At 66.9% G+C, this 222886-nt stretch carries 229 protein-coding genes, 5 tRNA genes and 1 pseudogene (2 of these 235 running past the window's edge); 112 read left to right on the forward strand and 123 right to left on the reverse strand.

Translation table 11 applies throughout. The features are described from left to right. Positions 1 to 113 carry the 5' end (the start) of an FkbM family methyltransferase gene (locus PQ455_RS00590; protein ID WP_273688256.1) on the reverse strand. It extends 610 nt beyond the left edge of the window, so the window shows 113 of its 723 coding nt (coding positions 1–113); its start codon is at positions 111 to 113; its stop codon lies off the left edge, out of view. An 80-nt stretch (positions 114 to 193) separates the two neighbouring features. Here PQ455_RS00590 and PQ455_RS00595 point away from each other — a divergent pair, with 80 nt between their 5' ends. Then, the gene (locus PQ455_RS00595) at positions 194 to 625 is read left to right on the forward strand and encodes a DUF1489 family protein (protein WP_273688257.1); all 432 of its coding nucleotides are present in this window, start codon (positions 194 to 196) and stop codon (positions 623 to 625) included. Between the two features lie 44 nt (positions 626 to 669). Here the strand turns inward: PQ455_RS00595 and PQ455_RS00600 are convergent, their stop codons facing one another. Together PQ455_RS00600 and PQ455_RS00605 are read right to left on the reverse strand one after the other, a co-directional pair. Then, entirely contained in the window at positions 670 to 1422 is a 753-nt protein-coding gene (locus PQ455_RS00600) for a FadR/GntR family transcriptional regulator (RefSeq protein WP_273688259.1), read from the reverse strand. 10 nt (positions 1423 to 1432) lie between these two features. Next, positions 1433 to 2815 carry an MFS transporter gene (locus PQ455_RS00605; protein WP_273688261.1) on the reverse strand — a complete coding sequence of 461 codons (1383 nt, stop codon included), beginning with the start codon at positions 2813 to 2815 and terminating at the stop codon, positions 1433 to 1435. A 393-nt stretch (positions 2816 to 3208) separates the two neighbouring features. Between PQ455_RS00605 and PQ455_RS00610 the strand changes: the two genes are divergently transcribed. The 3 genes from PQ455_RS00610 to PQ455_RS00620 all read left to right on the forward strand — a co-directional run bounded on the left by PQ455_RS00610 (position 3209) and on the right by PQ455_RS00620 (position 8653). Next, a complete protein-coding gene (locus PQ455_RS00610) occupies positions 3209 to 6181 on the forward strand; it encodes a TonB-dependent receptor plug domain-containing protein (RefSeq protein WP_273688263.1) in 2973 nt (990 codons plus the stop codon). Positions 6182 to 6287: 106 nt separating this feature from the next. Further along, positions 6288 to 7703 carry an MmgE/PrpD family protein gene (locus tag PQ455_RS00615; protein WP_273688265.1) on the forward strand — a complete coding sequence of 472 codons (1416 nt, stop codon included), beginning with the start codon at positions 6288 to 6290 and terminating at the stop codon, positions 7701 to 7703. 161 nt (positions 7704 to 7864) lie between these two features. Next, complete coding sequence (locus PQ455_RS00620) at positions 7865 to 8653, forward strand: MerR family transcriptional regulator (protein WP_273688266.1); 789 nt, start codon at positions 7865 to 7867, stop codon at positions 8651 to 8653. Here PQ455_RS00620 and PQ455_RS00625 read toward each other — a convergent pair. Beyond that, positions 8592 to 9692 (reverse strand): NAD(P)-dependent alcohol dehydrogenase, encoded by a 1101-nt coding sequence (locus PQ455_RS00625; RefSeq protein ID WP_273688268.1) that lies wholly within the window; start codon positions 9690 to 9692, stop codon positions 8592 to 8594. The two genes, PQ455_RS00620 and PQ455_RS00625, sit on opposite strands and share 62 nt — an antisense overlap. A 155-nt stretch (positions 9693 to 9847) precedes the next feature. On the opposite strand from PQ455_RS00625, the gene PQ455_RS00630 reads away from it, so the two are divergent. From PQ455_RS00630 to PQ455_RS00660, 7 genes are all read left to right on the forward strand, one after another. Further along, entirely contained in the window at positions 9848 to 11149 is a 1302-nt protein-coding gene (locus PQ455_RS00630; RefSeq protein ID WP_273688270.1) for a cytochrome P450, read from the forward strand. 104 nt (positions 11150 to 11253) lie between these two features. Beyond that, complete coding sequence (locus PQ455_RS00635) at positions 11254 to 13626, forward strand: TonB-dependent receptor (RefSeq protein ID WP_273688272.1); 2373 nt, start codon at positions 11254 to 11256, stop codon at positions 13624 to 13626. Positions 13627 to 13741: 115 nt separating this feature from the next. Beyond that, positions 13742 to 15145, forward strand: a complete 1404-nt coding sequence (locus tag PQ455_RS00640) for an aldehyde dehydrogenase family protein (RefSeq protein ID WP_273688274.1) — start codon at positions 13742 to 13744, stop codon at positions 15143 to 15145. A gap of 112 nt (positions 15146 to 15257) precedes the next feature. After that, complete coding sequence (locus tag PQ455_RS00645; RefSeq protein ID WP_273688275.1) at positions 15258 to 16007, forward strand: electron transfer flavoprotein subunit beta/FixA family protein; 750 nt, start codon at positions 15258 to 15260, stop codon at positions 16005 to 16007. Beyond that, complete coding sequence (locus tag PQ455_RS00650) at positions 16004 to 16933, forward strand: electron transfer flavoprotein subunit alpha/FixB family protein (RefSeq protein ID WP_273688276.1); 930 nt, start codon at positions 16004 to 16006, stop codon at positions 16931 to 16933. Before PQ455_RS00645 ends, PQ455_RS00650 begins: the two co-directional genes overlap by 4 nt. A gap of 143 nt (positions 16934 to 17076) precedes the next feature. Next, on the forward strand, positions 17077 to 17796 hold the full coding sequence (locus PQ455_RS00655; protein WP_273688277.1) for a FadR/GntR family transcriptional regulator: 720 nt from the start codon (positions 17077 to 17079) through the stop codon (positions 17794 to 17796). Between the two features lie 105 nt (positions 17797 to 17901). Next, positions 17902 to 19095 carry a CaiB/BaiF CoA transferase family protein gene (locus PQ455_RS00660; protein WP_273688278.1) on the forward strand — a complete coding sequence of 398 codons (1194 nt, stop codon included), beginning with the start codon at positions 17902 to 17904 and terminating at the stop codon, positions 19093 to 19095. A gap of 69 nt (positions 19096 to 19164) precedes the next feature. Here the strand turns inward: PQ455_RS00660 and PQ455_RS00665 are convergent, their stop codons facing one another. Then, on the reverse strand, positions 19165 to 20301 hold the full coding sequence (locus PQ455_RS00665) for an acyl-CoA dehydrogenase family protein (RefSeq protein ID WP_273688279.1): 1137 nt from the start codon (positions 20299 to 20301) through the stop codon (positions 19165 to 19167). A 178-nt stretch (positions 20302 to 20479) separates the two neighbouring features. Here PQ455_RS00665 and PQ455_RS00670 point away from each other — a divergent pair, with 178 nt between their 5' ends. Continuing rightward, the gene (locus tag PQ455_RS00670) at positions 20480 to 21700 is read left to right on the forward strand and encodes a LysR family transcriptional regulator (protein WP_273688280.1); all 1221 of its coding nucleotides are present in this window, start codon (positions 20480 to 20482) and stop codon (positions 21698 to 21700) included. Positions 21701 to 21838: 138 nt separating this feature from the next. Here the strand turns inward: PQ455_RS00670 and PQ455_RS00675 are convergent, their stop codons facing one another. The 5 genes from PQ455_RS00675 to PQ455_RS00695 form a co-directional block, all read right to left on the reverse strand. Continuing rightward, positions 21839 to 23323: an aldehyde dehydrogenase family protein gene (locus tag PQ455_RS00675; RefSeq protein WP_273688281.1), complete on the reverse strand. Its 1485-nt coding sequence runs from the start codon at positions 23321 to 23323 to the stop codon at positions 21839 to 21841. Positions 23324 to 23346: 23 nt separating this feature from the next. Continuing rightward, on the reverse strand, positions 23347 to 24975 hold the full coding sequence (locus PQ455_RS00680; RefSeq protein WP_273688282.1) for a GMC family oxidoreductase: 1629 nt from the start codon (positions 24973 to 24975) through the stop codon (positions 23347 to 23349). Between the two features lie 11 nt (positions 24976 to 24986). Next, positions 24987 to 26327 (reverse strand): MFS transporter, encoded by a 1341-nt coding sequence (locus PQ455_RS00685; RefSeq protein WP_273688283.1) that lies wholly within the window; start codon positions 26325 to 26327, stop codon positions 24987 to 24989. Between the two features lie 314 nt (positions 26328 to 26641). Next, complete coding sequence (locus PQ455_RS00690; protein ID WP_273688286.1) at positions 26642 to 27574, reverse strand: PDR/VanB family oxidoreductase; 933 nt, start codon at positions 27572 to 27574, stop codon at positions 26642 to 26644. Positions 27575 to 27731: 157 nt separating this feature from the next. Next, on the reverse strand, positions 27732 to 29048 hold the full coding sequence (locus PQ455_RS00695; RefSeq protein ID WP_273688287.1) for a Rieske 2Fe-2S domain-containing protein: 1317 nt from the start codon (positions 29046 to 29048) through the stop codon (positions 27732 to 27734). 276 nt (positions 29049 to 29324) lie between these two features. On the opposite strand from PQ455_RS00695, the gene PQ455_RS00700 reads away from it, so the two are divergent. From PQ455_RS00700 to PQ455_RS00710, 3 genes are all read left to right on the forward strand, one after another. After that, positions 29325 to 31616, forward strand: coding sequence for a TonB-dependent receptor (locus tag PQ455_RS00700; RefSeq protein WP_273688289.1), 2292 nt, complete (start codon positions 29325 to 29327; stop codon positions 31614 to 31616). 90 nt (positions 31617 to 31706) lie between these two features. Continuing rightward, positions 31707 to 32486 (forward strand): SDR family NAD(P)-dependent oxidoreductase, encoded by a 780-nt coding sequence (locus PQ455_RS00705; RefSeq protein WP_273688291.1) that lies wholly within the window; start codon positions 31707 to 31709, stop codon positions 32484 to 32486. 130 nt (positions 32487 to 32616) lie between these two features. Further along, the gene (locus PQ455_RS00710) at positions 32617 to 33663 is read left to right on the forward strand and encodes an aromatic ring-hydroxylating oxygenase subunit alpha (protein WP_273688292.1); all 1047 of its coding nucleotides are present in this window, start codon (positions 32617 to 32619) and stop codon (positions 33661 to 33663) included. Between the two features lie 518 nt (positions 33664 to 34181). Here the strand turns inward: PQ455_RS00710 and PQ455_RS00715 are convergent. Genes PQ455_RS00715 through PQ455_RS00730 form a run of 4 tightly spaced genes read right to left on the reverse strand, consistent with a single transcriptional unit; the run spans position 34182 to position 40060 of the window. Beyond that, a complete protein-coding gene (locus tag PQ455_RS00715; protein WP_273688294.1) occupies positions 34182 to 35477 on the reverse strand; it encodes an MFS transporter in 1296 nt (431 codons plus the stop codon). Between the two features lie 38 nt (positions 35478 to 35515). Continuing rightward, positions 35516 to 36307, reverse strand: coding sequence for an RraA family protein (locus tag PQ455_RS00720; protein ID WP_273688295.1), 792 nt, complete (start codon positions 36305 to 36307; stop codon positions 35516 to 35518). Continuing rightward, positions 36304 to 37221 (reverse strand): IclR family transcriptional regulator, encoded by a 918-nt coding sequence (locus PQ455_RS00725; protein ID WP_273688297.1) that lies wholly within the window; start codon positions 37219 to 37221, stop codon positions 36304 to 36306. The genes PQ455_RS00720 and PQ455_RS00725 overlap by 4 nt, the downstream gene beginning before the upstream one ends. A 1-nt stretch (position 37222) precedes the next feature. After that, positions 37223 to 40060: a TonB-dependent receptor domain-containing protein gene (locus tag PQ455_RS00730; RefSeq protein ID WP_273688299.1), complete on the reverse strand. Its 2838-nt coding sequence runs from the start codon at positions 40058 to 40060 to the stop codon at positions 37223 to 37225. A gap of 993 nt (positions 40061 to 41053) precedes the next feature. On the opposite strand from PQ455_RS00730, the gene PQ455_RS00735 reads away from it, so the two are divergent. From PQ455_RS00735 to PQ455_RS00760, 6 genes are all read left to right on the forward strand, one after another. Further along, positions 41054 to 43627, forward strand: coding sequence for a phage/plasmid primase, P4 family (locus tag PQ455_RS00735; protein ID WP_273688301.1), 2574 nt, complete (start codon positions 41054 to 41056; stop codon positions 43625 to 43627). 295 nt (positions 43628 to 43922) lie between these two features. Beyond that, complete coding sequence (locus PQ455_RS00740; RefSeq protein WP_273688302.1) at positions 43923 to 44144, forward strand: hypothetical protein; 222 nt, start codon at positions 43923 to 43925, stop codon at positions 44142 to 44144. Between the two features lie 142 nt (positions 44145 to 44286). Next, on the forward strand, positions 44287 to 44559 hold the full coding sequence (locus PQ455_RS00745; RefSeq protein WP_273688304.1) for a helix-turn-helix domain-containing protein: 273 nt from the start codon (positions 44287 to 44289) through the stop codon (positions 44557 to 44559). Continuing rightward, positions 44556 to 46742 (forward strand): prohead protease/major capsid protein fusion protein, encoded by a 2187-nt coding sequence (locus tag PQ455_RS00750; protein WP_273688305.1) that lies wholly within the window; start codon positions 44556 to 44558, stop codon positions 46740 to 46742. Before PQ455_RS00745 ends, PQ455_RS00750 begins: the two co-directional genes overlap by 4 nt. Positions 46743 to 46892: 150 nt before the next feature. After that, positions 46893 to 47114, forward strand: coding sequence for a hypothetical protein (locus PQ455_RS00755; protein ID WP_273688307.1), 222 nt, complete (start codon positions 46893 to 46895; stop codon positions 47112 to 47114). Further along, positions 47111 to 47818 (forward strand): hypothetical protein, encoded by a 708-nt coding sequence (locus PQ455_RS00760; protein ID WP_273688309.1) that lies wholly within the window; start codon positions 47111 to 47113, stop codon positions 47816 to 47818. The genes PQ455_RS00755 and PQ455_RS00760 overlap by 4 nt, the downstream gene beginning before the upstream one ends. Before the next feature lie 237 nt (positions 47819 to 48055). On the opposite strand, the gene PQ455_RS00765 is transcribed toward PQ455_RS00760, so the two are convergent. Next, positions 48056 to 48550, reverse strand: coding sequence for a YfbU family protein (locus PQ455_RS00765; protein WP_273691463.1), 495 nt, complete (start codon positions 48548 to 48550; stop codon positions 48056 to 48058). A 277-nt stretch (positions 48551 to 48827) separates the two neighbouring features. Here PQ455_RS00765 and PQ455_RS00770 point away from each other — a divergent pair, with 277 nt between their 5' ends. The 3 genes from PQ455_RS00770 (at position 48828) to PQ455_RS00780 (ending at position 51384) form a co-directional block, all read left to right on the forward strand. After that, positions 48828 to 49496, forward strand: coding sequence for a twin-arginine translocation signal domain-containing protein (locus PQ455_RS00770; RefSeq protein WP_273688311.1), 669 nt, complete (start codon positions 48828 to 48830; stop codon positions 49494 to 49496). Positions 49497 to 49579: 83 nt separating this feature from the next. Then, complete coding sequence (locus PQ455_RS00775; RefSeq protein WP_273688313.1) at positions 49580 to 50038, forward strand: hypothetical protein; 459 nt, start codon at positions 49580 to 49582, stop codon at positions 50036 to 50038. A 221-nt stretch (positions 50039 to 50259) separates the two neighbouring features. Next, positions 50260 to 51384, forward strand: coding sequence for a tyrosine-type recombinase/integrase (locus PQ455_RS00780; RefSeq protein WP_273688316.1), 1125 nt, complete (start codon positions 50260 to 50262; stop codon positions 51382 to 51384). Positions 51385 to 51395: 11 nt separating this feature from the next. On the opposite strand, the gene PQ455_RS00785 is transcribed toward PQ455_RS00780, so the two are convergent. The 6 genes from PQ455_RS00785 to PQ455_RS00810 all read right to left on the reverse strand — a co-directional run bounded on the left by PQ455_RS00785 (position 51396) and on the right by PQ455_RS00810 (position 57281). Continuing rightward, positions 51396 to 51471, reverse strand: a tRNA-Glu gene (locus tag PQ455_RS00785). A gap of 70 nt (positions 51472 to 51541) precedes the next feature. Then, a complete protein-coding gene (gene recJ / locus PQ455_RS00790) occupies positions 51542 to 53314 on the reverse strand; it encodes a single-stranded-DNA-specific exonuclease RecJ (RefSeq protein ID WP_273688318.1) in 1773 nt (590 codons plus the stop codon). A 45-nt stretch (positions 53315 to 53359) separates the two neighbouring features. Next, on the reverse strand, positions 53360 to 55597 hold the full coding sequence (locus PQ455_RS00795; protein ID WP_273688320.1) for a xanthine dehydrogenase family protein molybdopterin-binding subunit: 2238 nt from the start codon (positions 55595 to 55597) through the stop codon (positions 53360 to 53362). Then, on the reverse strand, positions 55597 to 56607 hold the full coding sequence (locus tag PQ455_RS00800) for an FAD binding domain-containing protein (RefSeq protein ID WP_273688322.1): 1011 nt from the start codon (positions 56605 to 56607) through the stop codon (positions 55597 to 55599). The genes PQ455_RS00795 and PQ455_RS00800 overlap by 1 nt, the downstream gene beginning before the upstream one ends. Then, positions 56604 to 57113 carry a (2Fe-2S)-binding protein gene (locus tag PQ455_RS00805; RefSeq protein ID WP_273688324.1) on the reverse strand — a complete coding sequence of 170 codons (510 nt, stop codon included), beginning with the start codon at positions 57111 to 57113 and terminating at the stop codon, positions 56604 to 56606. Before PQ455_RS00805 ends, PQ455_RS00800 begins: the two co-directional genes overlap by 4 nt. A gap of 27 nt (positions 57114 to 57140) precedes the next feature. Next, positions 57141 to 57281: a hypothetical protein gene (locus PQ455_RS00810; protein ID WP_273688326.1), complete on the reverse strand. Its 141-nt coding sequence runs from the start codon at positions 57279 to 57281 to the stop codon at positions 57141 to 57143. Positions 57282 to 57373: 92 nt separating this feature from the next. Here PQ455_RS00810 and PQ455_RS00815 point away from each other — a divergent pair. From PQ455_RS00815 to PQ455_RS00835, 5 genes are all read left to right on the forward strand, one after another. Continuing rightward, a tRNA-Thr gene (locus PQ455_RS00815) sits at positions 57374 to 57448 on the forward strand. A 251-nt stretch (positions 57449 to 57699) separates the two neighbouring features. Further along, a complete protein-coding gene (locus tag PQ455_RS00820; protein ID WP_273688328.1) occupies positions 57700 to 58293 on the forward strand; it encodes an RNA polymerase sigma factor in 594 nt (197 codons plus the stop codon). Then, positions 58217 to 59209, forward strand: a complete 993-nt coding sequence (locus tag PQ455_RS00825) for a FecR family protein (protein WP_273688330.1) — start codon at positions 58217 to 58219, stop codon at positions 59207 to 59209. The genes PQ455_RS00820 and PQ455_RS00825 overlap by 77 nt, the downstream gene beginning before the upstream one ends. A gap of 170 nt (positions 59210 to 59379) precedes the next feature. Next, positions 59380 to 62229 (forward strand): TonB-dependent receptor plug domain-containing protein, encoded by a 2850-nt coding sequence (locus PQ455_RS00830; RefSeq protein WP_273688332.1) that lies wholly within the window; start codon positions 59380 to 59382, stop codon positions 62227 to 62229. A gap of 47 nt (positions 62230 to 62276) precedes the next feature. Continuing rightward, positions 62277 to 65450: an amidohydrolase family protein gene (locus PQ455_RS00835; protein WP_273688334.1), complete on the forward strand. Its 3174-nt coding sequence runs from the start codon at positions 62277 to 62279 to the stop codon at positions 65448 to 65450. Positions 65451 to 65465: 15 nt separating this feature from the next. Here PQ455_RS00835 and PQ455_RS00840 read toward each other — a convergent pair whose 3' ends face one another. Both PQ455_RS00840 and yghU read right to left on the reverse strand, forming a co-directional pair. Then, a complete protein-coding gene (locus PQ455_RS00840; RefSeq protein WP_273688335.1) occupies positions 65466 to 68024 on the reverse strand; it encodes an HWE histidine kinase domain-containing protein in 2559 nt (852 codons plus the stop codon). 160 nt (positions 68025 to 68184) lie between these two features. Continuing rightward, complete coding sequence (gene yghU, locus PQ455_RS00845; RefSeq protein WP_273688338.1) at positions 68185 to 69033, reverse strand: glutathione-dependent disulfide-bond oxidoreductase; 849 nt, start codon at positions 69031 to 69033, stop codon at positions 68185 to 68187. A 201-nt stretch (positions 69034 to 69234) separates the two neighbouring features. Here yghU and PQ455_RS00850 point away from each other — a divergent pair, with 201 nt between their 5' ends. From PQ455_RS00850 to PQ455_RS00905, 12 genes are all read left to right on the forward strand, one after another. Further along, on the forward strand, positions 69235 to 70230 hold the full coding sequence (locus PQ455_RS00850; RefSeq protein ID WP_273688340.1) for a helix-turn-helix transcriptional regulator: 996 nt from the start codon (positions 69235 to 69237) through the stop codon (positions 70228 to 70230). A gap of 384 nt (positions 70231 to 70614) precedes the next feature. Then, on the forward strand, positions 70615 to 71442 hold the full coding sequence (locus PQ455_RS00855) for a sulfite exporter TauE/SafE family protein (protein WP_273688342.1): 828 nt from the start codon (positions 70615 to 70617) through the stop codon (positions 71440 to 71442). Between the two features lie 92 nt (positions 71443 to 71534). Further along, positions 71535 to 72716 (forward strand): pyridoxal phosphate-dependent aminotransferase, encoded by a 1182-nt coding sequence (locus PQ455_RS00860; protein WP_273691465.1) that lies wholly within the window; start codon positions 71535 to 71537, stop codon positions 72714 to 72716. Between the two features lie 171 nt (positions 72717 to 72887). Further along, complete coding sequence (locus PQ455_RS00865; protein ID WP_273688344.1) at positions 72888 to 73232, forward strand: hypothetical protein; 345 nt, start codon at positions 72888 to 72890, stop codon at positions 73230 to 73232. Between the two features lie 20 nt (positions 73233 to 73252). Beyond that, positions 73253 to 74194: a hypothetical protein gene (locus PQ455_RS00870; protein ID WP_273688346.1), complete on the forward strand. Its 942-nt coding sequence runs from the start codon at positions 73253 to 73255 to the stop codon at positions 74192 to 74194. An 8-nt stretch (positions 74195 to 74202) separates the two neighbouring features. Further along, positions 74203 to 75105 carry a hypothetical protein gene (locus PQ455_RS00875; protein WP_273688348.1) on the forward strand — a complete coding sequence of 301 codons (903 nt, stop codon included), beginning with the start codon at positions 74203 to 74205 and terminating at the stop codon, positions 75103 to 75105. A 188-nt stretch (positions 75106 to 75293) separates the two neighbouring features. Then, positions 75294 to 76397: a branched-chain amino acid aminotransferase gene (locus PQ455_RS00880; protein ID WP_273688351.1), complete on the forward strand. Its 1104-nt coding sequence runs from the start codon at positions 75294 to 75296 to the stop codon at positions 76395 to 76397. A 33-nt stretch (positions 76398 to 76430) separates the two neighbouring features. Further along, positions 76431 to 77324 (forward strand): prephenate dehydratase, encoded by an 894-nt coding sequence (locus tag PQ455_RS00885; protein WP_273688353.1) that lies wholly within the window; start codon positions 76431 to 76433, stop codon positions 77322 to 77324. Positions 77325 to 77399: 75 nt separating this feature from the next. Continuing rightward, positions 77400 to 77582: a CsbD family protein gene (locus PQ455_RS00890; RefSeq protein WP_273688354.1), complete on the forward strand. Its 183-nt coding sequence runs from the start codon at positions 77400 to 77402 to the stop codon at positions 77580 to 77582. Between the two features lie 195 nt (positions 77583 to 77777). Next, positions 77778 to 78389 carry a glycerol-3-phosphate 1-O-acyltransferase PlsY gene (plsY, locus tag PQ455_RS00895; protein ID WP_273688356.1) on the forward strand — a complete coding sequence of 204 codons (612 nt, stop codon included), beginning with the start codon at positions 77778 to 77780 and terminating at the stop codon, positions 78387 to 78389. After that, on the forward strand, positions 78386 to 79462 hold the full coding sequence (dprA, locus tag PQ455_RS00900) for a DNA-processing protein DprA (protein ID WP_273688358.1): 1077 nt from the start codon (positions 78386 to 78388) through the stop codon (positions 79460 to 79462). The genes plsY and dprA overlap by 4 nt, the downstream gene beginning before the upstream one ends. Further along, the gene (locus PQ455_RS00905) at positions 79459 to 79908 is read left to right on the forward strand and encodes a hypothetical protein (RefSeq protein WP_273688360.1); all 450 of its coding nucleotides are present in this window, start codon (positions 79459 to 79461) and stop codon (positions 79906 to 79908) included. Before dprA ends, PQ455_RS00905 begins: the two co-directional genes overlap by 4 nt. 4 nt (positions 79909 to 79912) lie before the next feature. Here PQ455_RS00905 and PQ455_RS00910 read toward each other — a convergent pair whose 3' ends face one another. From PQ455_RS00910 to PQ455_RS00955, 10 genes are all read right to left on the reverse strand, one after another. Further along, positions 79913 to 80299: a RidA family protein gene (locus PQ455_RS00910; RefSeq protein WP_273688362.1), complete on the reverse strand. Its 387-nt coding sequence runs from the start codon at positions 80297 to 80299 to the stop codon at positions 79913 to 79915. Then, on the reverse strand, positions 80296 to 80643 hold the full coding sequence (locus PQ455_RS00915; protein ID WP_273688363.1) for an ArsC family reductase: 348 nt from the start codon (positions 80641 to 80643) through the stop codon (positions 80296 to 80298). Before PQ455_RS00915 ends, PQ455_RS00910 begins: the two co-directional genes overlap by 4 nt. 21 nt (positions 80644 to 80664) lie before the next feature. Next, positions 80665 to 81048 (reverse strand): type II toxin-antitoxin system VapC family toxin, encoded by a 384-nt coding sequence (locus PQ455_RS00920; protein ID WP_273688364.1) that lies wholly within the window; start codon positions 81046 to 81048, stop codon positions 80665 to 80667. Continuing rightward, positions 81045 to 81323 carry a type II toxin-antitoxin system Phd/YefM family antitoxin gene (locus PQ455_RS00925; protein WP_273688366.1) on the reverse strand — a complete coding sequence of 93 codons (279 nt, stop codon included), beginning with the start codon at positions 81321 to 81323 and terminating at the stop codon, positions 81045 to 81047. The genes PQ455_RS00920 and PQ455_RS00925 overlap by 4 nt, the downstream gene beginning before the upstream one ends. A 19-nt stretch (positions 81324 to 81342) precedes the next feature. Beyond that, positions 81343 to 81873 (reverse strand): cytochrome b, encoded by a 531-nt coding sequence (locus PQ455_RS00930; protein ID WP_273688368.1) that lies wholly within the window; start codon positions 81871 to 81873, stop codon positions 81343 to 81345. Between the two features lie 61 nt (positions 81874 to 81934). Then, positions 81935 to 82651, reverse strand: coding sequence for a uracil-DNA glycosylase (gene ung / locus PQ455_RS00935; protein ID WP_273688370.1), 717 nt, complete (start codon positions 82649 to 82651; stop codon positions 81935 to 81937). Between the two features lie 55 nt (positions 82652 to 82706). Next, a complete protein-coding gene (locus PQ455_RS00940; protein WP_273688371.1) occupies positions 82707 to 83885 on the reverse strand; it encodes a hypothetical protein in 1179 nt (392 codons plus the stop codon). A gap of 85 nt (positions 83886 to 83970) precedes the next feature. Then, positions 83971 to 85236 carry a sugar MFS transporter gene (locus tag PQ455_RS00945; RefSeq protein WP_273688373.1) on the reverse strand — a complete coding sequence of 422 codons (1266 nt, stop codon included), beginning with the start codon at positions 85234 to 85236 and terminating at the stop codon, positions 83971 to 83973. A gap of 201 nt (positions 85237 to 85437) precedes the next feature. Continuing rightward, complete coding sequence (locus PQ455_RS00950) at positions 85438 to 85971, reverse strand: glycine zipper 2TM domain-containing protein (protein ID WP_273688374.1); 534 nt, start codon at positions 85969 to 85971, stop codon at positions 85438 to 85440. Positions 85972 to 86061: 90 nt separating this feature from the next. Further along, positions 86062 to 86763 (reverse strand): hypothetical protein, encoded by a 702-nt coding sequence (locus PQ455_RS00955; protein WP_273688375.1) that lies wholly within the window; start codon positions 86761 to 86763, stop codon positions 86062 to 86064. 259 nt (positions 86764 to 87022) lie between these two features. Here PQ455_RS00955 and PQ455_RS00960 point away from each other — a divergent pair, with 259 nt between their 5' ends. After that, positions 87023 to 88498 (forward strand): thiol-disulfide oxidoreductase, encoded by a 1476-nt coding sequence (locus tag PQ455_RS00960; RefSeq protein WP_273688377.1) that lies wholly within the window; start codon positions 87023 to 87025, stop codon positions 88496 to 88498. Between the two features lie 136 nt (positions 88499 to 88634). On the opposite strand, the gene rpmG is transcribed toward PQ455_RS00960, so the two are convergent. Beyond that, positions 88635 to 88802: a 50S ribosomal protein L33 gene (rpmG, locus tag PQ455_RS00965; RefSeq protein WP_010125625.1), complete on the reverse strand. Its 168-nt coding sequence runs from the start codon at positions 88800 to 88802 to the stop codon at positions 88635 to 88637. A gap of 234 nt (positions 88803 to 89036) precedes the next feature. Here rpmG and PQ455_RS00970 point away from each other — a divergent pair, with 234 nt between their 5' ends. The 4 genes from PQ455_RS00970 to PQ455_RS00985 all read left to right on the forward strand — a co-directional run bounded on the left by PQ455_RS00970 (position 89037) and on the right by PQ455_RS00985 (position 92411). Next, entirely contained in the window at positions 89037 to 89546 is a 510-nt protein-coding gene (locus PQ455_RS00970) for a Dps family protein (RefSeq protein WP_273688389.1), read from the forward strand. A 313-nt stretch (positions 89547 to 89859) separates the two neighbouring features. Next, positions 89860 to 90438 carry a TMEM165/GDT1 family protein gene (locus tag PQ455_RS00975; protein WP_273688391.1) on the forward strand — a complete coding sequence of 193 codons (579 nt, stop codon included), beginning with the start codon at positions 89860 to 89862 and terminating at the stop codon, positions 90436 to 90438. A 61-nt stretch (positions 90439 to 90499) separates the two neighbouring features. Continuing rightward, positions 90500 to 90673: a DUF1328 family protein gene (locus PQ455_RS00980; RefSeq protein ID WP_273688393.1), complete on the forward strand. Its 174-nt coding sequence runs from the start codon at positions 90500 to 90502 to the stop codon at positions 90671 to 90673. Between the two features lie 151 nt (positions 90674 to 90824). After that, complete coding sequence (locus PQ455_RS00985; RefSeq protein ID WP_273688395.1) at positions 90825 to 92411, forward strand: cisplatin damage response ATP-dependent DNA ligase; 1587 nt, start codon at positions 90825 to 90827, stop codon at positions 92409 to 92411. A 607-nt stretch (positions 92412 to 93018) separates the two neighbouring features. Here the strand turns inward: PQ455_RS00985 and PQ455_RS00990 are convergent. Next, positions 93019 to 94026, reverse strand: a complete 1008-nt coding sequence (locus PQ455_RS00990) for a hypothetical protein (protein WP_273688397.1) — start codon at positions 94024 to 94026, stop codon at positions 93019 to 93021. A gap of 245 nt (positions 94027 to 94271) precedes the next feature. Between PQ455_RS00990 and PQ455_RS00995 the strand changes: the two genes are divergently transcribed. After that, positions 94272 to 94919, forward strand: a complete 648-nt coding sequence (locus PQ455_RS00995; protein ID WP_273688399.1) for a DUF4386 domain-containing protein — start codon at positions 94272 to 94274, stop codon at positions 94917 to 94919. Between the two features lie 72 nt (positions 94920 to 94991). Beyond that, entirely contained in the window at positions 94992 to 96557 is a 1566-nt protein-coding gene (locus PQ455_RS01000) for an alkaline phosphatase D family protein (protein WP_273688402.1), read from the forward strand. Here PQ455_RS01000 and metW read toward each other — a convergent pair. Continuing rightward, on the reverse strand, positions 96554 to 97141 hold the full coding sequence (gene metW, locus PQ455_RS01005) for a methionine biosynthesis protein MetW (RefSeq protein ID WP_273688404.1): 588 nt from the start codon (positions 97139 to 97141) through the stop codon (positions 96554 to 96556). The two genes, PQ455_RS01000 and metW, sit on opposite strands and share 4 nt — an antisense overlap. Continuing rightward, positions 97138 to 98274 carry a homoserine O-acetyltransferase MetX gene (gene metX / locus PQ455_RS01010; RefSeq protein WP_273688406.1) on the reverse strand — a complete coding sequence of 379 codons (1137 nt, stop codon included), beginning with the start codon at positions 98272 to 98274 and terminating at the stop codon, positions 97138 to 97140. The genes metW and metX overlap by 4 nt, the downstream gene beginning before the upstream one ends. 119 nt (positions 98275 to 98393) lie before the next feature. On the opposite strand from metX, the gene hisC reads away from it, so the two are divergent. Both hisC and PQ455_RS01020 read left to right on the forward strand, forming a co-directional pair. Next, positions 98394 to 99488, forward strand: coding sequence for a histidinol-phosphate transaminase (gene hisC / locus PQ455_RS01015; RefSeq protein WP_273688408.1), 1095 nt, complete (start codon positions 98394 to 98396; stop codon positions 99486 to 99488). Continuing rightward, positions 99488 to 100396 carry a prephenate/arogenate dehydrogenase family protein gene (locus PQ455_RS01020; protein ID WP_273688410.1) on the forward strand — a complete coding sequence of 303 codons (909 nt, stop codon included), beginning with the start codon at positions 99488 to 99490 and terminating at the stop codon, positions 100394 to 100396. The genes hisC and PQ455_RS01020 overlap by 1 nt, the downstream gene beginning before the upstream one ends. Positions 100397 to 100584: 188 nt before the next feature. Here the strand turns inward: PQ455_RS01020 and PQ455_RS01025 are convergent, their stop codons facing one another. From PQ455_RS01025 to ftsE, 4 genes are read right to left on the reverse strand one after another with little or no spacing between them, the layout of a single operon-like run. Continuing rightward, complete coding sequence (locus tag PQ455_RS01025) at positions 100585 to 101268, reverse strand: lysophospholipid acyltransferase family protein (RefSeq protein WP_273688412.1); 684 nt, start codon at positions 101266 to 101268, stop codon at positions 100585 to 100587. 4 nt (positions 101269 to 101272) lie between these two features. Further along, positions 101273 to 101800 (reverse strand): YdcF family protein, encoded by a 528-nt coding sequence (locus tag PQ455_RS01030; RefSeq protein WP_273688414.1) that lies wholly within the window; start codon positions 101798 to 101800, stop codon positions 101273 to 101275. A gap of 13 nt (positions 101801 to 101813) precedes the next feature. Beyond that, on the reverse strand, positions 101814 to 102746 hold the full coding sequence (locus PQ455_RS01035) for a cell division protein FtsX (RefSeq protein WP_273688416.1): 933 nt from the start codon (positions 102744 to 102746) through the stop codon (positions 101814 to 101816). After that, positions 102743 to 103447 (reverse strand): cell division ATP-binding protein FtsE, encoded by a 705-nt coding sequence (gene ftsE, locus PQ455_RS01040; RefSeq protein ID WP_273688417.1) that lies wholly within the window; start codon positions 103445 to 103447, stop codon positions 102743 to 102745. The genes PQ455_RS01035 and ftsE overlap by 4 nt, the downstream gene beginning before the upstream one ends. A 126-nt stretch (positions 103448 to 103573) precedes the next feature. On the opposite strand from ftsE, the gene PQ455_RS01045 reads away from it, so the two are divergent. The 3 genes from PQ455_RS01045 (at position 103574) to PQ455_RS01055 (ending at position 105676) form a co-directional block, all read left to right on the forward strand. Then, complete coding sequence (locus PQ455_RS01045; RefSeq protein WP_273688419.1) at positions 103574 to 104383, forward strand: zinc-ribbon domain-containing protein; 810 nt, start codon at positions 103574 to 103576, stop codon at positions 104381 to 104383. Positions 104384 to 104400: 17 nt separating this feature from the next. Next, a complete protein-coding gene (locus PQ455_RS01050; protein ID WP_273688421.1) occupies positions 104401 to 105498 on the forward strand; it encodes a 6-phosphofructokinase in 1098 nt (365 codons plus the stop codon). A gap of 91 nt (positions 105499 to 105589) precedes the next feature. Continuing rightward, positions 105590 to 105676 (forward strand) — tRNA-Leu (locus PQ455_RS01055). A gap of 62 nt (positions 105677 to 105738) precedes the next feature. On the opposite strand, the gene PQ455_RS01060 is transcribed toward PQ455_RS01055, so the two are convergent. Next, a complete protein-coding gene (locus tag PQ455_RS01060; protein WP_273688423.1) occupies positions 105739 to 107022 on the reverse strand; it encodes an Hsp70 family protein in 1284 nt (427 codons plus the stop codon). 93 nt (positions 107023 to 107115) lie between these two features. Between PQ455_RS01060 and PQ455_RS01065 the strand changes: the two genes are divergently transcribed. Continuing rightward, positions 107116 to 107721: a TIGR02466 family protein gene (locus PQ455_RS01065; protein ID WP_273688425.1), complete on the forward strand. Its 606-nt coding sequence runs from the start codon at positions 107116 to 107118 to the stop codon at positions 107719 to 107721. A 10-nt stretch (positions 107722 to 107731) separates the two neighbouring features. Here the strand turns inward: PQ455_RS01065 and mgtE are convergent, their stop codons facing one another. Then, positions 107732 to 109183: a magnesium transporter gene (mgtE, locus tag PQ455_RS01070; RefSeq protein ID WP_273688427.1), complete on the reverse strand. Its 1452-nt coding sequence runs from the start codon at positions 109181 to 109183 to the stop codon at positions 107732 to 107734. A gap of 165 nt (positions 109184 to 109348) precedes the next feature. On the opposite strand from mgtE, the gene PQ455_RS01075 reads away from it, so the two are divergent. Next, positions 109349 to 109819, forward strand: a complete 471-nt coding sequence (locus PQ455_RS01075; protein WP_273688429.1) for a peptidylprolyl isomerase — start codon at positions 109349 to 109351, stop codon at positions 109817 to 109819. An 81-nt stretch (positions 109820 to 109900) separates the two neighbouring features. Here the strand turns inward: PQ455_RS01075 and PQ455_RS01080 are convergent, their stop codons facing one another. The 5 genes from PQ455_RS01080 to hisG all read right to left on the reverse strand — a co-directional run bounded on the left by PQ455_RS01080 (position 109901) and on the right by hisG (position 113561). After that, complete coding sequence (locus PQ455_RS01080; protein ID WP_273688431.1) at positions 109901 to 110023, reverse strand: hypothetical protein; 123 nt, start codon at positions 110021 to 110023, stop codon at positions 109901 to 109903. Further along, a complete protein-coding gene (thiL, locus tag PQ455_RS01085; RefSeq protein ID WP_273688434.1) occupies positions 110010 to 110951 on the reverse strand; it encodes a thiamine-phosphate kinase in 942 nt (313 codons plus the stop codon). The genes PQ455_RS01080 and thiL overlap by 14 nt, the downstream gene beginning before the upstream one ends. Before the next feature lie 67 nt (positions 110952 to 111018). Beyond that, the gene (gene nusB / locus PQ455_RS01090; protein WP_273688437.1) at positions 111019 to 111480 is read right to left on the reverse strand and encodes a transcription antitermination factor NusB; all 462 of its coding nucleotides are present in this window, start codon (positions 111478 to 111480) and stop codon (positions 111019 to 111021) included. A 139-nt stretch (positions 111481 to 111619) separates the two neighbouring features. Continuing rightward, positions 111620 to 112906 carry a histidinol dehydrogenase gene (gene hisD / locus PQ455_RS01095; RefSeq protein ID WP_273688439.1) on the reverse strand — a complete coding sequence of 429 codons (1287 nt, stop codon included), beginning with the start codon at positions 112904 to 112906 and terminating at the stop codon, positions 111620 to 111622. Further along, a complete protein-coding gene (gene hisG / locus PQ455_RS01100) occupies positions 112896 to 113561 on the reverse strand; it encodes an ATP phosphoribosyltransferase (RefSeq protein ID WP_273688441.1) in 666 nt (221 codons plus the stop codon). Before hisG ends, hisD begins: the two co-directional genes overlap by 11 nt. 63 nt (positions 113562 to 113624) lie before the next feature. On the opposite strand from hisG, the gene PQ455_RS01105 reads away from it, so the two are divergent. Together PQ455_RS01105 and PQ455_RS01110 are read left to right on the forward strand one after the other, a co-directional pair. After that, entirely contained in the window at positions 113625 to 114653 is a 1029-nt protein-coding gene (locus tag PQ455_RS01105; RefSeq protein ID WP_273688443.1) for an acyltransferase family protein, read from the forward strand. 7 nt (positions 114654 to 114660) lie between these two features. Beyond that, on the forward strand, positions 114661 to 115749 hold the full coding sequence (locus PQ455_RS01110) for an acyltransferase family protein (RefSeq protein WP_273688445.1): 1089 nt from the start codon (positions 114661 to 114663) through the stop codon (positions 115747 to 115749). Here PQ455_RS01110 and PQ455_RS01115 read toward each other — a convergent pair. Further along, on the reverse strand, positions 115725 to 116423 hold the full coding sequence (locus PQ455_RS01115; protein WP_273688447.1) for a glutathione S-transferase: 699 nt from the start codon (positions 116421 to 116423) through the stop codon (positions 115725 to 115727). The two genes, PQ455_RS01110 and PQ455_RS01115, sit on opposite strands and share 25 nt — an antisense overlap. A gap of 96 nt (positions 116424 to 116519) precedes the next feature. On the opposite strand from PQ455_RS01115, the gene PQ455_RS01120 reads away from it, so the two are divergent. Continuing rightward, complete coding sequence (locus PQ455_RS01120; protein WP_273688449.1) at positions 116520 to 116666, forward strand: hypothetical protein; 147 nt, start codon at positions 116520 to 116522, stop codon at positions 116664 to 116666. Between the two features lie 20 nt (positions 116667 to 116686). Here PQ455_RS01120 and PQ455_RS01125 read toward each other — a convergent pair whose 3' ends face one another. Both PQ455_RS01125 and PQ455_RS01130 read right to left on the reverse strand, forming a co-directional pair. Next, positions 116687 to 117124, reverse strand: coding sequence for an NUDIX hydrolase (locus PQ455_RS01125; protein ID WP_273688451.1), 438 nt, complete (start codon positions 117122 to 117124; stop codon positions 116687 to 116689). After that, entirely contained in the window at positions 117121 to 117408 is a 288-nt protein-coding gene (locus PQ455_RS01130) for a BolA family protein (RefSeq protein WP_273688453.1), read from the reverse strand. The genes PQ455_RS01125 and PQ455_RS01130 overlap by 4 nt, the downstream gene beginning before the upstream one ends. A gap of 38 nt (positions 117409 to 117446) precedes the next feature. On the opposite strand from PQ455_RS01130, the gene PQ455_RS01135 reads away from it, so the two are divergent. The 3 genes from PQ455_RS01135 (at position 117447) to PQ455_RS01145 (ending at position 120718) form a co-directional block, all read left to right on the forward strand. Beyond that, positions 117447 to 118046, forward strand: a complete 600-nt coding sequence (locus tag PQ455_RS01135) for a J domain-containing protein (protein ID WP_273688455.1) — start codon at positions 117447 to 117449, stop codon at positions 118044 to 118046. 231 nt (positions 118047 to 118277) lie between these two features. Beyond that, complete coding sequence (locus PQ455_RS01140) at positions 118278 to 119783, forward strand: circularly permuted type 2 ATP-grasp protein (RefSeq protein WP_273688456.1); 1506 nt, start codon at positions 118278 to 118280, stop codon at positions 119781 to 119783. Then, complete coding sequence (locus tag PQ455_RS01145) at positions 119783 to 120718, forward strand: alpha-E domain-containing protein (protein WP_273688458.1); 936 nt, start codon at positions 119783 to 119785, stop codon at positions 120716 to 120718. Before PQ455_RS01140 ends, PQ455_RS01145 begins: the two co-directional genes overlap by 1 nt. A 116-nt stretch (positions 120719 to 120834) precedes the next feature. Here PQ455_RS01145 and PQ455_RS01150 read toward each other — a convergent pair whose 3' ends face one another. Continuing rightward, complete coding sequence (locus tag PQ455_RS01150) at positions 120835 to 122343, reverse strand: YifB family Mg chelatase-like AAA ATPase (protein ID WP_273688460.1); 1509 nt, start codon at positions 122341 to 122343, stop codon at positions 120835 to 120837. Between the two features lie 131 nt (positions 122344 to 122474). On the opposite strand from PQ455_RS01150, the gene PQ455_RS01155 reads away from it, so the two are divergent. The 7 genes from PQ455_RS01155 to PQ455_RS01185 all read left to right on the forward strand — a co-directional run bounded on the left by PQ455_RS01155 (position 122475) and on the right by PQ455_RS01185 (position 126625). After that, on the forward strand, positions 122475 to 122855 hold the full coding sequence (locus PQ455_RS01155; RefSeq protein WP_273688463.1) for a nuclear transport factor 2 family protein: 381 nt from the start codon (positions 122475 to 122477) through the stop codon (positions 122853 to 122855). A 112-nt stretch (positions 122856 to 122967) separates the two neighbouring features. Continuing rightward, a complete protein-coding gene (gene rpmH, locus PQ455_RS01160; RefSeq protein WP_273688465.1) occupies positions 122968 to 123102 on the forward strand; it encodes a 50S ribosomal protein L34 in 135 nt (44 codons plus the stop codon). A gap of 41 nt (positions 123103 to 123143) precedes the next feature. Then, on the forward strand, positions 123144 to 123488 hold the full coding sequence (rnpA, locus tag PQ455_RS01165) for a ribonuclease P protein component (protein WP_273688467.1): 345 nt from the start codon (positions 123144 to 123146) through the stop codon (positions 123486 to 123488). Beyond that, on the forward strand, positions 123436 to 123720 hold the full coding sequence (yidD, locus tag PQ455_RS01170; protein WP_273688469.1) for a membrane protein insertion efficiency factor YidD: 285 nt from the start codon (positions 123436 to 123438) through the stop codon (positions 123718 to 123720). The genes rnpA and yidD overlap by 53 nt, the downstream gene beginning before the upstream one ends. A 24-nt stretch (positions 123721 to 123744) precedes the next feature. Beyond that, positions 123745 to 125442: a membrane protein insertase YidC gene (gene yidC / locus PQ455_RS01175; RefSeq protein WP_273688471.1), complete on the forward strand. Its 1698-nt coding sequence runs from the start codon at positions 123745 to 123747 to the stop codon at positions 125440 to 125442. Continuing rightward, positions 125439 to 126113: a ribosome biogenesis GTP-binding protein YihA/YsxC gene (gene yihA / locus PQ455_RS01180; RefSeq protein ID WP_273688473.1), complete on the forward strand. Its 675-nt coding sequence runs from the start codon at positions 125439 to 125441 to the stop codon at positions 126111 to 126113. Before yidC ends, yihA begins: the two co-directional genes overlap by 4 nt. A 158-nt stretch (positions 126114 to 126271) precedes the next feature. Continuing rightward, on the forward strand, positions 126272 to 126625 hold the full coding sequence (locus PQ455_RS01185) for a GNAT family N-acetyltransferase (protein WP_420542879.1): 354 nt from the start codon (positions 126272 to 126274) through the stop codon (positions 126623 to 126625). 56 nt (positions 126626 to 126681) lie between these two features. On the opposite strand, the gene PQ455_RS01190 is transcribed toward PQ455_RS01185, so the two are convergent. Beyond that, entirely contained in the window at positions 126682 to 127692 is a 1011-nt protein-coding gene (locus PQ455_RS01190) for a YihY/virulence factor BrkB family protein (protein WP_273688476.1), read from the reverse strand. Positions 127693 to 127866: 174 nt separating this feature from the next. Next, positions 127867 to 129963, reverse strand: coding sequence for a RelA/SpoT family protein (locus tag PQ455_RS01195; protein WP_273688478.1), 2097 nt, complete (start codon positions 129961 to 129963; stop codon positions 127867 to 127869). A gap of 106 nt (positions 129964 to 130069) precedes the next feature. On the opposite strand from PQ455_RS01195, the gene PQ455_RS01200 reads away from it, so the two are divergent. Beyond that, positions 130070 to 130600 carry a winged helix-turn-helix transcriptional regulator gene (locus PQ455_RS01200; RefSeq protein WP_273688479.1) on the forward strand — a complete coding sequence of 177 codons (531 nt, stop codon included), beginning with the start codon at positions 130070 to 130072 and terminating at the stop codon, positions 130598 to 130600. On the opposite strand, the gene rpoZ is transcribed toward PQ455_RS01200, so the two are convergent. Next, entirely contained in the window at positions 130591 to 130932 is a 342-nt protein-coding gene (rpoZ, locus tag PQ455_RS01205; RefSeq protein ID WP_273688481.1) for a DNA-directed RNA polymerase subunit omega, read from the reverse strand. The genes PQ455_RS01200 and rpoZ overlap by 10 nt on opposite strands. Before the next feature lie 131 nt (positions 130933 to 131063). Between rpoZ and PQ455_RS01210 the strand changes: the two genes are divergently transcribed. Continuing rightward, on the forward strand, positions 131064 to 132260 hold the full coding sequence (locus tag PQ455_RS01210; RefSeq protein ID WP_420542815.1) for a phospholipase D-like domain-containing protein: 1197 nt from the start codon (positions 131064 to 131066) through the stop codon (positions 132258 to 132260). A gap of 93 nt (positions 132261 to 132353) precedes the next feature. Here the strand turns inward: PQ455_RS01210 and PQ455_RS01215 are convergent, their stop codons facing one another. Beyond that, a complete protein-coding gene (locus PQ455_RS01215; protein ID WP_420542816.1) occupies positions 132354 to 132971 on the reverse strand; it encodes a class I SAM-dependent methyltransferase in 618 nt (205 codons plus the stop codon). Between the two features lie 212 nt (positions 132972 to 133183). Continuing rightward, on the reverse strand, positions 133184 to 135484 hold the full coding sequence (locus PQ455_RS01220) for a CDC48 family AAA ATPase (RefSeq protein ID WP_273688485.1): 2301 nt from the start codon (positions 135482 to 135484) through the stop codon (positions 133184 to 133186). Between the two features lie 298 nt (positions 135485 to 135782). On the opposite strand from PQ455_RS01220, the gene PQ455_RS01225 reads away from it, so the two are divergent. The 3 genes from PQ455_RS01225 to PQ455_RS01235 all read left to right on the forward strand — a co-directional run bounded on the left by PQ455_RS01225 (position 135783) and on the right by PQ455_RS01235 (position 139742). Then, a complete protein-coding gene (locus PQ455_RS01225; protein ID WP_273688487.1) occupies positions 135783 to 136667 on the forward strand; it encodes a LysR substrate-binding domain-containing protein in 885 nt (294 codons plus the stop codon). A gap of 128 nt (positions 136668 to 136795) precedes the next feature. Continuing rightward, positions 136796 to 138943, forward strand: a complete 2148-nt coding sequence (locus PQ455_RS01230) for a sodium-translocating pyrophosphatase (protein WP_273688489.1) — start codon at positions 136796 to 136798, stop codon at positions 138941 to 138943. Positions 138944 to 139034: 91 nt separating this feature from the next. Continuing rightward, complete coding sequence (locus PQ455_RS01235; protein WP_273688491.1) at positions 139035 to 139742, forward strand: hypothetical protein; 708 nt, start codon at positions 139035 to 139037, stop codon at positions 139740 to 139742. Positions 139743 to 139878: 136 nt separating this feature from the next. Here PQ455_RS01235 and rplL read toward each other — a convergent pair whose 3' ends face one another. The 8 genes from rplL to PQ455_RS01275 all read right to left on the reverse strand — a co-directional run bounded on the left by rplL (position 139879) and on the right by PQ455_RS01275 (position 144458). Then, positions 139879 to 140253 (reverse strand): 50S ribosomal protein L7/L12, encoded by a 375-nt coding sequence (gene rplL / locus PQ455_RS01240; protein WP_273688492.1) that lies wholly within the window; start codon positions 140251 to 140253, stop codon positions 139879 to 139881. A gap of 63 nt (positions 140254 to 140316) precedes the next feature. Continuing rightward, positions 140317 to 140838 carry a 50S ribosomal protein L10 gene (gene rplJ, locus PQ455_RS01245; RefSeq protein ID WP_273688494.1) on the reverse strand — a complete coding sequence of 174 codons (522 nt, stop codon included), beginning with the start codon at positions 140836 to 140838 and terminating at the stop codon, positions 140317 to 140319. A 338-nt stretch (positions 140839 to 141176) separates the two neighbouring features. Beyond that, complete coding sequence (locus PQ455_RS01250; protein ID WP_273688496.1) at positions 141177 to 141959, reverse strand: glycosyltransferase; 783 nt, start codon at positions 141957 to 141959, stop codon at positions 141177 to 141179. A 168-nt stretch (positions 141960 to 142127) separates the two neighbouring features. Then, positions 142128 to 142826, reverse strand: coding sequence for a 50S ribosomal protein L1 (rplA, locus tag PQ455_RS01255; protein WP_273688498.1), 699 nt, complete (start codon positions 142824 to 142826; stop codon positions 142128 to 142130). A 4-nt stretch (positions 142827 to 142830) separates the two neighbouring features. Further along, complete coding sequence (gene rplK, locus PQ455_RS01260) at positions 142831 to 143262, reverse strand: 50S ribosomal protein L11 (RefSeq protein WP_273688500.1); 432 nt, start codon at positions 143260 to 143262, stop codon at positions 142831 to 142833. Between the two features lie 206 nt (positions 143263 to 143468). Beyond that, complete coding sequence (nusG, locus tag PQ455_RS01265; RefSeq protein WP_273688502.1) at positions 143469 to 144008, reverse strand: transcription termination/antitermination protein NusG; 540 nt, start codon at positions 144006 to 144008, stop codon at positions 143469 to 143471. A gap of 12 nt (positions 144009 to 144020) precedes the next feature. Continuing rightward, on the reverse strand, positions 144021 to 144248 hold the full coding sequence (gene secE / locus PQ455_RS01270; RefSeq protein WP_273688503.1) for a preprotein translocase subunit SecE: 228 nt from the start codon (positions 144246 to 144248) through the stop codon (positions 144021 to 144023). A 134-nt stretch (positions 144249 to 144382) separates the two neighbouring features. Further along, positions 144383 to 144458 (reverse strand) — tRNA-Trp (locus tag PQ455_RS01275). A gap of 150 nt (positions 144459 to 144608) precedes the next feature. Here PQ455_RS01275 and PQ455_RS01280 point away from each other — a divergent pair. After that, positions 144609 to 145619, forward strand: a complete 1011-nt coding sequence (locus tag PQ455_RS01280; protein ID WP_273688505.1) for a sulfate ABC transporter substrate-binding protein — start codon at positions 144609 to 144611, stop codon at positions 145617 to 145619. A gap of 252 nt (positions 145620 to 145871) precedes the next feature. On the opposite strand, the gene PQ455_RS01285 is transcribed toward PQ455_RS01280, so the two are convergent. The 6 genes from PQ455_RS01285 to PQ455_RS01310 form a co-directional block, all read right to left on the reverse strand. After that, positions 145872 to 147854: an acetyl-CoA carboxylase biotin carboxylase subunit gene (locus PQ455_RS01285; protein WP_273688506.1), complete on the reverse strand. Its 1983-nt coding sequence runs from the start codon at positions 147852 to 147854 to the stop codon at positions 145872 to 145874. After that, positions 147854 to 148114: a hypothetical protein gene (locus tag PQ455_RS01290; RefSeq protein ID WP_273688507.1), complete on the reverse strand. Its 261-nt coding sequence runs from the start codon at positions 148112 to 148114 to the stop codon at positions 147854 to 147856. The genes PQ455_RS01285 and PQ455_RS01290 overlap by 1 nt, the downstream gene beginning before the upstream one ends. Then, complete coding sequence (gene scpA / locus PQ455_RS01295) at positions 148111 to 150258, reverse strand: methylmalonyl-CoA mutase (RefSeq protein ID WP_273688508.1); 2148 nt, start codon at positions 150256 to 150258, stop codon at positions 148111 to 148113. The genes PQ455_RS01290 and scpA overlap by 4 nt, the downstream gene beginning before the upstream one ends. Positions 150259 to 150376: 118 nt before the next feature. Then, positions 150377 to 150817: a methylmalonyl-CoA epimerase gene (mce, locus tag PQ455_RS01300; RefSeq protein ID WP_273688510.1), complete on the reverse strand. Its 441-nt coding sequence runs from the start codon at positions 150815 to 150817 to the stop codon at positions 150377 to 150379. A 45-nt stretch (positions 150818 to 150862) separates the two neighbouring features. After that, positions 150863 to 151156: a GIY-YIG nuclease family protein gene (locus tag PQ455_RS01305; protein WP_273688512.1), complete on the reverse strand. Its 294-nt coding sequence runs from the start codon at positions 151154 to 151156 to the stop codon at positions 150863 to 150865. Between the two features lie 119 nt (positions 151157 to 151275). Then, positions 151276 to 152808 carry an acyl-CoA carboxylase subunit beta gene (locus PQ455_RS01310; RefSeq protein ID WP_273688514.1) on the reverse strand — a complete coding sequence of 511 codons (1533 nt, stop codon included), beginning with the start codon at positions 152806 to 152808 and terminating at the stop codon, positions 151276 to 151278. Positions 152809 to 152909: 101 nt separating this feature from the next. Here PQ455_RS01310 and PQ455_RS01315 point away from each other — a divergent pair, with 101 nt between their 5' ends. After that, positions 152910 to 154319, forward strand: coding sequence for a helix-turn-helix domain-containing protein (locus tag PQ455_RS01315; RefSeq protein WP_273688516.1), 1410 nt, complete (start codon positions 152910 to 152912; stop codon positions 154317 to 154319). Positions 154320 to 154431: 112 nt separating this feature from the next. Here the strand turns inward: PQ455_RS01315 and PQ455_RS01320 are convergent, their stop codons facing one another. After that, on the reverse strand, positions 154432 to 154683 hold the full coding sequence (locus tag PQ455_RS01320; protein WP_273688518.1) for a hypothetical protein: 252 nt from the start codon (positions 154681 to 154683) through the stop codon (positions 154432 to 154434). A 156-nt stretch (positions 154684 to 154839) separates the two neighbouring features. On the opposite strand from PQ455_RS01320, the gene PQ455_RS01325 reads away from it, so the two are divergent. Continuing rightward, complete coding sequence (locus PQ455_RS01325; protein ID WP_273688520.1) at positions 154840 to 155487, forward strand: hypothetical protein; 648 nt, start codon at positions 154840 to 154842, stop codon at positions 155485 to 155487. Between the two features lie 55 nt (positions 155488 to 155542). Here PQ455_RS01325 and PQ455_RS01330 read toward each other — a convergent pair whose 3' ends face one another. Continuing rightward, positions 155543 to 157423, reverse strand: a complete 1881-nt coding sequence (locus PQ455_RS01330; protein ID WP_273688522.1) for a CocE/NonD family hydrolase — start codon at positions 157421 to 157423, stop codon at positions 155543 to 155545. A 134-nt stretch (positions 157424 to 157557) separates the two neighbouring features. Between PQ455_RS01330 and PQ455_RS01335 the strand changes: the two genes are divergently transcribed. Both PQ455_RS01335 and PQ455_RS01340 read left to right on the forward strand, forming a co-directional pair. Then, positions 157558 to 157998, forward strand: a complete 441-nt coding sequence (locus PQ455_RS01335; RefSeq protein WP_273688524.1) for an FKBP-type peptidyl-prolyl cis-trans isomerase — start codon at positions 157558 to 157560, stop codon at positions 157996 to 157998. A gap of 74 nt (positions 157999 to 158072) precedes the next feature. Beyond that, the gene (locus PQ455_RS01340) at positions 158073 to 158504 is read left to right on the forward strand and encodes a hypothetical protein (RefSeq protein ID WP_273688525.1); all 432 of its coding nucleotides are present in this window, start codon (positions 158073 to 158075) and stop codon (positions 158502 to 158504) included. A 101-nt stretch (positions 158505 to 158605) separates the two neighbouring features. Here PQ455_RS01340 and PQ455_RS01345 read toward each other — a convergent pair whose 3' ends face one another. Continuing rightward, positions 158606 to 160417 carry a M2 family metallopeptidase gene (locus tag PQ455_RS01345; RefSeq protein WP_273688526.1) on the reverse strand — a complete coding sequence of 604 codons (1812 nt, stop codon included), beginning with the start codon at positions 160415 to 160417 and terminating at the stop codon, positions 158606 to 158608. Between the two features lie 306 nt (positions 160418 to 160723). Between PQ455_RS01345 and PQ455_RS01350 the strand changes: the two genes are divergently transcribed. The 6 genes from PQ455_RS01350 to PQ455_RS01375 are packed head-to-tail and all read left to right on the forward strand — an operon-like array spanning position 160724 to position 162759. Continuing rightward, a complete protein-coding gene (locus PQ455_RS01350; RefSeq protein ID WP_273688527.1) occupies positions 160724 to 160921 on the forward strand; it encodes a hypothetical protein in 198 nt (65 codons plus the stop codon). Further along, on the forward strand, positions 160918 to 161367 hold the full coding sequence (locus PQ455_RS01355; RefSeq protein ID WP_273688529.1) for a hypothetical protein: 450 nt from the start codon (positions 160918 to 160920) through the stop codon (positions 161365 to 161367). The genes PQ455_RS01350 and PQ455_RS01355 overlap by 4 nt, the downstream gene beginning before the upstream one ends. Further along, complete coding sequence (locus PQ455_RS01360; RefSeq protein ID WP_273688531.1) at positions 161364 to 161627, forward strand: hypothetical protein; 264 nt, start codon at positions 161364 to 161366, stop codon at positions 161625 to 161627. Before PQ455_RS01355 ends, PQ455_RS01360 begins: the two co-directional genes overlap by 4 nt. 42 nt (positions 161628 to 161669) lie before the next feature. After that, positions 161670 to 162080 carry a hypothetical protein gene (locus tag PQ455_RS01365; RefSeq protein ID WP_273688533.1) on the forward strand — a complete coding sequence of 137 codons (411 nt, stop codon included), beginning with the start codon at positions 161670 to 161672 and terminating at the stop codon, positions 162078 to 162080. A gap of 16 nt (positions 162081 to 162096) precedes the next feature. Next, positions 162097 to 162396: a hypothetical protein gene (locus PQ455_RS01370; protein WP_273688535.1), complete on the forward strand. Its 300-nt coding sequence runs from the start codon at positions 162097 to 162099 to the stop codon at positions 162394 to 162396. A gap of 3 nt (positions 162397 to 162399) precedes the next feature. Further along, positions 162400 to 162759 carry a hypothetical protein gene (locus PQ455_RS01375; protein ID WP_273688537.1) on the forward strand — a complete coding sequence of 120 codons (360 nt, stop codon included), beginning with the start codon at positions 162400 to 162402 and terminating at the stop codon, positions 162757 to 162759. On the opposite strand, the gene PQ455_RS01380 is transcribed toward PQ455_RS01375, so the two are convergent. Genes PQ455_RS01380 through PQ455_RS01420 form a run of 9 tightly spaced genes read right to left on the reverse strand, consistent with a single transcriptional unit; the run spans position 162756 to position 172037 of the window. After that, complete coding sequence (locus PQ455_RS01380) at positions 162756 to 163274, reverse strand: hypothetical protein (protein WP_273688538.1); 519 nt, start codon at positions 163272 to 163274, stop codon at positions 162756 to 162758. The genes PQ455_RS01375 and PQ455_RS01380 overlap by 4 nt on opposite strands. A 3-nt stretch (positions 163275 to 163277) precedes the next feature. After that, positions 163278 to 164600, reverse strand: a complete 1323-nt coding sequence (locus PQ455_RS01385) for a hypothetical protein (protein WP_273688540.1) — start codon at positions 164598 to 164600, stop codon at positions 163278 to 163280. Next, positions 164593 to 164739, reverse strand: coding sequence for a hypothetical protein (locus PQ455_RS01390; RefSeq protein ID WP_273688542.1), 147 nt, complete (start codon positions 164737 to 164739; stop codon positions 164593 to 164595). The genes PQ455_RS01385 and PQ455_RS01390 overlap by 8 nt, the downstream gene beginning before the upstream one ends. After that, a complete protein-coding gene (locus PQ455_RS01395) occupies positions 164736 to 165371 on the reverse strand; it encodes a glycosyl hydrolase 108 family protein (RefSeq protein ID WP_273691472.1) in 636 nt (211 codons plus the stop codon). The genes PQ455_RS01390 and PQ455_RS01395 overlap by 4 nt, the downstream gene beginning before the upstream one ends. A gap of 2 nt (positions 165372 to 165373) precedes the next feature. Next, positions 165374 to 165655, reverse strand: a complete 282-nt coding sequence (locus PQ455_RS01400) for a hypothetical protein (protein WP_273688543.1) — start codon at positions 165653 to 165655, stop codon at positions 165374 to 165376. Between the two features lie 18 nt (positions 165656 to 165673). Continuing rightward, entirely contained in the window at positions 165674 to 166105 is a 432-nt protein-coding gene (locus PQ455_RS01405; protein ID WP_273688545.1) for a hypothetical protein, read from the reverse strand. After that, the gene (locus PQ455_RS01410; protein ID WP_273688547.1) at positions 166105 to 166380 is read right to left on the reverse strand and encodes a hypothetical protein; all 276 of its coding nucleotides are present in this window, start codon (positions 166378 to 166380) and stop codon (positions 166105 to 166107) included. Before PQ455_RS01410 ends, PQ455_RS01405 begins: the two co-directional genes overlap by 1 nt. Next, positions 166380 to 167636 carry a tail fiber domain-containing protein gene (locus PQ455_RS01415; protein WP_273688549.1) on the reverse strand — a complete coding sequence of 419 codons (1257 nt, stop codon included), beginning with the start codon at positions 167634 to 167636 and terminating at the stop codon, positions 166380 to 166382. The genes PQ455_RS01410 and PQ455_RS01415 overlap by 1 nt, the downstream gene beginning before the upstream one ends. 9 nt (positions 167637 to 167645) lie before the next feature. Further along, positions 167646 to 172037: a type IV pilus assembly protein FimV gene (locus tag PQ455_RS01420; protein ID WP_273688551.1), complete on the reverse strand. Its 4392-nt coding sequence runs from the start codon at positions 172035 to 172037 to the stop codon at positions 167646 to 167648. A 44-nt stretch (positions 172038 to 172081) separates the two neighbouring features. Here PQ455_RS01420 and PQ455_RS01425 point away from each other — a divergent pair, with 44 nt between their 5' ends. The 3 genes from PQ455_RS01425 to PQ455_RS01435 all read left to right on the forward strand — a co-directional run bounded on the left by PQ455_RS01425 (position 172082) and on the right by PQ455_RS01435 (position 173391). Further along, entirely contained in the window at positions 172082 to 172414 is a 333-nt protein-coding gene (locus PQ455_RS01425) for a hypothetical protein (protein ID WP_273688553.1), read from the forward strand. Between the two features lie 65 nt (positions 172415 to 172479). Beyond that, positions 172480 to 172950: a hypothetical protein gene (locus PQ455_RS01430; protein ID WP_273688555.1), complete on the forward strand. Its 471-nt coding sequence runs from the start codon at positions 172480 to 172482 to the stop codon at positions 172948 to 172950. A 54-nt stretch (positions 172951 to 173004) separates the two neighbouring features. After that, complete coding sequence (locus PQ455_RS01435) at positions 173005 to 173391, forward strand: hypothetical protein (RefSeq protein ID WP_273688557.1); 387 nt, start codon at positions 173005 to 173007, stop codon at positions 173389 to 173391. A 132-nt stretch (positions 173392 to 173523) separates the two neighbouring features. Here the strand turns inward: PQ455_RS01435 and PQ455_RS01440 are convergent, their stop codons facing one another. The 18 genes from PQ455_RS01440 to PQ455_RS01525 form a co-directional block, all read right to left on the reverse strand. After that, complete coding sequence (locus PQ455_RS01440) at positions 173524 to 173979, reverse strand: DUF6950 family protein (RefSeq protein WP_273688559.1); 456 nt, start codon at positions 173977 to 173979, stop codon at positions 173524 to 173526. After that, positions 173976 to 174611: a hypothetical protein gene (locus PQ455_RS01445; protein WP_273688561.1), complete on the reverse strand. Its 636-nt coding sequence runs from the start codon at positions 174609 to 174611 to the stop codon at positions 173976 to 173978. Before PQ455_RS01445 ends, PQ455_RS01440 begins: the two co-directional genes overlap by 4 nt. Further along, positions 174611 to 175210: a hypothetical protein gene (locus PQ455_RS01450; RefSeq protein WP_273688563.1), complete on the reverse strand. Its 600-nt coding sequence runs from the start codon at positions 175208 to 175210 to the stop codon at positions 174611 to 174613. Before PQ455_RS01450 ends, PQ455_RS01445 begins: the two co-directional genes overlap by 1 nt. After that, the gene (locus PQ455_RS01455; RefSeq protein WP_273688565.1) at positions 175207 to 177750 is read right to left on the reverse strand and encodes a coiled-coil domain-containing protein; all 2544 of its coding nucleotides are present in this window, start codon (positions 177748 to 177750) and stop codon (positions 175207 to 175209) included. The genes PQ455_RS01450 and PQ455_RS01455 overlap by 4 nt, the downstream gene beginning before the upstream one ends. Continuing rightward, on the reverse strand, positions 177750 to 177878 hold the full coding sequence (locus PQ455_RS01460) for a hypothetical protein (RefSeq protein WP_273688567.1): 129 nt from the start codon (positions 177876 to 177878) through the stop codon (positions 177750 to 177752). The genes PQ455_RS01455 and PQ455_RS01460 overlap by 1 nt, the downstream gene beginning before the upstream one ends. A gap of 68 nt (positions 177879 to 177946) precedes the next feature. Beyond that, positions 177947 to 178483: a hypothetical protein gene (locus PQ455_RS01465; RefSeq protein WP_273688570.1), complete on the reverse strand. Its 537-nt coding sequence runs from the start codon at positions 178481 to 178483 to the stop codon at positions 177947 to 177949. Next, the gene (locus PQ455_RS01470; RefSeq protein ID WP_273688572.1) at positions 178483 to 179421 is read right to left on the reverse strand and encodes a phage tail tube protein; all 939 of its coding nucleotides are present in this window, start codon (positions 179419 to 179421) and stop codon (positions 178483 to 178485) included. The genes PQ455_RS01465 and PQ455_RS01470 overlap by 1 nt, the downstream gene beginning before the upstream one ends. Before the next feature lie 9 nt (positions 179422 to 179430). Then, positions 179431 to 179877: a hypothetical protein gene (locus tag PQ455_RS01475; RefSeq protein WP_273688574.1), complete on the reverse strand. Its 447-nt coding sequence runs from the start codon at positions 179875 to 179877 to the stop codon at positions 179431 to 179433. After that, on the reverse strand, positions 179877 to 180512 hold the full coding sequence (locus PQ455_RS01480) for a DUF6441 family protein (protein ID WP_273688575.1): 636 nt from the start codon (positions 180510 to 180512) through the stop codon (positions 179877 to 179879). Before PQ455_RS01480 ends, PQ455_RS01475 begins: the two co-directional genes overlap by 1 nt. A gap of 65 nt (positions 180513 to 180577) precedes the next feature. Beyond that, the gene (locus PQ455_RS01485) at positions 180578 to 180877 is read right to left on the reverse strand and encodes a head-tail joining protein (RefSeq protein ID WP_273688576.1); all 300 of its coding nucleotides are present in this window, start codon (positions 180875 to 180877) and stop codon (positions 180578 to 180580) included. Between the two features lie 2 nt (positions 180878 to 180879). Beyond that, positions 180880 to 181206 (reverse strand): DUF2190 family protein, encoded by a 327-nt coding sequence (locus tag PQ455_RS01490; RefSeq protein ID WP_273688578.1) that lies wholly within the window; start codon positions 181204 to 181206, stop codon positions 180880 to 180882. A gap of 3 nt (positions 181207 to 181209) precedes the next feature. Then, positions 181210 to 181377: a hypothetical protein gene (locus PQ455_RS01495; RefSeq protein WP_273688580.1), complete on the reverse strand. Its 168-nt coding sequence runs from the start codon at positions 181375 to 181377 to the stop codon at positions 181210 to 181212. Between the two features lie 23 nt (positions 181378 to 181400). Next, on the reverse strand, positions 181401 to 183359 hold the full coding sequence (locus PQ455_RS01500; protein WP_273688582.1) for a prohead protease/major capsid protein fusion protein: 1959 nt from the start codon (positions 183357 to 183359) through the stop codon (positions 181401 to 181403). Beyond that, positions 183352 to 184779, reverse strand: coding sequence for a phage portal protein (locus tag PQ455_RS01505; RefSeq protein WP_273688583.1), 1428 nt, complete (start codon positions 184777 to 184779; stop codon positions 183352 to 183354). The genes PQ455_RS01500 and PQ455_RS01505 overlap by 8 nt, the downstream gene beginning before the upstream one ends. An 8-nt stretch (positions 184780 to 184787) precedes the next feature. Continuing rightward, complete coding sequence (locus PQ455_RS01510; RefSeq protein ID WP_273688584.1) at positions 184788 to 184997, reverse strand: phage head-tail joining protein; 210 nt, start codon at positions 184995 to 184997, stop codon at positions 184788 to 184790. Beyond that, a complete protein-coding gene (locus PQ455_RS01515) occupies positions 184997 to 186985 on the reverse strand; it encodes a phage terminase large subunit family protein (RefSeq protein ID WP_273688587.1) in 1989 nt (662 codons plus the stop codon). Before PQ455_RS01515 ends, PQ455_RS01510 begins: the two co-directional genes overlap by 1 nt. After that, positions 186948 to 187412, reverse strand: a complete 465-nt coding sequence (locus PQ455_RS01520) for a terminase (protein ID WP_273688588.1) — start codon at positions 187410 to 187412, stop codon at positions 186948 to 186950. Before PQ455_RS01520 ends, PQ455_RS01515 begins: the two co-directional genes overlap by 38 nt. 308 nt (positions 187413 to 187720) lie before the next feature. Continuing rightward, positions 187721 to 188755 carry a DNA cytosine methyltransferase gene (locus PQ455_RS01525; RefSeq protein WP_273688589.1) on the reverse strand — a complete coding sequence of 345 codons (1035 nt, stop codon included), beginning with the start codon at positions 188753 to 188755 and terminating at the stop codon, positions 187721 to 187723. A gap of 279 nt (positions 188756 to 189034) precedes the next feature. Between PQ455_RS01525 and PQ455_RS01530 the strand changes: the two are divergent. Further along, positions 189035 to 190408: pseudogene (locus PQ455_RS01530) on the forward strand (ISL3 family transposase). 492 nt (positions 190409 to 190900) lie between these two features. Here PQ455_RS01530 and PQ455_RS01535 read toward each other — a convergent pair. The 11 genes from PQ455_RS01535 to PQ455_RS01585 all read right to left on the reverse strand — a co-directional run bounded on the left by PQ455_RS01535 (position 190901) and on the right by PQ455_RS01585 (position 197310). After that, positions 190901 to 191608 carry a hypothetical protein gene (locus PQ455_RS01535; protein WP_273688591.1) on the reverse strand — a complete coding sequence of 236 codons (708 nt, stop codon included), beginning with the start codon at positions 191606 to 191608 and terminating at the stop codon, positions 190901 to 190903. Between the two features lie 116 nt (positions 191609 to 191724). Further along, entirely contained in the window at positions 191725 to 192261 is a 537-nt protein-coding gene (locus PQ455_RS01540; protein WP_273688593.1) for a hypothetical protein, read from the reverse strand. Beyond that, positions 192254 to 193039 carry a hypothetical protein gene (locus PQ455_RS01545; RefSeq protein WP_273688595.1) on the reverse strand — a complete coding sequence of 262 codons (786 nt, stop codon included), beginning with the start codon at positions 193037 to 193039 and terminating at the stop codon, positions 192254 to 192256. Before PQ455_RS01545 ends, PQ455_RS01540 begins: the two co-directional genes overlap by 8 nt. Continuing rightward, positions 193040 to 193228, reverse strand: a complete 189-nt coding sequence (locus PQ455_RS01550) for a hypothetical protein (RefSeq protein ID WP_273688597.1) — start codon at positions 193226 to 193228, stop codon at positions 193040 to 193042. It lies immediately after the preceding gene. Beyond that, the gene (locus PQ455_RS01555) at positions 193228 to 193665 is read right to left on the reverse strand and encodes a hypothetical protein (RefSeq protein WP_273688598.1); all 438 of its coding nucleotides are present in this window, start codon (positions 193663 to 193665) and stop codon (positions 193228 to 193230) included. Before PQ455_RS01555 ends, PQ455_RS01550 begins: the two co-directional genes overlap by 1 nt. Positions 193666 to 193808: 143 nt before the next feature. Further along, positions 193809 to 194744 (reverse strand): DUF2303 family protein, encoded by a 936-nt coding sequence (locus PQ455_RS01560; RefSeq protein WP_273688599.1) that lies wholly within the window; start codon positions 194742 to 194744, stop codon positions 193809 to 193811. 38 nt (positions 194745 to 194782) lie between these two features. Next, positions 194783 to 195184: a hypothetical protein gene (locus PQ455_RS01565; protein ID WP_273688600.1), complete on the reverse strand. Its 402-nt coding sequence runs from the start codon at positions 195182 to 195184 to the stop codon at positions 194783 to 194785. Positions 195185 to 195188: 4 nt separating this feature from the next. Beyond that, positions 195189 to 195806, reverse strand: coding sequence for a hypothetical protein (locus PQ455_RS01570; RefSeq protein ID WP_273688601.1), 618 nt, complete (start codon positions 195804 to 195806; stop codon positions 195189 to 195191). Further along, positions 195806 to 196591, reverse strand: a complete 786-nt coding sequence (locus PQ455_RS01575) for a hypothetical protein (RefSeq protein WP_273688603.1) — start codon at positions 196589 to 196591, stop codon at positions 195806 to 195808. The genes PQ455_RS01570 and PQ455_RS01575 overlap by 1 nt, the downstream gene beginning before the upstream one ends. A 27-nt stretch (positions 196592 to 196618) precedes the next feature. Next, positions 196619 to 196843 (reverse strand): hypothetical protein, encoded by a 225-nt coding sequence (locus PQ455_RS01580; RefSeq protein WP_273688605.1) that lies wholly within the window; start codon positions 196841 to 196843, stop codon positions 196619 to 196621. Beyond that, the gene (locus PQ455_RS01585) at positions 196840 to 197310 is read right to left on the reverse strand and encodes a hypothetical protein (protein WP_273688607.1); all 471 of its coding nucleotides are present in this window, start codon (positions 197308 to 197310) and stop codon (positions 196840 to 196842) included. Before PQ455_RS01585 ends, PQ455_RS01580 begins: the two co-directional genes overlap by 4 nt. A 35-nt stretch (positions 197311 to 197345) precedes the next feature. Between PQ455_RS01585 and PQ455_RS01590 the strand changes: the two genes are divergently transcribed. Further along, the gene (locus tag PQ455_RS01590; protein ID WP_273688609.1) at positions 197346 to 197885 is read left to right on the forward strand and encodes a hypothetical protein; all 540 of its coding nucleotides are present in this window, start codon (positions 197346 to 197348) and stop codon (positions 197883 to 197885) included. On the opposite strand, the gene PQ455_RS01595 is transcribed toward PQ455_RS01590, so the two are convergent. Then, a complete protein-coding gene (locus PQ455_RS01595) occupies positions 197875 to 198036 on the reverse strand; it encodes a hypothetical protein (protein WP_273688610.1) in 162 nt (53 codons plus the stop codon). The two genes, PQ455_RS01590 and PQ455_RS01595, sit on opposite strands and share 11 nt — an antisense overlap. Continuing rightward, a complete protein-coding gene (locus tag PQ455_RS21040; protein ID WP_420542818.1) occupies positions 198036 to 198290 on the reverse strand; it encodes a helix-turn-helix domain-containing protein in 255 nt (84 codons plus the stop codon). The genes PQ455_RS01595 and PQ455_RS21040 overlap by 1 nt, the downstream gene beginning before the upstream one ends. A 9-nt stretch (positions 198291 to 198299) precedes the next feature. Here PQ455_RS21040 and PQ455_RS01600 point away from each other — a divergent pair, with 9 nt between their 5' ends. The 17 genes from PQ455_RS01600 (at position 198300) to PQ455_RS01680 (ending at position 208803) form a co-directional block, all read left to right on the forward strand. Further along, on the forward strand, positions 198300 to 199010 hold the full coding sequence (locus tag PQ455_RS01600; protein ID WP_273688612.1) for a S24 family peptidase: 711 nt from the start codon (positions 198300 to 198302) through the stop codon (positions 199008 to 199010). Next, positions 199007 to 199363: a hypothetical protein gene (locus tag PQ455_RS01605; RefSeq protein WP_273688614.1), complete on the forward strand. Its 357-nt coding sequence runs from the start codon at positions 199007 to 199009 to the stop codon at positions 199361 to 199363. The genes PQ455_RS01600 and PQ455_RS01605 overlap by 4 nt, the downstream gene beginning before the upstream one ends. 112 nt (positions 199364 to 199475) lie before the next feature. Then, on the forward strand, positions 199476 to 199877 hold the full coding sequence (locus PQ455_RS01610) for an HIRAN domain-containing protein (RefSeq protein ID WP_273688616.1): 402 nt from the start codon (positions 199476 to 199478) through the stop codon (positions 199875 to 199877). Between the two features lie 125 nt (positions 199878 to 200002). Next, positions 200003 to 200263 carry a hypothetical protein gene (locus PQ455_RS01615; protein ID WP_273688618.1) on the forward strand — a complete coding sequence of 87 codons (261 nt, stop codon included), beginning with the start codon at positions 200003 to 200005 and terminating at the stop codon, positions 200261 to 200263. Further along, on the forward strand, positions 200263 to 200580 hold the full coding sequence (locus tag PQ455_RS01620; protein ID WP_273688620.1) for a hypothetical protein: 318 nt from the start codon (positions 200263 to 200265) through the stop codon (positions 200578 to 200580). The genes PQ455_RS01615 and PQ455_RS01620 overlap by 1 nt, the downstream gene beginning before the upstream one ends. Beyond that, positions 200573 to 200830, forward strand: a complete 258-nt coding sequence (locus PQ455_RS01625) for a hypothetical protein (RefSeq protein ID WP_273688622.1) — start codon at positions 200573 to 200575, stop codon at positions 200828 to 200830. Before PQ455_RS01620 ends, PQ455_RS01625 begins: the two co-directional genes overlap by 8 nt. A 373-nt stretch (positions 200831 to 201203) precedes the next feature. Next, the gene (locus PQ455_RS01630) at positions 201204 to 201929 is read left to right on the forward strand and encodes a hypothetical protein (protein WP_273688624.1); all 726 of its coding nucleotides are present in this window, start codon (positions 201204 to 201206) and stop codon (positions 201927 to 201929) included. A 13-nt stretch (positions 201930 to 201942) separates the two neighbouring features. Then, positions 201943 to 202293, forward strand: a complete 351-nt coding sequence (locus PQ455_RS01635; RefSeq protein ID WP_273688625.1) for a hypothetical protein — start codon at positions 201943 to 201945, stop codon at positions 202291 to 202293. A 667-nt stretch (positions 202294 to 202960) separates the two neighbouring features. Further along, on the forward strand, positions 202961 to 204226 hold the full coding sequence (locus tag PQ455_RS01640; protein ID WP_273688626.1) for a phosphoadenosine phosphosulfate reductase family protein: 1266 nt from the start codon (positions 202961 to 202963) through the stop codon (positions 204224 to 204226). 56 nt (positions 204227 to 204282) lie between these two features. Then, positions 204283 to 204594, forward strand: a complete 312-nt coding sequence (locus PQ455_RS01645; RefSeq protein WP_273688627.1) for a helix-turn-helix domain-containing protein — start codon at positions 204283 to 204285, stop codon at positions 204592 to 204594. After that, positions 204591 to 204926 carry a hypothetical protein gene (locus PQ455_RS01650; protein ID WP_273688629.1) on the forward strand — a complete coding sequence of 112 codons (336 nt, stop codon included), beginning with the start codon at positions 204591 to 204593 and terminating at the stop codon, positions 204924 to 204926. The genes PQ455_RS01645 and PQ455_RS01650 overlap by 4 nt, the downstream gene beginning before the upstream one ends. Then, the gene (locus PQ455_RS01655; protein WP_273688631.1) at positions 204923 to 206083 is read left to right on the forward strand and encodes a Lar family restriction alleviation protein; all 1161 of its coding nucleotides are present in this window, start codon (positions 204923 to 204925) and stop codon (positions 206081 to 206083) included. Before PQ455_RS01650 ends, PQ455_RS01655 begins: the two co-directional genes overlap by 4 nt. Further along, the gene (locus PQ455_RS01660) at positions 206073 to 206267 is read left to right on the forward strand and encodes a hypothetical protein (protein ID WP_273688633.1); all 195 of its coding nucleotides are present in this window, start codon (positions 206073 to 206075) and stop codon (positions 206265 to 206267) included. Before PQ455_RS01655 ends, PQ455_RS01660 begins: the two co-directional genes overlap by 11 nt. Before the next feature lie 202 nt (positions 206268 to 206469). Continuing rightward, entirely contained in the window at positions 206470 to 206838 is a 369-nt protein-coding gene (locus PQ455_RS01665; protein ID WP_273688635.1) for a hypothetical protein, read from the forward strand. After that, a complete protein-coding gene (locus tag PQ455_RS01670) occupies positions 206835 to 207314 on the forward strand; it encodes a uroporphyrinogen decarboxylase/cobalamine-independent methonine synthase family protein (protein WP_273688637.1) in 480 nt (159 codons plus the stop codon). Before PQ455_RS01665 ends, PQ455_RS01670 begins: the two co-directional genes overlap by 4 nt. Before the next feature lie 30 nt (positions 207315 to 207344). Then, on the forward strand, positions 207345 to 207584 hold the full coding sequence (locus PQ455_RS01675; protein WP_273688638.1) for a hypothetical protein: 240 nt from the start codon (positions 207345 to 207347) through the stop codon (positions 207582 to 207584). Positions 207585 to 207597: 13 nt separating this feature from the next. Beyond that, complete coding sequence (locus PQ455_RS01680; RefSeq protein ID WP_273688640.1) at positions 207598 to 208803, forward strand: site-specific integrase; 1206 nt, start codon at positions 207598 to 207600, stop codon at positions 208801 to 208803. Between the two features lie 92 nt (positions 208804 to 208895). Here PQ455_RS01680 and PQ455_RS01685 read toward each other — a convergent pair. The 6 genes from PQ455_RS01685 to PQ455_RS01710 form a co-directional block, all read right to left on the reverse strand. Beyond that, positions 208896 to 208970 (reverse strand) — tRNA-Asn (locus PQ455_RS01685). 211 nt (positions 208971 to 209181) lie between these two features. Beyond that, on the reverse strand, positions 209182 to 209958 hold the full coding sequence (locus PQ455_RS01690; RefSeq protein WP_273688642.1) for an NAD kinase: 777 nt from the start codon (positions 209956 to 209958) through the stop codon (positions 209182 to 209184). Between the two features lie 7 nt (positions 209959 to 209965). Continuing rightward, positions 209966 to 210964: a GTP 3',8-cyclase MoaA gene (gene moaA, locus PQ455_RS01695; protein WP_273688644.1), complete on the reverse strand. Its 999-nt coding sequence runs from the start codon at positions 210962 to 210964 to the stop codon at positions 209966 to 209968. Between the two features lie 84 nt (positions 210965 to 211048). Next, positions 211049 to 211480, reverse strand: coding sequence for a hypothetical protein (locus PQ455_RS01700; protein ID WP_273688646.1), 432 nt, complete (start codon positions 211478 to 211480; stop codon positions 211049 to 211051). After that, complete coding sequence (locus PQ455_RS01705) at positions 211477 to 212916, reverse strand: GMC oxidoreductase (RefSeq protein ID WP_273688648.1); 1440 nt, start codon at positions 212914 to 212916, stop codon at positions 211477 to 211479. Before PQ455_RS01705 ends, PQ455_RS01700 begins: the two co-directional genes overlap by 4 nt. A gap of 271 nt (positions 212917 to 213187) precedes the next feature. After that, positions 213188 to 215284, reverse strand: a complete 2097-nt coding sequence (locus PQ455_RS01710) for a TonB-dependent receptor plug domain-containing protein (protein ID WP_273688650.1) — start codon at positions 215282 to 215284, stop codon at positions 213188 to 213190. 89 nt (positions 215285 to 215373) lie between these two features. Between PQ455_RS01710 and PQ455_RS01715 the strand changes: the two genes are divergently transcribed. Further along, complete coding sequence (locus tag PQ455_RS01715) at positions 215374 to 215907, forward strand: homogentisate 1,2-dioxygenase (protein ID WP_273688652.1); 534 nt, start codon at positions 215374 to 215376, stop codon at positions 215905 to 215907. 29 nt (positions 215908 to 215936) lie between these two features. Further along, complete coding sequence (locus PQ455_RS01720; RefSeq protein ID WP_273688654.1) at positions 215937 to 216956, forward strand: cytochrome-c peroxidase; 1020 nt, start codon at positions 215937 to 215939, stop codon at positions 216954 to 216956. Positions 216957 to 216973: 17 nt separating this feature from the next. Here the strand turns inward: PQ455_RS01720 and PQ455_RS01725 are convergent, their stop codons facing one another. The 3 genes from PQ455_RS01725 to PQ455_RS01735 form a co-directional block, all read right to left on the reverse strand. Further along, positions 216974 to 217609, reverse strand: a complete 636-nt coding sequence (locus PQ455_RS01725) for a hypothetical protein (RefSeq protein ID WP_273688656.1) — start codon at positions 217607 to 217609, stop codon at positions 216974 to 216976. 119 nt (positions 217610 to 217728) lie between these two features. Then, positions 217729 to 218442 (reverse strand): methyltransferase domain-containing protein, encoded by a 714-nt coding sequence (locus PQ455_RS01730; protein ID WP_273688657.1) that lies wholly within the window; start codon positions 218440 to 218442, stop codon positions 217729 to 217731. A 178-nt stretch (positions 218443 to 218620) separates the two neighbouring features. Beyond that, complete coding sequence (locus PQ455_RS01735; RefSeq protein ID WP_273688659.1) at positions 218621 to 219544, reverse strand: glycosyltransferase family 2 protein; 924 nt, start codon at positions 219542 to 219544, stop codon at positions 218621 to 218623. 179 nt (positions 219545 to 219723) lie between these two features. Between PQ455_RS01735 and pstS the strand changes: the two genes are divergently transcribed. The 4 genes in view from pstS to pstB are tightly spaced (each overlapping or abutting the next) and all read left to right on the forward strand, a layout consistent with a single transcriptional unit that may run on beyond the window. Further along, on the forward strand, positions 219724 to 220776 hold the full coding sequence (pstS, locus tag PQ455_RS01740) for a phosphate ABC transporter substrate-binding protein PstS (protein WP_273688661.1): 1053 nt from the start codon (positions 219724 to 219726) through the stop codon (positions 220774 to 220776). Beyond that, complete coding sequence (pstC, locus tag PQ455_RS01745) at positions 220773 to 221711, forward strand: phosphate ABC transporter permease subunit PstC (RefSeq protein WP_273688663.1); 939 nt, start codon at positions 220773 to 220775, stop codon at positions 221709 to 221711. Before pstS ends, pstC begins: the two co-directional genes overlap by 4 nt. Further along, positions 221711 to 222565, forward strand: coding sequence for a phosphate ABC transporter permease PstA (pstA, locus tag PQ455_RS01750; protein ID WP_273688665.1), 855 nt, complete (start codon positions 221711 to 221713; stop codon positions 222563 to 222565). Before pstC ends, pstA begins: the two co-directional genes overlap by 1 nt. Further along, positions 222562 to 222886 carry the start of a phosphate ABC transporter ATP-binding protein PstB gene (pstB, locus tag PQ455_RS01755; RefSeq protein ID WP_273688667.1) on the forward strand. The gene runs 473 nt beyond the window's last position, so only the first 325 of its 798 coding nucleotides appear in the window; its start codon is at positions 222562 to 222564; its stop codon lies beyond the right edge, outside the window. Before pstA ends, pstB begins: the two co-directional genes overlap by 4 nt.

A 222886-nucleotide genomic window follows, 5' to 3' on the forward strand; every position in this document is an offset into this window, starting at 1 on the left:
CCGTGCCGCCCGGCGAGGAACACCAGCGTGTCATATTGATCGCAGACGGGCGAGTAACGGTTCATCTCGACGCCGAAGCGGCGCCCGATCGACTTCACCTTGTGCATCAGCATGGCCGGCTCCCCCGCTATGCGCCCTGCTCGGCAATGTTCGTTTCCGGCGCTTCAAACGCAGTAGGATGCTTGATGGTTGCATGGCGCGTGCACACATCGTCAAGACGATGCCTCCACTCAACATGACCAAGGTCGCCGTCGGCTGCGGCGATGCCGATGCGCTGCGCCGCCGGATCGAGGGCCGCGCCGCCGCCGGCGAGGTCGCGATCCACACCCGTTACCGCCCGACCCGCCACGGCGAGATGATCGGCGGATCGCTCTACTGGATCGTCAAGCACCGGCTGGTCGCCCGACAGGAGATCGTCGGTTTCGCCGAGGACGAGCAGGGCCATTGCCTGATTCGCCTCGCCGCGACGCTGGTCCCCGTACGCCAGCGCCCCAAGCGCGCCCACCAGGGCTGGCGCTACCTCACGCCCGAGGACGCCCCCGCCGACTTCGACGGCGAGACCGACGATCTCGCCGCCATGCCGCCCAGGCTGATCGGCGCGCTGGCGTCGCTGGGGCTGATCTGATCCGCCTCCGAGGCTGTCATCCCCAATGATTGGCCTGATGCGGGCTAGGCCATGTCCGCGCGTGAATGCAGGCCCTTCACATGTGTGCGGATATGCTGATGCACATGCTCCAGATGCGCGCGGATTTCCGCGGCGGCGGTATCGGCGTCGCGGGCGCGCAGGGCCGTCACCAGCCGCATGCGCGATTCGAACAATGTCTCCTGCAACATGAAATAGCCGGGAGCGGCCGTGAACGGCTTGAAGATGGCGGTGAGGGAATCGATCAGGAGAGCGTAGATGCGGTTGCGCGTCGCCTGGGCGAGCAGGGCGTAATATTCGGTCGAGCAGGCATAGCGTTCGGCGATCGTGTGGACTTCCGCCGTGCGCCGGGCGATCGCCTCCAGCCGGTCGAGTTCCTCTTCGGTCGCCCGCTCGCAGGCCAGCCGGACGATATGGTCCTGGATCGACAGGCGGACCTCGGTAAGCTCGTCGATATCGACGCTGCCCATCGTGACATAATCCTGCATCGCCTGGACGACGCGATCCGGCTCGGCGGCCTGGAGGACGGCGCCGCCCTTCGCCCCCTTCATGTTGCGGATGATTCCCGCGACCTCGAGAGTGCGCAGCGCCTCGCGCAGCGCCGTCCGGCTGACCTGAAATTGCAGGGCCAGCTCGCGTTCGGGCGGCAGCTTGTCGCCCGCCTTCAGGCGGCCGGCGATCAGCTCGTTGCGGATGCTTTCGCAGATGATCTCGAACGCGCGCGGCCGCTGGATCGGCGTGAAGGCGGTCTTGACGGGATGGGGCGGCACAGGCGGCATGGCGAACTACCTATAAGCGCCTGCCATCGCCAGACAATGATCCGCCGGCATCGCGACGGGCCGGCAGGATGTGCCGCCGCGTCAGCACCAGCGCCGCCCCGTTCAGCGCCAATATCGCCGCGAGCGCCGCGAAGAACACCGCGCCGCCGCCCGTGAGGATCGCACCGGCGAGCGAGCTGACGATCGCGCCCAGCCGCCCCGCGCCGGACATCAGCCCGATGCCCCGCCCACGCAGCGCGGTGGGAAAGGCATTCGCGCCGACCGCGTAGAGCGACGATTGCACCGCGCTGCCGAACAGGCCGAGGGCGAACAGCCCGGCGAGCAGGATCGCGGCATTGCGCCCGCCCGCGATCGGCAGGAGGATGAGGGCGGCACACAGGATCGCGGCGGCGAACGCCATCGGGATCAGCAGGCGGCGCGATCCGAACCGCGCCATCATCGAAGCCGCGCCCAGCGCCCCGATCACCCCGCCGACGTTGAAGATCGTGAGGCCCATGCTGGCCACCGCCATCGAAAAACCGGCGCCGACCAGCAAGGTCGGCGCCCAATTGTACATGAGGTAGATCATGAACAGGCCGACGCCCATCGCCGCCGACAGCGCCAGCGTGTCGCGGCGCAGGCCCGGCGCGAACAGCAATCGGGTCGGCACTTTGCCCTTGCCCGACGGGGATGGCAGGATCGACGAGGCGAAGCGCCGGTGCGCCTCGCCCATGCGCGCCGCGAAGCGGGCGAGATCGGCGGCGCGCGCCGCCTGTGTCGCCAGATAGCGGGGCGATTCCGGCAGCAGGAAGACGAGCAGCAACGTCGTGACGAGCGTCAGCCCGCCGCCGACATGGAAGAGCGAGCGCCATCCGAAATTCGGCAGCAGCGCGGCGGCCATCGCCCCGCCGAGGATGCCGCCGAGCGAGGCGCTGACCATGCCGGCCGTCACGGCCAGGCTGCGATGGCGGGCGGGGGTGAGTTCGGCGATGATCGCGGCGGCGCTGGCGGGGGCGCCGCCCAGGCCGAGGCCGGCGACGACCTTCAGGATCGTGATCTGGAAAAGGCTGTCGGCGAAGCCGGTCAGGGTGGTGGCGGCGCCGAACAGGCCGACCGACAGGATGAGCGCCGGGCGCCGGCCGAGGCGGTCGCCGATCCAGCCGGCGATCACCGTGCCCGCCGCCATGCCCACGAAGCCGAGGGCGAAGATCGATCCCAGCGCCTCGCGGCTGACGCCCCATTCGCGGATGAGCGAGGGCGCGGCCAGGCCCATCACCTGATTGTCCAGCCCGTCGAGCAGGATCGCCATCGCCGCCAGCGCCACGGCGCCGATCTGGAAAGGGGTCATGGAGCGGCCGTCGAGCCATTGCTCCACCGTCGGCAGCGCGGCGGTGCCATTCGCGTCGGCGTTCATGACTCTCTCCCTGATCTTATTGGACAGACCAATAACTCGGGAGGCGTGAAGGGCAAGGCCCGTTCGCCGAAAGCCATCCATTTAGCAGGCGGCTATTCGATTTTGGTGTGTTTAGGAAAAGGGATTGAGGCTTAGGTCCATTGGACATACCAATGCGGATGACCGGCATCCGGCGGGAGTATCTTCGCGCTCGGGACAAGGCAGGTTGGCAGGACAGGGCTATCTCCGCCCTCCCGACGCCACGCCCGCCACCGTATGCCGGAACGTCATGGAAGGGCCGCCATCGGCTGCGTGTCGCCGCAGTCCGCACGGCCCCAAGAAACAATGTCGGATCACATCGGCGATCAAAGCCGGGGTCGTTGCGCGTCAATCGCGCGAACAAGGGGATGAGGAATGGCAGACACTTCGACGAACTATCTCTATGCGGCGCTGCGGGGCGGCGTTGCCACCGGCGCGCTGATCCTGGCCTGGTCCGCGCAGGCCGGCGCGCCCGAACAGGCGCAAGCAGCGGCATCGGCCAACACGGCTGCGACAGCCCAAACCCCGCCGGCCCAGACGCCGCCGGCCCAGACACCCCCCGCTGATGCCCCCGCCGTGCCGGACAGTGAGATCGTCGTCACCGGATCGCGCATCCAGCAGAACGGCTTCGCCTCGCCGACCCCGGTTACCGTCGCCTCGTCGGAGCAATTGACGCTCGGCCAGCCCGCCAGCCTGAACGACGGCATCGTCCAGCTTCCCCAGTTCAACGGCTCCTTCGGGCCGGGCAATGCCGGCGCCGCGATCCGGCCGACCGGCAATACCGGTACGGTCCTCAACCTGCGCGGCGTCGGCAGCATCCGCACGCTCATCCTGCTGGATGGCATCCGCGTTCCGCCGACGAGCCAGTTGGGCCTGGTCAACGTCGACATTATCCCGCAGCAGTTGGTGAAGCGGGTCGATACGGTCACGGCCGGCGCCTCGGCCGCCTACGGCTCCGATGCCGTGTCGGGCGTGGTCAATTTCGTCATCGACAGCAAGTTCAAGGGGCTGAAGCTCCTCGCCCAGCGCGGGATCGCCACGCGGGGCGACAATGGCAGCTATCAATTGGGCGCGGCCGGCGGTTTCGATGTCGGCGGGCGCGGCCATCTGGTGCTGAGCGCCGAACGGCGCCACACCAACGGACTGATGAAGGACGACCGGCCGGCGGGCGCGGTGACGGCGGGCGGCGTCGGCTCTACGGGCGTGGGCACGCTCGGCAGCGCCTCCAACCCGATCATCTACATCCGCGACGGCCTGCGCTGGAACCTCAATTCCAACGGCGGCCGCGTCACCAGCGGCCCGTTCCTCGACACGGTGTTCCTCTCCGGCCCCAACGATTACCGCGCGGCCATTCGCGGCACGGCGCTGCTGTCCCCCGGCTATTATCAGGGTGGCGACTATTTCTACGAGCCGCCGAACACGACGCTGCTGCCGCGCACGACCTCGAACAACCTCTTCGGGCGCTTCACCTATGACGTGACCGACAGCATCACCGCGACCGCGACGGGCATCTTTTCGCGCACCACGAACAGCGTGTTCGGCCACTTCAACGATCCGCTCAACGTGCCGATCTACAGCGGCAACGCCTATCTTCCGGCGGCCTTGCAGGCGCAGCTGACCGCCACCAACACGCCGTCCTTCACGCTCTCGAAGTTCGCGGCGGCGGACGGCCCGATCAAGCTCGCCGACAAGACCGATTATTATTACGGGGGGCTGTCCTTCGCCGGCAAGCTCTTCGGCGACCTGACGTGGAACGCCGATTACAATCACGGCGAGTCCATTCTCCACATCGATCAGTCGAACCTGTTCGAGCTGCGCAATTTCTACGCGGCGATCGATGCGGTGGACGAGGGGCAACTGCGGACCGGCGTGCGCAACGGCAACATCGTCTGCCGGGTCGCGGTCACCAACCCCGGCCTGTATCCCGGCTGCGTGCCCTATAACGATCTGGGCTTCGATTCCGCGTCAGCCGCCGCCAAGGATTATGTGACCGGCACCGCCTCGCTCCGCTCGCGCTTGAAGCAGGATTCGATCGCGGCCAGCGTTCAGGGCAGCCTGATCGATCTGTGGGCCGGCAGCCTGTCGTTCGCGGCGGGTGCGGAATATCGCAAGCAGTCGCTCGGCGTCACCAGCAACAGCGATCCGAACGTCAGCCGCCCGGTCACGGGCATCCGCGGGCTGACGGCCGACGCGACGCGCTTCTACCTGACCACGACGGCCCAGACGCGCGGTAGCTACGAGGTGAAGGAAGGCTTCCTCGAACTCAGCCTGCCGCTGATCCGCGATGCGTCCTTCACCAAGTCGCTCGAGCTGAACGGCGCGGTGCGCTACACCGATTACAGCACCAGCGGGAATGTGACGACGTGGAAGGTCGGCGCGGTGTGGGCGCCGATCGAGGACATCCGTTTCCGCGTCACGCGGTCGCGCGATATCCGGGCGCCTACGCTCTACGACCTGTTCCTCGGCACGCAGCCGGGCATCAGCTCGGTGTTCGACATCCACACCAGCACGTCGTCGTCGATCATCACCTCGACGCAGGGCAATCCCGATCTGCGGCCGGAGGTGGGCAGCACGCTCAGCGCGGGCGTCGTCATCCAGCCGAGCTTCCTGCCGCGCTTCGGGGCGTCGATCGATTTCTACAAGCTGAAGATCAAGGATGCGATCGGCACGCTGACCATCCCGGATATCCTCCAGGCGTGCGAGCAATCGGGCGGCTCGGGCCAGATCTGCGGCCTGATCGTGCGCCCCGGTCCCTTCAGCGACCGGACGCCCGCGAACACGCTCACCTCGGTCAATCTCGCCCCCGTCAACGCGGCGACGCTGGAGACGCAGGGCGTGGATTTCGAGGCGAATTACCGCGCGCCGATCGGCGCGGGCTCGCTCGCCTTCCGGCTCTACGCCTCCTACATCGACAAGCTGGTCGTGCAGACCAGCCCGTTGCAGGCGCCGGTCAATTACGCCGGCTGGGGCGACGTGAACCCGCTGGGTTCGGGCAATCCGCTGCCCAAGACCAAGGGCACCTTCTCGCTGACCTACACGGGTGACAGCGGCCTGACCCTGTTCGTGCAGGAGCGCATGATCGGCAAGCTCAAGCGCGGCTCACCGATCAGTATCGTGAACGAGCCCGGCGTGCCGACCTATTTCTACACCGACGCGACCATCTCCTATGCCCTGCCGGCCTATGGCGGAAAGGCCGAGCTGTTCGTGACGGCCAACAATCTGTTCGACCGGCGCTATCCCTTCTTCGCCCAGCCCGGCGCCGTGCCCGGCCTCTACTTCGCCAGCTCGCCGGGGCTGTACGACGTGGTCGGCACCAATGTGACGGTCGGTGTTCGAATGAAGCTGTAAAGGGTTGGATGGGGGCCGGCGCGGACGGGATGCTATCCGTGCCGGCCATCCCGGCGGGTGTGGGCGCGAGCCCCTCGACCCGGCCGAGGAGACGTTGGAGAGAGCGATGAAGCACGAAAACCCCGTCCACCCCAGCCTAGATCCGGCGGGCGCGCTCGCCCGCATGGTCAGCGACACGCGGTTCGAGGATATTCCCGCCGACGTGATAGATCTGGCCAAGCGGGCGATCTTCGACACGCTGGCCGTCACCGTCGCGGGATCGGGCTGGGAGGTGAGCCCCGCCATCGCCGATCTGGTAGGCGAATGGGGTGGCGCGCCACAGGCCCGCGTGCTGATGCACGGTCACCGCGTGCCGGCGCCGATGGCGGCTTTCGCCAATGGGGTGATGGCGCGCGCCATCGACATGGGCGACGTGCACGAGACCGGCGGCCACATCACCGAATGGAACGTGCCGGCGATGCTGGCGGTGCTCGGCATCGCCGGGCGCCCCGTCAGCGGCAAGGATTTCCTGGTCGCTTATGTCACGGGCGGCGAAGTCGGCGTGCGCGCCAGCGCGGCGCTCAACCTGGTCCGCTATCATACGACGTGGGGCATGCCGGGCGAGTGGAACGGGCCGCTCTGTGCAACCGCCTCGGTCGCGCGCCTGATGGGCCTCGATGCCGACGGGATCTGGAACGCGATGGGCATGGCCTACACCGTCCACGGCATGTCGGAATATAACAAATATTCCGAAGGCACGCAGATGGCCCGCGTGCAGCACAGCTTCGCGGGCGATACCGCCGTCAAGGCCGTGCTGCTCACCCAGCGCGGCGTGACCGCCCCGCGCGGCATCTTCCAGGGCGTCCCCAGCGGCATCCTCCGCCATATCGCGTGGGACGATGTGCGGCCGGAACTGCTGACCGACGGGCTGGGCACGCGCTGGCAGCTCGCCGAGGGCCTGTCGATGAAGCCCTATTCGGCCTGCAAATTCACCCACAGCTTCATCGCCAGCACCATCACGATCATGCGGGACAACCGGATCGATCATCAGGATATCGAGCGGATCGACTGCCGGGGCAGCGAGGGATCGCGCATGACCTTCGAGCCCGCGCTCGCCAAGTGGAACCCGCGCAGCGTGCCCGAAGCGATGTTCAGCGCACCCTATACGATCGCCACCGCCGCCATCACCGGCGGCTTCTTCCTGGGCGACCTGAGCGCGGCGGAGGTCCTGCGCGAGGACCGGCAGGCGATGATGCGCCGGGTCCACATCACCAGCGATCCCGCCTTGACCGACCAGTTCGAGGGCTTCCCGGTCCGCATCACGCTGAAGGATGGCCGCGCCTTCGAACATGTCACGCCCTATGTGCGCGGCCACACCCGCAATCCGATGACCTGGGACGATCTGGCCGACAAGCTGCGCCGCTGCGCGCCGTTCGGGGCGGTGGCGCTTTCGCCGGAACGGCAGGCGAGGCTGGCCGATCTGTGCCGCAATCTCGAGAACCTCGAGGACGTCGGCGACATCGTCGAGACCATGACGCCGTAACACCGGCAGCCCTTGCAGACCAAAGCTCCCCTGGGCGCTGGCAGGCACCGCCAGCGCCCCTTTTTTCATGAAAGACCATCCGATGCCGCGCGCATCGATCCCGTCCCCCACCACCGCGAAGGTGAGTTGCGGTATGGGGATACGCATGCTCTAGCTGGCGCATGAAGATGCGCGAGCTGGAGGAGCGGACCGGGGTCCATCGCGAGACGATCCGCGTCTATCTGCGCCATGAGCTAATCCCTCCGCCGGTGCGGCCGCGCAAGACGGTGGCGGATTATGGCGAGGAGCATGTGCAGGCGATCAACGCCGTGCGCCGGTTGCAGACCGACAGCCGGCTGACCCTGCCGCAGATCAAGGCGCTGCTGAGCGGCGACGCGGCGGACCAAAGGGTCAGCGCCAACGTCTTCACCCATCTGGAGCAGCTCGTCTCGGCGCGGGTCGGGCTGGACGAGCATCTCGTCACGCTGGCGGCGCTGGCGGCGCGCTATCCGCACGCCCGGCGCGACGCGCGGGCGCTTGCGAGCGTGGGCGTGCTGAGGATCGAGGCGGACGATGATGGCGGCGATGCCGTCACGCTCACCGATGCCGAACTGGTGTCGATCTGGGGCGAGATGCGCAAGGTCGGCTTCCTCGAGGATCTCGATTTCAGCCCGAAGATGCTCGATTTCTATGTCGAGGCGGCGCGATTCGTGGCGGGGTGGGAGGCGCGGACCTTCCTCGATCGCACCGAGGGGATGATCGGCGAGGAGGCGGCGGCGGCCATGATCGAACGCGCGCTGCCGCTGATGCTCAACTTCTTCGGCCTGCTGCGCCGCAAGGAATTCATGCGTAACATCCGGACCGGGCAGGTGGCGGAGACGGTGCTGCCCCCGCCCGGTCTGGCCCCGGTCACATCGTCAGAACGGCCTTCACGCAAACCCCGGCATATTGGTCCGCGATCGCCGAATTGATCTCGGCCAGCGGATAGCGGGTGATGAGCCGGTCGAACGGGAATCGTCCCTCGCGATGGAGCGCGATCAGGTGGGGGATGAAGCTGCGCGGATCGGCGTCGCCCTCGGTCACGCCGCAGATCGAGGCACCGAGGGACACCAGCGGCAACGCGGCGATCGTGATGGTGGCGTCGAGCGTCTTGGGCACGCCGACCATCGCCAGCCGCCCGCGCGCGCCGAGCACACCCACCGACTGCTCGATCGCGCCGGTGTTGCCCGACGTTTCGAGGATGCGGGCGACGCCTTCAGGCAGGATCGCGCGGACCTGATCGCCGAGCGGGCCGGCCATCGGATCGATCGCATGGGTCGCGCCCAGCTCCAGCGCCAGCGTGCGGCGTGATTCGAGCGGATCGACCAGGATGATCGTCCCGGCGGCGGCGGAGGCCGCCGCCATCACCCCGGCCAGCCCGACCGGCCCGCCGCCGCTGACCAGCACCGACTGGCCGGCCTGCACCGCGAGCGTGTTGAGGATCGCGCCCGCGCCCGTCATCAGCCCGCAGCCGAGCGGCCCGAGGATGTCGAGCGGGGCATCGGCGGGCACCTTCACGACATTCTTCGCGGCGACCAGCGCATGGGTGGCGAAGGAGGATTGGCCGAAGAAATGGCTGGAGACCGGCGCCGCCGCATCCGCCAGCGCGACCGACCCGTCATCGCGGCAGCCGCCGAAGTTGAGCGCGGCGAAATGGGCGCAATAGGATGGCTCGCCCGCGCGGCAGGGCGTGCATTCGCGGCAGGCGGCGAAACCCAGCACGACCGGATCGCCGACCTTCAGATCGGTGACGTCGGCGCCCACCGCCTCGACGATGCCCGCGCCCTCATGGCCCAGCACGGCGGGCAGGGGCGTCGGCAGCACCTGATCGCGCACCACCAGATCGGTGTGGCACAGGCCGGTCGCCACGATCCGCACGCGGACCTCGTCGGCGCGGGGCTCCTCCAGCGACAGCGTCTCGATGGCGAACGGCGCGCCGGCTTCGCGCACCACGGCGGCGGAAATCTTCATGCTCTCTCCTCTCCTGTCGTCTCGGGCCGTCGCCGGGCGATCGTTAGGTCCGACCATTTTCCCTTTGACAGCGACTTCTTCTCTGACTTACGTATTGCATTAACGCAATACGTAACGATGACCGCACAGATGCGGCACGGTTCGAGAGGGATACCATGGCAACGCTCATTACGGCCCCGTCGCGGCCCAAGATTCCCGACGACATCGCGCAGATCGTGATCGCGCCGAAATCCTACGCCGACGACAAGGTCATCTACCCGGCGTTCAAATGGCTGCGGGAGAATATGCCGCTCGGGATCGCCGAGGTGGATGGCTACGACCCGCTCTGGATCGTCACCAAGAACGCCGACATCAAGCTGATCGAGCGCGACGCCAAGCTGTTCCACAGCGGCGATCACAATGCCGTGCTGACGACGCAGGCGGGCGACGCCTTCACCCGATCGATGAATAACGGGTCGCTGCGGGTGATCTCCTCGCTCACCTATATGGACCCGCCCGAACATGGCGCGTTCCGCTCGATCACCTCCAACTGGTTCCTGCCCGGCCGCATCTCCAAGCTGGAGGAACAGATCCGCGTGCTGGCGCGCCGGTCGGTCGATCATCTGCTCAGCTTCGATGGCGAATGCGATTTCGTGCAGGATTTCGCGCTGCATTATCCGCTGCGCGTCATCATGACCCTGTTCGGCGTGCCGCCCGAGGACGAACCGCGCATGCTGAAGCTGACGCAGGAATTCTTCGGGGTCCACGATCCCGAGGAGCAGCGCCCCGAGATGATCGACGATCCCGTGGCGGCGGCCAAGATGTGGTATGCCTCGTTGCAGGACTTCTACGGCTATTTCGACGATCTGAGCGCCGAGCGGCGCCGCAACCCGACCGACGATCTGCTTTCGCTGATCGCCAATTCGCAGGTGAACGGTAAGCCCATCCCGCGCGAGGAAGCCAACGGCTATTATGTCGCCATCGCCACCGCCGGGCACGACACCACCTCGTCCACCACGGCAGGCGGGATGCACGGCATGGCGAGCTTCGCCGGCCAGTTCGACATCGTCAAAGCCGATCCGGCGATGATCAAGCCGATGATCGAGGAGGCGCTGCGCTGGGCCTGCCCGGTCAAGCATTTCATGCGCAACGCCACCGCCGATACCGAGGTGCGCGGCCAGTCGATCGGCGCGATGGACCGGCTGATGATGTGCTACCCCTCGGGCTGCCGCGACGAGGACGTCTTCACCGATCCCGACACGTTCGATGTGCGGCGCACGCCCAACAGCCACATCGCCTTCGGCTTCGGCCCGCACATGTGTCTCGGCCAGCATCTCGCCAAGCTGGAGATGCGCGTCCTGTTCGAGGAGCTGATGCCGCACCTCGAATCCGTCGAACTGGCGGGCGCGCCCAAGATGGTCGAGACCAATTTCGTTGGCGGCTACAAGAAATTGCCGATCCGCTTCAGGAAAAAATGAGGAAACCCGCGCCGCTCTTCGGCTGAAGGGCGGGGCGCATCGCATGTTCAGGACAGGATCGACCCGGCGACAAGGATCGGGCGACCAATAAAGGAGGGTTTGTCATGAAAGCCAAGGTGCAAGGTCTGTTCGGCGTCTCGTTGCTGGGGCTGATGGCGGCGACCGCCGCGTCCGCGCAGACCGCGCCGCCCGCCCCCGGTGCGGCCAGCGACGACGGCCTGGCCGAGATCATCGTCACCGCGCAGAAGCGCGAGCAGGCGCTGAACGACGTGCCGCTGTCGATCACCGCCGCCTCGGGCGACAAGCTCGCCAGCCAGGGCGTCAAGGACGTGAGCGATCTGGGCAAGATCGTCCCCGGCTTCTCCTATACCGAGAGCGCCTATGCCACGCCGGTCTACACGCTGCGCGGCATCGGCTTCTACGACACCAGCCTCGCCGCCAAATCGACGGTCAGCGTCTATCTCGATCAGGTGCCGATGGCCTTTTCGATCCTCACGCGCGGCGCCACGCTCGATCTGGAGCGGGTCGAGGTGCTGAAGGGGCCGCAGGGCACATTGTTCGGCTCCAACTCAACCGGCGGCGCGATCAACTATATCGCCGCCAAGCCGACCCGCGTGGCCAAGGCCGGCGTGGACGCGGGCATCGACAATTTCGGGCAGGTGCAATTGGGCGGCTTCGTCTCGGGGCCGATCTCCGACACGCTGACCGCGCGCGTCTCCGCCCGCACCGAACAGGGCGGCGACTGGCAGCGCAGCTACACCCGAAAGGACAAGTTGGGCGGCAGCAACTTCACCACCGGGCGCGTCCTGCTCGATTTCCGACCGAGCGATACCGTGTCGTTCGAACTCAACCTCAACGGCTTCGTCGACAAGAGCGACGGGCAGGCGGCGCAGCTGATCGGCGTGGTGCCGCTCGGCAATCCGGCCCGGCTCGGTGCGCTGGCGACCTATCCCCGCGCGCCCGAGAACAATCGCGACGCGGACTGGTCGATCGGGCAGGAGCCCAAGCGCGATAACTGGTTCTACCAGGCGTCGCTGCGCGGCGACGTCGATCTGTCCGACGCGATCACCGCCACGTCGATCACGGCTTATTCGCGCTATCATCACGATACCGATCTCGATCCCGACGGCGTGGCGCTGCGCGATTATTTCTACAACACCGTCGGCAAGATCACCTCCTTCTCGCAGGAACTGCGGCTGGCGGGCAAGTTCGGTGACCTGAACGTGATCGTCGGCGGCAACTATGCTCGCGACAAGGCCAACCAGCAGGACAATTCCGGCCCCTACACCGATGCCACCTCGGCCTATCAGCTGGTCGATGCCGGGGTCAGCCCCGTGCCGTTCTTCACTTACTATCAGTATGGCAACCAGAAATTCACCAACAAGGCGGCCTTCGCCAATCTGGATTACGACATCGGCGACAAGGTGACCCTGCACGGCGGCGTGCGCTATACCGATACCAAGATCGACTTCGCCGGCTGTACCGCCGATCTGGGTTTCCGGCTGGGGCAGGGCATCCAGAATCTGGTCAACTTCATCCGGGGCGGCGCCGGCCTCGCGCCGATCCAGATCCCGGCCGGCACCTGCGTGACGATCGACGCCAGCACGCTCACCGTGGGTGAGGTGCGGCGCACCCTGAAGGAGGACAATGTCTCCTGGCGGGCTGGCGTCGATTTCAAGCCGAACCGCGATCTGCTGCTCTACCTCTCGGCCAGCCGCGGCTATAAATCGGGCAGCTTCCCGATCCTGTCGGCCAGCGACGCCAACCAGTTCAACCCCGTCACGCAGGAATCGGTGATCGCCTACGAAACCGGCGTGAAGGCCAAGATCGGGCGGCGCGCCCAGCTCAACGGCGCGCTCTTCTACTACGATTATCGCGACAAGCAGCTGAAGGGCCGCGTGGTCGCCAATCCCGACGTGTTCGGGCCGCTGGAGGCGCTGGTCAACGTGCCCAAATCCTCGGTCAAGGGCGGCGAGATCCAGTTCGACGTGACGCCGGTACGCGGCCTCAATTTCAGCCTCGCCGCGACCTATATCGAAACGAAGATCCGCGGCGATTTCCAGAATTACGATTCCTACGGAAACGTGCGGAATTTCGGCGGATCGGCCTTCCCCTACACCCCCAAGTTTCAGGGCGTGGCGGACGTGCAATATGATTGGTCGGCGGGTGGCCGGGTGTCGCCCTTCATCGGCGTCAACCTCTCCTACCAGAGCGCGACCAAGGCGGTGCTGGGCAATTCGCGCCTCACCCCCTCGGCCGATCTGAGCGCGCGCGGCGGCCTCAAGATCGAGGATTATGCGCTGGTCGATCTGCGTGCCGGCGCCAACATCGACGACAGGAAATACCGCGTGTCCCTGTTCGTGCGGAACCTGTTCGACAAATATTACTGGAACAATGCGACCCGCGTGACCGACACGACCGTCCGCTTCGCCGGCCGGCCGCGCACCTTCGGCGCTTCGGTCTCCGCCCGCTTCTGATCGCCTCCCCTGGGCGCCGGCCTTCCGCACCCGGCCGGCGCCTCTTTTTTTGGATTTCAGGCCGATGACTGGCTTATCGGGAGCCCGGCCTCTCCTGCCACAAGGATGGAACAGCATGGCCTACAAGCTCCTGATCGACGGTAAGCTGGTCGATGGCGCCGCGACGCTCGACGTGATCGATCCGGCGACCGGCGCGGTGTTCGAGACGTGCGCGCGCGCCGATGCGGCGCAGCTCGACGAGGCGGTCGCGGCGGCGAAGCGGGCGTTCCCCGCCTGGTCGGCGCTGCCCCATGCCGAGCGGCGCGTCTATCTGGAGCGGCTGGCCGATGCGATGGAGGCGCGCTTCGCCGAATTCTGCACGCTCCTCACCCGCGAACAGGGCAAGCCGACCCCGCAGGCGCAGTTCGAGATCGGCGGCACCGTGGCGGCGCTGCGCTATTTCGCCGCGCAGGATCTGCCGATCGAACTGATCCGCGAAACCGAGCAGGAGAAGATCGTCGAGCAGCGCATCCCGCTCGGCGTGATCGCCGCCATCACGCCCTGGAATTTCCCGATCATCCTACTGATGCTGAAGCTCGCCCCCGCGCTCGCGATCGGCAACACGATGGTCGCCAAGCCCGCCCCCTCGACCCCGCTCACCACCGCTCTGTTCGGCGAGCTGGCGGCGGATATCCTGCCACCGGGCGTGCTGAACGTGATCGTCGACGCCAATGATCTGGGCGCGCGCCTCACCGATCATCCCGATGTCGCCAAGGTCAGCTTCACCGGATCGACCGCCACCGGCAAGCGGGTAATGGCGAGCGCGGCCGGCACGCTCAAGCGCCTCACCCTCGAACTGGGCGGCAACGATGCCGCGATCATCCTCGACGATGCCGATGTGAAGACCGTCGCGCCCAAGGTGTTCGACGCGGCGATGATCAACGCCGGCCAGGTGTGCCTCGCGGTCAAGCGCGTCTACGCCCCCCGGCCGATGATGGACGCGCTGTGCGCCGAATTCGCGCGGCTGGGCGCCGAAGCGGTGGTCGACGACGGGCTCAACCAGGGCGCCACGATCGGCCCGGTGCAGAACAAGGCGCAATATGACAAGGTGCTGGCGCTGATCGACGAGGCCAAGTCCGAGGGCCGGGTCGTCGTCGGCGGCGAGCCGCTGGGCCGCGACGGCTATTTCATCGCCCCTACCGTCATCCGCGACCTGCCCGACGATGCCCGCCTCGTGCGCGAGGAGCAGTTCGGCCCGGTCTTCCCGGTGCTGGCCTACGACGATCTCGACGAGGTGATCGCCCGCGCCAACGACAGCGATTTCGGCCTCGGCGGCACGATCTGGACCAGCGATCCCGATCGCGGAATGGCGGTCGCGCTGCGCATCCATTCGGGCACGGTGTGGGTGAACAAGCACCTCGACATGCCGTTCGACATCCCCTTCGGCGGGGCCAAGCAATCCGGCCTCGGCCGCGAGCAGGGTGTGGACGGCATGAAGGAATTCACCCAGGCCAAGATCATCAATATCGCCAAGCGGTGAGGCGGGGCGCCCGGCGCCGCGCATTATGGCGACACGCTTTTCGTATTTGAATTTCACGCCGCCGCGCGCTCAGCGTGGCGGCGATGGACAAGCGTGATCGAGAGGGTTCGTGATGAAGGTATTGGTGCCCGTGAAGCGGGTGATCGATTACAATGTGAAGCCGCGCGTGAAGATGGACGGTTCGGGCGTCGATCTGGCGAACGTGAAGATGTCGATGAACCCGTTCGACGAGATTGCGATGGAAGAGGCGATCCGGCTGCGCGAGAAGGGTGTCGCGACGGAAGTCGTGGCGGTGTCGATCGGGGTGGCCAAGGCGCAGGAGACGCTGCGCACGGCGCTGGCGATGGGTGCGGATCGCGCGATCCTGGTGGTGAACGAGGGCGATGTCGAGCCGCTGGCGGTGGCCAAGATCCTGAAGGGCATCGTCGACGAGGAGCAGCCGGGTCTGGTGATCCTGGGCAAGCAGGCGATCGACGACGACAGCAACCAGACCGGCCAGATGCTGGCGGCGCTGACCGGGCGGCCGCAGGGCACTTTCGCCTCGAAGGTCGAGGTGTCGGGCGAGCAAGTGTCGGTGACGCGCGAGGTCGATGGCGGGCTCGAGACGGTGACGCTGGCGCTGCCGGCCATCGTGACGACCGACCTGCGCCTCAACGAGCCGCGCTATGCCAGCCTGCCGAACATCATGAAGGCCAAGTCCAAGCCCTTGGCGCAGAAGACCCCCGCCGATTACGGCGTGGACGTGACCCCGCGTCTCACGACGGTGACGGTGGTCGAGCCCCCCAAGCGGGTCGCCGGCGTCAAGGTCGCCGATGTGGATGAACTGGTGGCGAAACTGAAGAATATGGGAGTGGCGGCATGAGCGTCCTCGTCTGGGTCGAGCATGATGGCGGCGCCGTGAAGGACGCCACCCTGTCGGCCGTCACCGCCGCCGCGAAGCTGGGCGACGTCCATGCGCTGGTCGCGGGCGAGGGCGTCGCCGCCGTCGCCGATGCCGCCGGCAAGATCGCGGGCGTCGCCAGGGTGCTGCTCGCCGACGATGCGGCCTATGCGCACGCGCTGCCGGAGAATGTCGCGCCGCTGGTGGTGGGCCTGATGGGCGACCACGACGCCTTCGTGGCGCCGGCGACCTCCAACGGCAAGAACATCGCCCCGCGCGTCGCGGCTTTGCTCGATGTGATGCAGATCAGCGATATCCTCTCGGTCGAGAGCGCCGACACCTTCACCCGGCCGATCTACGCCGGCAACGCCATCGCCACCGTCAAGTCGAGCGATGCGAAGAAGGTCATCACCGTGCGCGGCACGGCGTTCGACAAGGCGGGCCGCGAGGGTGGCTCGGCCAGTGTCGAGGCCGTCACGGGCGCGGGCGACAGCGGTCTGTCGACCTTCGCGGGCGCCGAGATCGCCAAGTCGGAGCGGCCGGAGCTGACCTCGGCGAAGATCATCGTCTCGGGCGGCCGCGCGCTAGGCTCGGAAGAGCAGTTCCACGCCGTCATCGATCCGCTGGCCGACAGACTGGGCGCCGGTGTCGGCGCCTCCCGCGCGGCGGTCGACGCGGGCTATGCGCCGAACGACTATCAGGTCGGCCAGACCGGCAAGATCGTGGCGCCGGAAGTGTATGTCGCCATCGGCATCTCGGGCGCGATCCAGCACCTCGCCGGCATGAAGGACAGCAAGACCATCATCGCCATCAACAAGGACGAGGACGCCCCGATCTTCCAGGTCGCCGACATCGGCCTCGTCGGCGACCTGTTCAAGATCGTACCGGAACTCACCGGCAAGCTCTGATCGCTCGATCCGTGCTCCGGCGAATGCCGGAGCCCAGGGTTCAGAACGCAGCGCGTGTGACCCTGGGCTCCCGCTTCCGCAGGAGCACATGTCGAATATGATTTCGCCTTGCTCCGGTGGCTCTCCGCGCGCCATTTAAGATCATGGCCAGCAAACCCTCCGGCAAGACCCAGCGCGCGTTCGAGATCATCTGTGAGCGGATCCGCAACGATCTGGCGACGGGCGCGCTCAAGCCCGGCGACAAATTGCCCGCCGAGCGCGAACTGGCGGCGCAATTCCAGGTCAGCCGCAGCGCGCTGCGCGAGGCGCTGCGCAGTCTGGAAGTCGCCGGCATCCTGCGCAACCTGAAGGGGGTGAAGGGCGGCGCCTTCGTACAGGAGGCCGCGCCCGACCGGATCGTGCAGGCGATGCAGGACTACGTCAGCCTGGGCGACATCACGCTCCGCGAACTCACCGAGGCGCGGATCGCGATGCAGGACGTGATCGTCCGCCTCGCCTGCGCGCGCGCCAGCGAGGCCGATCTGGTCGAGCTGGAGGAGATCGCCGCCGCGACCCAGACAGTGTCCGATGTCGCCGCGCGCTACCAATGCGCGATCGCTTATTACAAGGTGCTGGCGCGGGCGACGGGCAACCGCATCTTCGGCATCTTCGTCGATTCGCTCTCCTCGATCCTCCAGCAATTCGTGCGCGGGCCGGATTACGAGACGTTGCAGGAATCGCTGATCGACTCCCGCCTGCGCCTCGTCGCCCATCTGCGCGCGGGCGATGCGGATGCAGCCGCGACCGAGATGCGCGAACATCTCGAACGAGTCCACGATCACGTTCGCCGCAACGTGAAAGGCCAGCTCGCCGACCGCCTTTGACGCTGCCACGCCGTTGACACGGGCGCGCCCATATCTATTGGTAGGACCAATTGAAATGGGGAGGAATTTGCGTGACCGGACCAATTGAAATGGGGAGGAATTTGCGTGACCGACGATCTCGGCGTTTCACCGATGCAGGATGCGCTGGCCGGCGTGCGCGTGCTCGATTTCTCGGCGGTGATGGCCGGGCCCTATGCCACGCGGATGCTCGCCGATCTGGGTGCCGACGTCATCAAGGTGGAATCGATGGAGGGCGATCAGGTGCGCGCCCGCCCGCCGCTGCGTGAGGGGCACAGCACCTATTTCGGCCACCTCAACGCCGGCAAGCGCAGCATCGCGCTCAACCTGAAATCGCCCGACGCGGTGGCGCTGATCGAGGGGATGGTGCCGCGCTTCGACGTGGTGATGGAGAATTTCCGCCCCGGCGTGATGAAGCGGCTGGGCCTCGATTACGCGGCGCTGTCGAAGATCAACCCACGCCTGATCTATTGCTCGATCTCGGGCTATGGCCAGACCGGGCCGCGCGCGCTCGATCCGGCCTATGCGCCCGTCGTTCACGCCTCCAGCGGCTTCGACATGGTCAATATGGATTATCAGGACGGCGCGGCCGATCGCCCGGCCAACAGCGGCATCTTCATCGCCGACGTGCTGGGCGGCACCCATGCCTTCGGTGCGATCCAGGCGGCGCTCTACCAGCGCGAAAAGACCGGGCGGGGCCAGTTTATCGATCTGTCGATGATGGAGGCGATGACGGGCATGCTGGTGTTCGAGACCCAGCAGGCGCAATTTCCCGCGCCCCGCCGCCCGATCTACACGCCCCTCAAGACGAGCGACGGCTTCATCATGGTGGCGCCGACCAGCCCGCGCAATTTCGAGCAGCTCGCCGATGCCGTCGGCCATCCCGAATGGCGGGACGATCCCCGCTTCCGCACCAATGCCGATCGCAACGCCAATTGGGCGACCCTACTGGCGCTGGCCGAGGAATGGACGATCGAGCGGCCGGCGCTGGAGGCCGAGCGCATCCTCTCCCAGCATGGCGTGCCGTGCGCGCGCTATCGCGAGGTGGCGGAATTGCTGGACGATCCGCAGATGGCGGCGCGCGGCGCCTTCGCCACGATCAGCGACGCGGCGGGCGAATATCGCGTGACCAACCCGCCGTTCCGCATGTCGGCCTCGCGGACGGAGGCGCGCGATCTGGTCGCTGGGCTCGGCGAACATGGCGGCGAGGTGCTGGCGGCGGAACTGGGCCTCGACGAGCCCGCGATCACCGCGCTGCGCGCATCGGGCGCGTTGGGATAAAAAAGTCCTCCCCCGCCAGGGGGAGGATAGAAAACGGAGGGGGCCTGCCCGCCCCCTCCGCCCGGTCGATCAGCGCAGCAGTTCGCGCGCGATCGTGTTCTTCTGGATTTCGGTCGAGCCCTCGTAGATCCGCGTGATGCGGATATCGCGGTACATCCGCTCCACCGCGAAGCCGCGGCAATAGCCCGAACCGCCGAAGATCTGCACCGCCGTGTCGACCGTGCGGCTGCCCGCCTCGGTCGCGAACAGCTTGGCCATCGAGGCCAGTTCGCGGCGCTTCTCGCCCTGATCGTAGCGCCAGCAGGCGTCGAGCAGGATCAGGCGCGCGGCGCGCATGTCGGTCGCCATCGTCGCGATATAATGGCGGATCGCCTGGAAATCGGCGATGACGCCGCCGAAGGCCGGGCGCGTCTTGGCTTGGTCGATCGCCAGTTCAAGCGCATATTCACCCATGCCGACCGCCGTCGCGCCGACGTTGAGGCGGCCCTCGTTCAGCCCCTCCAGCGCATAACCGAACGCCGCGCCTTCCTCGCCCAGCAGCGCGTCGGCCGGCACGAAACATTCGTTGAACGACATTTCGTACACGCCCGGCGTGGCGGTGCCCATCAGCGGGATCGTCCCGTCGATCGAATAGCCCGGCGTCTCGGCGTTCATCAGGAAAGCGGAGATGCCCTTACGCCCGGCCGATTTGTCGGTGTAGGCGTAGACGATCACTTCCTTGGCGTTCTTGCCGTTGGAAATATAGGTCTTGCTGCCGTTGATGACCCAGCCTTTGCCCTGCCGCACGGCGGTGGTGCGCATCGAGGCGAGATCGGAACCGCAATGCGGCTCGGTCAGCGCGAAGGCGATCGGGATGGTGCCGTCGACCATGCCGGGGATCAGCCGCGCCTTCTGCTCCGGCGTGCCGTGGTTGAGGATATTCTTGGCGCCCGGCCCCATCAGCGGGCGCAACTCGGTCCAGAATTGCGGGGGGAGGCGGGCAAGCTCGATCTGCACCGCGCATTGCGCCAGCGCGCCCATGCCCAGGCCGCCATATTCTTCCGGCAGGCCCAGGCCGAAATAGCCGTTGTCGATCAGCGTCTGGCGCACGATCGGCGGCACCTTGCCGGTTTCCTGAAACTCCAGCTCGTAAGGCAGCAGGTCGCGCACGATGTCGCGCGTGACGTCGCAAAATTCCTTGACCTCGTCGGGCAGCTCAAAATCCACGGATGATCCTTTCCCAGCTTCCGCTCGCGCCTCGCTTGCGCTAACTGAATGGTCCTACCTTTCAAAAACCAGGACGTCCAATTGGAAAAGCGGGATAGGATCGGCAAGGTGACGACGATGCGACGAACGACATCCGCGCCCATTCCGGCACCGGCCGGGGCATCGAAGGGGCTCGCCCGTGGCGACTGATCCGTTCGACCTGAATCTGCGTCATCTGCGCGCCTTGCTCGCCATCGAGGAGCATGGCAGCATCACCACCGCCGCCGACGTGGTGAGCCTCTCGCAACCGGCGCTGACGCAGGGCCTCGCCAAGATCGAGCGCCAGTTCGGCTATGTCCTGTTCGAGCGGCGATCGGGGGGCATGGTGGTGACGCCCGTCGGCCGCATCGTCGTCGATCGCGTGCGCGCGGCGATCGATCATCTGGCGGGCGGCGCCAAGGGGCTGACGCGGGTGTTCCAGCATCCCGAGCGGCTGATGACGATGACCCAGCTGCGCGCCTTCCTTGCGCTGGCCGAGGCGGGCAGCTTCACCGCCGCCGCGCACGGCACCGGCCTGTCGCAGACCGCCGTCCACCGCGCGGTCGGCGATCTGGAACAGGTGATCGGCGGCGAACTGGTCGAGCGGCGCGGGCGCGGCGTGTGGCTCAACGCGGCGGGCAAGCGCCTGTCGCGCGGGATCCGGCTGGCGGTGGGCGAACTCAACGCGGCGCTGGCCGAGCTGGGGCTGGAGACGGCGGGTGAGCTGATCGCTTTCGGCGCGCTGCCGCTGTCGCGCCCCTTCCTGGTGCCCGCCGCCATGGCGCGGCTGGCGCAGGAGCAGCCGCAATCGCGCTTCGAGGTGGTAGAAGGCAGCTGGCGCGAACTGGTGGAGCCGCTGCGCGACGGGCGGATCGACCTGATCGTCGGCGCGGTGCGGCCGTTCGACATCACCGATCTGCATCAGGTGCCGCTCTACGAGGATCGGCTGGTGATCGCGGTCGGCAGCCAGCATCCGCTCGCCGGGCCGGACATGCCCTCGCTCGATGTGCTGGCCTCCTATCCCTGGATCGTCCCGCCGGCGAACACGCCGCTGCGCGGCATCTGGGAGCGATTGTTCGAGGGGCGGCCGCTGCCCGCCACGCCGATCGAATGCGGATCGGTTATGATCATCGGCCGGCTGCTGACCGAGGGCAATTTCCTCACCCTGCTGTCGCCCGATCAGGTGGCGTTGCAGATCCGTCTCGGGCTGCTCGCCCGCGTCGGCCCGCCGCTCGCAGAGAGCACCCGCATGATCGGCATCACCACCCGCCGCAGCTGGCGCCCGACGGCGATGCAACGCCGCTTCATCGAACTGCTGGGCGAGGTGGGCACGACCGCGCGCGAGAACGACCCCGACGCGCGAATGCTGGGCTGGGTGTAAGGAAATCCTCCCCTGCAAGGGGAGGGGGACCATCGGCGCAGCCGATGGTGGAGGGGTGACCCGCTCTCGATGGCGCGATACCCCTCCGTCAGCCCTGACGGGCTGCCACCTCCCCTTGCAGGGGAGGATTGAAGGCCCTCAATCCAGCTTGATCCAGACCGCCTTGGTCTCGAGATAATCCTCGATGTGGTGGATGCCGGATTCGCGCCCGAAGCCGCTGACGCCATAGCCGCCGAACGGCACCGCCGGGTCGAGCATCTGGTAGCAATTGATCCATACCGATCCCGCGCGGATGCCGCGTGCCATGCGGTGCGCGGTCGAGAGATCGCGGGTCCAGACGCCGCTGGCCAGGCCGAATTCGGTGGCGTTGGCGCGCTCCAGCACTTCCTCGGCCGTGTCGAAGCTGAAAGCGGACAGGACGGGGCCGAAGATTTCCTCCCGTGCGATCGTCATGCTGTCCTCGACGCCGTCGAAGATGGTCGGTTCGATGAAGAAGCCCTTGTCGTGATAGTCGCCGCTCATCCGCCGGCCGCCGACGAGCGCGGTGGCGCCTTCCTTGCCGCCGACGTCGATATAGCCGAGGATCTTCTCCATCTGCTGGCTCGATACGACCGGGCCGATCGCGGTTTCGGGATCGAGCGGATCGCCGACCTTGATGGTGCGGGTATAGGCCGCGAGCCGCTCCATGAACTCCTCGCGGATCGAGGATTGCACGAACAGGCGCGTGCCGGCCGAGCAGATCTGGCCCGAATTGGCGAACACGGCGGTCGCGGCGGCGGGCACCGCCTTGTCGAGATCGGCATCGGCGAACACGATATTGGGCGATTTGCCGCCCAGTTCGACGGTGACGCGCTTCATCGTCGAGGCGGCGGCGCGGATGATCTTCTCGCCCACGCCGGTCGATCCGGTGAAGGAGATCTTGTCCACGCCCGGATGCGACGACAGCGCCGCGCCGACCGCGCCCAGCCCGGTGACGACGTTGATGACGCCCTCCGGCACGCCCGCTTCCAGGCACAATTCGCCGAAGCGCAGCGCCGACAGCGGCGATTGTTCGGCGGGCTTCATCACCATCGTACAGCCGCTGGCCAGCACCGGCCCGGCTTTCCACACCGACATGCCGACCGGCCCGTTCCACGGGTTGATCGCCGCGACCACGCCCATCGGCTCCTTCAGCGTGTGCGACAGCACGTCGCCGGCGGCCGAATTGGGCAGCGTCTCGCCATGGATGGTGGTCACCTGGCCCGCATAATAGCGCAGCAGCGCGCCGGCGCGCGCGCGGCCGAGCGTGCTGCGCGACAAGGGCGAGCCGATGTCGAGCGTGTCGAGCATCGCCAATTCGTCGAAATGCGCCTCCACCAGATCGGCCAGCCGCAGCATGATCTTCTGCCGCTCGGCGGGCTTCAGCCTGCTCCACGGGCCGGTCAGCGCCTTGCGCGCGGCGGCGACGGCGCGGTCGACGTCGGCCTCAGCACCCTCCGCCACCTGCGCGAGCAATTCGCCGGTCGCGGGATTGCGCGTCTCGAAACGCTTGCCCGACAGCGCGGGGACGCGCTGGCCACCGATCAGCATGTCCTGCTCGATCCGGTCGAGGAAGGCCGGGCGGACGATCTTGCCAAGTTCCATGATACTCTCCGTCAGGTCGCCGGTCAGGCGGCGATGTTCGATTTGGCGCTGTCTTCGCGGATGAATTGCGCGGCCCGCTGGGCGATCATCATCGTGGGCGCGCTGGTGTTGCCGCTGATGATGCTGGGCATCACCGACGCATCGACCACGCGCAGGCCCGATACGCCGCGCACCCGCAGGCGATGATCCACCACCGCCATGGGATCGTCGTCCGGCCCCATCTTGCAGGTGCCGGTGGGGTGGTAGGCGGTGTTGACGATCTTGCGCAGCGCCGCCTCGATCTCGGCATCGCTCTGGGCGGCCGCGCCGGGCTCGATCTCGGCGCCCGACAGAGCGGCCAGCGCCGGCTGCTGGGTGATGCGCCGCGCTTCGCGGAAGCCCCGGATCAGCGTGTCCATATCTTCGCGATGGGCGAAGAAATTGGGGTCGATCACCGGCTTGTCCTGCGGCCGCGCGCTGGCGAGCTTGACCGAGCCGACGCTGAGCGGACGCAGCAGCTGCGTCAGGATCATATAGCCATGGTCGGAAGGGATGACCCGCGCATTGGCCTTCAGGCCGACGAGGAAGGTCATCTGGATATCCGGCCGCCCGCTGCCGTCGGTCGAGACGAAGCCGCCCGCCTCGGCCACGTTGGAGGCGAGCATGCCGTCGCCGCGCAGCAGATAGCGCAACGGGCTGAGCGCGATGCGCGGCAGGGCGCGGGCGGACAGGGCGTAGGATTCGGCCGTGGGATTCTCGACCGAGATATGGACGGTCGGGTGATCCTGGAGGTTGGCGCCGACGCCCTCCAGCGGCTGATGCACGGGAATGCCCAGCGCGCGCAGCTGCGCGTCGGGGCCGATGCCCGACAACATCAGCAATTGCGGCGAATTGATCGCGCCGGCGCACAGCACGATCTCATGGCCGGCGCGCAGCAATTTCTGCTGGCCCTGATGCACCACCTCGATCGCCACCGCCCGGCCGCGATCGAGGACGATCCGGTTGACCATCGTCTCGTCGAACACGCTGAGGTTGGGGCGCTTGAGCGCGGGGTGAAGGAACGCGCGCGAGCTGGACAGGCGGATGCCGTTGCGCTGGTTCAGATCATACTGGCCGAAGCCGTCCTGATGGTCGCCCGCGAAATCCTGGTTGCGGCGATGGCCGGCCTGCGCCGCCGCCTCGACGAAGGCGCGCGCCAGCGGGTTGAACTGGCGCGGCTTCTGCACGTCCAGCTCGCCGCCGGCGCCGTGATATTCGTTCGGCCCGCCCGCGTAATTCTCCAGCGCGCGGAAGGCGGGCAGCACCTCGTCGTACGACCAGCCCTCGTTGCCCGCCGCGCCCCAGGCGTCGTAATCGGCGGCGTCGCCCCGGATATAGACCCCGCCGTTGATCGAGCTGCATCCGCCGAACATCTTGCCGCGCGGAAAGCCGATCTGGCGGTTGCCGACCGCGTCGTTGCCGCTGAGCATATGCTGCCAATTATATTTGGCGTGGGGCAGCAGGAAGATGTTGCCGACCGGCAGCCGCGTCTTGAGGCTGGTCGGGAATTTGCGATCGGAGGGGCCAGCCTCGATCAGCGCCACCCGCACCGCCGGATCGGCCGACAGGCGGTTGGCCATCACGCTGCCGGCGGAGCCCGATCCGATGACGATATAATCGAAACTGTCGTGCATCATCTCTACCCTCAGATCGGGATGGCGGTCTGTCGCACGAGCCGGGGAATATGCCCCCGCACCGCGACGAAGCCGATCGCATTGACGAACATCAGCACGGCCAGCGTGCCGAAGAAACCGAGATTGCCGTGGCCGATCAGCAGCGCGCCCATCAGCGCGCTCAGCACCGCGCCGATCCGGCCGGAGGCGCCCATCAGGCCGAGCCCGCGCGCCCGCACGGCGGTGGGGAAGGCGTGGGCGCCCACCGCGAACATCGCCGATTGCGCGGCGCTGGCCGACAGGCCGAGCGCGCCGAGGCCGGCGAGCAACGCCCCCTCGTTGCGCGCGCCGGAGATCGGCAGCAGGGCGAGGAACACGCAGGCCGCCGTGCCCGCCAGCGCCATCACGACCAGAGTGCCGCGCGATCCGAAGCGGATGATCGCGAGCGAGGCGCACATCGCCCCGATCGTGCCGCCGATGTTGAAGCTGGTGAGCCCCGAACTGGCGGTGGCGAGCGTGAAGCCCTCGCTGAACAGCAGGGTCGGCGCCCAGTTGAACATCAGGTAGATCATGAACATGCCCGAGAACATCGCGACCGCCAGCGCGAGCGTGTCGCGCAGCAGCGCCGGGCCGACCAGCGCGCGCATCGGCACGAATGCGGGCGTCGGTCTGTCGAGCGTGGGCAGGTGGACGTTCGCCGGATCGGGATGGCCGATGCGGCGCAGCATCGCGGTCAACTCCGGCCCACGCTCGGGCCGGCCTGCCAGATAGCGCGGGCTTTCCGGCATCAGGAAATGCAGCACGGCGACGAACAGCACCGAAATGCCGCCGCCGAGATAGAAGAGCCAGCGCCAGCCGAGTTCGGGCAGGATCAATGCCGCCGCGACCCCGCCGAGGATACCGCCGATCGACACGCACACCACGCCGAAGGTGACCGCGACACTGCGCCATTTGGGGGGCGTGAACTCCGCGATCATCGCCGAGGCGGTGCCGGGGATGCCGCCGAGGCCGACACCGGCCAGCGTCCGCAGCACGCCGACCTGCGTGAGATCGGTCGCGAAGCCGGTGGCGAGCGTGGCGATGCCGAACACCGCGACGCCGAAGATCAGCGCCCCGCGCCGCCCGAAGCGGTCGCCCATCCAGCCCGAGGTGAGCGTGCCGAACGCCATGCCGACGAAGCCGAAGGCGAACACCACGCCCAGCGATTCCTTGGCGACGCCCCATTCCTTGATGAGCGACGGCGCGGCGAGGCCGAGCATCTGATTGTCGAGCCCGTCGAGCACGACGGTCGCGGCGGCCATCAGCACCGCCCACACCTGAAAGGCGGACAAAGGCAGATCGTCCAGCAACCCCGGCGCAGTCTCTATCGTCACGGATTGCGCCAACGCCATCGTCCTCTCTGCATTGTCCTGCCGGCCGGTTGCCGGGGCGATCGTGGCGCATCGGGCGGCGCCTTTCGATCGGTGGGCCGCCATAAGCCCGCGTTTACGATCGTCTTAGGCCGCCCACGTACCGGCGGCCCATAAGGATAAAGGTCGCACCATTCAAAAACAGGGATGAGCTCGATCCGCGTTGCTGCGCCGCACAAATGGCGCGGGGCGGTTGGAAGCGGTAGCTCCGTCAGACCATCCCTTCTGTTGCCTGATCGTCAATATAGTCGAAGTACCGGACGCCTTCGCAGATGCGATCAGATGTCCAGAACGAGCGTGGCGGACTTCGAACCCGAACAACAGACCATGATCGACTTGTTCTCGGCCTTTTCGTCTTCAGTGAGGAAATGGTCGCGATGGTCGGGGATGCCGTCCAGCACCTTGACCTGACAGGTGCCGCAGATGCCCTCCGAGCAGGCGAAGCCCACATCGATGCCGGCGCTCAGCATCGCGTCGAGCATGGTCTCGCCTTCCTCGACGACGATGCGCTTCTTGCTGCGCACGCAGTCCAGCGCATAGCCGCCCTCGGTCGCCAGTTCGGTCTCGGCCGAGAAATATTCGATATGGGCATGGCCCTTGGGCCGATCGGCGTTGATCGCGACGAAGGCCTCGAGCATCCCCGTCGGGCCGCAGCAATAAAGGTGCGCGTCGGCCGGCGCGCGGCCGCAGATCGCCTTCAGGTCGAGCCGCTGGCCGCCGGGCACGCCGTCATAGGCGATCTCCACCTGCGGATATTCCTCGACGCGATCGACATAGGCCGCGCGATCGGGCGTCGCCGCGACATAGTGCAGCTCCCAGCTCTTCTTCAGTTTCTCCAGACGCGCGATCATCGGCAGCATCGGGGTGATGCCGATGCCGCCGGCGACCAGCACGGTATGGCCGGCGCTCTCGTCCATCGGGAAATTGTTCTTCGGCGCCGAAATCTCCAGCACCTGGCCCACGCGCCACTGTTCGTGGATATGCTTCGATCCGCCCCGGCCGTCGATCGCGTGATGCACGGCGATCTCGTAATAGCCGCGGATCGCGGGGTCGTTGACCAGCGAATAGCTGCGCGCCAGCCCCGGCGAGAGCTGCACGTCGACATGCGCGCCCGGCTCGAAGGGGGGGAAGACCTCGCCCGGCATCGGATACAGCAGATAGCTGTTGATCCCCTCCGCTTCCCAGCGGATGTTCCTCAAAATCGCGCGCATCAGCCTCTCCGTCCGGTGCGTCGCGTATGATGATGAAGCGTCGCGCCGGCCATGGATCGGCAGGCGGCCTCCAGCTCAACTCGGTTCGTCACCTGTTGTTGTCCCGTGGTGGTGGAATGAGCGGCCGGCGCATGGATCGCGCCGGCCGCGGCGAAACTCACTCGGCCGCTTCGGTTTCCTTGATCGGCCAGCGCACCGCCTTGGCGAGCGCGCTCTCATAGGCGCCCATCAGCGTATCGGCGGGATCGTGCAGGAACGAGCCGGCGCGCGCGCGGTAGAAAATCGAGGGATCCTCCACCCCCGGCGGGGTGACGCCCTTGTTGGCCAGCGCGCGCGCCGCCAGCAGCACGCGGCGGCGCACACGGGCGATCATCTGGTCGGTCGGCGCCAGGTTCTCGAAGCTGTGGTCGGTGATCGGCCCCATGCTCTCGGTCACGGCCTGATCCTGCATCGTGATGTTGGGGATGCCGGTGAACTGGTGGCCGTTGCGCTGCGATTCGCGGTCGATCGCCCAGTCGTTCGCTTCGCTGTCGGCCGAACGCCAGCGGCCGAACCAGTCGGTCGTGTTGGGCGCGTATTTGATCGTGTCGTACAGCGGCGTGCCGTCCTTCAGCGTCGAATTATAGGCCGGGTTGCCCGCGTCCACGCCGCAGGTGATGTCGAACAGCATCGAATGCGTGTCGTCCATCGGTACCCAGGCGCGGGCGATCGCGCGGCTGACGAAGCGGTTGTTCGGCGTCTGCGTCCAGAAGGGGAACATGTAATGGGCGATGCGCCAGCTCATCTGGCCGTCGTCGTTCGGGCGATAGCCGCCGTACATCACGCCCCAGTCGGACTGCGCGACTTCATATTCGGGCGCGCGGTTCAGGATGGTCGGGCGCATCGGATGATCTTCCTCCAGATCGTCCGCCTCGATGCCGCCGACATGCAGGAAGCCGACGTGGCTGGTGTCGATGTCGCCTTCCAGCGCCTGGAGCCAGTTGCAGTCGCGCTGGAGGCACCAGATCTCCGCGTCCGCCTCCATCGTCGCCTCGATCTGCGGCAGGGGCGGGGGGCTCGCCTGGTTTTCGCCCATATAGACCCAGATCAGGCCATTGGCCTCGTGGGTCTTGTACGCCTTGGCATGGACCTTTTCCTTGAAATCCATGCGGGCGGGCACGCTCGGCATGTCGACGCACTTGCCGTCCACGTCGAACTTCCAGCCGTGATAGACGCAGCGGATGCCGTTCTCCTCGTTGCGGCCGATGAACAGCGAGGCGCAGCGATGCGGGCAGCGGTGATCCATGATGCCGACCCGGCCGGAGCTGTCGCGGAAGGCGATCAGCTTTTCGCACATGATGAGCAGGCGGACGGGATCGCCATCGGCCTTCACCTCGGACGAGAGGGCGGCCGGCATCCAATATTGCCGCATGAAATTACCCATCACCGTGCCGGGGCCGACACGGGTCATGTCATTACTGTCGGTGGACTGCATTTCAGGATCTTTCCACTTGCTTATTCATGGGGCGCGATCGTCGATGCCGGGCTTCGCAGCCGGCCCGCCGGCCGCTTGCCGTGCCCTGTCGCAATAGGGGATAGCCTACCCAGCGCCTAGATGGATGAAGCCCCGCAATCGATCGGAAAGCGTGTCGCGCCATTCAATAACCGGGATAGTGTGTTCAGGCCCCCTTGCGCGCATCGGCCGGATGCTGTCTTTCGCCGCCGGAAGCGGACCTCGAAGCCGCCCATTTTAGATGAGGGGAGACCATTGGTGCACACCATTTTCGCCACCCGTTCGGCCATCGGCGCTCTCGCGCTCGTGCTGGCCGCGCAGGCCCAAGCACAGACGACGGCGCCCGCCATGACGGCCCAGCCGGCGCCGACCGCCACCACCGCGCCGTCCGACGTCGCCGCCGCACCCGCCAGCACCGAAGTCGCCGGCGACATCATCGTGACCGCGCAGCGCCGCGAATCGACCGTGCGCGAAGTGCCCTTCTCGATCGCGGCCTTCGGTGGCGAGCAGCTGCGCCTGCAACAGGTGTTCAGCCCGACCGCGCTGGTGCAGACCGTGCCCGGCATCACGATCAACACCGCCGACAAGTCGCTGTCGATCGTCGCCATCCGCGGCAACGTCTCCACGTTCCGCACCGCCACGCTCGACACGCCGGTCGCCTTCTTCGTCGACGACGTTTATTACGTCTTCAACAACGATCTGAACTCGAACTTCTACGATGTCAGCCGCGTCGAGCTGCTGCGCGGGCCGCAGGGCACCCTGTTCGGCCGCAACGTGGTGGGCGGCGCCATCGCCGTCATCACCAACAACCCGACGATGGACGAGGATTATTACGGCCAGATCACCGGCGGCAATCGCGGCTATCTGCGCACCGAGGGCGCCTACAACACCGTCCTGTCCGAGGATAAGGTCGCCGCGCGCGTCGCGTTCAGCACCGAGCGGTCCGATGGCCTCATCAAGACGCCCAACCAGCGCGGCCGCTATGGCGATCTCGACAGCTATGCCGTGCGCGGCAAATTGTTGTTCCGCCCGACCGACACGCTGAAGATCGTGCTGGCCGGCGACTATAGCTACACCAGCGGCAATGGCGGGGCGATCGCGCTCGGCATCGGCGGCAATCAGGTGGTGCCCGCCACGTTCGGCAATTTCACGAACGACAAGTGGACGAACAACGATTACGCGACCTCGCCCTTCCACCAGCGGCTGCGCGGCACCTATCTGCGCGGCGACCTGGATGTTGCTGGCGGCACGCTGACCGCGATCAGCGGCTATCGCATGAATAACAGCTACGCGCTGAACGACGACGTGCCCGTCGGCACGGTGACCCCGGTGTTCGGCCGCGCGCAGGACGTGAAGAATCGCAGCTTCACGCAGGAAGTCCGCTTCGCCTCCGCGCCGAGCCGCCTGTCCTATGTCGTCGGCGCTTATTATCTGTCGGCCGACGTCTCGACGACCAACTATTTCTTCTACAGCCCGCTGCCGGGCAGCGCGACGGGCGCCGCCGTCCGCAACAACCCCTCGATCACCAACATCAATCGCGTGCAGGACGGCAACGTCCGCAGCTTCGCGATCTTCGGTGAGGCGACCTTCAACGTGACCGACACGATCGCGCTGGTCGCCGGCGGCCGCTACACCACCGATCGCAAGAAGATCGACTATCACGCTTTCTCGAACACCGATCCGGGCGTGATCGCGGGCTTCGGCTTCCCCGGCGAGGTCTTCGCTTCGGGCGGCAAGACGTGGAAGGCCTTCACGCCGCGCTTCACCGCCAAGTGGAAGCCGGTCGAGGCGGTCAATCTGTACGCGACCTATGCGAAGGGCTTCAAGAGCGGCGGCTTCGTCGACAACGCCTATCGCAATCCGACCATTCCGCTCGACCCCGAAAAGGCCCAGAATTACGAAGCCGGCATCAAGAGCCGCTTCCTGGACAACAAGGTTGACGTCAACCTCTCGGTCTTCCGTCAGGAAACCAAGAACCTCCAGAACTTCTCGGGCGCGGGCGGCATCGCCCACACCTACAACGGCACTTTGCTGATGAAGGGCGCCGAGCTGGAATCGGTTTTCCGTCCGGTCACCGGCCTGCGCATCAACTTCAACTACACCTACCTGAAGGGCGAATATACCTCGCTGAAGGATCCGCTGGTGACGGCGGACTATTCGGGCAATCCGGCGAAATACGCGCCGCGCCATGCCTTCAGCTGGGCGGCGAGCTATCAGGCGAAGATGGCCAATGGCGGATCGATCACCCCGCAGGCCGACTTCAATTACTCGACCCGCATCTCGACCGACGACGCCAATTCGCTGCGCCTCTACCCGAACCTGAAGGACGATACGCGCGGCCGCACCGTCAACGCGCGCCTCACCTATGACGAGCCGAACGGCAAGTGGAGCATCGGCGCCTGGGTCAAGAATCTGACCAACAATTACCAGATCCTCCATGCCGACGACATCACCGCCTTCCTGGCGCGTCCCGGCAACGGCACGACCTATTGGAAGATCTTCACCAACACGCCGCGCACCTTCGGCGTGACGATGTCCTTCAAGAAGTAAGCCTTCACTCCCGAAGCCTGGGGGAGAGGAGCGTGTCCCCCACGTTCCTCTCCCCTTTTTTTGTTCTCCCGCCCAGTTCAGGATCGCGCCATGACCGACGACATTTCCATCCCGCCCAACGGCAGTTTCTCCTTCGTCGGCCGCACCGCGCTCGTCACCGGCGGCGCGCGCGGCGTGGGCGCGGCGGTGGTGCGCGAACTGCACGCCGGCGGCGGCAAGGTGGCGGTGACCGATCTGGATCTCGACGAGGCCACCCGCGTCGCCGAGGCGCTCGACCCGAGCGGCGCCACCGCCTTCGCCATCCGCCTCGACGTGCGCGAGAAGGCCGATTTCGAGGGGGCGCTGGCGGCGGTGGTCGATCGCTGGGGCAAGCTCGACATCGTCGTCAACAATGCCGGCCTCGCCAAGCGCACGCCCACCGCCGAGATCACGCCCGAGGAGTTCGACGAAATCTGCCGCATCAACATGCGCAGCGTGTTTTTGAGCTGTCAGGTGCTGGCCGATCATATGGTGGCCAACGGCTATGGCCGGATCGTCAACATCACCTCGCTCGCCGGGCAGAATGGCGGCACCGTCGCCTCGCCCCATTATGCCGCGTCGAAGGCGGGGGCGAACATGCTGACGAAGTATTTCGCGCGTCACTTGGCTGGCACCGGCGTCACCGTCAACGGCGTCTGCCCCGGCCCGATCGAAAGCAGCAAGGTGCGGATGACGCCCGAGATGATCGCGCGGGTCGAAAGCGAGGTGCCGATCGGCCGCTTCATGACCGTCGGCGAGATCGCCGCCGCCACCGCTCTGCTCGCCTCCGATCGCGGCGGCTTCTTCATGGGCGCCACGCTCGACATGAATGGTGGGCTCTATCTGCGCTGAACCAATGGCCATTCCCGAAAAGTGAATGGCGCTATTGCAAAATTATTAGGTCGGCGTCCGCGCGAACGGTAAATCGAGGGCAACGATGGTGCGGGTCACGTGCCCGCAAAAGAATTCGGAGAGCGCGATCATGTTCATTCGCAACGCTTGGTACGTCGCCGCCTACGCCGCCGAGATCGAGCCGGGCAAGCAGATCGGCCGCAAATATCTCGGCGAATCCGTGGTCCTGTTCCGCACCGAATCCGGCGAGATCGCCGCGCTCGAGGATCGGTGCAGCCACCGCGCGATGCCGCTCAGCGCCGGCCATGTCGATGGCGAGATGATCCGCTGCTGCTACCACGGCGTCGAATTCGACAAGCGCGGCACCTGCACCCGCATCCCCAACCAGACCCGCATCCCGGCCGCCGCCAACGTGCGGTCCTTTCCGGTGTGCGAGAAGGATCATCTGATCTGGATCTGGATGGGCGACGCGGCGCTGGCCGACACGAACGACATCATCGACAGCCCCGAGCATAATGACCCGCGCTGGACGTGGAAGGCGTTCAACTTCCCGGTCAAGGCCGACTGGCAGCTCGTGGTCGACAATATCATGGATCTGACCCACGTCCCCTACATCCACGCGCGCACCATCGGCGGCAATCCCGAGCAGCATTATGGCGCCGACACCAACGTCGATTTCGACGGCCGCAAGGTGACGCTGATCCGTCACATGCCCAATTCGGTGCCGCCCAAATCCTATATCGACGCCGGCGGCTTCAAGGGCCGGGTCGATCGCTGGCAGGAAGTCCGCTTCGAGCCGTCGAGGGGCATGACGCTGCGCGTCAACGCCGGCGGCTGCGATGCCGGCACCGGCGCCTATGAAGGCAAGCGCGATCACGGCTTCATGCTCGCCAACAACCATTTCGTCACGCCCGAGACCGAGACGACGACCCACTATCTCTGGACGATCTGCACCACCGCCTCGAAGGAAAGCGGCGTGCCCGAAGTGCTGTTCGATCAGTTCTTCGACACGATCACCGAGGATGAGGTGACCCTGGAGGCGCAGCAGGCCCGCATCAGCGAGACCCCGCACATGAAGTTCGTCGGCATCGCCAGCGACGGCGCCGTCAACCAGACCCGCCGCCTGCTCGGCGCGATGCACGATGCGGAAACGGGCGAGCTGGTCGCGGCGGAGTGACATCCAGCGGTCGCGTGATCCCCTAACTCCATTCCAATACCCCGGATTGCCTACGGCCGCCTGACGAAGGCGGCCGTAGCAATGTTTGCGCTTGGGGATGCCCGGGCCGCCGCCGCTGAAATAGGCGGCCATCCCTCTCCCATCGTGCGGACGGCATGGCCGGCCGCATCCGATGCGCCCGACAGGACGGTCGTCGGGCGTGAATGCCCTGCGTGCTTTTCGGCGCGGCGATAGCGGCTCGCACAGACACTACGTCCAGAGCCTGCCGGCGAGGCGACGGTGGGGTCATCCGCTGTCCATCGCCGTACAGGCCGCCGGATGGGGCGCATGCGGGAATGCCATATGGCGGCATTCTTGGTGACCCCAAGGGCATTCGAGCCCATGCTTTCGCCGTGCAATTCGCACCCCGCAAACACCTTTCTGCGGGCGAGAATCCGAATGGGAGCAATCGTGCAACCACCTGTTTCAGGGCTGCCGCCACCTACACGGACCGCGCGCCTTTTAAGGGCATCCTCTCCCTACGGCTTGGCGGGGCCCTGCGATCCGTCGGCGGCGGCACGGGTCAGGCTCAGCACCGCCAGTGCCCCGATCACGCAGGCGCCTGCCACCAGGTAGAGGCCGGCATCGTAGGCGCCGGTTTCCTGGCGCAGCCATCCCACGACGGATCCGCCGACGAAGCCCGCCGTAATCCCCCCGGCGTTGACGATGGCGAAGCCGCCGGCCGCGGCCTTGCCGCGCAGGAAGGTGGGGGCGATCGCCCAGGATATGCCGGTGGCGACGGTCGCCGTGATCGCGGCGCCGCAGATCAGGGCCAGGCTGACGATCGGGCTGGCATGCAATGCCGCGCCGCCGGCGAAGAGTGCGCAGAGGCCCAGCGCGAGCGCCGTATGGATCGTGCGGTTGCCGGATCGATCCGACCAATTGCCGATGAACCACATCGAGGGGATCACGATCAGGGCCGGCGCGGCCACCACCCAGCCGACGGCGCGGACCGAGAGGCCGGTATTCTCGCTGGCGATCTGCGGAAGCCACAGCGCCACCGTGAAGACGGCGAGGCCGTTGGCGAATTTGGAGAGGAACAGCGCCCACACCTTCCAGTCGCGTACCCCGTCCCACAGGCCGTGCAGCCCGTGGGCGGCGACCCGGCGGCTGTCCGTGGCGAGTTCCCCTTCAAGCCATACGCGCTCGTCTTCCGTCAGCCAGCGGGCGTCGCGCGGCGTTTCGGCCAGCAGCCACAGCGCGGCCACGCCCAGCACGATCGTCGGCACCGCCTCGATCACGAAGAGCGCCTGCCAATTGGCGAGCCCGGCGAACCCATTCCCGCCCAGGATCCAGGCCGAGACCAGCGGGCCGCCGAGGCCGGCGAACTGGCCGAGGGCGAAGAACAGCAGCACCGCCTTCGACCGGTGTCGCGCCGGCACCCACGTCGCGAGGTACAGCATGGCGCCCGGCAGGAAGCCGGCTTCGGCGAGGCCCAGCAGGAAGCGCACGATATAGAAGGAGACGGGATCGGAGACGAACGCCGTCGCCCCCGATATCACGCCCCAGGAGATCATGATCCGGGCGATCCACAGCCGGCTGCCGAAGCGCAGCATCAGAAGGTTGCTCGGGATCTCCGCCATGAGGTAGCCGACGAAGAAGATGCCGGCGCCGAAGCCGAACTGCTTGGGCGAGAGCCCCAGATCGTCGTTCATCGCCAGCGCCGCATAACCGACGTTCAGCCGGTCGAGCAGGTTGGTGATGTAGAATATGCCCATCACCACGACCACGCGCAGCAATATCTTGCGCATGGCCGATTTCTCGATCGACTCCATCATGAACTCCTGGACTGGATGGATTTTGGTGGAGAGGATCAGTCGTAGCGCTTGCGGAACAGCGGGCGCAGTTCGCTGATCGGCCGCTTGTTGACGATCAGGTCGCGCATCGTGTCCTCGGCGCCCTCGATTGCCTGCGCTTCGGCCAGGACGCGATCGATATATTGCGATGGAATGAAGCAGACGCCGGAATCGTCGGCCACGACGAGGTCGCCCGGCTCGACGACGATGCCGTGCACGGTCACCGGGCCGTTGATCTCGATCGCCTCCATCCGGAACTTGCCGGTGATCGGCGTCACGCCCGACGCCCAGACCGGATAGTCGAGCTTGCGGATCGAATTCACGTCGCGCACCGCGCCATGGACGACCGCGCCGACGAAGCCGACGCTCTGGCCGACGGTGCAGGACATTCCGCCCATGTTGGAGACGTCCAGATTGCCGCCGAAATCGGCGACCAGCACGTCGCCTTCCTCCGCGAGATAATAGACCTCGCGCGTCGACATGCGGATCGGCTCCTTGTCGATATAGCCTTGGGTCGGCGTCTTGCGCTCGGGAATGCTGCGCAGCGTGACCGCCGTGCCGACCATCCGCTTGCCGGGGAGCAGGCCGGGCAGGTGCGAGCCCGCGACGACGCTACAGATGCCGAGCGAGTCCAGGATGTCGGACACGCTGGTCGTCATGTCCTCGATCGCGAGGAAGGCTTCACGGACCTCGGCGGAGGCGCGCGGAAACTTGATCTTCTTGATCCGGTCCTGCGGCACCTGGCCCCAGATCCGCCCGGCGGCCTTATATTCCTCATAATCCGCCGCGACGCTGTTGGCTTCGGTCATGCTTGGGTCTCCTGTTGATCGATGGAACTGGATGCGAGACCGGCCTCGGCGAGGGCACGGTGCAGGGCTGAGGCGACGACGATTTCCTGATCCGCCGGCAGGCGGCTTCCCGGCCCGGCGATTGACAGGGCGCCCATGAGGACGCCCGCCCCGTCGAGCACCGGGACGGCCAGCGCATAGCTATGGGCGGTCGCCTCACCCCGGCTGACGAGATAGCCCTGCGCCCTGGCCTGGCCGATCTCCCGGCGCAGCCGTTCGGCATCGACGGTGGTCGCCTGGGTCAATGGGGTGAGGGCGCCGCTCAGCACGCGCTGGCGCAGCCCTTCCGGACCGAAGGCCAGCAGCACCTTGCCGGTCGCGCCGACGTGTAGCGGGCGCATCTGGCCTTCGCTGAGAACGAAGCGCAGCGCCTGCTCGGGGCTGGCCTGTTCGACGACCATGCGCTCGAGGCCGCGCACGACCGAGAAGAAGCAGGTATCGCCCAGCTCGAGCGCCAGCCGGGACAGGATCGGCCGCATCGTCTCGGCGATCTCGGCCGAGCCCTCGGCCACGATCTGCGCGAGGCGCTGGACCTTGGGGCCGAGGCGATAGCCGCCGGTCCCGCGCTCCACGGTCAGATAGCCGCTGGCCGCCAGGCTGCCGGCGAGCCGCATGATGCGGCTTTTCTGCATGCCCGTTCGCTCATGGAGATCGCGAAGCCGAAGCGTCGCATCCTCCTCGAAGCAATCCAGGATGGCGAGCGCCGCGGTGACGGCCGCGACATGGCGCTCGCTCTCGCGAGCGCCGGCGTCTTCATCGATATCGTTCTGCATAGTGAAACATAGGGCCGTCGACCGCAGCCGGCTGTCAAGCCGGTCGTCGATCCGCGAAAGGGTGGGCGATCCCCACCGCGAAAGGGTGACATCTTCCAGCATGTCAGAAGGTCACGCGCACGCCGGCGGTGAAGTAACGGCCGATCGTGTCGTAATAGGTGCCGTTCGTACCGGTGTAGAGCTGCGGGTTCGGCACGGCCGGCGGATCGGTATTGAGGACATTGCGGATGGAGGCGAACAGCTCGAACCGGTCGCCCACCTTCTGGTTGGCGAAGAGGTTCACATAAGCGAACGCCGGGACGTGATTGCGACTGGCCGTCGTGGCGGCCGAACTGTTGTAGAGATTGTCGATCGTGCCGGCCGAGATGAAGTTCGTCTGCACCGTCCCCGAGAAGCCCCCGACCGAATAGGTCGTGGACGCGGTGAAGCGGGTCGATGGCGTCGCATAGGTGTTGAGCGAGCTGTTCTCGCCCGCGCGATCGACCGCCCCGCTGCCCGTGCCCGTATCGACCAGCACGTCGGCGGTGCGGGTGCCGGTGATGTTCACTTCGATCGTGCCCGGCAGCGAACTCGCCAGCCGGTGGAGCGGCAGGCGGTAGGCGAGCACGGCATCGAAGCCCTTCACGCGCACCGAGGCGAGGTTCTGCACGCCGAGGTTGAGCGCGGTCGGCGCACCGGTGGCGCCGAAAGTGAAGGCCGAGCAATAATAGCTGTCGCCGGAATTGCAGAGGCTGCCGGCGGCGGTGCTCGTCAGCGTCGTGATCGCATCCTTGACCTCGATATCGTAATAATCGACCGACAGGCTGAGGCCGGGCGCGAAGGCCGGCTCCAGGACGATGCCGCCGGTATAGGTGTGCGACCGCTCCGCATTCAGATCGGCATTGCCGCGGCTGATGTTGACCGGAATGTTGGCCGAATAGGAAATGCCGTTGGCGGGGTTCCGCACGCTGACGGTGTTGTTCGCGACCGAGCCGGGGCTGAACAGCTCGAACAAGGCAGGTGCGCGAATGTCGAGCGAGGCCGTGCCGCGCAGTCGGATGCCCCGGATCGGTTCGTAGGTGGCGCCGGCCTTCCAGGTCGTCTGCCGCCCGACGGAACTGTAGTCGGCGACGCGGACGGCGCCGTTGATGTCGAGCGACCGGCCGAGCGGCGAATCCCGCAGCAGCGGCACCAGCGCCTCGACATAGCCTTCCTTCACATCGAAATCGCCGCGGAAGGGGCCGGCATTGGCGATCTCGAAGCCGCCGGCCGCCGCGATCGCATCGGCCGTTACAGCCTCCTTCTCGCGCCGATATTCGACGCCGGCGGCCAAAGCGACCGGCCCCGCCCAGGTCTCGAACGGCTCGCCGTGCACATTGGCGGCGGCGGTGGTCTGCGTATAGACCGCCTTGGCGCGCGACGTGCCGGTGACATAGCCGATCGCCTCGGCCGAAGGGGAGCCGGCGCCGAACAGATTGATGGGGACGCAACCCGCCGCCGCCGTCGGGTTATACGTCGTGCTGCCCGGCACGAGCGCGCGGCAGGTGATGGCGCCATTGAACAGGACCGCGTCGGTCGCGAAGGTCTCGCGCTGGCGGATGCCGATGCCGGAGGCCGTGTTGCGATAGGTGTTGCGCCCCCAGCCGACATGCGCGTCGTAGCGCCAGCCGCCCCCCAGATCGCCCTCGATGCCGCCCGCGATATGGGGGGTCTCGTTCTTGACGACGATGCGTCCATTGCGGCCCTGCGGGTAGAAATCATAATTGACGCGGTTGAACGTCAGGGTGCCGGCCGAGCCGAGCGCCGCGGCGACCGCCGGATAGAGCTGGCGCAGATACGCATTGTCGCTGCGGATCGTGCCGCCGGTGATCCGCGAGGGAAGCGGCGTCAGGGTGGACCGCAGCTTCGAATAGGAACCGACGACATAGAGCTTCGCGGCGTCGCTTACGTCGAACTGGACGCGGGCATAGGGATCGAGGCGGCGGACACCGGGCACCAGCGACACGTTGAGCGCCTGCGAGAAGCCCTGACCGCCGATCGTGGCCTGCCCGCCGATCAGCGAGCCCGCATCGAAGGGCACGAGCTGCCCGCCGGTGAAGGTGCGATTGCGGAAGGCCGCGACCGTCGAGCTGGTCACCAGCAGGTCGGGCGAACTGTAGAAGCGGACGCCCGGCACGATCAGATTGACCGGCAGGCCGTTGGTCGCGGAAGCCGAGTTGGTGACGATCTGGTTCTCGCGCCGGCCCCAGTCGCGGGTGTAGAGGTCGCCGACCTCGTCGCTGCTGGTGTAGTCGAGGGCGGCGACGATATGCAGCCGGTCGTCGAGGAGGTTGAGCCCGCCCACGCCGCCGACGCGGCGCTGCGCGGCGTCGCCAAGCTCCGAAACTCCCGCCTGCGCCGTCAGCTTCAGCCCATCGAATTTCTTGCGGAGCAGGACGTTCACGACGCCGCCGACGGCATCCGATCCCCATTGGGCCGATGCGCCGCCGGTCACCACGTCGATCCGCTCGACCATGAGCGCGGGGATCTGGTTGAGATCCGGCGATACGGTGACGCCGGTGTTGTTCGCGGGGGCCTGCGGCACGACCCGCATGCCATCGACAAGGACCAGAGTGCGATTGGCGCCCAGGCTGCGCAGATCGGCCTGGTTGGTGCCCGGCAATTGCGTCTTGATGCCGTTGGCGCTGGGCGAGCTGGACGGCTTGAACGCCGGCAATTCCTGAAGGACGTCGGCGACGTTCGTGGCCTGGCGTTGCTCGAGCGCCTGGGCGCCGACGACGGTGGTGGGGGTGGGCGCGCGGAATCCCGAAGCGCCGGTACGGCTGGCGGTGATGACGATTTCGGCCTCGGCGGCCTGCGCGGCCCCATCACCAGCCGCTGCCCCCTGCACCTGCGCGGCGGCGAACTGCGCCGAGGTCGCGATGGCCAGGATACCCGCACCGGCGAAAATGCGCCGACCCACTCCAAACCTTTTCATGTTCTCTCCTGTAGAACTTATTGTTCTGTTGAGCGATACATGATGGATTACGGACGGGTGGTCAATGGCCAATTACGCGCCAACTCGCTAAATTCGTTCTGCTTGATAGAACAGGGTGGCGCTTGCTTCATTTGGCAGGTGCCACGTTGGATGGCGATCGCGATCGTAGATGTCGCGCGCATGAGGTTGCGGACATCGAGTCGGTTGTCGGGAAGATGCTGCGGCTCTCGGTGACGTGACCGTGGATGCCCCGCTGGCCGAGGTGAACCGCGACGCCACGGTCAGATCATCCCCGATGATCCGGCCTTCGGATCACGAAATGTGCCTTGGCCTCGATATCCGCGATACCCGCGCCGCTACCCGCGCCGCTACCCGCGCCGCTACCCGCGAATGTCGAACAATTGGCGCGAGCGAACGTGCTGACCGAGGGTGAATCCGGCGCGGTCGCGGGGGGTAAACTCCCAAAGCGCCCAGCGAAAAATGGCTGATTTCCGCCGTGGTGACCCCAACGGGGCGGCAGCAAAGCCGCTTTTTCAATCGCTTAGATTGGCAACCCCTGATGATCGGCCTTGTTCAAGCAAGGCACGATCGAAACGTGCTGGCTAACCTTTTTAGCTGAACGGCGGCCGCCGTGCGCAGCAGCTTTGACCGGATCGAGGCCGCGATGGCCCGTCGATACGCAGTCCGCGCGGACGGTTGGCCCGTTGGGGCGGAGGTTGTCGCAAGAGTCTGGAGTTGCCCCGTCCCCACCGTGCAGCTGGTGGATAATGGTAAGGTGGGGCAGCAGCGCTTTACCATCTGGACGCTCTTGCCGTTCCGCCGGGCGCACCTTGCGTTCCCGCCGCTTCACGCGCCGACCCTATATCGGGCGCGGCAAATCGCTTTTCGCCGGCTTCGCGACGCTGGTGGCGAAACGTTACAGCTCGGCCGATCCTGCGGATTGGAGTTGGCCCGTGCGGGCAAGTACATCGGCCTGGAGTGCTGCCGGTGAGCGATTCTAACGCACTCTTGGCAGCTGCGCTCGAATATGCCGCACGTGGCTGGCCGGTTTTTCCATGTTCGCCACGCGACAAGAAGCCCCTGATCCCGCGTGACAAGGATGACGCTGGCAAGCCGATCAAGGGAACCGGCGGGCTGCACAAAGCCAGCGTAGACGCTGACACAGTTCGCACCTGGTGGGAGCGTTGGCCAAAGGCGATGATCGGCCTTCGCATGGGCGTGAACGGCTTGTTTGTGCTCGACTTCGATCCGCGCACCGATGAGGCGACGGGCGAGGAATGGACGCTCGATCGTCTGAAGGGCGAACTCGAAGAGCAGATGCGGTGCCCGCTCCCGGCCTCGCTGGCGGTGCGAACGCCGAGCGGCGGCGTCCACGTCTACCTTGCCCAGCCCGCCGGTGCGGCGATCCGCAACCGTGACAATCTACCCGAGCATGTCGACGTGCGCGGAGAAGGCGGCTACGTGATCGCGCCGCCAAGCGTCATGGCCGATGGGCTCCGCTATCGCTGGTTGCGCGATGATGCCGCCGCGCCGATCGTCGCCGCCCCGCCCGCGCTGGCCGCGATCCTGCAAGCCGGCAAGGGTGCAAAAAAAGACGTTGGCAAGCTTGTCGGGGAGGGCGTGGGGGCGGGCGACGATGGCCTGCGACGCTATGGCCTCGCCGCGCTGGATGCGGAGTGCCGCTCGATCCAGAGCGCGCCCTCCGGTAAGCGGCAGAACGCGCTGAATGCGGGTGCCTATGCCGTCGCGCAGTTGGCGGCTGGCGGCGCGCTCAGCGAGACGATGGCGCGGCGCGCGATCCTGGCGGCAGCGCTGGCGAACCCCGGCAACGACGACGAAGGCGCGATCGTTGCCACCATCGACAGCGGCTGGGCCGCCGGATTTGCCAAGCCGCGCGACCTGTCGGACGTGGGAACGCGGGCTGCGCATGCCCCGTCTCGTTCGTCGCGGCTGGCAACCGCGAATGACAACCCACACTTGCCGTCTTGCGACGAAGCCGAGGCGCTGCATCGCCGGCTGGCGATGCGGCCGATGACGGACTTGGGCAACGCCGAGCGCTTCGCAGAACGGTTCGGAAGGCGCATCCGCTACGTCGATAAGATGGGCTGGATGGCCTATGACGGCCGGCGCTTCATCTTGGACGGTGCCGAGGCGCTTATCGGCGGCTGGGTGCACGAGACGGTACGCGCGATCCGCGAAGAGGCACGCGCAATGCGCGATAGCGGCCGGCGCGACCTTGGTATCGAGGGCGCGATCGACGACCTCGTGGAGACCAAGCGCGACGGCACGGAGGTGCTGCTGTCGGACAAGCTGGTGACCTGGGCAAAGGCTTCGGAGAGCGCCAACCGCCTGTCCTGCATCGCCGGCATCGCGCGCAATCTGTCGCGCCATGGGCTGACGGTTCAGCCGGAGCAGCTGGATCGCAATCCTTTCCTCGTCAACATCCTGAACGGCACGCTGGAACTGGTGACGGACCCGCACGCGCCGCAACCATGGGCGGAACTGCGCTTGCGCCCGCACGATCCGGCGGACCTCATCACGCGCCTGGCGCCGGTCGAGTACGATCCCGATGCGGCCTGCCCGGTCTATGACCGCTTCCTTGCGCGGGTGCAGCCTGGGCAGGACATGCGGCGATTCCTGCACCAATGGGGCGGGCTGTCGCTGACGGGCGATGTGTCCGAACAGAAGCTGGCCTTCTTCCACGGCAAGGGCGCGAACGGCAAATCGACCTTGGTCGATACATGGGCGACGATCGCGGGCGACTATGCCGGCACGGTGCCGATCGAGACGTTCCTCGATCAAGGCCGGAAGCGGAAGGGGTCTGATGCGTCGCCTGATCTAGCCGCGCTCGTCGGCGTGCGGATGCTGCGCACGTCGGAGCCGGAAAAGGGCTCCAAACTGGCGGAAGCCCTTATCAAGCTGGCGACGGGTGGCGAGCCCATGCCGGTGCGCCGGCTGAACCGCGATCCGTTCGATCTGCATCCCGCGTTCAAGATGACCGTTTCGGGCAATCATCGCCCGTCGATCAGCGGTGTGGATGACGGCATCTGGCGCCGCGTCATGCTGGTGCCTTGGGACGTGCAGATCCCCGACACCGAGAAGGATCGGCAGCTTGTCGCTAAGATGCAGCGCGAGGCGCCCGGCATCCTCAACCGCCTTTTGGCCGGCCTGATCGACTGGCGGCTGAACGGCCTTGTGGAGCCCGCCAGCGTGCGCGGTGCGACAGCTGACTATCGAGAGCAAAGTGACCCGCTGGGCCGCTTCCTTGCCGCCTGCACACGCAGCGAGACAGGGCAGCGAGTGCAATCGTCCAAGCTCTACGCACTCTTCATAGCGTGGGCCAAGGCCACCGGCGAACGCGAGTGGTCACAGGTTGGCTTCAGCAAGGCGCTAACCGATCGCGGCTTCAAGCGGATCGAGAGCCACGGGATGCGATGGCTTGACCTGATCGCCACGCGCACACCCGAGGAATTGGAAGCCGACGATTGGGCCGACCCCGTTGCGTCGTCGCCCCCGCGCCCCTGGGAGGATGACGATGGCTGGCCACTGTAGTGCAAGGGTTCATGCAAGGGTTGAGCAAGGGTTTGAGCAAGGCTCGAACCCCGGTTTTCTGCGGCTTTGCAAGGGTTGCAAGGCCCATGCGCATGCCTGTCTCACGTACATGTGCGCGCAGGCGCGCCTGCGCATGTGCGACAGGTTGCACATAACCTTTGCAACCCTTGCAACCCTTGCTTTGAAATCTCTTCATTGGCGGATTTCCGCCATTCCTTTCCCGTTGTGTCCGCAAGGGTTTCTCATAGCCCGCAAGGGTTGAGCCGAAATGCGCAAGGCTTTGGAGGATCGATAGATGAACACCTATTCCCCGCTCTGGGACACGCTGCTGCAAACCGCTGTCTGCCACACGGAGCATCCGGGCGAAGCAGTGTCCGCATTGATGAGAGCGGCGGCTGAAATCCTCCAGCGGTCATTCGGGCAAGACGTTGCGATCGAGCTTTTGAGCGAGATCGTGGCGGAAGCGACAGATCATTGGCGCTCGATCCAGCCTCCGCCCGCGTCGGTGCGCCATTAAGGCCCGCGGGCCGCCCCCTTCGGGTCCTTCCGGGGCGGGCGCGGGCAATGCGGTTGGGCAGAGCGCATGGTTTCAACATTCAAGCCCGATCTGTCTTTTTGAACTTCATGAACTGTTTGAACCATTTAGCGTGCCGGGAGCGATGATCGTGTCCACCGACAAGATTTATGACTTCGACGAGAAATCGGCGGCGCGGATCATGGGCGTGGTGCCCCGGACGCTTCGCAACTGGCGGAAGGCGGGCAAGATCGGCTTCTATCGAACGCCTGGCGGCCGCGTCCGCTATTCGATCGATCAGCTGATCGAGGTGCGGACCGGAGGGCGCGTCGATGCCGCGTTTGACCCCACGTTTCCACCTTTTGCCGCACAAGGGTCATCGACCGCCGACGCCCCCGTGGCGATCATTCCGGCATGAGCCACAACCGCACCCGCACTTTGGCGCCGACGCCGGCCCCCCGACGCCCCGATGGCCAGCTTATCGCCGACGTGCTGGATCGCATCACGGCCCGGCGGACGGCGGGGGAGTCGCAATCCGCCTCGCCGCACGCGGAGCGCCGGGTTGCAGCGCCGCAAGGGCAGCGCACCCTCTCGCTGCAGCCGGCCAGCTGGAACGCCGAAGCGCGCACGATCGACGTGGTGTGGACGACAGGCGCGCGCGGCGTCCGTTTCGACTTCGATACGCTGGCGCTGGTGGATGAGGAGCTGGCGACAGGCACCGCCAATGTCCGGCTCGATCGCCTCAATCGCGGCGCGCCCGTCCTCAATACGCACCAGAAAGACGACCTGGGCGCGCAGATCGGAACCGTCGTGCCGGGCAGCGCCCGCATGGTGGGCGGACAGGGCATCGCGACTCTGCAACTTTCGGCGCGCGAGGATGTGGCGCCGATCGTCGCGGATATTGCCGCCGGCATCATCCGCAACCTGTCGGTCGGCTACACCGTCCATGTTTTCGAGGTGAACCGGAAGGCCAGCCCGCGACCGCTGTACCGCGCGACGGACTGGGAGCCGACCGAAATCAGCTTCGTCCCCGTGCCTTTCGATGCCGGTGCGCAGGTTCGCGACCTGCCGAGCCATCCCGGCGCGACCTGCCTTGTCCGAACGATCCCCTTTCAGGAGCCCAAAGCTATGTCTACGTCGTGGATGTCCCGTTTCACCCGTGCCTTCATCCCCGCCGCGCCCCCGGCCGCCGCCCCGGCACCGACGGCGCCCGCCGAGCCGTCCTACGAGCGGCAAGCCTCGATTGCCTGGCTACGAGACTACACCCGTATGGCGAGCGAGACGATGACGCTGCCGCCCGAACTGGCGGCCGATCTCGCGCTGGAGATGGCGGAGCGGTCGATGACCGAGGGGCAGGCGCGCGATGCCGTCATGCAGATTCTCGGCGAGCGGCAGCGCAATGCCACGGGCACAATCTCGAGCGTCAACGGCTCGCCGGTCGCAAACGCGCTGATCTATGGCGAGCGCAGCTATGACAATCCCGACTTTCAGGCTGCGGCGATCGGCGATGCCCTGTTCGCGCGGATGAGCGGCAGCGCGCCCACCGAGCAGGCGCGCAAGTTTATGAATATGAGCATGGTGCAGATCGCGGGCGAGCTGATGATCCGGCAGGGCGTGCGCGACGTGAACCGCATGGGGCCGAACGAAATCCTCAATAGCGCCGCGTGGAACTCGGGCGGCACGCGCAGCTTCGCCCCCGATCACGGCTATGCGCGCGGGCTGGGCGGGATGCACACCACGTCCGATTTCCCGCAGCTGCTGATGGGCGCAGGCGAGCGGTTCCTGTTGACGGTCTTCGAGGCCGCCGCCTCGCCCCTCAAGCAGATCAGCCGGCAGCGTAGCGCACGGGATTTCCGCGCGATCAGCGGGCTCCAGCTGTCGGGTTTCGGCACGCTGCTGGAGGTGCCGGATGCCGGCGAGATCAAGCACGGCACGTTCAAGGAGCGGAAGGAAACCTATCGCCTCAAGACGTTCGCCAAGCAATTCGCGCTGTCGCGGCAGGCGATCATCAATGACGATCTGAACGTCTTCAGCGATCCCATCACGATCATGGGGCGCGCCTCGGCCGAGACCGAGGCGACATTGCTGGCGGACCTTATCAACAGCAATCCGGCGCTGAGCGACGGCATCCCGCTGTTCGATGCCCAGCATGGCAATTTGGCGGCGACGGGGGCGGCGCCGACAAGCATCGGCCCGCTTGACGCCGGTCGCCTAGCGATGCGGCGGCAGAAGGATTTGGACGGCAAGACGCCGCTCGCGCCGGCGCCCAAATTCATCGTGTCGAGTGTCGAGAACGAAACGCGGATCGAGCAGCTCCTGACCATGCTCCAGGCCACGACGACGGATGCGGCCAACCCGTTCGCCGGGAAGCTGACACCGCTGGTCGATCCGCGCCTCGACCCGCTGCCCTGGTATCTTTTCGGCGCGCCGGGCAGCGCGCCGATGCTGGAACATGCCTACCTGAACGACCAGGCCGGCCCCAAGGTCGAGATGCAGGACGGCTGGGACGTGCTGGGCACGAAGTTCCGCGTCTACATGGATTTCGGCGCGGGCGTGGTGGATTGGCGCGGCGGCTACAAGAACCCCGGCGCGGCCGGCTGACGGGAAGCGAAGCGCGGATAGCACGATCGCGGGGACCGCGCTGGGCGAGCATTTCACCCTCCTCATCCTCGTATCGCAGGCCCCCGGCGGGCCTGATCCAAGCCAGCGGGCCAAGGCAGCTCGCTGGCAGCCGCTTCAAAGGAGGAAAGCATGTCCAAGACTTTGCGAACCGCCGCCATCGTGGTGGGCGTCGTTGCGCTTGGGGTGGCGACCTACGGTGCCGCACTCGGGCCGGCTGCCGCCGCCGCTACCGGAGCGGCAAGCGGTTTGGCTGGCCTGGGCGTCGGCGCGAGCGTTGCCGCAGTCGGCACCGGCCTCGGGGCAATCAGCGGCAATCGCTGCCTCACCGGCAAACTGCGGCGCCGCAGGTGACGGCGATCAATGTCGTTGTCCAGCGCAAGGCGCGGGCTGCTTTCATCATATCCGACACGGCCGTCACCGCCCCGGATGGCACGCTGGTGCGATCGGTCGGGAAGGTCATCTTCAGCGTCAAGCACGGTTTTCCTTGGGCAATGGGCGTAACGGGAAACGTCGCGCCTGAGGTGTTGCTGAAGGCGATCGGTGAAGAAAAGACGGCCACGCTCAAGCAGCTGGAGAAGCGGCTGCCCTTAGCCATGCGCCGCGCGGTTGCAGAGACTTGCGATCTTCGTGGCGTAACGCCGGCAGAGATATTCTGTCAGGTGAAGGGCGCCTATTGGGATTTCTCGCGCAAGCGGCCGATGGGCATGATGATGCAGGCGAATGCCGGCGATATGGTGGGCGCTGGCGCGATCGAGGCGTACACGTGGTATGATCTGCCTTGGGCGATGGGCACCCATGAAGCCGCCGAAGTACTGCTGGGCCGCGCCGTCGATCTTGAAGAACCTGATAGTTTCGACGCGGAACATGACGGCTATGCGTTGATTAAGGCGCAGCGCCAGCGCGGAGGGATCGACATCACACCGGGCATGGAGGCGGGCCACTGTCGGATCGGCGGCGAGGTGCATTTGACCGAAGTGCGCAAAACGGGTGTTCAGGTGTACGTGATTGGAGATTTTGTAGATCAGATCGGCGAAAGAATTGTTGCGTCCGCCTAACCGTCAACCAAAATACAGAACACAATCCCCCGTTCATTCGCTATAAATGTATCTGCCATCTATCCAAAAATCGCTGTCTCCAGTTTCATTATTGTACAGATAGGTTCCAATAAGATTATGAGTGGATGATCCGTTCATATTGTAGAATATTGCGCCAGATAGATAACCGACGCAATTACCATTCTCATAACCATAAATATATCGATGGCCCGATCCCATCACCTATCTCCAGGAGGATCAACGTGCTGATACGATAGAATCGATTTCGCTTACCGCGAGCTTATAGTTTTTACCAAGACTTTCCCAAACCTTCAGCATCGCACGGTACGCAGCTAAGCTCGTGCCGCTGTGTGAATTGTCCGGGCGTTCTTCGAGTTCCTCATATCGCTTCTCAGTTCGGCGGACGAATTTAGCGAATCCATAATGTCCGCTAGAAGAGTTTCCGTCAAACCCCTCGAACTGGGCATATAACCCTGTCGGTTCGTGCTTGAGGCGCTGAGATGAGAACGTTATGGCTCGATACATACTCAAAATATCGAGAACCTCCATACACACGACTGCACTTAAAGGATCTGGATCAATGGAGCGGTTCAGGTCCTGATATAATAGCTCATACCCATTCGATAGTATTTCCTGATTTTTCTCGTAAATATCTATCTCTTCTGGGTTGGTACCCTTCAAAATTTCGTACTGGTTCCAGAGGATCAAACGTTCGGTCTGCGACAGTTTCATGTCAGCCACTTAGCTTCTCTCCCAAGATTATTCTGATTGCCTCCGGACGTGACAGCCCAGGCGACCGTTGCCCAATCCATGTGTCAAGCGCGGCGAGTTGAGCGGGCGGGAGCTTTACCATCACGCCAACAGAGCCGACAGGCGGCCGACCGCGACGTTTTCCGATATCCGCTATTGCATCGACCATGTTTAACGGATATCGGATAGAGCGAGCCGGCGCAAGGATTAGGCCCCCCGCGCCAGCTCTAACCGCAACAGACCCTTAGGAGGTACTGTCATGGCTACCGCTGCCCGTAGCATCGTCCCCGCGTGCATCGCACCCGGAAAAAACGCCGATAAGTCCACCGCGCCCAGCCGGCGCGGCTTCCTCGCGCTGGCCGCTGCCGTTCCCGCCGCAGGCGCAATGGCCGGTCTTCCCGCAACGGTTCGACCCTCGCCTTGGAACCGCGCCGTTGCCGCCCTTCAGGCGGCCAAGACCGCACGCGAAGCCTACGAGCGCGACGTGTTTCTGCCGATGGATCGAGAATATAATCGGCGGTCGGGCAAGCGTCCCAGCCTCGATTTCTCGGTTAAGGCGCTCAACGGGCATGTCGCAACCTATCACATGCGGCCGCACGAGCTTGACGATTGGGCCGATTGCGACATGTGGCGCCGCTATGCTGCGCCGATCCGAGAAGAATATCGGGCTTGGCAACGGCGGCACGACGCTGCCCTTCGCGACCTGAACTATGAAGCGATCCAGGTGCGTTATGACGACCTTAATGTGGTCGAGGCGGACGCCGAGGACGCGCTGATCGCCACGCCTGCGCCCGATGGCGCTGCACTCGCTGCAAAAGTCAGGCTGGTTCTGTCGCTGACGGCAGACTCTTCGTTTGACGACCGATGGCGGCAGGGCCTGTTGGCCGATTGCGAGAGTTTCGAGGAGGCTCGCTCTAAAAGCGCGTAAGTTTTATGTTCTTCACGAACAGGCAATTGACGACGGCGGAAAATCGCTTCATGTTCACAATGAACACACAGAGAGATTTGGACATGAAGCTTGGCAGCCTCCTGCATTTGGTCGGCCTCAACCGCAACTCCTACAACACGTTGAATCGGCGAAATTCCTTCCGCTTTATGGACCGGGATTTGCTCGATGAGCGATCCTATGATCGGTACTCGATGACCCACGCCGTTGCCGTTGGGTGTGTCGTCGAGTTCATGGCAGCAGGCCTGTCGGGGCAACGGGCGGGCGCTGCTGTGGACAACCTTTTCCGCGTTATCGACGCCGCGACCCACACGCTCGCCCAAGGCAGCGCCGGAGATCATTGGTGGCTCACGATCACCAACTTTGCCGATGGCAGTTGGGGTTGGGCCAGCGGCAACGAGAATGCCGATACGTTCGGTCGCGGCCTTGTGTCCAATAAGGTGAGCATCAATGTCGTCGCGGTGTGGGAGGACATGGCAAAGCGTCTCGGCACGCCGATGGACCCGAGCAATGTCGAAAGCTGACGCATGGCCCCAGGTGACCGCCAGACCGGAAAGGTGTTTGGCGATATGAGCGGACGTAGCCGCTTCAAACAGGTTGACGCGACTCGCGCGCTCAAAGCTGCGCTCGATGCCGGCCTTCCGCCATCGGAGTGCATCATTGATGGCGACGGTGCGATTCGACTGATCTTTCGAGATGGCAGCGCCAGCCCACTTGCTAATCCGCTTGACCGACTGCTGCCCCGGTGAAGCGAAAGCGCCGCTATCCGAACGTATCGTCGTTCACCGATCGCCACGGCAAGTTGCGCTGGCGGTGGCGCAAGGCGGGTTTCGTCACCTATTATTTCCGCAGTCCGCCAGACACGGCGGGCTTCAAGGAAGAATTGGCAGCGTGCGAGGCGGGCGCGCCGATCCGTGCTGGCGGGGGGCGCTGCATCCCGCGATCGGTCTCGGACCTGGTGGCACGCTATTATGCCTCCGCTAACTTCAATCGCGGGGGGCTAGACGATCAGCACCGGCGTCGATTGCTGATTGAGAGCTTCCGCACTCCCTTGGCCAACGACCTCGTTGCGAACTTCCGGTGGGATCATATCGAGGCGATTTTGGCCGATCGTGCAAAGAAGGCGATCGATGGTCGGGGTCGTGTTGTCGGAGGACCCGTGGCGGCGCTCAATCTACGCAAGCAGCTTCGCCGGCTGTTTGCCTATGCGAAGCGGCTGGGCTGGATAACAGACAATCCGGTGGACGATGCCGAGCGTATCGCTGCCCCGAAAACGGGCGGCTATTACGCATGGTCCGAAGACGACATCGCCGCGTATCAGGCGCGACACCCGCTCGGGACGGGAGCCCGGCTTGCGCTGGAGATTATGCTTTGGACCGGCCAACGCCGCAGTGATGCCCGGCAGCTTGGTCCCGAGCATCTGAAAAGCGGGCAGATCAATTACCGCCAGGGCAAGACTGGCACAGATTTATGGTTGCCAGCTGTGCCACAGCTCATGGAGGCAATCCGCGCAATGCAACGCGTCGGGCTCAATACCTTTCTGGTGACCGACCACGGCAAGCCATTCAGCCGCGCCGGCTTCGGCAACAAGATGCGCGAGTGGTGTGACGAAGCAGGGCTTCCCCAATGCACGTCGCACGGCCTCCGCAAAGCCGTGGCGCGCCGCCTTGCTGAAAGCGATGCAAGCCAACAGTCGATCAAGGCTGTGGGTGGCTGGAAAGGCGATGCCGAGGTTACGATCTACACCGCCAGCGCCGATCAAAAACGCCTCGCGCGGACGGCCATTGATCGACTTTCCGACGCTGATTTGGCTAACCGCGACATCAAGTTAGCCAAATCATTCAACCAAAAGATTGAAAAGAAAGACTAAATCCATGACCATGGTGACCCCAACGGGACTCGAACCCGTGTTTTCGCCGTGAAAGGGCGACGTCCTAGACCGCTAGACGATGGGGCCGCAGCGGGAGACGGTGCCGATAGTGGGGGTGGGGCGGCACGTCAATCCGGCTTTCGCGCGTCGCGGCGGATCAATCGGCCCAGGCGGCGTCGTCGAGGTGCATTTCGGCTTCGGGCCGGCCGGACCAATCGTCCACCTTGGCGCGGCCGGCGATCCACAGCTGGCGGGTGGTGCCGGCGGCGAGCAGCGCCTGCCCCAGCGGCGTGTCGGCGGCGCGGAAGGCGATCGTCTTGATGCTGCGGCCATCACTGCCCACCACGATCGCGCGGACATGGCCGTTGCCGACGATGTCGACCTTCACGATCCGCACCGGCCCGGCCGCCACCCTCGGCGCGGGCCAGCCGGCGCCATAGGGGCCGCCTTCCTCCAGCGCATCGACCAGCGACGGGCCGACCCCGCCGGGCGCCACCACCGCGTCCAGCAGCAGCGCCCGGCCGTCCGACGCCCGCGCCACGTCGGCGGAGAGGCGCTCGTCGAGGAAGTCCGCCAGCGCGTCGATGCGCGTGGCATCGATGGTGAGACCCGCCGCCATCGCATGGCCGCCGCCCGCCACCAGCAGCCCCATGTCCTTGGCGGCGAGCACCGCCGCGCCGAGATCGACGCCCGATATCGAGCGGCCCGATCCCTTGCCGACGCCGTCCGCGTCCACCGCGATGATGATCGTCGGCCTGCCCAGCTTCTCCTTCAGCCGGCTGGCGACGATGCCGATCACGCCCGGATGCCAGCCCTCGCCGGATATCACCGCGACCGCGCGATTGCCCTGGGTGCCGGCGCGTTCGGTGGCTTCCTCGATCACCGCCGCCTCGATCGCGCGGCGTTCCTCGTTCAGCCGATCGAGTTCGGCGGCGATGCCGTCGGCCTCGGCCTCGTCGTCGGTGGTGAGCAGGCGCACGCCGAGATCGGACTTGCCGACCCGTCCGCCGGCGTTGATGCGCGGCCCCAGCGCGAAGCCCAGATCGGTGCAGCTGACCGGCTTGGTCAGCCGCGCGGCGCGGGCCAGCGCGGCGAGGCCGATGTTGCGGCCCTGGCGCATCACCTTCAGGCCCTGCGTCACGAAGGCACGGTTGAGCCCCTTCAATTGCGCCACATCGGCGACGGTGCCGAGCGCGACCAGATCGAGCAGGTCGATCAGCTTCGGCTCGGCCCGGTCGGTGAAGAAGCCGCGCCCGCGCAATTCGCGCAACAGCGCCGCGCCCAGCAGGAAGGCGACACCCACCGCCGCCAGATGGCCGTGCGCCGCGCCCTCGCCCTCGTCGAGCCGGTTGGGGTTCACCAGCGCATGGGCCACCGGCAGCGCGGCGGCGCATTTGTGGTGATCGACGACGATCACGTCCACCACCGCCGCGCGCGCCATCTCCAGCGCGTCGAACGCCTGCGCGCCGCAATCGACCGTCACGATCAGCCGCGCGCCGCCCTCGGCGATCCGCACCAGCGCCTCGCCTGAGGGGCCATAGCCCTCCATCAGCCGATCGGGAATGTAGGCGGCGGGGGTGAGGCCGAGCGAGCGCAGCAGCCGCACCAGCAGCGCGGCGGAGGTGGCGCCGTCCACGTCATAATCGCCGAAGATCGTCACCGGCTCGTTCGCCTGCACCGCATCGGCGAGGCGACGCGCCGCCACATCCATGTCGCGGAAGATCGACGGGTCGGGCATGAACGCGCGCAAGGTGGGCGTGCGATGCGCCTCGACCCCCTCGCGCGGGCAGCCGCGCGCCATCAGCAGGCCGGTGACGAGATCATCGGGCCGAAACCCCTCGTCCGCCATGTCCAGCGATCCGCCGCGCCAATGCCAGGGCTGGCCGAGGATCGAACGGGTGATATCGAGAACAGGGCGGCGAGGCTGCATCGGCCGCCTTATGGCAGACGGCGAGTCAGCGGGACAGGCCGATCGCTACAGCAATTTGTCGATCGTGATCGGCAGCTCGCGCACCCGTTTGCCCGTCGCGTGGAAGATGGCGTTGGCGATGGCGGCGGCGGTGGAGACGGTGCCGATCTCGCCCACGCCCTTCACGCCCAGCGGCGAGACCTCGCTGTCCTGTTCCTCCACGAAGATCACGTCGATCGTATCCACGTCGGCATGGGCGGGGATGTGATATTCGGCGAGGCTGTGGTTCATGATCCGGCCGAAATGATGGTCGGTCATGGTCTCCTCGTGCAGCGCCATGCCGATGCCCCACACCACGCCGCCGACGATCTGGCTGCGCGCGGTCTTGGGGTTGATGATACGGCCGGCGGCGATCGCGCTGACGATGCGGGTGATCCGCACCACGCCCAGTTCCTCGTCCACGCGCACTTCGGCGAAGACGGCGGAATGGGTGTTACGCGCCTTCACGACCTGATTGGCCATGCCGCGCGGGCCGGGCGCGGCGGTGGCCTCGGCCTCCAGCTCGGTCACGCCGGCGGCGGCCATGATCCGGCCGTAGGGCGCGCGCACCTGAGGATCGGCCTTCAGATACATTTCGCCGTCCGCGAAGCCGACCGAGGCGATCTCGGGCTGCGAGCCGAATGGGCGGCCCTCCAGCTTGCCGGCGGCCTCCGCCAGCTTGGCCTGTAGCGCCTCGCACGCCAGCTGCACCGCCGCCCCGGTCGAGGCGGCGCCCCAGGAACCACCCTCCAGCGGCGCGGGCGGCAGGCTGCTGTCGCCCAGTTTCGCGCTGACCTGCTCCACGGGGAGCCCCAGCACGCCGGCGGCGATCTGCGCCATGATCGTATAGGTGCCGGTGCCGATATCGGATGTGGCGCTGGCGACCTCGAGATGGCCGTTGGCGCCGAGCCGGGCGCGGGCCGATGTCTTCATGAACATCGCGTCCCACACGCCGGTCGCCATGCCCCAGCCGATCAGTTCGCGACCCTCGCGCATCGATCGTGGCGCCTGGCTGCGCTGATCCCAGCCGAAGGCCTCGGCGCCCTGCTCGTAGCAGGCCTTCAGCGCCTTGCTGGTGTAGGGGATCTGGCGGATCTGCTCGATGTCCGAATAATTGGTCAGGCGCAGCGCGAGCGGATCGACGTCGGCGGCATAGGCCAGCTCGTCCATCGCCATCTCGAACAGGGTCAGACCGGTCGCGGCGCCCGGCCCGCGCATCGATCCTGGCGTGGCGCTGTCGATCGGCGCCACGGCATAGTCGAAATGGGCGTTGGGCGCGGCATAGGTCTGGCCGCCCCATTCCACGATCGTCTCGGCATACGCTTCGTAGCGGGAGGTGGCGGTGGTCGCGATGGTCGAAATGGCGGTCAGCTTGCCATCGGCCTCGGCGCCCAGCGCGACCCTCTGGATCGCCTCTGGCCGGTGGACGTGGGTGAACATCTGCTGGCGGGTCAGCACCACCCGCACCGATCGCTCCAGCATCTTGGCGGCGAGCGTGGCGAGGAAGACATGATACAGCGGCCGCAGCGCCGCCCCGAACGCCCCGCCGACATAGGGATTGAGCACGCGCACGTCGTCGGGCTCGAAGCCGAAGACGTTGCACAGATAATCCTGCACCTGCGCCGGCCCCTGCGTCTTGTCGTGGACGGTCAGGCGACCTTCGCCATGCCATTCGACCGTGGCGCCATGCAGTTCCATCGGATTGTGATGTTCGGTCGCGAGGCGATATTCGCCCTCGTGGCGGACCGGGGCGGTTTCAAGCGCCGCGTCGGTATCGCCGCGATCGCTCGGCGGCTTCTGGCGCGGAACGAAGCGTTCGGCGATCGCCACGTCGAGATCGGTATTGTGCCGCTCGCCCTCATAATCGATCGCGATCAGGCGGGCGGCATGGCGCGCCGCCTCGAAGGTCTCGGCCACCACCAGCGCGACCGGCTGGCCGTTGTAATAGATGGTGTCGTCGTAGAACGGGCGCAGCGGTTTGCCGCCGGCCGGGGCGAGCTGATCGCCATAGCGGCTGGTGCGCCACGGCAGATGCGCGCGATTTTCGTGGTGGATCACGGTGACCACGCCGGGCACCGCCAGCGCCGCGCTGTCGTCGAGCGCGGCGATGCGGCCGCGCGCGATCGTGCTGGAGACGGCCACGCCATACAGCAGGCCCTCGATCGGATGATCGGCGGCATAGCGCGCCGCGCCGGTCACCTTGGCGGGGCCGTCGATCCGGCTGACGGGGGTGCCGATACCGGCCTGGGCGGGGGACGCGGCCATCAGGCGATCCTCTTGTTCGTCTGGGACTGCGGCGTGCCGGCCGCCGCCTGGGTGAGCGCGCGGACGATGGCGCGGCGGGCCAGCGGGATTTTGAAGGCGTTGCCGCCGCGGGGCGCGGCCGGGGCGAGCAACGTGTCGGCGAACCCCTCGAACATGGTGCGGACGGGGATTTTGCCGATCAGCGCCGCCTCCGCCTCCCGGTCGCGCCACGGCTTGTGGGCGACACCGCCCAGCGCGACCCTCGCCTCGACGATCCGATCATCCTCGATCCGGAGCGTGGCGGCGACCGAAACGAGGGCGAAGGCGTAGGACAGGCGATCGCGCAGCTTGAGATAGCTGTGATGCGCGGTGAAATCCTCGTTGGGCAGGCGGATGGCGGTCACCATCTCGCCGGGAAGCAGGTTGTTGTCCCGCTGCGGCGTCTCTTCGGGCAGGCGATGATAATCGGCGAAGGGGATGGCGCGGCCGCCCTCCGGCCCCTCGACCTCCACCACCGCGTCCAGCGCGGCGAGCGCCACGCACATGTCGGAGGGGTGGGTGGCGATGCACATGTCGCTCGTGCCGAGGATCGCGTGGATGCGGTTCACCCCGCGCAGCGCGCCGCACCCGGATTCGGGGGTGCGCTTGTTGCAGGGGGTGGCGACGTCGTAGAAATAATAGCAGCGGGTGCGCTGGTTCAGATTGCCACCGGTGCTGGCGGCGTTGCGCAGCTGCGGCGTGGCCCCCGCCAGGATCGCGCTGGCGAGAAGCGGATAGCGGGCCAGTACGCGCTCGTCCTCGGCCACCGTGGTGTTGGGCACCAGCGCGCCGATCCGCAGGCCGCCGTCGGCCTCCTCGATCGCCCCGAGCGGCAGGCGGCCGATATCGATCAGCGCGGTCGGCCGCTCGACGCTCTCCTTCATCAGATCGATCAGGTTGGTGCCGCCCGCGATCAGCTTCGCGCCGGGCGTGGCGGCGGCCGCGACCGCGTCGGCGACGGTGGTGGGGCGCTGGTAGGTGAAGGGGGTCATTCCGCCGCCTCCCGCATGGCGGTTCGGGCCTGTTCGGCCGCCACCGCCTCGATGGCGTCGGCGATGTTGGTATAGGCGCCGCAGCGGCAGAGATTGCCGCTCATATATTCGCGGATCGCCTCGCGGCTGGTCGCCTTGCCCTCGTTCAGCAGCGCCACGCCCGAGCAGATCTGCCCCGGCGTGCAATAGCCGCACTGGAAGGCGTCATGATCGATGAACGCCTGTTGCAGCGGGTGGAGCGTGCCGTCGGGGCCGGCCAGCCCCTCGATCGTGACGATCTCGTCGCCCTCATGCATCGCGCCGAGGCGCAGGCAGCTGTTCATCCGCCGCCCGTTGACCAGCACGGTACAGGCGCCGCACTGGCCATGGTCGCAGCCCTTCTTGGTCCCCATCAGCCCCAGCCGCTCGCGCAGCAGATCGAGCAGGGTGACCCACGGTTCGACCTGCACGGTTTCGATGCGGCCATTGACGGTCAGGCTGAGCGGGAGCGTGGAAAGTTCGGTCATCGCGGAACAGGACGGATCGGCGCGGATTCAGTTCCCCGCTTCGTCATCCGATTTCGTCGCGGCGGCGGCGGGCACGTCCCGCTCGCGCGCCTGCGCCTTGCGCCGCCGCAGATTCTGGCGAAGCGCCTCCGCCAGCCGCCGATCGCGCTCTTCATCCTGCTTGCCCATCGCGGTGGACCTTTAAGTGGTCCCGTGCGGGTTGACGAGCCCGGCCGCTTTGTCCATAGGCGCGCCTTCCGAAGGCCCCGGCGCCTGACGATGCTGCCGTAGCTCAGTGGTAGAGCGCATCCTTGGTAAGGCTGAGGTCGTGAGTTCAATCCTCACCGGCAGCACCATTTTTCCCGCTGCGATAGAAATTTAGCCCCTTCGGGGCCGTCGCGGAATCATGTCTGATCGGCCAGGCCGCAGACGGCAACGGACGGTGGAGCCCCTGCGGTCAGGCGGGGCACGTATCTGCTGTAGCTGATCGGATCGTGACCAAGCCTCTGGACAGTTCGCGCAAAGCGTGAACATCTATGTGTGACCAAAAGAAGACAGTTCGGATTCGGGGAGAGGCGCCTGGCTGGCCATCGGACGGGGGTCTACGATGGACAATGTTCGCGCCAAGCTCGATTGGTTCAAGGCCATCATCCTGCCGCACCAGCCCGCGCTGCGGGCGCGGCTGCGGCGGCTGTGCCCGACGACGGGGGATCTGGAGGATCTCGTGTCCGAGGTGCTCACCCGCGCCTACGCCAATCCCAACTGGCACGGCGTCGATCACGGCCGCGCCTATCTGTTCACCGTGGCGCGCAATCTGGTGATCGACATGACCCGGCGCGACAAGATCGTGTCGTTCGACACGGTCGTCGAACTCGATCTGCTCCAGTCCGATCACGACATGGACGCGCAATTGTGCGCGCGGGACGAATTGCGGCGGATGCAGGCGATCGTCGATACGCTGCCCGGCCAGTGCCGCCGCGCCTTCATCGCGCGGCGCGTGCAGGAGAAATCGATGGGCGAGATAGCGGATGAGATGGGGCTATCCGTTTCAACGGTTGAGAAGCATCTAGGCAAGGCGGTACGGCTGATTATGCAGGCGCTGGCCGATCAGGAGGATCAGGGGTTTGTCGGGGGGCGCAAAGCAGACGAGGGACGCGACGGAGCGGCAGGCCGCCCGGCACCTGGTCGCGCTCGTCAATGATCCCGATGCGCGGACCCGCGCCGCGATCGAGGACTGGATCGGCGCCGATCCCGCCCACGCCATCGCCTTCGCGCAGGCCGAGGCGGCATGGGACGCGGCCGAACGGCTGAAGGCCAATGGCGCGTCGCACGACGCGGGCGACGCGGCGACGGACCATCCCGATTTCTTCGCGGGCGATCAGTGGTGGACGCGGCGGCGCTTCGTTGTCGGCGGCGTGATCGCGGCGTCGGCGGCGGCGCTCGGCCTGACGGGCTGGCTGCACGCCAGCAGCAGCTACGCCACCGGCGTCGGCGAGGTGCGCGACGTGACCCTGGCCGATGGATCGGCGCTCCACCTCAACACCGACAGCAAGGTGACGGTGGATTATAGCGGCAACCGCCGGCTGCTGCGGCTCGATCGCGGCGAGGCCTATTTCGATGTCGCGCACGATCCCGCCCGCCCGTTCGACGTGCAGACGCGCGGTGGCGTGACGGTGCGGGCGCTGGGCACCGCCTTCAACGTGCGGCTGCGCGAGGCGGTGGTGGAACTGACCGTCACCAAAGGCGTGGTCGGCGTGGCGACGGCGAGCCGGACGATGGCGAAGGTGGCGGCCGGGCGCGGCGCCATCATCCAGCCGCGCACGGTGGCCTTGGCCAGCCTCGACAAGCGCCACATCGAACAGCGCACCGCCTGGCGGGACCGGATGATCGAGCTGGACGGGGAATCGGTCAATCAGGCGATCGACGAATTCAACCGCTACCGATCCTCTCCGCTGGTGATCGGCGACCAGCGGCTCGCCCCGATGCGCATCGGCGGCCGTTTCCGTACCGACGAGAGCGACCAGTTCATCGCCGCGCTGGAACAGTCGCTGCCGATCCGGGCGGTGGCGAACGGCGACGGTTCGGTGCTGCTGCTCTATCGCGACGACGACGCCTGAACCGGCGGCCGCCCCTTTTGGGGTGCGGCGCAACATTGTGATCCCCATCCGCTTGGGGCTGTCATAAAATCGCACAAAACCGCCGGAGTGCATGGCGGGTTCATTTTCCAGCTTCGTTTGAAAGGGAGAGACAACGGCCGAAAACGGCCTCTCTTGGGGGTATTTTCACCATGCGATCCTTGCTCGCCAGCCTGTGCCTTACGACCGCCGCCGTCGCTGCTTTGCCCGCGCCGGCCTTCGCGCGTGCAGCAGAAGCCTCGCCGCTGGCCGAGCGCCATGCCTTCAACATCCCCGAGCAGGATATGGCGAGCGCCTTGCTGGCCCTGTCGCAGCAGTCCGACGTGCGCATCCTCTTTCCCTATGACGAGGTGGCGGCGTTCAAGGGTCGCCGGATCCAGGGCTGGCTGACGACCGACGAGGCGCTGGGGCGGCTGATGGCGGGCCGGCCGCTCAAGCTGACCGTGACCGGCGATCGCGCCGTCGCCATCGCCTCGACCCTGGCCCGTTCGGCGCGGACCCGCCCGGCGGTGACGCAACTGGCCGACGCCTCGGGCGCCGGCAGCGGCCGCTTGATGCTCGCCGCCTTCCAGGCCGCCAGCACGCCGCCCGCCGCCACCGAGGAGGCCGACGCGATCATCGTGACCGGCACGCGCGTCACCAACCGCACCGTCGCCGACAGCCTCGCGCCGATCGACGTGCTGAGCGCCAAGGACATGGAGGCCAGCGGCAAGCAGTCGGTGCGCGACCTGCTCGGCACGCTGGTTCCCTCGATCAACGTCTCCAACAATGGCGCGGGCGCCAGCTGGGCGGTGCGGACGCTGTCGCTGCGCGGCCTCGGCGGCGATCAGCTGCTGATGCTGGTCAACGGCAAGCGACGCCACAATACCGCGACGCTCTTCATCAACGGATCGGTGCAGAACGGCCAGTCGCCGCCCGATTTCGATCTCATTCCGGGCAACGCCATCGAGCGGGTCGAGGTGCTGCGCGACGGCGCGTCGGCGCAATATGGATCGGACGCGATCGCCGGCGTCGTCAACGTCATCATGAAGAGCGGTACGTCGGGCGGCGCGTCGGTGCAGTTCGGCAGCTATTACGAGACGGGCGGCGATCAGGGCCGCTTCCAGATCGACAAGGGCATCGCCATCGGCGACGGCGGCCACCTGCACGTCTCGATCGACGGCGCGATGCAGAACAACACCATCACCCAGAGCAGCCCGATCGCCGGGCAATTCTACCCCACGGTCAACGGCGCGGCCGATCCACGCGAGGCCGGGGTCGATCGCTACAAGGCGAAATATGGCCAGCCCGAAGTTCTGGGCGGCAACATCAGCTACGATGCGGCGCTGCCGGTGACCGACGCGATCGAGATCTACGGCTTCGGCACCTTCTCCAAGCGCCACGCCGCCGGCTGGCTGACGTATCGCACGCCGATGGCGGCCAACAACATCCTCCAGGTGTTCCCGGAAGGCTATATCCCGCGCATCCACGTCTACGATCTGGACTATCAGTTCGCCGGCGGCGTGCGCGGCGACGGGCCGGCGGGCAGCCATTTCGATCTGTCGACGACCTATTCGCGCGATCGGGTGAAATATATCCACACCACCTCGCTCAACGCATCGCTCGGGCCGGCGAGCCCGACGACCTTCTACCTCGGCCTCGTCCGCTCGACCGAATGGACCACCAACCTCGATCTGACGAAGGAGTTCGATCTGGGCCTCGCCGATCCGCTGTCGATCGCGATCGGCGCGGAATATCGCGAGAACAGCTTCGCGATCGGGGCGGGCGATCCCTCCTCCTACATCGACGGCGGCTATCGCTCGCCGGCGGGCACCTTCCGCGCGGGCGAATTGCGCACCGCCGGCGCGCAGGGCGTCACGGGCTTCCTGCCCTCGGGCTCGGGCAAGTGGGATCGCAACAATTGGAGCGCCTACATCAATCTGGAACAGACGATCACCGAGGGGTTCGAGGTGGCGCTGGCCGGGCGGCATGAGGATTATTCGGACTTCGGCACCACCGATACCGGCAAGGCCTCGATCCGCATCGAGCCGATCCGCGGCTTCGCGCTGCGCGGTACGGCCAGCACCGGCTTCCGCGCGCCGACGCTCCAGCAGCAGCATTATGCCTCGTCCAGCACGATCGGCGTGCCGGTCAACGGCGTGAACGTGCTGCTGCCGGTGCAGGCGCTGCCGGTCGATTCCGCCGCCGCGCTGGCCTTGGGTTCGACCCCGCTGAAGCCGGAGAAATCGACCAACTTCTCGGGCGGTATCGTGTTGACGCCGGTGCCCGCGCTCAACATCACGGTCGATGCCTATCAGATCAAGATCAAGGACCGCATCCTGCTGAGCGAGACGCTGAGCGGCACGCTGGTGCGGCAGGTGCTGGCCGCCGCCAACATTCCGGGCGTGGCGGGCGGCTTTTACTTCTCCAACGCCGCCGATACCCGCACGCGCGGCCTGGACATCGTCAGCACCTATCGCGCGCGGATGGGCGATCTGGGCAATGCCACGATCAGCCTGTCGGCCAATTTCAACAAGACGGTGTTCACCAGCATCGATCCCATCCCCACGGTGCTGGCCGCCTCGGGCCTCGTGCTGGTCGGCCGCGCCAAGCAGGGCGACTTCACCAAGGGCACGCCGCGCAACAAGTTCATCGCGAACGTCCTGTGGAACAAGGATGCCTTCTCGGCCAACTTCCGCGCGACCCGCTATGGCAAGATCACGCAGGTCGCATCGGGCATGGTGCTGCACAATGCCGACAATGTCGCCTGCGTGGCCGGCAGCGCGGGCTGCGTGCTGAGCTATGTCGATGAAGTGGTGAAGCCCAAGGTCATCCTCGATCTGGAGCTGGGCTATGCGGTGAACCAGGGCGTCAAGGTCTCGGTCGGCGCCAACAATCTGCTCAACATCTATCCCACCAAGCTCCAGCCGGTGAACCAGGTCGTGGGCAATCTCTACAACGGCTACGCCCCCTACGGCATCTCGGGCGGCCTCTATTATGCGCGGGTGAACTTCAGCTTCTGAGGCGCCCGCCTCTCACATCGACCGAACGAGTAACGAGGGAGTATCCGATGGCCGAGACGCGCGACGCCGGGAATGCGGCTGGCGGCGGGGTGAGCCGCCGTCAGGCGCTGGCGACAGGCGGGCTCGGCCTGCTCGCGGCGGGGGGCAGCCTGTCCCTCGCCGCACAGGCGCAGCAGCCGGGAAAGCCCGGCGAGGGCGCGGAAAAGACCATCACCGTGCATGACGCCACGAATGTGGCGCTCACCGTCTCGCCCGATTTCAAGTCGGTCGCGATGGACCTGCTCGGCATATTGTGGACGATCCCGATCGGCGGCGGGCCGGCGATCCGCCTCACCGGCGATTTCGACGATCTCGGCCAGCCCGACTGGTCGCCGGATGGCGGCCGCATCGCCTTCCAGTCCTACAAGACCGGCAATTTCAAGATCTGGTCGGTGCCGGCGGCGGGCGGCGAGCTCCTCCGCCATACCGACGGCAATTTCGACGATCGCGAGCCGCGCTGGTCGCCCGACGGCAAGACGATCGCCTTCGCCAGCGACCGCAGCGAGGGCCGCTACGCCATCCACCTGCTCGACGTGGCGAGCGGCAAGGTGACGCTGTTCTCTGCGGGCAAGAGCCAGGACAGCGAGCCCTGCTGGTCGCGCGACGGCAAGAGCATCGCCTATATCGCCGATGGCACAAAGGTGATGCTGGCGCCGGTGGCGGGGGGCGCGGCGACGGTCGCGGCGTCGATCGCGCCGTCGCCCGATCGCTTCAAGCCCTCCGAACTCCACGCCCCCAGCTTCGCGCCGGACGGGACGCTGGCCTACACCCGTGTCGATGCCAGGGGCGTGACCTTGGTGGTGGGCGGCAAGGATATGGTGGCGGGCGAGGATCTCTATCCCTTCCGCCCGGCGTGGCTGGCGGCCGGCGTGTTCCTCTACGGCTCCGGCGGCAAGATCCGTTTGCAGGCGCCGGGCGCCAGGGCCGTGCCGGTGGAATTCACCGCGCCGGTGCCGGTGACGGTGCCGAACTATACCAAGAAGACCCGCGACTTCACCAGCACGAGCCCCAAGCCGGTCGTCGGCATCGTCGCCCCCGCGCTGTCGCCCGATGGCCGGCAGATCGCGTTCGGCGCGCTCAACGATCTGTATCTGATGACGATCGGTTCGGCGCCGAAGAAGCTGGTCGCCGATGGCTTCTACAAGGTCGATCCGGCCTGGTCGCCCGATGGCAAGTGGCTGGCCTATGCCACCGATCGCGCCGGCACGATGGACCTGTGGTTGCGCGAGATGGCGACCGGCAGGGAACGCCAGCTGACCAACCTGCCCGATCAGGGCGCGGTCTCGCCCGCGTGGAGCCCGGACGGCAAGATCATCGCCTTCCTCGATCAGGAGGGCGCGCTCCATACCGTCGAGGTGGCGGGTGGCGCTGTCCAGAAGGTCTATGCCGGCATCTGGGAGCCGGGCCGCCCCAGCTTCGGCCCCGGCGGCAAGACGATCGCCTACACCGCCTTCAAGCCTGCCTCGGCGCGTTATCGCGAGGGCCTGTCCGAAATCCTCACCGTCGATCGCGCGACGGGCAAGGGCGTCTATGCGCCGATCGCGCCGGGCAAGTCGCTCGGCGTGCGGGGCGTCGACGGCCCGGTCTGGTCGCCCGACGGCACGATGTTCGCCTACGTCTTCGCCAGCACCCTGTGGGTGGCGCCGGTGGACGAGACCGGCAAGATCACCGGCACGCCCCGCCAGCTCAACACGGAGGTCACCGACGCGGTGAGTTGGAGCGGCGACAGCAAGTCGATCCTCTATCTCAACAACGGCAAGCTGAAGCTGATCCCCGCCACCGGCGGCGCGGCCAAGACGATCCCCTGTGCGCTGACCTGGGCGAACGCCAAGCCGAAGGGCCGCACCGTCGTCACCTCGGATCGCCTGTGGGACGCGGTCGGCACGGGCTATACGCAGGCCGATGTCGTGATCGACGGCAACGTCATCGTCGGCCTCGCCCCCAAGGGGTCGGTCACCGACGCCAATGCCGTGAAGGTGGACGGCACGGGCCTCACCCTGATGCCCGGCCTGATCGACATGCACACGCATCGCCAGATGCAGGGCTATAATTACGGCGACCGCATGGGCCGCGCGTGGCTGGCGATGGGCATCACCGCGACCCGCTCGCCGGGGGCGCCGGCCTATCATCTCGTCGAGGATCGCGAGGCGATCCAGTCGGGCGCGCGCATCGCCGCACGCCATTACGGCACCGGCGAGGCGGTCGACGGCAGCCGCATCTTCTACAATTTCATGCGCCCCGTGACCGAGCCGGGCCAGATGGAGCTGGAACTGGAGCGCGCCAAGGCGCTCGATTACGACATGATAAAAACCTACGTCCGCATGCGCCACGACGTGCAGGCGCAGGTGGTGAAGGCCGCGCACCGCATGGGGATGCACCTGTCGTCCCATTATCATTATCCGGCGCTCCACACCGGCATGGACTGCATGGAGCATACCGGCGCCACCAACCGCTACGGCTATTCGCGCACCATCACCGCGCAGGGCGGCGGCTATCAGGACGTCAACGAACTGTTCGCCGCCGCCAAGGCGGGCCGCACACCCACCCTGTTCATCGCCTCGGCCATGCTGGGCGAGGATGACGGGCTGGCGCAGGATCCGCGCATCAAGACGCTGTTTCCCTCATGGGAATATGCCAAGCTGATGGGCCGGGTGAAGACGATGCGCGACGGCGACCGCACCGGCTTCTTCGCCTCGCTCCAGCGGCAGGTCGATCAGATCAGGATGACGATGGCCTATGGCGGCAAGGTCGTCTCGGGCACCGACGCGCCGATCGATCTCGTCGCGATCAGCCTCCACCTCAACCTGCGCGGCATGGAGCGGTGCGGCATGTCGCCGATCGATACGCTGCTGACGGCGACGCGCAATTCGGGCGAGTTCCTGAACGAACCGATCGGCCGCATCGCCAAGGGGATGCTCGCCGACCTGATCCTGGTGGACGGCGATCCGCTGGCGAGGGTGGCGGACGCGGCGGCGGTGAAGATCACCCTCGCCAATGGCGTGGTCCACACCCCCGAAAGCCTGATGGCGCCCTTCGCCGCAATCAGGCCCTCGGCCGTCCACAGCCACCACTTGCCCGCGCTGGCCGCCGACGACCGCTATTTCTGGCAGACCGCCGAATATGTCGAGAGCAGCCGGGGCGCCTGCTGCGCCGATCATCACCACCCGATCATGCGGGCGTAGCGCACGGCGCTTCGCCTACAGCCCCAGCAGATCCTCCACGGCGCGGGCGATATTGTGCGTCGTATAGGGCTTCTGCACCACCGTCCGCGCGCGATGTTCCTGCGGCAGCTTGGCCTGCTCGCCATAGCCCGAGGCGAAGAAGAAGGGCACGCCCATGTCGGTCAGGCGATCGGCGATGCCGAAGCTGGTCTGATCGCCCAGATTGATGTCGAGGATCGCGAAATCGGGCTGGTGGCCGTCGAGCATGTCGTGCGCCGCCTCGGTGGTGGAGGCGGTGGCGATCTCGGCGCCGAAGCGGGTGAGGATATCCTCGGCATCGAGCGCGATGATGAGGCTGTCCTCCACCAGCATGACCGAAAGGCCCGCCAGCAGATCGGGCTTGACCGGCACCATCTGCGGGTTCTTCGGATGCGGCAGCCGCACCGCCGGCCCCTTGAAGTTGCGCCGTTCGGAGACATGCCGCGCGGGGATGCAGAATTGCGCCCGCACGCCCGCCGGATCGTAACGGATCTCGGCCGATCCGCCGAGATCGTAGGGCACCGATCGCTCGACGATGGTCGTGCCGAAACCCTTGCGGGTCGGCTTGGTCACCGGTGGGCCTTCGCTCTCCTGCCAGCTCAGCACCAGATCGTTCTGCTCGTTGCGATGCCAGCGGATATGGACCTCGCCGTCGCCCGAAAGGCTGCCGTATTTCGTCGAATTGGTGACCAGTTCGTGCACGACCAGCGCCATCGTCGAATAGGCCTGCGGATTCAGCAGCACGGGCGGCCCGTCCGAGATGATCGCGCTTTCCTTGTTGGCGGCGAAGGCGGCGGCCTCGGCGTCGATCAGCGCCTGCAGCGGGGCCGGCCCCCAATGATCGTCGGTAATCTGGTTGTGCGCGCGGGCGAGCGAGTGGATGCGCCCGTCCACCACGTGCACGAAATCGCGCACCGCATCCTCGTCGGGCTGGGACTGGCGGATGAGGCCACGGATCACGCCGAGGATGTTGCGGACGCGATGGTTGAGTTCGGCGATCAGCAATTCCTGCCGCGCGTTGGCCTGATGGCGCTGCGCCGCCGCCTCGTCGGCGAGGCGTAGCACGACCTCGATCAGGGTCGCGCGCAGCGTCTCGGCGACGCGCAGTTCCGACAGGGAGAAAGGCTTGGAGCGGCCCTCGACCTGCTCCTGCCATTCGGCGAAGCTCTCGCGCGGCGTCAGGCGGGGGCCGTTCGGGCCGTAGTGCACCGGTTTGTGCGGATCGCCCGCCCAGCGCACCGATTCGCGCATCTCCGAACGGAACAGCACGACATAATCGCGCGGCGAGCGTGAGATCGGGATGGCGAGCAGCCCCGACGCCTGTTTCGCGAAACCGGCGGCGCGATCGACCAGCGAGCCGATATGGTCGGTCGCGAACACCTTGCCCGCCGCCATGCCGTTCAGCGCGCGGATGATGCGGCGGAAATCGTCGGTCGGCGGCGTGATGCCCGAGAAGGCATAGCTGCCGTTGATCCACACGCCCACGCCATCGGCGGGGATGGTGCTGGTGAGGATATCGGCCAGCCAGTCGGGATCGTTGAGCAAGGTCTCGTCCGAGGCGACGGCGCCCAGCAACTGATCGGAAATGTCGCGCGCCCGCCGCTCATATTCCACCAGCGCGCGCCGCTCGCGGCTCTCCAGCCGCATCGAGAACATCTGCGCGAACAATTCGGAGACCGAGCGCCGCTCGAACGTGGGCGAGCGCGGCGAATAATGGTGGCAGGCGAACAGCCCCCACAATTCGTCGTCGACGATGATCGAGATCGACAGCGACGCCCCGACCCCCATGTTCCTGAGATATTCGATGTGGATCGGCGACACCGATCGCAGCACCGACAGCGACAGGTCGAGCGGGCGGCGATGCTCGTCCAGCTCGGGGACGATGCCGACCGGGCGGGCATCCACGTCGCGGATCACGCGCAGCAGGTTGCGCTTGTACAGGTCGCGCGCCTGCCGGGGGATATCGCTGGCGGGGTAATGCAGCCCCTTGAACGATCCGATGCCGGGCTTGCACGCCTCTGCCACCACCTCACCCGCGCCATCGGTCGCGAATTTGTAGACCATCACCCGATCGTAGCCGAGCAGCAGCCGCACCTGCCGCGCGCCCTCGCGGTAGAAGCCCGCCATGTCGGCCTGCCCGTCCAGCCGCACCATCATCGAGCGCACCGTGCCGCTCGCGTCGCCATTGTTGTGCGTGCCGGGCTCCGCCTCGATCACGATCTGCCCGCCGGAGAAGTGGATGGCGATGTCGAACGGCTCGCCGCCTTCGCGGAACGCGCAGCCGAACAGCCGCTCCACCGTATCGGGCGTGTTGAGATAGGCGACGCGGTTGCGCAGATCGTGGACCAGTTGCGGCGGCACGAAATCGGCCAGCAGATTGCCGATCATCGACGCCGGCTCGAAGCCGAGGAAGGTGGCGATGTTGGCCGAGGTGCGCGCGACGATCCAGTCGGTGCTGACCGCGATCAGGAAACCGACCGGCTGGATCGCACCGAGGAGATGAATGGGTTCGCGATCGCAATTTGTGAGATCGACGGGGGTTTCGGCGTCGGCCACGCTGGTCCTGTTAAATTGGGTTCGTGATGATCGGGCTCGTAGCCGCAACCGCGCGGATGCGCCTTGGTTCCGATCAACTTTTTCCGGAATTTCAACGCCAGCCCGCCAGAAAGCGGGCTGGCGCGAGGTTCGGCCATTCGATCCTGCCTGTGGAAATCACTCAGGGCCGGGTGAAATCGGCCGCGCTGTGGCGCTCGGCCAGCTGGTCGGCGGGCTCACCGGTCACGCGGTTGACCCGCCGGCCCCGGATCACCGCAGGGCGCTGGTCGATCGCGTCTGCCCAGCGTTGCAGATTGGCATATTCGTGGACCGACAGGAATTCCGCCGCGCCATAAGCGTAATTCTTGGCCAGCCCGCCATACCAGGGCCAGATGGCGATATCGGCGATGCTGTAGCTGTCGCCCGCGACATATTCGCTCTCGCCCAACCGCCTGTCGAGCACGTCGAGCTGGCGCTTCACCTCCATCGCGAAGCGGTTGATGGCATATTCGATCTTCACCGGCGCATAGGTGTAGAAATGGCCGAAGCCGCCGCCCAGGAAGGGCGCGCTGCCCATCTGCCAGAACAGCCACGACAGCGCCGTCGCCCGCCCCGCCGGATCGGCCGGCAGGAAGGCGCCGAACTTCTCGGCGAGGTGGAGCAGGATCGCGCCGGATTCGAACAGGCGGATCGGCTCCGGCCCGCTGCGATCGAGCAGCGCCGGGATCTTGGAATTGGGATTGATGTCGACGAAGCCGCTGCCGAACTGGTCGCCCTCGCCGATGCGGATCAGCCAGGCGTCATATTCGGCGCCGCTGTGGCCGGCCTCCAGCAGCTCCTCGAACAGGATCGTCACCTTCTGGCCGTTGGGCGTGGCGAGCGAATAGAGCTGGAAGGGATGCTCGCCCACCGGCAGCGCCTTGTCGTGCGTGGCGCCGGCGATCGGCCGGTTGATGTTGGCGAAGGCGCCGCCGTTCGCCTTGTCCCACGTCCAGACCTTCGGGGGCACATAGTCGCTGCTGTCGGTCATCGATCATCCTTCGTGTCCGTGAAGCATCGTCATATCGTTCGCGATCGCCGTCGCGCCAGTCTCCGCCCCTGCAAGAAGATGTGCGGGGGCTGAAATCGGAACTCGCCCGTCGAAATCCGGCCGTCACGCGGCGCGGGCCCGCGAAATCCCCTTTTTCTTCCGCGCCCCTTTTACTAGCAAAGCGGTGGGGAGCGGGGGCGCATGCAGCAGTCTTTGGTCGGGTTGATGTATGAGGCGGGGCTCGATGCCGGGGCCTTTCCGGTGCTGGCCGAGGGGCTGGCGAATCATTTCCGCAGCGGCGGCCTGTTCTCGCAGCAACTCACCCACGGTGGCGATGTGGTGATGACGTCGGGCTTCAACCCGGCCAGCTACCACGATTACCTCACCCATTATCGCGATCATGATCCCTGGTTGAAGGCGGGGATGCGCCAGCCGGTGAACCACGCCGTCAGCCTGGAAGGCATCGTCACCCAGCAGGATCTGAGCCGGAGCGAGGCCTTCGCCGACTTCTTCCGCGCGAACGGCAATTTCGCCCATTGCATGGGGGTCGCGCTGGAGGCGGGGAGCAACCTCTACACCGTCAGCTTCCAGCGCGAGATGCGCGACGGTGGCTATAGCGCCGACGAAGCCGAGGCGCTGCAACAGCTCGTCCCCCATTTCCGCCGCGTGTTCCGCACGCGCGAACTGGTGAGCCTCCAGGCGGGCGTGATCGGCCGGATGGCGGGGGAGGAGGAGACCATCTGGGTGGTCGACGCGCGCGGCACGGTCCACTGGCGGCACGGCGCGGCGGGCGATGCCGGGCCGTTCGCGGGGCCGACGGGCCAGCAGGTCCGCAAGGCCGCGCGCGACGCGATCGACGGCACCACCTCGATCGCGACCGCCTTCGATCAGGGCGGCCACGCCATCCGCGTGTCGCCGGTGGCCGGCGGCAACGGCGTGCCCGCCTATGCGCTGATCCAGCGGGTCGATCATGCCGGCCGTGCGCGCCGGCAGGCCCGCGCCGCGCGCGAGAGCTATGGCCTGACCGCGTCGGAGGAGGCGCTGGCCGTCAGCCTGCTGCTCGGCCGCACCTTGCAGGAGCATGCGGCGCTGCGCGGCAATCAGACCTCCACCGCCCAATCCCACCTGAAGAACATGCTCTCCAAGACGGGAACGTCGCGCCAGGCGGCGTTCGTGCTGCTCCTCTCCCGCCTGTAGGCCTGCTGCGCCCGCGAAGGCGGGCGCGCCGCGGGCGGCGCAACTGACGCGACATCCGCCTGCCTTGCCGGGCGCGCGGTGCCGCCGGACGATGCGATGAAGCCCCGATCCCTGCAATTTTGTGACACCGTTCGCCAAAAGTGTGCCCGGCCATGTTGCACCGCACCGAAAAACGGGGTTCAATGTTTTTTGGGGCAGCCGTCGTGGGGGCGATGGCGGATTCCATGTCCCGGCTCGTTAGAGTTCGGGGAGCAGGATGGGGGGACGAAGCGACGACCGCAACATGCCGGCGCGGCTGACGCGCATCCTTCCCTTATCGTTCGCCCCCGCCCGGGCCGGATGCCGGCGGGTGCGTGAAGCGTCGCTCTTACAGGTGTTCCAGTAATGACATTAGCGTCCCTGCCCTGGCTGTTGCCGTTGATCGCGCTGCTTGCCGCGGGCCTTTTCGCGGGCTTCACCGCCGGGCTGTTTGGCGTGGGCGGCGGTTTCGTCGTCGTGCCGGCGCTCGTCATCGTCCTGCCGCTGCTGGGGGGCAGCAAGGAAGCGATGACCCATGTCGCGATCGGCACCTCGGCGGCGACGATCATCGTCACCTCGATCCGCTCGCTGCGCAGCCACGCCAAGCGCGGCGCGGTCGAATGGGAGGTGCTCAAGACCTGGGCGCCGTGGATCACCGGCGGCTGCGTCATCGGCGTGCTGCTGGCGAGCCATGTCGACGGCCATGTCCTCAAGCTGATCTTCGCGACCGGCGTGGCGCTGATGTCCCTGAACTTCATCCTGCCACGCATGGAAAAGGTGCTGTCGGAAAATATGCCCGGCGGTCTGCCGCGCGCCGCCATCGCCGGCGGGCTCGGCACCTTCTCGGCCTTGCTCGGCATCGGCGGCGGCACGATCGCGATCATGGTGATGACGTTGTGTGGCCGCACCATCCACCGCGCGATCGCCACCGCATCGGGCATCGGCACGCTGATCGCCATCCCGACGACGCTCGGCTTCGCGATCATCGGCTTTGGCGAGGCGGGGCTGCCGTGGGGGTCGCTCGGCTACATCAACGTGCCGGCGACGGTGGCGATCGCCTCCATGTCGCTCATCACCGCGCCCTTGGGCGTGGCGGCGGCGCACAGCCTGCCGGCCAAGCCGCTCAAGCGGGTGTTCGGGGCCTATCTGGTCGTGATCGCCGCCTTCATGTTCAAGAACGCGCTGAAGATATAAAGACGTAATCCGAAAAAGACTGGGCCGGCAAACGGCCATGGGGACCGCGTGAAAATCTAGGGAGACTTCCGATGACCGCCGACGACATGATGATGGACGACCTCACCGACACCCGCCTGTCCGGCAACGCGCAGGAAGACCTGACCGAGCGCGGCTATTCGCGCCGCCAGCTCGCCCGCATCGCCGCCGTGTTCAGCGTCGGCGCGGTCGCCGCCAGCGTCGGCCGCCCGGCCTGGGCCGCCGCCGGCGTGCCCGATCCCGCGCCCGTCGTGAAGACGCGCATCGGCGCCAACGAATGCTGGACCGGCCCGCTGATGCCCGGCCAGAAGGCCGCCGCCGCGATCATCGCCGATGGCAACCGCTATGCGCCCAAGGACGAGCGCGGCGACTTCATCAAGGCGGTGATGGCCGTCGAGAACGTGCCCTACGATCATGTCGCGCCGTGGCCCGGCTCGTCCGATCCGCTGTCGCGTGCCGTCGTCAGCTTCTGCTCGCCGACGCGCGGCCTCGTCACCGCCGATCCCACGTTCGAGCTGGCCGGCCGCACCGCCACCTGGCTCGGCGCGCCGGTCAAGGCCGTGCCCTTGAAGGCCGATTATTCGCACGACGTGAAGGCGATGCTGGCGGCAAACCCGAACGCCGGCCTCTATTACATCTGCACGCCCAACAACCCGACCGGCACGATGACGCCGCTGGCCGACATCGAATGGCTCGTCGCCAACAAGCCGAAGGACGCCATCGTCCTGATCGACGAGGCCTATACCCATTTCGCGGACAAGGCCCCGGTCGCCTCCTACATGGCGGCCGCCGGCAAGGACGTGATCGTGATGCGCACCTTCTCGAAGATCTTCGGGATGGCCGGAATGCGGATGGGCTTCATCATGGCGCGGCCGGACATCATCGCCAAGATGATGCGCTACGATGGCGGCATGCAGTCGGGCGCGCTGCCGCTCCCGTCGCTCGCCTGCGCCACCGCCAGCCTCACCGACGCATCGGGCATCATGGCGCGCCGCAAGGAGATGGAGGAAGCGCGCGGCATGACGCTCGCTCACCTCAAGAAGAAGGGCCTCACCGTCCTGCCGACGGCGGTCAACATGTTCATGGTCGACTGGAAGACCAAGCCCGCCAAGGACATGCAGGCCGCCTTCATGAAGGAAGATGTCGCCATCGGCCGCAACTGGCCGATCTGGCCCACCGTCAGCCGCATCACCGTCGGCTCGATGGAGGACATGAAGAACTTCACCCGCGCCTTCGACAAGATCAGCGCCGCCTGATCCTGTCGCCCCTGATGGGGTAGAAAGGCCCGTCCCGGTTCGCCGGGGCGGGCCTTTCGCTTTTTAGGCATCGGCCTCCCGATCCGTAACGATCTCCCCCAAATGGGGGAGGATTCCATCCGAAGCGGATGCAAAGCTGTTCCCCGGAAATTCGTATTTCCAGGGGGCAAAATGCTGAACTTCTCGCGCGCGTTCGCCGCGCCGCTGCTCGTCGCCGCGGCGCTCAACCTGTCGGGCTGCGCCACGACCACGGCGAGCATTCCCGTCGCGCCGGTCGCCGCGACCATCGCCAACCAGACCGGCAAGACGATCGCGCGGGTCGAATATCAGGCGTGCGGCGCGCCGGCCGAAAGCTGGTCGCCGCTGGCGCTCGGCGCGGTCGGCTCCGGCCGCGCGCTCAAGTTCGAGCTGCCCGAAGCGTGCGTCAACATGACCGCTTATTTCGAGGACGGCCGCGTCGCCGGCACGCAGGTCGGCGTGCGCCGCGACTTTCCCTTCACCTGGACCCTGTCCTGATCGTCACCGGGGGTAATCTCATGGTCAAGTTTCTGAAGGCGGCGCCGATCGCCGCGCTTTCCCTGCTCGCCGGCTGCTCGAGCGGCCCGAGCTACGAATATTACAAGGTCAGCTCGCGTTTCGTGTCGAGCGCGCAGAACCAGAGCGCGCCGGAGATCATCACCACCCCCGGCTACGGCCAATATGCCGGCCGGGCGCTGACCGTCGCGGTGCGCGCGCCCGATCGCTGCTCGAACAACACCGCCAACCAGGCGAGCGGCGGCGCCGCCGCATCGGGCGCGATTCTGCAGACCAATTGCGGGGTCGAGATGGCCGAGATCGAGCGTGGGCTGACCCGCGCCGGCTACAACGTGATCTCGTGGAACATCCTCGAGCGCGAGATGGCGCGCAACAGCTCGGCCAACGAGGTCGCCAGCACGCTGGGCGCGCAGGTGCTGTTCCAGATCAACTCGCTGGAAAATTCGCGCAAGACGCTGGGGCAGGATGCGCGCTGGGAGCGGACCTATGCGCGCTCCGACCCGCGCGGCATGACGGGGGCGCCGCTGCCGCTGACCGAAGAGACGCGCAACATGATCGGCCGCACCTATCTGGCGCCGATCGAGGCCAAGGCCAACACCCGCGCCTACGCCGTCACGCTCGACGCCGTCGCGGTGTGGGTCGCGACCGGCCAGTCGCTCTGGTATTATCGCTGGACCCGCGCGAAGGAGCCGAACGGCACCGCCGTGGGCTATAACCTGCCGCTCCAGTGCATCGCCGGCTACGGCTTCAGCCAATGCTCGCAATTCCGCCCGGTCGGCGCGCAGGCGCAAGCCAGCACCGTCGTCGCCGCCGGCGAGTCGGTCGCCATCTCCGCCTCCGAGCGGCCCGAGGATGTCGAGAAGGCGATCTACGCGGAGCTGTACAAGGAAGTCGTCCAGAACTTCGTCGACAGCTTCGCCAAGGCGCGCCAGTTCGCGTCGTGACGGGGCGGGTGGCCATCCGGCATCTGGGGCTCGGGCTCGCGGCGGCGCTGATCGCCGCGATGCCTTCCGCAGCGTCCGCGCAAGGGGAGGGCGGCTGGGCCTTCTGCTATGTCGATCCGCCGACCTACCAGAGCGGCAGCTATGTCTACACCAAGGTGCGCTACATCGGGGCCGGGCCGGTGCCGACCGGCGAGGTGGCGGCGGCGCTGGCGCAGACCGCGCCGCAGGTGGCCGGGCGCCAGCCCGAATGCTGGCGCTACGCCGATGCCGAGGTGGCCGAACAGCGCCGGCAGGCGGGCATGGCGCGCAGCCGCAGCCAATCCTATTCGATCCTCGAAAGCGAATGGAGCCCGCGCAACGCGATCGAACCGCCGCTGAGCGCGAGCCTGCCGCAGCCGACGCCCGCGCCGGCCCCTTTGCCTGCTCCGGCCCCCGCCACCGTCGCCCGCGCGCCGATCCCGGCTTCGGCCCCGACCGATCCGATCCCCGGCGCCCGGCTGAAGGGCATCGCCGAGGCGGTCGCGGCGGCCAGGGACGAGGCGACGCCCGCGCCGGCCCCGGCTCCCGCTCCGGCCCCCAAGCCGGCGGTTGCCGCCGCCGCACCGCCACCCGCGCCGGCGCCGGACGCGCAGAATGCCGCCGTCACCGCGCTCAACGCCGGCATCGTCGCGCGGGAGGCGGCCAAGATGAGCCGGGCCGATCAGGCGCAGGCCGAATATGAATCGGCCATGGCGGCCTACAAGCAGCGGCTGGCCGACGATGCCGCCCGCAACGCCAAGGTCGCGGCCGATTTCGCGCGGGTGCAGGCCGAATATCAGCAGGCGGTGCGCGATTGCGCGGCCGGCGATCGCACCAAATGCGCGCCGCCCGGCACCGCGCCGGCCGCCGCAACGCTCGCGGGGCAGCGCTGAGGGGAGCGGGCGGCGGCCGGAGAGGACGCCGCCCGTTCATACTTTCGCCCCGAGCGATGCGTATCAGCCAGCCGGCCCGATCCCGCCCGCGCAACGATCGCGTCGCCAAATGCTTTTTCCACGCAACATGATTGCGTTGGCGGCCAAGGGGCGCTAGGCGCGGCCGATCAGTCGCAAAAGGCCCAATCATGTCGCTCGCCCTCGCCACGCCCCCCTTCGCCATCCTGCCCAACGCCACGCCGGTCTCGGTGGCCGATCGTGGGCTGATGCTGGAAAATCCGGGCTTCGGGCGGGTGTTCACCGATCATATGGCGATCGTGCGCTATTCGGCGGGCAAGGGCTGGCACGATGCCAGGCTGACGGCGCGCGCGCCGCTCCAGATCGATCCGGCCTGCTCGGTGCTGCATTACGCGCAGGAAATCTTCGAGGGGATGAAGGCCTATCGCGCCGCCGACGGATCGGTCGTGCTGTTCCGCCCGGAGGCCAACGCCGCCCGCTTCAACGACAGCGCGCGACGCATGGCGATGCCCGAACTGCCCGAGGGTCTGTTCCTCGAGGCCGTCGAGCAGCTCATCAGGATCGACCGCGACTGGATTCCGGCGGTGGAGGGCGGCAGCCTGTATCTGCGCCCCTTCATGTTCGCCAACGAGGTGTTTCTGGGGGTGAAGCCCTCGTCGGAATATCTCTTCCTCGTCATCGCCTCCTCGGTCGGCGCCTACTTCAAGGGCGGGCGTGAGGCGGTGAGCCTGTGGGTGTCCGAACATTATACCCGCGCGGCGCCGGGCGGCACCGGTGCCGCCAAGTGCGGCGGCAATTACGCCGCCAGCCTCGCCGCGCAGGCCGAGGCGATCGAGCATGGCTGCGATCAGGTCGTCTTTCTCGACGCCGCCGAGCGCAAGTGGGTCGAGGAACTGGGCGGCATGAACATCTTCTTCGTGTTCGACGACGGATCGATCATCACCCCGCCGCTCGGCACGATCCTGCCCGGCATCACCCGCGATTCGATCATGACAATCGCCCGCGCCGACGGCATCGAACTGCGCGAGGAGGCCTATTCGATCGACCAGTGGAAAGCGGACGCCGCCTCGGGCAAATTGCGCGAGGCCTTCGCCTGCGGCACCGCCGCCGTCGTCACGCCGATCGGCGAGGTCCATTCCACCGACGGGCGATTTACCATCGGTGCGGGTGGGGCCGGCCAGGTCACCAGCCGCATCAAGCAGTCGCTCGTCGCGATCCAGCGCGGCGAGGCCCCGGATCGCTTCGGCTGGGTACGCCCGGTCATCCAGGGGTGATCTGACACCTCACTTACGGGTTTTCTCATCGTCATGGATTCCTATCCCGCACCGGCCCGCGCGCTCGTCGCCGCCATGGTGGAGGCCGCCGCCGCCGATCCGTCGCGCGCGGTCGCCTTCCAGGGCGCGCCCGGCTGCAATTCGCACATCGCCACGCTCAACGAATTTCCCGATGCGCTGCCCTTGCCCTGCTTCTCGTTCGAGGATGCGCTGGATGCGGTGCGCGACGGGCGCGCCGACAAGGCGATGATCCCGATCGAGAATTCGCTGCACGGGCGGGTCGCCGACATTCATTTCCTGCTGCCCGAAAGCGGCCTCAGCATCGTCGGCGAGCATTTCATGCCGATCCGCTACCGGCTGTTCTCGATCGACGGCGGCCCGGTGACCGAGGCGCTGAGCCACCCGCAGGCGCTCGGCCAATGCCGCCGCTGGCTGCGACTGCGCGGCATCAAGCCGGTGGTCAACGCCGACACCGCGGGCGCCTCGGCCGAAGTGGCGGAGATCGGGCGCACCGGCGTGGGCGCCATCTCGCCGCCGCTGGCGGGCGAGATTTACGGTCTGAAGATGGCCGCCGAGGGGCTTGAGGATTCGGACGACAACACCACCCGCTTCGTGGTGCTGGCGCGCGATGGCGCCACTGCGCGCTCGCCAGGTATGGTGATGACGAGCCTTATCTTCGCGGTGAAGAATGTGCCGGCGGCGCTGTACAAGGCGATGGGCGGCTTCGCGACCAATGGCGTCAACATGACCAAGCTGGAGAGCTACCAGCAGGCGGCCAGCTTCGCTGCCACGCAATTCTACGCGGATGTGGAAGGCCACCCGGACGACCCGCCGCTGGCCCGCGCGCTGGAGGAACTGCTGTTCCATTCCAAATGGGTCCGCATCCTCGGCACCTACTCCCAGGCGCGCCCGCGCGGGGTCGATTGACACCCGTAACGATTGGAACTGGAAGGATTTTTGTCCGTTCTGTCCTCGTAATCATCTCAAGCGAGGAGAACGATCATGGGCGAACTCACCGACAAGATCAAAGGCCACGCCAACGAAGCCATCGGCAAGGCCAAGCGCGCCATCGGCGACGCCACCGACCGCCCCGACATCCGCGCCGAGGGTGACGCGCAGGAAGCCGCCGGCGACCTGCAGAAAGCCAAGGGCGAGGTCAAGGGCGCCCTCGGCGACAAGATCTGATCGTCACGCTGTAAGCGTAAGCGAGAAGGGCGTCCCGGCAACGGGGCGCCCTTTTTGTTTGTCCCGTCCCTAACCTGCCCCTCATCCGTGTCGGACATCCCCACACCCTGATCTCGTTTGTTGTCAGAGCCGTACGGCAGGCGTAACACCTCCCCGTCGCGCGGGGGCCACGCTGGCCCCATGCGACGGGGGATTATGACGCTCGACCAACCCTGGCTGCCCGCGCTGATCGCGCTGCTGCTCGGCTATCTGCTGGGCGCTATCCCGTTCGGCCTGCTGCTGACGCGATTCGGCGGCGCGGGCGATCTGCGCGAGATCGGATCGGGCAATATCGGCGCCACCAACGTGCTGCGCACCGGCCGCAAGGGGCTGGCGGCGGCCACCCTGATCCTCGATGCGGCCAAGGGCGCGGTCGCCGTGCTGATCGCGGGGGCGTATAATCCGGCCTTTGCCCCGCTGGCAGCGGTCGGCGCCTTCTTCGGCCATCTCTATCCGGTCTGGCTCGGCTTTCGTGGGGGCAAGGGCGTGGCGACCTTCCTCGGCATCGCGCTCGCCCTCCATTGGCCCTGCGGCGTCACCTTCGCGATCGTGTGGATCGCGGCGACCTTCCTCACCCGCATCTCGTCGGTCGGCGGCATGGCGGCGGCGGTGGCGGCGCCGGTCTGTGCGGCGGTGATGGGTATGTTCGATCTGGTGCTGCTGCTGCTGGCCTTCACCCTGATGCTGCTCTGGAAGCACCGCGCCAATCTCGCGCGCCTGCTCGACGGGACCGAGCCGAAGATCGGCGCGGGCAAGACGAGAGCGTGAAGCCGGGCGATCTCGCCCGCCTCCGCCTGATCCGCACCCGCAGCATCGGGCCGGTCGCCTACGCCCAGCTCATCGCCCGCTTCGGATCGGCCGAGGCCGCGCTCGATGCCTTGCCCGATCTCGCCCGGCGTGGTGGCGGGCGGGCGGTGGCGCCGCCCCCGATCGCCGATATCGTGCGCGAGGCCGAGGCGGTCGATCGGTTCGGCGCGCGCTATCTCTTCCGGGGGCAGGGCCTCTATCCGCGCCTGCTGGCCGAGATCGAGGCCGCGCCGCCCGCGATCGTGGCGAAGGGTGATCTCACCTTGCTCGATCGGCCGGCGGTGGCGATGGTCGGCGCGCGCAACGCCTCGGCGGCGGCAGGGCGCTTCGCGCGGCAACTGGCGCACGATCTGGGCGCCGATAAGATGGTCGTCGTCTCCGGCCTCGCGCGCGGCATCGATACCGCCGCCCATGCCGGATCGATCGACCAGGGCACGATCGCCGTGATCGCCGGCGGCCTCGACATATTCTATCCGCCCGAGAACGAGGCGCTGCAACGCGCCATCGGCGAGCGCGGCGTGGTCATCGCCGAAATGCCGCCCGGCACCGAGCCGCGCGCGCGTCACTTCCCCTATCGCAACCGCATCATCGCCGGCATCGGCCGGGGCACGATCGTCGTCGAGGCGGCGCCCAGATCGGGCTCGCTCATCACCGCGCGCTACGCCGCCGATTACGGGCGCGAGGTGATGGCCGTGCCCGGCTCCCCGCTCGATCCGCGCGCGCAGGGCTGCAATCTGCTGATCCGCGAGGGCGCGACCCTGATCCAGTCCGCCGCCGACGTGCTGGAATCGCTCGGCACCCTCACCGGCCTCGTCCGCGAACCCGCCCCGCGCGCCGCGCCGCTGGCCCCGATCGACGCGGGCGACGCCGAACGCCGCGCCGTCACCGATCTGCTGGGCAACACGCCGGTCCCGGTCGACGAACTCGTCCGCCAGTCGGGCGTGCCGGCGGCGGCGGTGCAGACGGTGCTGCTCGAACTGGAGCTGGCCGGCCGGCTGGAGCGCCACGCCGGCAACCGCGTGGCGCTGGGGTGACCCTCCCCGCCGACCTGCGCGCCACGCTGGCGCAGGTCGCGGCGGCGATGGCCGAAGCGCGCGATCCCTGGTGGATCATCGGCAGCGCGGCCGTCGCGCTCCACGGCGCGACCACCACCATCGCCGACGTCGATGTGCTGACCAGCGCACGCGACGCCCACGCTTTCCTGACCCAGACAGGCGGCGCGGCGGTGGAGGCCGCCACCGACCCCCATTTCCGCTCGGCGCTGTTCGGTCGATGGCATGGCCCACCCTTGCCGGTCGAGGTGATGGGCGACCTGCACCTCAACGAAGGCGGCTGGCGCATGGTCGAGTTGAAGACGCGCCAGTCGATGGAGGTGGCGGGCGCAACGCTCTTCATCCCCTCCCGCGAAGAGTTGATCGCCTTGCTCCACCGCTTCGGCCGCCCAAAGGATTTCGCCCGCGCGGCGCTGCTGGAACGATAAGGGCTCAGCCAGTCTGCCGCTTCGCCGTCACTTCGATCTCGATCTTCATCGCCGGATCGATCAGCCCCGCGACCAAGCAGGTCGCCGCCGGCCGTATCTCCCCGAACACCCGCCCGAGCGGGCCGGTGATGGCCGGCCAATCGCCCGCGTCGGTGATATAATAGGTCGCGCGCACCACGTCGGCCATGGCGAAGCCCGCCTCGGCCAGCGCACGCTCGATCGTGGCGAGCGCGTTGGCGGCCTGTTCGGCGACATCCTCGGGCATCGCCATCGTCGCATAATCATAGCCGGTCGTGCCGGCGACGAAGCACCAGTCGCCATCGACCACCGCGCGCGAATAGCCCGCCACCGCCTCGAACGGCGACCCCGACGAGATCAGCCGCCGGCTCACGCGAACGTCGCCTCATATTGCTCCGGCTTGAAGCCGACGAGCAGCACGCCCTCGCCCTCCACCACCGGCCGCTTGATGAGCGACGGATGCGCGATCATCAGTGCGATCGCCTTGCCCCGATCGATTCCCTCGCGATCGGCCGGCTCCAGCTTGCGGAAGGTGGTGCCGGCACGGTTGAGCAGCACCTCCCACCCCAGCGCCTCCACCCACCGATCGAGCGCGGCGGCATCCACCCCGGCCTTCTTGTAATCGTGAAAGGCGTAGGTGACGCCCCTGCCATCGAGCCAGGTGCGGGCCTTCTTCACGGTGTCGCAATTGGGGATGCCGGAGAGGGTGAGGGGCATCGTCGGTCCTTCTTCGGGCGATCAGAGCGCGCTGGTGATGTCGGTGCGGGCGAAATCGTTGCCGATGTAGAGCAAGGGGCAGCCATGTTCGCGGGCCGCCTCATAGGCGAAGCAATCGCCCATGTTGAGCGCGGCGGGGTGCACGCCCTTGCCCCAGCGCCCATAGGCGGCCGCCGCGCGGCGGGCCGAGGCGGCGGTTACGGGAAGAATCTCGAAATCGAACCGCGCGAAGATCGATTCGATCATGAGGCGAACGCCTTTCCGATCGGCCACGATCAATGCCTCGGCCATCGTGCCGGCGGACATGAGTACGACCGGGCTGCTTTCCAGCGCCACGATGCACGCTTCGCCTTCCGGTTCGTCGAGAATGATCGCCAGCAACGCCGACGTATCGACGGCGATCACCCAGGAAGGCCGTTTTCGTCATAGAGGAAATCCTGGCTGTGGGCAGCGGACGGTCCGGGCAATATATTGCCCCTCGCCGCGTCCCGCGCCTCTTCCAATATCCTGCGACGCGCCTCCGGCGACAGCGCGGGTTTGCGCGCGGGGACGAGGCGAACGGCGGGCTGGCCGTGGCGCGTCAGCACCACCTCGTCCCCGGCTTCCGCACGGCGGACGAGTTCGGTGAGTTGCGCCTTGGCGTCGGTGACCGAGATTTCCATGTCGGCAATATGGACCATCACATGGTCCAGAACAACCTCACTCCGCCCCGCGCAGCATCCGCGTCAGGATGTTGTCGCGCAGGATGAAATGGTGGCGCAGCGCCGCGCCGATGTGGCCGGCCAGCAGCGCGAGCATCGCATAGCCCAGCGCGACGTGCATCGCCTCCGCCCCCTCGCCGGCGCCTTCGCCGACGGGCAGCTTGGGCACGGGGAACAGCTCGAAGAAGCTCAGCGGGCGGGTGCCGGCCGAACTCATCACCCAGCCGCTCAGCGGCAGCAAGATCATCGCGGCGTACAATATCCAATGCAGGCCGTGGGCGGCGGCCTTTTCCCACGCCGGCATGTGCGCGGGCAACGGCGGGGCGGGGTGGGTGAGGCGCCACACCAGCCGGATCAGGCTCAGCACCAGCACCGCCAGCCCGATCGACTTGTGGATCATCATCGCCGGAAACAGATCGCGCAGCGCCGCGCGGAAGAAGCCCAGCGGCAGATTGGCGATGATGAGCGCCGCGATCGTCCAGTGGAGCAGCCGGGCGGTGCGGTTGTAGTGCAGGTCGGCGGTGCGCATCGGGCCTTGCCCTCCGGCTGAATGGACGAGGCCGTAACGATGGCGGCGAACGGCGCCGTTTTCAATGGCCGGCGGGGTCGGCCGCGACAGGGGGAAGCGCCCAGTCGATCGGCGGCAGCCCGCGCGATTCCAGAAAAGCGTTGGTCTGGGAGAAATGGCGGCAGCCGAAGAAGCCGTTGTGCGCCGACAGCGGCGAGGGATGCGCCGCCTTCAGCACCAGATGATGCCCGCCCTGTGCGATCGAGCGGACGAACCCCGCCTTCTTCTGCGCGTAACTGCCCCACAGCAGGAACACGACCGGATCGGGCCGCGCCGCCACCAGCCGGATCACCGCGTCGCTGAACTTTTCCCACCCCCGATCGCGGTGCGAGGCGGCGCGGCCGCTCTCGACGGTCAGCACGCTGTTGAGCAGCAGCACGCCCTGCCGCGCCCAATGTTCGAGGAAACCGTGCGCCGGCCGCGCCAGCCCCAGATCGCTGTGCAATTCCTTGTAGATGTTGACGAGCGACGGCGGCGGGCGGACGCCCGGCCGCACGCTGAAGCACAGGCCATGCGCCTGCCCCGGCCCATGATAGGGATCCTGCCCGAGGATCACGACGCGCACCGTATCGAGCGGCGTCAGATCGAGCGCGCGAAACCATTCGCCGCCCGCCGGGAAGATCGCCTTGCCCGCCGCTTTCTCGGCGACGAGGAAGGCGCGCAGATCGGCCATGTAGGGGCTGGCGAATTCGGCGCCGAGCGGCCTCTTCCAGCTTTGGTGCAGTCTGATATCGCCCATATGGCCTCCCGCTCCGATGGCCTTATCGTAGGGACTGCCGGGGCGGGAAGGCGATTTATCGCGACGCCGTGCGGCCCACGCCGTTCTCCGGCGTAAGGTCGAGCCGCTCGATCGTCGGCGTGCTGCCGCGCACCCGCAGTCGCGATTTCTCGCCGGGCACGAAGGCGAAGGTGTAGCTGTATCGCTCCAGCCGCTCGGCATTGGGCGAGGTCGTGCCGGGCGGCAGCGGCGTGTAGAGGCGGCCGGACAGGCGCTTCAGTTCGTCGGCCAGCCAGGGCGTCGCGACATTGTCGGCGGTGCGCAAGACCTGCACGTCGGATACGGTGCCGTCGGGCTCGACCCGGAAGGCCACATCCGCCCAGACATGGGCATAGCCCGGCGCGACATTGGCGCTGCCGGGGTTCTTGCGGGGCGGCACCGGCCGCCACACCACGTCCTCGGCGCGCGGCGCCCACAGCAGCGACTGCCGGCCGCCGGGCGACAGCGCCGCCGCGTTCCGGCTGAGCGCCGCCATGTCGGGCGGCGCCTCTGGATCGCGCTGGCGGGCGATCAGGATGCGGGCGCCCTCGCGGAAGGCGGCCATGTCGTCGCCCTCGGCCGCCATCAGCGCCTGATAGATCGACCGCCCCTTTCCACGCCTGCCGAAGGCGTAATAATATTTGGCGCGGCGCAGATCGGCGAAGCCCGCGATCTGGCGCAACCCCGCCGCATGGGCCTTGCGCGAGACGTCCTCATACGTCCGGATCGCGCGCAGCCGATCGTCTCCGTCGGCGCCGATGCCGTCCAGCCCCCGGGTCAGTTGCAGGTCGCCGATGTCGAGCTGCGCCGTCAGCCTGCTCGCCAGCGCGACATTCGCCCCGTGGTTGAGCGTCGCCGCGGTGCGATAGGTGCTGCGCTCCTGCCAGTCGGTCTCGCCCTGATGGAGCGAGATGTTGGCAAGGCCGCGATAGAGTTCGGCGACCCGTTCGGGCGATTCGGCGGCCCCGCCGCGATTGCGGCGGAGCGAGGCGTGGAGCGTGCGCGCCCCGCTGTCGTAATCGCCCGCCACGAACAGCCCCTCGGCATAAGCCAGGCTGGCGGCGACATCGTCCGCCAACGGGCATTGGCGTGCGACGCACGCGTCCAGATCGCGCTTGAGGCTGTCGAGCGGCCGGGCGGTGACGACGATCGTCGGCTCGGCCGGCGGCGGCGGTGCGGCGGCGGCAAGCAGGGCGGCGATGGCGAACGGCGTCATGCGGCATCCTCCCGATCAGGCCCGCAATCTGATCCGCGCCGCGCCGCCTGACAAGATGCCGCCCGGCCCGTTTCGGCGCGATCGCTCAGGCGACGACCGGCGCTTCCAGAGTGTCCGGTGCCGGCCGGCGGGCATACCAGCCGAACGCCGCGATCAAAGCGTAGGATGCCGCCGGCACCACCAGCGCGAAGGCGAGGCTGGTCGAATCCGCGACATGGCCCGTCAGCGGCGGCAGGATCGCCCCGCCGACGATCGCGACGCAGATCAGCCCCGATCCCTCCGCCGTGCGCGCGCCCAGTTTCTCGCAGGCCAGCGTGAAGATCGTCGGGAACATGATCGAGTTGAATAGGCCGACCGCGAGCAGGCTCCACCCCGCCACCGCGCCGCTGCTGTTGGCCGAAACGAGGATCAGCGCCAGCACCGCCAGCGCCGCCGTCGTCAGCACCTTGCCGGGCGTGAACCAGCGCAGGATGAGCGCGCCGGCGAACCGCCCGATCATCGCGCCGCCCCAGTAGAAGGCCAGATGGTGCCCGGCCTGCTCCTCGCTGAGCGCGAGGGTCGTCGGCTGGGCGAGATAATTGACGAGCAGGCTGCCGATTGCGACCTCCGCGCCGACATAAGCGAAGATGCCGAGCATCCCGAAGGCGAAGCGCGGGCGGCGGAGCAGATCGAGCGCGGCCAGCGGGTTGATCGCGGCGGCACGGGTTTCCTGGAGCCGGTTGCGGCGCATCCAGACGAGCGCCGCCAGCACGCACAGCGCCACCGCGATGCCGATATAGGTGCGGCTGATGACCCGCGCCTCGGTCGCGACATCCGCCCCGCTGGCGATGGCGCCCAGGATCAGCATCGCACCCAATGGCGGGAAGATCGTCGTGCCGAGCGAGTTGAACCCCTGCGCGAAGGTCAGCCGGCTCGATGCCGTCTCGGGCGAGCCCAGCATCGAGATGAGCGGATTGGCGACGACCTGAACGATCGTGATCCCCGCCGCGACCACGAACAGGGCGCCCAGGAAGGCGACATACAGCGCCGATCCCGCCGCCGGCACGAACAGCAGGCACCCCGCCGCCATCGTCAGCAGGCCGGCCGCCGCCGCGCGCATGTAGCCGATCCGCGCCACCAGCGCGCCCGCCGGGATCGAGACCACCAGATAGCCGATGAAGAAGGCCGACTGGACGAGCATCACCTCGGCATAGCTGAGCGCGAACAGGCCCTTCAGCTTGGGGATCAGCACGTCGTTGAGGCTGGTGATGCCGCCGAAGGTGAAGAACATCGCCAGCACGAAGACCTTTAGGTCGAAGGCGGCGGGGGCGGCGCCGGATGCGGCGGCGGGCGGTGGGGAAGTCGGCTGCATGGCTCTCCGAACGGTCGATTGGCGACCTTGGAGCCATGCTAGGGCAGATCACAGCCCTCGCCAAATGATCGTCACCCCAGACATGTTCCGGGGTCCACCGGACCGCCGAGCGCAGCGTACCTTGTGCACGTTGCGTTCGGGGCGAGGTGGACCCCGGCACGAGGCCGGGGTGACGGTGGAGGTTACTTAAAGGCCGCCGGATCAGCGGCAGCGAACCTGCGAATTCTGCTGGTCCGCGCTCTTGCCGAGCAGCGCGCCGAGCGCGCCGCCGAGCAGCGTGCCGCCGGTGCGATGGCGCCCGCCGTCGACGACATTGCCCAGGATACCACCCAGCGCGCCACCGACGATCAGGCCGGTCGTGCCGTCGCTGCGGCGGCAATATTGGCGGCCGTCCGATCCCTGATAGACCTGATCTGCGTTGCTCAGCGTCCGCTCCTGATAGCGGGGATCGTCGCGATAATAGCGCGCGGCATCATAATCGGTCTCGCCCCAGCCGCCCGGCGGCGGGGTGCGGCCGCCACCATTGTAGCCATAGCCGCCGCCACGGTTCCGGTCGCGGTCGCTGGCCGCGTAATAGCGGTCGCGCTCCTGCTGGTAGAGGCGGGTCTCGGCGTCATAGCGTTGCTGGGCGGAATCCCAACGCGACTGCTCGGCCCGCGACTGCGCCACGGCGGGGCCGGCGATCGCGACCGACAGGGTCGCGGTCGCCAGGGTTGCAAGAAGGAAACGGCGCATTCTGCTCTCCACTTGTCAAATCGATGGCGCGACCTTTGCGACCGCGCCCCTGAACTGTGGCTGACGAACCGATGCCGCGCCGGGCGGTTCCTAATTTGCGGCGGTCCGTGTCCGCACCACCTTCCCCGTCTCGTCCAGAAACTCGATCGCGGCAGCCCCGTCCTTCGCCACGCTCAGGCGCAGGCGCGGGCGGCCGGCGCCGTCGCGGAGGACGAGTTTCGAGGCGTCGTCGTAATCGCGGCCGAGGAAGGCGCGGGCCATGGAGCCATCGTAGCCGGCGGCCTTCAGCGCGGCGGTTTTGGCTGGCCCCTCCGGCATGGCGCGCAGCCGATCGCTGGCGGTGAAATCGGCCGGCCCATCGGGGCGATCCTGCACGAAGAGGCCGGCGCGGCGGCGCGGGCCGTCCTCCAGCGACTGGACATAGAGCGTCTGATCCTGATGCCAGCGATCGAACGACAGATGGCCGCTGTTGGTGGGCTTGCCGTCCACCTTCCTGCCATCGAACACCAGCCCGCCGTTTTCGGTGCCCTCGTCATTGTAGAAGATCATCCCCGCCTCCTGCCGATTGGGGTGGGGATATTCCTTTCCGTCGATCACGAGGCCGCCGATATGGTCGCGGCCGGCGATCACCATCCGCAACGTGCCGTCATCCTCGCGCACGTTGATGCGCTTCACGTCGATCGTGTCGAAGCGGGTGGGCGCCGGCCCCGCCCCGCCCAGCAGCGCCCAGGCGAGACCCAAAGTGACGATCCCGGCATAGGCGCCGAGCGCAGCCGAGCGATCCAGCGTCATCGCATCACTCCCATTATGTGTCGCATGGCAAACCCGCGATGGGCGATCCGGCTCCCGAGGCGCTCGTCGGCGCCGTTCCGGGTGGGCGCGGCGCATATACGCGCGAACATGCAATTTACATCCATTTGCCGCACAGCAACAATTTGACACGGATTCAGCGGTTTTTCGTGTTGCTCCCCGCGCTGCACTGCGACAGATTTTCGCCAGCGTACCGTGGCGTGCATTCATCTTCGGGGGGGAACCCGGATGTGAGGCGACCATGACGGCCATTGCAAGCGAGATACCCTTCTTCCGCATCGGCCCGCGGGTGGACCACCCGCCGGCGGCCGATCGCTATTACGACGGGCTGACCGCCTTCGCGCCGATGTGGGCGATCGCGGCGCTGTTCAGCATCGCGGGCGATCCCAAGAGCCTGCTGATCGATCGCGGGCCCTTGTTCGCCCTGTTCGGCTGGGCGACCGTGGCGGCCAGTGTCGCGCTGCTGCTCTACCCCCGCAAGACCTGGCTGCTGGTGACGGTCGCGGCCTGCGCGGTGATGCTCTATCTCGTCCGGCTGCCGGTCGCGTCGAACAACAAGACGATCACCACCGTGATGAACCTGGGCATCCTGCTCAGCTGCGCGGTCGCCTGCGTGCGGCAGCGCAACGGCATCATCGATCGCGGCGCGCTCTACCAGCAGGTGCGCGTGGTGGCGCGGGCGCTGCTGGCGATCATGTATTTCTACGGCATCTATCACAAGATCAACACCGACTTCCTCGATCCGTCGGTCAGTTGCGCGGTCGGCCTCTACGCCCCACTGGCGCGCCCCTTCGGGCTCGACGACAATCTGGTCGGCCGGTATCTGGCGATCTATTCCACCTTCGTGGTGGAGGCGGTGGCGATCGTCTGCCTCTATTGGCGGCGCTATTTCGCGCTGGGCTTCATCCCGGCGCTGGTGTTCCACTATATCATCCCGATCTCGGCCTTTTCCTGGTATATGGATTTCTCCAGCCTGGTGTTCGCGCTCTACGCGCTGAGCATGCCGACGGCGGCCAGCCGCACCTTTTATGAAACGACGATGCGGGTGACCGATCGGGTGCGCCACCGCTTCGGCCGGATCGGCACGCTCTTCCCCGCGATCGCCGCGATCCTGGCGGCGCTGGTGGTGGTCTCGATCGCCGCGATCCTGGCGCCGGGCCGACCGCCGATGCTGCTGATCCATTCGATGTGGATCCTCGTGTGGGCGGTGGTCGGCGGGGTGGTGATGGTGCTGCTGTCCTATGCGGCGCTGCTCCACACGCCCTACACCGGGCCGGCGGCGCCGCGTCAGCCGCTGTGGCTGTTCGCGGTGCCGGGGCTGTTCTTCCTCACCTGCCTGTCGCCCTATCTCGGCCTGAAGACCGAAAGCTCGATCGCGATGTTCTCCAACCTGCATACCGAGGGGGGGCAGACCAACCATCTGATGTTCGATACCCCGCCCTATCTGTTCGATTACCAGCAGGATGTGGTGCGGGTGCTGGCGTCCTCCGACGCGGCGCTGATGCGGCAGGCGGCGGCCGGCAGCCACCATGTCCTCTTCACCATCCGCGATCGCCTGCGCCGCAACCCGGCGGAATGGGTGACCTACGAACAGGGCGGCCGGGTGTATGAGCGGATGACATCGGCCAGTTTCGCGCGCCAGCCGGGGCTGATCGAGCGCAACCTGCTGATCTTCAAGCCGGTGGATTACCGCACGCCGAAAGTGTGCACGCACTGAGGGTAGGGCGGGGCGCACCCGCCGATCCGAATCGCCTGTCAACCAGCGCCGGCACGGCAAAAACCCGCGCTCCCATCGGGATCGCGGGTCGCCTTCAGCCGGCACGTCGCGCGGGGATCACCTCGCGCGCACGGGCTTACTTGATCTTGGCTTCCTTGAAGTCGACATGCTTGCGCACGACCGGGTCGTACTTGCGGAAGCTCAGCTTCTCGGTCTGGGTGCGCGGGTTCTTCTTCGTGACGTAGAAGAAGCCGGTGTCGGCGGTGCTGACGAGCTTGATCTTGACGGTGGTCGGCTTGGCCATGACCCGTAACCTCTAATGCGATAAAAATGACGAAAGCGGCGTCACGCGGGCGCCGCTCGAACGGCGGCCCCAATGGCGGAACCGTCCGGCGGAGTCAAGGTTCGCCGCGCGATCCGCCGGTTTCGATCAGCCTGACCGGATTTTTGCGGGCGGGTGATCGAAACTCCCCTTTTGCTCCTTCGTTACAGGTGCGAACCAGACATTCACGAATCCCCATCCCAAGGAGACTTCCCCATGGCCAAATCGCAGAAGACCCCCAAGGCCCCGCTCGCCACGCCGACCGACATCGACAGCAACAGCGCGCTGACGGTGGCCGAGGCGCTCAACGGCCTGCTGGCGGACCATTATGCCCTGTACCTCAAGACCAAGAATTTTCACTGGCACGTCTCCGGCCCGCATTTCCGCGACTATCATCTGATGTTCGACGATCAGGCGACCCAGATCCTGGGCGTGACCGACGCCATCGCCGAGCGGGTGCGCAAGACCGGCAACACCACCTTGCGCTCGATCGGCGACATCGCCCGCCGCGCGACCCTGAAGGACAATAATGCGGACTATGTTTCCCCGGCGGACATGCTGGCCGAACTGCGCGAGGACAATCTCAAGATCGTCGAGACCTTCCGCGCCGCCAAGGACCTGGCCGAAACCGCCAAGGACAATGCCACCAGCGGCATCCTCGACGACTGGCAGGACCAGGCCGAGGAGCGCGCGTGGTTCCTGTTCGAAGCCAGCCGGAACGGGTGATGGCTCGAGCCGCGCCTGACGGTGTGGGCTGGTGCGGCCCTCGACCTCGCTCTTTCGCGAGGTCGAGCAAAAAGACTCGAGCCCGCCCCCCAAATCCGCTAACGCCCGACCCGTCATCCGGGGAGTAGCCCGCCGTCGGCCCATGGTCGCACGGAAACCGCGTCAACACACTTGGGGGAGACTCCATGGCGCGGGCCCAGAGGGGAGCGATCCCCTTCGGCAAGACCGATGACGCCGCAACCCCGTCCGGCCGGGCGGGGGGAGCGGCGTCGTCTGGTTTTCTTGTCGCACGCCCGGCCCGGAGCATGACCTCATGGACATCATCTTCAATTCGGCCCTGCTCGTCACCCTCGCCGAGATCGGCGACAAGACGATGCTGCTGGCGATCCTCCTCGCCGCGCGCTTCAAGAAACCCGTGCCGATCATCGCCGGCATCTTCGCCGCCACCATCGTCAACCATGCGCTCGCCGCCTGGGCGGGCGAGGCGATCGCCGGGCTGCTCGACGGTTTCTGGTTCCGCCTCGCCGTCGGCCTCGGCTTCGTCGCCATGGCCGCCTGGACGCTGGTGCCCGACAAGGTCGACGACGACGCGGGCGAAACCACCAAGGTCGTCGGCGGCGTGTTCCTCACCACCACCATCGCCTTCTTCGCCGCCGAAATGGGCGACAAGACCCAGATCGCGACCGTGGCGCTGGGCGCGCGCTATCACGCGATCGGCCTCGTCGCGATCGGCACCACGATCGGCATGATGCTGGCCAACGTGCCCGCCGTGTTCCTTGGCGATCGCATCACCCGCATCGTTCCGCTGCGCTATGTCCGCATCGGCGCGGCGTTGCTGTTCCTCATCCTCGGCCTGCTCGCGCTGGCCGACCTGTTCCATCTGTTCCGCTGAGGGAACGAGTGCCGGCGAACGCGCGTTCAGCCGGCCACCTCTCCCATCGGAGTATGTCGAAATGTTAAAACTCGCCCTGACCTTTCTGGTGATCGGCCTGGTGCTTGCCCTGCTCGGCTTCGGCGGCATCGGCGGCGCCTTCATCGGCATCGCCAAGCTCCTGTTCTTCATCGCGATCGCGCTGTTCGTGATCTTCCTGGTGCTGGGCGTCATCGCCGGGCGAAAAGTGGTCTAGCGAAAAGTTCCTCCCCGGCACGGGGAGGGGGACCAGCCGAAGGCTGGTGGAGGGGGTTCTCCCCAAGCGCTCCGCGTGACGGCGAGCCCCCTCCGTCAGGCCTGCGGCCTGCCACCTCCCCTTGCAGGGGAGGATCTGCGAGCGACACACCATGCGCGCTTTCTCCCAGCTGCTCGACGCGCTCGTCTACACCCGCTCGCGCAACGCCAAGCTCAAGCTGATCGCCGATTACCTCCGCGTCACGCCCGATCCCGATCGCGGCTGGGCGCTGGCGGCGATGACCGGCGCGCTCGATCTGCCGGCGGTGAAGGCCGCCGCGATCCGGGGCATTGCCGAGGAACGGGTCGATCCCGTCCTGCTCGCGATGAGCCGCGACTATGTCGGCGATCTCGCCGAAACCGTCTCGCTCCTCTGGCCCAAGCCGCCGGGCGAGCCCGCCGAACTCGACGACGGCGCGCTTTCCATCTCCGCCATGGTCGATCGCCTGGCCACCTTGGGCCGCAGCGAGGCGCCGCGCGCGCTGGCCCAGATGCTCGATCATCTCGACGCCTCGGGTCGCTTCGCCCTCCTGAAACTCGCCACCGGCGCGCTTCGGGTCGGCGTCTCCGCCCGCCTCGCCGCCACCGCCTTCGCCCAGGCGTTCGACGTGGATGTCGACGAGGTGCAGGAGGCGTGGCACGGCGTCCCCCCGCCCTTCACCGAACTCTTCGACTGGGCCGAGGGGCGCGGCGAGCGGCCGCAGGCGGTGTTCCGCCCCTTCATGCTCGCCCATCCGCTCGAGGACGGCAGCGTCGATCTCGCCGATTATGCCGCCGAGTGGAAGTGGGACGGCATCCGCGTCCAGCTCGTCCACGCCGGCGACGCCACCCGCCTCTACAGCCGCGCCGGCGACGACATCACCGCCAGCTTCCCCGAAATCGCCGCCGCCTTTGCCAGCGAAGGCGTGCTCGACGGCGAACTGCTCGTGCGCGGCACCGCGCAGGGGTCCGAGACCGCCGAGGGCGGCGCCGCCAGCTTCAACGCGCTCCAGCAGCGGCTCGGCCGCAAGACCGTCTCGGCGAAGATGCAGGCCGATTACCCCGTGTTCGTTCGCCTCTATGATATATTGATCGACGGCGCCGACGATCTGCGCGCGCTCCCCTGGTTCCAGCGCCGCGCCCGCCTCGAAGCCTTCGTGCCGACGCTCGACCCCACCCGCTTCGACATCTCCACCCTGATCGACGCCGCCGATTTCGAGGCGCTCGGCGAAATCCGCGCCGGCGCGCGCGACGCCGCGATCGAGGGGGTCATGCTCAAGCGCCGCGACAGCCCCTATGTCGCCGGCCGCCGCGCAGGCTTGTGGTACAAATGGAAGCGCGATCCGCTCACCGCCGATTGCGTGATGATGTACGCCCAGCGCGGCTCCGGCAAACGCGCCTCCTTTTATTCGGACTACACCTTCGGCTGCTGGAGCGAGGGCGGTGAGCTGCTGCCCGTCGGCAAGGCCTATTCGGGCTTCACCGACGAGGAGCTGAAATGGCTCGACCGCTACGTCCGCACCCACACCGTCAGCCGCTTCGGCCCGGTGCGCGAGGTGGACAAGACGCTGGTGCTGGAAGTCGCCTTCGATTCGATCCACGATTCCCGCCGCCACAAATCCGGCCTCGCCATGCGCTTCCCCCGCATCGCCCGCATCCGCCGCGACAAGCCCGCCGCCGAGGCGGATCGAATCGAGACGTTGAAGCGGATGGTGAGTTAGCCGTTTCTCCCCATCGCAGATGGGGAGGGGCCCTGCGAAGCAGGATGGAGGGGGCTCCCCCCCAGCGCCCCACCCGTCATTGCGAGCGCAGCGAAGCAATCCAGCCCCTAGGCCTGGCACTACCGTCGGGCATGGATCGCCACGCTTCGCTCGCGATGACGAATTTCCTTGACAAATAGGAACATTACGTAAACATACGCCATCGCTCGATTCCCACAGGCCATGGGAAAACAGCAAGCATCCGGGGCGGGCGACCATCCCGGAACGACCGGCGCGAAGTCATCCGGTTCACACCGACGATGCATCGCGACAGGGTCGGGGGATTATCCGCAGGCGGCCCAGCCAAACCGGCCAGTAGCCCGCAAGGGCGAAAACCCAAGGGGCCACCGTCCTCCGGTCCGAACACCCAGCGCGGGCCTGCGGCGGCCCGCACCAATGCTGTACCAAGTCCGCCCGGATGCCCGTGGCAGGACGCGCCGGTCGAAACGCTTTTTTCCCGTTGGTGGACGAATTGCCGCTGAAAATCCTATTTTGCGCTTCGTTGCTGTACGGCCAGCGCGAGGCAGGCTCGCGGACACGTTGCCCACAGTTTTGGGCAAACCGTCCGTTACCGTATGCCGAATATCCCGCCCGCGACGGAGTATGCGGGCAGGCCGTCCGTCGCCGCCGCCGTCACCCCGAACGCCGCCGCGACTTCCACGCCGGCCGGGCCGAAAAGCCGCCCCGAGAGCCCGCCCGTCACGCTGCGGCCGGTACTGGTCATCGGGCCGATGATGTCACCCGTGGCGAGATCGATCGGGGCCGACGCGGTGAGTGTGCCGAGATCCACGTCCGCCCCCGGCTGGCCGATGGGCGTGCCCACCAGCCTGAGCGCGATCGTCACCCGGCCCGCTGCCATGTCGGTCGCGAGGGAGACGGTGCTGCGGCTCAGCGAATAGCTGCGGGTGGTGCCGCCCTCGCGCACCTTTGCCGTCGCCACCAGCATGCCGCGACGATAGGGTGCACTCGGCACGGCCGCCAGATCGGCCGCCACGGTCGGGCTGCCGATCACGCATTGATACAGCCGGCTCATCCCCTGCACCGGCCCCGCGACCGAGGCCAGCCGCGCATAATCGAGCCCCGCATCGCCTGCGACCGGCCGGTTGATCGTGAAGCGGATCGTGTCGCTGCCCACCACCTTGGCCAGCGCCACGTCGGCGCCCGTGACCGAAAGGTCGCTGTCGCGTCCATCATAGCCGATCGCGATTTCGCCCGAGATCGCCCAGACCTGCGGCGTCAACACGTAGCGGAAGGCCAGCCCCTGCCCATAAGGGCTGGCGGGCAGCACCGCCGGCGGCTCGCCCTGCAGCGCGAACCCGCTGCACGCGCTGGGCAGCACGATCGCCGATCCCAGCCGGTAGGAATAGATTTCGGAGACCGTGAGGTACGTCGTCGAAGTCGGGGTCGGCGTAGGCGTAGGCGTAGGCGTGGGTGTCGGCGTAGGCGTCGGTGTCGGGCTGGGCGTCGGCGTCGGTGTGGGCGTCACGGCCGGCGCCGGGGTTATGACGGTCACCGGCGCACCGCCGCCACCCGAACCGCCGCATCCCGCGAGCGCGAGCATCGAAGCGAGCGCCATCCTCTGCCGCATCATGTGCATCCCCCAAGCCCGGCCGCGCCGGATGCCGATCTGTCTGGAACCGCGGCCCCGCGCTCGCCTGGCCGGCTTGCACGACAAAGCGCCGTTCACACGCTCACTACGGGTTTGTTGCGAGCATGTGAAACCGGCCGGTTCCAGGGGGGTCGGCGAGGCGGATTCCCTAATTCCGATTGCCCGATGCGCACGACTGTGTCATTCAGACAATACACTGTGAAGGCCATGCCATGCAGACATCCCCCGCGCAGGCGCGCCTTGCCGGCGCCTTCTATCTAGGGACGATCGTCGCCGGCCTCTTCGCGGAACTCGCTGTCCGCGCCCGCTTCCGCGCCGCTGGCGATCTGCTCGCCGCGATTGCCCGCCAGCCGCTCCTCTATCGCGCGGGCGAGGTGGCCGATCTCGTCATGCTGTGCTGCTACATCGTCGTGACGGGGCTGCTCTACCGCCTGTTCGTTCCCGCCGGCCGTACTGTTTCGCTGATCGCTGCGGGGTTCAGCCTGGTCGGTATCGCGGTCCTCGCGGTCGCGGGGCTGCTCCACCTCGCCCCGCTGGCGCTCGCAGCCGATCCGGCCGCCCTCGATGTCAACGCCGTCGCCCGCCTCACGCTGGATCTCCATGGCGACCTTTATGGGATCAGCCTGGTCTTCTTCGGCGTCTATTGCACCCTGATCGGCTGGCTCGCCTTCCGCAGCGCCCTGTTGCCCCGCGCGGCCGGTGTGCTGATGGCGCTCGGCGGGCTTACCCATGTCATCACAAAGGCCCTCTGGCTCCTCGCCCCGGCTGTCGCGGTGCCCCGGCCGATCCTGATGTTGCCGCTCCTTGGGGAAGCGGTCTTGGCGCTCTGGCTCCTCGTCTTCGCAATCCGCCGCCGCTGATCGCAACGCCCGCCTTGCCTTTGTCACACCCCCCGGCGATCAAGCGATCGGGCGGCAGAGGGGCACGCGAGCATGACCATCATCACACGGCGCGGGCTGATCGGCGGGGCGATCGCGGGCGGGGGTCTGCTCGCCGCACCCGCCATCCTGCGCGCGCAGCAGATCTTCGCGGCCTACCCCTTCCGCCTCGGCATCGCGGCGGGCGATCCGGCGCCCGACGGCTTCGTCATCTGGACCCGCCTCGCGCCCGATCCGCTGGCGCCGCATGGCGGGATGCCGATGCGGCCGGTCGCGGTCGACTGGGCGGTCGCCACCGACGAGAGGATGAAGACCGTCGTGCAGAAGGGCAGCGCCTTCGCCCGCCCCGAACTCGCCCATTCGGTCCATGTCGAGGTGACCGGGCTGGAGCCCGGCCGCCCCTATTTCTACCGCTTCACCATCGGCACCGAGAAAAGCATGGTCGGCCGCGCGATGACCGTGCCGCCGCTGGGCGCGACGCTCGACAAACTGCGGTTCGCCGTGTGCGGCTGCCAGGATTATGAGGCGGGGCTCTACACGGCCTATGCCCATATGGCCGACGAGGAGGTCGATTTCGTCTACCATTATGGCGACTATATCTACGAAAACCGGCAGGATCCGGTCGCCTTCGATCACAACGACCGGCTGAAGCCCAAGATACGCCAGCATATCGGCCAGATGTGCTACAGCCTCGACGATTATCGCCAGCGCTACGCCCAGTACAAGCTCGACCCGGACTTGCAGCTCGCCCACACCCGCGCCGCCTGGTTCACCACCATCGACGATCATGAGGTGCGCGACAATTGGGCGGGGCTGAGCGACGCGACCGACACGCCGCCCGAGATATTCGCGCTGCGCCGCGCCGCCGCTTTCCAGGCATTCTACGAACATATGCCGGTGCGCGCCTCGGCGCTGCCGGCGGCGGGCGGCATCCAGATCTATCGCCGCCAGCGCTATGGCGACCTGCTCGACGCGCATTTCCTCGACACCCGCCAGTTCCGCTCGAAACAGGTCTGCAAGGATGGCTTCAAGCCGATCTGCCCCGAGATCGACCGCCCCGATCTGGAAGTGATGGGCCGCACCGAGGAAGCCTGGCTGGCCGGCAACCTCCGCCAGAAGGCGGCGCGCTGGAACCTGATCGCCCAGCAGGTGATGATGATGCCGCTCGACCGCCGCACGTCACCCGGCGGCACGGCGATGCGCAATTTCGACAGCTGGGGCGGCTACAACGCCCCGCGCGAGCGGGTGCTGAAAAGCTGGAAGGGCTATGGCAATATCGTCGTGCTGACGGGCGACGAGCATCAGAATTTCGCGGGCGATCTGCGGACGGAGAACGGCACCGGCGAGGCGGTGGCGACCGAATTCGTCCTCACCTCGATCAGCTCGGGCGGCACCGGCAGCGACGTGCGCGAGGGCGACGCCGTGATCCGCGCGAACAACCCCTTCCTGAAATGGACCAACGACCGGCGCGGCTATGGCGTGGTGGAGGTGACGCCGGAGACGTGGACGACGACCTTCCGGGTTGTCGATCAGGTGGATGGGCCGGGGGGTGTGGTGTCCACGGCGCAGGTGGCGACGGTGGAGCATGGCAAGCAGGGGGTGGCGCTGGCGCGGGCCTAGCGGCGCAACAGGAACACCGCATGTTCGGCGCGAAAATTCGCGGCCGCCGCGCTGCATTGCTTCGCGCCCCGCAGGAACCACGCCCGCTCCACGGTGATGCCGCGATCGCCCAGGAAGCTGCGGAAATCGTCGATCGTGACCATGTGGATATTGTCGGTGGCGTACCAGCTGTCGGGCAGCGACGAGGTGGTCGGCATCCGCCCGCCCCACATCAGCGACCAGCGGATGCGCCAGTAAGCGAAATTGGGGAAGGACACGAAGGCGCGGCGGCCGATGCGGAGCAGTTCCTCCAGCACCATGTCCGGCGCGCGGGTCGTCTGGAGGGTCTGGCTGAGGATGGCGTAATCGAAGCTGGCGGGCGGGTAGAAGGCCAGATCGGTATCGGCATCGCCCTGGATCACCGAAAGGCCGCGCGCCACCGCGAGCGACACATCCTCGGGCGACAGCTCCAGCCCGCGCGCGTCCACCTGCCGCGTGTCGCGCAGCACCGCCATCAACTCGCCATGGCCGCAGCCCACGTCCAGCACGCGGGCGCCGGGGGCCACATGATCGGCGATGATCGCGAGATCGGGGCGGAGACTCATGTCTGGCCCGCCTTCAGGAAACCGTCGATCACCGCTTCCAGCGCGGGCGATTCGAGCAGGAAGCTGTCGTGGCCGAACGGCGAGGAGAGTTCAACGAAGCTCACCTGCGCGCCGGCGGCGTTCAGCGCATGGACGATCGCGCGCGATTCGCTGGTGGGATAGAGCCAGTCGGTATCGAAGCTGACGACGCAGAAGCGCGTCTTCGTGCCCTTGAAGGCGTTTGCCAGCAGCCCGCCATGCTCCTCCGCCAGATCGAAATAATCCATCGCGCGGGTGATGTAGAGGTAGGAATTGGCGTCGAAGCGATCGACGAAGCTGATCCCCTGATGGCGCAGATAGCTTTCCACCTGGAAATCGGCGTCGAAGCCGAAGCTCTTGGCTTCCCGTTTTTGCAGGCGCCGCCCGAATTTCTCGGTGAGGCCCGCTTCCGACAGATAAGTGATGTGCGCCGCCATGCGCGCCACGGCGAGGCCGGCGGCGGGGGGATCGTCATGCTCGTAATAATTGCCGCCGCGCCAGCTGGGATCGGCCATGATCGCCTGCCGCCCCACCTCGTGAAAGGCGATGTTCTGCGCCGAATGGCGCGGCGCCGAGGCGATGACGACGGCCGAGGCCACCCGATCAGGGAAGGTGGCGGCCCATTCCAGCACCTGCATCCCGCCCATCGACCCGCCGACGACGGCGCGGAGGCGACCGATGCCGAGATGATCGACCAGCATCGCCTGCGCGCGCACCATATCCCGCAGGGTGATGACGGGGAAGCGCATAGCGTAGGGCGCGCCGGTCGTGGGATCGATGCTGGCGGGGCCGGAGGAGCCCATGCAGGATCCCAGCACGTTGGCGCAGATCACGAAATCGCGCGCGGGGTCGATCGGCCGGCCCGGCCCCACCATCCGCGTCCACCAGCCGGGCTTGCCGGTGCGCGGGTGGGTCGAGGCGAGATGCTGGTCGCCGGTCAGCGCATGGCAGACGAGGATGGCGTTGCCGCCGTCGGCCGCGAGCGTCCCGTAGGTTTCGTAGGCGATCTCGACCGGGGCCAGGAACGCGCCACCGTCGAGCCGCAACGGGCCGGGGAGGCGCGCGGTGCGGGCGAGGCCGAAGCGGGGATCGTCGAGGGGGGCGGTGGCGGCCATGGTATCGGGCGGGGCTATGGCTGGCGGGGGAGGCTGTCAATGTCGGGTGGGTTCCCGTGGATCGCTACAGGCGCTAAGGCGCGCCACCGCACGGTGATCGTGGACAATCGAGACATTTCATGACCGGACCCATCCCCAAGCCCTGGATCGACGCGATCGCCCCTTATGTGCCCGGCCGCGCCACCACCGATGACGGGCGCAAGGTCGCCAAGATGTCGTCGAACGAAAATCCGCTGGGCACCAGCGCGCAGGCGCGCGCGGCCTTCGCGGCGGGGGCCGCCTCGCTCGATCGCTACCCCGATGCGGCGGCGACGGCGCTGCGCGAGGCGATCGCCGCCAAGCACGGTCTCGATCCGGCGCGGGTGATTCACGGCACCGGGTCGGACGAACTGCTGCATCTGGCCGCCGGCGCGTTCGCCGGCGTGGGCGATGAGGTGCTGTACGTCCGCTACGGCTTCTCGGTCTATCCGATCGCGGCGCGGCGGGTGGGCGCGGTGCCGGTCGAGGCGCCCGACGTGGATTACGCCACCGACGTCGACAGTCTGATCGCCTGCGTCAACGACAAGACCCGCGTGGTGTTCGTCGCCAATCCGAACAACCCCACCGGCACCTTCACCCCGCGCGGCGAGATCGCCCGGCTGCACGCGGCGCTGCCGTTCGATTGCCTGCTGGTGATCGACCAGGCCTATGCCGAATATATCGGCGAGGATGACGACGACGGCGGACTGGAACTGGCGCGATCGGCGTCGAACGTGCTGGTGACGCGCACCTTCTCGAAAATCCACGGGCTTGCCGCCGAGCGGATCGGCTGGGCTTACGGGCCGGCACCGGTGATCCTGGCGATGCACAAGATCCGCGCGCCCTTCAACGTCACCACCGCCGGGCAGATGGCGGCGATCGGCGCGCTGGAGGCCGACGATTTCGTCGCGGCATCGGCGCAGCATAACGCCCAATGGCGGGCGTGGTTCGCACGCGAGATCGAGGCGCTCGGCAATCACGGCCTGCGCGCGGTGCCGAGCCTCGCCAATTTCATCCTCGTCCTGTTCGAGGGGAAATTGACCGCCGAGCAGGCGTTCCACGGGCTGATGGAGGCGGGCTATATCGTCCGCTGGCTGCCGGGGCAGGGGCTGGGCCATGGCCTGCGCATCACGATCGGCACCGAGGACGAGATCAAGGGCGTGGCCGCCGCGCTCCGCGCGATGGCGCAAGGCTGATGCTGCCGTTCGAGCGGGTCGCCATCATCGGGCTGGGGCTGATCGGCTCCTCGATCGCGCGCGCCGTGCGGCAATATATGCCGACGGTGAAGCTGACGGCGCACGACGCCTCGGCCGAGGTGCGCGCGCGGGTCGAGGAGCTGGATTTCGTCGACGACGTGACCGACACGGCGGGCGCGGCGGTGGTGGACGCCGATCTCGTCATCCTGTGCGTGCCGGTCGGCGCGATGGGCGCGGTGGCGGCGGCGATCGCGGCGGACCTGCCGGCCGAGGCGATCGTGAGCGATGTCGGTTCGTCCAAGGCGGGCGTGGTCGAGGCGCTGGCCGCCGCGCTGCCAGGGCGTACGATCATCCCGGCGCATCCGGTGGCCGGCACCGAGAACAGCGGGCCGGACGCGGGCTTCGCCAGTCTCTTTCAGGGCCGCTGGTGCATCGTCACCCCGCCCGAGGATGCCGCCGCCGGCCCGGTGGCGCGGGTTCGCGCCTTCTGGGAAGGGCTGGGCGCGAATGTCGAGACGATGGACCCCAGGCATCACGATCTGGTGCTGGCCGTCACCAGCCACCTGCCGCACCTGATCGCCTACACGATCGTCGGCACCGCCTCCGACATGGAGACGGTGACGCGCAGCGAGGTCATCAAATTCTCGGCCGGCGGCTTCCGCGATTTCACCCGCATCGCCGCGTCGGACCCGACGATGTGGCGCGACGTGTTTCTGGCGAACAAGGATGCGGTGCTGGAAATGCTGCAACGCTTCACCGAGGATCTGACCGCCTTGCAACGCGCGATCCGCTGGGGCGACGGGGACGCCTTGTTCGATCTGTTCACGCGAACGCGCGCGGTGCGCCGATCGATCATCGCCGAGGGGCAGGACGACGAGCGGCCCGATTTCGGGCGGGCGCACGAGTAAGGTTTTGCTCGCGCGGAGACGCGGAGAGAAGAAGGGGAGAGATGGCTTCTCCTTCGCCGAAGGCGTTTCAGATCACGGTCGAAATCTGCGGCGAGGGCTAGTTCTAAAGCGGCTTCGCCGCATTCCTCTCTCTCTCTCTCTCTCTCTCTCTCTCTCCGCGCCTCCGCGTCTCCGCGCGCAAAAAACTTCTACCCGTTCAGCACGTTGATCGCCGCATGGGCCTGTGCCTCAACCGCGCGTCGGGGGAGACCGGGGGGAATGGGGTCGCCGAAGCGGAAGGTGATCGTGCCGGGGTGCTTGATCAGCCCCTTGCCCCACAGGCGGCCGCTGTCGAGCGCGACGGGCACCAGAGGCAGATCGATCGCGCGATAGAGGGCCGCGAAGCCGGAGCGGAGCGGGGGGGCTTCGCCATGGGCGACGCGAGTGCCTTCGGGAAAGAGCATGACCGCGTGGCCGCTGGCCTGCGCGGCCTTGGCGGCGGCGACCATGCGGCGGAGCGCCTTGGCCGATCCCTCGCGGTCGACGGGGATCGCTCCGTAGCGTTTCAGCGCCCAGCCGAAGATCGGGATCAGGGTCAGCTCGCGCTTCAGCACCATCAGCGGGCCATCGAGCATGTCGGTCAGCACCAACGTCTCGAACATGGATTCATGCTTGGCGACGACGAAGGCGGGGCCGGTGGGCGGTGTGCCCTCGATCCGCAGTTCTATCCCGAGCAGTGTCCGCGCGCCGAAGCGGTAGAGGCGCGTCCAGGCCAGCGCCCACCCCCGCAGGATGCGCGGCGGCATCAGCAGCATGGGCGCCGCGATGAGGCTCATCACCGTCGTGACGGCGTAGAACAGCAAGGCGAAGACCAAAGAGCGGACGACGACCATCGGATCAATAGCCTGCCAGCGCCACGACCCGCCGCAGCAGATATTTGCTATATTCGCGGGTCAGCGCGAACAGGCCAGGCTCGCTGCGCACCGGATCGACGATGATCGTCAGGCCGGGCGCCGCGCGGCGCAGCTCGAAATGGGAGCGCGGCATGTGCCAGTCGGTCGTGACAAGCCGCAGCGAGCGATAGCCGCGCGCCCGCGCCCACTCCGCCGTCTCGTCGGCGTTGGAGCGGGTGTCGACCGCCTCCTGCCCCAGATCGACGCAGCAGTTCACGAGCGCGTCGGGCACGCGATATTCCACCGCCAGTTCGTGCGGCCGCACCCGCCGATCGACTCCCGACACCAGCATCCGCCGCGCCTGCTTCTGGCGCAGCAGGGTGAAGCCGCGCTCCAGCCGGCCGGCGCCGCCGGTGAGCACGACCACGCCATCGGTGATGCCGGGCTTCGGGTGGCGCGGCAGGGTGACCGCGAAGATCACGAAGCCCGCCAGCCATGCCAGCAGCAGGAAGGAGAGGAAGCGTATCAGCATGGGGCCGAGGCGATCATGGCACGCGCGACAGGACGCGCAGCACGGTGAAGCGCGTCACCTCACGCGCCAGCAGCGCGGCGAGCGGCGGCAGGAGCAGCAGCACGATCCAGCCGAGGCCGAGGCTGGCGCTGCCCGCCAGTTCCGATCCCAGCCGCGACACCCGCCCGCCGAGCAGCAGGATGATCGCCATCGCCGGCACCGCCCCCGCCACCGCGCCCCACAGCGCGTCATAGGAAATGCGCCGCTGGAACAGGCGCGCCACCTGCATGTCGGTCGCGCCCAGCAGGTGCAGCACGTCGATCGTGGCGGCATGGGTGTCGAGCGCGGAGCGGGTGGCGAGGATCACGACGAAGGCGGTGGCGGCGGTGGTCAGCACGACGATCGCGACCGCCAGCCACGAGAGCGATCCGATCAGCCCGGCGATCGGCGCGAGCGCGGCGGCATGGTCGTCCACCCGCGCCGAGGGGGCGACGCGCTGGACGGCGCGCGCGACGATATCGGCGCGCGCGCCGTCACCGGCCGCCAGATCCACGTCGATCAGCGCGGGCAAGGGCAGATCGCCGACCGAGGAGGCGCCGCCCAGCCACGGCTCGAGCAGCTTCGCCAGCGCGGCATCGTCGATCCGCTCGACCCGGGTGATGCCGGCCAGGCGGCGCAGTTCGGCGAGCGCGCGGTTGGTCTCGGCCTCGCGCCGGATCGGATCGGGCTGCATCACCTGGATGGTCAGCCGCCCCTCGATCGCCTCGCCCATGCCCGATGCCGCGCGCGACAGGCCGATGCCCAGCGCCGAGGCCAGCACGATCAGGAACAGCATGATCGCCACCAGCCACGGCATCGGCCCGGTGAAGCGCCCTTCCGGCAGGGGCCGCGCGGCGGCGATGCGCGCCGGGCGGGCCGCCGGGGCGCTGTCCGCGCCGGGGAGGGGGGTGGGGCCGGCCTCGCTCATCGCGCCGCCGCCACGATGCTGGGATCGGGCATCGGCGGCCCGTCGAGCCGGCCGCGATCGAGCCGCATCGTCTTGGCGCCCACCACGGTGCGCAGCAGATGGATGTCGTGGGTGGCGACGATGATCGTCGTGCCCATGCGATTGAGCGTGTCGAACAGGGCCAGCAGCCGCTGCGCCATTTCGGGATCGACGTTGCCGGTCGGCTCGTCGGCGATGAGCAGATCGGGCCGGGTGATGACGGCGCGGGCGATGGCGACCCGCTGCTGCTCGCCGCCCGAGAGCGTCGCGGGCCGCGCGGTGGCGCGCGCCGTGAGCCCGACCCAGCCGAGCATCTCGTTGACGAGGCGCGGCACCTCCCGCTCGCTGACCGAGGCGACGCGCAGCGGCAGCGCGATATTGTCGTAGACGGTGAGATAGGGGACCAGCCGGAAATCCTGGAACACCACGCCGATGCGGCGGCGGAAGCCCGGCAGCCGATCGCGCGGGGCGGTGACGATATCCTCGTCGAACAGGCGGATGATGCCCCGGCTCGGCCGCTGCGCCAGATAGAGCAGCCGCAGCAGCGATGTCTTGCCCGCGCCCGATGGCCCCGTGAGGAAGGTGAAGGCGCCGCGCGGCAGCGCGAAGCTGATGTCGGACAGCGTTTCCGCGCCGGTGCCGTAGCGCAGCCCGACATTCTCGAATTGCACCACGCTCGCCATCGCCGGTCCTGTGCCACAGCGTGCGCGGTGGCGGCAAGCGGGACGCGCCCATCCCCTCAAGCCTTGCGGCGGCGCGGCAGGCGTGGTTAATCGCCGCGACCGACCATCAGGAGTGCCGTTCGGCCCATGATCCTCATCTGCCCGAACTGCGACACGCGCTACGAAGTGCCCGATACCGCGCTGGGCGCGACCGGCCGGCAGGTGCGCTGCGCCTCCTGCGGCCAGAGCTGGTTCGCCGCGCCCGAGGGGGCCGCGCCGCCTGCGCCCGAACCGGAGCCCGAACCCCAGCCGGCGCCCGCCCCGATCGTCGAGGAAGCGCCCACCGCCATGCCCCCGATCGGCATGGAGCCGGTGGTGGCGGAGATCGGCGGTGGACAGCCCGAGGCGGACGCCGGCCCCCAGCCGCGCAGCATCCCGCGCATCCACCCGTCCGAATTCGACGCGCCCGTGCCCGATCCGGTGCCCGAGGATCGCATCGATCCTTTCGCCCACGAGGCGCCGTTCGCGCGCCCGCGCCGCGCCAGGGGGCTGTGGATCGCGCTGCTCGCCGTGGCGCTGCTGCTGGCGATCGGCGTGGGCGCCGCCATCGCATTGCTCGGCCCGCGCGAGGTGGCCGCCAAGCTCGGCATCGTGCCGCGCACCGTGCCGCTCGCGATCGAGATCGTGCGCGAGCCCGACTGGGCCGCCATCGCCGCCGGCAACCAGCTCGCCGCCGTCTCCGGCCGCATCGTCAACCGCACCGCCAGCGCCGAGAAGGTGCCCGACATCCGCGCGGAACTGCGCGATCGTTCGGGCCGGATCGTCTACAGCTGGACGATCGTCCACCCCGTCCGCTCGCTGCCCGCCGGCGGATCGGCTGATTTCGACGCGGCGGCGGTGGACGTGCCGCGCGGCGCCAAGGCGATCACCGCCAGCTTCGTCGGCACCGAGGACTGACGGGCGCGGCCGGCCCCATGCGGATCGGCATCCTCACGGGCGGCGGCGACGTCCCCGGCCTCAACCCCTGCATCCGCTCGGTCACGCTGTCGGCGCTCGATCTGGGCTGGCAGGTCGTCGGCTTCCGGCGCGGCTGGGAGGGGTTCCTGCGGATCGACCCCAATGATCCCGCCACGATCGAGGCCAACAGCTGGACGCTCGATCGCGAGCGGGTGCGCGGCATCGACCGGCTCGGCGGCACCATCCTCCACACCTCCCGCGCCGATCCGCGCACCGCCGAGGACGGCGACCAGACCGCGCATGTGCTGCATGTGCTCGACCGGCTTGGCATCGACGCGCTGGTCACCTTGGGCGGGGACGGCACCCTGCGCTTCTCGGCGCATCTGGCGGCGCAGGGCTTCCCGATCATCTCCGTGCCCAAGACGATGGACAACGACGTCTACGGCACCGATTATTGCATCGGCTTCTCCACCGCGGTCAGCCGATCGGTCGCGGCGATCAACGCGCTCAGGACCACCACCGAAAGCCACGAGCGGATCGCGGTGATCGAATTGTTCGGCCGGCGCAGCGGCGAGACGGCGTTGCTGGCGGGGTTCCTGGCGCAGGTCGATCGCACCGTGATCTCCGAAGTGCCGGTCGATCCCGCACGACTGCTGCCGCTGCTGGTCGAGGACAGAAGCTCCCGCCCTGCCAATTACGCCGTGTGCGTCATTTCGGAGGGTGCCACGATCATCGGCGAGGAGACCGCCGACGATCTCGCCTTGCCCGCGACGCAGCGCGTGCTGGCCGGCGTCGGCCATCGGCTGGCCAAGATGATCGAGGCGGGCACCGGGCAGGGCACGGTGGTGCAGGAACTGGCCTATCTGATGCGCGCGGGCGAACCCGACGCGCTCGACCGGATGGTCGGCTTCGCCTTCGGCGGCCTCGCCATCCAGCTCATCCAGCAGAAGGTGACCGGCCGGATGCTCGCGCTGAAGGGCGGCAATTACACGCATGTGCCGGCCGGCCAGATGCTGGAGGGCACCAAGTCGGTCGACGTGGCCGGCCTCTACGACGCCGAGGGCTATCGCGCGAAATTGCAGCGGATCGAGGGGATGCCGATGTTCCTTTACTGATCGCGCATTTCGGGCGTTGCATGGGGGGGCAAGCCTTGCTAGAGGCCCGCCCCTACCTGCTGCGGACCGATCCGGTCCGTGTTGCTCATGTGCGGTCGTGGCGGAACTGGTAGACGCGCAACGTTGAGGTCGTTGTGGCCGAAAGGTCGTGGAAGTTCGAGTCTTCTCGACCGCACCACACAGCCCCGAGGGGCTGGTTCAGGAACAGGATTTCGGCTTCGGCCGGCCCATCCGACGCCGTCACGCCGCCCAGGCGGCGGCATCCCCTTCCTGCCCGATCAGCGCCAGCCCGTGGGCGATCGAGGTCAGTTCGCCGCCGCTCTCGATTCGGGCCTCGCCGAAGCGATCGGTGAAGATGCGGCGGATGCGGGGAATGAGCGAGGTGCCGCCGGTGAGGAACACGCGGTCGACCGCGTCGGGCGCGACACCCGCCGCCGCCATCGCCCGATCGACGGCCGCCTCCATCCGCGCGACATCCTCGGCGATCCAGCCCTCGAAATCGGCGCGGTCGACCTCGGCCTCGATCGTCAGGCCGCCGCCCTCGAAGCGGAAGGGCGCGGTTTCGGCGGTGGAGAGCGCGCGCTTGGTACGGCCGACGGCGTCGTAGAGCGGATAGCCCAGTTCGCGTTCGATCACCGCGATCATCCGGCCGATCGCCTCGCCATCGACCGCCGCGCGGCGCAGCCTGCCCAGTTCGGCCAGGGTGCGGGGGTTGCGCATCAGCGCGAGACGCGACCAATCGGCGAAATCGGCGAACCAGGACCGCGGAATTTCGAGCAGTTTGTCGAACGATCGGTAGAGCCCGCCCTTGCCGAGCATCGGCAGGACGAGGCGATCCATCAGCCGATAATCCAGCCGGTCGCCGGCGATGCCGACGCCGGCATGGCCCAGCGGGACGCAGCGCGGGCCGGGCGCGCCGGCCGGGCCGATGCGGACGATCGAGAAATCGCTGGTGCCGCCGCCGAAATCCGCCACCAGCACCGTCGCCGGCTCGCTCAGCCGCGAGGCATAGGAGTAAGCGGCGCCCAGCGGCTCGTAGACATAGAGGATTTCGTCGGCCACGCCCGCGAACATCGCGTCGTAGCGCTGGCGCGCGAGCGCCGGATCGGGCAGGCCGCCGGCATATTCCACCGGCCGCCCGACGATCAGGCGCGCAGGCTTGGCGAACGCGCCGTCCGCCCGTGCGCGCAGCCGATCGAGGAACAGCCGGCCGAGATCCTCGAAGCGGAAGCGTTTCTCGAACACGCTCGCCTGCTCGAAACTGGCGCTGGCGGCGACCGATTTGAACGACTGGATGAAGCGGCTGTCCTCCGGATAAGCCAGATATTCGGAGATGGCCCACGGCCCCGCCTCATGCGCCAGCCCGCCGCGCACGGCCTCGTCATGCCAGAAGCACAGGGCCGAGCGGAACACCGGCTCGGTGCCCGCCGGTCCCTCGATCGCGACGAGACCCGACCCGCCGCCCGATCCCGCCGCGATCACCGTGTTGGTCGTGCCGAAGTCGAGGCCGATGACATTGTCCATGGCCGCCGCCTAACCGCGCCCGCACCGGATCGTCCAGCCGTCATTCGGCCGGCCCGGCTTGAATAAGCCCCGTGGCTGTGTTTCGGCGGGGGCATGACGACACGCACCCTCTTCGCGACCCGCTTCTACGAGGGCGACCTCGGCGATCCCGCCCTGCTCGCCGAACTGGAGGAGGCCGCGCTCGATCTGTCGCGGACCGATCGGGCGGGGCGGGCGTGGTGCAAGGCGCATGCCTATCCGGGCTATACGTCCTATGCCTCGCTCAACGATCTGCCGATCCGCCATCCCGCGTTCGACGATCTGCGCCGCGCGCTCGATCGCCATGTGCGGCGCTTCGCCGACGAGGCCTATCTCGATCTCGGCGGGCGCAAGCCGAAGCTCGACAGCCTGTGGGTCAACGTCATGAAAGGGACGGGCGGGCATCACAGCGGCCATATCCACCCGCACAGCATCGTCTCGGGCACGGTCTATGTGCGGGTGCCGACGGGGGCGGCGGGGCTGAAGCTGGAGGATCCCCGCCTGCCGATGATGATGGCCGCGCCCCTCCGCCGCGCCGACGCGCCCGAGGATGCCCGCACCTTCGTCTATGCCGATCCCCGGCCGGGCAGCGTCTTCCTGTGGGAGAGCTGGCTGCGCCACGAAGTGCCCGCCGGCCAGGCGAAGGACGCGCGCATCAGCATCAGCTTCAACTACCGCTGAGCGAGCGGCCTTACCCCGTCAGCCCCACCGCCGCCGCCAGCCCCAGGAACGTGAAGAAGCCGAGCGTGTCGGTCATCATCGTCACGAACACCGCCGACGACACCGCCGGATCGACGCGCATCCGCTCCAGGGTGAGCGGCACCATCACGCCGGCCGAACCGGCGATGAGATTGTTGATGAGGATCGCCAGGCCGAACACCGCCGACAGCAGGGGATTGCCGTAGAGCAGGTACGATCCCGTGCCGATCAGCAGCCCCAGCACCGATCCGTTGGCGGCGGCGATGCGGAATTCGCGGTAGATCATGCGGAAGGTGTTGGACGAGGTGAGCTGGTTGGTCGCGAGCGCGCGCACCACCACCGCCAGGGTCTGCGTGCCGGCATTGCCGCCCATGCCCGATACGATCCCCATCAGCGCCGCCAGCAGCGCGAATTTGGCGATCTCGTCGCGAAACAGGCCGACGACCGAGGCGGCGATCATCGCCGTGCCGAGGTTCACGACCAGCCAGATCAGCCGGCCGCGCACCGTCAGCAGGATCGGCTCGTTGATGTCGCCGTCGCCCGCGCCCGACAGGCGCAGCGCATCCTCGCCGGCCTCCTCCTGGATGATATGGACCACGTCGTCGACGGTGATCATGCCGACCAGCCGGTTGTTGGGATCGACCACCGCGGCCGAGATCAGCGCATATTTCTGGAAGCGCAGCGCCACTTCCTCCTGATCCATGTCGACCGGGATCAGGCTCTGCTCGCGCTGCATCACGTCGGCGATGGCGACGTTGCGGGGGCTGCGGAGAATCCAGCTGAGCTTGCAGGTGCCGACCGGGTGATGGCCGTGATCGACGACGAACACTTCCCAGAAATCGGTGGTGAGATCCTCGTTGCGGCGCAGATAATCCAGCACGTCGCCGACGGACCAATGTTCGGGCACCGCGATCAGGTCGCGCTGCATCAGGCGGCCGGCGGATTCCTCGGGGTAGGAGAGCGCCTCCTCGATCGCGGCGCGATCGTCGGGCTCCATCGCGCGGAGGACGGCGCGCTGGTCCTCCTCCTCCATGTCCTCGATGATGGCGACGGCGTCGTCGGTATCGAGCTGGGTGGCGAGTTCGGCGACCTCGGCGGGGCCGAGCGCCTCCATCAGCTCCTCGCGCACCCAGTCGTTCAGCTCGGCGAACACGTCGGCGTCGAGCATTTCGGCGAGCGCGGAGGCGAGCTGGCGGCGGCGGTCGGCCGGGGTCAGCTCGAACAGATCGGCGATGTCGGCCGGGTGGAGCGGGGCGACCAGCGCGCGCGCGGCGTCGATCTCGCCGGCATCGACATGGTCCAGCACGGCATCGACGAATTCGGGCGAGAGGCGATCGTCCTCGTCGTGGGGCGCCTCGGGCGGGGACGGCGGCGTGATGTCACGCAGCTGCTCGTCGCGGAGCGGTTTCTCGCGGGGCGCCGTGTCGAGGTCTGTCTCGCTCATCGCTGGCTCCCTGTTGCAGTGCGGCGCGAGGCTTAGGCCGGTCGGCGGCGTCTGTCAGCCCTTTTGAAGCGGCCCGCGCGTCCTATATCCGTCGCCGAAAGGGGCTGGCGGCGCCCGCCCTGTCCGCCTAAGCGGCGCGCAACTTCACCGAAGAGAGGAATCTTCATGGCCGACGATACCGGAAACACGCTGACCTTCACGCTCGATACGGGCAATGGCGAGGGCGACGTGGTGATCCGCCTGCGCCCCGATCTGGCCCCCGGCCATGTCGAGCGCATCAAGGAGCTGGCGAGCGAGGGCTTCTACGACGGCGTCGTGTTCCACCGCGTGATCCCCGGCTTCATGGCGCAGGGCGGCGACCCGACCGGCACCGGCATGGGTGGCTCCAAGAAGCCCGACCTGAAGGCCGAGTTCAACGCCCAGCCGCATGTGCGCGGCGTCTGCTCGATGGCGCGCAGCTCGAACCCGAACAGCGCCAACAGCCAGTTCTTCATCTGCTTCGACGACGCCCGCTTCCTCGATCGCCAATATACGGCGTGGGGCGAGGTGACGTCGGGCATGGAGCATGTCGACGCGCTGCCCAAGGGCGAGCCGCCGCGCGCGCCCGGCAAGATCGTCAAGGCGACTGTCAGCTGAGCTGCGGCACCATCTGATGTGATCGGGAAGCCCCGTCGCCGGATGCCGGTGGCGGGGTTTCTTCTGGCAGACCGATTCGTGTCAGCCGGCCAGTGTGGCGGCAGCGCCGAGAAGCGGACCGGTCTTGATCGCCAGCGCGCTGGCCATGCCGGCGGCGAGCCCCAGCGTGACGATCAGGAAACGGGTACGGCTATCGGCGGTCATGTTCATATCCCAGCCGGCGGGGGAGCGGCACCATGCCCTCCACGTCGTGCACCGACAGGCCGGGCCACAGGCGGAAGCGGCCGACGAGGGTGATCCTGAGCCCCAGATCTTGCCGAAGCCTTAAGATATCCTCCGCCGCCGTCGCGGGTGTGGCGAAAAGCAGTTCGTAATCGTCGCCGGCGGTGGCGGCGCGCAGCCGGGCGGCGCGGTCCTCGCCGGCATGGCCGATCGCCAGCGCCGACAGGGGCACCGCGTCCAGATCCATGTTGAGGCCGACGCCGCTCGCCTCGGCCATGCGCGACGCATCGATCAGCAGGCCATCGGAGACGTCCATCATGGCGTGCGCCAGCGGCGCGATGGCGCGGCCGGCCTCCAGCCGGGGTTCGGGCCGGCGATAGCGATCGATCAGCGCGCGGGGGCCATCCTCGCCCTGCGCGATGGCGAGGCCAAGGCCCGCGTCGCCGATCGTGCCGGTCACCCACAGGATATCGTCCGGCCCGGCCCCGTCGCGCGCGGGCGCGTCGGGCGATCCGGCGCCGAGTGCGGTCAGCCCGAAGGTGCGCGGGGCGCCGCGCGGCATCGATACGGTGTCGCCACCGAGCAGCGGCAGCGCGAACCGCTCGCACGCCGTCTTCAGGCCGGACAGGAACATATAGTCCCAATCCTCGTCCGCGCCGCCCAACCCGCAACCGAGCAAGGCCCCCACCGGCCGCGCGCCCTTGGCGGCGAGATCGGACAGGTTGGTGGCGACCAGCTTCCACGCCACGTCCTCGGGCGGATCGTGCGGCAGGAAATGGACCCCCTCGACGATCATGTCGTGGGTGAGGACGAGCCCGCCGAGCACCGCCGCATCATCGCGCAGGCCGCGCGCCGCCGGATGGGTCGCTATCTCGCGCAGACGATCGATGAAGGCGGATTCACGGGACATTCCGGGGCGTCATGCCCCGTCGCCGGTGCCGCGTCACCCCGGATCGTTCCGGGGGCGCGGGATTTTATCAGGCGGCGCGCACGGCTTTCGCCACGCCGTCGAGCAGGCCGTTGACGAAGCCCTTCTCGCGCTTGTCGTAGAAGGCGTCGGCGACATCGACATATTCGCTGATGACGGTCGCGGTCGGCACGTCGGGCCGGGCGATCAGTTCGTAGGCGCCGGTACGCAGGATCTGGCGCATCGGCTTGTCGAGCCGGTCGAGCGTCCAGCCGGCGGCGAGCTTGGCGGTGATGGCGGCATCCACCTCGTCGCGGCGGGCATCGACGCCCTTCACCAGATCGTCGAAGAAATCGACCTCGGCGTCGGCATATTCGACATCCTCGATCGTGGCGCCCAGCCGGTGCTGGTGAAATTCATCGAGCAGGCGGGCGAGCGGCGTGCCCTCCATCTCCTGCTGGTACAGCGCCTGGACGGCGGCAAGCCGCGCGGCCGAGCGCGAGCGGGATCGTTCTGCATTCTTTCTGGACATGATGCGGTGCCCTTAGAGCAGACGGGAGCGGGGCGAAACCCGCATCTCCGTTCGTCCTGAGCGAAGTCGAAGGGCGTGCCCCAACCGCTGCGTCCAGTCGCAGGCCCTTCGACTGCGCTCAGGGCGAACGGAGTTTGGATCAGAGCCTGACCGCGATGGACGCCGCGTGCGCCGGCAGCCCCTCCGCCTCCGCCAGTGCCACCGCCGCCGGGCCGATCGCCGCCAGACTCGCCGGATCGAGCGCGATGAAGCTGGTGCGCTTCATGAAATCGAGCACCGACAATCCGCTGGCGAAGCGCGCGCGGCGGCCGGTGGGCAGCACATGGTTCGGCCCCGCCACATAATCGCCGACCGCCTCCGGCGTGTGCCGGCCGAGGAACACCGATCCGGCGTGGCGGATCGCGGCGAAGATCGCGTCGGGATCTTCCACCGCCAGTTCGAGATGCTCGGGCGCGAGGCGATCGGACAGCGCCGCCGCCTCGTCGAGCGAGCGCAGCAGCACGATCGCGCCATTCGCCTCCCAACTCGTCCGCGCCGTCACGCCGGTCGAAAGCGTCGCCAGCCGCGCCTCGACCGCCGCCGCCACCGCATCGGCGAAGGCGGCATCGTCGGTCAGCAGGATCGACTGGCTGGTCGGGTCATGCTCGGCCTGGCTGAGCAGATCGGCGGCGATCCAGTCGGGATCGTTCTTCCCATCCGCCACCACGAGGATTTCGGACGGCCCGGCGACCATGTCGATGCCGACCACGCCGTAGAGCTGGCGCTTGGCCTCGGCGACCCAGGCGTTGCCCGGCCCGACGATCGTATCGACCGCGCGGATGCGGCCCGTGCCATAGGCCAGCGCCGCGATCGCCTGCGCGCCGCCCACCCGGAATATCTCGTCCACCCCGGCGATCTCGGCGGCGGCCAGCACCAGCGGATTGACCTCGCCATTGGGGGTCGGCGTCACCATCGTCAGGCGCGGCACGCCCGCCACCCGCGCCGGCAGCGCGTTCATCAGCACCGAGGAGGGATAGGCCGCGCGGCCGCCCGGCACGTAGAGGCCGGCCGCATCCACCGGCCGCCAGCGCGCGCCCAGCCGCACGCCCGCCGCGTCGACATGGTCGCGATCCTCGGGCTTCTGCGCGGCGTGATAGGTGGCGATCCGGTCGGCGGCCAACTCCAGCGCGGCGCGGAGGTCACGGTCGAGCCCGGCCAGCGCGGCGACCCGCTCCGCCTTCGGGATTTCCCAGCCGCTCTCTTCCAGATCGTGCCGATCGAAGCGCAGCGTGTAATCGTGGAGCGCCGCATCGCCATTATCGCGTACCCGGCCGATGATCGCCGCGACATCGCGCGACACATCGGCATCCGCCTCGCGCCGGGCGTTAACCAGCGTGTAGAACGCCGCCGCGAAGCCCGTGTCGGCGGTGGAGAGCCTAAGCGGCACGGGGCGCGGCCGTCTGCTCGCGGAATCGCTCGACCAACGGCGCCAGTTCGGCGGCGCGCAGCTTGAAGGCGGCGCGGTTGACGATCAGGCGGGCCGAAACCTCGGCGACGGTCTCGATCTCGACCAGGCCATTCTCCGCCAGCGTCCGCCCCGACGACACCAGATCGACGATCCGGTCGGCCAGCCCCAGCAGCGGCGCGATCTCCATCGCCCCGTTCAGCTTGACGCATTCGGCCTGCACGCCGCGCGCCTCGAAATGGCGGCGCGTCAGGCTGGGATATTTGGTGGCGACGCGCACATGGCTCCACCCGCGCGGATCGTCCCGCGCGGCCAGCGCCGCCGGCTCGGCCACCGAGATGCGGCAATGGCCGATGCCGAGATCGACCGGCGCGTACAGCTCGGAATAGGCGAATTCCATCAGCACGTCCGATCCGACGATGCCGAGCTGCGCCGCGCCATGCGCCACGAAGGTCGCCACGTCGAACGCGCGCACCCGGATCAGGCTCACATGCGGCTGGTTGGTCGCGAAGCGCAGCGCGCGGCTGTCCTCGTCGCTGAACGCCGCCTCCGGCTCGATGCCGACGCGGGCGAGCAGCGGCAGCGCCTCTTTCAGGATGCGCCCCTTGGGCACGGCGATGATGAGCGGCTGGGGCATGGCGCGGGCGATTTACGATCGACGGACCCGATCAGCAACAGTAAGCTGACGAAGGGCCGCGATTTGAAATTCCAGAGAATCCAGCAGTTGCGGCTGGTCGCGGCTTTGGCCGTCGTCGCGTTTCATGCGCTCGGTACCGGCACGCAATATCTGCCCGACGAAACGGCCATCGGCTTCGTGCGCTACGGCGATCTCGGGGTGGATCTGTTCTTCGTCATTTCCGGCTTCATCATCTGCGTCACGGCGACGAGTCGTGAACGGGACTGGCGGCTGTTCCTGCGCCGGCGGCTGACCCGGATCGTGCCGCTCTACTGGCTCGCGACGAGCGCGATGATCCTGCTGTTGCTGGCGCTGCCCGGCCTGATCCGCACCCCCGGCGACCTTTCGTGGGGCCAGATCCTCCAGTCCTTCACCTTCACCACCAGCTTCGTTTCCGGCGGCATGCCGATCGTCTATCTCGGCTGGTCGCTCGAATATGAGATGCTGTTCTACCTGTTGGGCGCGGTCGCCATGGCGGGGCTGCGCAATCCCTGGCAGGCTATGCCGCTATTCCTGGCGGCGCTCGTCGTAGGCGGGGCGATTCTGCAGCCGGCCGCGGATACGGTTGCACGCCATCTGTTGTGGCCGATGCTGCTGGAATTCGCGCTCGGCGTGCTCATCGGATCGGCGATCACGACCGGCCTCATGCCCTGGAGCGGCATGGCGGCTGTCGCCGTCGGGCTGGCTTCGCTGCAACTCTATCCGCCCGAGCATGACGTGTGGCGTGTCCATGTCGCGGGCGCGGTCGCGGCGGTCGTCGTGCTGCTGGCCGTCCTGCTCGATCGCAGGCAGCCGGTCAGGTCGGCGGCCGGGCTGTTCGTCGCGGCGGGCGGCGACGCCTCTTATTCGATCTATCTCGTCCAGGTCTTCACCGTGCCGGCGCTCGCCAAGGCGGCGGCATGGGCGTGGCCGACGATGCCGCTCGATCTGTTCATACCGCTGACGATGATCGCGACCGACCTGGCGGGCCTTGCCGCCTGCCATCTCGCCGAACGCCCCATCGTTCGCCGCCTGCGCGAGCGCCCGCCGCCCGCCACGCTGGCGACTGCCTGAGGCTGGTATGAGCATTCCCCCCTCAGGTCAGCCCGCCACCCTCCGCTTCGCGCGTATCCAGCAATTGCGGATGATCGGCGCGATTCTCGTCATCGCGGCCCATGCTTTCGCCGATGGCGCGAAGTATCTTCACGCCGGCAGCCGTCTTTCGATCCTCAGCCAGACGCACCTCGGCGTGAATCTGTCGTTCGTTATTTCCGGCTTCATCATCTGTTACACGGCCCGCGGCCGCGAGCGGGACTGGCGGCTTTTCCTGCGCCGAAGGCTGGTACGGGTCGTGCCGCTCTATTGGCTGCTTACCATCCTGCTTTTCGCCATCGTGATGATCCGGCCCGAATTGACCAAGGGCACGAACCTTCTTTCTCCCCTGCTGCTTGCGCGTTCGCTGTCCTTCACCACCTTCCTGTCAGGCGCATCGCCGCTCATCTATGTCGGCTGGACGCTCGAATATGAGATGCTGTTCTATTTGCTGGCAACGCTGGCGATGTCCCGGCTTGAGCGGCCATGGCACGTGATACCGATCGTGATGGCATCGGGCGTGGTCGGTATCGCCTTGCTGGATGCCACCATCGGCGTCGGCATGACCGGCATCCGTGCGATCACGCTCGATTTCACCGCCGGCATATTGCTGGCCTATTGGTTCACCGAAGGGCGCCTGCCACCCAGGCCGGCGACGGCGGTACTTGTGGGTTTCGGGGTCGCCTTTGCGGTGGCCGTGATCGCGGGGGAGGGGCTGTCGATGGCGGTGGTGCCGATCGCGACCGCGCTCGTCGCGCTGGCCGCGACGCGCGACCGGCGCGGGCCGATGCGCTCAACCGTGGGACGCCTGCTCGCCGCCGGCGGTGGCGCCACCTATTCTATCTATCTTACGCAGGTCTTCACCGTATCCGCGATGGGCAAGCTGGCGGCTCGCTTCGCGCCGGGCCTGCCACTGGCCCTCTTCGCGCTGCTGACGGTCATCGTCACCGTGTTGGCGGGGTTGCTTGTCCATCGCGCGATCGAAAAGCCCCTGATGCGGCTTCTTCGTCCCTATTCCTCGCCAAAGCCGGAGGCGGTCCAGCTTTCTCCAGCTCAGGCCGCATCCAGCTCGGGATAATATCTGAAGATGCCCTCGCCGAAATCCTGGTTCCGGTCGCTCGCCAGATAGGCTTGCAGTTCGGGCAATGCCGCGACCGCCTCGTGCAGCGCCATCACCTTGGGCGTGTCGCGGGCGACGGCGGCCATGCGCTCGGGGAAAGCGTAGGTCAGGCCCTCGACCAGGTGGAACAGCGACAGGTCGGCATAGGTCCAGCGATCGCCGGTCAGCCAGTCGCCCTGATGCGCCAGCACCCGCTCGAACCAGTTGAGGAATTTGGGGATGCGGTTGGTGCGGAAATCCTCGGCGCGGCGGGCGGCTTCGGGCTTCTGATCCTCATAATAGAGGCCGACAGCGACCGGGTGATGCACGTCGTGCGCCTCCGCCACCATGTCGGCGATGGTGAGCTGGAGCTGGTGCGTCCACAGCCGGCCGGCGGTGTCGGCGGGGGCGAGGCCGTGCGTTTCGCCCAGGAACAGCAGGATGTTGGCCGCCTGCCCGATCACCATCCCGTCCGCGACCAGATAGGGCGGGGCGAGGGGCGGCGTGTCGCGCGGCACGGCGAGGTCGGCCGCTACGTCGGCGCCTTCGTCGAGCGCCTTGTCGACATAGGGAATCTTGCCCGCTTTCAGCGCGAGGCGGACGAACTCGCCGCGACCGGGGATGCCGGGCCAGTACCAGAGGTCGTAGGTCATCGCCGTCTCCTGCCGCATTCGCCGAAAGAAGCGCCCGGCCCCCTCAAGGTTCCGGCGGCGCGGCCGTTCTCATGGCGTCATCGAATGGAGGGCGGAATGCGCGCGCGGGTGAAGGAGACGATTTTGTGGGCGGGTGTGGCGGCGGGCCTGATCCTCGTCGCGACCAAGCTGGGTGACGTGCACCACGCCGATCGCTGGCGGGTCCAGCAATCCACCGCTCCGGGCGCGCCGACCTCGGCCTGAGGCCGACCGGGCGGCCGCGGCTAAGCCAGCGCTCGCAGCATATCGAGCACATCCTCGGGAAACACCGGCTCGTCGGGCGCCGCCAACTGGGCGGGCGTCCACCAGCGGTGGCTGTGCATCACGCGCCGTTCCAGATCGGTGAGCGCGGCGCCCGCCACGGTGCGGCCGGTGACGCGCAACAGGTAATAGCGCTCGTCCGATTCGACCGGCTCGCCCTCCAGCGTGGTGAAGCGCACCACGCGGCGCGCCACCTCCGGCCCGCAATCCATGTCGAGCCCCACCTCCTCCCACAGTTCGCGCCGCGCGGCCTGGGCATAGCTTTCGCCCGGATCGACCGCGCCGCCCGGCGTCGCCCAGAAGGGGCCGCCCGCCAGATAGGGCACGAAGCGGAACAGCAGCAGATCGCCGGCGGGATCGAGGATCAGCAGCCGCGCCGCCGGCCGCTGCCGGATCGTCATGCCTCGCCCGGCGCCTTGGCCTTGATCGCCAGCGCATGGACCCGATCACGCAGCAGTTCAGCCAAGGCCTGGTTGACCAGCCGCTGCCGCGCCACGCGCGACTGGCCCGCGAAGACCGCGCTCTCGATCTCCACCGTGAAGTGCGATTCGCCGCGCGCGTCATGCCCGGCATGGCCGCGATGCGCCGCGCTGTCGTCGGTGACGACGAGGCGTGCGGGGTTCAGGGCGGCGGTCAGCCGCCGGGCGATTTCGGCCGCGACGGGGCCTTCAGTCTGGGTCTCCATCGCCTATCTATAGCGATTTGGAGCGCGAGGCCGAATCCTTGAACGACGAGCGGGGCAAGAGACAGTCACGATGGCATGGCCGGATCGAGGGCACGGGCCGTGCCTGCGATTCGCCGGGCTGCACGGCCGAAGGCGAGTTCCGCGCGCCCTCGGCCGATCGCGGCCGGGGCGGGTTCGACGGGCCGGGCGACTGGCGCTGGCTGTGCCTGGATCATGTCCGTGCCTTCAACGCCGGCTATAATTTCTTCGAGGGCATGACCACCGAGGAGATCGAGGCGCAGCAGCGCCCCTATGCCGGCTGGGAGCGCGAGACCCGTGCTTTCTCCTCGGCGCCGGGCGGCACGCCGCGCTGGGCCGATTTCACCGATCCGCTCGACGCCATCCAGGCCCGCTTCGGGCGCGGGCCGGGCGGCGAACAGCGCAAGGACGGCAAGCCGCTGAGCGACGCCGACCGGCGGGCGCTCAAGGTGCTGGGGCTGGACACGCAGGCCGATCGCCGCGCGCTGCGCCAGCGCTATGCCGAACTGGTCCGCCGCTATCACCCCGATCGCAACGGCGGCGATCGCAGCCACGAGAAGGCGCTGACCGAGGTGATCGAGGCGTACACACGGCTGAAATCCGCTCCGGCCTTTGCCTGATCCGCTCACGCGGATGAGCGGCACCAGCCCGCTCCCCCACCCGGCCACCCATAAGATACTGCCGTTGGGTGGCCGGGTGGGGGCGCGGGCTGGTGCCGCCGCAGGTTCAGCAATGCTGAACCTGCTCAAGGACGCAACCGCGCGGATATCCGCGCGTTTCTCCCATCCCCCCTTGTGCGGCGCGCCATGGCGTTGCAGTCTTGTTGTGACGACACTCAGCCAGCAGGTTCCATGACCCTCAATCGCGCGTTCGACGAAGTCTGGGGCACCCAAGAAGGCCGGGACGGCCGGCCCGAATTCACCGAACTGGCGGGCTGGATCAACGATACGCCGCATCAGGAGCTGGATCGCCGCCAGAAGGCCGCAGAGGCCGCCTTCCGCCAATTGGGCATCACCTTCGCTGTCTATGGCGAGGAGGAAGCCGCCGAGCGCATCATCCCGTTCGACATCGTGCCGCGCGTGTTCACCGCGCGCGAATGGGCCAATCTGTCGGAGGGCCTCGTCCAGCGGGTCGAGACGCTCAACGCCTTTCTGGCCGACGTGTACGGGCCGCAGAAGATCCTGAAGGACGGCATCGTCCCGCCCGAGCTGATCCTCGGCAATCCGCAATTCCGTGGCTTCCTGATGGGGCAGAAGCCGCCGCACGGAATCTTCGCCCATATCTGCGGCATCGATCTGGTGCGCACCGGCCCTGACGATTTCTTCGTGCTGGAGGATAATGCCCGCACGCCCTCTGGCGTGTCCTACATGCTGGAAAATCGCGAGGCGATGCTGCGGCTCTGCCCCGAATTGTTCCAGATCTACGATGTCTGCCCGGTCGATCGCTATCCCGATCTGCTGCTCGAAACGCTGCGCTCGGTCGCGCCCGCCTCGACGCGCGGCAACCCGACCTGCGTGCTGATGACGCCCGGTCATTTCAACTCGGCCTTCTACGAGCACAGCTTCCTGGCCGATTCGATGGGGATCGAGCTGGTCGAGGCGGCCGATCTTGAGGTGGACGACGATATCGTCTGGATGCGCACGATCGAGGGGCGCGTGCGCGTCGACGTGATCTATCGCCGCATCGACGACGATTATATCGATCCGCTCGTCTTCAAGCCGGATTCGATGCTGGGCGTGCCCGGCCTGATCGCGGCCTATCGCGCGGGCAATGTGGCGCTGGTCAACGCGCCCGGCACCGGCATCGCCGACGACAAGGCGATCTACAGTTATATGCCGGAAATCGTGAAATATTATACCGGCGGCGATGCCAAGCTGCCCAATGTCGAGACCTATCGCTGCCGCGAGCCGCAGGCGTTGAAATATACGCTCGACAATCTGGACAAGCTGGTGGTGAAGCTGGTCGATGGCTCCGGCGGCTATGGCATGCTCGTCGGCCCGACCGCCACGCAGGCGCAGATCGAGGCGTTCCGCGCCGCGCTGGTGGCCGAACCGCAACGCTACATCGCCCAGCCGACCCTCGCGCTTTCGACCGTGCCGACGCTGGTGGAAAGCGGCGTCGCCCCGCGTCATGTCGATTTCCGCCCCTTCTGCCTGTCGGGATCGGACGGCGTGCAGATCGTGCCCGGCGGGCTGACCCGCGTGGCGCTTCAGGAAGGGTCGCTGGTCGTCAATTCCAGCCAGGGCGGCGGCACCAAGGACAGCCTGATCCTCTCCGACACGCCCGGCGAGTTCGGCGGCGGGCAGAGCCAGTCGCAGGTGATCGGCGCCCAGTCGCAATCGCAGGGGGGCCGCTGATGCTCAGCCGCACCGCCAGCGCGCTCTACTGGATCGGCCGTTATGTCGAGCGCGCCGAATTCACCGCCCGGCTGATCGAGGCGACGATCCGCCTCGACGCGCTTTCCGCCCGCCCCGCCGGGCGCGGCGCGTGGGAAAGCGCGCTGCTCGTCACCGCCGCCGATTATGATTTCGGGGCGACCGGGCAGGACAAGACGCCGCGCAACGTGGGCGCCTATCTCACGCTGTCGCGCGAGAATCCTTCCTCGATCCGGTCCTGCCTCGATGCGGCGCGCTCCAACGCCAAATCGGTGCGCACGGCGCTGTCGCGCGACGCTTGGGAGGCGATCAACCGATCGTGGCTGGGCCTGCGCGACCGCGCCTCGACCGGCGGCAGCCACGAGATGCTGGGCGTGGTCGAGCCGATCCGCGCCGAGGCGCGCGGCTTCGAAGGCGCGCTCCACCGCATGCTGCGCAACGAGGCGTACAGCTTCATCTCGCTGGGCGCGGCGATCGAGCGGGCCGACAATACCGCGCGGCTGATCGACGTGAAATATCACCTGCTGCTGCCGGAGGGCGAAAAGGTCGGCGGGCTGATCGACCGCGACCAGTGGACGACGATCCTCCACACGGTATCGGCCAACACCGCCTATCGCTGGCTCTATTCGGACGGGCTGAAACCCTGGCTGGTGGCGGACCTCTTGATCCTGCGCCGCGAACTGCCGCGCTCGGCCGCCGCCTCGGTGGACGAGGTGGTGATGCACCTCAACGCGATCAGCCAGCGGACGGGCCTCTTGGGCGAGGCCGACCGCATCGCCCGCCAGCGCCAGGTCGCGATCGAGCGCACCTCGATCGACAGCATCTTCGGGCGCGGCCTGCACGAATATCTGAGCGAATTCATCATCGAGAATGCGCGGCTCGACAGCGCGATCGCGAGCCAGTTTCGGTTCGGGTGATCGGATAACGACGACGTCACCCCAGCGAAAGCTGGGGTCTTTCGCAGCCGCGCGCTCCCTCAAGGTCGCATCCAGCCTGTCGAGACCCCAGCTTTCGCTGGGGTGACGGCCGTTGTTCAATTGATCGGCGCGCGCCGCCGATAACTCAACGCCTCTGCGACATGCACGCGCCCCACACCCGCGCTGCCAGCCAGATCGGCGATCGTCCGCGCGACCCGCAGCACCCGCGTATAGCCGCGCGCCGACAGACGCAGCGATTCGGCCGCCTGGGCGAGTAGAGCGCGACCGGGCTCGTCGGGCGTGGCCGTGTCGGTGAGAAGATCCCCATCCGCCTCGGCGTTGGTCCGCACCGGTGACCCCTCGTAACGCCCCGTCTGAATCGCCCGCGCCGCCGCGACCCGCGCCGCGACAACGGCCGACGGCTCGGCCGGCGCGGGGCTGACCAGATCGGCGGCCGTGACCGCCGCCACCTCGACATGCAGGTCGATACGATCGAGCAGCGGGCCGGACAGCCGCGCCTGATAATCCACCGCGCAGCGCGGCGCGCGGCTGCACGCCAGCGCGGGATCGCCCAGATGGCCGCAGCGGCACGGGTTCATCGCCGCGACCAGTTGCACGCGCGCCGGGAAGGTGACGTGGGCGTTGGCGCGGGCGATGCTGATCTTGCCGGTTTCGAGCGGCTGGCGCAGCGAATCGAGCACGCCGCGCTGGAATTCGGGCAGTTCATCCAGAAACAGCACGCCGAGATGCGCCAGGCTCACCTCCCCCGGCCGCGCCTTCAGCCCGCCGCCGACCAGCGCCGGCATCGACGCGCTGTGGTGTGGCGCCCGGAACGGCCGCGCGCGGATCAGCCGCCCCTCGGCCAGATTGCCCGAGACCGAGGCGACCATCGACACTTCCAGGGCCTCGCCCGGCGTGAGATCGGGCAGGATGCCGGGCAGGCAGGCGGCCAGCAGCGACTTGCCCGATCCGGGCGGGCCCGACATCAGCAGATTATGCCCCCCCGCCGCCGCGATCTCCAGCGCGCGACGGGCGGTTTCCTGGCCCTTCACCTGCGCCATGTCGGGGCCGGGCGGGGCGGGCTCGATCTCGCCGGCGCGGGGCGTGGGGAGCGGGGCCGATCCCTTGAAATGGGCGAGCAGCGCCATCAGGTCGGGTGCGGCCAGCACCTCGATCCGGCTGGCCCAGATCGCCTCCGATCCCTGCGACGCCGGGCAGACGAGGCCCAGCCCCCGTTCCGACGCATGGAGCGCCGCCAGCAGCACGCCCGGCACCGACGCGATCCGCCCGTCGAGCCCGAGTTCGCCGACCACCAGATAATCGGCCAGCGTCTCGCGATCGATGATGCCCATCACGCCGAGCAGGCCGAGCGCGATCGGCAGGTCGTAATGGCTGCCCTCCTTGGGCAGATCGGCGGGCGACAGGTTCACCGTGATGCGCTTGGGCGGCAGCGACAGGCCGATCGCCGCCAGGGCCCCGCGCACCCGCTCGCGGCTCTCGCCCACCGCCTTGTCGGGCAGGCCGACGACCAGGAAATTGGGCAGGCCCGGCGTGACCTGCACCTGCACCTCCACGGCGCGCGCCTCCAGCCCGAGGAAGGCGACGGTCGAGACGTGGGCGACCATCAGGCGCGGCCGGGGGAGTGGAGGGGATCGGCGGCGCCCGATGCGTATTTCATGCAGAGGTTACAGCCGCTCGCGCCGCCACTTGCAAGCCGTCCGCGAAACGATCACGAATCGTGTCGGAGAAGAGGGTGATGGACATAGAGGCCAACCGACACGCAGCCGTCACCATCGTCGAGGCGGTGGCGAGCGGCCGATTCGACCGGGCCGCCTTCACCGACGATGCCATCTGGTGGATGCAGGGCAGCGGCGAATTGCCGATCGATGCCTTCGCCGAAATGGCCGCCGCCTTCTCCGCCCGCCATGTCGCCGGGCCGGGCGAGGCGCTGATCCACGGCGTCACCGCTGAGGGCGACCGGGTCGCGGTGGAGGCAGAGTGCATCGTGCCGCTGGCCAACGGCAGCATCTATCGCAACAGCTATCACTTCCTGATCCTGTTCCGCGATGGCAAGGCACGGCTGGTGAAGGAATATCATGATACGGAGCGCGCGGCGGATGCCTTCCGGCGGGGGTGAACCGCCGGTCGCCTGCACGCCGTTCCTTGACTCACCGCGCGCTTTTGCCTATCGGCCCGCCCCTGATACGGCCGCCTTGCGTCAGGCGGCCTTTTGTTTTGGGAACAGATCGATGAAGCGGACCTTCCAGCCCAGCAACCTCGTGCGCAAGCGTCGCCACGGCTTCCGTACCCGCTCGGCGACGCCGGGTGGCCGCAAGATCCTCGCCGCCCGCCGGGCGCGCGGCCGCAGCAAGCTCTCGGCCTGAGACTTTCCGAGAGAACGCGCGGCCCCGCGCGTTCCTGACGAATGCCTCACGAGGCGATCTTCCGCACGATCGAGGCCCGCCGCGATTTCCTCGCGGCGAACAATGGCCGGCGCGCGGCGATGCCCGGCTTCGTGCTGCTCGTGCGCGACCGGGCCGATGGTGACGCCACCATGCGCCTCGGCCTCACCGTCACCCGCAAGATCGGCGGGGCGGTGGTGCGCAATCGCATGAAACGGCGCTTCCGCGCGCTCGCCCGCGATCTCCTGCCGCTCCACGGCCGTCCGGGCCACGATCATGTCCTGATCGGCCGGGCCGGCGGGGTCGAGCGCGACTATGCCGCGCTCTCGGCCGAACTTGCCAAGGCGCTGGCGAAGGTGGCGCGGTGACGCCGCTCGCATCGTGAGCGTCGCGGGCAGTATCCTGATCGCCATCGCGCGCGGGTGGCAGATCGGCCCGTCGCGCATCCTTCCCCCCTCCTGCCGCTATCAACCGACATGCTCGGCCTATGCGATCGATGCCGTATCGCGCTATGGAGCCGGCAAAGGGGGTCTGCTCGCCATCCGGCGGCTGTTGCGCTGCCATCCGTGGGGTGGCAGCGGTTATGATCCCATACCCTAGGCCCAACCCAAGGAAGTCTCCAAGGTGGACAATCAGCGTAACCTGATCCTGGCGCTCGTGCTGTCGTTCCTCGTGCTGCTGGGCTGGACCCTGCTGTCCGACCGGATCCTGCCGACCGCCACCCCGCCCTCGACCAAGATCGTCGACGGCAAGCAGGTCGCGCTGCCCAAGCCCGAGGCGCCGATCGACAGCGCCGCCCAGATCCGCGACCGCGCGATCGTGCTGGGCGAGAGCCCGCGCGTCGCCATCGCCACCCCCAAGCTCAAGGGCTCGATCAGCCTGAAGGGCGCGCGGATCGACGATCTGGTGCTGGTGACCTATGGCGAGACCATCGCCAAGAATTCGCCGCCGGTGCGCCTGCTCTCGCCGGGCGGCACGGCGGATGCCTATTTCGCGGGCTTCGGCTGGACCGGCCAGGGCGCGGCGCTGCCGGGCGCTGACACCGTCTGGGCCGCCGACGGCGCAACGCTCGCGCCGGGCAAGCCGGTCACGCTCAGCTGGAACAACGGCCAGGGCCAGCTCTTCCGCATCCGCTTCGACGTCGATGCCGATTATCTGTTCACCGTCACCCAGACGGTCGCCAACGCCGGCGCCGGCGCTGTCGGCGTGAAGCCTTATGGCCTCGTCAGCCGGATCGGCCATTCCAAGGATGCCGACAGCTGGACGATGCACACCGGCCCGATCGCCACGTTCGACGGCGTGACCGATTACGGCATCGACTTCTCCGATCTCGACAAGAACCCGGCCGGCGAGCGCCGCAATTCGACCGGCGGCTGGCTCGGCTTCGGCGACAAATATTGGCTGACCGCGCTGATCCCCGATCAGAAGGCGGCGGTCGAGGCCGGTTTCCGGGGCGCCGACGGCCGCTATCAGGCCGATCTGTCGCGCGCCGTCGAGGTGGTCGCACCACGCACGCAGGCGACCGCCGTCACCCGGCTGTTCGCGGGCGCCAAGGAAGCCCATCTGCTCGAGCGCTATCAGGACGATCTCGGCATCGCCCGGCTCGATCGCGCGATCGACTGGGGCTGGTTCGTCTGGTTCGAAAAGCCGATCTTCTACCTGCTCGACTGGCTGTTCCGCATGGTCGGCAATTTCGGCGTGGCGATCATGTGCCTCACGGTCGTGGTGCGCGGCCTGATGTTCCCGATCGCGCAGAAGCAGTTCAAGTCGATGGCGTCGATGCGTGTCGTCCAGCCGAAAATGAAGGCGCTTCAGGAAAAGTATAAGGACGACAAGCCGCGTCTCCAGCAGGAGATGATGCAGCTCTACAAGGACGAGAAGGTCAATCCGCTCGCCGGCTGCCTGCCCATCTTCCTCCAGATCCCGGTGTTCTACGCGCTCTACAAGGTGCTGATGCTCTCGATCGAGATGCGCCACCAGCCCTTCATCCTGTGGATCAAGGATCTGTCCGCGCCCGATCCGTTGCTGGTGACCAACCTGTTCGGCCTGCTGCCCTTCACCCCGCCGCACATGCTGGCGCTGGGCGTGCTGCCGATCATCCTGGGCATCACCATGTATTTCCAGTTCAAGCTGAACCCGCAGGCGATGGACGAAACCCAGCGGCAGATCTTCTCGATCATGCCGTGGGTGCTGATGTTCGTGATGGCGGGCTATGCCGCCGGCCTGGTGCTCTACTGGTGCATGTCGAACACGCTCACCATCCTCCAGCAGAAATGGCTCTATTCGCGCCATCCGGGGCTGAAGGAGCCTGCCAAGAAATGACCGACGACGGGCAGGACATCGCCGACGCCGAGGCGCTGGCGGAGCGGATCGAGGCGGCGCGCAAGCTGTTCGCCGGGCCGGTCGGCTTCGTGAAATCGGCGCCGGGCCTGCAATTCCTGCCCGAGCCGATCGCGCCGGAGGTGGCGTTCGCCGGCCGATCGAACGTGGGCAAATCCTCGCTGCTGAACGCGCTGACCGGGCGCAACGGGCTGGCGCGCACGTCGAACACGCCGGGCCGCACGCAGGAGTTGAACTTCTTCGACGTGGGGCCGGATAACGAATTGCCCGTGTTCCGGTTGATCGACATGCCCGGCTACGGCTTCGCCAAGGCGCCCAAGGACATGGTCCGCAAATGGAAGTTCCTCGTGAACGACTATCTGCGCGGCCGCGCCGTGCTGAAACGGGTGCTGGTGCTGATCGACAGCCGCCACGGCGTGAAGGATGTCGATCGCGAGATCATGGTGATGCTCGACAAGGCCGCCGTCTCCTATCGCCTGGTGCTCACCAAGGCCGACAAGATCAAGGCGAGCGAGCTGGTCGCGGCGACCGAGGCGACCGCCGCCGAAGCGCGCAAGCATGTCGCGGCGCACCCTGAGATCCTCGCCACGTCGTCGGAAAAGGGCATGGGCATTCCCGAGCTGCGCGCCGCCGTGCTGGAGGCGATCGGCTGATCCGGCCGGCAGCCCCTGGCGACGTCGCGGCGCTCGCCGCGCTCAAGCTCGCCACCTTCCGCGAAACCTTCCTCGACGGTTTCGCCATCCCCTATCCGCCCGCCGACCTCGCGATCTTCGAGCGCGACAGTTATGGCGAGGCGAAAGTCGCGGCCGAACTGGCCGACCCCGCCCACGCCACCTGGGTCGCCGAGCGCGACGGCGCGTTGCTGGGCTATGTCCATGTCGGCCCGTGCAAGCTGCCCCACCCCGATGCGCGGCCGCAGCATGGTGAAATCTATCAATTGTACGTCGCCGGCACCGCGCAGGGGCTCGGCCTCGGCGGGGCCCTGATGGCGGCGTCGCTGGATCATCTCGCGGTGGCGCGGCCCGGCCCGCTGTGGCTGGGCGTCTGGTCGGGCAACCAGCGCGCGCAGGCGGTGTATGCCAAGCTGGGGTTCGCCAAGGTCGGCGACTATCTCTTTCCGGTCGGCGGCTGGACCGATGAGGAGTTCATCTTCCGCCGGGGGTGATTCGCTTCTCTGGCCCTGCTCCAGTTTGACATGCGATTCGCTCGCCTCGAAACGCCTCAAGCCGTCCCGAAACTCGGCGCATCCGGCCTCGGCGGTGCGGGCTCGCCGTCGGCCGGCGGGACGGTATCGGCCATCGTCGCGCCGCGCTGGCCCATCGGGCGGGGGCGGCCGGTGGTGCTGTCGACCGCCGTCTGCCGTTCGGTCTCGGCATTCACCTCGGCGCCCAGCAGGATCGCATAGGCCGAGACGTACAGCCACAGCAGCAGCACCACGACCGCGCCCAGCGAGCCATAGGTCGCGTTATAGTCCCCGAAGCGCGAAGCATAGAAGCCGAAGCCGACCGTCGCCACTAGCCACAAGGCCGTCGCCAGCAGCGAGCCGAAGCTAAGCCAGCGCCAACGCGCATCCTGCCGGTCGGGGGCGAAGCGGTAGGTGGCGCCGATCGCGGTGGAGGCCAGCGCGCCTGCCACGATCCAGGTGAGCAGGGTCATCACGATCGCCCCTCCATCGCCCAGGAAATGCGTCAGCGGCTCGATCAGCGCCAGCACCGATGCGCCGACCAGCCCGACGATACCCACCAGCACCGCGCCGATCGTGATCGCGAAGGTGAGCAACGTCGTCCAGATGAAGCTGCGCCGCTCGGGCTGCTCGTAGATCACGTTCAGCGCCATGATGATGCCGCCCGCCGCACGCGTCGCGCCGTAGAGCGACAGCACCAGCGCGATCAGCAGGCCGAGGCCCTTCTTGCCCGCCGCCGCCGTCGTCACGTCGATCAGCTGCTGGTAGATCAGCTTGGCGGCATCGGCGGGCACCAGCTCGATGATGGTCTGCATATGCTTGGCGACATTGGCCGGATCGGCGACCAGCCCGTAGGTCATCACCACCGCGCCGAACAACGGCACCATTGCGAGGAAGGCATAGAAGGCGACTCCGGCCGCCAGCAGGCTGATATTGTCGGTGCCGGTCTTCGCCCAGACGCGCGCGCCGATTTCCTTCCAGGCCGGCCAGGGCAACCGGATCGGGCTGGTCGCGCGCCGCCCGTGCGGGTCCGCCTGCGTGGTGGCCATGGTGTGACGTCTCCCCTTGTCTCCACCCCCGAACGCGCGAGCGGCCGGGAAGTGTCGGGAAAACAAGGTTTAGCGAGATTCGTCATTGCGAGCGCAGCGAAGCAATCCAGCCTCGCCGCACACACCGGGCGTTGGAACTGGATTGCTTCGCTGCGCTCGCAATGACGATGAATGTTACAACCGCTCCGCCCGCGAAACCGCGTCGGCCGCGCGGAGCGCCGCCAGCAGCCGCGTCAGATGCGCCACGTCGCGCACCTCGACCGAGACGTGGAAGGTGTGGAAGTTCCGGTCGCGATGATAGAGCGCCAGATTGACGATGTTGGCGCCGTGCGCGCCCAGGATCGAGGCCATCACGCCCAGCGACCCCGCCTCGTTCTTCACGATGATCGCCAGCCGCGCGGTGCCGCCGTCCGATCCGTCGCCCCACGCCAGATCGACCCATTCGCCGTCATTGTCCGCCGTCAGCTCGGGGCAGTCGATCACATGCACCTCGACCGCCTCGTCGGGGCGGCGCAGCCCGACGATGCGATCGCCCGGCAGCGGATTGCAGCAGGCCGCCAGCTTGAACGCGACGCCGGGCGTGAGGCCCTTCATCGAGATCGCCTCGCGCTGCACCGGCACCGGGCGCGCCAGCCCCTGCGGATCGGCGAAGCTGCCCGCGCCCGGCATCAGCGCCTCCATCACCTGCGCGTCGGTCACGGTGCGCCTGGCGATCGCCTCCATCAGCCTTTCCTCGTCGGCCAGTTTCAGCCGCTTCAGCGCATGGCCGAGCGCGTCGGGGGCGAGCTGTGCCGGCAGGCGGTGGACGATCTCGTCGTAGAATTTGCGCCCCAGCGCGATCGTCTCGCCCTTCTCCTTCTGGCGGACGAAGCGGCGGATCGCGGCGCGCGCCTTGGGGGTGACGACGAAGCTGGTCCACTCGGGCTGCGGCTCCTGCGCCTTGGAGCGCAAGATCTCCACCTGATCGCCATTCTCGATCGTCGATCGCAGCGGCACCACCCGGCCGTTGATCTTGGCGCCCACCGTCTGGTCGCCCAGATCGGTGTGGACGGCGTAGGCGAAATCCACCGCGCTGCTGTTTTTCGGCAGCTGGATCAGTTCGCCCGTCGGCGTGAAGGCGAAGATGCGATCCTGGTACATCGCCATCCGCGTATTCTCGAGCAGCTCTTCGGGGCTTTCGGCCTGCTCGATCAGCTCGACCAGATCGGTGATCCAGCCGGCTTCCTTGTCGGGCCGCTCGCCCGATTTGTAGGCCCAGTGCGCGGCGAGGCCATATTCGGCCTGCGCGTGCATCCCCTTGTCGCGGATCTGGATTTCGATGCGGCGATCGGAATGGATCACCGACGTGTGGAGCGATCGATAGCCATTGCCCTTGGGCGTCGAGATATAATCCTTGAACCGCCCCGGCACCATCGGCCAGCGGCGGTGGATATGGCCCAGCGCGGCATAGCATTGGTCCACATCGTCCACGATCACGCGGAACGCCATCACGTCGGACAATTGCTCGAAGCTGATGTGGCGCTTCTGCATCTTGCGCCAGATCGAATAAGGATGCTTCTCGCGCCCCTCCACCTCGGCCTTGATGCCGTGGCGGCCGAGCAGCAGGCGCAAGCCGGAGCTGATCTTGGAAATGCGATCGCCGCCGCCTTCGCGCAACTGCTCCAGACGGCGCTGGATCGAGCCATAGGCCTCCGGCTCCATCTCGCGGAAGGCGATGGTCTGCATCTCCTTCATGAATTCGTACATGCCGATCCGCTCGGCGAGCGGCGCGTAGATGTCCATCGTCTCCTTGGCGATGCGACGGCGCTTCTCGGGCTTGGGGATATGGTGCAGCGTCCGCATATTGTGCAGCCGGTCGGCCAGCTTCACCAGCAGCACGCGGATATCGCCCGACATGGCGAGCAGGAACTTGCGGAGATTCTCGGCGGCGCGCTCGCTCTCGGTCTGCGCCTCGATCTTGGAGAGTTTGGTGACCCCATCGACCAGCCGCGCGACGCTGGGGCCGAAGCTCTTCTCGATCTGCTCCTGCGTGGCGACCGTGTCCTCGATCGTGTCGTGCAGGATGGCGGTCGCGATCGTCTCGTCGTCGAGGCGCAGGTCGGTCAGGATGCCCGCCACCTCGATCGGGTGGCTGAAATAGGGGTCGCCCGACGCCCGTTTCTGGGAGCCGTGCGCCTGCATCGAAAAGACGTAGGCGCGGTTGAGGAGGGCTTCGTCGGCCCCCGGATCGTAGCTGAGAACCCGATCGACCAATTCATATTGACGCAACACGCCGCCAACATGGGGACTTGGGGGCGATTCACGCAAGCATTGCGTGGCGGCGGCGCGCTTTCTTGCGCCTTTCTTGATGACGCGATCGGGGCTATCCTCGCCCGTTATGAGCGAAACTCCTGATCTCAAACGGATCATCCAGTGCGGCCTGACGGACGCCGTCGAGGCGATCGGCGAACGCTGGTCCTTCCTGATCCTGCGCGGCGCCTTCAACGGGCTGGTCCATTTCGAGGAGTTCCAGCAGACGCTGGGGATCGCCCGCAACATCCTCGCCAATCGCCTCGCCCGGCTGGTGGAAAAGGGCATCCTCGATCGGTCGCCCAGCGCGGAGGATCGGCGGCGGGTGAATTACCGCCTGACCGACAAGGGCGAGGCTCTGCTGCCGGTGCTGGTGGCGCTGCGCCAATGGGGCCACACCTGGGGCGAGGCGCCCGGTTGCGGCCCGGTGCTGATCGATCTGCGCGACGGCAAGCCGCTGCGCGACATGCGCGTGGAGGCGCACGACGGGCGCCCGGTGCGGATCGGCGATCTCAGCTGGTTCGAGCCGGGGCCGGAAGCCGCCGTGGTGGATGCGGACGCGCCCGGATCATCGCGGCCCGAGCCCCAGGAGGCCCAGGCCGCCGAAAATCACTCGTAATCGCCGCCGGCGTTCTGGTTACGCGGCGGGGCGGCGGCGGTGAGGCGCAGCGCCTCGGCCGAGGCCGCCAGGCTGCCGATCTCGTCCGGCGCATCGTCTTCGTCGATCTGGACGCGCTGGAGCGTGCCGACGACCGATTCCTGCAATTCGGACGGGGTCACGGTCTCTTCGGCGATCTCGCGCAGGGCGACGACCGGGTTCTTGTCGCGATCGCGATCGATGGTCAGTTCGGCGCCGCCCGAAATCTGCCGCGCGCGCTGGGCGGCGAGCAGGACGAGATCGAACCGGTTGGGAATCTTGTCGACGCAATCTTCGACAGTGACGCGCGCCATGCAAACGCTCCGCTTGGGGCCAGGTTTTTGGCTGAATGGAAGCGACGACGGTTAGCCGTGGGGCCACGAAATGTCAAGAAATTCGGTCCGGGCCGGGTGGAGCCGGGGCCTGCCTCGCTCGTTCCGCCCCCATGGCCACGCTGTTGAAGACTCCCGAACCCGCCACCCCCGATCGCGAAACCGCGATCGATCCGCACGGCACCTACACCATCGCCGGCAACCGCATTCGTATCCTCGAACGCGGCGAGGATCGGCTGAAGGCGCTGCTGGGGCTGATCGTTGACGCCAAGCGATCGCTGCGCCTGCTGTTCTACATCTACGCCGACGATCGCGCGGGCGCGCAGGTGCGCGACGCGCTGATCGCGGCGGCCGAACGCGGCGTCCACGTCTCGCTGATGGTCGACGGGTTCGGCAGCGCGGCGGGCGACCGCTTCTTCGCGCCGCTGGAGGCGGCGGGCGCCGAGGTTTGCCGCTTCAGCCCGCGCTTCGGCCGCCGCTATCTGCTGCGCAATCACCAGAAACTCGCGCTGGCCGACGAGGCGCGGGTGATCGTCGGCGGGTTCAACGTGGAGGACGATTATTTCGGCCGGGGCGATGCGTGGCGCGATCTGGGGCTGCTGATCGAGGGCCACACTGTCTCGCGGCTCGCCCGTTATTATGACGCGCTGGTGCGCTGGGCGAGCCAGCCCAAGGGCAAGTTGCGCGATCTCGGCCGCCTCATCAACCGCTGGAGCGAGAAGGAGGGGCAGGTCCGCTGGCTGCTCGGCGGCCCCACCAAGCGGCTGAGCCCCTGGGCGCGCGCGCTGCGCACCGATCTGGCGCGCGGCAAGCGGATCGACCTGATCGTCGCTTACTTCACCCCCAGCGTCTCGATCCTCCGCCGCATCCGCCGCGCCCGCAAGCGCGGCGGCGAGGTTCGGCTGGTGACGGCGGCCAAGTCCGACAATCAGGCCACGATCGCCGCCGCCCGCTTCCTCTACCCGCGCCTGCTGCGCAACGGGGTGCGCATCTACGAATATCTCGCCGCCAAGCTGCATACGAAGCTGTTCGTGATCGACGACGTGGTCCACGTCGGCTCGGCCAATTTCGACATCCGCTCGCTGTTCCTCAACATGGAGATCATGCTGCGGATCGACGACCCGACCTTCGCGGCCGCGATGCGCGCGTACATCGACGGCGAGGTCGCGGAGTCGCACGAGATGACCTTGGACGAGATGGAGGATTCCGGCTGGCTCACCCGCATCCGCCGGGCGATGGCCTATTTCGTGGTGGCGATCCTCGACGGGAATATCACCCGGCGGCTGAACTTCGGGCCTGATGGGAAATAGCACGCCCGTGCTCCTGCCAAGGCAGGAGCCCAGAGCCCCAGGCGGCGCACTCGAATAACCCTGGGCTCCGGCTTTCGCCGGAGCACAAGCGGATCAGTCCTTCCACGCCCAGTACAGTTGCGCCGGCGGGATGTTCACCAGCTCGAACGCATGGTCAATGCGCGGGAAGTGCGGGGCGAGGAAATCGCGCACCTTGGGGTTGAACTGATAGACGAGGAAGCAGCCGCCCGGCCGCAGCGCCTCGGCCGTCTCGCGGGCGATGATGTCGCCCACGCCCGGCGGCAGGGTCGAGAAGGGCAGGCCCGACAGGACATAATCCGCATGGAAATGGCCGCGCTCGGCCAGGATCGCGCCCACGTCCGCCGCCGATCCCAGCACCGGCACGAAGCGCGAATCGGTGATCCGGGTATCGAGGTAGCTGATGAAATCGGGGTTGGTGTCGATCGCGATCAGGGTCGCGTCGGGCGCCATCCGCTCGAGGATCGGCCGGCAGAAGGTGCCGACGCCGGGGCCATATTCGACGAACACCTTGGTGTTCGCCCAATCGACCCGACCCAGCATGTTGTCGATCAGCTTCTTGGAGGATGGGATGATCGATCCCACCATCACCGGATTCTTCAGGAAGCCCTTGAAGAAGGTGCCGAGCGGGCCGGAGGCCGCCACGCGATTGTCGCCCCGATCCAATACTCGGTCGGCGGAGGGTGAACTCATCTCGGCTCCCTTGGAACTTGAATCCTCAACCCCTTGCAAATGCAGCCTCCAAAGGCAAGCGGCGCGCGCGACAACCGGAACGGGAACGAGACGAGCGGAGGCGGCCAAGGGTTCCGCCCGGCACGGAAGGAAAAGCTGTCATCGCGAGCGTAGCGCGGCGATCCAGCCTCGCCGCTGGATGGCTTCGCTTCGCTCGCCATGACGAGGTGCGGTCAGCGCCGCTTGCTCTCTCCTTCGCCGAGCGTGCCGATCGGGGTGAAGCCGATCGGCTGGAGCGCCAGCGCATCCTGCTTCAGATGCGCCGCGATCCGCTCATATTCCTGCTCCATCTCGGGCGTGACGCTGGCGCGCGTCTCGTCCAGCGCATGCTCGAAATGCGCCATCGTCACCTCGGTCACGTCGAGCGAGCCGCGCAGCGCGAACATGCCGGCGCGGCGCACCAGATCCTCCAGATCGGCGCCGGTGAACCGCTCGGTGCGATCCGCCAGCCGATCGAGATCGACATCCGCCGCCAGCGGCATCTTCTCGGTATGGATGCCCAGGATGCGCCGCCGCCCGGCCTCGTCGGGCACCGAAACATAGACCAGCTCGTCGAACCGCCCCGGCCGCAGCAATGCGGGATCGATCAAATTAGGCCGGTTGGTGGCGCCGATCACCACGACCGACTGCAATTCCTCCAGCCCGTCCATCTCGGCGAGGATGGTGTTGACCACCCGCTCGGTCACCTGCGGCTCGCCCATCCCGCCGCCGCGCGCCGGCACCAGCGAATCGAGTTCGTCGATGAAGATCACCGTGGGCGCGACCTGCCGGGCGCGCGCGAACAGCCGGGCGATCTGCTGCTCGCTCTCGCCATACCATTTGCTCAGCAGATCGGACGATTTGGTGGCGATGAAATTCGCCTCCGCCTCACGCGCCACCGCCTTGGCGAGCAGCGTCTTGCCGGTGCCGGGCGGGCCGTAGAGCAGGAAGCCCTTGGCCGGGCGGATGCCGAGCCGGCGGAAGCTCTCCGGCCGCTTGAGCGGCAGCTCCACGCCTTCCTTCAGCCGGTCGCGCGCCGCGTCGAGCCCGCCGACATCGTCCCAGCGCACCGTCGGCTGCTGCACCATCACCTCGCGCATGGCGGACGGCTGGACCCGTTTCAGCGCCTCGATGAAATCCTCGCGCGTCACCGAAAGATCGTCCAGCACCTCCTGCGGCACTGTCTTATCCTCCAGGTTCAGGCGCGGCATGATCCGCCGCACCGCCTCGATCGCGGCCTCGCGGGCCAGCGCCGCCAGATCCGCCCCGACGAACCCGTAGGTGGTGCGCGACAGCTCCGCCAGATCGACCTTGTCGCCCAGCGGCATGCCGCGCGTGTGGATGCCCAGGATCTCGCGCCGCCCGCGCTCGTCGGGCACGCCGATCACGATCTCGCGATCGAACCGGCCCGGCCGGCGCAGCGCCTCGTCGATCGCCTCCGGCCGGTTGGTGGCGGCGATGATGACGGTGTTCTGCCGCGCCTCCAGCCCATCCATCAAGGTCAGCAGCTGCGCGACGAGGCGCTTCTCCGCCTCGCCGGTCGCCTGCCCGCGCTTGGGGGCGATCGAATCGATCTCGTCGATGAAGATGATCGAGGGCGCGGCCTTGGCGGCCTCCTCGAACACTTCGCGCAGCCGCTTCTCGCTCTCGCCATAGGCCGATCCCATGATCTCCGGGCCGGCGATCGAGAAGAAGCTGGCGTGGCTTTCGTTGGCGACGGCGCGGGCCAGGCGCGTCTTGCCGGTGCCGGGCGGGCCATAGAGCAGCACGCCCTTGGGCGGATCGACGCCCAGCCGCTGGAACAGCTCCGGGTAGCGCAGCGGCAGCTCGACCATCTCGCGCACCTGATCGATCGTCGTGCCGAGCCCGCCGATATCGTCATAGGTCACGTCCGCACGCCGCTCGCCGGTGGCGGCGACATATTCGGCGCGCAATTCCACCTCGGTATCGGCGTCGATATGCACGATGCCCTTGGCCGGCACGGTCGAGACCACGGTGAGGCGGATTTCCTGCAAGGCATAGGCCGGCGCGTTCAGCATCTGGCGCAGTTGGGGCGGGATATTGCCCTGCTCCACCCTTTGCTGGCCTGCCGTCGCGACCACGTCGCCGGCGGTCAGGGGGCGCATGCCGAAGGTGCGCTTCAGCGCCGCGCCCGATCCCTGGAGCCGCAGATTTTCTTGTGCAGGTGCGAACACGACCCGCTGGGCCGCGACCGAAACCGCGCGCCGCACCTCGACGAAATCGCCCGATCCGACCCCGGCGTTGGCGCGCTGGAGCCCGTCGAGCCGCAGGATGTCGAGCCCCTCGTCCTCGGGGTAGGGCAGCACCGCGCGGGCCGGCGTGGCGCGCTTGCCCTCGATCTCAACCACGTCGCCTTCGGACAGGCCGAGCGCGTTCATCGTCGATCGCGACAGGCGGGCCAGTCCTCGCCCCGAATCATCGGGCCGGGCATTCGCCACCTGCAACCTGCGCGTCGTCACCTCACCGTCGGCCATCTCGCTCTCCGATCTTCTCGGGAACGAAATAAGTAGCGATGGCCGGGTTACGATCCCCCGGCGGCCAAAAAAAGGGCCGGTCCGTGAGGACCAGCCCTGAAAGTTTTAGGAGAGGATGCCTGAAAGGCCCGACCTTTGTGACCCGGCGCCCGCCATTGTGCAAGTGCAAAATAATCTGTTCGCACTTGCAAAATTCTCAACACTTGCCAGTTGGGTTTCCACGGCGGATGCGATGGCGCTTGCCAGCGCCCGCCGCGGCGCAATATCGTTTCGCCATGGAGAAGGAAGGAGAGGCGCAATGCGGCGCTTGCCCCCGCTGACGGCGGTCGAAGCCTTCGTGCAGGTCGCGCGGCTCGGATCGGTCAAGGCCGCGGCGGAAGCCCTGGCGCTGTCGTCGCCCGCGCTCAGCCGCCGGGTCCAGGCGCTCGAACGCTTCGTCGGCAAGTCCCTGTTCGAGCGGCGCCATCAGGCGATGGTGCTGAACGTCGATGGCGACGTGCTGCTGGCGCGCATCGCCCCGGCGCTCGATTCACTGGCCGCCGCGATCGAATCGGCGACAGGCGAGACCGAGCAGCTGCGCCTGCGCATCAACGTGCCGCCGCTGTTCGCCTCGCAGCGGCTGATGGCCAATCTGCCGACCCTGCGCGAGCGCCACCCCGAATTCCATCTCGATATCGACACCGCCCCGCAAGGCCTGTCGCGCCTCGGCGACGGGCTCGACGCGGCGATCGTGCTGGGCCGCGATGTCGATAGCTCGCTCTATTCGCGGCGGCTGGATCGGCCGAAGATCGCCGCCATCGCTTCGCGCAAGCTGCTCGAGGGCGCCAACCCGATCACCGGCCCCAGGGATCTGGAGCGGCTGACGGTCTATGCCCACCGCGATCTGCCCGATCTCTTCTCGGTCTGGCGCGAGCAGGTCGGCCTGCCCCGGCTGGAGCCCGCCTCGATCGACCATTTCGATTCGGGCTTCCTGATGCTCGACGCCGCCTCGCGCGGGATGGGCGTGGCCTTCATGCTCGACGATCACCTGCGCGGCGCGACCGATCCCAACCTCGTCCATCTCTTCGGCGACGAGGTCGAAAGCCCCTACAGCTACTGGTTCGCCTGCCGCCGCCCGGCGCTGTCGAGCAAGGCGATGCGCATCTTCCAGCAATGGCTGATGGAGACGGTGGGGGCGGAATAGCCCCGACTGTCCACTCCTTCCCGCGCCCGCTTGCCTTCCGCGCGCGATGGGTATTCATTCCCCCCGCATAGCCGGCGGGAGTCCTCCAGCCCGCCGGTATGATAACCGGGGGAACAGGAGAGAGAGGCATGCTCATCGTTGAGGCAGCCATGGTCTGCGGCCTGATCGCCGTCGTCTATGGCCTCATCACCAGCCGCCAGGTGCTGAACGCGCCGGCCGGCAATCAGAAGATGCAGGATATCGCCGCCGCCATCCAGGAAGGCGCGCGCGCCTATCTCGGGCGGCAATATCGCACCATCGCCGTCGTCGGCATCATCGTCGTCGCGATCGTCTGGGCCTTTCTGGGCGCCACGTCCGCGATCGGCTTCATCCTCGGCGCGCTGCTGTCGGGGCTGACCGGCTTCATCGGCATGAACATTTCGGTAAAGGCCAACGTCCGCACCGCCGAGGCCGCGCGCACCAGCCTGCAAGGCGGGCTGACGATGGCGTTCCGATCCGGCGCCGTCACGGGCATGCTGGTCGCGGGTCTAGGCCTGCTCTCCATCTCGGTCTTCTTCTGGTATCTGGCGGGGCCGGCGGGGCATGTGCCGGGCGATCCGGCCGATCGCACGATCGTCAACGCGCTGGTCGCCTTGTCGTTCGGCGCCTCGCTGATCTCGATCTTCGCGCGGCTGGGCGGCGGCATCTTCACCAAGGCGGCGGACGTGGGCGCCGATCTGGTCGGCAAGGTCGAGGCGGGCATCCCCGAGGACGACCCCCGCAACCCCGCCGTGATCGCCGATAACGTCGGCGACAATGTCGGCGACTGCGCCGGCATGGCGGCCGATCTGTTCGAAACCTATGTCGTCACCCTCGGCGTGACGATGGTGTCGATCGCGCTGTTCATGGGGCCGGGGCCGGACACGCTGGCGCTGATGGCGCTGCCGCTGATCGTGGGTGGGGTGTGCATCCTCACCTCGATCCTCGGCACCTATATGGTCAAGCTCGGCAGCAGCGGGTCGATCATGGGGGCGCTCTACAAGGGCTTCTGGACCTCGGCGATCCTGGCGGTGCCGGCCATCTATGCCGTCACGCACTATACGCTGGGCGACATGAACGCGGTGATCGGCGGCGCGGCGCAGGCCAGCGGCGCGGATGTCGCGACGCATGTGAAGGCGGGCGGCGACAGCTTCACCGGCATGGACCTGTTCTGGTGCATGATGATCGGCCTGGGCGTGACGGGCGCGCTGGTGTGGATCACCGAATATTATACCGGCACCAATTATCGCCCGGTGCGATCGATCGCCAGGGCCAGCGAGACCGGCCATGGCACCAACGTGATCCAGGGCCTCGCCATCAGCCTCGAGGCGACGGCGCTGCCGACGTTGGTGATCGTCGTCGCGGTGATCGCCGCCTATCAGCTCGCCGGCATCATAGGCATTGCCTTCGCCGCGACGGCGATGCTGGCGCTGGCCGGCATGGTGGTGGCGCTGGATGCGTATGGCCCCGTCACCGACAATGCCGGCGGCATCGCCGAAATGGCGGGGCTGGACGATAGCGTGCGCGAGCGGACCGATGCGCTCGACGCGGTCGGCAACACCACCAAGGCGGTGACCAAGGGCTATGCGATCGGCTCGGCGGGGCTTGCCGCGCTGGTGCTGTTCGGCGCCTACACCACCGATCTCAGGGAATTCTTCCCCGGCCTGGCGGTCGATTTCTCGCTGTCCAACCCGTACGTCATCGTCGGGCTGCTGCTGGGGGCGCTGCTGCCCTATCTGTTCGGCGCGTTCGGCATGACGGCGGTGGGCCGCGCGGCGGGCGCGGTGGTCGAGGAGGTGCGCCAGCAATTCCGCGACAATCCGGGCATCATGGAAGGCACCAGCCGGCCGAACTATGCCCGCACGGTCGATCTGGTGACGCGCGCCGCGATCAAGGAGATGATCGTGCCGTCGCTGCTGCCGGTGCTGGCGCCGGTGGCGGTCTATTATGTGATCTTCGCCGTCGCGGGGCAGGCCAATGGCTTCGCCGCGCTGGGGGCTTTGCTGCTGGGCGTGATCGTGTCGGGGCTATTCGTGGCCCTTTCGATGACCTCGGGCGGAGGCGCGTGGGACAATGCCAAGAAATATATCGAGGACGGCCACCACGGCGGCAAGGGATCCGACGCGCACAAGGCGGCGGTGACCGGCGACACGGTGGGCGATCCCTACAAGGACACCGCCGGGCCGGCGGTGAACCCGATGATCAAGATCACCAACATCGTGGCGCTGCTGCTGCTCGCGGCATTGGCGGCGCATTGAGCGGGTAATCCCCCTTCTTCTCAGCGGAGGGGGATTTGCTCGCCACCCGGCGGCCATGATAGCCTCCCGGCTTTCCGGGGGGGATGCGATCATGGCGCTCAGGGTTCCGGCCTATCTGTGGTTCCTGCTCGCCTTCGCGGTGATCCTGGCGGGCTTCTGGCCGAGTTTCTTCAGCCAGCCCGCCGGCAACGATGCCGCCCATGCCGCGCACGGCCTGTTCGCGACGCTCTGGCTGATCCTGCTGGTGGCGCAATCGGCGCTGATCCGGGCGCGCCGCCGGGCGCTCCACCGCCGGATCGGCTGGGCCTCGATCGGGCTGGCGGTGCTGCTGGTCGCGACGAGCCTCAATCTGGTGCGGATCATGCTCGCCGATCCGGCCGGCTTCCCGATCTGGCTGCGGCTGACCCTGGCCTATATCGATCTGACGACGATCACGCTGTTCGTCGGGCTGTACGCCGCCGCGATCCTGTGGCGGCGCGATCGGGTGGTGCACAGCCGGCTGGCGGGGTCGACCGTGCTGGTGGCGATGATCCCGGCGCTCGGCCGCTTCTACGGTATGAATTACCCGGTGGGCGGGCTGCCGGGGGCGCTCGATCCCAGCTTCTGGACGGTCGAGGTGATCCTGCTGGTGGCGGTTTTGCTCGATTGGCGCGGCGGGCGGCTGCGCTGGCCCTTCCCGGTCGCACTGGCGGCCTTCGTGGCGATTCACCTGACTTATCCGATCGGATCGCAATCGGCCGCGTTCGCCGTTCTCGCCCGCGCGATGGGCGGGTCTGCCTTGCCACTTGGTGCGGAATAGCGTCCGGCTGCCGCTCGGAAACCGCCAACGCCGGATCTGACGCCTTCTCGAGCGGCCAAAACAAAAGGGCGGCCCGTTGCCGGACCGCCCTTCCATCTCCGCCCGAAGGCGGATGCATATGGCCGAAGCCAGACGCTTACTTGAGTTCGACGGTCGCGCCGGCGGCCTCGAGCTGCGCCTTGATCTTGGCGGCTTCGTCCTTGTTGACGCCTTCCTTGACGGCCTTCGGCGCGGACTCGACGAGAGTCTTCGCTTCGGTCAGGCCCAGGCCGGTGATCGCGCGGACTTCCTTGATGACGTTGATCTTCTTGCCACCGTCGCCGGTGAGGATCACGTCGAACTCGGTCTGCTCTTCGGCAGCCGGAGCGGCGGCGCCGCCGGCCGGGGCCGCAACCGCGACCGCCGCAGCGGCCGAAACGCCCCACTTCTCTTCGAGAAGCTTCGAAAGCTCGGCCGCCTCGAGGACGGTGAGAGCCGAAAGATCGTCAACAATCTTCTGCAGGTCTGCCATTGTCTTCACTCCATGCGGGCCGCCGTGCGGCCCAAAGGTCAGTTGTTAAGTCTTCGAGGTACGTCAGGCCGCTTGCGCGTCCTTGTCGGCATAAGCCGCGAACACCCGTGCCAGCTGGCCGGCCGGCGCCTGGACGATCTGCACCACCTTGGTCGCGGGCGCCTGGATGAGGCCCACGATCTTGGCACGCAGCGCGTCGAGCGACGGCAGTTCGGCCAGCGCCTTGACGCCAGCGACGTCGAGGACGGTATCGCCCATCGCACCGCCCACGATTTCCAACTTGTCGTTGGTCTTCGCGAATTCGACCACCACCTTGGCGGCGGCGACCGGGTCGGCCGATGTCGAGAGCGCCGTCGGCCCCGTCAGCAGATCGCTGAGCGTGGTGTACGGCGTGCCCTCGGCGGCAATGCGGACGAGACGGTTCTTGGTCACCTTGTAGCTGGCGCCGGCTTCCAGCATCTTCACGCGCAGGGCCGTGGACTGTGCCACGGTCATGCCGAGATTGCGGGTGACAACCACCACGCTGGTCTCGGTGAAGGTGCGGTTCAGGGCGGCGACCTGCTCGGACTTTTGAGCGCGATCCATTCCCATTCTCCACTCCGCCCGGCGGACGATCCGCCGGACGCATACGAACCGCGCGAACGGGCGAGCCCGGCCACGCGGCAAAGGTCCGACAAGGGAATGGACGCCTGACCCGATCGCGAACGATGGGCAGACCGGAGGGCCACCCCATAAGGGCGATCCCCGGAAAATCTCTTCCCCGTCTTGGCGAGATATCAAGCGGGGCAAAATCCCCGCACTCGCTGTCTCGGACGGCGAACCCCCGGAGGGGTTCGGTGGCGGGCCGATACAGGAATATCAGTCGGCTGTCACGCCAAATCGCGGTCTGGAGCCGGGTTTGTCCGGGCGACGCGGTTGAGCGGTCAGCGCGCCAGCGCGCGATCGATCGCGGAGCGCGAAAGCGGTTCTATACCATGTTCGCGACAGAAGACATTCGCGGCTAATATCATCTGGCCCAGATGATCCTGGGGAAACTGATCGAACCAAAAGGCATTTGTTCCAAAGCGGAAGTGCTTGTACACCAGCCCCTTCAGCGTCAAATAATAATAGAGCTTCTGCTTTTCATTGATGTCGCCCGGCTTGAAGGCGCTCAAATGGTGCAGGGTTATTCCACTTTCGACAGAATGGGATGCGGCGGTGTCTTCATGAAACATGATTTCTTCATGAATAAGGCCAGCCCAGCGCACCAGAGGGCTCACCTGATAGATCCGGCAATGCCCCTCTTCGCCAAAGCCACCATCCGCCATGAGCGCGCCCACGTCATGCAGACCGAAATTGGCGTCCGCATAATAATTGCGTCGACGAACTCGATAGGCTGCGGGGGTTTCAGGCGGCGACGCCATGAAGGCGAGGATCTCATCCTTGACGACGAGTTCGTCGCTGTCGATCGCGAAGACCCAGTCGTTTCGTGCGTATCCCGCCCCATAATTACGAGGATGCGCGAAGCCGAACTTGAAGAGTGATTCGCGTGGATAGGAAACGACCATATCCTGCTCGCGCAGCAGCGACCTGAGCAGTTCGGGCGTTCCGTCCGTCGATCCCATCTCCACAACGATGATCTGATCGACGATTTCGAGCAGGGGTGGAATTGTGATGCTCAATGAACTTGCGTCATTGTAGCTCAGCATCACGACCGAAAGCTTCATTGGAATCCGCCCCGTCTTCTACCTTATCGGAAAGGCGACGGATCACCGCAATGACCTGCCGGACTCTCTCCCGCTATCGACCGGCGGCAATTGGGACGCCATCTGCCGGAACGTAGTCGGTCGGTGACGGAAAGGGCAACCTCCGATCGCCCTTTCCGTCATCCATTATCAGGCGGCCGAAACCTCGGCCACGTCCACCTTGATGCCCGGGCCCATCGAGGAGCTGACGGCGACCTTCTTGAGGTACTTGCCCTTGGCGCCGGTCGGCTTGGCGCGCACGATCGCGTCGACGAAGGCGTCGAAGTTGGCGCGCAGGTCCTCGGCCGGGAAGCTGGCCTTGCCGATACCGGAGTGGATGATGCCGGCCTTTTCGACGCGGAACTCCACCTGGCCGCCCTTGGCGTCCTTGACCGCCTGGCCGACGTTCATGGTGACCGTGCCGAGCTTCGGGTTCGGCATCAGGCCCTTCGGACCCAGCACCTTACCGAGGCGGCCGACGAGGCCCATCATGTCCGGGGTCGCGATGCAGCGATCGAAATCGATCGTGCCGCCCTGGATCGTCTCCAGCAGGTCTTCGGCGCCGACGATCTCGGCACCCGCCGCCGTGGCTTCCTCTGCCTTGGCGCCGCGCGCGAACACCGCGACGCGGACGTCTTTGCCGGTGCCCTTGGGCAGGGTGACGACGCCACGGACCATCTGGTCGGCGTGGCGCGGATCGACGCCGAGGTTCAGCGCGACTTCGATCGTCTCGTCGAACTTGGCGGTCGCATGGGTCTTGGCGAGACCGATGGCCTCATCCACGCCATGCAGCTTCAGCGCGTCGACCGCTGCGGCCATCGCCTTGGCCTTCTTGCTCTGCTTTGCCATCGGATCAGCCCTCCACAACCTGAAGGCCCATCGCGCGGGCCGAGCCTTCGATCGTCTTGGTCGCTGCCTCGATGTCGTTGGCGTTCAAATCCTTCATCTTCTGCTCGGCGATCTGGGCCAGCGCGGAACGCTTGATCGTGCCCGCCGACACCTTGCCCGGCTCCTTCGAGCCCGACTTCAGGTTGGCCGCCTTCTTGATGAGGTACGAGGCCGGCGGCGTCTTCGTCGCGAACGAGAAGCTGCGGTCGGCATAGACGGTGATGACGGTGGGAAGCGGCGTGCCGACTTCCTCGCCACCGGTCTGCGCGTTGAACGCCTTGCAGAACTCCATGATGTTCACGCCGCGCTGGCCCAGCGCCGGGCCGATCGGCGGCGACGGGTTGGCCTTTCCGGCGGGGACCTGGAGCTTGATATAGCCCGTGATCTTCTTAGCCATGATGACTCACTCTGTTGCTGGGCGCCCCCTTGGCGGAGGCCACCCGGTTCAAGTTTAGCGGTGGTGACGGAGGGCCGAAGCCCGCCTCCCGCGCTTTTGCCCCACAACCGTCATGCTGAACTTGTTTCAGCATCCACCCATCCACCGCATCGGCGGCGCGTGGGGCGAGATGGACCCTGAAACGAGTTCAGGGTGACGAAACCGAATTACTTTACGCGCTCGACCTGCTCGAATTCCAGCTCGACCGGGGTGGCGCGGCCGAAGATCGACACCGACACCTTCACGCGGCTGCGATCGAAATCCAGTTCCTCGACCAGACCGTTGAAGCTGGCGAACGGGCCGTCCAGCACCTTGACCTGATCGCCGATCTCGAAATCGACCTTGATCTTCTGCTTCGGCGCGGCTGCGGCGGCTTCCTCCTTGGTGTTGAGGATGCGCGCGGCCTCCGCCTCGCTGATCGGCTGCGGCTTGCCGGAGGAGCCGAGGAAGCCCGTCACCTTCGGCGTGTTCTTCACCAGGTGATAGACGTCGTCGTTCATGCTCAGCTTCGCCAGCACGTAGCCGGGGAAGAATTTGCGATCCGACGTCACCTTCTTGCCGCGGCGGACCTCGGTGATCTTCTCGGTCGGAACCTCGACCGATTCGACGAGCTGCTCGAGGCCCAGGCGGGTGGCGTCGGCGAGGATCGCCTCACGCACCTTGTTCTCGAAGCCCGAATAGGCGTGGATGATGTACCAGCGCGACATGAGATCCCCGAATTAGGCCAGCAGCGACAGCAGGAACTGGACGATGTGGCTGAACGCCTGATCGACCCCGAAGAAGAACACCGACAGCACGAGCGTCAGGATGACGACCATGATCGCCGTCGTCACGGTTTCCCGGCGCGTCGGCCAGGAGACCTTGCCGGCCTCGGTCTTCACCTGATTGGCGAACTCGGGGATGTTGCGGAAGAAAGCCGCTATTCCCTTGTTCTCTGATGCCGCCACTGTCGTTCCTCAGAAATCGAACACGTCAATCGAACACGTTTTGCGAGGCCATGCGCCGCCGCCCGGCTTGCAGCCAGGCATCGCGCCCACGACCCCGCATACTCTTCCGAACCCGAGCCTACGCTCTTACCCGATGGCAGGAGTGGAGGGACTCGAACCCACGGCCCTCGGTTTTGGAGACCGATGCTCTACCAACTGAGCTACACTCCTCCGGGTTCGGAGAGCGGCGCACATACCGGGCGGTGCGGCGTTATGCAAGCGGTGCGCGGCCCCCAAGCCAGCATCGGTCGCTCGATAGTTTTTTCCGTTAGTCTTTCACGGCGAAAGACAATAGCCCGGCCCGCCACAGGAGGAATGCAGATGCGGTTCAAACGGCTGATCGGATGGGCGGCTCTGGCCTCTCTCGGCGCGGGTACTCTGGCGGCGGCGCCGGTCGAACTGCTCAACGTCTCCTACGATCCGACGCGCGAACTCTATAAGGAGATCGACGCCAGATTCGCCGCCGTGTGGAAGGCCAGGACCGGCCAGTCCGTCACCCTGCGCCAGAGCCACGGTGGTTCGGGCAAACAGGCCCGCTCGGTGATCGACGGGCTGCCCGCCGATGTTGTGACGCTGGCGCTCTCGTATGACATCGACGAGATCGCGGCGCGCTCCAAGGCGATCGCGCGCAACTGGCAGGCGCGCCTGCCGCACCGCTCGACGCCTTATTATTCCACGATCGTGTTCCTCGTCCGCAAGGGCAATCCCAAGGCCATCAAGGATTGGGGCGATCTGGTGAAGCCGGGCGTGCAGGTCATCACGCCCAACCCCAAGACCGGCGGCGGCGCGCGGTGGAATTATCTGGCGGCGTGGGGCTATGCCCGCAAGGCGACCGGATCGGACGCCGGCGCGCGCGACTACATCACCAGGCTGCTCCGCAACGTGCCCGTCCTCGATTCGGGCGCGCGCGGATCGACCACCACCTTCGTCGAGCGCGGGCAGGGCGACGTCCTCATCACCTGGGAGAATGAGGCGCAGATGGCGATCCAGGAGCTTGGCAAGGGCAAGTTCGAGATCGTCGTGCCCTCGGTCTCGATCATGGCCGAGCCGCCGGTGGCGGTGGTGGACCGGGTGGTGGAGCGCAAGGGCACCCGCGCGGTGGCGACGGCGTACCTCCAGTACCTCTACACGCCCGAGGGGCAGGCGATCATCGCCAAGCATCATTACCGCCCGCGCGACCCGGCGGTGGCCAGGGCCCACGCCAGGGATTTTCCGGCGATCCCGATGTTCCAGATCGACCGCAACTTCGGCGGCTGGGCGCGCGCGCAGGCGGCGCATTTCGCGGACGGCGGCAGCTTCGACAAATTGTTCGCGGCGTCGAAGGGGCGGTAACCTCGGACCGTCACCCATTGCCGGCCGTCATCCCAGCGAAAGCTGGGAACTCGTGAGGCTGGAGGGTAGATTTTGTTCGCGCGGAGACGCTGAGACGCGGAGAGAAAAAGAGGGAATGGGACGTGGCTCCCGATCGTTCGGAGAGCCACGTCCCATTCCTGATCTCTTCTTACTTCTCTCCGCGCCTCAGCGTCTCCGCGCGAACAAACCTTCTTGAGGCCCCAGCTTTCGCTGGGGCGACGATCAGGAGTCTCACTCGAACTCCATGATCACCGCATCCACCGCCAGGCTCTCGCCCGCCGTGGCCGCCACCTCCTTCACCGTCCCGGCCTTCTCGGCGCGCAGGATATTCTCCATCTTCATCGCCTCGACCACGGCGAGCGGCTGGCCCGCCTCGACCTTGTCGCCCGCCTTGACGTGGATCGCGGTCACCAGCCCCGGCATCGGGCACAGCAGGAAGCGCGACAGATCCGGCGGGATCTTCTCGATCATATATTCGGCCAGCTTCGCCACGCTGGTCGGCAGCGCGCGGACCTTGTGGGTCGCGCCGCGCGTCGTGATCGTCCAGCCGCCGCGCACCTTGTCGATCCTGACCGCGATCGGATCGCCATCGACCAGCGCCTCGATCAGCCGCTGGCCGGGCACGAAGGCCATGTCGACGATCATCGGCGTGCCATCCACCGTCACCGTCTCATTCTCGATCGAGACGGCATGGTCGGTGCCCGAAATGCGGACGACCCAGTCGACCGGCGCCGTTATGCCGCGCCCCAACTGGCCGTCGATCGTGGCGGCGCGCGTCGCCTCGCACACCGCGACCGAGCCGACGATGCCGGCGATGCGGCGGGTCAGCCGCTCGTCATGGGCCGATCCCTGGAAGCCATCGGGATATTCCTCGGCGATGAAGCCCGTCGTGATGTTGCCCGAACGGAAGCGTTCGTGCTGCATCAGCGCCGACAGGAAATCGACATTGTGGCCGATGCCGTCGATCTCGAACCGGTCGAGCGCGTCGATCTGGCGGTCGATCGCCTCCAGCCGGGTCTCGCCATAGGTGATGAGCTTGGCGATCATCGGATCGTAGAACATCGAGATTTCGGAGCCCTCGGTCACGCCGTCGTCCACCCGCACGTCGGCGCTGGTGGCGGGCGGGCGATAGCGCACGAGGCGGCCGGTGGAGGGCAGGAAGCCGCGATAGGGATCCTCGGCATAGACCCGGTTCTCGACCGACCAGCCCTTAATGCCGATATCCTCCTGCGCGAAGGCCAGCTTCTCCCCGTAAGCCACGCGGATCATCTGCTCCACCAGATCGATGCCGGTGATATATTCGGTCACCGGATGCTCCACCTGGAGCCGCGTGTTCATCTCGAGGAAGTAGAAGCCCTCGCCGGTGGTGTCCGCGCCCGACACGATCAGCTCGACCGTGCCCGCGCTGTGATAGCCCACCGCCCGCGCCAGCGCGACGGCCTGCTCACCCATGGCTTTCCGCATCTTCGGCGTCACGAAGGGGGAGGGAGCCTCCTCGACGACCTTCTGGTGGCGCCGCTGGACCGAACATTCGCGTTCGTTGAGGTAGAGGATGTTGCCGTGCTTGTCGCCGAGCACCTGAATCTCGATGTGGCGCGGGCTCTCGATGAACTTCTCGATGAAGACGCGGTCGTCGCCGAAGCTGTTCAGCCCCTCGCGCTTCACGCTCTCGAAATTCTCGCGGACGTCCTTCTCGTGATAGGCGAGCCGCATCCCCTTGCCGCCGCCGCCGGCCGAGGCCTTCATCATCACCGGATAGCCTATGCCGTTGGCGATCTCGACGGCATGGTCGGTCGACGTGATCTCGCCGACGAAGCCCGGCACCACGTTCACGCCGGCGAGCTTGGCCAGCTTCTTCGATTCGATCTTGTCGCCCATCGCCGCGATCGCGCCCACCGGCGGGCCGATGAAGGCGATGCCGGCATCCTCCAGCGCCTGCGCGAAGCTGGTCCGTTCGGAGAGGAAGCCATAGCCCGGATGCACCGCCTCGGCGCCGGTCTCCTTGGCAGCAAGGATGATCGCCTCGGCCAGCAGATAGCTTTCGGAGGCCGGCGGCGGCCCGAGGCGCACCTTCTCGTCCGCCATCTCGACATGCTTGGCCCGCGCGTCGGCATCCGAATAGACCGCAACGGTCTTGATGCCCATCTTCTTCGCGGTGCGGATGACGCGGCAGGCGATCTCGCCACGATTGGCGATCAGGATTTTCTTGAACATCAACGAGCCTTCTTTTTCTCGTGCTTAAGCCAAATCGCTGCCGCCCACATCAAAGCGAGGTAGACGACCCCGGCCAGAAAGAGGACGCCATTAGAGCCAAGGGCCGCCAATATTCTGCCGGTCAGGGGCGGGCCGGGATCGTCGCACCAACTCTCTGGGGCGAGGCCACAGGGGGCCATCGCCGCCATCGCCATCAACAGGAGGGCGACAAGCCAATACACGACGCTGAGGAGCACTATGCTGACGAGCCTGATCGTCACTCCGCCGCCTCGCTCACATCGGCCGGTGGCATATTGTGGCCGAGCAGCTTCAGCACTTCCTCCGCCGCGAGGACGAGATTGGTGCCCGGCCCGAAGATCGCCTGCACGCCCGCGTCGCGGAGCGTCTGGTAATCCTGCGCGGGGATTACACCGCCCGCCACCACCTTGATGTCGCTGCGGCCCGCCTCGCGCAGATGGCCGATCAATTCGGGGATCAAGGTCTTGTGGCCCGCCGCCAGCGAGGAGGCGCCGACGACGTCGACGTCGGCCTCGATCGCCATGCGCGCGGCTTCGGAGGGCGTCTGGAACAGCGGTCCGGCGACCACGTCGAAGCCGAGATCGCCAAACGCCGAGCTGACGAGGTTGGCGCCGCGATCGTGGCCGTCCTGCCCCATCTTGGCGACGAACATCTTGGGGGATCGGCCCTTGGCGCGGCCGACGGCCTGCACGCCATCCTTCAGCCCCGCCCATTGGCGATCCTCGCCATAGGCGCCGCCGTAGATGCCCTTCACCGGGGTCGGCGCGGTGCCGTAGCGGCCGAACACATCCTCCATCGCCAGGCTGATCTCGCCGAGCGTGGCGCGGTGGCGGGCCGCCTCGACGGCGAGCGCGAGAAGGTTCTCCCGGCCCCGCGCGCCCTCACGCAAGGCATCCAGCGCGGCCTGGCAGGCGGCTTCGTCGCGGCCGGCCTTCACCTTCTCGATGCGGCGGATCTGCGCCTCGCGCACGGCGACGTTATCGACATCGAGAATGTCGATCGGGTCTTCGGCGTCCTTGCGATATTTGTTGACGCCCACGATCACCTGATCGCCGCGATCGATCCGCGCGGCGGTGGCGGCCGACGCTTCCTCGATCATCGCCTTGGGCCAGCCGGCGGCGACTGCCTTGGCCATGCCGCCCTCGGCCTCAACCTTCTCGATGATCTCCCACGCGCGATCGACCAGATCCTTGGTCAGCGCCTCGATATAATAGCTGCCGCCCAGCGGATCGACGACGTTGCACATGCCCGTCTCCTCCTGGATGACGAGCTGGGTGTTGCGGGCGATGCGGGCGGAGAAGTCGGTCGGCAGCGCGATCGCCTCGTCCAGCGCGTTGGTGTGGAGGCTCTGGGTTCCGCCCAGCATCGCCGCCATCGCCTCGATCGTGGTGCGCATCACATTGTTATACGGATCCTGCTCGGTCAGCGAGACGCCGCTCGTCTGGCAATGCGTGCGCAGCATCTTGCTGCGCTCGTCCTTGGCGCCCAGCTGGGTCATCACCCGGTGCCACAGCACGCGCGCGGCGCGCAGCTTGGCGATCTCCATGAAGAAGTTCATGCCGATCGCGAAGAAGAAGCTGAGCCGCCCGGCGAACTTGTCGATATCGAGCCCGCTCGCCACGCCATATTTCACATATTCCGCGCCGTCGGCGATGGTGAAGGCCAGCTCCTGCACCTGCGTCGCCCCGGCCTCCTGCATGTGATAGCCGGAGATGGAGATGCTGTTGAACTTGGGCATCTCGCGGCTGGTATAGCCGAAGATGTCCGAGATGATCCGCATCGAGGGTTCGGGCGGGTAGATGTAGGTGTTGCGGACCATGAACTCCTTGAGGATGTCGTTCTGGATGGTCCCGTCCAGCAGCGACCGGGGCACGCCCTGCTCCTCGCCCGCCACGATAAAGAAGGCGAGGATCGGGATCACCGCGCCGTTCATCGTCATCGAGACGGACATCTTGTCGAGCGGGATGCCGTCGAACAGGATCTTCATGTCGTCGATCGTGTCGATCGCGACGCCCGCCTTGCCGACGTCGCCGGTGACGCGCGGATGATCGCTGTCATAGCCGCGATGCGTCGCCAGATCGAAGGCCACCGAAAGCCCCTTCTGCCCCGCCTTCAGATTGCGGTGGTAGAAAGCGTTGGAGGCTTCGGCGGTGGAGAAACCCGCATATTGCCGGATCGTCCACGGCCGCCCCGCATACATCGACGCGCGCACCCCGCGCGTGAAGGGCGCGAAGCCGGGCAGGCCGGGTTCCCAGCCATCCACATCCTCGGCGGTGTACAGCGGCTTGACCGCGATACCCTCGGGCGTGTTCCAGGTGAGATCCTTGCCCTTCACCTCCTTGGCGGCGGCGGCGGACCATTGGTCTAGGGTGGGCTTGTCGGTCACGACGAGATACTCCGTTCGTCCTGAGCGAAGTCGAAGGACGTGCCCCAAGCGGTGCGTCCGGCCGCACGTGCTTCGACTGCGCTCAGCACGAACGGGGTGGGGTATGTCGAAAGACGCATCAATGCCCGCCCTCCTTGGGCGTCTCCATGATCTCGGTCAGCACCCCGTTCATGTCCTTGGGGTGGACGAAGAAGATCAACGTGCCGTGCGCGCCGATGCGCGGCTCGCCCAGCACGCGCGCGCCCTTGCCCTCGAACCAGGCCTTGGCCTCGTGGATGTCGGGCACTTCGTAGCACATGTGATGCTGCCCCCCGGCGGGGTTCTTGGCGATGAAGGCGGTGATCGGGCTCGATGCGTCGAACGGCTCGATCAGTTCGATCTGCGTGCCAGCCGTGCCATTTTCGCCCGGCGTATCGACGAAGCACACCTTCACCCCCTGCGCGGGCAGGTCGAACGGTTCGTGGATCTTCGTCGCGCCCATCACGTCGCGATAATAAGCGATCGACGCTTCGAGCGACGGTGTGGCGACACCGATATGGTTGAGCCGGCCGAGTTTCATTCTGTCCTCTCCGTCATTGCGAGCGCAGCGAAGCAATCCAGCCCCTCAGCCATGCGCAACACTCGCGAATAGATCGTCCCAATCCGGGTTCAGCCCTTCGACCAGCGCCAGTTTCTTCATGCGCGAACCAGCCTTGATCTGCTTCTCGCGAACAATCGCGGCTTCCATCGTCGGTGCCATCTCGAACCAGACCAGCGACTTGCAGCCGTAGCGCTGGGTGAAGCCTTCGACGGCGCCCTCGCGATGCTGCCACGCGCGCTGCGGCAGATTGGAGGTAACGCCGGTGTAGAGCGTGCCGTTGCGCTTGTTGGCCATGATGTAGACGGCGGGCTGTTTCATGCCTGCCCCTCAGCCGTCATCGCGAGGAGCAGAAGGCGACGTGGCGATCCAGCCGCGCGGCTGGATTGCTTCGCTGCGCTCGCAATGACGAAGAAGGGAGTGACGCCCATCGACCTATCTCACAGCGGAATATTATCGTGCTTCTTCCACGGGTTCTCGAGCTGCTTGTTCCGCAGCTTGCGCAAGCCGAGGGCGATGCGCTTCCGTGTCGAGTGGGGCATGATCACCTCGTCGATGAAGCCCTTGCTCGCCGCCACGAAGGGGTTGGCGAAGCGGGCTTCATATTCGGCGGTGCGGGCGGCGATCTTGTCCTTGTCGCCGATGTCCTTGCGGAAGATGATCTCCACCGCGCCCTTGGCGCCCATCACCGCGATCTCGGCGGTCGGCCAGGCGTAATTCAGATCGCCGCGCAGATGCTTGGAGGCCATCACGTCATAGGCGCCGCCATAGGCCTTGCGCGTGATGACGGTGATCTTGGGCACGGTCGCCTCGGCATAAGCGAACAGCAATTTGGCGCCATGCTTGATGATGCCGTTATGCTCCTGCGCGGTGCCGGGCAGGAAGCCGGGGACATCGACGAAGGTGAGGATCGGGATCTCGAACGCATCGCAGAAGCGGACGAACCGCGCCGCCTTCCGTGCCGAGGAGATGTCCAGCACGCCCGCCAGCACCATCGGCTGGTTGGCGATGATGCCCACCGGCCGCCCCTCGATCCGGCCGAAGCCGGTCAGGATATTGGCCGCATAGGTCGGCTGCACCTCGAAGAAATCGCCCTCGTCGACGACCTTCCGGATCAGCTCCTTCATGTCGTAGGGCTTGTTGGCGCTGTCGGGGATCAAGGTGTCGAGGCTGGCTTCGGTGCGGTCCCACGGATCATCCGTGGGCCGCTCGGGCAGTTCGGAGCGGTTGGAGAGCGGCAGGAAATCGAAGAAGTCGCGCGTCGCGAGCAGCGCCTCGATATCGTCCTCGAACGCATTGTCCGCCACGCCCGACTTGGCGGTGTGGGTCACGGCGCCGCCCAGCTCGTCCTGGGTGACGACCTCGTTGGTCACGGTCTTCACCACGTCCGGCCCGGTCACGAACATGTAGGAGCTGTCCTTCACCATGAAGATGAAGTCGGTCATCGCCGGCGAATAGACCGCGCCGCCCGCGCACGGCCCCATGATGAGGCTGATCTGCGGCACCACGCCCGATGCCAGCACATTGCGCTGGAACACCTCGGCATAGCCGCCCAGCGACGCGACACCCTCCTGGATGCGCGCGCCGCCGCTGTCGTTCAGGCCGATGACGGGCGCGCCTACCTTCAGCGCGGTATCCATCACCTTGCAGATCTTCTGCGCGTGGCGTTCGGAGAGCGATCCGCCGAACACCGTGAAATCCTGGCTGAACACATAGACCAGCCGGCCGTTGATCGTGCCCGATCCGGTGACCACGCCGTCGCCGGGGATCACCTGATCCTGCATCCCGAAATCGATGCAATTATGCTCGACGTACATGTCGAGTTCCTCGAAGCTGCCCGGATCGAGCAGCACGTCGAGCCGCTCGCGCGCGGTGAGCCGGCCCTTCCTGTGCTGCGCGTCGATCCGCGCCTGGCCGCCGCCGAGCGCGGCCTGCGCGCGCTTCTGTTCCAGCTTCTCGAGGATGGCGAGCATCGGCCCCTATCTTCCTGTCGTCTTCAGAAGGGGGCTGTCTTTCAGCGTTGAAGCCCGCGCGCAAATGTGAAATTGCGAATTTGCGAAGGAGAGGTTTGCAGATGGTCACGCGGCGACGACTGTTCATGGGCGGGGAATTGCGCGCGCTGCGTGCCCGCGCCGGGCTGGGGCAGGCGGCGATGGCGGCGCGGCTCGGCCTGTCGGTTTCCTATCTGTCGCAGCTGGAGAATGACGACCGGCCCGTGACGGCGGCGGTAGAGGCGTCGCTGGCCGAAAATTTCCCGCTCGATTGGGCGCCGATCTCGTCCGACGACGCAGGTCGGCGGATCGCGGCGCTGCGCGAGGCGCTGGCCGATCCCTTGTTCGCGCCGCTCGGCTCGCCCGAGATGGTGGCGCGGGCGGCCGAGCAGCAGCCGGCTCTGGTCGATCGCTTCACCGCGCTCCACGCCGCCTACCGCCGCGCCGAGGAGAGTCGCAACATCGCCGACGAGGCCATCGCCAGCGACGTGCCCGGCGCCGACCGCCAGCCGTGGGAGGAGGTGCGCGACTGGTTTCACCAGGCCGAAAATTACGTCGGCCCGCTCGACGAGGCGGCCGAGAAGCTCGCCGACAGCCTGTCGGACGGGGCGCTGGGGGAGGCGGTGCTGGAAAGCGTGCTGCGCGACACGCATGGCATCATCGTCACGCCGATACCCGGCGAGGATGCGCGGATGCCGATGCGGCGATTCGATCCGGCGCGCGGCATCCTCTTCATCGATGGGTCGCAGCCCGCCGCCACCCGCCGCTTCATCCTCGCCCACCAGCTTGCCCGCACCGCCTTCGCCGCGCAGATCGCCGCCATCGCCGACGCGGCTGAACTGCGCGCGAGCGAGGCGCGGCGGCTGCTGCTCGTCGGTCTCGCCAATTATGCGGCCGGCGCGCTCCTCATGCCCTATCGCCGCTTCCGCGCGGCGGCGCGCGACGTGCGCCACGATATCGATCGGCTGGCACGCCGCTTCGGCACCAGCTTCGAGCAGACCTGCCACCGCCTCTCGACGCTTCAGCGCCCCGGCGCGCGCGGCATCCCCTTCTTCTTCTGCCGGGTCGACATGGCCGGCAACATCACCAAGCGCCACTCCGCCACCCGCCTGCAATTCGCCCGCTTCGGCGGCGCCTGCCCCCTGTGGATCGTCCACGAGGCGGTCGCCATCCCCGATCGGGTGGTGGTGCAGCTGGCCGAGACGCCGGACGGCGTGCGCTATGTCTCGATGGCGAAGGGGCTGGTGAAACCCTCGGGCAGCTATTCGCGCAGCCCGCGCCGCTACGCTGTGGCGCTCGGCTGCGAGGCGAGCCACGCTCCCGATTTCATCTACGCCGACGGCCTCGACGTGGGCGGTGCCACCACCCCCATCGGCATCTCCTGCCGCCTGTGCCCCCGCCCGGATTGCGACCAGCGCGCCTTCCCCCCGGCGGACCGCCCGATCGCGATCGACCCGGATGTGCGGGAGGTGGTGCCGTACCGGGTGTTGTAGGAAACTATCGTCATGCCAGCGAAAGCTGGCATCTCGTCAGGCTGGACGGGGCCTCACCGCTGCGCCCGGCTTCGCGAGACCCCCGCTTGCGCTGGGGTGACGGTGTCCAGGATCACCGCTGCTGCGACGGCGGCACCGTCGCATAGCCCGCCTCGGGCTGCTGCGGATGCTCCGCCGCCCATTTCCGAAATTCGTTGGCCTTCTGATACTGCTCCTCGGCCGCCGCCTGCGCCGCCGGGGAGACCTGAGGCATCGCGCTGTTGTCGGGCGGGGGCGGGGCCATTTCGGCCTGCTGGATCTTGAGCGCCACGAACGCCAGCGCGCCGAGCAGCACCACCCACACCAGAATCGACCCGATCTTCATCCGCCACCCTTCGCGCGCCCAGCCGGTGGAAGGAGTGTCGATCCGCCGCGCCGATCCGTCAAGCGCACCGATCCGCCGCGTTAACCATCTGTTCGCTCTCTCGACGTAGAGGCCAGGGAAAGGGCAACATATTGTAAATCAAGGAATTGTTTCGGGATGCGAATGATCTTTCCGGCGCTGGTGTTGGTGGCGGCCTGTGCCGGCGAACCGGCGCTCGCCTCCAACGCGCGCTTCACCGCCGCCATCTCGGGCGGCTCGCTCGGCGTCGGACCCGAAGTCGGCATTCGGGCGAACGACTATGTCGGCGCGCGCGGCGACGCGGGCTTCCTCAACATCGCGCACAGCTTCGCGTCGGACGACCTGCGCTATCGCGGCCGCGTGCGGCTGAAGTCGATCGGCGGGATGGCCGACCTCTATCCCTTCGGCAACGGCTTCCGCATCTCGGCGGGCGCGCGGCGTAACTGGAACAAGGGCCACATCAGCGCCATGCCGTCGCGCAACACGAGCGTCGGCCGCATGACCTATACGCCGCAGCAGATCGGCACGATCGAGGGCGATGCGATCACGAAGAAATGGGCGCCCGCGCTGACGATCGGCTATGCCGGCAAGAACCGCAGCGGCTTCGTCTTCGGCGCGGAGGCAGGCGCCTTCTTCCAGGGCCGCATCCGCATCGGCCGCTTCACCAACTCGACCGGCATGATCAGCGCCGCCGATCTCGAGGAGGAGCGCACCGCCCTCCAGAGCGACGTCAATCATTACAAGGTCTACCCGGTCCTGCGCCTGTCGGCCGGCTACCGCTTCTGATCTCTGGCTGACACCGTATCCGCCGCCCGTTCAGGGCTGGCGGATGCGGCTCCTATCATTTCACCACCGGCAACTCGACATAGGACGCATCCTCTCCGCCATGGAGGATACGGTTGTCGGCCACCACGCCCCTGGCCTCGCTCTCGTTCGGCCCGCCGGTGTTGAGGTTGCGCACGAATTTCGGGAAGTTCGACGAGGTCACCTCCACCCGGATACGGTGGCCCGCGCCGAACTGGATGCTGGTCGCGATCGGGCTGGGCTTGATGGTGTAGGTCTTGCCCGGCTCCATCATCGCCGGCCTGTCGAAGCCGTCGCGATAGCGCGCGCGGAAGATGGTGTCGCCGATGATCCAGGCCGTGCCGTCGGGCGCGACATCCACCAGCTTCACCGCGAAATCGGTATCCTTCGCGCTCGACGACACCTTCAGCACGGCATCGACGAAGCCCGAGACCTCGACGGGCTTGTCGAGCGGCGCGCTGGTATAGACCAGCACGTCGCTGCGCGCCTCGATCTCGCGCTGGTCGAAAGCGCCGGGCACGACGATCCCGCCGTTGCAGCAATCGCCGCCGCCCACCGTCCTCACCGGGTTCATCGGATCGTAGCGATAGGCGTCCGCCGCCTCGCCCGCCGGGGGCGGCGCCGCATCCAGCCGGCCGTCGCCGTTCAGGCTGTTCGCCCGCCCGCCGCTGCGCAGATACAGCCGCATCGTGGACGTGCCCTTGGGCGGCCACTGCTCGGCCGACTTCCACTTGTTCTCGCCCATCACATAATAGCGGACATGCGGGGTGGTCGCGGGGAAGGCCTTGCGGTCGCTCTTCAGCCAGCGATCGAAAAAGCTGAAGATCGCATCGTCCACCGGGAAGCTGGTGTCGCCCATGTCGCGCTCGCCGACGACCGTCTTCGGCCCCATCTTCCAGTACTGGCAATGCGGCATCGGCGCGATCACGGCATATTGGTTGTCGGCCGCTTCCCTGTCGCCGGTGGTGGCGCGGGCGTGGTTGAACAGCTCCATGTTCGGCCCGATCGACACATCATACCAGGTGTTGAACCACAGCGACGGCACGCCCCAGCCCATGTCGTCATGATAGAGCCCGCCCTCGCGCCAGCCCGGATCGGCCGGGGTGCGGTGGATGAACTGCTCGAAGGTGGCGGGCGGCTCGTCCAGATCCGAGAGCAACGTATCGACCGGCAGGTGCCTGATCTGCTTGTTCCAGTCGACCTTGGGCTTGGTCGCGTCGAGATCGTTATAGCCCGCGATCCGCGCGCGGGTTTTCTGGTCGAGCCCGGTGGGGAGTTGCGCGCGCAAGGGATTGTCCACGCCGTACAGCCACACGAAGAACAGGTTGCGCGGTACGCCGCCGGTGTACCAGTTTCCCTGTTCCTGGAAGCGCCCGACCTTGCCGATGCCCGCGCCCGCCGACATCGGCACCATCGCGGCATGGGCCGGATGGTTCTGCGCCGCCAGCGCGAGCTGCCATTCGGCCGAGGAGGAGCAGCCGAGCGTGCCGACCTTGCCGTTCGACCAGCTCTGCCTGGCGATCCAGCTCAGCGTGTCGTAGCCATCGGTCTGCGGCTTGCCCAAAATCTCATACTTCCCTTCCGAGAAGTACCGCCCCCGCTCGTTCTGCACGATGAAGACGAAGCCGCGCTTCACCGCCTCCAGCGCCAGCCGGAAGCTCGTGCCGCGCAACTTGTGCTCGTTATACGGCGTCTTCCACAGGATGACGGGGAGCGGCCCCTTGGCGTCCTTCGGCATGTAGATGTTGGTCGACAGGCTCACCCCGTCGCGCATCGGCACCATCACCGCCGTTTGCGAGGTGGCGGTGTCGCCCAGTTCGGATTGCATCCCCTCCGGGCTGTAGCGGCTGAAATCCTGGGCGAGCAGCGGGCCGTGCAGGGCCAGCGCGGCCGACAGGGCGAGGACGAAACGCTTCATGGCCGGGGCTCCCCTCGGGCGAGATCGGAAAGGCGCCGGGCTTCGGACGGGCGGCCGGGCCTGTCAAGGCGGCGGGGGTTGCGCTCCGCCCCCCGGATGGCCGATCAGGGGCGGGGATCGAACGGGAGATGCGTGTGACGAAAGCGATGTTCGGGCTGATGATCGCCGGCCTCGCGGCGCTGGCCGTGCCGGGCGCGGCGGTGGCGGCCAAAGCGAAGAAGCCCCCGGTCGGCAAGGTGATCCTGCCCCCGCTCAGCTACACGATCGACAAATCCGGGCCGGTGACGGGCGAACACCCCAAGCGCGCCGATACGATCCTGGCGAACTACAGCCTCACCCTGCTCGACGGCACGGTGATCGACAGCAGCTACGAGCGCGGCGAGCCCTCCAGCTTCCCGCTCGGCCGCCTCATCCCGGCGTGGCAGATCCTGATCCAGCTGATGCGCCCCGGCGACGCCTGGACCTTCTACGTTCCGCCCGAATATGGCTATGGCGCCGTCGCGCGGGACAAATTGCCGGCCAACAGCTTCCTGATCTTCAAGGTGGAACTCGTGTCGGTCACGCCTGCGGGTTAGGCGGTGGATTTGTCGGGTCGGGTGTCGGCTCTCGCCCCACTAGCGGACGTTCGCCAATGCGATAAACTTCCGCCATGGATCAAGAGTGGCTGCTTCGAATAGAACACAACCTCGTAGGTAGGTGCGGCTCGATCGCGCGGAGAGAAGCCGATTGGGTGTTCAATCTTGATGGCAGCGGAAGCATCTCCCTCCCTATTCCATGGCGGATCGTTGCCAACGGTCGTATTGCGTTCGCCGATGAGGATGACGGGCAACAGTTCGGCCTGCCCGCTCCGGTCAACGGCGAGGATCTTGTAAATCAACTGCTCGTCGGCCAGGCGATTGCTGGAATCACTATAGACGGGGAGACCGCTGATCTCTCATTGCAATTTGAGGGCAATGTTCGCTTAGACGCCTTCAACTACTCTGCTGGCTATGAGGGATGGCAGATCAACCTGCCTGCTGAAAGTGGTGGAATGTGGGTCATCGCGCTGGGTGGCGGCGACGTGACCGTCTTCGCTGAATGACCGCTTCCCACCAATAGAAGACCATCACCGCGCCACGAGCGACGATTTCAGGTCCACGAATCGGTATATCGAGCCGCGCTGAACTTAAAGCCCGCCGCGCCCTACCACCCGCTCGGCTTCCCCTTGTTCTGCTGGTCCAGCCAAATCTTCAGCGGCGCGAAATAATCGACCAGCGCCTTGCCGGACATGGCGCGGGTGCCCGTCATCGCCTGCAAGGCGTCCGGCCACGGCTTCGACTGGCCCATCTCCAGCATCGCGTTCAGCTTCGTGCCGACCGCCTTGTTGCCGTAGAAGGAGCAGCGGTGGAGCGGCCCCTTCCACCCGGCCGCGTCGCACGCCGCCTTGTAGAATTGGAATTGCAGCACCCGCGCCAGGAAATAGCGCGTGTAGGGCACCGTCGCCGGGATATGATATTTGGCGCCGGCGTCGAATTTGGTCTCGTCGCGCGCGATCGGTGGCTTGATGCCCTGATATTGCAGGCGCAGCGCATCCCAGCCCTTCTGGTAATCGCCGGTCGCGATCTTGCCGGAAAAGACGCCCCAGCGCCATTTGTCGACCAGCAGGCCGAAGGGCAGGAACGCCACCTTGTCCATCGCCTGCCGCAACAGCAGCCCGATATCCTTGTCGGCGCTCGGCACCTGCGCAGGGGAGAGCAGGCCGATCTTGACCAGATAATCGGGCGTGATCGAGAGGGCCACGGTATCGCCGATCGCCTCGTGGAAGCCGTCGTTCGCGCCATTCTTGTAGAGGAAGGGCTGGTTCTTATAGGCGCGCTGGTAATAATTGTGGCCCAACTCGTGATGGATGGTGACGAAATCGTCGCCGTTCACCTTGGTGCACATCTTGATGCGGATATCGTCGGCATTGTCGAGATCCCAGGCCGAGGCGTGGCAGATCACCTCGCGGTCGGCCGGCTTGGTGATCTGCGATCGCTGCCAGAATGTCGCCGGCAGGGGCGCGAAGCCGAGCGAGGAATAGAAGGCCTCGCCCTGTTTCACCATCTTGAGCGGATCATACCCCTTGGCCTTCAGCAATTCGGCCGTGTCGTAGCCGACGTCGCCCGCGCCCTTGGGTGCGACGATATCGTAGATATTGCCCCATTCCTGCGCCCACATATTGCCGAGCAGGTCGCTGCGGATCGGCCCCGTCTTCGGCTGCACCGCATCGCCATATTTCTCGTTGAGCTTCCAGCGGACATAGGTGTGGAGCGACAGATAGAGCGGCTCCACCTCCTTCCAGATCTTGTCGGTCAGCTCGGCGAACTGCTCGGGGCTCATGTCGTAACCCGAACGCCACATCGCGCCCACGTCGGCGAAGCCCAGATCCTTCGCGCCCGCGTTGGAGATCGCGGTCATCCGGGTATAATCGCCCCGCATCGGCGCGCCGACATTGTCGTTCCAGCTGGTCCACATCTCCTGCAACTTCGCCGGATCGCGGGTGGTGCCCATGGCGGCCTCGATATCCGATCCGTTGATCGGCTTGCCGTCGAGCGTGCCCTTGCCCTTGCCGTAGCTTGAGGACATGCGGGTCGTGAGCGTCGCCAGCTCGGTCGCGGCACTCGGCGTGGCGGGGGCGGGCAGGTTGACGCCATTCTTCAGCAGATCGAGCTTGCGCCGCGTATCGGGCGAGAGACCCGCCACCCCGTTGAACCGCGCCGCGCCTTTGGCCCATTGCACGGCCTTCTCGGTGGTCTCGGCGCCCGACTTGGCGGCCAGCGCATCGGTATCGTCGGTGATGTAGGTCGCGTTGATCCACGCCACCCGCGACGCATTCAGCGACAGATCGGCGGCATCCTTCTCGCTCTGCGCGACATAGGCGTCGGCCTCGGCGGCGGTCGGCGTCGCGGGGGCCTGCGCGGCCAGGGGTGCGGCGAACAGCGCCGCGACGATCGCGGCCTGGGAAACGAAACGCATAGGAACCAAGCCCTCTCGACGGATATTGCGGCCGTCAGGATGGGCTTGCGCCACGCCCGCGGTCAAGCGCGCGTCGATCAGCGGATGGAGGGCGGTGTGGTGGCCGATCCGCGCTGTGCGGAGTGGCTCCCCGGGCCTGATTCGAACAGGCGACCATTCGATTAACAGTCGAGTGGAAAGCCAATGTTTTCAACGTCGGTTCTTACATTTTCCCTCTCTGTTCACGGACGCATATCTGCGGCTTCCCGACATTTGTCAGAATGCCGCCTCTTGCCCAATGTTCCGTTTTCGTTCTACCCAATCGTCATGCACGACTCACCATCCCCCGAAGCATTCGCCTATGCCGCCGAGGTGCTGATCTCCTGCGATATGGACGATGATCTGGCGGGCGATAGGATCATCGCCGCGATTGAGGCGGCGGGCCTCGACGATATCGATGAGGACTATTGGATGGATGTCGCCGATGCGGTCGACATCCTCGTGAGCGAATGGGCGGCGCAATGATCTCCGAACGCGAAGAGCGGGCGGCGGTGACTGTGCGAGAACACCTGATCTTCAAGGCGTTGCTGGTCGTGGATGAGGTACGGGAAAACTGTCACGCGACCCCCGTGGCGCCGACGCTCGGCCTGCGCTTGGCGCTCGCGTTCCTCTACTCTCAGAGCGAGGGGCCGAGAAGGCACTTCGACGACTTCTGGCAGGGCGTGAAAGATCCGGGCCGGGATGAACAAGAGTGGGCGCGAAATTATATCCGATCGACAGCCGCGAACGGCTGCTTGCTCGGAATCATTCGGGGGTTCAACTTCAACCCGAGCGTCGACCTGCTGCATATCCTGAAAGACGGGCATCAGGCGCCAAGCCCTGTTCGCGTGCGGCAGTTCTGGGGCGAGGTTGACAAGCAGGTTCGCCTTGGGCGGGCAACGAAGCCGATGAAGGACTGCGGTTGGCTATGATCGACGACTGGGATCGTGAGGTTGAGCTATTCTGGCAGCCGGCCGGCCAGCTCCGCATCTGGCGGGAGAAGATGACGCTGCGCCAGGCGCTCGACGCGTTCGCGTCCTTGCCGCCATCCGTGCAGGATGGCGCGGGCATTGGCCTGCATGATCCGATCGCGGTGGTGATCGAGGGGCGGCCTGCACTGGTCGGATGGTACAATGCGCAGGTGTGTCGCGAGATTGCAGCCTTGATGCCGGCGGGCTTAGAAAGTTGTTGACAGTGTTCCTCTAAAAGTGGAAAAGAGGATCAACGCAGCGGGATGGCCCGCCGCATGGATGGGATAGCCCAGATGATCACCAAGGTTCGCACCTTCTCCGCCTCCAAATTTCTCGCCGCCGCCCGCGAAGCTCGTGAGGACGCGGTTTCGCTGTTCGAGCGTGAGGGCGGTTCGAAGTATATCGCCAACCTGCGCGACGCCTACCGCTTCGTCATGGATGAGGACGACTACATGGTCGCGAGCTATTTTGAGGCAGCCCGCACCGCCGGCGACCTTCGCGCCGAACTGCATGTCGCCGCCAGCAACGCCTACACCGCCGGCGCTTCAGAGCAGCAGATCGATCGGATCGTCACGCTCTGCACCTCGCTCAACGACTTTGCGCCGATGGGCTACACCCGCCTCACCACCACCCAGGCGGACAACCTGATCAATGATCTCCTCCGCAACCGCTGATCGAAAGGGATAGACGATGGATGCCGCCGCTCTGATCGCTGCCAAACGCGCCGCGATCGCCTATGACGCGGACCTGATGGCCCGCCGTCCCGAGGGTTGCCCCCGCGCCGCCTGGAGGATGGAGAACACGAACCCCGCCGCGATCCGCCTGATCGTTCGCGACACGAAGCTCAAGACGCAGCCTCAGCGTGTCATCGTCTCCGACGCGACAGCGCAGTTCGAGGTGAAAGTCTACGGCGACAAGCGCCTGATCGAGAGCATCGACCTGCGCGCGGCCGACGCCGAGCATCGCCTCGCGCGCTATATGCCGGCCTGATCGATGAACGGTTTTCGCGAGGCACTGTCCATGCTGTGCCTGACATTCGAGGAGGCGGCCGAGCTGTTGCCCGGCCGGGAGCCCGGAAGCCTGCTCAGCGTCACGATGATCAAGGACTATGCGCGAGGCAAGAGCCGCGTGCCGGCCGACGTATGGGAGACGCTGGGCAATCTGTTCGAGGCTGTCGACCAGGCGACCGACGAGATCATCGCCGATCAGGGCGAAGCCGATGGCGGGACGGCAACGCTACCGCTCGACGTAGATGTCTGGGCGATCGACCTACCGCACGATTCGCTTAAGCGTGCGGCTTTCGCACGAGCGCGGCTTATCCTCGGGCCGTCGCTCATTGTCGCCGTATCCTAGCTCCCCGGCAACGCCAGCACATCGAACTGCACCCCCGCGCCAGCCGCCTCAGACGGTAGAACCCCCAAGGCAAGCAGCGACTTGTCCACGAAGCATTTGATCGTCGCCCCTGTGGTGGTGACCGTTCCGATCACCGGATAGCAGCGCGGCGGCTTGGTCTCCGTCGATGAGACATAGGGCGTGACGGTCAGTTTCCCGACGCTTGGCAGCGCCGCCCAAGTGACGATCGCGGTCCCCGCCGCACCGGTCACCCCGCTCACCGTGCGGGAGATACGCGGCTGCACGTCGTCCGCCCGGCGGTATACGAGGCTGTTCCCCACAGCCCCGCCGATCATCTCCATGGGAGGCGCGCTGGATGAGGGCTGGGGGATGGGCGCCTGCACCACCGCCGTCGCCTGCGCGGCGGCGGTGGCGGCTATCACAGATTGGTCGATCTGGCCGTTGATGTAGACCTGCGCTCGCGCCGCCGTGGCCGACAGCATGAGCGGGGCGAGGCAAAGCGCGAGCCGGATCATCGATCAATCTCCGGTGAAGCTGCTGTAGACGTGGAGTGCGGCGAGCGCGTTCGCCCCGTTGGCAAAACGACAGCGATAGTTCGCCGCGCGCACCCGGACATTGAGATCGAGGGTCGCACCGGCCGTCACGGCGGCGCCTGCGGCGATGATCCAGAAGCTCCCGTCGTGCGACATGTCGACATAGGCGGTGCCGCCCGAAGCATCGGCCAGGAAGGTGCAGCCGAAATAGGATGCGTTGCCGGGCTGTGCGATAGCGGTGCTGGTGTAGGTCGCGCTCGCCGCCAGCGCGGCGTTGTTCAAGCGTCCACCGGTGCCATTCAGACCGGCCATCTTCACATAGAGGCCGTTGGTGTCGCCGCGCTGGCGGACCGTCGAGATGCCATCGGGCGCAAGCAGGACAGGATAGCTTACACCAAACACGCCAGTGAAACTGATGCTGGAGCCATCCACCGGCCAGCCGCTTGCGGTGATGTCGTTGCCGGAGGGCGCAACAAGCGTCGCGGTGGGCGAGCCGTTCAGGCGATACCAGGCCCGAATGTAGTTACCGGCCGTCGTCGCGGTGGGCGCAACATTGCTGGCGTAGCCCAATACCCCTGCGCCAAGCAGACCGGTGCCGACGGCGCCGCTTGCCGAAGTGACGTCGCGCTGGCGATCCCAACTTGAGCCGTTGTATACTTGGCCCCGGCCAGAAACGAACAAGCTGTTGTAGCTATTTGCTTGAGCGTCGCCCGTAGCCGAATTTATAGCTAACAGGGTGCCAACGGAGTCAGTCAGAAACGTAGCGCCAGCACCCGTCGTGGACATCTGCCAGTTGACCCACTGCCCCGACGTGCGCGCCTGAGGGCCGACGATACCGCCAGACGGGAACAGGGTGGTAGTTGCAGTCGTGCCACCCTGAATAGGAGATGCGACGTTGAACTGACCAAACTCAGGATTGACCGAGATAGCACCGGTGGCGCTGGTCCGCAGCGTCCGCGTCACTCCACCGCTATCCGTACCAGCCACGACATTCGGGTTACCGACAGCGGCTGCGCCGTTGGCAGCTTGGCCACCGACCGCCACTGGCTTCCCGTTCGTCACCCCCTGGACCGCCTGCGCGTTGGTCGCGTCGGAGCCGGGAGCGGCGGTGGTCCCATTGGAGGGGGTCGAGACCGGCAACGGATCGGCGGCGCTGACCGTCTTGGCCTTGCCGTCCGGCCCGGCGAATACCTGCGCCTGCTTGGGCACGAAGCCAGCCGGCGCGGTGATCGTCTCCTGAGCCGAGAGCGGCCCACAGAGACACAGGGCCATCGCGGCAAGGAAGCCGCGCACGAGGAAATCACGCATTGGGGGTGGGCTCCTTGGGTTCGGTCGCCGGCTCGGGCGCCTTGGGCTTGATGATCTTGTTGGCGAGGGCGGTGCCGACGGCCAGGATGAGCTGGGCGAGCGCGGCGGCGAGGGCCTCGCGGGCGAGGCGGCCGATCATGCGGCCTTGCTCCATGCCGCCCACCAGCGGGTTCCGGGTAAGAAACTGCGGGTCCGGTTGTGCCAGCCGCCCACGAAGGCCTTGTCGGGGTCGTTCGGCCCCTCGTTGCTAGCCAGATACTCGTCGAAGGCGATGCGGGCATCGGCCCATCGTGCAGCCGCCTCGGGCTCCCCGTAGCGATCGAGGAAGCCGGAATAGGCCGCCACCGTCTTCGGTCCGATGTCGCCGTCCTGCACGACGCCGATCATCTTCTGCATCATCTTGATCGCGCGATCGGGGCCGGAGCCCCAGCCCTTGTCCATGATGGAAGCGGTGACGCGATTCCACCGGAGCCGGCCGAAACCGGGATCCGTGTAGTAGAGCTTCACGCCGATGCTGATCGCTTCCTCAATCGTGAGGTCGCGGATCGCGATCCGCATCGCCGCAGCCTCCAGCACGACGCCGCGAAAGGCGTTGAGCGCATAGGCGGTGACACCGAACTTGGAGCCGACCAGCGAGCCGACGTTGCGCTGCTGCTTCCAGCCCTTTCGATACGACGCGGGATCGTACCAATTGCCGTTGTCGGCGGGGTGGAGGCTGAGGCCACCCTCGTGCGCGCGGATGTATCCGGCGATGAAGTCGCGGGCGAGCATGGTCACTCCCCCTTCACGCGGGCTACGCTGTCGTCAGCAGCGCGGGCGACGGTGACGAGCTGGGCTTTGGCGGAATGGCTGCGCCAGAGCGCATAGCCCGTCGTGACGATCGCCAGCACCAGGCCGGAGATCAGGGCTTCGTCGGCGTGGCCGATATAGCCCCGGCGGATCAGCCAGCCGGCCAGCAGGGCGGCGGCGTAGCGGGCTGCGGTCGCCAGCATCGCGGGCACGGGGTCGGGATTGACGACCAGCGGGGTGCTGGTCGCCTCGGGGGCGTCGGTCATGTTGGTCTCCCTGTTGGGCTAGGTTGCCGGCTTCTCGTCGAACACGGCGGCTTGGATGATCGCGGCGGAAACACCCGCTTTCTCGGTGGCCTCGGCCACGAGTTGCTGGCCGCGCATCGCCTTCACCTTGGCGGCGGCCTCGCTGGCGCGCTTCGGATCCTGCTCGATCAGCAGGAGCAGGGCGTCGAGGCAGGCGGTCAGATTATTGATGCGATGTCGGTCGAGCGCCCGCTCGGCGGCGTGCTGCGCGTCCTTCTGCTCAAGCACCTTTTCCAGTTTCTCGACGCGGTGGAGCAGGTCGGTGCGCAGCTTTTCCTCCGCGTCGATGGTGATTTTTCGCCACGGATTGATCTGGCGTACGATGATGCCGAGCAGGGCGAAGAAGGCGCCCGACGTCGCCACGGCCGTGATCCAGCCATAAGGCGAGGTGACATGCACCGCGCCGCCCATCACCGCGAGCCTTGGCGGATCAGGATGAGGACGTAGACTGCCAGCGCGCCGCACAGAGCGTAGAGCGCCGCCCACGACGCCTCATCGCCCGGAGCGACATACCACCGCCCGACGAAGCCCACGATCAGAAGCGCGGTGAAGAAGAGGGCGGCAAGGTAGCTGTCGTTGCCGCGCGGCCTGCCGGCCAGCGTCCGCCATGCGCTGGCCGCCAACAGGGCGAGCGGCGGCAGCCACAGGATCAGGCACAGGAGGCGGGTGATCTCGAGGAGCGTCATCACGCCGCCTCCAGCGCCGCAAGCCGCTGCTCCTGGCCGGCCATCAGGAAGAACATCAGCTCATCCGGGCGGATGCCGTACAGGTCGCCCGCCGAGCGCGCCTTCGTCGGGGGCTGCGCGGGTTGGCCAGGGTTCGGCGGCGCGATCATCCGGCCATCCTCGTCCATCACCGCCGGCGAAGGCGGGACGGCGGCGGTACAGGCCTTGGCCTCCACCGCATCCCACTTCTCATAGGTCAGGAAGGCATAGCGGCTCGACGAGGCCGAGGGGGTGATCGGGTCGATCAGCCCGTGCGCCGCCATGATCGCCCACACCTGCTGCGCTTTCACGCCGACATGCAGGCGCGCATTGGCTTCGCCCTTTTCGGCGATGGCATCGAGCAGCTGGTAGACGCCGATCGTGGCCGCGATCTCCCTGGCGGCGGCAAGCTCCGCCGTCTCCAGCGCCCCGCGCCACTTCTTCGTCCGCGCATCCGAGGTGACGATCGAGCCGGAGGCGGCGGCGACATAGCTCCAGCGAAAGCCGCTGGTGCCAAGGGCCACCGCATTGTCGGTGCCCGGCCGAAAGGCGGCGGCCGTGGCCAGCGCCACGTCGTTCGCGCCGACCCGCAGGTAGCATGCGCCGTCCGACAGCGATGCAAGGCCGATCGAGCCGAGGCCGGACGAGATGCGCGTTCCGAACCCCGGCACGAACGCCATCACCGCGAGATTGAGGCTGTAGTCGTTGCGAAGGAGGCGAAGCTGGACGGTATCGTCCACCGCCCGGCCGAGCAGATCGAGCGTGTAGCCGTCGGCGCTGGTATTGAGCCGGGTGAAGTCACTGATGACGCCGCGAACCACGCCGCCCGCAACCAGCGCGAACATGTTGGCGCCGATGCGGTACAGGCCCGTGTCCTGATCGCTGGCGAAGCGGATCGCCGGCGCGGCGACACTGCCGTCGGGGAAGAGCCCCTGGCCGACCCCATCGCGAACATTCTGGTAGCTGTCACGTAGGGCGGAGACTGCAATGGCGAGATCGCGGGCGAAGCTGGCGGTCGGCAGAACCGCATATGCCTGACCGGTGGCGTTGCCCCCCAGGTAAGGCGATACAAGAACGATCTGCGTTGCCGAGACGACATGATCGATCTCGATCACGGACCCATTCGGGCCGACAAATGCCTCCCCGCCGTTCAGATTGGAGACGAAATCGGTCCCGACGCCCGACACAGTCGTCGATCCATTGGTCACGGTGACCGTCCCCGCGCGATACCAGCCCATACTATTCTCCTATTGGATGGTGGTGGCGTTGAAGCCGAAAGCCTGAAGATCGATCGACAGCAGGGTCGCGCTGGCAGTGGCCGCAAATTCGATCTTGATCTCGCGGTCACCCGGAGCGCACTCGCGCGCATGGTACAGCGGCACGATCTGCTGATTATCGAGGGCGCCGTACTCACGGGCGTTGCCGTCGATCGTGATCCGAAACGCCCAGTCGCCCTGCGGCGCGGTGAAGCCCACGACCGCCACACTGCCCCCGATCGTTACAACGCCGCGCTTCTTGACTCCGATCGTGCGCGTCAGTGCGGTCTGCCACACCTGACGGCCCTGTCCGACGAGGCCGGCGTTCACGCGGGCGATCACCGGCACGACGGCCGAATTGTCCGTCAGCATGTCCGCTTCGATGCTGTTCGCCAGCAGCCGGCCGTAGAACATCGCGACGGGCTCGCCATCGACCAGTTCCAGGCCAAGCGCGCGAGTGAAACTGCCGTCCGCCGACTGAAGCCACAGGCCGATCGACGAACCCAGGAGCGCCAGATCGCTGGTGAAGCTACCATCCTCCAACTGCACGATCGCACGGACGCCTGCATAGACGCCGCCGACGCTGGCGATCTGCTGGAACCGCGCGGTGAGCTTGCCGGCCGCATCGGCGTAAGCGGCCTGAAGCGACACCACATCCGCCGAGAGCCCGCCAGCGGCGGCCTGAACGGCCGAGATGGCTTGCGCGTTCGCGCTGTCACCATTCGCTCGGGCGAGGGCTTCCGTCGAGACATCCGCGCGGGTCTTCGCGAGGCCCGTCGCCGGGTCGTTAACCTGGGCGGCCACAAGCGCCACGGCGGTGGCATTCGCGGAGTCGCCGTCGGCACGGGCGTTCTGTTCGGTGAAAAGATCAGCACGGGTCTTAGGCAGGCCGGTCGCAGGATCGTTTACCTGCGCGGACAGCCCTGCAATCGCCGTCGCGTTCGCACTATCGCCGTCTGCGCGGGCTGTTTCCTCCTGGGCGACGCGAGCGAGCGTCGCCGGGAGGCCTGTCGCCGGATGATTGACCTGGGCGGAAAGGCCAGAGATCGCCGTCGCATTGGCTCCATCCCCATCCGCGCGAGCAGTCTGCTCGCTGAACAGGTCCGCCCGCGTTCTGGGTAATCCGGTCGCCGGGTCGTTCACCTGGGCGGAAAGCCCGGCGATCTCCTGCGCGCGAGCTTCATTCTCGCCCGCGAAGACGCTGACCTGCTGATATAGGTCAGCGCGCGTCTTCGCGAGGCCGGTGCCTGGATCGTTGACGATCGCCGCCAGGGCCTGACGGGCGAACGCCTCAGCCTCGATCGCGGAGGCCCGCGTCCCTTCCTCCGCCACAATCCGCGCTTCGGCCGCCCCGAGCCGGCTTTCCGCCGCATCAAGGCGGCTCGTGGTAGCTTGGGTGAGCGAGGTGAGAGCCTGCTGCGCGGAGATGATCGCCGCCTCGGCCTGTCCGGTACGGGCGGCCAATGAGAGCCGGGCCGATGCCTCGGCCGAGAAGCCGGCAACGATGGTCGTGGTGAGATCAAACTGTATCTGAGCAACCTGAGCGCGGGCGGTGCGGGCGTCCTCGTCTCCCGACACGATGGCCCGGAGCGCGGCGTCCGCCGTCAGATCGTCGCCGAACGATGCCTGCCTGATGGTGGTAGACAGACCGGCGATCGAGGTTCCCGCCGAAATCTGCTGCTGCGCCAATTGCGAGATAAGCGAGGCCTGTTGTCCAAGCGCCGCGAGCGCGACCGTGATCTGCTCGGTCGTAACGCTGTCGGCGGTCACCAGTGCGCGCACCTGCTGATCCACCGATGCGAAGCCGCCCGCCATCTGCGCGGCGAGGCGCAGCCGTGAAGCGGCCTCTGCGGAGAGCCCGGCGACGATCGTGCTGGTCAGCTGAAAATGGACGTCAGCTTGCTGGGTGACGACCGACCGGGCCGACGCATCATCCGACAGAATGTCGCGAAGGAGAGTGGTATCGCTTGCGTCCCGCTCCGCGCGCAAACGGCGAATGGTCAGATCGAAGCTCGAAACATCGCCATAGCTGCCGAGGGTCGACTCGATCGCCGAAAGGGTTGTGCTGAGAGCATCGACCGTGGTCTGGTCAGCCTTCGTCGTGATCGTGCCAGCGAGCGCGTCATATTGCGTGCTGAGCGAGGTGACGACGGCCGATAGCCCGGTCAGCGTGGCCGCGTCCGCCTTCAGCGCGATCGTGGCATTGAGGCCGTCGAGCGCGATCTCCGCCGATGTCAGTCGCGCGATGATCGCGGTCAGGTCGGCCACCTGCGACGGGTCCAGTACCGCCAGCGCGATCTGTTCCTGGACGTAATTGACCGTCGCTTTCAGGTTGAGCGTGGCAGAGACCGCGTCCAGCGCCACCGTCACCTGGCTCAGTCGCTCGGCCTGCTGGTCGGTCGCGTAGAGGCGGGCCTTGCCGGTCAGCGGATCGATATAGATCCCCGCATCGCGCATCGCCGTCCGCGTCCGCTCGGCCTCCGCGATGGCGCGCAGCAAGGTGTCGGCCACGCTCGCCTCGGCGGCGGCGATCTGCCGCCCGGCGGCCTCGCGATCCAGCACCTCCACCGTGATGCGATCCGACAGGTCGGGGAGCTTCGTCTCGTTGATCGCCGAGATATCCGCCGTGAGGCCAGGCAGGCGCTCGTCGAAGATTTCATCAATGCGCCCGGTGATGTCGGGCACGGTGATGTCGATCAGATCGCCGACGGCGGCCGTGCGCTGGGCGACCAGCTCGGCCGGGACGCCAGCAACATTCGTACCTGCGGGAGCGCCGACCGTGGCGTTGTCCTCGGGCTTGGTGCCCTCATCATCCGCAATTCCCGACCAGTTCGCATCGTAGCCGGGCGTCGGCAGTGTCGTGCGATCAATTACTTGCAGGCTGGGGGTGGGCGGCGCGGTGCCGGTTTCGCCGAGGCAGAAGGCGTGCTTTGCGTAGGTCTCCGACCTGCTCGTCAGGGTCACCGCGCCCGACGTCGGGTCGAAATGACGTTTCGTCACAACGATGTCCTGCCCATCCATCCCCAATTCCGGGGAGGCGAGATGGAGGCAGTCGCCGGGTTTGTAGCCGGCCGCCTTCAGCTTCAGGGGCGTGATTATCGGGCCGAATTCACGGCTGTTAGCGATCTCGTAGGCTGCGAGTTCGGCGACCTGATCCTTGTCCTGCACAAGCTCCCAGGTCTGCGCGCGGGTGCGCGGCTTTCCGTCCTCCTCTAGATACGTGCCGACGCGCACCAATTCGCCGGGGACGAGCGACCAATCATGCTCTTCCGATCGATAGGTCGGGATGATCCCGTTGATGCGGTCGCGGCTCGCCTGCGTTCCCGTAACTGAAGCGCGACCGATGATGTCTGCCGTGGTGATAGTGGCGAGCGGGGCGCGCGGCTTGTTTACGAGGCAGGAGAGCTGGCCGCCGAGTTGCAGCGGCTCCCCGCCGCCGGCCGCCATTATCTTCTTCAGGATGTCGTATTTGCCGTCGGTGCTGTAAACCACGCCGCCGACGGTCCATTCGTTGACGTCGGCGACGTTGGCGGCGGACACCATCGCCGGCACGTCGAGGGCGGTCAGCGCCATACCGATGCCGAGGACGCGCTTGCCGTTCTGGAAGCGGCCGCGCGCCCAGGTGATCGCGTGGAGCCATGGGTTTTCGGTATAGGGCCAAGTGCTTTCGTCGGCCCACCGCACCGGCCCCACGCCACCGGGATAGGTGTCATCGAGCCGGGGATCCCACGCCCGCGCGCCCTTCAGCACCGCCAGCACCTTCGGCACCCCGGAGGGGTAGACCTTACCCTTCTCGTCATACTTCATGGTCAAAGCGAAGCCAGCGTAGCCGGTCATCTTCGATGCCGCCGACCAACCTGCGGGGTAGGGATAGAAGCCGGTGGCGTGCAGGGCGGGGTCTGTCACGGCGCCGAGCTGCGTTTGCAGCCACATGCTCCCGCTATAGGCGCCCGTCGCCACATCGCCGGCGAAGGTGACCGTGCCACCCTCGACCTGATAGGATTCGACACCTTCGATCGGCCCGCCGCCGCCCCAGACACCGAAGATGGTCTGGAAGGCGTTCGCCGGCTTGCTGCCTGCGTGATCGAAGGTCTGGCGGTGGACCGGCCAGCCGGCCACGCCGGTTCGGCCAAGGATGTAGGGGATGCCTTGGTCTTTGTTCAGGGTGAGACGGGTTTGGTCGCCGGAGGCGGAAGTTGACGGAGCCTTTCGTGTCACGGTGGCCGCGAGGCCTAGCAACCCCGCCCCCACGCTAGCGAGCGTGCCTATCGTGCTTGCAGTTGTTGCCGCAATAATCCCGAGGCCGCCGGCAGCGCCTACGCCCGTCGCGACAAGGGCGACCGCGCCGACAACGATAGCCGCCTTCGCAAAAGCGTTGCTCATAGGGGCATCTCCCTGTGATATCGCACGCTCAAAGGAGGCGGACGATGCGGACGGTATTGGGATTGATATTGGGCGCAGGGCTGTTGATCGGCGCAGGCCCAATCTCGAAGTTCGATGACCACGGGTTAAGCGCGGACTACGTCAGCCGCGCGAAGCTGGAGGATGTCGAACGGTGCCTGATGGATATGAAGGGATGGCTTATCCCTAATGTATATCGCCAGCCCGACAGGCCTGATGACGTTATGCTGATCTGGATCGGCGGAGGCCTTGCCGGTGGCATTGCAGCGGCAAGGGTCGATCTCCGTCGTGAAATCGCTGGCACGCACATCAGGTCATGGATGCCGGCGAAGCAGGTGGAGGCCTGCGCCCCTAAATAGCTGACTAGACTCGGGTTTTATCCGGGCCATTCTCCAACGAGAGACGACTCGGGGAAGCGGCGCGAATGAGGCAGGATGTGGTCACGTTCGGCGGAGCCGATGAGGGCGGCGAAATATTCAACATGCATTTCGAGCGTCCGGCGGGCGATCGGGCGAGCGGCTTAGCTACCTCGCGGATGATCAACAGCGTGGCCGCTTTCTATGGCCTGGATCTAGGCGATGATGCAGCGCGCAACGAGGTGCACGCCCTTCTGGCCTATCGCGACTATGCGAAGGCATCTGCCGAGGCGATCTTCGCCGAGATATATGGAGCCAGCCGAGTTTTCATGCTCGCCCGGTTCATTGCCGCGTTCATCGGGTCACAGGCAAACATAGCCGATGACGTCACCCGTTGGTCGAACAACCGCTGGCGGGCGGGCGCGGACCCCGACACAGCGCCTCGCGACGTCCGTCGCACCAAGCATTTTCCCGCGATTGAGGTGTTCGCGCGTTGCGCCGTCATGGATATGCGTGATGCTGGATCGAAGGCGTTCTAGATTGGGAGGCTCTATAAGATGACCGGTCTTATTAAAGAGGGGCTTTGACGACGGATGAGATCGATTGAAGCTTGGGCCGCCAGCCATCAGGACTGGATTGCGGCGTTCTCTGGTGCCGGCGCGTTCGCTGTCGCCGTCGTGTATCTTTGGGTCGAAGTCCGCTTGGTCCGCAATCGCGCGACTCCCCGGAAGCCGGTTTCCGCGAGCGAGGCCAAGAGGCGGGCGAAGCGCGAGAATGAGCGCGTGAAGCTGTCCGCGACTTTCCTGAATGGCATCGGGATCGCGGCGGTTATCGCGACGGCAGTCATCCCCATATTCAAGACGATCGGGCCGCATCCAGAGCCGGTGTCATGGAGACAGGCCTTGGCCGGAGTTGGCGTAGGTTTCTGTTTCCACCTTTTCGGTCTATGGGTGCTGAGCTTTTGGAGGAGTGAGGACTGATGGAACAGCTTCTGGCTATCGGCATCGTCGCGGCAATGGGCGGCACGCTCCTTGCGCTCTACACCCGCCTCCGCAGCGCCAAGCTTGATCGCGATCTCGGATCGTCCCGCAAAGGTTGATTCGTAGATCGACTTAAGTCTGGGCGGTTGCATAGGCTGCCGGCACTACCCGCCACGCCCTGACCCATTCCAAGGGCTGAAGAACCTCGACTTTGCCGGCGTAGTACCCCAGCACCCGGCCGTTGCCGACTTCGACGGTCAGGCAGCCAAGCCCATTGTCCGACGGCAGTTCGACCAGATCGCCGTCCACCGCAGCTGCCGGCGGGATGCACTCAAGTCCCAGGCTGTCGACAGCCTCCGCCAGCGTGGCGAAACCCCGCGCCGACAATTCCCGCTCGCCCGACCGGATCGAGGCATAGGAACCGGACGGCGGCAGCTTCACCTTGTGGCCCATCTTCCGGAGGTGAAACGCAGCCATGCGGACACAATCATTCGTGCCGAAACGCAAGGGCTTGCCCTTGAAGCGGGCGAGCGTCGCGCGCACCGCCGCGACCCGAAGCTCCATCTCGGTCAGCTTGCGGTCGGTCATGCTGCCTCGAAATTGCCTGCGGAAGCGCCGGACCCGCCGGTCGCGAGCGCGCCAGCCGGAGTGGCGACGCCCCAATAGATCGTCTTCTCGATGCCGGTGATGTTGGCAAAACCGGTTTCACCCGGCCAGATCGACTGGTGGAAGGCGTCCGACAGGCGGGCGCCCTCGTCGTCGTCCAGCAGGCGCTCCATCGCGCTCACGCAGTCGAAATCCACCTGCCGCTGGCCGCGATCGATGGTGAGCGTGGGCTGATCCAGTTCTCCAGAGAACAGTAGGTAGGGGTCCGGCACGACATTGCCGGTCGTCGGATAGACCCCGGCCAGCCAGACGTAGACCGGCGAGCCTTGGTAAGTCGGCGAGGACAGTAGGGCGGCGGCGGTGTCGCTGGGCGGAAGCAGCGAGAAGCCGAGGGCGGGGGCCTCATCGCCCGTTCCATCCGAAATGTCGTCGATCGCCTTAAGCGTGCCGAACAGCGGGTCCGCGCCGCTGAAGGTGTTGCCGTTCCAGAGCAACACCCCGCTGCCCGCGATGAGGCGAATGGTGTGATCCGGTAGCTGAACCTCGATCAGCAGCGTCACCAGCGCGCGGTCGGCGTCGAGGACCGCGTCCATCGCGGCGGTCATCGCGCTCATCAGCGAAGCTCCGTGATCGTGAAGGAGAGGCCCTGGTTGCCAGCTCGCGCGAGCGTCCACCCCTGCGCCGCACCCTCCAGTCGCCCCTCGATCGTCGGCACGTCGAAGATCAGGCTCGCGCCGTCGGCCACCGCCACTCGCAACATCGGCCAGATCGACAGCGTCGCCTTGCCATCCGACCCAACGATGACGTCACCGCCTTGGGTCGCATGGAGATACCGCATCCCCGTGCTGTCCACGACGTTGAAGAATCGGCCTTCGACGATCCGCTCGCCGGCGGTGTAGCCGCGCAGCTTCAGCGTCGTGCCGGCTTGCCCGCCGGTGTCCATCACCGGCGTGCCGGGGCTGCCCATGAGGACGCCCGGCTGCGGGAAAGGCACCCGCGCGGCCTGTCCGATAGCGGCCAACAACCGCGCCACCCAGATCCGGCCATCGGGCTCCGGTCTGAGCCGGGGCGTGGTGATCTGGATGGCGAATCGGTTGCCCATCCGATCGAGCCGGAAGAGGGACCCGCCGGCGATAGGCTCCTGCCACCCGCCGTGATCCACCGGCATCGGGGTTGCCGATTTCGGCAGCGGCGACGTGGGCATCAGGATCATCGGCGGATTGTCCGACGGGCGAGGCGAGCGCGTCGCGTCTCGGCGATCTGCGCACCGCCATAAGCTCCCCGGATCGCGGCCTGGTCGGCCATGGCCTGGATTCGAGCGTAGAGCTCTTCGGTCACGATCGCACCGCGCATATCGAAGGTCTGATAGGTCGGCGAGCCGCCACCCTGCATCAGCCGCCGGGTCTCGGCCGCGCTGGTGACGCGCGAGCCGCGCGGCAGATTGACCAGCTCCTTGCCGTTCTCGTTCAGCCACGCGAGCCCGCCGGGCGCATATTCGGTGCCACTCGCGAAAGCTGGTGCCGAAAGCTGTGCGATCTGCGCGGCCTGGTTGAAGCTGACGGAGCCAGCGCCGGTGATCGCCGATGACACGCCGGTGAGCCCTCGGCCGCCGCCGAACAGACCTGCGAGGGACGTGGCGAGCGAGGATATCGTACCCAAGCCGGACTTCCCGCCGCTGATCCAGTTCTTCAGCGGGTTGATCAGCGCCAGCTTGATCGCCTCGTCTCGAAGCTCGCGCAGCACCCCCTTGATGAGATTGCCGCCCTGGCGCCACGATGATGGATCCAGGAAGCGATCGACGAACTGGACACCTGCGTCCCGCAGCTTCTCCATCTCGGGGCTCGCGGTCTTCGCGGCCATGGTCACGGCGCTCAGCCGCGCTTCGATCGACTTCTGGAGGCCGTCGACGGCAATGCCGTCGAGTCCGCCCGCACCAAGAAGGGTGCTGCTGAGCCGGCCCCTGCTGGCCTGTCCGGCGGCTTCGAAGGACCGAAAATAATTGTCGCTGAGCGCGCGTCCGGCGGCGGCGGCATCATTCTCCGCCGCCGCATAGGCGGCTTCGGCAGCGTCCCCGGTCAAGGCCCTTGCGATGTCTGCCCGGCGCTCGGCGAGGACCGCCGCGATATTGGCGCGCCCGTCCGACATGGCGCGCTCGGCGGCGGAAAGCGGGTCTCCCTGCTCGGCGAGCCGCTTGACCGCATCGAGCAGCTGTTCATGCGCGCGGGCGGCATCTCGCGTGTCCTTCGCCAGATCACGACGCGAAGCGGAGGCGGCGCGGTCGCTGGCGATGGCGCTGTTCAGGGTCTCCTTTGCTGCGGTCAGATCCGATCGATACTGTGCAAGCGCGTCACCGCCAGCGCGAACCGCCGCCGCCTCTCGCGCCTTGACGATGCCCAGCTCCGCGCGGGCGCGGGCCGTGGCGGTGGTCGCGGTGGCAAGATCCGTTTCCCTGCCAACCAGGGAGGCGGTCGCCGAGCCGCTCTCTCGCACGGATTTCACCTCGGCGTCGCGTTGCTTGGCCGCTTCGGTCAGCAGCTGATTTAGCTTCTCTTGGGTGGGGATCGCGCCGCTGCTGTAGGACGCGCGCAGCATCCGCACCCGCTGATCGTATCGCTCCGTCGCTGCGGCGGCCTTATCCGTCGCGCGCGTCACTTCGCTCAGCGCGTCGGTGAAACCGACGTCACGCAAGGCGGTCTCCGCCATCGTGATCGCGGCTTCATTGATCCTGATCTGCCGCGCCAGAATGGCGTCGCCCACGGCGGCAGACCCGGAAGCGCCAGCATCGCCGCCGCCGCCATATCCTCCATATGCAGGCTGATTACTGTTCTGTTCGAGCGTGGCCGCCAGCACTGCGCGGACAGCTAGCGCCTCCTTCAGCTGCGCCCGAGTTGCTGCCTCCGACAGGGAAATCTGCTGCTGCTTCGTTTTGGCAAGTCGCCCAGTCGCCTCGTCCAACGAAGCGGTCGCCTTCTGAAGAGTGGCAAACGAAGAGGCTTCACCCTCCGCTGCATCACCGCCGGACAGCATGATGCTGGCGAGACCGGTCGCAAGCGTAATCGCGGCGGTGATCGCGACACCGTAGGGGCCTCCCATGAATGTCGCGAACTTGGCGAACTTGCCGGTGGAGGCCTCGGCGCCGCTCCCCATCGCTGCAATGGCGCTCAGCGCCTGTGGAGCCTGCTGTGACAACGCCCGCAGAACCGACGTGCCGCCGGTCACCTGAACGGCGAAGTCCTGAAATTGAAAGCCGACGTTCTGGATGGCCGCGCGACGCGCATTGTCGTTGGCCGCTCCCTTGACCTGCTCGGCACGGGCTTGTGTGAGCGCTTGGGTGGAGCGTCGCACAGCCTCTGCATGCTCGGCTTCGGTGATCTTGTTCAGCCGCAACAGGTTATTCGCGGTAGCGATCTCCTGATCGTAATTCGCCTGCGCGACGCGGAGCGGGTTCAGCGTGTTGAGAAGCGCCTGCGCCTGCCGCTCGGCATCCGCCAGATATCGGGTGTACGCCATCGCCGCAGCGTTCTGGTCCTGGCCGATCCGGTAGCCGCCTGTCATTGCCCCCAGCTTGGCACCGGCGGCGTCGCGCTGGTTCAAAGCGCGGTCGATATCCCGGTTCGCCTGTTCATACTGCGCCACCAGCTTGCGCGCGGCGGCCTTGCCCTCAGCATTGATGGCCTCGAAGGTGTTCTTGACCGAGGAATCGGCCTCCATCCCGAGACGAAGGGCGACGCTGCCGGCGGTGCGTGCGGCCATCACTCACCCCCTTCGTCATCAGGTTCATCCGGCTCGGCTTCAGCGCCTATCAGCACGCAGGCTTCGATATCCGGGAGCACGTCGGCGAGCAGATCGAGGTCAACCCGCCGGGCGGCGCCAACCGCCATCACCGCTCCGAAATCGAGCCCATAAGGGCCAGCGATCGACGCGCGCAGCTGTGACCCGCAGGTAGCGATTACGTCCCAGACCGCTTCGGCTTCGTCGGTGAGACACTCGTGCTGTCGGTACTCGCAGGGGTCTGCGGGGTCTGCTGCATCGTCTCGTCCTTCACATCGGCCCACACGTCCTGCGTCGCAGACGAGGTGGCAGTATCGCTCGCCGGCGTCGCCTCCGCTCCAGTGCCATCGAGCGAGCCGGCGAAGCCGTTTCCCTCCGCGTTCCGAATGAAGAACGGAGTGGTATAGACCGAGCAGGCGGCGGCGAACGCAAGCGGATCGGAGAGGAAGAGCTCGACCGCCTCCGGCGTCACGGCGACGGGGTCGCCATGGGCATTACCTACGCCCTCCCACGCCATGATGCCGCGCCGGATCAGCTCGCGCGACATTTCGTCGCTGGCCTCTTCCTTGTCTTCGGCATCCGCGTTGAGCGCGGTCAGGCATGCCTGTTGCGCGGCGCGAAAGGACTTCGGCCCGATCGGGGCGAACTGGACACGGACGCCGGGAAGGACGTCGAGCCATTCGGCCTCGGGCATCTTGGGGGGAAGGCGCAGCATCAGTACGAGGCTCCCGAGACGTCGTTGGTGAGGACGGCGGTCACCGCCGCGCCGGAAGCACCGGATGCCTGCCAGCTGAACTCGACCATGATCCCGTTCGGGCCTGGAATCGGCTTCTTGGGCTTGGGCAGGAACACACGTTGCACGTTGAAGGAGAGGCTGTGCGCGCCGATGGCCCACCCGAACGACAGCGACACCGGCGTCCCGTTGGTGGCGGCGGTGAGCAGTGTCGTATCCTTGAAACGGACGCGGATCGTGCCCGTCATCCCGACCATGCCGGGGTCGCTGTCCTCGATTCGCCCGTCCGACTTGATCGTCTCGACCTTCTCGAGCGAGTTCGAATAGGCGAAGTCGGCGGACACCACCGACCCGAGGGCGGAGCCACCCTGGCTGACCTGCCCTACCGCCTGCGGGAAGCGCGCGACGACCTTGGTCGACGGCGTCCCCGCGACCGTGGCGCTGACTATATCGGTCTCGCCGATGCAGATCAGGCTGCACGTGGCGTTGAGTTGTCCCGAACGGGACATGCCGATGCGCATCTGATTGCCTCGCGCGCCCCGATTGACGCTGAAGGCAGGCACCTCGGGCGAGCCGATCTCGATTGACATCGAGGGAAGGGTGGTCGCGCCCGACGTGAAGGTGTGCACGTAGGGACCGCTGCCGCTGATCGTCGGCGAGCCGAAATAGAGCTTCAGCCAGTACCAGAAGTTGCGGGCATCCACCGGAACGACGATGTCGCCATCGTTGGTTGCCACGTCCGGCGTCGGATCCTGCATCTCACGGCCCTGGCCGAGAAGATCGCTTTCGATCAACGGACGCTCTTCGCCGAGCGTGTGGCTGACGAACGGGATGCTGAAGAAGCCGGAACCCGGCACGGTGCCGGGCGTCGTCTCGAACGCGCCGGCCGCTTTCGCGTTGGCGCCACGGGCTCGTGCCATGTGGGTCTCCTAGAGTGGGTCGGTGGTCGAATAGATGGCGGTGAGCACCGCCTGGGCCTGCCGCGCGGACGATGCGCCGAGCGTGAAGATGTCGCCGATGGGCGGCGCATAGGCGTCGAGATGATCGACAAGGCCGCCGAGCGTGCGGTTGGCCTTGATCGCCGCCGCGATGTCGCTGAGCATGTCCGCAACGATCATCGCCGCGCTGTCGCCGCTGGAACTGTGCGGCGCCGTAATCGTCACCGGGAAGGCGTGCTCGTAATTGTAGGTGAGAGGCGAGAGGTCAATTTCGGGGTCGCCGGGGTCGCCATATTCGATCTCGACCCGGCCGCCGGGCGCCAGCCGCTCCGGCGCGACCCGATCACCATCCGCCTCGATCACATCCACATCGGAGGAGGGCAGGGCGGTACGTATCATCAGTCGAAGAGCGGCAAGGATGTCGAGCTGGCGGCTCATCAGCGGCTCCATTCGGCATCAAGAAGCTGGGGTAGGGACGCGGCCGCGCGATCAAGCGCCCCTTGCAGATCAAGTTTCTTCGGCACCTTCACCGAGGCAACGAGGGTGAACATGACGACCGACTGCGGCTGCTTGGTCGGCGACTTCGACCGGCCCTTGCCCGCTAGGGCCGCAGCGGATGCCCGGCGGAAGCTATTGGTGCGGTCGCGCTTCACGAGCCCGTCCATCACGAGATAACCGACGGCACGCCCTCTGATCTGCGATCCCTGCGCGCTAGCGCGCCAGATCGGGCGAAGGCGTTGGCCGTAGCGCGCCTCTACCTCGATCGGCGTCATGGCCCGCGCCTGCCGATCCTGGCCGCCGCTCCGCTTGCGCGGCGCATCTTCGGTGGGGATCGCCAGCAACCGCCGGCCCGCCCTCGCGACGATCGTCACGCCACGCGCGTAAGCGTCGATGATCGACGGGGCTTTGCTGAACACATATGCCGCCGGGCTCATCGTCGGTCGATTGGTCGGATAGACCTTGCCCTGCCACGTCTTGGCGAAACGCTCACTGAAGCCGGCGGCCAGAACTTGGTCGCGCAATTCCTCTTTCAGCCCAGCTTCCGCCTGCTGCATGGCCTTCATCGCGGCCATGCGGGCGCGGATTGATGTCTTCTCGATCGCTTCGGCGAAACCGGTCGCCGTGGCGCTGGCCCGGATCATGCCGCTTCGAGAGCGCAGTTCCAGGCCACACCCTCAACGTCGAGGGTGGGGTCGCCTTGGATGACATAGTCGACGCCGGCGATGGTGATCCCGTCTCCGCGCTGCGGGTTGGCTACCGACGCCCGAAGGACCTGCAGGCCGTTGCCCGCCAGAACGATGTTGCCGATGACCTCGTCGGACTGGTCGCGGATCACGCGGATCGCGACCGGCGCACCGCCTGCGGGGGTGAATACCGCCGCCACAGCAAGCGGGCTCGCAAAGAGAGCTGCTGCTGCCGTGGCGAACGGGTCGGTCATAACTAGGCGACGACGCCGAGCTTGACACGGGCAGTCGCGTCACCGGAGGCGGCGGCCTGCGTGGCGACACCGATCAGGGTATTGCCGCTGGCCGTGGTGGTGACGACGAAGTTGGTGTTGTCCCAATAAAGCTTGGCGCCTTGGGTCACCGCACCGGCCGCCTTCGGCAGATCGAACACGCCACGCGTGACGCCGGCCAGCGCCGCGCCACTGACAGCGTCCACCGACGCGACTGCGAAGATGGAGCCGACGAGGAAGGCCGCGCCAGAGGTGAGGTTGCGCGGGGCGACGAGATCGAGATTATCGCCCTGCTGAACGAAATTCTTCATGGCTTACGCCTCCTTGCCGGCCGCAGCCGGCTTCTTCGTGGTGTCCTTCTCGAGCGACCCGCTTTCTTCGAGGCGCTTGGCCTCGGCGTCGGAGACGGTCAGCGGGTTCTCGACCGGATAGCGCAGGACATCGGCGATGATCGCCGGCCTGCAGAGGTTCACTTCCTTCATGGATATGCTCCTTGCGTCGCGGCTCAGTTGCCGGGGTTCTTGTAGGCGCCGCGCCAGTCGATGGCCTTGCCGCCGAAATCATGGCGGCCCTTCCATTCGGTGCCGTCGACATCGAAGCCGGTGCGGGTGTCGAGGAAGACCTCCTCGCAGCCCGCCAGGAGCAGGGCGAGCAGGGTGGGGATCGCTGCCGGATCGGCGATGAGATACCAACTGTTGTCCGTGATGCGCGGATCGACGATGATCTGCATCCGGCCCGCGAAGGGATTCACGCCGCTGTTCGTATTCGGCACGATCTGCGCCATGAACTGCTCGGCCTCGGTCTGCTTGGCGGGGCCGACCACGAGGAACTTGGGGTAATTGCCGCCGATGTAGCGGCCACCCTCGCCCTTCTGCGTCATCATCGCCTGCCGGCCGAGCGCGAGGCTCGCCACCGTGATCGGCTGCCCGCTGGCGGCCAAATTGCCGTGCGCCGTCGAGAACAACGGATTGCCATCATAGGTGTTCGGGTTGCCGTTGAGCAGCGCGTAGATGGTGTCCGATTCCAGGTCGGCGGCGAGGCGACCCATCTCGGCCGGGACTTCGGCGAAGATACCCGCATCATCATTGATGATCGCCTGGCGCGTGATCGCGAAGATACCTCCGTAGGTGCCCAGCTTGAAGCTGTCGCCGGTATCGCGCGCGGTCAGGCGCTTGAACTCGGCGTTTTCCAGCACCGCCAGGAATGGCGAGAGGGCGGACAGGCTGACGAGCGTCGCGGGCTTGAAGTCGGGCAGCGTCTTGCGGCGCACCAGCGGCCAGAACGTCTGCTCGGCGGCGACATAGCCATCGCGCATCGACTTGTTCGCCGTGTTGGCGAGCGCCGTGCCAAAATCGCTGGTGGTGTGCGCGCCGTAGCGGGTGCCGGTCGCTTCGACGAAGAGATCGACACCGCGCAGGCCGACGCTGCTGCGACCTTGGGCTTCCAGAGCGAACCGGGCCATCTCGGAGAGGCGCATACCTCGGAAGTGTCGGGCCTCTTCCGGCGTCTCCGACGGACGCTTGCCGTGCGAGAGGATCGCCTGCTCGATCGCCGAACGGAACTTCTCGCCCGAAGCGACCGGGTTGCCGACCTTCACGCGCGTGTCGTTGTTGTCGATCGGCTTCGGGGCGGCGGTGCGCTTGGCATATTCCTCGGTCACCGCCTCGAGCAGCGACACTTCGGTGAAGGGCGTTGCGGCGTGGCGCTTGACGAGATCGAGGGCAAAGTCGGCGCCGAGCTTGTCGGCGCGGGCGATGATCGTGTCAGTGCTGACTGCGCGGACTGCCGGCGTCGGATCGGCGACGGGCGCAGGCGCGGGAGCCGGAGCGGGTTCGGCCGCCGGCTCGATCACGGGATCGGGCATGGTTTCTTTCTCCTGGGGGGCGGCGGCGCCGCGGATGATGCAGGGGTGCGTGCCGCCCTGTTCGGCGCTCCGGGCGCGCACCTGCGCGCCGGCATCGAAGGGCACGGTCACCATCGAGAGCTCTACGGGCTCCCAATCGGTGGCGAGGAGGTGCGGATAAGCGCCCTCCGTCTCCGTGCGAAGGTAGGTGAAGACGTTATATCCGACGCTCACAAAACGAATGTGGCCGTCGATGATCTTCTGAACGGTGTCGGCGACGTCGGGCGTTGTGGCGAGCCGCACGCGACACACGCCCTGCGCGCCGTTGACGCTGGCCGACGCCGGGAGGACGGATCCGAGAACGCTCCGCAGCGTGTACTGCTCGTGGCTATCAAGGAGACAGATGCCGGCGTTCATCCGGTCCAGGCGCACCGCCTGCGGCTCAACGCTCAGCTCCTCGACATAGAAAGTGCCGTCCATCCAGTCGAAGCGCGTGCCCGCCGCGCCGGTCGTCCAGCAGACTTCAATCGAATTGTCCTCAGCCCGGTATGAAGAGGGCCGCACTTCGGCGGCCCGCAACATCATTGGCGCGGGGGATGCCCGCTCTTGGAAGTCAGGCATCTTCGTCATCCTTTCGCACCGGCGCATCGGCTGCCGGAGCACCGGGCTGGGCCGGCTCGGGTAGGCCGCGCGCCTCATCTGCCTTGCGGTCAGCGGCAATCTCGTCCTGCAGTTCGTCGTAACCATAGCCCGCGGCGGTCACGATCTTGCGGCGGCTGTTCGTGCGGTTCGCAATCTCGGCCGCGTCGGCGTTCGCCTCCTTGAGCCGGTCGATCGATTCGAAAGGCGGGGGCGTCCACTCGATGGTTGCCCGCGCAATCCCGGGACCTCGCCCCGTCATATCGTGCGCCTCGCACCACCAGGACCAGATCACGTCCAGACAGCGAGGGATGAGGTGCAGATACTGCAGCCGGCCGACGAACCGCTTCTTGTTGAGCGCGCCAGCCTTGAAGCTGCTGAAATTCACGTTTGAGAGGTCGCCGGTCGCGTCCTCATAGGTCGTGCCGGCGCTACCAGCGGCCACGCGCAGGCCGCCCCACTTCATGAATTCGCCCATGCCGCCAAGCGCCTTGGGCTCTCCGAAAGCAATCGTCTCGCCGGGCCGAAGGCGGGTTAGCATCCCGGGCGCCAGGCTCTCTGTGTCGAAGTCTCCATCGGCGCCACGCTGCACGGCGCCGACATCGCCATCATCACCCTCGGCCGGCGTGATGAAGCCCGCGAAGCAAGCCTCGATGCGCTTTCGCATCGTCTCGGCCTCGAGATAACCGTCGATCTCCTCGATGGGATCAAGGATTGCCTCGAAGAAGCTACGGCCCCGCCGGCGGCCCGGCTCATCTCGGCGAAAAAGGTGAATGACGTGCTCTGCCGGGATCCGCTGCGTACCACCGAAATTGCCGGCCTCCCGGCTCGTGCGGAAATGGTACGCTACCGGGCGATGATGGCTGTCGTACTCCACGCCGTCACGGACGCGCCCGCCGAGGAAGCCCGCGCCCAAAGTGGTGTCGAGCATATCGGCATCGTTGACCTGAAGGCGCAGAGGGTTGCCGGGCGCCTTCTTGTCGATCAGGCGTATGATGAACACCTCGCCGTCGACGAGCAGCGTGCGGGCGATCAACTCTTGCAGGCCGTAGAGATCCAGGACCTCGTCGTGATCGCAAACGGCGATCCATGCCTTCCAATCAGCGACGATCCGCTTGTTCGCCTTCGGGATGCCCGTGATCCCCCAGCCGATTAGGTCATTCAGCAGCGACGACAGCATCTTCACCCCGAATGGGTTCGACACCATCAGATCGCGAATCCGCGCGCGGTCATCGCGGGAGTGGGGCTTGTCTTTGCTCCGCTCAAGCCGCCGCGCGGCGGGATCGTTTCGCGACCAGCTATCGACATACCGCTGCTGCGCCACCGCAAGGGCGCGGTCGGCATGTGCGCGCGCCCGCCGGGCGGCGGCCTGGGGGGCCACCGCCGCGAAGGCTTCACCCATCCAGCCCATCAGCGGCCGAACACTACGCGGGTGACACGTCGGCGGGGCGAAATCTGGCTTGCCGCCGCCGCGACCTCCGCCTTCATATCATTGCGCAAGGCCCGCATATCGGCGAGGCTTTGGTAGCGAATCTTGCGGCCGTCGGCGTAAGTGACCTCTTGGATGCCGCCAGTGATGGCAGAGCTCAAAGCATCGAGGTCGGCTTGATTGTAGGCCATCAGCGCCTCCTCTTCACCCAATCCGATCGGGGTGGGCTGATCCATTGCTTCTTGGCAGGCGGCGGCGGGGGCAGCGGGTCCGGCTCCAAGGCTTGCGGAGAGCTCGTCGCGGGCTCGGACGCCGGTCGGTCATATTCACCCTTGGCCAGCGCCCAACGACTGAGCGACCAGCGATCGGCGCCCAACGAGATCGCGACCGCCCGGGCATAGACCGCGTTGTCGAGCGCCTCGTTGCGGTCCCGCGTCTTGTGCCATTCCCGCCGGAAGCCGCCCTTGCGTTGCTTGATCAGCCGCAATTCCTCGGCGACAAGCTGTTTGATCCATTCGTCGCCGGTGCCGTCGGGCAGGAACACGTAGCCGTCGGGATACTCTTCCCCGTCGATCGGCTTCTCCAGCGCGAGCTGGCCGTACAGCTCCATCTTCAGCATCGACGTGCCGATGTTCCAGAGCCGCACGCCCCGCTTCATCTTGCGGCCGTTGACCGTGACATCCTGCCAGGATGGCTGGCCGATCGCCTGTTGCGCGGCGATGGCCTCGCGCCCCTTCACCGCCATGACGAAGCCGGGATGCCGGCGCGCCCAGCGGTAGACCTCCATGGTGTTTTCGCCATCGCCGGAATCGATGGCGACGCGGGTCAACCGCATGTTCCGGCCGTCCTCGGTTCGCCATTCGCGGCCGACCTCAGCGTCCAGCTTCTTCCACGTTCTTTCATCGGCGATCGGGCCGAAGACTTCGATCCGCTCTACAAACGCTCGCCGCCGACCGGGGCCGAAGGCCCATATGTCGACGTCGATGCGGCCGCCGCCGCCGCGCTGCACGTCCGCTGCCGCAACCAGCAGCCCAGCCCATGCCGGCGGCGTGCCGAGCTTCATGGCCATCTCCCGACGGTCATATAGGCGCTGCCATTCCGGCGCTTCGCCGCTCTCCGCGAAAGCCTCGCCGAGCACCTGATTGACAAACGTCTTCAGGAGGTTCGGATCCTTCCGCACCTCGATGAACTCGCGGGCGATCTCCAACCAAGCTGCGCCGGGAAACTGGCTATAGGCGGCCCATATGTGAAATGACCGATGGCGCGGGCCGGCATCGGGATTGTGCGCCCGCCACTCGCCATGTTCGTCCATCCACGGCTTATGCGATTCCTCGATCTCGCAGCCGTTTTCGCATTGATACCAGGCCCGCGTCGGCCGCTCTCTCGGCCCCCACCGAATGCCCGCCGCCGATCCATCGCCGAACACCAAGATCTGCATGTGGCCGCAATGCGGGCAAGGGACGTAGCGATATTCCTGGCTGCCCTGCTCGAACAGAGCATCGATCCGGCTGAAGCCCTTGATCTTCGGCGTCGATCCGGCGGCGTTGAATGCGCGCGGCGAGGTCAGACTGCGCTTGAACGCCAGCCGGGCGGGGTCGCCCTCCTCTCGGGCCGACCACGGATAGCCATCGGGCTCCTCGAGCAGCACGTCGTCAGCGGTGACGCGGCGGAATTCCTTCGGGCTGTTAGCGCCCTTGATCTGGATCCAACCGCCTTTGTACCGCTTGGCCCGGATCTGGTTATCGCGGTGTCGCGCCTTGAACGTGGCGACCGCGCGCACCGCCGGCCATTGCAGCACCGGGTCAAGATCGTCCCGGCTATACTTCTCGGCGTCGTCGATTGTGGGCTGGTAGATCAGCGACCGGGCCGGATCGACGCTGATCCGATAGCCCAGGAAGCACTGGACGATCGTCGAATAGCCGATGCGGCTGCTCTTCCTGACCGACACCTGAGGCGTGGCCGGGTCGGTGAAGGCGTCGGCAATCCCGTTCTGGAAGGGGAAGGGCCGGAACCGAGCGCCGTTATCGAGCCGTCCCTCCGCTGCCATCCATTCCGATAGCGGAACCCGCTTCTTCGGTTTGAAGGCAGCCCACCACTCCCTGACCGCAGAGGCGATAGCGACGCCGGCAACAGCGAATGTCCTACTCTTCTCCGTCTTCTCCGGGGGTGTCGTCGTCATCCACGCCCCCGCCCATCGCCTCCTCGACCCGCGTCATGCTCAGTTCGTCGAGCGCATCGGTGACTGCGACCTCGATCCGCTTGCGCAATTTCTCATCGCCCTTGGCCACCAGGCCGGGGATCTGCATCAGGCGGGATACGGCCATCGAGATCACGCCAACGACGGCCATCGTCATGTCGGGCAGCGACGCCAGCTCCCGCCGGCGCTCTGCATTGTCCATCGCCTTCTCGTCGGCCTGCTCTTTCGCAAGCCGCGCTCGCTCCGCGCTCAGATCCAAATCGTCGCCGGCATCCCGTTCGAGCTTCTTCAGCCGGAACGTGACGTAGGCCTCGACATATTCCTCGGCGGTGGTGCCGGGGCGAGGAAGGTCTCCCGCCTGCATCCGGTCGCGAACCCAGCTGTCGGACATGCCGACCAGCCAAGCCACTTCCGCTCTTGTCAGGGGGACAGTGTCTATATTGGAAACTGCCGCCTCCCATTATTTGGAAACGGCGGAAATCCGCCAAATCTATTCTGAAGGCGGCGGCACCCTATGCAATCTCGCGCCTAGCCAGAAACTGCGCCTCTGACACCCGTATTGATCCAGATGCGCGGAAGGACCCGAAGGGGCGGGGCTGGCGCTCACCCGGCCCGTCCGTCATGAGGGTGGACCCGAGAACAGGAGATGAACATGAAGGACATTCCCGGTTATCCGGCGAATCCGCTTGGTCGCGATGCCGCAGGGGGTGAGAACCGCTACGGCCTATCCGCTTGATGAACGTCCATCAGCGCGCCGATGACTTCCGCCGCGAGGACGGGCGAGATCGCATTGCCCGCGATGCGCCAGAGACCCACTCGGCCGGGAAGCCCATCAACCAGCAAGGGTGTGCCGGGTTGGGTGCGCCGCGCTTTGCCGTCGTGACAGACGATCCACTCGTGATCGGCCCACCAGCTTCCGTTGCGGCCGTGATGTGCATCTGCATGTCGAGCGGCGTCCCCATGCCACCCTTTGTCGGATGCCGGAGCTTCATGCGCTCGCGGTGAGCCATCCATGCCTCCGGCTCCTGCCCTGAAAGGGTGGTTGTCGGCGTCACCCATGATGCCGCTTGATGCATCTGCGCCGGCATTGGCTGACCGCCCGCTCCGAAGCTCTGGTTCGGCCCGCCCTTCTCGCCGTCCGACGCGCGAGGCGTGCTCCAAGTCATGAGCCCGTTCAACAGCGGTTCGTTCGAGCGAGAGCCGCTGCGCGTCTTCCTGCCGCCCTGCACATCCGCCACTGTCGGCGTCGGCCAGTGCGACCCAGTAGAGGCGTTGTCGGATATGGGGGGCGTCCACGGCGCAAGCCGGGATATCGACGCCCCGCCCGGCGTATCCTTCTCGCGCCAGATCAGCGCGCACTCCGTCGAGCCAACCGTAGCCAGCCTTTCCCGCAACCTGCTCTCCCACGACGACAGCGGGCCGTCTGGAACTGATGAGGCGAAAGAAGTCGGGCCACAGATGCCGAGCATCGTCGACACCGCCTCCCTTGCCCGCGACCGAGAACGGCTGACATGGACACGAGCCGGTCCACAATTCTCGATCGTCGGGCCATCCAGCCAGTCGAGCTGCGACGGACCAGAGTCCTCCGCCTGCGAAGAAGTGGCACTGCCTGTATGAGCGGAGGTCATCGGGCTGAACATCCTTGATTGATCGTGTGTCCACATCACCAGGTGCGATCACGCCGTCATCAATGAGCGCTTTCAGCACCAGAGCCGCATCGGGATCAATCTCATTGTAATACGCGACGGCCACAAATGCGCCTCCAAGGTGATATCTTGTTGCGACCTTAGATGATATCACCTACGGGTCAATAGAAGATATCATCTTGGAGGATGGTTTGACCGAATACATGATATCACGCACACATCGTCCGGTGGGGCAGAAGCGAATCAATCACGAGCAGATGCCAGCGCGGCTGGCGGAGGGCACCCTTGCGAGGATGGACGCGGTCCTTGTGCCGCCTGAGAAACGCGCCGAGTTCGTCAGGGTAGCAATCGAACGAGAGATAAAGAGGCGTGAAAAGGCGGCGAAATGAACTGGTTGCGACTTGATGGCTTCGACGTTGGCGATCCTCGCGAGATCCGCGACGAGGACGGCCGGCTGACAGAAATTCAGGTCGATTGCGTCCCGAACACGTTCGACGTCGACCTCTGCTGCCTGGCCCGCAAGCTGGTGAAGAACGGCACGCGGATCGTGAAGTATCGCGACCTGCGCCTTGATGCCGCGCCGACCTTTCTGCACGTCACGCGCCAGCAGTATCAGTGCAAGAGCTGCGACAGCACGCTCTACCAGGGCGTCCCGCACGTCGACGGCAAGCACTTCATGACCGAGCGCCTGCGCGACGCGGTCGTGCTGTCGTCGATCAAGCGGACCTTCGCGGATGTCGAGCACGTCCACGGCGTCGATGAGAAGATGGCCCGGCTGCTGTTTCGCGCCCATGCTGACCGCGAGCTGCTGAACTACCGATACAAGGCCCCGCGCGTCCTAGGCATCGACGAGAACGCGCTGATGGGCGACCAGCGTGCCGTGATCTGCGACGTCGAGAAGGGCCTGCTGCTCGACATGCATCCGGGCTGCACCCAGTCGGACGTGCGGCGGGGTCTGGACCGCATGGAGAACTGGGGCAACGTCGAGGTGTGGTGCCAGGACATGGCCGGCCACTACAAGGGGCTGGCCAAGGATCTGTTCCCGAAGGCCGCGATCGTCGTCGACAAGTTCCACCTGCTGAAGATGGCGAACCATTGGTGAGGCGTCGTGCGCCGGGCCGAGACGCCCAAGCTGCCGGGCGAGGTGAAGAAGAAGATGCCCGGAATGGTCCGGTTGTTCGACAAGCACTGGGAGACCATGACGGACCGCCAGCAGGACCGGGTGGCCGAGATACTGGAGATGAGCCCGCGCATGAAGATGGCGTGGACCATCAAGGAATCGTTCTACTACTTCTACGACGCACCCAACCGCGAGGACGCCGAGAGCGCCTACAAGCAATGGGTCCAGTTCGCGAAGGCCGACCAGCACGAGGTGTGGAAGCCGCTGATGCTGACCGTCGCGCGCTGGCGGAAGGAGATTTTCAACTACTTCGACCACCCCTACACGAGCGGGATGGTCGAGCGGATGAACCGGTCGATCGGCGACATCAACCGGGCTGGCAATGGCATGGATTTCCAGACGCTGCGCGCCAAGGCAATCCTGCGCTACAGCCACCTGATCCCGGACTGGCGCTTCCACATGCACTTCGTCGAGATCGGCACCGACTGGCTGGACGAATACCTCGACGAGGACGCGCACGAGGAGGACGCCCTCTATGACGACCGCTACATGATCGGGTCCGGCTTCGACCCATCAATCTTGGCGGCCGATCTGGAGGCAGGCACGTTCGACGTTCCATCAAGCAGATTCGCCGGATAACCACATTCCCAAGCCCGAGTCCCGCATCGAGACCCTTGCCGTCATGCAGATCGAGTTGCTCTGCGAGATCGTCGCCGAACTGCGCGAGATCAAGAAGCGCCTGCCTCAGTGGGTGCCGGTGATCCCGAAGGAAGACTGACAATGCGCGGCTACTGCGCCCGCCCGCATGGCTGGCCAGTAGCCGTCTTCCTATAGGTTCGGCGTTCCCATGCTTCCCGGTTATGTCAGCCCACCTGAGTGGGAGCCTGCCACCGAGTTACGATCATGATCGAGCATGGGCCTCACACCCGCCGCCGTGGTCGGGTGGATAAGGCGGCAGGCCTTTGGTGCAACTGGATGAACGATGTGGGGAGGCGCGCTACCTCCCCGAGAGCCCGATATGGTTACGGGCTGACCTGGATATGAAAACGCCCGCGAGCGGGGTTATCCGCTGCGGGCGCAATTCGATGTTTGGGAAGATTGTCATTTTTCATGGCCACCCGCAAGCCCTTTTCACGCGGCATCTCGGGATGCGGCGATCTCATCGTCACTCCACAGGCGGTAAACCCGATCGACGCAGGCCGGCCAGCGGTTGAGGGCCTCAATCAGCAGCCGCCGGGCCCGTCGGTGATGGACGCCATGCCGCTTGGCCGCGACGCTGTAACCGATCGCATCGCCGACGATCATGTCCAGCACGAGCTGGCGCGGCATAGGTAGCTGCTCGCGCCATTGGCCATAGGCCATGTGCAGACGGATGCGGCGGATGCTCTCGCCGACCCTGTTGCGGTTGCCGCCTCCATTATCGACGCGAGCTTCGAGGCTGGCCACGCTCACCGCAACGTCGCTCTCAATCGAACGATGGACATTGGCGATCTCGGCCGCCCATTCGAGCTGGTCGGCGTCGATCGTGCCATTGGCTTTCATCTGCACGAGCGCGTCGGAGTGCGTACCCTGAGCCTTCTCCAGCGTCTCGGGCGTACCGGCGAATCCAGTGAAGCGCGAGCCCTTCATGGCCTCCGACCGCAGGCGAGCCTTTTCCACCTTCCATTCCGCCTTGCTCATACCAGCCGGCTTGGATCCCAACTTGGGCGGATCGGGTCGGTAGCCCATGACGCGCTCGTCAACGCGCTGGCGCTGGCGGCGCATTGCATCTGCCAGCCGCCCTTGGCGCGCCTGATAGCGCGCGACTGCGGCCGGGTCCGCCGCGTAGCGAGCGGCCAAGGCGGCGCGGGCCGCCCTGATCCGCTCGGCTCGCTCCTTCGGTGTCTCGCTTCCCCGCCCCATACTCACTTACTCCGATCCCGTTCTCTCTATGTACTGATGATGCAGGTGGTGGGCTACGCCGCTTCCCGTGATTGGTCGGGTTCGGCTGCCGGAAGGCGATAGGTTCCGCCGTCCGGCTTGAACCGGATACGGGAGCCCATGGCCTCCATCTCCGCATTGGCCGCGTCGACGTCGAATGGATCGGCCGCCTCGGGCTCCGGCGCGGCGCGGAGAATCTGGCGCAGCCGCCAAGCGCGCACCACACGGAGCGGGGCCGGCAGCTTCGCCGCGTGCTCGCGGATCTCGGCGATCGTCGGAAAGAACCGGTTCGCATTGATCGCCGCGCTGAAGGCGTCCGCGAGGATGTCGGCGTCGATATCCGCCAACTGGCGCTGATACAGGTCGATACGCGCCGCCGCCTCATCGTCACTGACCCGCTGCGCCGGGAAGGCGACGGCGGCCGCACCGACGAGCGCGGCGATCTTCCGTGGTCCGGTGCCTCGCGGCGCCTGATCGTAGGCCGCCAGAGCGTCGACCGCCGCCGCCCTATCCTCGCCCGTCAACGCCGGCAGCCGGGCGGCGCCATCGGCCCACAGGCCATGGTCATCCACCACCGCCGCGAGCGATGGCGGCAGCAGCGGCGCGGACCATCGGGTTGCAAGGCTCGTCGTTCGCTGGTCGGCGAGGGCGGTGCTGGGAGGTCTGTCGGTCATAGGAACCCTCGATCAGGCGGGTGAAGCTCTTGGGCTGAAGGAGGAAGTCGAAATCGGCTCGCCACCCTCGGTCGCTGTCGCCACGGCAGAATGGCGACCGCTCGATGGCGGCGATGGCCTCGGTGAAGGCGTCGGGGCCGAACTCGGCAAGGCGGGCGCGGAGACGGCCCTTGCGCTCGGCGGTGAGTTTCACGACCGCGCTCAGGCCGGTACGCTTCGCCATGTCGTTCCAGGCGGCCACCGCGCCGTCGAGGGCTGCGGCTTCGCGCTGACCCGCCGCCATGGCTGCCAGCGTTGCCAGTGCCAGGCGATTGGCCATGATCCGGGAGGTGATCGGAACCGAAATCGGATCGGCCTCGCGCTCGTGCGGTACACACACACACGGGGTGGGGGTTAATTTTTGGGGGTCTGGGGGGCTTTTATTGGGGGTAGGGGGCGCGGTGACGGATTCCGTCACATCGGCGTCACGGGCGTCACATGTGACGCTCTGTGACGACTGGTGACGCTCCCGCCAGCGGCGAGTGCGCAGTGCCCCCTTGCTCGGGAGCGCGGCCGCTTCGATCGCAGATCGCGCCTCCGCCTCTGCACGCGCGAGGGCTGCCGCCACCTCGCCGACAAGGGCGAGTGGCGTGCCGGCCTCTATGAGGCGCGCGAGCAGGGCGGCGGAGTCGACCACCTACCCGCGCACCTCGCGCACGAGCGGATCCGCACGATAGGCCTGATGGACCTTCGTGGCGGCGCCGCGACGGGCTGCGTCCTGACGGGCAAGGCGGTCAGCCTTGCGCGCCGCCAGTGCCGCCAGCGTGTCACGGATGACGCGCTGGCGGGCTGGGGAGCGGCCGAGGGGCTCGAGCGCGCTCGGCATCACGCGACAACCTTCGCCGACACCTGGGCCAGCTTAGAGCGGAGCGAGGCAATCTCACTCTGCACGATGGCTTGGTGTTCGCGGGAAAGCTGATCGAGGGCGTTGATGTCGGCGCGCAGGGCGCAGATCGCTGCCGGCTCCTTGATCTCGCCGAAGCCGGCGAGGCGGAACTCGGCGACGGTGGCCGGGGAAACGCCAGTCTCGTCGGCGATCTTCTTATCCGACCAGCCCACCGCGTAGGCGCCGGCATCGGTATCGAAATGCTCGCTCAGCAGGCCGATCATCTGGACCTGCGCCTTCATTGCGGCGGGCGATGGCTTTGACGCCATGGGCTTCTCCTTGGTGCGCGAGGCGCGGCAATCGGGGCAGACGTGGGGGTCGATCGACCATCCGGCCTGCGTGAACTTCTGGTCGATTTGCTCGGGCGGCATCAGCATCCGCAGTTTCCGCTCGCCGCGTTTCGCGCAGGTCGAGCATTGCAGATGCGCGGTGATGGTGGGCGCGCCAATGCCGGGGCGGGTCGTGACCGACCTGCCCCGGTTGGCGAGCTTGTAACTATGGCCCTGATGGCCCGTATTCCTCAGGCTTCCGGACGACCGAGGAATACGGGCAAATCGGTCTCCGCCCGCACCTGATTGATGGCGCCTCTGAAGGCCGCGTCGAAGGTGCGATCGAGCCGGAACAGCTCGTACCAGAACACGATGGCACCGGCGTTGACGCGGTAGCGCAGGCGGGCGGCGATGCGCCAGAAGAGCCCGTGCCGGAAGATCGGGATCCCGATCATGAACACCTTCGGCACCTTCACCGGCGCGCCGGTGTCATCGGTGTGGGTCGCGTTCCAGTGGACCTGTCCTTCGCCGCTGGCGAGGTTGACGACCTGCCGGACGGTGCTCTGCTCGTTGACGGAGAGACCCCGCGCCAGTTCCATCAGCCGCGTAGGGCCGGCGATGATGTCGGGGCCGCCCAGCTCGTTGACGAGGTGCTGGATATCCTCGCTCAGCTCGTCCTCGCCGGGAATGAGCATCATCAGGTCGGGCAGGCGATCTTCGAGGAACGCCGCGAAGTCGGTCATCGACATCTTCTTACCGTCGGTCGCCAGCCACGCCCTCCATTCGTCCGACATGGGAAAGGCGAAGGTCGCGCGGTGCTTGCCGAACCTGGGCGCCGTGCCCGGCCCGCCGGTCGGGTGATAGTCCAGCACCGCCGTCATGCTCGGCTTCGTCCGCTCATCGTCGGCGAAGATGACGCTCTCGGCATCCTTGAAGCGGTTCACGTGCGCCATCAGGCTTTCGAGGGAGAGCATGACGGCCGTGCCGTGGCGGTGCAGCGGCGCTTCCCGGTAGAGATCGAACAGCAACGGCGACAACGCCCGCACATCGTTGCCTGAGCGGATGACGAGGGCCTCGGCGCCGGTGCCCGGCTCCTTGGCGGTAAGGATGTCCGCCTTCACATATTCTTCGACGAGGCTGCGGGCCTCGGCGACCACGCCGCCGTGCGGATCGGTGAAATCGACCATTGGGTCAGTCCTTCTGCTGGTGTTGAAAGGGGGTGGCGTCAGTTGCCGAAGTTGCGTTCGCCACGGACTTCGCGGGCGCCGAACAGATTGCCTTGGTGCGGATTGTTCGGGGTGAAGCGACCGTCCTCGGTCTGCCACATGATCGACTTCGGCCGCTTCGGCGTGGGCACATCGAACTTGTACTTCGAGGCGATCTCGGTGACCCGGCCGTCGAGCGCGAAGTCGAGGCTGATGGTCAGCTTGCCCTTGGCCTTGCCGCCGGAGATGATGGCCGCGTTCGCCAGATCGGACGCGAACGTGCGCATCTCCTCCGTCATCTCGCGGTTGAACTCGCCGTCCTCCAACATGCGGATGAACATGTCGAAGGTGTTGGCCGCCGGGACGTTGGCCTTGCCGTCCGCCGCATAGCTCGACGGTGGGTTTTCGGGATCGATCAGCATCGTGTCAGGCTCCTTTGGTTTCGGTGGTGGTGGAGGGGGTGGGCAGGCTCTTCCAATCGAGCCAGCCGAGGTGGGGCGGGCCATCATGGTCGCGGTCCCAGACGAACCAGGCGAAGGCGATCACGCCGTGGCCGTCGCCGGCTTCAGAAAGGCGGCCGCGCTGCATCGGGACGCGCCGTGACATGATCCAGACGCGGGCGAGGGGTGTCGTCGGCAGCCATTCGCCGCGCATCACGCCTTCGAGGAAGGCGAGGCGCAGGAACATCGCGACCTTGCCGCTGGCCAGTTGCAGCGCGCGTTCGATGAACTCGAAGGCCAGGCCGAAAGGAGGGTTGGTGACGATGTTCGGCGCGCGGGCCTGCCACTCCATCAGGAAGTCGACGCGAGCCTCACCATGCCCACGGTCGACGAGATCGGTGCTGATGACCTCGTAGCCGGCAGCGGCCAGGACGGCGGCCATGTCGCCCTCGCCCGCCGCGCACTCCCAGATGGCACCCTCAAATCGCTCGACGCTCAACAGCGCCGCCGTCGCAGCCGGCCACGTCGGGTAGAAGTCATCCTTCTCCCGGTTGATGTGGTCGACCGTCTGAGCGGCCGAATAGGCGACGGCGGCAGTCGCCATCAGATCGCCGCCCAAGCGCGCTGATCGAAGCCCTTGGACTCCGCGAGGGCGATCAGGTCATTGGCGGGGAGAGTGCCGCGACCGGCGACGACCCACATGTCGCGGCCGAATCCAGGCAGGCGCTTGCGCTCCTTCAGATCGAGGATCGCGGCAGGGTAGACGTTGGGGAAGAACCGGCGGAGATGCTGCGCCGCCTGCGCCGCCGCGCCGGCGGGCAAGGCCGGAATTGGCGGGGTGCGCGGGACGCCAGCCTTGGCGATGCTGGGCGCGTCTTTGGTTTTGGCGACAGGCCGCCCCTTGAGGCGGATGCCGGCATTGACTGCCCAGCGGGTGATCGTGTCCCGGGCAACGCCATAACGCGCCGCCAGCTCGCGCAGGCTGTAATAGGCCGCGTCCTCCCGAAACTGGTCCGGCATCGGCCGCCGAACCGACGAGATGGTCACGATGCCGCAGGCCTTCCGCCACCGCGAAATCATGCTGTCGGAACAGCGATAGATTATCTGAAGCTGCGCGATCGTCTTGCCGGGGGCGACGACCTCGAAATCCTTCGGGGCGTCGCGGCGCCCATTGCCGCCGCGCGGGCGGGTCTTCGCGCCGCTCACCTTGAGCCAACGGCGCATGGTGCTGGACCCGACGCCATAGTGGCGCTGGAGGGTGAGCGTCGTGTGGCTCAGGGCGACCGAGACGATGTCCGGCGGACAAGGTTTGGCGTGCACCCGGAGCGGGCGCGGTTTCGGGCTCGCGGAAACGGTCTCACCCGCCTCCGCGCTATTGCGCATATCCATCGTCAATGTCCTCCGTGGAGCCGGGTGTTAGACCGGCTGCTGACCTTCGTGTTCGGGGTGGGAAACGGGAGCCGGGGTGGCGGCGATCTGGTTGAGCTTGCGGGTGATGTTACCGGAGCGGGCGCCCTGCGAGCGGCGGTAGCGGATGCCCTCTAGCTCGCGCTCAAGCTCACCCAAGCGGGCGCAGACGCTCGCGTAGAGGGCGCGGAGCTGGCGGAGTTCGCGCCACGGGTTCAGCCACGCGGGGATCATGCCACGCTCCGCAGGCGAAGCCGCTCGCGCAGCATATCGATCGCGCGGCCCGCGCTCTCCAGCTCAGGCCGCATCGCCATCAACTCGCGATCGTCGATCTTGCCGTCATCGGCCAGCGCCACGGCCACCTCGTGCAGCAGGCCGGTGATCGCCGGCAGCGCGTCCCGATCCGTCGCGGCGGAGGATTCGAGTGGCACCAGCTTCATGCCGACCAGCGCGAGCGCGTCGTTGGCGAAGCGACCGTCGAACTTTTCGACACCCCGGAAGAACGACGTCACCGGCATCTCGGCGAAGCCGGTGCGGTAGGCCTTGCCCTGATCGGCACCGGACTTCCCGAGGAAGCGGCCGAGCTCCCCGTCGGTCAGATTGTCCTCGCGCTTGATGCGCTCCAGGCTCTCCGCAAGCGCGGAAATCAGGTCAGAACCCGATGCGGCCCGGTAATGTCGGTGGATTGCCCCAGTCTTCATGCTGCACCTGCGTTGGAATGAAGAGAAGCCCGGCCATGTCCGACACCATCATGATCGCTGACGCTGCGGCGGTCGGTGGAGATGGAGCGATCGTTCGCGGGACGGCCGATGGCGTCCTGATCGGGCAGACGAACGACCCGAAGTGGGGTGGTGAGGATCCAGCCGTTGCGGCGGGTGATGAGGGCGGCGGCCACGTCAGCAACCTTCCGGGGCCGGGCTTGCGGCCCGACCCCTTCCGGCTATCGTGTGAAAGGCGCACACACGAAGGGGAAAAATCTTGGACGAAAGCACGGAGCGGGCATTCGCGCAGATTGCCGAGCAGAATGCGATTGCCGACCGGCAACAGAGAGAGGCGGAGCGGGCATTGGCGAGCTTGGCTATCTGGGGGGCAAACTGCCCTCGACGGCCTGTTCGCGCTCTGCAACCGGCTGGCCATCTCAGGCGCGCTCAAGCCAGATGACATTTCCGCCGTGTTCGACTTTATGGAGCCTGACGCTGGCGATCCAGGCGCCGCAAGCGTCAGCAAAATGCTCGCCGCGCGCCGGGAAGAGATACTGGAGGGGCTCACGGAATAGCCTTCCGCTGACGCCGCACCACCGCCTCGCTGGAGACGCGGTGACCAGCCAGAACCTCCTCCCGGACGATCTCCCGCACCCGCTCTTCTTGAACGAGGGTGAGGGGACGCGGCGACGGTTCGTCGTCGCTGACGTACATCCATGCGTCCATTATGCTGCCTCCGCCTTGGTGGGGGTGGGGCGGGTGCGGAGTGCGCGGACCAAGGGAGCCCACGTTCCATCCAGGCGCGGGTCAACGTCGCCGCTTTCGATCCGCAGGACCGTTGTCTCGTTGACACCGGCCAAGGTGGCCAAGTCTTTGCGGGTCAGCCCGGCCGCTTCTCGGGAGGGGCGAAGCGTTCGAGGGTCAAGCGGATCGATCATGCCGAAACGTATGATGCATATGTGCATCGCCGTCAACGGCATATGTGCAGCGTGAAACGCGGCCGCTCGGCAGGCTATCTTGCAGATATGCAGCCAGAGCAACGTATCATAGCGAAGTGGCTAGAGACGACCCGTGAGCGCCTCGGGTGGAGCTGGGCAAGCTGGGCTGAGAAGGCGGGGCTGGGCGCTGCGACAACGCTCACACGGGCCGTCAAGGAAGACTACGCTTCCGTCACTGGCATCCCGACGCTGCACGCTCTGGCCAAGGCGGCGAACATCCCGTCGGTCCTAGACTTCCTGGCGAGTAATTTGGATGCCTCGCGCGTCGCGCCTCCCGAGCCCGCGAATGACGATGATACCGTCGAGGTGGAGCAGATCGATCTCGCGTTCGGTCTGGGCTCAACCTATACCGACACCGGCGCGCTAGAAAGCACTCCTCTCAAGTTCCCGCGACGGTGGCTTGAGACGATAACCAGTTCGTCCATCGGTCTGCTTACTTGGGCGCGCGGGCGCGGCGACAGCATGCACCCGACGATCGACGACGGTGACCTTATCCTGCTCGACCGATCCCAGACCAAGGTGCGCGAGCAGGACGCCATGTGGGCGTTCACCGTGGGGGATACCGCCTCGATTAAGCGGCTACGGGTCAAGGGTGACCGATACCAGATCCTGTCGGACAATCCATCGGTTCCGCCCGACGAAGAGCCGATCGACTTCGTGAGGATATGGGCGAGGGTGGTGTTTGTGGGGAAGAGGAAATGAGCGGGCCCGACGCAACAACTATTTGGACGTTCGTTTATGGCCTTGTTCTGGTTAGCATAACCGGGATTGCATTTTGGTCTTACAACCATCGCGACAGTTACTGGAAATTGATGGTCACAATTGGCTTGGTAGGAGCAATCATATCAAGCGTGATGATCGTTTCAAATTTTGCGATATGGATCATAGCGCGAGATATAGGTGATAAGCTCAGCCGCAATGACGCTGAAATAGTCAGTGCGGTTCTTCGTTCTCACCAGTGGCCCACCGCCTACATTGCCACAGTTGGTGTATTTGGCTGGGCGGTTGTAATTCTCAATCTAACTCCGCACAAAAAGACCGACAAAAAGGGGTAGCGTGAACGGGGTGCCGACGATTACCCCGGCCAGAAAGGCATGAGCGGGGCTCCTCTTCGGGTCGGGCCAAAGTCGCATCAACGCAGATTCGCATAGCTTCTGGACATTCGCAATGGTCGCGCCAACAAGTCTCTCCCTTGCTGTCGTCGGCGTCAAATATGATGCCAAGCGCGGCCCCACGCGCCGTTTTGCGATCGAGCTATGCCGGCCTGGCGATCCAGTCGAGCTGGTGCCGGAGCCCAAGAACCCAGAGGACCAATACGCCGTCACCGTCCTGAACGGGCAGGGGATGATGATGGGCTATATCACGGCCGAGAGAGCGCCGCTGGTATCGGGCCTGATCGGGCGGGGTGCGCCAGTGAAGGCCATCTTCCAGGCGCAGACGGTCTGGGGCGCGATCATCCGCGCCACCTTCGACGGCAACGAGCCAGACCTGCCGCCCGAGTTTATCGACGAATCGCCCGTCGACGAAGACAGCGGATTCTACCCCGACTGGATACCGCCTGACGATTGACGTGCATATGTGCATTTAAGTGTTGACCTTGGCGCTGCACATATGCACTATGCTCCCATCAGCCCACATCCGATCGCCTCACGGCCGAAGACGGTGTCGGGATACTTTCCTGATGGGAGCGCCGCATGGCCAAGAGGCCAATCCAGTTTGAGCCCCAAGAGGCCCGGGCGGCCAACGCCGCCACCTACAATATCCTTTCGGACGTGCGTTTCGCGATTGGCGATCAGAAGCGCCGCCTCGAGCAGCTCTCGATCTACGACCTGGCGAAGCCGAACTTCGATCGCATCCGGATCGCGGAGAAGCATCTCGCAGCCGCCGTCGCGGATATCGTGGCCGTCGTCGATGCGGTGCGCAGAGCGACGCCTCACGAAGTGCGCGGCGCGTGATGGCGAGAGAGATCATCTTCCGGCAGCCCGGCGATTTTGCCGCCATCCATGCCGCTGAAGCCGCGCTGGCCGAAGCAGGCTTCTCGATCGGCTCGATGCAGAAGGGCTCGCCCCGTGGCCTGCTCCTCGGGGATATCTCGATCGCGAAGTGGCGCAACCTGAGCCACCAGGAGCGGCGCGAACTGCACGGCGAGATGTTCGGGGACCGCAACGGCCCGGTGACCGTCATCGTCAGCGCGAACGCGCCGGCCGACGTGCTGGCCGCGTTCGAATATGTCCGTGGCGCCGCGCTCCAGCGGGAGACGGTCGATGCGTAGCCCGCTCGCCATCGCCTGCACGGCGCTCGCTATCCTGGCCACCGCCGTCTCCTGCCACATCGCCGGCCAGCGGATCGCCGACCTGACCATGGGCGCCGCCCTCTGCCTGTTCCTGTTGGCCGCCATCCTCGAATGGCTCGCCTGCCTGCCCCCCGAAGCCGCTCCCGGCGATGTCCCCACGTCGCGGCCTGTAACCCCTAGCGCGACCCTCGGGAGCCGGTCGCGCCAACCTTCTTCGGGTGCCCAATGAGCTTCCGTCTTCCACATAAGGCCTTGAAGCGGGGCGGTCGCAATGCGCCGCGTCCTGCTTGGAGGGTGGCTGACAAGTATCGGAAGTGGCTGCGAGGCCTTCCGTGCGCATGTCTGGGGCGCAACGTGAAATGCGGCGGCGCCATAGTGGCAGCCCACGTTCCGTTTCCAGGGGAAAAGGCGGTGGGAGGGAAAGTCGCTGACCGCCATTGCGTTCCGCTCAGCGACAAGTGCCACGCCCTTCAGCATGATATTGGCTGGTGCTCGTTTGCCAAAGTCTTTCTTGGGGGCGTCGAGCCCGCAGTTTTGTCTGACGCCTATTTCGACGAATGGCCCGGTAAGGCCGAATGGCTCGAGAGCGTGGCGGCAGCCGCATGAGAAACCGGTTCTCCCTTGGCAAAATTCGCGTGGTCACGCCCACAGGCTTTGCGGATGCAGCCTGTCGCGCGGCGCAGAACGCGCGCCGCCACCCCATCGGCCCCGCTGGCATTCAGATCCCGCCGGCGCGGGCCGTGTGGCGCCCTGAGGCCGATCAGGAGACCATGGGCAAGATCGTTGCCCATGCCGAAAAGGCCTATCTGGCCGCCAAGCTGCCCGAGGTCGAGCGCGGTGCCGCCGTCGCCCTGGTGGCCTCCCACGTGCGGGAGCATTTCAACCAGGCTGATATGGCGGTGCTGAAGCGCTGGGGCTTCGCCCGCAGCTTCAGCACGCTCACGGTCGACCTGCACGACGGTGTCCGATCGGAGGGCCATGACCGCCTCGAGCTAGATGAGCCGGTGCTGCTGCCCGACTGCCGGCAGTCGCTCAGCATGCGCGACACGGGCGACGCCGGCCGCCGCATCCCGGACGCGGCGATGCCCTTCTATCTCAAGATGACGGCCGCGCGCCGGTTCGCCGAAAACAACCTTCGCTCCGCGCGGTCATGGCCCGCGATCTTCAAGGGTCGGGAGAAGCGGTGGCCCCGCTGGCACGAGATTGAGGAGGCCAATCCCTACGTCGGAGCATGGCTGTCCGAACAGCGCGAGATCATGCGTCTCGCCACCATCGCCACCGCCCAAGCCGATCGGGTGGCGGAGATCAAGGGGGTGGAGCGTGGGTGAGAATAGCGCGCTGATGGACAGCACCAAATTTCGCGCGGCGCTCACCAAGCTCATGCCTGGCTATAACTGGACGGTTCATCGGTCAGCCAAGGGCGCCGTCCAGATAGTTGCCACCGGCATCCGGTCGAGCGGGTTCAATCGTCTATCGACCCTTGAGGTGACTTATTCGTGCCGAGAGCACGGAGATTGGTTCACGGCTCGATCCGCCGGGTTTGGGCTCCGCGCGCCGTGGCTTGGCGAGAACGGCGATGTCACACTCGCGCGGGCGCTTCGCGGTCTACAGGAACTCTATCGGCAGAAGGCCGCTGCTTATAGCGGCCATGAATCGGCGCTCGCCCAAGGGCGAAAGGTCCAAGTCCCATGACCGCCCGCATGACCGCGACGCTGGGGATGGGGCGGGTAGCCGCGCTCTACGTCGAAACCAGCGGCTGCTACTTCGGTCTGGAGGGGGTGGACCCGTGGGATGAACCGCGCGATGCTCGCCTCTACGCCGGGCCGCATCCGGTCGTGGCGCATCCGCCGTGCCAGCGGTGGGGGCGCTACTGGGGTGGCTCGCCAACGACGTGGCCGAGACTGGTCAAGGGCGACGACGCAGGCTGCTTTGCGTCCGCCCTAGCTTCTGTGCGCCGCTGGGGTGGAGTTCTCGAACATCCCGAAGCGTCTCACGCTTGGACCGCTCACGACCTGATCACACCGCCCAAATCGGGAGGTTGGGTGATGGCGGACTGGCAAGGAGGTTGGACGTGCTGTGTGGAGCAGGGAGCTTATGGTCATGCGGCGCGGAAAGCTACTTGGCTCTACGCTGTGGGCGCAGATCTGCCGTCCTTAATCTGGGGTAAGGCCCCCGGCGCCTTCGTCCAGTTCGAAGACGGTTACCATAGCGCGGCGGAGAGAGCGGCGGCGAAGGCTGCCGGCAAGGCGACAGTGGCGGGACGAGCGTTGCCCCACAAAGCCCGCAACGCAACGCCATTACCATTCCGCGACCTTCTGCTCAGCATGGCCCGCAGCGTGCGTGTTGAAAGCCTCGCATCATGACCGCGACGGTGGGGGTGGGGCGCGGCCCAACCGACAACCTGTTCGCGCGTGGCGTCCGCATGGTCCACGAAGAGGCGATCGAGATGACCCTCGCGTCGCTGCGCGCATACTGGGATCGACACCAGCATGTCGCCGTCTGCTGGTCGGGCGGGAAGGACAGCACCGCGCTCCTGACGCTGCTGATCCACTTCATCGACGCGGGCGAGATACCTCAGCCCGAGCGCCTCTACGTCCTCTATGCGGACACGCGACAGGAGCTGCCGCCGATCCAGGCGTCGGCCGACCTCATCATGGCCAAGCTGCGGCTCCGCAACTGGATCGAGGTGATCGTGGTGCGCGCGCCGCTCGACAAGCGGTTCATGGCCTACATTCTGGGCAGGGGCGTCCCGCCACCCAACAACAATACGCTGCGCTGGTGCACCCGCCAGATCAAAGTCGAACCCATGGCCGCCGCGCTGGCCGAGGTGATCGACGGCCTGCCCGGCACGGTGCTGACCTTGACCGGCGTACGCGAGGGCGAGAGCGCCGTGCGCGACGGCCGCATCTCGATGTCCTGTTCCAAGGATGGTGCCGAATGCGGGCAGGGCTGGTATCAGCAGGTGCTGCCCGGCGCCGCCGGCATCAAGGGCCGGATCGCCACGCTCGCGCCGCTGCTCCACTGGCGCGTTTGCATCGTGTGGGATTGGCTGAAGGTGTTCGCCACCCAGCCGGAGTTCGGCAGCTGGCCGACCGCGATCCTCGCCGATGCCTATGGTGGCGACGACGCTACCGAGATCAACGCGCGCACGGGCTGCACCGGTTGCCCGCTGGCGTCGGCGGATACCGCGCTGGCCGTGATCGTCGGCATGGCGGGCTGGGAGCATTGCCGGCCGCTGCTTGGCCTCCGCCCCATCTACCGCTGGATGCGCGAGCCGGCCCAGCGTCTGCGCAAGAGCGGGGTCGAGCGCCTCAAGGATGGCTCGATCGCCAAGAACCCGCAGCGAATGGGGCCGCTGACCTTGGAAGCGCGCGGGATCGCCCTCGAACAGATCCTCGCCATCCAGGCCGAGGTAACGGCGGGCGCGATCCGCGCCGGCTATCCCGATCGCGGCATCGACCTCATCAATGCGGAGGAGGAGGCGCGCATTCGTGAATTGATCGCCGCCCGCACCTTTCCCGACAAGTGGGATGGGGATGAGCCGAGCGCAGCCGCATGGCTCGATAGCGTTTACGGCGACGGGACCACCCAGCCGATCCTCTTTCGCGATCTGGTGGGCTCATGACGCCCTCGATCCCCACGATCGCGGCAGGGTTGAGCGAGGCGCAGACGCGGGAAGCAATGCCCGACCTGTCGCAAATGCAGGCTCGCATCGCTCAAGTAAGAGCGGCCCGCAAGATGACGTTAGACGAGGTGGCAAAAGCCTCGGGCTTCACAAAAGCTCATATTTGGGAGCTTGAGAAAGGCCGCTCGCGTAATCCTACAGTTCGGGCGGTTTGGGGACTGTCGCGCGCTCTAGGTGTATCACCCGCATGGTTGCTGGGCCTTGATGCGGAAGCCTCCGCCATTGATCCACTCGCTATCCAGATAGCTGCACTGATCGACCGGGAAATTCGGTCGCGCGACCACATTCTTCAGGAGGAACGAGGGTGAGTGACTACGCTAACATTCGTCAGTCGATCATCAACACGCCCGAGACGGCGGACTTTATGGCGGGCGTTCCGATTGAAGCCGCACATCAGCGTGATCGTTGGGGTGCCGATCATGACGCGGGAAAGACGCCGTTCGATTGGTTCTGGTTGGTCGGTTACCTCGCGCAGAAGGCTGCGGACGCGGCGGTGCGCGGTGATGCCGAAAAAGCCAAGCATCACACGATCAGCACGGCCGCCGCACTTGCCAACTGGCACGCTGCCATTGCCGGCGCTGACAGCCGGATGCGACCCGGCGTTGCCCCGTCGATCTATCAAATGGAGCCCACCCAATGACCAACCCCACGCAAGAGGCGGTGGCGCTGCTGCCGTGCCCATTCTGTGGCGGAGAAGCGAGTGCAGACGGTCGGACGCAATATTCCAAGCCGCTAACAGATACATGGTGGGAGGATGGTTCGCCTATCACCGAAGCGTTTTCCGTCAACTGCATCAAGTGTGGTGCGAGTGCGAATAGCGGCTTGGTCAACGGCTATCAGACAAAGGGCAAAGCCATCGCCGCATGGAACACCCGCGCCTTGGTCGGCGGATTCCCTGACATCGGACCAGACCCCTTCAAGGTCAGCGATCGAGCGGGCGCCGATGAACGGCTGAAGCGTTCCTACGTCATTCAACAGAAGGGCGTTCCAGATCAGACGGCGCTCGTTTGGCGCTATGACCTGATGCAGCAGCATTACGAATTGATCCGCCTTCGTTCGATCGTAGCTGATGATGAGGCCTCCGCCGCCGATCGGGAGTTGCGGGCGGCGTTGGAGCGGATTGCGAAAATCGTCGAGACGTATCTCTACATCCAGAGCGATAAACTGGAGGACATTCCAAACATTGCCCGCGCCGCCCTCGCCCTCGCGTCATCCGCAGGCGGTGGGGACGATGATGTGCGCCCGCGCGTGGCCGAGGTCGTGGCAGAATACTCCGGTGATGGAGGAGGTTTCTGGAAGTCCTGTTCGGGGTGCCACGAGACCGAGGATGGTTATGATGTTGGCCACTACCCGTTCAGCGAGGCTTTCGGTTGCAAGCTCGGCGGCGGGTGCAGCGAGTGCGGCGGGATCGGCGCGACGTGGGATACCACCAATTATACCGAAATGGCCAATTCTATGGAGCGCTATGACGTTCTGGAGAAGCGCGCCGAAGCTGGCGGGGCCGGGGCTGATGCAGCGGCGAGGGAATACCTCAGCTCGCTGGACTGGCTTCCAGACTATGTGAAGACGTGGCTCACCACCCCCACGCCAGCGCCCGAGGTGGGCGAGGTGGTGGGGCTTTCGCAGCACATGACAATCGGCCTGTATCATCAACCCGATGGTAATTGGGCTGGCCAATGTCGGTGTGGGCGGGGCTTCTATGCTTCGACTTATGATGACGCCTGCAAGGATTGGGCAAGCCATGCCATCGCCGCCCTCCCCACCCCTCCCGCGAAAGGCGACGATCATGGGCTATGAGGAATTCTGCGCGCGCTTCAAGGCGCGGATGCTGGCGATGGCAGGACCGACGTTCGACGACGGGGGTTCCATCGCGGATTACGCCGATGCCACAGCGCCGACCTACTTCGAAACCTATTGGCAGCGCGAAGAAGACCCTGAAGGCTGCGCCGATGCCGACATGAGCTATTGGGGTGAAGAATGACGACGCGCTGCTCTTGTCGTCGCTGCACAAAGGAGGCCGTCGCCGCCGATCCTCGCGCGGATGGTTTTGGCGGACAAGACCTGCGCATGCAGCGCATGTTCGTCTGCGCCACTTGCGGCAACAAGCGGTGTCCGCATGCCAATGACCATCGAAACACTTGCACCGGAAGCAATGAATTGGGCCAGATTGGGAGTGCTTATCCATGACCAATGAAGAGCGGGCCGCGCTGGTGGCGCTGGCGGATCGCGTGGCGGCTGCGAAAAGCCCTGATCGCGACTTGGATGCAGACATCGCCGAACAGGCGCTCGGGTGGCGCTATGCCACTCTGGGCAGAGACTTTAACGGCGATAATGCCTGCCAAATACTGACGCCATACGGAAGGCTATACGGTAACGGCTTCACCTACCCGCCTAAGGGTAAGCTGCATCGGGCGTATCACGTCCCACAATTCACTCGTGATCCTCTTGAAGCCCTTCGGTTCATGGGGCTCCGACCGGACGGAGATTGTGCACGCGGCATCCTCGCCCAAGCCCTCCGATCCCGCGCTCTCGCGGGGGAGGTGGGGGAGTGAGCCGGTACGCAGCATCAACCGAGGTCAGCAGCTCGCGGTCGCGTGATGAGATCGAGCGGATACTGGAACGCTATGGCGCAGACCAGTTCCTCTATGGCTGGCAGGAGGACAATGCGGTCGTCGGCTTCCGCATGGGCGGTCGCCACATCAGGTTCATCCTGCCGCTGCCAGCGAAAGACGATCGCCGGTTCACCCACCATAGCCGAGGCGCACGAGAGCCGGCCGCAGCCTTGAAGGAATGGGAGCAGGCAACCCGCCAACGCTGGCGCGCGCTTGCGCTCGTCATCAAGGCGAAGCTGGAGGCCGTCGAGAGCGGCATCAGCGTGTTCGAGGACGAGTTCATGGCGAACATTGTCCTGCCCGGCGGGGAAACGGTCAGCCAGTTCATGCGCCCGCAGATCGCAGAGGCTTACCGGATCGGCAAAGCACCCAACATGCTTCCCATGCTCCCGGCTCCGAAAGGCGGTGACGCATGACCCCGCATATCCCGACGATGGGGGAGTAGGATGGGACTTGCCCTTGCGAGCCTGCCGGACTGGCCGGCGGCCATGAACCGGGATGCGGCGCTGGCCTACACGGGCGTCGCCGAGGCGCAGCTGCGTGCCTGGGAACGGGCCAACAAGGTCGCGTTCCGCGCGCGCGGGCCGAATGGCCAGAAACTCGTCCTGCGATCGGCGCTCGACGCGGCGCTGGCCGACCTCTTCACCGCCGACGTGTCGGAGGATCTGAACTTTGGCGACGACTAGGAGCCGGCCGGCCGTGCTGCGGATGCCTGCCTATGTGCAGGCGCGCAAGCTCGCTGGTGGCGCGATCTCCTATTATTGGGTCCGCCCGAAATGGGCCTCGCCGCCGGCCATGCGGCACGATCGCATGTGTCCCGTGGTGTCCACCGCCCTCGGCGCCGATCCGGCCGCCGCGATCCCGCGCGCCGACGCGCTGAACGCGGCGTTCAAGGAATGGCGCCTCGGTGCCGGCCGAACCGAGTTGGTTCCCGGCTCCGTGCGCTGGCTGTTCGATTGGTATCGCAAGAGCGAGCGGTACACGACGAAAGCCTGGAAGACCCGCAAGGGCTATAAGGTCGCCATGGACGGCGTGGAGGCGATGGCGATGAAAATCGGCATCTTCGGAGACCGCCAAGCAGGAGCGATAGACGCGCCAGCCGCCGACAAGCTCTATGCGCGGGCGCGGGCGAAGCATGGCGAGCGCCAAGGCAGCTATATGATGCAGGTCTGCCGCCTCGTGTGGAACCAGGCGATGCGGCCCGGCTACAGCAAGGCGACGGGCGTAAAGGCCAATCCATTCTCGGGCATGGGGATCAAAAGCACCTCGGGCACGGGAAACCGCGCAGCGACGCGCGCCGAATACGACGCCTACAGGGCCACTGCGCGCGCGATGGGCAAGCAGAGCATGGCCACGGCCGCCGCGATCTGCTTTGAGGGCTGTCAGCGCGTCTATGACGCCTTCGGCTTCGAGGATCCCGACAAGAAGGTGCGCGGGGTGATGTGGCGGGACTATCGGCCCGGCGAGCGCATCAGCCTGATCCAGTCGAAGACCGGCAACCTGGTGAAGATCCCGCTCGTCGATTCGATCGATGGTGAAGCGGTGGTCCTTTACCCCGATCTCGAGGAAGAGCTGGGGCGCATGGTCCGCCGCGAGGACGGCGGGCTGATCGGCGAGGCCTATGACGTCGACTACATGGCGAAGCTGCATCGCCGCATCCGCAAGAAGGCCGGGCTTCCGTCCGATCTGCGCTTCACCGGCTTCCGCCACGGCGGCATCACCGAGATTGGAGACGCGGGCGAGGACGACGTGCGCGCGGTCTCGGGCCATAAGACCCTCGATATCACCGCGATCTACAACAAGGCGAGCGAGGCCAAGGGGCGCCGAATCGCCCTCAAGCGGCGCGAGCATGTGGCACTCATCACCGCTGGCGACACCGTCGAAGGCGACGAGAACGAGCCGTGAATGTCAGAATGGGTGTCATAACGCGTGTCATAATGGCGCGCGGGCACAGCTCCGCCTTCGACAGAAAAATGGCTGTTTTCTGCGGAGTGTGCTGGCTCCCCGGGCCTGATTCGAACAGGCGACCATTCGATTAACAGTCGAACGCTCTACCGCTGAGCTACCGGGGAACACTGGCTTCCCAACGGCAATCCCGTCGGGAGGCGCGCCTATAGCAGCGGGTGTTCGAAACTTGCAAGGGGCGATCTTGCGCTCCCGGCGCTCTCTGAAACTTACCCGTTCGTCCTGAGCGAAGTCGAAGGACGTGCCCAAACGATGCGCTCAGTCTCCCGTGCTTCGACTTCGCTCAGCACGAACGGCTCAGGTCGGGTGTGCGCCCCCTCAGATCACGAACTGCTCCATCGTGATCCGGTCATCCAGCGCATGTTCGGGATCGAACAGCAGCGTCAGCGTGCTGCTCCGGTCGATCGCCACCTCCACCGTCGCCACGTCGCGCACCTCGCGCTGGTCGGCCACGGCCGAGACCGGGCGCTTGACCGGATCGAGCACGCGGAAGCCGATGCGGGTGCGATCGGGCAGGATGGCGCCACGCCAGCGGCGCGGGCGGAAGGCGCTGATCGGGGTGAGCGCGATCAGCGACGAATCGAGCGGCAGGATCGGCCCGTGGGCGGAAAGATTGTAGGCGGTCGATCCCGCCGGCGTCGCCGCCAGCACCCCGTCGCACACCAGTTCGGGCAGCACGACCCGGCCGTTGACGGTCACCTCCAGCCGCGCCGTCTGGCGGGTTTCGCGCAGCAGCGACACCTCGTTGATCGCGGCATAGGTGACGACCTCGCCCGATACGGTCGTGGCCGTCATCCGCAGCGGCGTCACCGTGAAGCTGCGCGCGCGCAGGATGCGGCTTTCGAGCAGGTCGGGCGACCATTCGTTCATCAGGAAGCCGACGGTGCCGAGGTTCATCCCGAACACCGGCAGGGCGCGATGCCGGTCGAGCATGGCGTGCAGGGTCTGGAGCAGGAAGCCATCGCCGCCCAGCGCCACCACCAGCTCGGCCTCGCCGATCGGCACCCAATCGTAGCGCTGGCGCAGGTCCGCCGCCGCCACCTGCGCCTGTTCGGTCGGGGAGGCGGCCAGCGCGAGCCGGCGCTCGCCGCTCATGGCGTCGTCATCCGCCGGTGACGCTCATGTGGCGCCGCACCGTCGGTGCCTCGCCGCGCTGAATCGTGAAATGGTGGCGCAGCGGCTTCAGGGTCAGCGCCTCGTCGATCACGGCGTCCAGCGCCGCCCGCCCGCCGGTGCGCAGCGCGGTGCGCAGATCGACCGTCTCGTCATGGCCCAGGCACATCGCGATCTCGCCCTTGGCCGACACGCGCAGGCGGTTGCAGCCGTCGCAGAAATTGGCCGTCATCGGCGTGATGAAGCCCAGTCGCAGACCCAGTTCCTCGACCTGCACATAGCGTGCCGGCCCGCCGCTGCGATGCGCCAGCGGGATCAGGGTGAAACGCCCGGCCAAGGCCTGGCGAACGCCATCGAGCGGCAGGTAGCGATCGGTGCGATCCTCCTCCACCACGCCCAGCGGCATCGTCTCGATCAGGGTGAGGTCGTGGCCCTCGGCGCCACACCAGCGCGCCATCGCCTCAATCTCGTCCTCGTTGAGCCCCTTCAGCGCGACCATGTTGATCTTGATGCGGATGCCCTGCGCGGTCGCGGCGGCGATCCCCTCGTGCACTTTCGCGATATCGCCCGTCCGGGTGATGTGGCGGAAGCGATCGGCGTCGAGCGTGTCGAGGCTCACGTTGATCCGCCGCACCCCCGCCGCCGCCAGTGCGCCGGCATGGGCCGCCAGATGCGTGGCGTTGGTGGTGAGCGTCAGCTCATCGAGCGCGCCGCTCGCCACATGGCGGCCGATGGTGGCGGCGAGCGTATCGATCCCGCCCCGCACCAGCGGCTCGCCCCCGGTCAGCCGGATCTTGCGAACCCCGCGCGCGATGAAGGCATCGGCGACCTCGCCCAGTTCCTCGATCGACAGCACCTGCGCGCGCGGCAGGAAGGTCATCGTCTCCGCCATGCAATAGCGACACCGCAGATCGCAGCGATCGGTGACGGACAGCCGGAGATAGCTGATCCGGCGGCCGAAGCTGTCGGTGAGGGCGGTGGCGGACATGGGACGGAAGCTAGGCCTGGGCGGGGGGTTAAACAAGGGGAGGCCCTCCACTCCCCACTCGAACGGGTTAGAGGGATGCGGCGCTCACGCCATCCCGAACTTCGCATAGGGGCTCGAACACGGCCCGCGTCCCAGATAGGTCAGGTCCACGTCGCGTCCGGCCTGCTTCAGATAATCGGTGTGGGTCACGAACTCGGCCAGCACCACCCGCTCCAGGTCGGCCATCTCGCGGCGCGGGCCGGCGGGGCCGCGATCGATCAGCGGGCGGGCGCCGGCGGCTTCGGCGAGGGCGTAGAGGCTGGTCTTGGCGGTGCCGGGGAAGCCGTGGCGGCGCTCGATCCCGGCGCGGAAGGCGGCGAAATCCTCGTCCTTCATGCGGAACGGGCCGACCAGCCGGTGGAGCATCGCCCGCAGCAGATCGCTCTCGTCGAACGCCGCCAGCGTGACCGCGCCGGTGCCGGCCACCACCGCACCGCCGACGAGGCCCGCGATCGTCTGGCGCCGGGAGAGCCTCATGCCAGCTCCGCCGCGCGCAGCGCCAGCGCCGCCACCGTCAGGCTCGGGTTGGCGCAGGAGCAGGTCGAGAAGCTGGACGAGCCCACCACGGTCAGGTTGCGCCAGCGGTGATGGATCATCTTCGCGTCGATCACCGATGTCGCCGGATCGTCGCCCATGCGCAGCGTGCCTTGCAGATGCGATTCGGTGGGGCGGTAGGATCGGAATTCGATCTTCTCCACCGGCAGCGGCTTGAGCAGATCGGGCAATTTCTCGATCGCCTTCTTCATGCCCAGCTCCGCATAGGGCGCGATGCCCTTGTAATGGACCTGCGCCACCCCGCCGAGGGCGGCGGTGACGTGATTTTCGGGGTCGAGCAGATCCTCCACCACTACCATCAGCGGCACGGTCTGGCGCCAGCGGCCGGGTTCGGTGCGCAAGCCGTGCGTCCAGCGATTGTCGAAATAGACGAGCGCGCCACCATAGTCCGATCGGAAGGCGCCGTCGTAGAGGCCGAAATTCAGCCCCGTCGTGATCGTGCTGCCGTCGAAATTGTCGACCCCGTCGAGGAACGCCTCGACATGCGCGCCATAGGATTCGTGGAGGCCCTTGCCGGTCATCCCCCCGGCCATGTCCGATCGGTCGAGGATGGCCGGGCTCTGGATCGCATTGGCGCCGAGGATGAAGCGATCGGCCGACACCTTCGCTTCGCGCCCATCTTGCTCGATCACGAGGCGGGCGATACTGTTGCCCGCCCCCTCGAACCGCACCGCCTTGGTCTTGAGCGCGAGGCTGACGCGGGGATCATCGAACAGGCCGATCAGGCCGTTGTTCAGCGTGAATTTCGCATCCGCCGGGCAGAGATAGCAACGGAAGGTGGCGCAACAGGCGTTGCGCGTCGCGGTCGCCACGCGGGCGCGGGCGGTGGGCATCGCGAAATGCTGGTCGGGCTGCGCGGCCTTCATCAGCCTGTCCACGCTCGACAGGCGATGCGGCGGCTGGGGGAAGGCGCCCGATCGCGGCATGATCGCCGCCATGTCCGGGTCGCCCGACACCGACATGATCGTCTCGGCCTGAAGATAATACGGCTCGAGATCGGCGTAATCGATCGGCCAGTCGTTGCCGACGCCGTAGCGGCTCTTCAGCTTGAAGTCGGTCGGGTGGAAGCGCGGCGTCTGCGCGAACCAGCAATTGGTGCCGCCGCCCAGCGCGATCGTATAGGTCCAGGGCTTGTCGGATTCCGAATAATAAGTGTCGGTCGGCGCGAGATAGGAATTCCTGTCGTTCTCGATCTGCCAGTCGTGCGGGTGATGCTCGCCCCATTCGACGACGAGGATGCGCCTGTCCGGCCCGCTGTCGAGCAGTTTGGCGAGGTAGAAGGCCGATCCGAAGCCCGAACCGATGATGATCGTATCGAAATGCTCGCCGCCGAGCGATGCGGGGTCGGCGAGATTCATGTCAGCGGCCCCTCATCGGGGCGCCGGGTCCGTTCAGGGGGAACCGCATAGCCTGCAAATGCAGCTCTTTCGCTGTTTGCCGTGCGTCGAGCTTATCGGAGGCCGGGCTAGCGGGCAACATGCTGCATCTGCGAACGGTCGCCGCTGCGGTGCGACTGATCGCGGATTAAGCCGACCGGTGCTCCGGCGCAGGCCGGAGCCCAGGGTTACAAAGCGCACCGCCCGCCACCCTTGGGTTCCGGCCTTCGCCGAAGCACCACCGAAGGTCAGGTCAATAGCGCGCCCGCACGCTGGCGAAGAAGCTGCGGCCCGGCTCCGGGAAGCCGTCCGCCAGCTGGTAGCTGTCGTCGAACAGGTTCCGCCCGCCGACACCGATCTCGACGCCCTCGATCACCGTCACGTCCACGCGCAGGTTCGCCTGCACGTAGCTGCCGGTGCGGTAATAGCGGGTGCCCGCCGTGTTCACCGTCCAGCGATCCGATGCGATGTCGAGGTTGGGGACGATGTGAACCCGCGACACCGGCGCCCAGTCCGCCCAGACGAACGCCTTGTGGGTCGGAACCCCGGTGGGCTGGAAGGCGGCGTTGGTCGGGTCGTTCAGGTCGCGGTGCGTCCAGGTGTAATTGCCGCCCAGCTTCAGGTTCGGCCCCAGATCGGCGGTCAGCGAGAGTTCGCCGCCGTAATACTCCCCCTTGCCCAGATTGCGGCTCTGCGTGACGGCATTGTTGGTGCACACGTTCGCCGCCGTGCAGGTGACGTAGATGAAGGGGAAGGCGACGATCACGTTCGTCAGATGCGAGTAGAAGGCCGCGCCCTCCGCCGTGACCGGGCCGAAGCGGCGGCTGCCGCCCAGTTCGTAATTCACCGCCCGCTCGGACTTCAGGTCCGGGCTGGAGATCGCCCCGCCGAAGCGCGACGAGAAACGCTCGAAGATCGTCGGGAAGCGCGCGCGCGACGACAGGCTGGCGTGCAGGCTGGTGTCGGCATCGGGCGCCCACACCAATTTGCCCTGGCCGTTGAGCGCCTTGCTGTTGCGGATCGGATAGCTGAACACGCGCGCCGCGCCGCCGCCCGGCGGGGTGCCGAACTCCTCCGCCCGCTTCAGATCGCGCCAGTCGACGCTGACCCCGGTGGTGAGCGTCAGAGCGGGCGACAGCGCCAGCCGGTTCTCGGCGGCGACGCTCCAGGTGTCTTCCAGATTGGTCTGCTCGGGCTCGGTCGTGCCGGCCGGGAAGCTCTGCTGGAACTCGACGTGGCGGTCGCGGCGGAAATGGCCCGCGATGGTCAGCGTGTCGGTCGGCAGCAGATTGACCGCCAGCTCCGCCGAACCGCCCCACGCGCGATCCTGATAATAAGAGTTGAACGCGCGGCCGAGCGTCTGGCTATTCTGGTTGCGATTGTCGAACGAGCTGAGAAGATTGTGGAACTGGTTGCGATAGGCGCGGGTCTTGAGCGTCGCCGTGTCGCCCAGCGCCGTCGTCGACAGGAAATAGAGGCTGTCGAGGTTCCAATAGGGCCAGGTCCAGAAGCGTTGCGACGCCAGCGTATCGGTCACATGCAGCGGCGCGTTCTTGGCGCCTTCCTGCTTGGTATAGCTGATCGCATATTCGTCGGTGGCGTTGGGGGTGAAGCCGACCTTGCCGTTCACCCGCCAGTCGCGCGAGCGGCTGAAATCGCGCTCGCCGCCATCCTCGGCCGATCCGGCGATCGGGCTATAGCCGCCCGGCAGATCCCAATGTCTGGTGTAGCTGCGCGTGTAGCTGCCTTGCGCGTACCAAGTGTCATGGCGCGTACCCAGCAGGCCGAAGACATTGTAACCCGCATAATCCACGTCGCGATCCACCGAGAGCGTGCCGCGTACCTCCGCCTCGATCGCCTTGGTGGGCTTGCGCGTCACCAGATTGACCGCGCCGCCCATCGCTCCTGGCCCGTCCAGCACCGAGACATAGCCCTTGGCCACCTGCAATTCGGCGATGTCGGGGGTGAGGAAGCGGCCGTAATCGAGCCGGTTGTCGGCCGGCAGATAGACGCGGATGCCGTCGATCGAGACCGGCACCTGAAAGCGATCGAAGCCGCGCACATAGATCAGCCGCTCGTTGCGGGATCCCCCGGTGTTGGAGGCCGATACGCCCGGCATCAGCTGCGCCGCTTCGTCGAGCGTGGAGCGGTTGAAGGTGTAGATCGCCTCCGACGAGAGCGTCGCCCCGCCGATCGCCGGCCCGGTCGCGGGCTTGGGCGCGGTGACGATGATCTGGCCGAGGCCGAACGCCTTGTCGTCGGCGGGCGGGGCCGTATCGGCCGTCTGGGCGTGCGCGGTGGTCGCGGCGATCAGCGCGGATGAGGCGAGGATGAGCGAACGGAGGTGCATGAAGGCTCCCTGATGGATTAGATCGCGTTATGGCCTCGCGATTCGTTATATCTGGCCATATACAGATGCTGCATTGCAGGAGAAGCCGGTTGCGAATTTTCACGTGTCTGATGCTCGCCGGCCTCGCGGCGGCCCCCATCGCCGCGACGGCACAGGGCATGGCCGATCACCCGGCTCCCCAGTGCGCCGCCACCCCCGCGCCGCTGCCGCCCGAACTGTCCGGCTGGGCGACCCGATCGGCGATCACCGCCGCCACGACCCCGGCCGGCCTCAAGGCCGCCACCCTCACGCTCGGCAAGGGCGCCGACGCGACGCTCGGCCAGACCAGCGGCGTGACCTATGTGGTGCGGCCCGAAAAGCCGGGCGGCTCGGTCAGCTACGGCGGCCTGTTCGCCTTCACCGTGGCGAAGGCCGGCACCTACCGCGTGGCGCTGGGTTCGGGTGCGTGGATCGACGTCCTCAAGGGCAAGACCGCGTCGGTCTCCACCGCCCACGGCCATGGCCCGGATTGCACCGGCGTCCGCAAGATGGTCGATTTCGCGCTGACGCCGGGGAAGTACGTGCTGCAAGTCGCGGCGAACGGCTCCGCCACCCTCCCGCTGATGGTGACGGCGGTTAAGTGAAATTCCTCCCCGGCACGGGGAGGGGGACCATGCGCAGCATTGTGGAGGGGGCTCACCCCGAAGCGCGGCGCCAGAAGGATAGCCCCCTCCCCCACCGGCTGCGCCGGCGGTCCCCCTCCCCATATCGGGGAGGAGTATTCGCGCTCGCCCTCCTCGCCACAATAGCCACCGCCGCGCGCTTCACCCCAACCGCTACCGACACCTCCGCGAAGATCGCCCTCGGCCGCCAGCTCTTCTACGACGCCGATCTCTCGATCGACGGCACCATGTCCTGCGCCACCTGCCACGAGCAGCATCGCGCCTTCGCGGACGGCAACCGCACCCGGCCCGGCGTCCATGGCGATGCCGGCCGACGCAATGTGCCACCGCTCGCCAATGTTGCTTTCCTGCCCAGCCTCACCTGGGGCGATCCGCGCGTCACCAGTCTGGAGGCGCAGGCGCTGATCCCGATGTTCGGCGAGGCGCCGGTCGAAATGGGCATGAAGGGCGCCGAGGCCAAACTGGCCGCCCGCCTCGGCCGCGATCCCTGTTACGTGAAGATGTTCGCGGCGGCCTTCCCCGATCGCGGCGGCCGGATCGAGACCGAGACCGTCACCCGCGCGCTCGCCGCCTTCCAGCGCACGATGGTCTCCCGCGCCAGCCCCTACGATCGCGGCGCGATGCCCGAACCCGCGAAGCGCGGCGCGACCCGCTTCGCCCGCGATTGCGCCGCCTGCCACGCCGGACCCGACTTCACCGACGGCCGCTTCCACGCCCCCATCGGCGCCACGCCCGGCGACCGCGGCCTCGGCGAAATCACCGGACGGCCGGCCGACGACGGCCATTTCCGCACCCCGACGCTTCGCAACATCGCCGTGACCGCCCCCTACCTCCACGACGGCAGCGCCCCGACGATCCCGGTCGCCATCGCCCGCCACCGCAACCTGCCGCCGATCGACGCGGCCGCGATGGCCGAGCTGACCGCCTTCCTCGATCAGCTGACCGATCGGCGCTTCTTCACCTATCGCCGCCTCGCCTTGCCGAAGAAACGCTGCGACCGCCGCCTCTAAGGCAGCGTCATTGGCGGTCAGACCTTGCGCAGGCCGTGCATCCCGTCCGTCTGCGTTTCCTGCATGTTGGTCATCATCTCGCGCATGTCGCGGATGGCATCCGTCATCTGCTGGATTTGCTGGATCTGTTCGTCCTGCGTCCGTCCGCCCGATTGGGACAGCTTCGCCAGCGCGTCGGCTTCCGCCTTCTTGGCATCGGTATCGGCCGCCGGTATCATATTGCCGGTGCCTGCCCCGATCTGGCCCGAAATCGATCCCACTCGGCCGGCTGCATCTAGCGATACGTCGCGCGTTCCCTTGGTGGAGGTCTTGGTGGCGTCGTCGGCGATGCCGCCTGCTTTAGCCGCGCCGATGGCGCCCATGCCTGTGCTCATCGCACCACCCGCGATGGATGTGAAACCGGCGGTGACCGAGGCGGCGAGGCGCTGATCGGCCAGATCGCGAATGCGTTGGGCCTCCTCGCGCAGCGTCGACACCTGCGCTTCCGAGGCGGCGGCGCGACCCGCGCGCGCCGTGTCGCGCATCTCCTGCGCCAATTTCTCGAACGAGGCCATCGCCGCGAAAATATCCGCGTCGGCGCCCGGATTCGTCGTGCCGGCACGGGGCATTCCATCCAGCCCACCATAAGGAAGCGCGCCGCCGCCGACCACCATATCGAGTTCGTCGTCGGTCAGCTTGCGCGAGTCGTCCGGCATGGTCGGTCCCCCTGGCTAGGCCGACCTATGCCACAGCCCCGGGTGGCGGAGAAGCGATACCCGGCCTGCGTGAAGACTCACTTCTGCGCGGTGTAGCGGATCAGGCCCGGCGGCAGCGCCAGCCGGCCGTAGCTGTTGCCCGCCTCCACCGTGAAGCCGGCGTCCTGCAGGATCTCCGCCACCGCCTCGCGCGGCCACAGGCTGAGGCGATCTTCCTGTTCGTGGCGATGCCAGCCGTCGCCGCTTGCCGTGAACAATGTGGTGGTGCGAGTCATCGTCTCGTCGCCGGGTTCGTGGCTGACCGTGCCGGCGGCCCAGCCCGGCCCTTCGGCGAAGCCGCGCGCTCCGCTCTGGGCGCGGCCGGGGGCGGCGGCGTCGAACAGCAGGATGCCGCCGCGTTCCAGCGCGGCATGCGCGCGGCGCACGAAGCGATCGAGCGCGGCCTCGTCGCGCGGTTCGCACTGGCGGTTGACCACTTCGCCCACCGCCACGATCGCGCGGGCAGGGGGCAGATCGACGTTGAAGATCGAGGCGCGCAGGAAGCGCCCCGCCGGCACCCGCTGGCGGGCGAGATTGACCATGTCCGACGACAGATCGCCACCGCGCACGTCATAGCCCGCCGCCGCGATCCGCTCGGCCAGCAGCCCCGCGCCGCACGCCACATCCACCACCACGCCCTTGCTGAGCGACGGCCCAAGCAACCCCAGCAACGCCTCCGCCGCGCCCTCGGCGAAACCGCCGAAGACATTCGCCTGTACCTGTACGGGGTCGTCGTTGTTCGGCGGGGTCATGCGAGAGATACGATAGGGGCGATGGGGAAGAAGGCGAAATGATTCGGAAAGTTCCTCCCCAGCACGGGGAGGGGGACCATCCGAAGGATGGGGGAGGGGGCCCTCCCCGCACGCTGCGCTTCGGGATACCCCCCTCCGTCAGCTCTGCGAGCTGCCACCTCCCCGTGCCGGGGAGGAGCTACCCCGCCAGCACCCCCGGCACCGCCAGATAGGCCAGCCGCCGCACCTCACGCCGCCCGCGCACCACCGTGTCCAGCACGATGCCGCACACCAGCGACAGCGCCGCCACGATCACCAGCGCGGTCGAGAGCAGGGCGGTGGGCAGGCGCGGCACCAGCCCGGTCTCGACATAGGTCACCGCCAGCGGGGCGGCGAGGATGAGGGCGGCCAGCGCCATCGCCGCCGCGATCAGCCCGAAGAACAGCACCGGCCGCTCGATGCGGAACAGCATCACGATCGTCCGCAGGATGCGCCAGCCGTCGCCATAGGTGGAGAGTTTGGAGACCGATCCCTCGCCGCGCGCGCCATAGCGGGTGACGACCTCGCCCACCGGCATCCGCAATTCCAGCGCGTGGACGCTGATCTCGGTCTCGATCTCGAAGCCGGTCGAGAGGACGGGGAAACTCTTCACGAAGCGGCGCGAAAAGACGCGATAGCCCGACAGGATATCGTTGAAGCTGCGCCCGAACAGCCGCGCCAGCAGGCCGGTCAGCACCCGATTGCCCAGCCGATGCCCGCGCCGATACGCCGCCTCCACCTCCGACGCGCGCGCGCCGACCACCATGTCGAGACCCTGCTCCGCCAGCATCGCCACCAGCGCGGGCGCGGCCGAGGCGTCATAGGTCGCGTCGCCGTCGGCCATCACATAGATGTCGGCCTCCACGTCGGCGAACATGCGGCGGACGACATGGCCCTTGCCCTGCATCCGCTCGGTGCGGACGATCGCGCCGGCTTCGGCGGCGGCGGCGGCGGTGCGGTCGCGCGAATTGTTGTCGTACACATAGATCGCCGCATCGGGCAGCGCCGCGCGGAACCCGGCGACGACCGCGCCGATCGCGGCCTCCTCGTTATAGCAGGGCAGGATGACGGCGATGCGGCGCAATTCAGGTCCTGTGGGGTGTGCCTTCGGTGGATGGGCGAATACCGGGGCAGGGGGGCTTTGGCCAGCGACGGCAATAGAGCGGGGCGAACATTCCTGGCGTCACATTTCCTTCCCCGAGTCTCCGAACTGTCACAAAACGTCCATAAATGCTTCGCCGGACGCTCCTACGCCGGCCACCGATGATCCTCCGCTGCCTCTCGATTCTCCTGCTCGCGCTCGGCGCGCTGGCGCCGTCCGCGCCGGGCTTCGCCGCGCCGGTGACACTGTCGGGGGCGGGCGCCACCTTCCCCGCGCCGATCTATGCCGGCTGGGCGGAAGTGTATCGGCTGCGCACCGGAAACCGGATCAACTATCAACCGATCGGATCGGGCGGCGGGATCAAGCAGATCAAGGCGCGGACGATCGATTTCGGCGCGTCGGACAAGCCGATGAAGCCCGCCGACCTCGCCGCCGCCGGCCTCTACCAATTTCCCACCGTCGTCGGCGGGGTGGTGCCGATCGTCCATGTGCCCGGCATCCCGACCAACCGACTGAAGCTCTCCGGCGCGGTGCTGGGCGATATCTTCCTCGGGCGGATCAAGCGGTGGAACGCCAAGCCCATCGCCGCGCTCAACCCCGGCCTGCCGCTCCCCAATCTGCCGATCACCGTCGTCCACCGTTCGGATGGCTCGGGCACCACCTTCCTCTTCACCAGCTTCCTCGCCGCGCGCAGCCCGGAATGGGCCAAGGTCGTCGGCGCGAGCGACGCGGTGCAATGGCCGGCGGGCATCGGCGGCAAGGGCAATGACGGCGTCTCGGCCTTCGTGAAGCAGACGTTCGGGGCGATCGGTTATGTCGAATATGCCTTCGCCAAGCAGACCGGCGCGCCTGTCGCGCTGGTGCAGAACCGCGACGGCGCCTTCCCACCGCCGGTTGCCGCCTCCTTCGCCGCCGCCGCCGCGAGCGCGCCCTGGGCGGGGGCGCCCGGCAATTATGTCCTGCTCGTCGATCAGCCCGGCCGCGCCGCCTGGCCGATCACGGGGGCGACCTTCGTGCTGATCCCGCGCAACCCCGCCGATCCGGCGCGGGCGAAGGGCGTGCTGCGCTTCTTCGACTGGGCCTATCATATCGGCGATCGCGCCGCGCTGTCGCTCGATTACGTCCCCCTGCCTCCGCGTGTCCGCATCATGATCCGCCGCCAGTGGAACACGGCCGTCACCGCCGGCGGCCAGCCGGTCTATCCCACGCGATGAGCCGCCGCCTCGATTTCTCCGCCCGCGGCGCCGCCGGCGAGGCGCTGTTCCGCTGGACCTGTGCCTCGGCCGCGACCCTGCTGCTGGCGGCGCTCGGCGGCCTCGTCGTCAGCCTCGCCATCGGCGGATGGCCGGCCTTCCGCAAGTTCGGCCTGGGCTTCCTCACCTCGACCGAATGGAACCCCGTCACCGAAGTCTATGGCGCGGCCGGGCCGATCGTCGGCACACTCATCACCGCCTTCGCCGCGCTGCTGATCGCGCTGCCGCTGGCGATCGGCATCTCGGTGTTCCTCGTCGAATTCTGCCCGCGCCGCGTCGCCCGGCCGATCGCGGTGGCGATCGAGTTGCTCGCCGGCATCCCCTCGATCGTCTACGGCATGTGGGGCCTGTTCGTGCTGGCGCCCTGGTTCGCCGAACATATCCAGCTGCCGATCATCATGTCGGCCGAGGAAGGCTCGTTCGTCGATCGCTGGTTCGCCGGCGTGCCCAACGGCGCCAATATCGTCACCGCCAGCCTGATCCTGGCGATCATGATCCTGCCCTATATGGCCGCCGTGTTCCGCGAACTGCTGTTGACCGTGCCGCCGCAGGTGCGCGAGGCCGGCTACGGCCTCGGCTGCACCCCGTTCGAGGTGATCCGCCACATCACCATCCCCTATGTCGGGCAGGGGATGATCGGCGTCATCATGCTCGGCCTCGGCCGCGCGCTGGGCGAAACGATGGCGGTCACCTTCATCATCGGCAATTCGCACCGCTTTCCGGGATCGGTGTTCGATAGCGGATCGACCATCGCCTCCACCATCGCTAACGAATTCGCCGAGGCGACGAGCGACATGCACAGCGCCTCGCTGGTGGCGCTCGGCTTCGTGCTGTTCGTCATCACCTTCACCGTATTGGCCACGGCGCGCGGCCTGCTCGCGCGGGCGGCCCGCTGATGCGCGGCTCCAGCCCCGCCCGCGCCCGTAACCGGCGGATCGTCAACGCGATCTTCGTCGGCGGCTGCGGCGTCGCGACCGCCATCGCGCTCGGCGCGCTGGTGCTGATCCTGTGGTCGCTGGTGGTGCAGGGCATCGGCGGGATCGACGGGCGCATCTTCACCCTCGCCCAGCCCGCGCCGGGCTCCACCGGCGGCCTCTCCAACGCCATCGTCGGCTCGCTGCTGATGTGCGGCCTCGGGATGCTGATCGCGCTGATCGTCGGCGTGCTGGCGGGGACGTGGCTGGCCGAATATGGCGGGCGCACCCGCTACGGCCACATCGTCCGCTTCATGAACGACGTGCTGCTGTCCGCCCCCTCGATCCTCGTCGGCCTGTTCGTCTACGAATTGCTGGTCGAGCCGCTGGGCGGCTTCTCGGGCTATGCCGGCGCGGTGGCATTGGCCTTCCTCGCCACCCCCGTCGTGACCCGCACGACCGAAGATATCCTCAACCTCCAGCCCAACACCCTGCGCGAGGCGGGCATGGCGCTGGGGGCGACGCGCGCCTTCGTCACCCGCCGCATCGTCTGGCGCGCGGCGGCGACGGGCCTCGTCACCGCCGGGCTGCTCGGCTTCGCGCGCATCTCGGGCGAGACCGCGCCGTTGCTGTTCACCTCACTCGGCAACCAGTTCTTCTCGGCCGACATGGCGGCGCCCATGGCCAGCCTGCCGACCACCATCTTCCAGTTCGCTCTGTCCGCCTATGACGACTGGCGCCGCCTCGCCTGGGTGGGGGCGCTGCTGATCGCCGTCGCCGTCCTCGCCATCAACATCGTCGGGCGCCTCCTCGCCCGGGAGACGCATCGCCCATGAACGCCCCCGTGCCCCCCGATCAGGTGATGATCGCCCCCCCGGCGGAAAAGCTGGTGCTGGAGGCGCGGGGCCTCGATTTCTTCTACGGCAAGGCGCAGGCGCTGTACGGCATCGACCTGCCCGTCGCGCGCAACCAGATCACCGCGCTGATCGGCCCCTCGGGCTGCGGCAAGTCCACGCTGCTGCGCGCGCTCAACCGCATCCACGACATCTATCCCAACCAGAAGGCCGCCGGCACGATCCGCCTGAACGGCGAGGACGCGACCGCGATGGACGCCGCGTCGCTGCGCGCCCGCATCGGCATGGTGTTCCAGAAGCCGA

It is taken from the genome of Sphingomonas naphthae, assembly GCF_028607085.1.
Lineage (GTDB): Bacteria > Pseudomonadota > Alphaproteobacteria > Sphingomonadales > Sphingomonadaceae > Sphingomonas_Q > Sphingomonas_Q naphthae.

Excerpts from the sequence above, each read along its gene's own strand:
- PQ455_RS00595 (WP_273688257.1), top strand. The coding sequence starts at position 194 with ATGGCGCGTGCACACATCGTCAAGACGATGCCTCCACTCAACATGACC.
- PQ455_RS00600 (WP_273688259.1), bottom strand. The coding sequence starts at position 1,422 with ATGCCGCCTGTGCCGCCCCATCCCGTCAAGACCGCCTTCACGCCGATC.
- PQ455_RS00605 (WP_273688261.1), bottom strand. The coding sequence starts at position 2,815 with ATGAACGCCGACGCGAATGGCACCGCCGCGCTGCCGACGGTGGAGCAA.
- PQ455_RS00610 (WP_273688263.1), top strand. The coding sequence starts at position 3,209 with ATGGCAGACACTTCGACGAACTATCTCTATGCGGCGCTGCGGGGCGGC.
- PQ455_RS00615 (WP_273688265.1), top strand. The coding sequence starts at position 6,288 with ATGAAGCACGAAAACCCCGTCCACCCCAGCCTAGATCCGGCGGGCGCG.
- PQ455_RS00620 (WP_273688266.1), top strand. The coding sequence starts at position 7,865 with ATGAAGATGCGCGAGCTGGAGGAGCGGACCGGGGTCCATCGCGAGACG.
- PQ455_RS00625 (WP_273688268.1), bottom strand. The coding sequence starts at position 9,692 with ATGAAGATTTCCGCCGCCGTGGTGCGCGAAGCCGGCGCGCCGTTCGCC.
- PQ455_RS00630 (WP_273688270.1), top strand. The coding sequence starts at position 9,848 with ATGGCAACGCTCATTACGGCCCCGTCGCGGCCCAAGATTCCCGACGAC.
- PQ455_RS00635 (WP_273688272.1), top strand. The coding sequence starts at position 11,254 with ATGAAAGCCAAGGTGCAAGGTCTGTTCGGCGTCTCGTTGCTGGGGCTG.
- PQ455_RS00640 (WP_273688274.1), top strand. The coding sequence starts at position 13,742 with ATGGCCTACAAGCTCCTGATCGACGGTAAGCTGGTCGATGGCGCCGCG.
- PQ455_RS00645 (WP_273688275.1), top strand. The coding sequence starts at position 15,258 with ATGAAGGTATTGGTGCCCGTGAAGCGGGTGATCGATTACAATGTGAAG.
- PQ455_RS00650 (WP_273688276.1), top strand. The coding sequence starts at position 16,004 with ATGAGCGTCCTCGTCTGGGTCGAGCATGATGGCGGCGCCGTGAAGGAC.
- PQ455_RS00655 (WP_273688277.1), top strand. The coding sequence starts at position 17,077 with ATGGCCAGCAAACCCTCCGGCAAGACCCAGCGCGCGTTCGAGATCATC.
- PQ455_RS00675 (WP_273688281.1), bottom strand. The coding sequence starts at position 23,323 with ATGGAACTTGGCAAGATCGTCCGCCCGGCCTTCCTCGACCGGATCGAG.
- PQ455_RS00680 (WP_273688282.1), bottom strand. The coding sequence starts at position 24,975 with ATGCACGACAGTTTCGATTATATCGTCATCGGATCGGGCTCCGCCGGC.
- PQ455_RS00690 (WP_273688286.1), bottom strand. The coding sequence starts at position 27,574 with ATGCGCGCGATTTTGAGGAACATCCGCTGGGAAGCGGAGGGGATCAAC.
- PQ455_RS00695 (WP_273688287.1), bottom strand. The coding sequence starts at position 29,048 with ATGCAGTCCACCGACAGTAATGACATGACCCGTGTCGGCCCCGGCACG.
- PQ455_RS00705 (WP_273688291.1), top strand. The coding sequence starts at position 31,707 with ATGACCGACGACATTTCCATCCCGCCCAACGGCAGTTTCTCCTTCGTC.
- PQ455_RS00710 (WP_273688292.1), top strand. The coding sequence starts at position 32,617 with ATGTTCATTCGCAACGCTTGGTACGTCGCCGCCTACGCCGCCGAGATC.
- PQ455_RS00715 (WP_273688294.1), bottom strand. The coding sequence starts at position 35,477 with ATGGAGTCGATCGAGAAATCGGCCATGCGCAAGATATTGCTGCGCGTG.
- PQ455_RS00720 (WP_273688295.1), bottom strand. The coding sequence starts at position 36,307 with ATGACCGAAGCCAACAGCGTCGCGGCGGATTATGAGGAATATAAGGCC.
- PQ455_RS00725 (WP_273688297.1), bottom strand. The coding sequence starts at position 37,221 with ATGCTGGAAGATGTCACCCTTTCGCGGTGGGGATCGCCCACCCTTTCG.
- PQ455_RS00740 (WP_273688302.1), top strand. The coding sequence starts at position 43,923 with ATGAACACCTATTCCCCGCTCTGGGACACGCTGCTGCAAACCGCTGTC.
- PQ455_RS00745 (WP_273688304.1), top strand. The coding sequence starts at position 44,287 with ATGATCGTGTCCACCGACAAGATTTATGACTTCGACGAGAAATCGGCG.
- PQ455_RS00750 (WP_273688305.1), top strand. The coding sequence starts at position 44,556 with ATGAGCCACAACCGCACCCGCACTTTGGCGCCGACGCCGGCCCCCCGA.
- PQ455_RS00755 (WP_273688307.1), top strand. The coding sequence starts at position 46,893 with ATGTCCAAGACTTTGCGAACCGCCGCCATCGTGGTGGGCGTCGTTGCG.
- PQ455_RS00765 (WP_273691463.1), bottom strand. The coding sequence starts at position 48,550 with ATGAAACTGTCGCAGACCGAACGTTTGATCCTCTGGAACCAGTACGAA.
- PQ455_RS00770 (WP_273688311.1), top strand. The coding sequence starts at position 48,828 with ATGGCTACCGCTGCCCGTAGCATCGTCCCCGCGTGCATCGCACCCGGA.
- PQ455_RS00775 (WP_273688313.1), top strand. The coding sequence starts at position 49,580 with ATGAAGCTTGGCAGCCTCCTGCATTTGGTCGGCCTCAACCGCAACTCC.
- recJ (WP_273688318.1), bottom strand. The coding sequence starts at position 53,314 with ATGCAGCCTCGCCGCCCTGTTCTCGATATCACCCGTTCGATCCTCGGC.
- PQ455_RS00795 (WP_273688320.1), bottom strand. The coding sequence starts at position 55,597 with ATGGCCGCGTCCCCCGCCCAGGCCGGTATCGGCACCCCCGTCAGCCGG.
- PQ455_RS00800 (WP_273688322.1), bottom strand. The coding sequence starts at position 56,607 with ATGACCCCCTTCACCTACCAGCGCCCCACCACCGTCGCCGACGCGGTC.
- PQ455_RS00805 (WP_273688324.1), bottom strand. The coding sequence starts at position 57,113 with ATGACCGAACTTTCCACGCTCCCGCTCAGCCTGACCGTCAATGGCCGC.
- PQ455_RS00810 (WP_273688326.1), bottom strand. The coding sequence starts at position 57,281 with ATGGGCAAGCAGGATGAAGAGCGCGATCGGCGGCTGGCGGAGGCGCTT.
- PQ455_RS00820 (WP_273688328.1), top strand. The coding sequence starts at position 57,700 with ATGGACAATGTTCGCGCCAAGCTCGATTGGTTCAAGGCCATCATCCTG.
- PQ455_RS00830 (WP_273688332.1), top strand. The coding sequence starts at position 59,380 with ATGCGATCCTTGCTCGCCAGCCTGTGCCTTACGACCGCCGCCGTCGCT.
- PQ455_RS00835 (WP_273688334.1), top strand. The coding sequence starts at position 62,277 with ATGGCCGAGACGCGCGACGCCGGGAATGCGGCTGGCGGCGGGGTGAGC.
- yghU (WP_273688338.1), bottom strand. The coding sequence starts at position 69,033 with ATGACCGACAGCAGCGACTATGTGCCCCCGAAGGTCTGGACGTGGGAC.
- PQ455_RS00850 (WP_273688340.1), top strand. The coding sequence starts at position 69,235 with ATGCAGCAGTCTTTGGTCGGGTTGATGTATGAGGCGGGGCTCGATGCC.
- PQ455_RS00855 (WP_273688342.1), top strand. The coding sequence starts at position 70,615 with ATGACATTAGCGTCCCTGCCCTGGCTGTTGCCGTTGATCGCGCTGCTT.
- PQ455_RS00860 (WP_273691465.1), top strand. The coding sequence starts at position 71,535 with ATGGACGACCTCACCGACACCCGCCTGTCCGGCAACGCGCAGGAAGAC.
- PQ455_RS00865 (WP_273688344.1), top strand. The coding sequence starts at position 72,888 with ATGCTGAACTTCTCGCGCGCGTTCGCCGCGCCGCTGCTCGTCGCCGCG.
- PQ455_RS00870 (WP_273688346.1), top strand. The coding sequence starts at position 73,253 with ATGGTCAAGTTTCTGAAGGCGGCGCCGATCGCCGCGCTTTCCCTGCTC.
- PQ455_RS00880 (WP_273688351.1), top strand. The coding sequence starts at position 75,294 with ATGTCGCTCGCCCTCGCCACGCCCCCCTTCGCCATCCTGCCCAACGCC.
- PQ455_RS00885 (WP_273688353.1), top strand. The coding sequence starts at position 76,431 with ATGGATTCCTATCCCGCACCGGCCCGCGCGCTCGTCGCCGCCATGGTG.
- PQ455_RS00890 (WP_273688354.1), top strand. The coding sequence starts at position 77,400 with ATGGGCGAACTCACCGACAAGATCAAAGGCCACGCCAACGAAGCCATC.
- plsY (WP_273688356.1), top strand. The coding sequence starts at position 77,778 with ATGACGCTCGACCAACCCTGGCTGCCCGCGCTGATCGCGCTGCTGCTC.
- PQ455_RS00915 (WP_273688363.1), bottom strand. The coding sequence starts at position 80,643 with ATGCCCCTCACCCTCTCCGGCATCCCCAATTGCGACACCGTGAAGAAG.
- PQ455_RS00925 (WP_273688366.1), bottom strand. The coding sequence starts at position 81,323 with ATGGTCCATATTGCCGACATGGAAATCTCGGTCACCGACGCCAAGGCG.
- PQ455_RS00930 (WP_273688368.1), bottom strand. The coding sequence starts at position 81,873 with ATGCGCACCGCCGACCTGCACTACAACCGCACCGCCCGGCTGCTCCAC.
- ung (WP_273688370.1), bottom strand. The coding sequence starts at position 82,651 with ATGGGCGATATCAGACTGCACCAAAGCTGGAAGAGGCCGCTCGGCGCC.
- PQ455_RS00940 (WP_273688371.1), bottom strand. The coding sequence starts at position 83,885 with ATGACGCCGTTCGCCATCGCCGCCCTGCTTGCCGCCGCCGCACCGCCG.
- PQ455_RS00945 (WP_273688373.1), bottom strand. The coding sequence starts at position 85,236 with ATGCAGCCGACTTCCCCACCGCCCGCCGCCGCATCCGGCGCCGCCCCC.
- PQ455_RS00950 (WP_273688374.1), bottom strand. The coding sequence starts at position 85,971 with ATGCGCCGTTTCCTTCTTGCAACCCTGGCGACCGCGACCCTGTCGGTC.
- PQ455_RS00955 (WP_273688375.1), bottom strand. The coding sequence starts at position 86,763 with ATGACGCTGGATCGCTCGGCTGCGCTCGGCGCCTATGCCGGGATCGTC.
- PQ455_RS00960 (WP_273688377.1), top strand. The coding sequence starts at position 87,023 with ATGACGGCCATTGCAAGCGAGATACCCTTCTTCCGCATCGGCCCGCGG.
- rpmG (WP_010125625.1), bottom strand. The coding sequence starts at position 88,802 with ATGGCCAAGCCGACCACCGTCAAGATCAAGCTCGTCAGCACCGCCGAC.
- PQ455_RS00970 (WP_273688389.1), top strand. The coding sequence starts at position 89,037 with ATGGCCAAATCGCAGAAGACCCCCAAGGCCCCGCTCGCCACGCCGACC.
- PQ455_RS00975 (WP_273688391.1), top strand. The coding sequence starts at position 89,860 with ATGGACATCATCTTCAATTCGGCCCTGCTCGTCACCCTCGCCGAGATC.
- PQ455_RS00980 (WP_273688393.1), top strand. The coding sequence starts at position 90,500 with ATGTTAAAACTCGCCCTGACCTTTCTGGTGATCGGCCTGGTGCTTGCC.
- PQ455_RS00985 (WP_273688395.1), top strand. The coding sequence starts at position 90,825 with ATGCGCGCTTTCTCCCAGCTGCTCGACGCGCTCGTCTACACCCGCTCG.
- PQ455_RS00990 (WP_273688397.1), bottom strand. The coding sequence starts at position 94,026 with ATGGCGCTCGCTTCGATGCTCGCGCTCGCGGGATGCGGCGGTTCGGGT.
- PQ455_RS00995 (WP_273688399.1), top strand. The coding sequence starts at position 94,272 with ATGCAGACATCCCCCGCGCAGGCGCGCCTTGCCGGCGCCTTCTATCTA.
- PQ455_RS01000 (WP_273688402.1), top strand. The coding sequence starts at position 94,992 with ATGACCATCATCACACGGCGCGGGCTGATCGGCGGGGCGATCGCGGGC.
- metW (WP_273688404.1), bottom strand. The coding sequence starts at position 97,141 with ATGAGTCTCCGCCCCGATCTCGCGATCATCGCCGATCATGTGGCCCCC.
- metX (WP_273688406.1), bottom strand. The coding sequence starts at position 98,274 with ATGGCCGCCACCGCCCCCCTCGACGATCCCCGCTTCGGCCTCGCCCGC.
- hisC (WP_273688408.1), top strand. The coding sequence starts at position 98,394 with ATGACCGGACCCATCCCCAAGCCCTGGATCGACGCGATCGCCCCTTAT.
- PQ455_RS01020 (WP_273688410.1), top strand. The coding sequence starts at position 99,488 with ATGCTGCCGTTCGAGCGGGTCGCCATCATCGGGCTGGGGCTGATCGGC.
- PQ455_RS01025 (WP_273688412.1), bottom strand. The coding sequence starts at position 101,268 with ATGGTCGTCGTCCGCTCTTTGGTCTTCGCCTTGCTGTTCTACGCCGTC.
- PQ455_RS01030 (WP_273688414.1), bottom strand. The coding sequence starts at position 101,800 with ATGCTGATACGCTTCCTCTCCTTCCTGCTGCTGGCATGGCTGGCGGGC.
- PQ455_RS01035 (WP_273688416.1), bottom strand. The coding sequence starts at position 102,746 with ATGAGCGAGGCCGGCCCCACCCCCCTCCCCGGCGCGGACAGCGCCCCG.
- ftsE (WP_273688417.1), bottom strand. The coding sequence starts at position 103,447 with ATGGCGAGCGTGGTGCAATTCGAGAATGTCGGGCTGCGCTACGGCACC.
- PQ455_RS01045 (WP_273688419.1), top strand. The coding sequence starts at position 103,574 with ATGATCCTCATCTGCCCGAACTGCGACACGCGCTACGAAGTGCCCGAT.
- PQ455_RS01050 (WP_273688421.1), top strand. The coding sequence starts at position 104,401 with ATGCGGATCGGCATCCTCACGGGCGGCGGCGACGTCCCCGGCCTCAAC.
- PQ455_RS01060 (WP_273688423.1), bottom strand. The coding sequence starts at position 107,022 with ATGGACAATGTCATCGGCCTCGACTTCGGCACGACCAACACGGTGATC.
- PQ455_RS01065 (WP_273688425.1), top strand. The coding sequence starts at position 107,116 with ATGACGACACGCACCCTCTTCGCGACCCGCTTCTACGAGGGCGACCTC.
- mgtE (WP_273688427.1), bottom strand. The coding sequence starts at position 109,183 with ATGAGCGAGACAGACCTCGACACGGCGCCCCGCGAGAAACCGCTCCGC.
- PQ455_RS01075 (WP_273688429.1), top strand. The coding sequence starts at position 109,349 with ATGGCCGACGATACCGGAAACACGCTGACCTTCACGCTCGATACGGGC.
- PQ455_RS01080 (WP_273688431.1), bottom strand. The coding sequence starts at position 110,023 with ATGACCGCCGATAGCCGTACCCGTTTCCTGATCGTCACGCTGGGGCTC.
- thiL (WP_273688434.1), bottom strand. The coding sequence starts at position 110,951 with ATGTCCCGTGAATCCGCCTTCATCGATCGTCTGCGCGAGATAGCGACC.
- nusB (WP_273688437.1), bottom strand. The coding sequence starts at position 111,480 with ATGTCCAGAAAGAATGCAGAACGATCCCGCTCGCGCTCGGCCGCGCGG.
- hisG (WP_273688441.1), bottom strand. The coding sequence starts at position 113,561 with ATGCCCCAGCCGCTCATCATCGCCGTGCCCAAGGGGCGCATCCTGAAA.
- PQ455_RS01110 (WP_273688445.1), top strand. The coding sequence starts at position 114,661 with ATGAGCATTCCCCCCTCAGGTCAGCCCGCCACCCTCCGCTTCGCGCGT.
- PQ455_RS01115 (WP_273688447.1), bottom strand. The coding sequence starts at position 116,423 with ATGACCTACGACCTCTGGTACTGGCCCGGCATCCCCGGTCGCGGCGAG.
- PQ455_RS01120 (WP_273688449.1), top strand. The coding sequence starts at position 116,520 with ATGCGCGCGCGGGTGAAGGAGACGATTTTGTGGGCGGGTGTGGCGGCG.
- PQ455_RS01125 (WP_273688451.1), bottom strand. The coding sequence starts at position 117,124 with ATGACGATCCGGCAGCGGCCGGCGGCGCGGCTGCTGATCCTCGATCCC.
- PQ455_RS01130 (WP_273688453.1), bottom strand. The coding sequence starts at position 117,408 with ATGGAGACCCAGACTGAAGGCCCCGTCGCGGCCGAAATCGCCCGGCGG.
- PQ455_RS01140 (WP_273688456.1), top strand. The coding sequence starts at position 118,278 with ATGACCCTCAATCGCGCGTTCGACGAAGTCTGGGGCACCCAAGAAGGC.
- PQ455_RS01145 (WP_273688458.1), top strand. The coding sequence starts at position 119,783 with ATGCTCAGCCGCACCGCCAGCGCGCTCTACTGGATCGGCCGTTATGTC.
- PQ455_RS01150 (WP_273688460.1), bottom strand. The coding sequence starts at position 122,343 with ATGGTCGCCCACGTCTCGACCGTCGCCTTCCTCGGGCTGGAGGCGCGC.
- PQ455_RS01155 (WP_273688463.1), top strand. The coding sequence starts at position 122,475 with ATGGACATAGAGGCCAACCGACACGCAGCCGTCACCATCGTCGAGGCG.
- rpmH (WP_273688465.1), top strand. The coding sequence starts at position 122,968 with ATGAAGCGGACCTTCCAGCCCAGCAACCTCGTGCGCAAGCGTCGCCAC.
- rnpA (WP_273688467.1), top strand. The coding sequence starts at position 123,144 with ATGCCTCACGAGGCGATCTTCCGCACGATCGAGGCCCGCCGCGATTTC.
- yidD (WP_273688469.1), top strand. The coding sequence starts at position 123,436 with ATGCCGCGCTCTCGGCCGAACTTGCCAAGGCGCTGGCGAAGGTGGCGC.
- yihA (WP_273688473.1), top strand. The coding sequence starts at position 125,439 with ATGACCGACGACGGGCAGGACATCGCCGACGCCGAGGCGCTGGCGGAG.
- PQ455_RS01190 (WP_273688476.1), bottom strand. The coding sequence starts at position 127,692 with ATGGCCACCACGCAGGCGGACCCGCACGGGCGGCGCGCGACCAGCCCG.
- PQ455_RS01200 (WP_273688479.1), top strand. The coding sequence starts at position 130,070 with ATGAGCGAAACTCCTGATCTCAAACGGATCATCCAGTGCGGCCTGACG.
- rpoZ (WP_273688481.1), bottom strand. The coding sequence starts at position 130,932 with ATGGCGCGCGTCACTGTCGAAGATTGCGTCGACAAGATTCCCAACCGG.
- PQ455_RS01210 (WP_420542815.1), top strand. The coding sequence starts at position 131,064 with ATGGCCACGCTGTTGAAGACTCCCGAACCCGCCACCCCCGATCGCGAA.
- PQ455_RS01215 (WP_420542816.1), bottom strand. The coding sequence starts at position 132,971 with ATGAGTTCACCCTCCGCCGACCGAGTATTGGATCGGGGCGACAATCGC.
- PQ455_RS01220 (WP_273688485.1), bottom strand. The coding sequence starts at position 135,484 with ATGGCCGACGGTGAGGTGACGACGCGCAGGTTGCAGGTGGCGAATGCC.
- PQ455_RS01225 (WP_273688487.1), top strand. The coding sequence starts at position 135,783 with ATGCGGCGCTTGCCCCCGCTGACGGCGGTCGAAGCCTTCGTGCAGGTC.
- PQ455_RS01230 (WP_273688489.1), top strand. The coding sequence starts at position 136,796 with ATGCTCATCGTTGAGGCAGCCATGGTCTGCGGCCTGATCGCCGTCGTC.
- PQ455_RS01235 (WP_273688491.1), top strand. The coding sequence starts at position 139,035 with ATGGCGCTCAGGGTTCCGGCCTATCTGTGGTTCCTGCTCGCCTTCGCG.
- rplL (WP_273688492.1), bottom strand. The coding sequence starts at position 140,253 with ATGGCAGACCTGCAGAAGATTGTTGACGATCTTTCGGCTCTCACCGTC.
- rplJ (WP_273688494.1), bottom strand. The coding sequence starts at position 140,838 with ATGGATCGCGCTCAAAAGTCCGAGCAGGTCGCCGCCCTGAACCGCACC.
- PQ455_RS01250 (WP_273688496.1), bottom strand. The coding sequence starts at position 141,959 with ATGAAGCTTTCGGTCGTGATGCTGAGCTACAATGACGCAAGTTCATTG.
- rplA (WP_273688498.1), bottom strand. The coding sequence starts at position 142,826 with ATGGCAAAGCAGAGCAAGAAGGCCAAGGCGATGGCCGCAGCGGTCGAC.
- rplK (WP_273688500.1), bottom strand. The coding sequence starts at position 143,262 with ATGGCTAAGAAGATCACGGGCTATATCAAGCTCCAGGTCCCCGCCGGA.
- nusG (WP_273688502.1), bottom strand. The coding sequence starts at position 144,008 with ATGTCGCGCTGGTACATCATCCACGCCTATTCGGGCTTCGAGAACAAG.
- PQ455_RS01280 (WP_273688505.1), top strand. The coding sequence starts at position 144,609 with ATGCGGTTCAAACGGCTGATCGGATGGGCGGCTCTGGCCTCTCTCGGC.
- PQ455_RS01285 (WP_273688506.1), bottom strand. The coding sequence starts at position 147,854 with ATGTTCAAGAAAATCCTGATCGCCAATCGTGGCGAGATCGCCTGCCGC.
- mce (WP_273688510.1), bottom strand. The coding sequence starts at position 150,817 with ATGAAACTCGGCCGGCTCAACCATATCGGTGTCGCCACACCGTCGCTC.
- PQ455_RS01305 (WP_273688512.1), bottom strand. The coding sequence starts at position 151,156 with ATGAAACAGCCCGCCGTCTACATCATGGCCAACAAGCGCAACGGCACG.
- PQ455_RS01310 (WP_273688514.1), bottom strand. The coding sequence starts at position 152,808 with ATGCTCGCCATCCTCGAGAAGCTGGAACAGAAGCGCGCGCAGGCCGCG.
- PQ455_RS01315 (WP_273688516.1), top strand. The coding sequence starts at position 152,910 with ATGGTCACGCGGCGACGACTGTTCATGGGCGGGGAATTGCGCGCGCTG.
- PQ455_RS01320 (WP_273688518.1), bottom strand. The coding sequence starts at position 154,683 with ATGAAGATCGGGTCGATTCTGGTGTGGGTGGTGCTGCTCGGCGCGCTG.
- PQ455_RS01325 (WP_273688520.1), top strand. The coding sequence starts at position 154,840 with ATGCGAATGATCTTTCCGGCGCTGGTGTTGGTGGCGGCCTGTGCCGGC.
- PQ455_RS01330 (WP_273688522.1), bottom strand. The coding sequence starts at position 157,423 with ATGAAGCGTTTCGTCCTCGCCCTGTCGGCCGCGCTGGCCCTGCACGGC.
- PQ455_RS01340 (WP_273688525.1), top strand. The coding sequence starts at position 158,073 with ATGGATCAAGAGTGGCTGCTTCGAATAGAACACAACCTCGTAGGTAGG.
- PQ455_RS01345 (WP_273688526.1), bottom strand. The coding sequence starts at position 160,417 with ATGCGTTTCGTTTCCCAGGCCGCGATCGTCGCGGCGCTGTTCGCCGCA.
- PQ455_RS01350 (WP_273688527.1), top strand. The coding sequence starts at position 160,724 with ATGCACGACTCACCATCCCCCGAAGCATTCGCCTATGCCGCCGAGGTG.
- PQ455_RS01355 (WP_273688529.1), top strand. The coding sequence starts at position 160,918 with ATGATCTCCGAACGCGAAGAGCGGGCGGCGGTGACTGTGCGAGAACAC.
- PQ455_RS01360 (WP_273688531.1), top strand. The coding sequence starts at position 161,364 with ATGATCGACGACTGGGATCGTGAGGTTGAGCTATTCTGGCAGCCGGCC.
- PQ455_RS01365 (WP_273688533.1), top strand. The coding sequence starts at position 161,670 with ATGGCCCGCCGCATGGATGGGATAGCCCAGATGATCACCAAGGTTCGC.
- PQ455_RS01370 (WP_273688535.1), top strand. The coding sequence starts at position 162,097 with ATGGATGCCGCCGCTCTGATCGCTGCCAAACGCGCCGCGATCGCCTAT.
- PQ455_RS01375 (WP_273688537.1), top strand. The coding sequence starts at position 162,400 with ATGAACGGTTTTCGCGAGGCACTGTCCATGCTGTGCCTGACATTCGAG.
- PQ455_RS01380 (WP_273688538.1), bottom strand. The coding sequence starts at position 163,274 with ATGATCCGGCTCGCGCTTTGCCTCGCCCCGCTCATGCTGTCGGCCACG.
- PQ455_RS01385 (WP_273688540.1), bottom strand. The coding sequence starts at position 164,600 with ATGCGTGATTTCCTCGTGCGCGGCTTCCTTGCCGCGATGGCCCTGTGT.
- PQ455_RS01390 (WP_273688542.1), bottom strand. The coding sequence starts at position 164,739 with ATGATCGGCCGCCTCGCCCGCGAGGCCCTCGCCGCCGCGCTCGCCCAG.
- PQ455_RS01395 (WP_273691472.1), bottom strand. The coding sequence starts at position 165,371 with ATGCTCGCCCGCGACTTCATCGCCGGATACATCCGCGCGCACGAGGGT.
- PQ455_RS01400 (WP_273688543.1), bottom strand. The coding sequence starts at position 165,655 with ATGACCGACGCCCCCGAGGCGACCAGCACCCCGCTGGTCGTCAATCCC.
- PQ455_RS01405 (WP_273688545.1), bottom strand. The coding sequence starts at position 166,105 with ATGGGCGGCGCGGTGCATGTCACCTCGCCTTATGGCTGGATCACGGCC.
- PQ455_RS01410 (WP_273688547.1), bottom strand. The coding sequence starts at position 166,380 with ATGACGCTCCTCGAGATCACCCGCCTCCTGTGCCTGATCCTGTGGCTG.
- PQ455_RS01415 (WP_273688549.1), bottom strand. The coding sequence starts at position 167,636 with ATGGGCTGGTATCGCGCGGGGACGGTCACCGTGACCAATGGATCGACG.
- PQ455_RS01420 (WP_273688551.1), bottom strand. The coding sequence starts at position 172,037 with ATGAGCAACGCTTTTGCGAAGGCGGCTATCGTTGTCGGCGCGGTCGCC.
- PQ455_RS01425 (WP_273688553.1), top strand. The coding sequence starts at position 172,082 with ATGCGGACGGTATTGGGATTGATATTGGGCGCAGGGCTGTTGATCGGC.
- PQ455_RS01430 (WP_273688555.1), top strand. The coding sequence starts at position 172,480 with ATGAGGCAGGATGTGGTCACGTTCGGCGGAGCCGATGAGGGCGGCGAA.
- PQ455_RS01435 (WP_273688557.1), top strand. The coding sequence starts at position 173,005 with ATGAGATCGATTGAAGCTTGGGCCGCCAGCCATCAGGACTGGATTGCG.
- PQ455_RS01440 (WP_273688559.1), bottom strand. The coding sequence starts at position 173,979 with ATGACCGACCGCAAGCTGACCGAGATGGAGCTTCGGGTCGCGGCGGTG.
- PQ455_RS01445 (WP_273688561.1), bottom strand. The coding sequence starts at position 174,611 with ATGAGCGCGATGACCGCCGCGATGGACGCGGTCCTCGACGCCGACCGC.
- PQ455_RS01450 (WP_273688563.1), bottom strand. The coding sequence starts at position 175,210 with ATGATCCTGATGCCCACGTCGCCGCTGCCGAAATCGGCAACCCCGATG.
- PQ455_RS01455 (WP_273688565.1), bottom strand. The coding sequence starts at position 177,750 with ATGGCCGCACGCACCGCCGGCAGCGTCGCCCTTCGTCTCGGGATGGAG.
- PQ455_RS01460 (WP_273688567.1), bottom strand. The coding sequence starts at position 177,878 with ATGGCGGTTGGCGCCGCCCGGCGGGTTGACCTCGATCTGCTCGCCGAC.
- PQ455_RS01465 (WP_273688570.1), bottom strand. The coding sequence starts at position 178,483 with ATGCTGCGCCTTCCCCCCAAGATGCCCGAGGCCGAATGGCTCGACGTC.
- PQ455_RS01470 (WP_273688572.1), bottom strand. The coding sequence starts at position 179,421 with ATGGCACGAGCCCGTGGCGCCAACGCGAAAGCGGCCGGCGCGTTCGAG.
- PQ455_RS01475 (WP_273688574.1), bottom strand. The coding sequence starts at position 179,877 with ATGAGCCGCCAGCTCGACATCCTTGCCGCTCTTCGACTGATGATACGT.
- PQ455_RS01480 (WP_273688575.1), bottom strand. The coding sequence starts at position 180,512 with ATGGCCGCGATGAAGGCCATGCAGCAGGCGGAAGCTGGGCTGAAAGAG.
- PQ455_RS01485 (WP_273688576.1), bottom strand. The coding sequence starts at position 180,877 with ATGACCGACCCGTTCGCCACGGCAGCAGCAGCTCTCTTTGCGAGCCCG.
- PQ455_RS01490 (WP_273688578.1), bottom strand. The coding sequence starts at position 181,206 with ATGAAGAATTTCGTTCAGCAGGGCGATAATCTCGATCTCGTCGCCCCG.
- PQ455_RS01495 (WP_273688580.1), bottom strand. The coding sequence starts at position 181,377 with ATGAAGGAAGTGAACCTCTGCAGGCCGGCGATCATCGCCGATGTCCTG.
- PQ455_RS01500 (WP_273688582.1), bottom strand. The coding sequence starts at position 183,359 with ATGCCTGACTTCCAAGAGCGGGCATCCCCCGCGCCAATGATGTTGCGG.
- PQ455_RS01505 (WP_273688583.1), bottom strand. The coding sequence starts at position 184,779 with ATGGGTGAAGCCTTCGCGGCGGTGGCCCCCCAGGCCGCCGCCCGGCGG.
- PQ455_RS01510 (WP_273688584.1), bottom strand. The coding sequence starts at position 184,997 with ATGGCCTACAATCAAGCCGACCTCGATGCTTTGAGCTCTGCCATCACT.
- PQ455_RS01515 (WP_273688587.1), bottom strand. The coding sequence starts at position 186,985 with ATGACGACGACACCCCCGGAGAAGACGGAGAAGAGTAGGACATTCGCT.
- PQ455_RS01550 (WP_273688597.1), bottom strand. The coding sequence starts at position 193,228 with ATGCCGAGCGCGCTCGAGCCCCTCGGCCGCTCCCCAGCCCGCCAGCGC.
- PQ455_RS01555 (WP_273688598.1), bottom strand. The coding sequence starts at position 193,665 with ATGCTGATGCCGCCCGAGCAAATCGACCAGAAGTTCACGCAGGCCGGA.
- PQ455_RS01560 (WP_273688599.1), bottom strand. The coding sequence starts at position 194,744 with ATGGTCGATTTCACCGATCCGCACGGCGGCGTGGTCGCCGAGGCCCGC.
- PQ455_RS01565 (WP_273688600.1), bottom strand. The coding sequence starts at position 195,184 with ATGCTGATCGATCCCGAAAACCCACCGTCGAGCTATGCGGCGGACGGC.
- PQ455_RS01570 (WP_273688601.1), bottom strand. The coding sequence starts at position 195,806 with ATGGCGACTGCCGCCGTCGCCTATTCGGCCGCTCAGACGGTCGACCAC.
- PQ455_RS01575 (WP_273688603.1), bottom strand. The coding sequence starts at position 196,591 with ATGGATATGCGCAATAGCGCGGAGGCGGGTGAGACCGTTTCCGCGAGC.
- PQ455_RS01580 (WP_273688605.1), bottom strand. The coding sequence starts at position 196,843 with ATGATCCCCGCGTGGCTGAACCCGTGGCGCGAACTCCGCCAGCTCCGC.
- PQ455_RS01585 (WP_273688607.1), bottom strand. The coding sequence starts at position 197,310 with ATGAAGACTGGGGCAATCCACCGACATTACCGGGCCGCATCGGGTTCT.
- PQ455_RS01590 (WP_273688609.1), top strand. The coding sequence starts at position 197,346 with ATGTCCGACACCATCATGATCGCTGACGCTGCGGCGGTCGGTGGAGAT.
- PQ455_RS01595 (WP_273688610.1), bottom strand. The coding sequence starts at position 198,036 with ATGGACGCATGGATGTACGTCAGCGACGACGAACCGTCGCCGCGTCCC.
- PQ455_RS21040 (WP_420542818.1), bottom strand. The coding sequence starts at position 198,290 with ATGCCGTTGACGGCGATGCACATATGCATCATACGTTTCGGCATGATC.
- PQ455_RS01605 (WP_273688614.1), top strand. The coding sequence starts at position 199,007 with ATGAGCGGGCCCGACGCAACAACTATTTGGACGTTCGTTTATGGCCTT.
- PQ455_RS01610 (WP_273688616.1), top strand. The coding sequence starts at position 199,476 with ATGGTCGCGCCAACAAGTCTCTCCCTTGCTGTCGTCGGCGTCAAATAT.
- PQ455_RS01615 (WP_273688618.1), top strand. The coding sequence starts at position 200,003 with ATGGCCAAGAGGCCAATCCAGTTTGAGCCCCAAGAGGCCCGGGCGGCC.
- PQ455_RS01620 (WP_273688620.1), top strand. The coding sequence starts at position 200,263 with ATGGCGAGAGAGATCATCTTCCGGCAGCCCGGCGATTTTGCCGCCATC.
- PQ455_RS01625 (WP_273688622.1), top strand. The coding sequence starts at position 200,573 with ATGCGTAGCCCGCTCGCCATCGCCTGCACGGCGCTCGCTATCCTGGCC.
- PQ455_RS01630 (WP_273688624.1), top strand. The coding sequence starts at position 201,204 with ATGAGAAACCGGTTCTCCCTTGGCAAAATTCGCGTGGTCACGCCCACA.
- PQ455_RS01635 (WP_273688625.1), top strand. The coding sequence starts at position 201,943 with ATGGACAGCACCAAATTTCGCGCGGCGCTCACCAAGCTCATGCCTGGC.
- PQ455_RS01640 (WP_273688626.1), top strand. The coding sequence starts at position 202,961 with ATGACCGCGACGGTGGGGGTGGGGCGCGGCCCAACCGACAACCTGTTC.
- PQ455_RS01645 (WP_273688627.1), top strand. The coding sequence starts at position 204,283 with ATGCCCGACCTGTCGCAAATGCAGGCTCGCATCGCTCAAGTAAGAGCG.
- PQ455_RS01655 (WP_273688631.1), top strand. The coding sequence starts at position 204,923 with ATGACCAACCCCACGCAAGAGGCGGTGGCGCTGCTGCCGTGCCCATTC.
- PQ455_RS01660 (WP_273688633.1), top strand. The coding sequence starts at position 206,073 with ATGGGCTATGAGGAATTCTGCGCGCGCTTCAAGGCGCGGATGCTGGCG.
- PQ455_RS01665 (WP_273688635.1), top strand. The coding sequence starts at position 206,470 with ATGACCAATGAAGAGCGGGCCGCGCTGGTGGCGCTGGCGGATCGCGTG.
- PQ455_RS01675 (WP_273688638.1), top strand. The coding sequence starts at position 207,345 with ATGGGACTTGCCCTTGCGAGCCTGCCGGACTGGCCGGCGGCCATGAAC.
- PQ455_RS01690 (WP_273688642.1), bottom strand. The coding sequence starts at position 209,958 with ATGAGCGGCGAGCGCCGGCTCGCGCTGGCCGCCTCCCCGACCGAACAG.
- moaA (WP_273688644.1), bottom strand. The coding sequence starts at position 210,964 with ATGTCCGCCACCGCCCTCACCGACAGCTTCGGCCGCCGGATCAGCTAT.
- PQ455_RS01700 (WP_273688646.1), bottom strand. The coding sequence starts at position 211,480 with ATGAGGCTCTCCCGGCGCCAGACGATCGCGGGCCTCGTCGGCGGTGCG.
- PQ455_RS01705 (WP_273688648.1), bottom strand. The coding sequence starts at position 212,916 with ATGAATCTCGCCGACCCCGCATCGCTCGGCGGCGAGCATTTCGATACG.
- PQ455_RS01710 (WP_273688650.1), bottom strand. The coding sequence starts at position 215,284 with ATGCACCTCCGTTCGCTCATCCTCGCCTCATCCGCGCTGATCGCCGCG.
- PQ455_RS01720 (WP_273688654.1), top strand. The coding sequence starts at position 215,937 with ATGCGCAGCATTGTGGAGGGGGCTCACCCCGAAGCGCGGCGCCAGAAG.
- PQ455_RS01725 (WP_273688656.1), bottom strand. The coding sequence starts at position 217,609 with ATGGTGGTCGGCGGCGGCGCGCTTCCTTATGGTGGGCTGGATGGAATG.
- PQ455_RS01730 (WP_273688657.1), bottom strand. The coding sequence starts at position 218,442 with ATGACCCCGCCGAACAACGACGACCCCGTACAGGTACAGGCGAATGTC.
- pstS (WP_273688661.1), top strand. The coding sequence starts at position 219,724 with ATGATCCTCCGCTGCCTCTCGATTCTCCTGCTCGCGCTCGGCGCGCTG.
- pstC (WP_273688663.1), top strand. The coding sequence starts at position 220,773 with ATGAGCCGCCGCCTCGATTTCTCCGCCCGCGGCGCCGCCGGCGAGGCG.
- pstA (WP_273688665.1), top strand. The coding sequence starts at position 221,711 with ATGCGCGGCTCCAGCCCCGCCCGCGCCCGTAACCGGCGGATCGTCAAC.